Origin of the sequence: Polyangium sp. 15x6 (assembly GCF_029960785.1) — a bacterium.
Taxonomy (GTDB): Bacteria; Myxococcota_A; Polyangia; order Polyangiales; family Polyangiaceae; genus Polyangium.
Map to the genome: position 1 here is coordinate 1 of NZ_JASBQE010000008.1, position 216,290 is coordinate 216,290.

At 68.7% G+C, this 216,290-nt stretch carries 156 protein-coding genes and 2 pseudogenes; 93 read left to right on the top strand and 65 right to left on the bottom strand.

Translation table 11 applies throughout. The features are described 5' to 3' along the window. Window positions 1–4,621: DUF4215 domain-containing protein (locus QHF83_RS08405; protein ID WP_282417241.1), on the bottom strand; the 4,621-nt coding region annotated here is incomplete at its 3' end. A 162-nt stretch (window positions 4,622–4,783) separates the two neighbouring features. On the opposite strand from QHF83_RS08405, the gene QHF83_RS08410 reads away from it, so the two are divergent. The 7 genes from QHF83_RS08410 to QHF83_RS08440 all read left to right on the top strand — a co-directional run bounded on the left by QHF83_RS08410 (window position 4,784) and on the right by QHF83_RS08440 (window position 12,171). Further along, window positions 4,784–5,827 (top strand): FHA domain-containing protein, encoded by a 1,044-nt coding sequence (locus QHF83_RS08410; RefSeq protein WP_282417242.1) that lies wholly within the window; start codon window positions 4,784–4,786, stop codon window positions 5,825–5,827. Beyond that, entirely contained in the window at window positions 5,827–6,819 is a 993-nt protein-coding gene (locus QHF83_RS08415; protein ID WP_282417243.1) for a 2-oxoglutarate and iron-dependent oxygenase domain-containing protein, read from the top strand. The genes QHF83_RS08410 and QHF83_RS08415 overlap by 1 nt, the downstream gene beginning before the upstream one ends. Window positions 6,820–6,975: 156 nt before the next feature. After that, window positions 6,976–7,767 carry a creatininase family protein gene (locus QHF83_RS08420; RefSeq protein ID WP_282417244.1) on the top strand — a complete coding sequence of 264 codons (792 nt, stop codon included), beginning with the start codon at window positions 6,976–6,978 and terminating at the stop codon, window positions 7,765–7,767. Window positions 7,768–7,786: 19 nt separating this feature from the next. Then, on the top strand, window positions 7,787–8,557 hold the full coding sequence (locus QHF83_RS08425) for a Phenylacetic acid catabolic protein (protein WP_282417245.1): 771 nt from the start codon (window positions 7,787–7,789) through the stop codon (window positions 8,555–8,557). A 602-nt stretch (window positions 8,558–9,159) separates the two neighbouring features. After that, on the top strand, window positions 9,160–9,597 hold the full coding sequence (locus QHF83_RS08430) for a hypothetical protein (protein WP_282417246.1): 438 nt from the start codon (window positions 9,160–9,162) through the stop codon (window positions 9,595–9,597). Window positions 9,598–9,736: 139 nt separating this feature from the next. Beyond that, on the top strand, window positions 9,737–11,308 hold the full coding sequence (locus tag QHF83_RS08435; RefSeq protein ID WP_282417247.1) for a carboxypeptidase-like regulatory domain-containing protein: 1,572 nt from the start codon (window positions 9,737–9,739) through the stop codon (window positions 11,306–11,308). A gap of 110 nt (window positions 11,309–11,418) precedes the next feature. Beyond that, entirely contained in the window at window positions 11,419–12,171 is a 753-nt protein-coding gene (locus QHF83_RS08440; protein WP_282417248.1) for a YkgJ family cysteine cluster protein, read from the top strand. Window positions 12,172–12,204: 33 nt separating this feature from the next. Here the strand turns inward: QHF83_RS08440 and QHF83_RS08445 are convergent, their stop codons facing one another. From QHF83_RS08445 to QHF83_RS08455, 3 genes are all read right to left on the bottom strand, one after another. Further along, complete coding sequence (locus QHF83_RS08445; protein ID WP_282417249.1) at window positions 12,205–13,989, bottom strand: hypothetical protein; 1,785 nt, start codon at window positions 13,987–13,989, stop codon at window positions 12,205–12,207. A gap of 98 nt (window positions 13,990–14,087) precedes the next feature. Next, window positions 14,088–15,752 carry an alpha-amylase family glycosyl hydrolase gene (locus tag QHF83_RS08450; RefSeq protein ID WP_282417250.1) on the bottom strand — a complete coding sequence of 555 codons (1,665 nt, stop codon included), beginning with the start codon at window positions 15,750–15,752 and terminating at the stop codon, window positions 14,088–14,090. A 6-nt stretch (window positions 15,753–15,758) separates the two neighbouring features. Beyond that, complete coding sequence (locus QHF83_RS08455; protein WP_282417251.1) at window positions 15,759–16,595, bottom strand: expansin EXLX1 family cellulose-binding protein; 837 nt, start codon at window positions 16,593–16,595, stop codon at window positions 15,759–15,761. An 85-nt stretch (window positions 16,596–16,680) separates the two neighbouring features. Here QHF83_RS08455 and QHF83_RS08460 point away from each other — a divergent pair, with 85 nt between their 5' ends. Beyond that, window positions 16,681–18,357, top strand: a complete 1,677-nt coding sequence (locus QHF83_RS08460; RefSeq protein WP_282417252.1) for a L,D-transpeptidase — start codon at window positions 16,681–16,683, stop codon at window positions 18,355–18,357. Window positions 18,358–18,441: 84 nt separating this feature from the next. Next, window positions 18,442–20,502 (top strand): FUSC family protein, encoded by a 2,061-nt coding sequence (locus tag QHF83_RS08465; RefSeq protein ID WP_282417253.1) that lies wholly within the window; start codon window positions 18,442–18,444, stop codon window positions 20,500–20,502. Window positions 20,503–20,738: 236 nt separating this feature from the next. Here the strand turns inward: QHF83_RS08465 and QHF83_RS08470 are convergent, their stop codons facing one another. From QHF83_RS08470 to QHF83_RS08480, 3 genes are all read right to left on the bottom strand, one after another. Next, a complete protein-coding gene (locus tag QHF83_RS08470; protein WP_282417254.1) occupies window positions 20,739–21,422 on the bottom strand; it encodes a hypothetical protein in 684 nt (227 codons plus the stop codon). 359 nt (window positions 21,423–21,781) lie between these two features. After that, window positions 21,782–22,489 carry a hypothetical protein gene (locus tag QHF83_RS08475; protein WP_282417255.1) on the bottom strand — a complete coding sequence of 236 codons (708 nt, stop codon included), beginning with the start codon at window positions 22,487–22,489 and terminating at the stop codon, window positions 21,782–21,784. Between the two features lie 418 nt (window positions 22,490–22,907). After that, window positions 22,908–23,774, bottom strand: coding sequence for an alpha/beta hydrolase-fold protein (locus QHF83_RS08480; protein WP_282417256.1), 867 nt, complete (start codon window positions 23,772–23,774; stop codon window positions 22,908–22,910). 256 nt (window positions 23,775–24,030) lie between these two features. On the opposite strand from QHF83_RS08480, the gene QHF83_RS08485 reads away from it, so the two are divergent. The 3 genes from QHF83_RS08485 to QHF83_RS08495 are packed head-to-tail and all read left to right on the top strand — an operon-like array spanning window position 24,031 to window position 26,929. Then, window positions 24,031–24,324 (top strand): acyl carrier protein, encoded by a 294-nt coding sequence (locus QHF83_RS08485; RefSeq protein WP_282417257.1) that lies wholly within the window; start codon window positions 24,031–24,033, stop codon window positions 24,322–24,324. Beyond that, window positions 24,321–25,277, top strand: a complete 957-nt coding sequence (locus QHF83_RS08490) for a class I SAM-dependent methyltransferase (RefSeq protein ID WP_282417258.1) — start codon at window positions 24,321–24,323, stop codon at window positions 25,275–25,277. Before QHF83_RS08485 ends, QHF83_RS08490 begins: the two co-directional genes overlap by 4 nt. Beyond that, a complete protein-coding gene (locus QHF83_RS08495; RefSeq protein ID WP_282417259.1) occupies window positions 25,274–26,929 on the top strand; it encodes an AMP-binding protein in 1,656 nt (551 codons plus the stop codon). Before QHF83_RS08490 ends, QHF83_RS08495 begins: the two co-directional genes overlap by 4 nt. Here QHF83_RS08495 and QHF83_RS08500 read toward each other — a convergent pair. Then, window positions 26,921–27,547, bottom strand: a complete 627-nt coding sequence (locus QHF83_RS08500; RefSeq protein ID WP_282417260.1) for an alpha/beta family hydrolase — start codon at window positions 27,545–27,547, stop codon at window positions 26,921–26,923. The genes QHF83_RS08495 and QHF83_RS08500 overlap by 9 nt on opposite strands. Window positions 27,548–27,644: 97 nt before the next feature. Between QHF83_RS08500 and QHF83_RS08505 the strand changes: the two genes are divergently transcribed. From QHF83_RS08505 to QHF83_RS08515, 3 genes are all read left to right on the top strand, one after another. Continuing rightward, complete coding sequence (locus tag QHF83_RS08505; protein WP_282417261.1) at window positions 27,645–28,829, top strand: acyl-CoA dehydrogenase family protein; 1,185 nt, start codon at window positions 27,645–27,647, stop codon at window positions 28,827–28,829. 84 nt (window positions 28,830–28,913) lie between these two features. Continuing rightward, the gene (locus QHF83_RS08510) at window positions 28,914–31,487 is read left to right on the top strand and encodes a DUF3344 domain-containing protein (RefSeq protein ID WP_282417262.1); all 2,574 of its coding nucleotides are present in this window, start codon (window positions 28,914–28,916) and stop codon (window positions 31,485–31,487) included. A 259-nt stretch (window positions 31,488–31,746) separates the two neighbouring features. After that, window positions 31,747–32,658 carry a DUF4388 domain-containing protein gene (locus QHF83_RS08515; RefSeq protein ID WP_282417263.1) on the top strand — a complete coding sequence of 304 codons (912 nt, stop codon included), beginning with the start codon at window positions 31,747–31,749 and terminating at the stop codon, window positions 32,656–32,658. A 150-nt stretch (window positions 32,659–32,808) separates the two neighbouring features. On the opposite strand, the gene QHF83_RS08520 is transcribed toward QHF83_RS08515, so the two are convergent. The 3 genes from QHF83_RS08520 to QHF83_RS08530 all read right to left on the bottom strand — a co-directional run bounded on the left by QHF83_RS08520 (window position 32,809) and on the right by QHF83_RS08530 (window position 39,900). Continuing rightward, window positions 32,809–37,638, bottom strand: coding sequence for a hypothetical protein (locus tag QHF83_RS08520; protein ID WP_282417264.1), 4,830 nt, complete (start codon window positions 37,636–37,638; stop codon window positions 32,809–32,811). 185 nt (window positions 37,639–37,823) lie between these two features. Further along, window positions 37,824–39,131, bottom strand: coding sequence for a histidinol dehydrogenase (gene hisD, locus QHF83_RS08525; protein WP_282417265.1), 1,308 nt, complete (start codon window positions 39,129–39,131; stop codon window positions 37,824–37,826). 181 nt (window positions 39,132–39,312) lie between these two features. Further along, the gene (locus QHF83_RS08530; RefSeq protein ID WP_282417266.1) at window positions 39,313–39,900 is read right to left on the bottom strand and encodes an SMI1/KNR4 family protein; all 588 of its coding nucleotides are present in this window, start codon (window positions 39,898–39,900) and stop codon (window positions 39,313–39,315) included. 148 nt (window positions 39,901–40,048) lie between these two features. On the opposite strand from QHF83_RS08530, the gene QHF83_RS08535 reads away from it, so the two are divergent. Next, entirely contained in the window at window positions 40,049–40,861 is an 813-nt protein-coding gene (locus QHF83_RS08535; RefSeq protein WP_282417267.1) for a uracil phosphoribosyltransferase, read from the top strand. 27 nt (window positions 40,862–40,888) lie between these two features. Here the strand turns inward: QHF83_RS08535 and QHF83_RS08540 are convergent, their stop codons facing one another. Both QHF83_RS08540 and QHF83_RS08545 read right to left on the bottom strand, forming a co-directional pair. Then, the gene (locus tag QHF83_RS08540) at window positions 40,889–41,962 is read right to left on the bottom strand and encodes a hypothetical protein (RefSeq protein ID WP_282417268.1); all 1,074 of its coding nucleotides are present in this window, start codon (window positions 41,960–41,962) and stop codon (window positions 40,889–40,891) included. After that, entirely contained in the window at window positions 41,959–44,613 is a 2,655-nt protein-coding gene (locus QHF83_RS08545) for a protein kinase (RefSeq protein WP_282417269.1), read from the bottom strand. Before QHF83_RS08545 ends, QHF83_RS08540 begins: the two co-directional genes overlap by 4 nt. Before the next feature lie 172 nt (window positions 44,614–44,785). Between QHF83_RS08545 and QHF83_RS08550 the strand changes: the two genes are divergently transcribed. Beyond that, window positions 44,786–46,177: a hypothetical protein gene (locus QHF83_RS08550; protein ID WP_282417270.1), complete on the top strand. Its 1,392-nt coding sequence runs from the start codon at window positions 44,786–44,788 to the stop codon at window positions 46,175–46,177. A gap of 128 nt (window positions 46,178–46,305) precedes the next feature. Here QHF83_RS08550 and QHF83_RS08555 read toward each other — a convergent pair whose 3' ends face one another. The 4 genes from QHF83_RS08555 to QHF83_RS08570 all read right to left on the bottom strand — a co-directional run bounded on the left by QHF83_RS08555 (window position 46,306) and on the right by QHF83_RS08570 (window position 51,935). Further along, window positions 46,306–47,478: a CaiB/BaiF CoA-transferase family protein gene (locus QHF83_RS08555; RefSeq protein ID WP_282417271.1), complete on the bottom strand. Its 1,173-nt coding sequence runs from the start codon at window positions 47,476–47,478 to the stop codon at window positions 46,306–46,308. Window positions 47,479–47,582: 104 nt separating this feature from the next. Beyond that, on the bottom strand, window positions 47,583–47,912 hold the full coding sequence (locus tag QHF83_RS08560; protein ID WP_282417272.1) for an SCP2 sterol-binding domain-containing protein: 330 nt from the start codon (window positions 47,910–47,912) through the stop codon (window positions 47,583–47,585). A gap of 127 nt (window positions 47,913–48,039) precedes the next feature. Further along, window positions 48,040–49,101, bottom strand: coding sequence for an IMP dehydrogenase (locus QHF83_RS08565; protein ID WP_282417273.1), 1,062 nt, complete (start codon window positions 49,099–49,101; stop codon window positions 48,040–48,042). Window positions 49,102–49,397: 296 nt separating this feature from the next. Beyond that, window positions 49,398–51,935, bottom strand: coding sequence for a heavy metal translocating P-type ATPase (locus tag QHF83_RS08570; protein WP_282417274.1), 2,538 nt, complete (start codon window positions 51,933–51,935; stop codon window positions 49,398–49,400). A gap of 225 nt (window positions 51,936–52,160) precedes the next feature. Between QHF83_RS08570 and rplC the strand changes: the two genes are divergently transcribed. The 3 genes from rplC to QHF83_RS08585 are packed head-to-tail and all read left to right on the top strand — an operon-like array spanning window position 52,161 to window position 54,002. Then, on the top strand, window positions 52,161–52,826 hold the full coding sequence (gene rplC, locus QHF83_RS08575; protein ID WP_282417275.1) for a 50S ribosomal protein L3: 666 nt from the start codon (window positions 52,161–52,163) through the stop codon (window positions 52,824–52,826). 13 nt (window positions 52,827–52,839) lie between these two features. After that, window positions 52,840–53,451 (top strand): RlmE family RNA methyltransferase, encoded by a 612-nt coding sequence (locus tag QHF83_RS08580; RefSeq protein WP_282417276.1) that lies wholly within the window; start codon window positions 52,840–52,842, stop codon window positions 53,449–53,451. After that, window positions 53,448–54,002: a gamma-glutamylcyclotransferase gene (locus QHF83_RS08585; protein WP_282417277.1), complete on the top strand. Its 555-nt coding sequence runs from the start codon at window positions 53,448–53,450 to the stop codon at window positions 54,000–54,002. The genes QHF83_RS08580 and QHF83_RS08585 overlap by 4 nt, the downstream gene beginning before the upstream one ends. On the opposite strand, the gene QHF83_RS08590 is transcribed toward QHF83_RS08585, so the two are convergent. Next, window positions 53,984–54,916 carry a DUF4388 domain-containing protein gene (locus QHF83_RS08590; protein ID WP_282417278.1) on the bottom strand — a complete coding sequence of 311 codons (933 nt, stop codon included), beginning with the start codon at window positions 54,914–54,916 and terminating at the stop codon, window positions 53,984–53,986. The two genes, QHF83_RS08585 and QHF83_RS08590, sit on opposite strands and share 19 nt — an antisense overlap. Window positions 54,917–55,061: 145 nt before the next feature. Here QHF83_RS08590 and QHF83_RS08595 point away from each other — a divergent pair, with 145 nt between their 5' ends. Both QHF83_RS08595 and QHF83_RS08600 read left to right on the top strand, forming a co-directional pair. Continuing rightward, entirely contained in the window at window positions 55,062–56,105 is a 1,044-nt protein-coding gene (locus tag QHF83_RS08595; protein ID WP_282417279.1) for an L-erythro-3,5-diaminohexanoate dehydrogenase, read from the top strand. Window positions 56,106–56,134: 29 nt separating this feature from the next. After that, entirely contained in the window at window positions 56,135–57,829 is a 1,695-nt protein-coding gene (locus QHF83_RS08600) for a formate--tetrahydrofolate ligase (protein ID WP_282417280.1), read from the top strand. Here QHF83_RS08600 and QHF83_RS08605 read toward each other — a convergent pair. Genes QHF83_RS08605 through QHF83_RS08630 form a run of 6 tightly spaced genes read right to left on the bottom strand, consistent with a single transcriptional unit; the run spans window position 57,813 to window position 66,172 of the window. Continuing rightward, a complete protein-coding gene (locus QHF83_RS08605; protein ID WP_282417281.1) occupies window positions 57,813–59,951 on the bottom strand; it encodes an ATP-binding protein in 2,139 nt (712 codons plus the stop codon). The genes QHF83_RS08600 and QHF83_RS08605 overlap by 17 nt on opposite strands. A gap of 57 nt (window positions 59,952–60,008) precedes the next feature. Next, entirely contained in the window at window positions 60,009–60,362 is a 354-nt protein-coding gene (locus QHF83_RS08610) for a hypothetical protein (RefSeq protein WP_282417282.1), read from the bottom strand. Beyond that, window positions 60,359–64,066 (bottom strand): sigma 54-interacting transcriptional regulator, encoded by a 3,708-nt coding sequence (locus tag QHF83_RS08615; RefSeq protein ID WP_282417283.1) that lies wholly within the window; start codon window positions 64,064–64,066, stop codon window positions 60,359–60,361. Before QHF83_RS08615 ends, QHF83_RS08610 begins: the two co-directional genes overlap by 4 nt. Before the next feature lie 45 nt (window positions 64,067–64,111). Continuing rightward, complete coding sequence (locus tag QHF83_RS08620; RefSeq protein ID WP_282417284.1) at window positions 64,112–64,951, bottom strand: DUF2520 domain-containing protein; 840 nt, start codon at window positions 64,949–64,951, stop codon at window positions 64,112–64,114. Next, window positions 64,951–65,553, bottom strand: a complete 603-nt coding sequence (gene nadD, locus QHF83_RS08625) for a nicotinate (nicotinamide) nucleotide adenylyltransferase (protein WP_282417285.1) — start codon at window positions 65,551–65,553, stop codon at window positions 64,951–64,953. The genes QHF83_RS08620 and nadD overlap by 1 nt, the downstream gene beginning before the upstream one ends. Further along, on the bottom strand, window positions 65,534–66,172 hold the full coding sequence (locus QHF83_RS08630) for a hypothetical protein (protein ID WP_282417286.1): 639 nt from the start codon (window positions 66,170–66,172) through the stop codon (window positions 65,534–65,536). The genes nadD and QHF83_RS08630 overlap by 20 nt, the downstream gene beginning before the upstream one ends. Window positions 66,173–66,263: 91 nt before the next feature. Here QHF83_RS08630 and QHF83_RS08635 point away from each other — a divergent pair, with 91 nt between their 5' ends. Then, window positions 66,264–67,505 carry a 2Fe-2S iron-sulfur cluster-binding protein gene (locus QHF83_RS08635; protein ID WP_282417287.1) on the top strand — a complete coding sequence of 414 codons (1,242 nt, stop codon included), beginning with the start codon at window positions 66,264–66,266 and terminating at the stop codon, window positions 67,503–67,505. Here the strand turns inward: QHF83_RS08635 and QHF83_RS08640 are convergent. After that, window positions 67,492–68,172 (bottom strand): heme exporter protein CcmB, encoded by a 681-nt coding sequence (locus QHF83_RS08640; RefSeq protein WP_282417288.1) that lies wholly within the window; start codon window positions 68,170–68,172, stop codon window positions 67,492–67,494. The two genes, QHF83_RS08635 and QHF83_RS08640, sit on opposite strands and share 14 nt — an antisense overlap. A gap of 95 nt (window positions 68,173–68,267) precedes the next feature. Here QHF83_RS08640 and gltX point away from each other — a divergent pair, with 95 nt between their 5' ends. From gltX to QHF83_RS08660, 4 genes are all read left to right on the top strand, one after another. After that, window positions 68,268–69,728, top strand: coding sequence for a glutamate--tRNA ligase (gene gltX, locus QHF83_RS08645; RefSeq protein ID WP_282417289.1), 1,461 nt, complete (start codon window positions 68,268–68,270; stop codon window positions 69,726–69,728). A gap of 6 nt (window positions 69,729–69,734) precedes the next feature. Further along, window positions 69,735–70,691, top strand: coding sequence for a CPBP family glutamic-type intramembrane protease (locus QHF83_RS08650; RefSeq protein WP_282417290.1), 957 nt, complete (start codon window positions 69,735–69,737; stop codon window positions 70,689–70,691). A gap of 93 nt (window positions 70,692–70,784) precedes the next feature. Continuing rightward, a complete protein-coding gene (locus QHF83_RS08655; protein WP_282417291.1) occupies window positions 70,785–71,471 on the top strand; it encodes a lytic transglycosylase domain-containing protein in 687 nt (228 codons plus the stop codon). 324 nt (window positions 71,472–71,795) lie between these two features. After that, entirely contained in the window at window positions 71,796–73,178 is a 1,383-nt protein-coding gene (locus tag QHF83_RS08660) for a KamA family radical SAM protein (RefSeq protein WP_282417292.1), read from the top strand. A gap of 331 nt (window positions 73,179–73,509) precedes the next feature. On the opposite strand, the gene QHF83_RS08665 is transcribed toward QHF83_RS08660, so the two are convergent. After that, a complete protein-coding gene (locus tag QHF83_RS08665; RefSeq protein WP_282417293.1) occupies window positions 73,510–74,724 on the bottom strand; it encodes a WYL domain-containing protein in 1,215 nt (404 codons plus the stop codon). Window positions 74,725–74,980: 256 nt separating this feature from the next. Here QHF83_RS08665 and QHF83_RS08670 point away from each other — a divergent pair, with 256 nt between their 5' ends. From QHF83_RS08670 to QHF83_RS08680, 3 genes are all read left to right on the top strand, one after another. Then, window positions 74,981–78,991: a MopE-related protein gene (locus QHF83_RS08670; RefSeq protein WP_282417294.1), complete on the top strand. Its 4,011-nt coding sequence runs from the start codon at window positions 74,981–74,983 to the stop codon at window positions 78,989–78,991. A gap of 596 nt (window positions 78,992–79,587) precedes the next feature. Further along, window positions 79,588–83,604: a MopE-related protein gene (locus tag QHF83_RS08675; RefSeq protein ID WP_282417295.1), complete on the top strand. Its 4,017-nt coding sequence runs from the start codon at window positions 79,588–79,590 to the stop codon at window positions 83,602–83,604. Then, a complete protein-coding gene (locus QHF83_RS08680) occupies window positions 83,604–86,381 on the top strand; it encodes a MopE-related protein (RefSeq protein WP_282417296.1) in 2,778 nt (925 codons plus the stop codon). The genes QHF83_RS08675 and QHF83_RS08680 overlap by 1 nt, the downstream gene beginning before the upstream one ends. Before the next feature lie 93 nt (window positions 86,382–86,474). On the opposite strand, the gene QHF83_RS08685 is transcribed toward QHF83_RS08680, so the two are convergent. Then, window positions 86,475–87,077 carry a hypothetical protein gene (locus QHF83_RS08685; protein ID WP_282417297.1) on the bottom strand — a complete coding sequence of 201 codons (603 nt, stop codon included), beginning with the start codon at window positions 87,075–87,077 and terminating at the stop codon, window positions 86,475–86,477. Between the two features lie 353 nt (window positions 87,078–87,430). On the opposite strand from QHF83_RS08685, the gene QHF83_RS08690 reads away from it, so the two are divergent. After that, entirely contained in the window at window positions 87,431–89,071 is a 1,641-nt protein-coding gene (locus tag QHF83_RS08690) for a hypothetical protein (protein ID WP_282417298.1), read from the top strand. On the opposite strand, the gene QHF83_RS08695 is transcribed toward QHF83_RS08690, so the two are convergent. Then, complete coding sequence (locus QHF83_RS08695; protein ID WP_282417299.1) at window positions 89,039–90,346, bottom strand: thymidine phosphorylase; 1,308 nt, start codon at window positions 90,344–90,346, stop codon at window positions 89,039–89,041. The genes QHF83_RS08690 and QHF83_RS08695 overlap by 33 nt on opposite strands. Window positions 90,347–90,437: 91 nt before the next feature. Here QHF83_RS08695 and QHF83_RS08700 point away from each other — a divergent pair, with 91 nt between their 5' ends. Together QHF83_RS08700 and QHF83_RS08705 are read left to right on the top strand one after the other, a co-directional pair. Continuing rightward, window positions 90,438–91,397, top strand: coding sequence for a HAMP domain-containing sensor histidine kinase (locus tag QHF83_RS08700; RefSeq protein WP_282417300.1), 960 nt, complete (start codon window positions 90,438–90,440; stop codon window positions 91,395–91,397). Window positions 91,398–91,444: 47 nt separating this feature from the next. After that, complete coding sequence (locus QHF83_RS08705) at window positions 91,445–92,155, top strand: response regulator transcription factor (RefSeq protein WP_272425298.1); 711 nt, start codon at window positions 91,445–91,447, stop codon at window positions 92,153–92,155. 51 nt (window positions 92,156–92,206) lie between these two features. Here the strand turns inward: QHF83_RS08705 and QHF83_RS08710 are convergent, their stop codons facing one another. Then, entirely contained in the window at window positions 92,207–92,647 is a 441-nt protein-coding gene (locus QHF83_RS08710; protein WP_282417301.1) for a hypothetical protein, read from the bottom strand. 71 nt (window positions 92,648–92,718) lie between these two features. Further along, window positions 92,719–93,189 (bottom strand): DUF3293 domain-containing protein, encoded by a 471-nt coding sequence (locus QHF83_RS08715; RefSeq protein WP_272425296.1) that lies wholly within the window; start codon window positions 93,187–93,189, stop codon window positions 92,719–92,721. A 139-nt stretch (window positions 93,190–93,328) separates the two neighbouring features. Here QHF83_RS08715 and QHF83_RS08720 point away from each other — a divergent pair, with 139 nt between their 5' ends. From QHF83_RS08720 to QHF83_RS08785, 14 genes are all read left to right on the top strand, one after another. Continuing rightward, window positions 93,329–94,300, top strand: coding sequence for an ABC transporter ATP-binding protein (locus QHF83_RS08720; protein WP_282417302.1), 972 nt, complete (start codon window positions 93,329–93,331; stop codon window positions 94,298–94,300). Beyond that, window positions 94,297–95,046 carry an ABC transporter permease gene (locus QHF83_RS08725; protein ID WP_282417303.1) on the top strand — a complete coding sequence of 250 codons (750 nt, stop codon included), beginning with the start codon at window positions 94,297–94,299 and terminating at the stop codon, window positions 95,044–95,046. The genes QHF83_RS08720 and QHF83_RS08725 overlap by 4 nt, the downstream gene beginning before the upstream one ends. Continuing rightward, entirely contained in the window at window positions 95,043–96,716 is a 1,674-nt protein-coding gene (locus QHF83_RS08730) for a GldG family protein (protein WP_282417304.1), read from the top strand. Before QHF83_RS08725 ends, QHF83_RS08730 begins: the two co-directional genes overlap by 4 nt. Then, complete coding sequence (locus tag QHF83_RS08735; RefSeq protein WP_282417305.1) at window positions 96,713–98,989, top strand: DUF4340 domain-containing protein; 2,277 nt, start codon at window positions 96,713–96,715, stop codon at window positions 98,987–98,989. Before QHF83_RS08730 ends, QHF83_RS08735 begins: the two co-directional genes overlap by 4 nt. A 212-nt stretch (window positions 98,990–99,201) precedes the next feature. Then, complete coding sequence (locus QHF83_RS08740; protein WP_282417306.1) at window positions 99,202–100,080, top strand: S8 family serine peptidase; 879 nt, start codon at window positions 99,202–99,204, stop codon at window positions 100,078–100,080. Between the two features lie 170 nt (window positions 100,081–100,250). After that, entirely contained in the window at window positions 100,251–101,585 is a 1,335-nt protein-coding gene (locus QHF83_RS08745) for a dihydroorotase (protein ID WP_282417307.1), read from the top strand. Further along, window positions 101,582–102,709 (top strand): glutamine-hydrolyzing carbamoyl-phosphate synthase small subunit, encoded by a 1,128-nt coding sequence (carA, locus tag QHF83_RS08750; RefSeq protein WP_282417308.1) that lies wholly within the window; start codon window positions 101,582–101,584, stop codon window positions 102,707–102,709. The genes QHF83_RS08745 and carA overlap by 4 nt, the downstream gene beginning before the upstream one ends. Before the next feature lie 265 nt (window positions 102,710–102,974). Beyond that, window positions 102,975–104,408, top strand: a complete 1,434-nt coding sequence (gene rimO, locus QHF83_RS08755; RefSeq protein WP_282417309.1) for a 30S ribosomal protein S12 methylthiotransferase RimO — start codon at window positions 102,975–102,977, stop codon at window positions 104,406–104,408. 72 nt (window positions 104,409–104,480) lie between these two features. Next, entirely contained in the window at window positions 104,481–104,888 is a 408-nt protein-coding gene (locus tag QHF83_RS08760; protein ID WP_282417310.1) for a hypothetical protein, read from the top strand. A gap of 134 nt (window positions 104,889–105,022) precedes the next feature. Next, on the top strand, window positions 105,023–106,534 hold the full coding sequence (locus tag QHF83_RS08765) for a sigma-54 dependent transcriptional regulator (RefSeq protein ID WP_348980434.1): 1,512 nt from the start codon (window positions 105,023–105,025) through the stop codon (window positions 106,532–106,534). 165 nt (window positions 106,535–106,699) lie between these two features. Beyond that, window positions 106,700–107,287, top strand: a complete 588-nt coding sequence (locus tag QHF83_RS08770; RefSeq protein ID WP_282417312.1) for a prepilin-type N-terminal cleavage/methylation domain-containing protein — start codon at window positions 106,700–106,702, stop codon at window positions 107,285–107,287. A 151-nt stretch (window positions 107,288–107,438) separates the two neighbouring features. Then, window positions 107,439–108,065 (top strand): type II secretion system protein, encoded by a 627-nt coding sequence (locus QHF83_RS08775; protein WP_282417313.1) that lies wholly within the window; start codon window positions 107,439–107,441, stop codon window positions 108,063–108,065. A gap of 183 nt (window positions 108,066–108,248) precedes the next feature. Next, the gene (locus QHF83_RS08780; RefSeq protein ID WP_272425283.1) at window positions 108,249–108,743 is read left to right on the top strand and encodes a hypothetical protein; all 495 of its coding nucleotides are present in this window, start codon (window positions 108,249–108,251) and stop codon (window positions 108,741–108,743) included. Then, complete coding sequence (locus QHF83_RS08785; protein WP_282417314.1) at window positions 108,743–109,669, top strand: hypothetical protein; 927 nt, start codon at window positions 108,743–108,745, stop codon at window positions 109,667–109,669. Before QHF83_RS08780 ends, QHF83_RS08785 begins: the two co-directional genes overlap by 1 nt. Window positions 109,670–109,717: 48 nt before the next feature. Here the strand turns inward: QHF83_RS08785 and QHF83_RS08790 are convergent, their stop codons facing one another. The 4 genes from QHF83_RS08790 to QHF83_RS08805 all read right to left on the bottom strand — a co-directional run bounded on the left by QHF83_RS08790 (window position 109,718) and on the right by QHF83_RS08805 (window position 118,955). Continuing rightward, on the bottom strand, window positions 109,718–111,862 hold the full coding sequence (locus QHF83_RS08790) for a PEGA domain-containing protein (protein ID WP_282417315.1): 2,145 nt from the start codon (window positions 111,860–111,862) through the stop codon (window positions 109,718–109,720). Between the two features lie 316 nt (window positions 111,863–112,178). Then, window positions 112,179–114,863: a hypothetical protein gene (locus QHF83_RS08795; RefSeq protein WP_282417316.1), complete on the bottom strand. Its 2,685-nt coding sequence runs from the start codon at window positions 114,861–114,863 to the stop codon at window positions 112,179–112,181. Between the two features lie 288 nt (window positions 114,864–115,151). Beyond that, window positions 115,152–115,895 (bottom strand): hypothetical protein, encoded by a 744-nt coding sequence (locus QHF83_RS08800; protein ID WP_282417317.1) that lies wholly within the window; start codon window positions 115,893–115,895, stop codon window positions 115,152–115,154. 1,029 nt (window positions 115,896–116,924) lie between these two features. Further along, a complete protein-coding gene (locus QHF83_RS08805) occupies window positions 116,925–118,955 on the bottom strand; it encodes a serine hydrolase domain-containing protein (protein ID WP_282417318.1) in 2,031 nt (676 codons plus the stop codon). A gap of 536 nt (window positions 118,956–119,491) precedes the next feature. Here QHF83_RS08805 and QHF83_RS08810 point away from each other — a divergent pair. Continuing rightward, entirely contained in the window at window positions 119,492–119,998 is a 507-nt protein-coding gene (locus tag QHF83_RS08810; protein ID WP_282417319.1) for a hypothetical protein, read from the top strand. Between the two features lie 35 nt (window positions 119,999–120,033). Here QHF83_RS08810 and QHF83_RS08815 read toward each other — a convergent pair whose 3' ends face one another. Further along, the gene (locus tag QHF83_RS08815) at window positions 120,034–120,861 is read right to left on the bottom strand and encodes a siderophore-interacting protein (RefSeq protein ID WP_282417320.1); all 828 of its coding nucleotides are present in this window, start codon (window positions 120,859–120,861) and stop codon (window positions 120,034–120,036) included. 132 nt (window positions 120,862–120,993) lie between these two features. Between QHF83_RS08815 and QHF83_RS08820 the strand changes: the two genes are divergently transcribed. The 3 genes from QHF83_RS08820 to QHF83_RS08830 all read left to right on the top strand — a co-directional run bounded on the left by QHF83_RS08820 (window position 120,994) and on the right by QHF83_RS08830 (window position 124,639). Beyond that, window positions 120,994–122,679, top strand: a complete 1,686-nt coding sequence (locus QHF83_RS08820; protein WP_282417321.1) for a hypothetical protein — start codon at window positions 120,994–120,996, stop codon at window positions 122,677–122,679. 151 nt (window positions 122,680–122,830) lie between these two features. After that, window positions 122,831–124,204 carry an MEDS domain-containing protein gene (locus tag QHF83_RS08825; RefSeq protein WP_282417322.1) on the top strand — a complete coding sequence of 458 codons (1,374 nt, stop codon included), beginning with the start codon at window positions 122,831–122,833 and terminating at the stop codon, window positions 124,202–124,204. A gap of 33 nt (window positions 124,205–124,237) precedes the next feature. Then, entirely contained in the window at window positions 124,238–124,639 is a 402-nt protein-coding gene (locus QHF83_RS08830; RefSeq protein ID WP_282417323.1) for a response regulator, read from the top strand. Between the two features lie 129 nt (window positions 124,640–124,768). On the opposite strand, the gene QHF83_RS08835 is transcribed toward QHF83_RS08830, so the two are convergent. Next, window positions 124,769–125,179, bottom strand: coding sequence for a hypothetical protein (locus tag QHF83_RS08835; RefSeq protein ID WP_282417324.1), 411 nt, complete (start codon window positions 125,177–125,179; stop codon window positions 124,769–124,771). Between the two features lie 481 nt (window positions 125,180–125,660). Between QHF83_RS08835 and QHF83_RS08840 the strand changes: the two genes are divergently transcribed. Beyond that, a complete protein-coding gene (locus QHF83_RS08840) occupies window positions 125,661–126,149 on the top strand; it encodes a hypothetical protein (RefSeq protein WP_282417325.1) in 489 nt (162 codons plus the stop codon). Between the two features lie 507 nt (window positions 126,150–126,656). Here QHF83_RS08840 and QHF83_RS53445 read toward each other — a convergent pair. Beyond that, window positions 126,657–127,313, bottom strand: a pseudogene (locus QHF83_RS53445) (zinc metalloprotease); the annotation flags it as partial. Window positions 127,314–128,104: 791 nt separating this feature from the next. On the opposite strand from QHF83_RS53445, the gene QHF83_RS08850 reads away from it, so the two are divergent. After that, window positions 128,105–128,857: a hypothetical protein gene (locus tag QHF83_RS08850; protein WP_282417327.1), complete on the top strand. Its 753-nt coding sequence runs from the start codon at window positions 128,105–128,107 to the stop codon at window positions 128,855–128,857. A 22-nt stretch (window positions 128,858–128,879) separates the two neighbouring features. Here the strand turns inward: QHF83_RS08850 and QHF83_RS08855 are convergent, their stop codons facing one another. After that, window positions 128,880–129,992 carry a hypothetical protein gene (locus tag QHF83_RS08855; RefSeq protein ID WP_282417328.1) on the bottom strand — a complete coding sequence of 371 codons (1,113 nt, stop codon included), beginning with the start codon at window positions 129,990–129,992 and terminating at the stop codon, window positions 128,880–128,882. Window positions 129,993–130,058: 66 nt separating this feature from the next. Between QHF83_RS08855 and QHF83_RS08860 the strand changes: the two genes are divergently transcribed. From QHF83_RS08860 to QHF83_RS08900, 9 genes are all read left to right on the top strand, one after another. Beyond that, on the top strand, window positions 130,059–130,841 hold the full coding sequence (locus QHF83_RS08860) for a hypothetical protein (protein WP_282417329.1): 783 nt from the start codon (window positions 130,059–130,061) through the stop codon (window positions 130,839–130,841). A 102-nt stretch (window positions 130,842–130,943) separates the two neighbouring features. Next, window positions 130,944–131,261: an Asp-tRNA(Asn)/Glu-tRNA(Gln) amidotransferase subunit GatC gene (gene gatC / locus QHF83_RS08865; RefSeq protein ID WP_282417330.1), complete on the top strand. Its 318-nt coding sequence runs from the start codon at window positions 130,944–130,946 to the stop codon at window positions 131,259–131,261. 2 nt (window positions 131,262–131,263) lie between these two features. Further along, entirely contained in the window at window positions 131,264–132,796 is a 1,533-nt protein-coding gene (gene gatA, locus QHF83_RS08870; protein ID WP_282417331.1) for an Asp-tRNA(Asn)/Glu-tRNA(Gln) amidotransferase subunit GatA, read from the top strand. Then, window positions 132,793–133,404, top strand: coding sequence for a GNAT family N-acetyltransferase (locus tag QHF83_RS08875; RefSeq protein WP_282417332.1), 612 nt, complete (start codon window positions 132,793–132,795; stop codon window positions 133,402–133,404). Before gatA ends, QHF83_RS08875 begins: the two co-directional genes overlap by 4 nt. Beyond that, window positions 133,404–134,678, top strand: coding sequence for a hypothetical protein (locus QHF83_RS08880; protein WP_282417333.1), 1,275 nt, complete (start codon window positions 133,404–133,406; stop codon window positions 134,676–134,678). Before QHF83_RS08875 ends, QHF83_RS08880 begins: the two co-directional genes overlap by 1 nt. Before the next feature lie 138 nt (window positions 134,679–134,816). Next, window positions 134,817–135,884 (top strand): NAD-dependent epimerase/dehydratase family protein, encoded by a 1,068-nt coding sequence (locus QHF83_RS08885; protein ID WP_282417334.1) that lies wholly within the window; start codon window positions 134,817–134,819, stop codon window positions 135,882–135,884. A 14-nt stretch (window positions 135,885–135,898) separates the two neighbouring features. Then, window positions 135,899–137,425 (top strand): lysophospholipid acyltransferase family protein, encoded by a 1,527-nt coding sequence (locus QHF83_RS08890; protein ID WP_282417335.1) that lies wholly within the window; start codon window positions 135,899–135,901, stop codon window positions 137,423–137,425. 1 nt (window position 137,426) lies between these two features. After that, complete coding sequence (truB, locus tag QHF83_RS08895) at window positions 137,427–138,512, top strand: tRNA pseudouridine(55) synthase TruB (protein ID WP_282417336.1); 1,086 nt, start codon at window positions 137,427–137,429, stop codon at window positions 138,510–138,512. Between the two features lie 113 nt (window positions 138,513–138,625). After that, window positions 138,626–139,888 (top strand): hemolysin family protein, encoded by a 1,263-nt coding sequence (locus tag QHF83_RS08900; protein ID WP_282417337.1) that lies wholly within the window; start codon window positions 138,626–138,628, stop codon window positions 139,886–139,888. Between the two features lie 92 nt (window positions 139,889–139,980). Here QHF83_RS08900 and QHF83_RS08905 read toward each other — a convergent pair whose 3' ends face one another. After that, a complete protein-coding gene (locus QHF83_RS08905) occupies window positions 139,981–141,129 on the bottom strand; it encodes a formin (protein ID WP_282417338.1) in 1,149 nt (382 codons plus the stop codon). Window positions 141,130–141,288: 159 nt separating this feature from the next. Between QHF83_RS08905 and QHF83_RS08910 the strand changes: the two genes are divergently transcribed. From QHF83_RS08910 to QHF83_RS08925, 4 genes are all read left to right on the top strand, one after another. After that, window positions 141,289–142,215 carry an alpha/beta hydrolase gene (locus QHF83_RS08910; RefSeq protein WP_282417339.1) on the top strand — a complete coding sequence of 309 codons (927 nt, stop codon included), beginning with the start codon at window positions 141,289–141,291 and terminating at the stop codon, window positions 142,213–142,215. 153 nt (window positions 142,216–142,368) lie between these two features. Further along, window positions 142,369–142,989, top strand: a complete 621-nt coding sequence (locus QHF83_RS08915; RefSeq protein WP_282417340.1) for an aminodeoxychorismate/anthranilate synthase component II — start codon at window positions 142,369–142,371, stop codon at window positions 142,987–142,989. Beyond that, a complete protein-coding gene (trpD, locus tag QHF83_RS08920) occupies window positions 142,986–144,047 on the top strand; it encodes an anthranilate phosphoribosyltransferase (protein ID WP_282417341.1) in 1,062 nt (353 codons plus the stop codon). Before QHF83_RS08915 ends, trpD begins: the two co-directional genes overlap by 4 nt. Further along, the gene (locus tag QHF83_RS08925; RefSeq protein WP_282417391.1) at window positions 144,047–144,865 is read left to right on the top strand and encodes an indole-3-glycerol-phosphate synthase; all 819 of its coding nucleotides are present in this window, start codon (window positions 144,047–144,049) and stop codon (window positions 144,863–144,865) included. Before trpD ends, QHF83_RS08925 begins: the two co-directional genes overlap by 1 nt. Before the next feature lie 3 nt (window positions 144,866–144,868). Here QHF83_RS08925 and QHF83_RS08930 read toward each other — a convergent pair whose 3' ends face one another. The 8 genes from QHF83_RS08930 to QHF83_RS08965 form a co-directional block, all read right to left on the bottom strand. Next, the gene (locus tag QHF83_RS08930) at window positions 144,869–145,243 is read right to left on the bottom strand and encodes a hypothetical protein (protein WP_282417342.1); all 375 of its coding nucleotides are present in this window, start codon (window positions 145,241–145,243) and stop codon (window positions 144,869–144,871) included. A gap of 42 nt (window positions 145,244–145,285) precedes the next feature. Continuing rightward, entirely contained in the window at window positions 145,286–146,455 is a 1,170-nt protein-coding gene (locus QHF83_RS08935) for a hypothetical protein (protein WP_282417343.1), read from the bottom strand. A 26-nt stretch (window positions 146,456–146,481) separates the two neighbouring features. Continuing rightward, on the bottom strand, window positions 146,482–147,075 hold the full coding sequence (locus QHF83_RS08940; protein WP_282417344.1) for a Uma2 family endonuclease: 594 nt from the start codon (window positions 147,073–147,075) through the stop codon (window positions 146,482–146,484). Window positions 147,076–147,118: 43 nt separating this feature from the next. Continuing rightward, a complete protein-coding gene (locus QHF83_RS08945) occupies window positions 147,119–149,485 on the bottom strand; it encodes a Tex family protein (RefSeq protein WP_282417345.1) in 2,367 nt (788 codons plus the stop codon). Between the two features lie 404 nt (window positions 149,486–149,889). After that, complete coding sequence (locus tag QHF83_RS08950) at window positions 149,890–151,278, bottom strand: hypothetical protein (RefSeq protein WP_282417346.1); 1,389 nt, start codon at window positions 151,276–151,278, stop codon at window positions 149,890–149,892. A 65-nt stretch (window positions 151,279–151,343) separates the two neighbouring features. After that, window positions 151,344–152,441: a tyrosine/phenylalanine carboxypeptidase domain-containing protein gene (locus QHF83_RS08955; protein WP_282417347.1), complete on the bottom strand. Its 1,098-nt coding sequence runs from the start codon at window positions 152,439–152,441 to the stop codon at window positions 151,344–151,346. 5 nt (window positions 152,442–152,446) lie between these two features. After that, window positions 152,447–153,775 carry a PhoH family protein gene (locus QHF83_RS08960; protein ID WP_282417348.1) on the bottom strand — a complete coding sequence of 443 codons (1,329 nt, stop codon included), beginning with the start codon at window positions 153,773–153,775 and terminating at the stop codon, window positions 152,447–152,449. Window positions 153,776–153,901: 126 nt separating this feature from the next. Next, window positions 153,902–154,867, bottom strand: a complete 966-nt coding sequence (locus tag QHF83_RS08965) for an aminopeptidase (RefSeq protein WP_282417349.1) — start codon at window positions 154,865–154,867, stop codon at window positions 153,902–153,904. Between QHF83_RS08965 and QHF83_RS08970 the strand changes: the two genes are divergently transcribed. Beyond that, a complete protein-coding gene (locus tag QHF83_RS08970) occupies window positions 154,821–155,528 on the top strand; it encodes a hypothetical protein (protein ID WP_282417350.1) in 708 nt (235 codons plus the stop codon). The two genes, QHF83_RS08965 and QHF83_RS08970, sit on opposite strands and share 47 nt — an antisense overlap. A 117-nt stretch (window positions 155,529–155,645) precedes the next feature. Here QHF83_RS08970 and QHF83_RS08975 read toward each other — a convergent pair whose 3' ends face one another. Beyond that, window positions 155,646–157,007: a sigma-54 dependent transcriptional regulator gene (locus tag QHF83_RS08975; protein ID WP_282417351.1), complete on the bottom strand. Its 1,362-nt coding sequence runs from the start codon at window positions 157,005–157,007 to the stop codon at window positions 155,646–155,648. A 133-nt stretch (window positions 157,008–157,140) separates the two neighbouring features. Between QHF83_RS08975 and QHF83_RS08980 the strand changes: the two genes are divergently transcribed. Together QHF83_RS08980 and QHF83_RS08985 are read left to right on the top strand one after the other, a co-directional pair. Further along, the gene (locus QHF83_RS08980; RefSeq protein WP_282417352.1) at window positions 157,141–158,826 is read left to right on the top strand and encodes an aminotransferase class I/II-fold pyridoxal phosphate-dependent enzyme; all 1,686 of its coding nucleotides are present in this window, start codon (window positions 157,141–157,143) and stop codon (window positions 158,824–158,826) included. A 277-nt stretch (window positions 158,827–159,103) separates the two neighbouring features. Continuing rightward, window positions 159,104–159,934, top strand: a complete 831-nt coding sequence (locus QHF83_RS08985; protein ID WP_282417353.1) for a hypothetical protein — start codon at window positions 159,104–159,106, stop codon at window positions 159,932–159,934. A gap of 95 nt (window positions 159,935–160,029) precedes the next feature. On the opposite strand, the gene QHF83_RS08990 is transcribed toward QHF83_RS08985, so the two are convergent. Then, on the bottom strand, window positions 160,030–162,717 hold the full coding sequence (locus tag QHF83_RS08990) for a hypothetical protein (protein WP_282417354.1): 2,688 nt from the start codon (window positions 162,715–162,717) through the stop codon (window positions 160,030–160,032). Between the two features lie 288 nt (window positions 162,718–163,005). Here QHF83_RS08990 and QHF83_RS08995 point away from each other — a divergent pair, with 288 nt between their 5' ends. Further along, window positions 163,006–164,076 (top strand): class I SAM-dependent methyltransferase, encoded by a 1,071-nt coding sequence (locus QHF83_RS08995; protein WP_282417355.1) that lies wholly within the window; start codon window positions 163,006–163,008, stop codon window positions 164,074–164,076. A 78-nt stretch (window positions 164,077–164,154) separates the two neighbouring features. Beyond that, a complete protein-coding gene (gene aqpZ, locus QHF83_RS09000) occupies window positions 164,155–164,904 on the top strand; it encodes an aquaporin Z (protein WP_282417356.1) in 750 nt (249 codons plus the stop codon). Between the two features lie 24 nt (window positions 164,905–164,928). Here the strand turns inward: aqpZ and QHF83_RS09005 are convergent, their stop codons facing one another. Further along, a complete protein-coding gene (locus QHF83_RS09005; RefSeq protein WP_282417357.1) occupies window positions 164,929–169,689 on the bottom strand; it encodes a MopE-related protein in 4,761 nt (1,586 codons plus the stop codon). Between the two features lie 183 nt (window positions 169,690–169,872). Between QHF83_RS09005 and QHF83_RS09010 the strand changes: the two genes are divergently transcribed. The 5 genes from QHF83_RS09010 (at window position 169,873) to QHF83_RS09030 (ending at window position 176,006) form a co-directional block, all read left to right on the top strand. Further along, a complete protein-coding gene (locus QHF83_RS09010; RefSeq protein ID WP_272428930.1) occupies window positions 169,873–170,475 on the top strand; it encodes an OmpH family outer membrane protein in 603 nt (200 codons plus the stop codon). A gap of 10 nt (window positions 170,476–170,485) precedes the next feature. Then, the gene (locus tag QHF83_RS09015) at window positions 170,486–171,445 is read left to right on the top strand and encodes a UDP-3-O-(3-hydroxymyristoyl)glucosamine N-acyltransferase (protein ID WP_282417358.1); all 960 of its coding nucleotides are present in this window, start codon (window positions 170,486–170,488) and stop codon (window positions 171,443–171,445) included. Window positions 171,446–171,471: 26 nt separating this feature from the next. Further along, window positions 171,472–171,912, top strand: coding sequence for a 3-hydroxyacyl-ACP dehydratase FabZ (gene fabZ / locus QHF83_RS09020; protein WP_348980436.1), 441 nt, complete (start codon window positions 171,472–171,474; stop codon window positions 171,910–171,912). Next, a complete protein-coding gene (locus QHF83_RS09025) occupies window positions 171,909–173,336 on the top strand; it encodes a class I SAM-dependent methyltransferase (RefSeq protein ID WP_282417360.1) in 1,428 nt (475 codons plus the stop codon). The genes fabZ and QHF83_RS09025 overlap by 4 nt, the downstream gene beginning before the upstream one ends. Window positions 173,337–173,522: 186 nt before the next feature. Then, window positions 173,523–176,006, top strand: coding sequence for an MXAN_6577-like cysteine-rich protein (locus tag QHF83_RS09030; protein ID WP_282417361.1), 2,484 nt, complete (start codon window positions 173,523–173,525; stop codon window positions 176,004–176,006). A gap of 182 nt (window positions 176,007–176,188) precedes the next feature. Here QHF83_RS09030 and QHF83_RS09035 read toward each other — a convergent pair whose 3' ends face one another. The 10 genes from QHF83_RS09035 to QHF83_RS09080 all read right to left on the bottom strand — a co-directional run bounded on the left by QHF83_RS09035 (window position 176,189) and on the right by QHF83_RS09080 (window position 185,833). Continuing rightward, window positions 176,189–179,236, bottom strand: coding sequence for a right-handed parallel beta-helix repeat-containing protein (locus QHF83_RS09035; protein WP_282417362.1), 3,048 nt, complete (start codon window positions 179,234–179,236; stop codon window positions 176,189–176,191). 282 nt (window positions 179,237–179,518) lie between these two features. Beyond that, on the bottom strand, window positions 179,519–180,271 hold the full coding sequence (locus QHF83_RS09040; RefSeq protein ID WP_282417363.1) for a hypothetical protein: 753 nt from the start codon (window positions 180,269–180,271) through the stop codon (window positions 179,519–179,521). A gap of 116 nt (window positions 180,272–180,387) precedes the next feature. Next, window positions 180,388–180,900 carry a thioredoxin family protein gene (locus tag QHF83_RS09045; protein ID WP_348980435.1) on the bottom strand — a complete coding sequence of 171 codons (513 nt, stop codon included), beginning with the start codon at window positions 180,898–180,900 and terminating at the stop codon, window positions 180,388–180,390. A 33-nt stretch (window positions 180,901–180,933) separates the two neighbouring features. After that, window positions 180,934–181,665: a zf-HC2 domain-containing protein gene (locus QHF83_RS09050; RefSeq protein WP_282417365.1), complete on the bottom strand. Its 732-nt coding sequence runs from the start codon at window positions 181,663–181,665 to the stop codon at window positions 180,934–180,936. Beyond that, window positions 181,652–182,185, bottom strand: coding sequence for an RNA polymerase sigma factor (locus QHF83_RS09055; protein WP_282417366.1), 534 nt, complete (start codon window positions 182,183–182,185; stop codon window positions 181,652–181,654). The genes QHF83_RS09050 and QHF83_RS09055 overlap by 14 nt, the downstream gene beginning before the upstream one ends. 4 nt (window positions 182,186–182,189) lie before the next feature. Then, entirely contained in the window at window positions 182,190–183,245 is a 1,056-nt protein-coding gene (locus QHF83_RS09060; protein WP_282417367.1) for a TQO small subunit DoxD, read from the bottom strand. 72 nt (window positions 183,246–183,317) lie between these two features. Then, window positions 183,318–184,136 (bottom strand): hypothetical protein, encoded by an 819-nt coding sequence (locus QHF83_RS09065; RefSeq protein WP_282417368.1) that lies wholly within the window; start codon window positions 184,134–184,136, stop codon window positions 183,318–183,320. Window positions 184,137–184,270: 134 nt separating this feature from the next. Further along, the gene (locus tag QHF83_RS09070) at window positions 184,271–184,576 is read right to left on the bottom strand and encodes a helix-turn-helix transcriptional regulator (protein ID WP_282417369.1); all 306 of its coding nucleotides are present in this window, start codon (window positions 184,574–184,576) and stop codon (window positions 184,271–184,273) included. A gap of 85 nt (window positions 184,577–184,661) precedes the next feature. After that, on the bottom strand, window positions 184,662–185,063 hold the full coding sequence (locus QHF83_RS09075) for a hypothetical protein (protein ID WP_282417370.1): 402 nt from the start codon (window positions 185,061–185,063) through the stop codon (window positions 184,662–184,664). 569 nt (window positions 185,064–185,632) lie between these two features. Then, window positions 185,633–185,833, bottom strand: a complete 201-nt coding sequence (locus tag QHF83_RS09080; RefSeq protein WP_282417392.1) for a hypothetical protein — start codon at window positions 185,831–185,833, stop codon at window positions 185,633–185,635. A 956-nt stretch (window positions 185,834–186,789) separates the two neighbouring features. On the opposite strand from QHF83_RS09080, the gene QHF83_RS09085 reads away from it, so the two are divergent. Then, window positions 186,790–187,095 (top strand): hypothetical protein, encoded by a 306-nt coding sequence (locus tag QHF83_RS09085; RefSeq protein ID WP_282417371.1) that lies wholly within the window; start codon window positions 186,790–186,792, stop codon window positions 187,093–187,095. A gap of 333 nt (window positions 187,096–187,428) precedes the next feature. Here QHF83_RS09085 and QHF83_RS09090 read toward each other — a convergent pair whose 3' ends face one another. Both QHF83_RS09090 and QHF83_RS09095 read right to left on the bottom strand, forming a co-directional pair. Beyond that, window positions 187,429–187,887 (bottom strand): hypothetical protein, encoded by a 459-nt coding sequence (locus QHF83_RS09090; RefSeq protein WP_282417372.1) that lies wholly within the window; start codon window positions 187,885–187,887, stop codon window positions 187,429–187,431. Window positions 187,888–187,911: 24 nt separating this feature from the next. Further along, entirely contained in the window at window positions 187,912–189,063 is a 1,152-nt protein-coding gene (locus tag QHF83_RS09095) for a zinc-dependent alcohol dehydrogenase (protein WP_282417373.1), read from the bottom strand. 998 nt (window positions 189,064–190,061) lie between these two features. Here QHF83_RS09095 and QHF83_RS09100 point away from each other — a divergent pair. The 11 genes from QHF83_RS09100 (at window position 190,062) to QHF83_RS09150 (ending at window position 208,175) form a co-directional block, all read left to right on the top strand. Further along, window positions 190,062–190,634 carry a redoxin domain-containing protein gene (locus tag QHF83_RS09100; RefSeq protein ID WP_282417374.1) on the top strand — a complete coding sequence of 191 codons (573 nt, stop codon included), beginning with the start codon at window positions 190,062–190,064 and terminating at the stop codon, window positions 190,632–190,634. Between the two features lie 17 nt (window positions 190,635–190,651). Continuing rightward, window positions 190,652–191,233 (top strand): thioredoxin domain-containing protein, encoded by a 582-nt coding sequence (locus tag QHF83_RS09105; RefSeq protein ID WP_282417375.1) that lies wholly within the window; start codon window positions 190,652–190,654, stop codon window positions 191,231–191,233. Between the two features lie 225 nt (window positions 191,234–191,458). Then, window positions 191,459–191,977, top strand: a complete 519-nt coding sequence (locus QHF83_RS09110; protein WP_282417376.1) for a heavy metal-associated domain-containing protein — start codon at window positions 191,459–191,461, stop codon at window positions 191,975–191,977. A 916-nt stretch (window positions 191,978–192,893) separates the two neighbouring features. Beyond that, window positions 192,894–194,717, top strand: coding sequence for a recombinase family protein (locus QHF83_RS09115; protein WP_282417393.1), 1,824 nt, complete (start codon window positions 192,894–192,896; stop codon window positions 194,715–194,717). Window positions 194,718–195,028: 311 nt separating this feature from the next. Next, a complete protein-coding gene (locus QHF83_RS09120; protein WP_282417377.1) occupies window positions 195,029–195,904 on the top strand; it encodes a hypothetical protein in 876 nt (291 codons plus the stop codon). A 272-nt stretch (window positions 195,905–196,176) separates the two neighbouring features. Next, window positions 196,177–197,571, top strand: coding sequence for a hypothetical protein (locus QHF83_RS09125; protein ID WP_282417378.1), 1,395 nt, complete (start codon window positions 196,177–196,179; stop codon window positions 197,569–197,571). 2,912 nt (window positions 197,572–200,483) lie between these two features. Further along, window positions 200,484–201,200 (top strand): transposase, encoded by a 717-nt coding sequence (locus QHF83_RS09130; RefSeq protein WP_282417379.1) that lies wholly within the window; start codon window positions 200,484–200,486, stop codon window positions 201,198–201,200. Between the two features lie 86 nt (window positions 201,201–201,286). After that, complete coding sequence (locus QHF83_RS09135) at window positions 201,287–201,697, top strand: hypothetical protein (RefSeq protein ID WP_282417380.1); 411 nt, start codon at window positions 201,287–201,289, stop codon at window positions 201,695–201,697. Window positions 201,698–201,835: 138 nt separating this feature from the next. Further along, entirely contained in the window at window positions 201,836–202,228 is a 393-nt protein-coding gene (locus QHF83_RS09140) for a hypothetical protein (RefSeq protein WP_282417381.1), read from the top strand. A 3,041-nt stretch (window positions 202,229–205,269) separates the two neighbouring features. After that, window positions 205,270–207,099, top strand: coding sequence for a penicillin-binding transpeptidase domain-containing protein (locus tag QHF83_RS09145; RefSeq protein ID WP_282417382.1), 1,830 nt, complete (start codon window positions 205,270–205,272; stop codon window positions 207,097–207,099). A gap of 8 nt (window positions 207,100–207,107) precedes the next feature. Beyond that, window positions 207,108–208,175, top strand: coding sequence for an FtsW/RodA/SpoVE family cell cycle protein (locus QHF83_RS09150; RefSeq protein WP_282417383.1), 1,068 nt, complete (start codon window positions 207,108–207,110; stop codon window positions 208,173–208,175). A 47-nt stretch (window positions 208,176–208,222) separates the two neighbouring features. On the opposite strand, the gene QHF83_RS09155 is transcribed toward QHF83_RS09150, so the two are convergent. Beyond that, a complete protein-coding gene (locus tag QHF83_RS09155) occupies window positions 208,223–208,426 on the bottom strand; it encodes a hypothetical protein (protein ID WP_282417384.1) in 204 nt (67 codons plus the stop codon). Further along, window positions 208,423–208,965: a hypothetical protein gene (locus QHF83_RS09160; protein ID WP_282417385.1), complete on the bottom strand. Its 543-nt coding sequence runs from the start codon at window positions 208,963–208,965 to the stop codon at window positions 208,423–208,425. The genes QHF83_RS09155 and QHF83_RS09160 overlap by 4 nt, the downstream gene beginning before the upstream one ends. A gap of 387 nt (window positions 208,966–209,352) precedes the next feature. Here QHF83_RS09160 and QHF83_RS09165 point away from each other — a divergent pair, with 387 nt between their 5' ends. Together QHF83_RS09165 and QHF83_RS09170 are read left to right on the top strand one after the other, a co-directional pair. Continuing rightward, window positions 209,353–210,159, top strand: coding sequence for a hypothetical protein (locus QHF83_RS09165; RefSeq protein ID WP_282417386.1), 807 nt, complete (start codon window positions 209,353–209,355; stop codon window positions 210,157–210,159). A 307-nt stretch (window positions 210,160–210,466) separates the two neighbouring features. Beyond that, window positions 210,467–212,020 carry an arylsulfatase gene (locus tag QHF83_RS09170; RefSeq protein ID WP_282417387.1) on the top strand — a complete coding sequence of 518 codons (1,554 nt, stop codon included), beginning with the start codon at window positions 210,467–210,469 and terminating at the stop codon, window positions 212,018–212,020. Between the two features lie 31 nt (window positions 212,021–212,051). On the opposite strand, the gene QHF83_RS09175 is transcribed toward QHF83_RS09170, so the two are convergent. Further along, window positions 212,052–213,902 carry a hypothetical protein gene (locus QHF83_RS09175; RefSeq protein ID WP_282417388.1) on the bottom strand — a complete coding sequence of 617 codons (1,851 nt, stop codon included), beginning with the start codon at window positions 213,900–213,902 and terminating at the stop codon, window positions 212,052–212,054. 82 nt (window positions 213,903–213,984) lie between these two features. On the opposite strand from QHF83_RS09175, the gene QHF83_RS09180 reads away from it, so the two are divergent. From QHF83_RS09180 to QHF83_RS09190, 3 genes and pseudogenes are all read left to right on the top strand, one after another. Further along, a complete protein-coding gene (locus QHF83_RS09180) occupies window positions 213,985–214,902 on the top strand; it encodes an alpha/beta hydrolase (protein WP_282417389.1) in 918 nt (305 codons plus the stop codon). A 62-nt stretch (window positions 214,903–214,964) separates the two neighbouring features. Then, the gene (locus tag QHF83_RS09185) at window positions 214,965–215,864 is read left to right on the top strand and encodes a hypothetical protein (RefSeq protein WP_282417390.1); all 900 of its coding nucleotides are present in this window, start codon (window positions 214,965–214,967) and stop codon (window positions 215,862–215,864) included. A gap of 160 nt (window positions 215,865–216,024) precedes the next feature. Further along, window positions 216,025–216,290 (top strand): annotated as a pseudogene (locus QHF83_RS09190) (hypothetical protein); the annotation flags it as partial.

Below are 216,290 nucleotides of genomic sequence, written 5' to 3' on the forward strand. Positions count from 1 at the left end.
CGCCTGCGCCGCCGGCACCACCCGCGCCGCCTGCGCCGCCGCCGCCGCCGCCGCCGCCCGCGCCGCCCTGGCCCTCATCGGCGCACGACGCGCTGCAACCGTCGCCGTCCGCCTGATTGCCGTCGTCGCATTCTTCCACGCCCGATTGCACGAACCCGTCGCCGCAGCTCGCGTCCTCGCACGTGGACAGGCACGCGTCCGTGTCCTCGTCATTGCCGTCGTCGCACGCCTCGCCCGCCTGCACCACGCCGTCGCCGCACGTCGGCAGCGAGCAGTCGTTCTTGCAGCCGTCCGTGTCGTCGTCATTGCCGTCGTCGCACGCCTCGACGCCGTCCTCGACGAACCCGTCACCGCAGCTCGCGTTCTTGCAACCCGAAACGCAGCCGTCGGTGTCGTTCGTGTTTGCGTCGTCGCATTCCTCGACGCCCGATTGCACGAACCCGTCGCCGCAGCTCGCCGCGAGGCACGTGCCGAGGCACGCATCCGTGTTCGACATGTTGCCGTCGTCGCACGCCTCGCCCGGCCCGACGATGCCGTCACCGCAGCCCGGCAGCGAGCAGTTGTTCCGGCAGGCGTCGGTATCGACCATGTTGCCATCGTCGCAGGCCTCGACGCCCGATTGCACGACCCCGTCCCCGCAGCTCGCCGCCTTGCAGCCGACGAGGCACGCGTCCGTATCGTTCCCATTGCCGTCGTCGCAAGGCTCGACGCCCACCTGGACGAACCCGTCGCCGCAGCTCGCCGGCACGCACTGATTCAGGCACGCGTCCGTGTTGCTCGCGTTGCCGTCGTCGCATTGCTCCGTGCCGGCCTGCACGAAGCCGTCGCCGCAGCTCGCCTGCACGCAGGTGCTCAGGCACGCGTCCGTGTTCGACACGTTTCCGTCGTCGCATTGCTCGACGCCGGTCTGCGTTTGACCGTCGCCGCACTTCGCGGTGACGCACGTGTTCAAGCACGCGTCGTTGCTGCTCTGGTTGCCGTCGTCGCACTGCTCGAAGCCCGCGCGGACGACGCCGTCGCCGCACTTCGCTTGCACGCAGGAGTTCAGACAGGCATCCGTGTTCACCGTGTTGCCGTCGTCGCACTGCTCGACGCCAGTCTGCACAACCCCGTCGCCGCATTTCGCGGTCATGCACGAGTTCAGGCAACCGTCGTCGTTGTTCATGTTGCCGTCGTCGCACTGCTCGACGCCCATTTGCACGACGCCGTCGCCGCACTTCGGAGCCTGGCACGTGCTCAGACACGCGTCGTTGTCGTTCTGGTTGCCGTCGTCGCACACCTCGACGCCGGCCTGCACGTAGCCGTCACCGCAACCGGCGTTCTTGCAGCCCATCACGCAGGCGTCGGTGTTCACCATGTTCCCGTCGTCGCATTGCTCGACGCCCGTCTGCACGTAGCCGTCGCCGCAGCTCGGGTTCGTGCAGGCGTTCAGGCAGGCGTCATTGTTCGACGTGTTCCCGTCGTCGCATTGCTCGCCCGCCTGCACGTAGCCATCGCCGCAGGCCGCGGGCTTGCAAGCGTTCGTGCAGACGTCGGTGTTCGACGTGTTCCCGTCGTCGCACTGCTCGACGCCAGCCTGCACGTACCCGTCGCCGCAGGCCGCGGTCTTGCAACCCATGACGCAGCCGTCGGTGTTCGACGTGTTCCCGTCGTCGCATTGCTCGACGCCCGCCCGGACGAACCCGTCGCCGCAGGTCGCCGCCATGCACGTCGCGAGGCAGCCGTCGGTGTTCGACGCGTTCCCGTCGTCGCATTGCTCCGGCCCGTTCGTCAGGCCGTCGCCGCAATACGGCCCGGGGCCCGAGCAGTCGGCCTTGCATTTCCCGTATTGCCCGTTCGCCGGCCCGTCGTCGCAGGTCTCGCCCGCGCCGAGCGCCCCGTCGCCGCATACCGAGGCGGGCGCGTATTCGTAGGCGCCCATGTCGTACTCGGCGCCGTTCAACCCGTCGCCGTTGAGCGGCCGGATCGTGCCCTCGATGTCCTTCGACGGCGCGCCCGTCGCCGTGCCCACGTCGATGCAGAAGCTCGACGACGTGAGCTTGAGGTTCGTCGATCCGACGTAGAGCGGGTTCGACGAGATCGTGCCGACGCCCCCGCTCGTCCCCGAATAATTCGTCGAATTCCCCCACACGTCCGAATACGTCACCGTCACCGACGACGTACCGCCGACCGTCTCCCGGTAGATCCCGTACGACGTGTTCGTCACGATCGCGTTCTTGATCGTCACGGTCAGCGGCGGCGACGACGTGTACGTGTACACGCCATACGACCCATTCTGGTTGAGCGTCGCATTCGTGATCGCGAGCGACACGCTCCCCCCGCCCGACGACGACACGTACACACCCCGGCTCGAGTTGTTCCGGATCACCGCGTTCGTGATCGAGCCTCCGCCCGTCCCGGTGTAGTACACGCCGTACGTGTTCGTGTGCGCCGTGAACCCTTCCAGCGCCGGCGTCCCTTCCGGCACGTGAATGCCATACTGCGCGTCCGAGATCGTCACGCCCGACAGCACCGGGTTCGGCGCTCCCTGCCGAAAGATGACCCCGTACCATTGCGACGTGCCCGACGTCGTGCCCGACAGCGCCACCGGCTGCGCCGACGTCCCCTTCGAGCTCAGCGTCCCCCGCACGACGAGCTCCGTCTCGCTGACGTCCAGCCCCGAGCCCATCACGTCGCTCGTCGAAAAGCGCACGGTCACGCCCGGATCGAGCGTCAGCGTCACCCCCGGCGCCACCGTCAGATCACCCGTCACCGTGTACGGCGAGCCCGCGAGATTCAGCGTCGTGTTCGTCCACAAAACCCCGAGCAGCCCGCTCGTCGGATCACTCGTGTACGGCAACGCCCCGATGTCCGTCCCCGCCGCGCTCGCGAACCGCGCTGGCGAATTCGACGTCAGCCGCAGGTTCGACGACGACACGTACAGCGGATTCGCCAGGATGCAGCCCGTCCCCGCGCTCGTCCCCGAAAAGTTCGTCGAATTTCCCCACACATCCGAGTACGTCACCGTCACCGTCGACGAACCACCCACCGTCTCCCGGTAGATCCCGTACGACGTGTTCGTCACGATCGAATTCGTCACCGTCACCGTCAGCGTCGGCGACGACGTGTACGTGTACACGCCGTACGACCCATTCTGGTTGAGCGTCGAATTCGTGATCGCGAGCGACACGCTTCCCCCGCCCGACGACGACACGTACACACCCCGGCTCGAGTTGTTTCGGATCACGGCGTTCGTGATCGAGCCTCCGCCCGTCCCGGTGTAATACAGGCCGTACGTGTTCGTGTGCGCCGTGAACCCTTCCAGCGCCGGTGTCCCTTCCGGCACGTGAATGCCATACTGCGCGTCCGAAATCGTCACGCCCGACAGCACCGGGTTCGTCGCTCCCTGCCGGAAGACGATCCCGTACCATTGCGACGTGCCCGACGTCGTACCCGACAGCGCCACCGGCTGCGCCGCCGTCCCCTTCGAGTTCAGCATCCCCTGCACGACGAGCTCCGTCTCGCTGACGTCCAGCCCCGAGCCCATCGCGTCGCTCGTCGAGAAGCGCACGGTCACGCCCGGATCGAGCGTCAGCGTCACCCCCGGCGCCACCGTCAGATCACCCGTCACCGTGTACGGCGAGCCCGCGAGGTTCAGCGTCGTGTTCGTCCACAAAACCCCGAGCAGCCCGGTCGTCGCATCACTCGTGTACGGCAACGCCCCGATGTCCGTCCCCGCCGCGCTCGCGAACCGCGCCGGCGAATTCGACGTGAGCCGCAGGTTCGACGACGACACGTACAGCGGATTCGCCAGGATGCAGCCCGTCCCCGCGCTCGTCCCCGAGAAGTTCGTCGAATTTCCCCACACGTCCGAGTACGTCACCGTCACCGTCGACGAACCGCCCACCGTCTCCCGGTAGATCCCGTACGAGGTGTTCGTCACGATCGAATTCGTCACCGTCACCGTCAGCGTTGGCGACGACGTGTACGTGTACACGCCGTACGACCCGTTCTGGTTGAGCGTCGAATTCGTGATCGCGAGCGACACGCTTCCCCCGCCCGACGACGACACGTACACACCTCGGCTCGAGTTGTTCCGGATCAGCGCGTTCGAGATCGTGCCTCCGCCCGTCCCGGTGTAATACAGACCGTACGTGTTCGTGTGCGCCGTGAACCCGGAGAGCGTGGGCGCCGCGTCGATCACGTGAAACCCGTACTGCGCGTTCTGCACGACGAGCTCCGTCGTCGTGAGCACGGCCGTGGTCGCGTCGACGACGACGCCGTACCACTGGCTCGCGCCCGCCGTCGCGGACCGGAAGTTCACCGGGCTCGCCGCGGTCCCCAGCACGTCCAGCGTGCCGCGGATCGTCATCTCGACCTCGCTCGTGTCCTTGCCGGTGGCGAGACCGTCCGACGTGCTGAACTGCACCTCGACGCCGGCCTGGATCGTGAGCTTCGAGCCCGCAGGGACGATGATGTCTCCCTGCACGAGGTAAGGGCTACCGGCCACGGTCCAGGTCTGGTTGACGATGTTGCCGCCCGGGATCGTCGTCGCGGCCTGGGCGGCGCGTGGACACGCGAGCAGAATCACGGCCCATAAAAGGGCGATCAAGGGAAATGCGAGCGCTATCGGGCGCTTCATGACTGGCTCCTCGCAGGAACGTTCGTGCGCGGGCGCGGGGCGCTTTCCCCCTCGGGCCCGGCGAAAGGGCGACGCTACCCCAAGCAGTTCTCCGACTCAACGACCTCCATCGATCGCCGACTTGCCTCCGGGCCGCTTCCGTGCCCCAATGATCTTGAAGCGATGCGCGCAGACGACGACGAGGAGCCCGGGGAAGAGACCGGCACATTTGGTCCCCTTTTCGACAACCGCGGCACGATGGCCGTCCTCGCCGCGTCCGACGAAAACCTCCCCGCGCCGCCGCCCCGCGCCGCGTTCCTCGTCGCCTACGACCGGCTCGCCGAGCTCGCCTCCGCGACGCGAAAGCCCTCCTTCGCCGTGGCGCTCGTCGACCCGCGCGCGCGCCTCGTCGGCGCCGTCCTCTGCGAGGCGGGCTCGCCGCTCACCATCGGCCGGCACACGAAATGCCGCTTGCAAGTGCCCTCGTCCGCGATCTCGCTCCGCCACATGGCCGGGCTCGTGCTCGCCGACGGCAGCGCGCCGAAGCTCCAGGTCTGGGACCTCAACACGAAGCTCCCCTTCCGCGCCGAGGACGGGCAGGAGAGCGGCGCGCTCTCCTCCGACGGCCCCACGTACCTCTCGATCGGCGCGTACGCGCTCTGGTTCTTGCCTTGCTCGCCGGACGTCCCGTGGCCCGCGCGCGCGGGCGACGCGTGGACCTCGATGCCGCCGCGCACGTTCGTCGATCGACGCGCCCCGGCCGCGTCCGACAAGCGCGCCGGCGTCGACGCATTGCCCCCGCCGCGCCTCCGCGGCGGACCGTATCGCGGCCTCGAGGAGCCCTCGCGCGTCACCACGCAGGCCTCGCCGCTCTTGCTCGGCGACGACGAGGAGCCCGAGATCGCCTGGGGCACGATCCGCCTGCAGGCCGGCATGGCGAAAGCGAAGCGGCGCGTCTCGGCGGAGCGGCTCGGGCAGGGCCTGCTCATCGGCCGCTACGAGCGCTGCGGCCTCTCGCTCGGCGAGATCGACAGGAACGTCTCCCGCGTGCATTTCCTCCTCGTCCGCATCGGCGCCGACGTCTGGGCGATCGACACGGGCAGCACGAACGGCGTGCGCCGGAACGGCCGCGCCATCGAGGCCGAGGTGCTCGCGGACGTGGATCGCCTGGAGTTCGGCTCGCGCATGATCCTCGACTGGCAGCGGCTCGAGCACCCGGAGGCGTGATGGCCGAGGGCATCTCCGCCGTCCCGATCGTGGATCTCGGCCCGCTCGTGCGAGGCGGCCCGGACAAACTCACCGCGGCGCGGGCGATCGACCAGGCTTGCCGCGGCTCGGGGTTCTTTTACGTCGTGGGCCACGGCGTGGACGAGGCCCTCGCCGCGCGCCTCGACGCGCTCTGCCGGGCGTTTTTCGCGCAGGATCTCGATCGAAAGATGGAGATTCGCATGGAGAAGGCGGGGCGCGCGTGGCGGGGGTATTTCCCCGTCGGCGGCGAGCTCACCTCGGGCAAACCCGACCTCAAAGAGGGCATTTATTTCGGCGCCGAGCACGAGGACGACCACCCGCGCGTCCGGGCCCGCGTCCCCCTGCACGGGAAAAACCTCTTCCCCGACCTCCCCGGGTTCCGCGAGGCCGCGCTCGCGTGGATGGCCGAGATGATTCGCCTCGGGCACGTCATCCTCGAAGGAATGGCCCTCGGCCTCGGCCTGCCCGCTTCGTATTTCTCCGAGCGTTACACGGCGGATCCCACGATCCTCTTCCGGGCCTTCCATTATCCGCCTCCGGACGGCGACGCCGAGGGCTGGGGCGTCGGAGAGCATACCGATTATGGGCTCCTCACGATCCTGCGGCAGGACGACGCCGGAGGATTGCAAGTGAAATCGGGCGGCCGCTGGGTCGAGGCGCCGCCCGTGCCTGGATCCTTCGTTTGCAACATCGGCGACATGCTCGATCGAATGACGGGCGGGCTTTATCGATCCACGCCGCACCGGGTCCACAATCGCTCGGGGAGAAATCGGCTCAGCTTGCCGTTTTTCTTCGACCCTGGCTGGGACGCGGAGATCCAGGCGATCGATACGAGCCGTGCGGACGGCCGAGCGGACGAGCGGTGGGACCGGCAAAACGTGCACGAATTTCGGGGAACCTACGGGCAATGGCTCCTCGGCAAGGTCGCGAAGGTCTTCCCGGAGCTCGGGCAAGCAGCGGGCGTGACGTGAAACTCTCCTCGCCTTCCCCCGATTTCCAGAGCTTCCCGGCCCCCTTCGCGGCGAACGCAGAATGCAAGCAAGAGGCCAGGACCGTAAAATTTCGCGTCCTCTCGCGATGTCCCAGCGTTCGTGCTATCCGGTAGGGCCTTCGAGAACCACGACCGCATGCGCGCACGACGCCCTCATATCGCGGAACTCACGACCCAGACGCTGCAATCCCTGCTCACGGGTCCCACGCCGCCCGTCGTGCTCGTCCCGGTCGGCTCCGTCGAGCCGCATGGCCCGCACCTGCCTCTCGGGACGGACACGATGATCGGCGACGCGGTGGCCGAGCGCGCCGTTTCTTTGCTCGAAGCGCGGGGAACGGTCGCGCTGATCGGCCCGAGCGTGCCTTATGGCGTCACGCGTTTCGCCGAGGGGTTCGCCGGCGCCGTCACGGTCACGGAGGAGGCGCTCATTGCGTTCCTGCGCGCCGTGATCGAGGGATATCTGAAAGCCGGCTTTTGCCATGTTTGCCTGGTTTCCAATCACCTCGAGCCCGCGCACGACGCCGCGGTGAGGGCCTCGATCGAAGGGCTTCCCGCGGGCCAGGCCTCCGTGGCCTCGCCGCTCTCGCGTCGCTGGGCGCGCACGCTCTCGGCGGAGTTCAAGAGCGGCGCCTGTCATGCGGGGCGGTACGAGACGTCCATCCTGCTCGCGGCAGCCCCGGACACCGTCGACGAGGCCCGCATGGCGGAGCTCCCGGCGCTCGGAATCAGCCTCTCGGACGGTATCCGTCAGGGCAAAACGAGCTTTCTCGCCATGGGGATCACGGACGCGTATACGGGCGCGCCAGCCGAGGCCACGGCCGAGGAGGGGCGCGATTCGATCGAGCGACTGGCGACGATGGTCGTCGGCGAAGTGGAAGACGGTCTCGCCGCGAAGGCCCTCGGGGGCGAAGCTTCGCGGAGTCCATGAAGTACCAATAGGGGGGGAAATGACGAAAGCACAGGAGTCCGGCGGTGACGACCGCTGGCAGCGGACGCTCGTCCAGATGATGCAGGGGCAGGCCTATCGCGAGCTCGCGGCGGCGCACCTCTTCGGCCACGGCCTGCAATTCGTCCCGGAGATGCGCTGGCTCAAGCTCTTCACCTGGCACATCCGCGAGGAGCTCGAGCACTACGAGGCCGTGGCGCGCATGTACCAGGATTTCACGGGCGAGAGAGTCGAGCCCGTCGTGAATGCGCGCCTCGCCGAGCGCCCCGTGCCCCTCGCCTCGAGCTTCTACGAGCTCGCGATGGCGCAGTTCCTTTACGACCGCGGCGGCTTCTGGCAGCTCCGCGAGTACGAAGAATGCAGCTTCGAGCCGTACCGCAAGGTGGTCCGCAAGATCGTCGAGGAAGAGCGTGGACACCAGGCGCTCGGCGAGCGGCTCGTCGTGGAGTTGACGCGCACGGGGCGATACGACGCGGACAAACAGAAGATCTTCGAGCGATGGCTGAGGCAGGGGCTCCTCTCGTTTGGCCGGCCGGGCAGCGAGGGGGCGCGATACGCCATCGCGATGGGGCTGAAAAAGCGTGATCCCGCGGAGGTGATGCAGGACTTCCTCGACGACATCACTTCGGCGATGCGCCTGTGCGGCCTCGTGTTCCCGCCGCTCGCCACGCTCGGGATCGAGGGTCCCGAGAAGGTAGCCGTGCCTCCGCCGTCGGGGCCCGTGAGCGCCCCGCCGCGGACCGAGCGCAGCGCGGGCCAGCCCGCGGTCTAGAACATCGAGCGGTTCGGCGCTCTGGCCACTCCGGCGGCGACGGCGGCGCGAATCCGCTGCCATTCCCGATTTGCGCGATTCCGCGCATCGAATACCACAATACGATTCGCCCGCGGCATGCGAATACCTCCACCGAGGACGGCGTGCGACCGCGCAAAACCCGCGAGAAACGCGATTCTCTCGGCGTGCCCGCGCGGGGCCGGCTTCCGGCGCAACGCGGGGCGCCTCCCCCGCATCATCCTGTGCGTGCTCGGACTCGTCCTCTTGCCGATCGTGATCGTCTCCGCTGCGGCGGCGGTCGTGATCGCCGGCCGTCCGGTGTCGCGCGTCGTCGCATTCGCGGGTACGTCCACGCGCGTGGCCCCGAATGCGATGTCGAATGGAGAGGTGGTAACAAAAATCTCCAGTGCGGCTTGCTTGTCCGAGGTCGCTTGGTAACACTTAATGCATAGGAGCTGCTGACGAAGACGCGCTCCTGAATGAAACGCAGTCGCTTCGGATCGGAGCGCCCCGCGGAGATGCATTGCGCAGCTCCTCGAAGGCGAGCCAAGTAGCAATAGCTAACGACACACCTGCTTCGATACGGGGGAAAGAAACACACCATGAAGAAGCTGCTTTCGTTTGCGTTCGCCGCCGCGATGATCGTGCCCTCCAGCGCCGCCATGGCCCTCACCGAGGGAGCCGCGTTCGAGGTCTACGTCAATGACGACTTCGCGGGGACGATCTATCCCTACCTTTACAAGGACGCGGGGAAGGCGTGCCTCTACGTGTCCGAGTGGTACAACCAGGGCTACCTCATCAGCGAGGAGTGCGACCTGCTCGAGCGCAAGACGAAGGGCTACCTGAGCTGCCTCGGCAACAGCTACATCAACTTCCCGACCACGGTCGCGAGCGACGTGTACTGCCGCGGCTTCAATGACTGGGGCCTCTCGCTCCAGATCGAGTACATGCACGTCGGCGAGCACTACGACGGGTTCGCGGGCGTCGTGAAGTACGCGGGTTACCCGTACGTCAACACGATCGAGGCCTGGGAGTACTGATCTCGCGCCGCGGTAGGGCCGGCATTCCGGCCTGACGTGGCGAACCACGGGCGCCGCCGCTCACCACGGCGGCGCCCGTTTCTCTCGGCCATCACCCTGAAATCATCCTTTTGCCCGACAGGCGATGTCGAGGTTCACGATGCACCTGCCCACGAACCAGAAAAAGCCTTTCTTTCGCTCCCCTGCCGGATGGGCCACGCTCGGGACCGTGCCGGTCCTCGCCCTCGGCGCTTTCCTTCTCTGGCCTTCCGCTTCGCAGAGCCACGCCGCCGACGCGCCCGACGCGGCTCCCGACGCCCGCGCGAAATACATCAATCGTGGCCTCTTCCGCTCCGGGGACGAGGAGCCGGGCGATGTGGAGGCGAAGGCGATCACCGGCCGCGTCTATTCGATCGACGGACAGCCCCTCGCGGGCGTGCAGGTCTCGGCCACGAGCTTCGCCATCGCCGGGAACCTCCCGACGACCGCCGCCTCGCTCGAGACCGACGCCGAGGGCCGCTTCGAGATGCGCCTGCCCGACGGCAGCTATCAGCTCGTCGCGAACAAGAGCGGATACGGGCCCTCGTTCGTGCCCGCGCAGACCGGCGAGAGCGTGAGCCTCGTGATGACGAAGAGCGGCGCCGTCCGGGGCCGCGTGCTCGACGCCGATCGCGCGCCGATGCAGCGATTCGTGATCGACGTGCTCACCGCCGCGCCCGATAGCTTCGCCGCGCCCATGCCGCTCTGGTCCAAGCGATTCGAGGTGACCGACGGCACGTTCGAGGTCGACCAGCTCCCGGCCTGGCCCGTCGTCATTCGCGCGACCGCGGTCGACCACGCCCCGGCCTTCTCGAACGCCATCAACATCGAAAAGCCGGGCGACACGCGCGAGGTCGAGCTCGTCCTCGGCGATGGCTGCGTCCTCGAAGGCACGGTGAAAGACGGCGCCGGGCGCCCGCTCGCGGACGTCTTCATCGACGCCGAGGCGCGCTTCCCCGGCGGCGTGAGCGAGGTCTCGATGGAGGCCGCGAGCCGCGCCGAGAGCGACGAGAACGGCCGGTTCCGCATCGAGCACGCCCCCTCGGGCAAGGTCGTCATTCGCGGCTACGACGGCGAGCACGCGCCGAGCACGGTCGTCGTCGAAATGACCGATTGCAAGCTCGCCAAACCCCTCGAGCTCGTCATGTCGGACGGCGGCAGCATCACCGGCGTGGCGCGCAAGGGCGACGGCAGCCCGCTCCCCGGCGCGCGGCTCACGCTCATGCAGCGCGCGATCGGGTTCGTCAACGTGATTGCCGACGAGGACGGGCAATTCAGGTTCGATTCCATCCCGCCGGGCAACACGCGCCTCGAGCTCCTCCATGGCAATCAGCGCACGTCGGCCTCGGTGCGCGTCGAGGAAGGGGGGATCACGGAGCGCGACATCACGATTCACTCGACGGGCCAGGGCGAGATTCATGGCCGGATCACGGCGGGCGGCACGCCCCTCGGGGGCGTCCAGGTCCTCGTCGCGGCGAACCGCGGCCGCGAGAAGGGGCTCGACATCCGGTATCCCGTGACGGACAAGGACGGCGTCTACAAGCTCGCGGGGCTGCCCGAGGGCCATTATGCCGTGAACGTGGTCACGTCGGCGAGGACCGAGGGTGTCCAGGTCGAGGAGGGCAAGGTCGCCGTCCTCGACCTCGATATCGCCGAGCCGCAGAAGAAGAGCGCGCGCGAAGAAGCGGAATGAACGTAAAGGCGCGGCGCGGGCGAAGGTGGCTCGTCGCCGCCGCCCGCGCGCCGCGCGTGTGCGATCCAGCCGGTCCGTGATAGGCTGCGTGCCTCGCCATGCCGGAACCCTTGAAAAACAGGTTTACCTTCGAGCTCGGCACGCCCGAGGGCACGCTGCGCGCGAACCTCGCCATCCCCGCCGAGCCGATGCGGCTCTCGGACCTCTCGCGGCTGGTGATGCCGCTCGACGAGCAGATCGTCGCCCTCGGCGTCAAGAAACACCTGCCGACCCTCGGGGCGGTCTCGTGCAAGAAGGGCTGTGATTCCTGCTGTTACCAGCTCGTGCCCATCTCGCCGCCCGAGGCGTTCATGATCCACGACCTCGTCGCGACGATGTCCGAGGCGCGGCAGGAGGAGGTGCTCACGCGGGTCGTCGACGCCGAGGCGGCGCTCGAATCGTTCGGCCTCGACGAGGCTGCGTTCGCGGAGATGTCGAACGACAACGAGCTGCGCAAGCTCCTCATCGCGTGGCATCGGCAGGGCATCGCGTGTCCGTTCCTCGAAAACGGGGCGTGCACGGCGTACGCCTCGCGCCCCTCGGGGTGCCGCGAGTATCTCGTGACGTCGCCGGCGGAGAATTGCTCGAAGCTCGGCGAGGTCGTGGTGCGGAGGCTGCCGGTCTCGATTCGCATGTCGCTCGCGCTCTCGCGCGTGACCGCCCGCCTGCTCGGCGGCGAGCCCACGATCTTCCCGCTCACGCTGGCCATTGCATGGGCCGAGGCGCACGAGGAGGAAGGTCAGCGCCGATTCGACGGCTTCATGCTGGTGAACATGCTGCTGGAGGAGCTGTCCGGGGGCAACCCGGCGGACAAACCGTCCTGAACGAGGCTCGTCCGCCGGCGGGGCGCGGGGGGATCAGGGCGTCACGAGACCCGTGAACATCGTGGCGCCCGTGTTTCGCTGGGCGTTCTTGAACGGGGCCGCGAAATCGTCGTTGTCCCGCACGGTGGCCATGACCTGGATGAAATAGTATTTCCCGGTCTGCAGGATACCCTCCGGGAGGGTGACGTTCGGGCTCTTGACGTACACGTGCGCGACGTTGCGGCGGGTTGAAAGGACGCCGTCCGCGTCCGTGAGATCCGTCGTATCGACGACGGTGACGCGATATCGCGTGGGGGTGCCGAGCGACGGCGCGGTCCACGTGATTTCCGGCGTCGTCCCCACGCCCGTCGTCACCTGATCGTAGGGCGTATCCTTGCCGGCGACCTTGATGTTCTGCGGGAGGCCGAGGGTCGGCGTGAGCGGCTTGCCTGTGATCTCCTCCACCGGCGCGGAAACGGTAAAATTGCCGCGGAGCGACTCCGAGGTCGTCTCGGGCAGAAGCGATCGGACGCTCTTGCTGAATGTGATGGTCACACCGCCGAACGTTTGCCCGTCCGTGAACGGGTCCCCGTACGAATAGGTATGCGCGTGGTCGCCGGCGAGAACCATGGTCCCCGCGTCGCAGCCGCTCGGGCATGCGGCTGGATCGCAGAGGTTGCCGTGGCAGGCCGGGTCCGGGTTCGAATAGACCGTCCCATGGATCACGCTGAGACCGAGCAGCGTGGCGAATGTACCGATTGCGGGCTCGGGCACGCTGGGCTCGTGGTCGACGCTGAAGCCGACGGCATGGAGGGTGAGCGGGGTGTTCGGAAGCAGGGCGTTCCAGGCCGAACCCTTGTAGTCCAGATCGAAGCTCTTCTGCGGGGCCGGCGAGAAGGTGCCTTTTGCAACGCTCGTGCCCCCGTTCGTCATGGTGAACGGCATGGCCTCCATGCTCTCCGCCGTGGCACCGTACGTGTAGCCGTTCCACGGATTGCCGTCATCCGTCGGCGTACCGACCTGCTTCGTCACGTTGTGCAGGACCGTGACCTCGTCCCCTTTGCTCCCGTCGATGAGCGTTGGGTCGGTGAAGAACTGGACGAACGTGTCCTGCGCATTGATTTTCCAGGTGGAGAGCTGGGTGGCTCCATTCGCGGGGGGATTGTCCTCCGGGGGGCTCGCCGGGGCGTAGACATAGGCGAGGGCCGTGCCGTTTTGCGAATAGATCAGGATCTCGTCGTCGAGCCCCTGGATGTTGCCCATGTCGTCGACCGTGGACACCTGCAGGGGCACGCCGAGGGTCGCGTCGATCGTGAGGTACGTCGGCTGCGACATGGGCGTGGGATCGGGCCGCCCGCTGTAGAGATAGCCGATATCGATCGTCCGCGCATCGGTCGCGACAAACCACCGAACCGGGGGCGCGTTCGGGAACTGGGACGAGGGCGTGCTCTCGAGGGCGAGGAGATACGGCCCCTCGGGGACGCCGGGGATGGAGATGTTGCCGTCGGCGTCGATCGTGCCCGGGTAGGATTGCACGGTCCCGCCTTGATCGACGAGGGCCTCGATCTTCGCCCAGGATTTGCTGCGCCGGGTGATGTCGCCGGTGGTCGGCCGATGCAGATCCACCGCGGTGCCCGTCACGCCATCCGGGGCGCCGCCGGTGCCGCCATTGCCAGCGGCGCCGCCATTGCCGCCGGTAGCGCCGCTGCCGCCGCTGCCGCCGCTAGCGCCACTTCCACCGGTACCATCACTGCCGCCACCGCCGCCACCGCCGCCACAAGCAGCCGTCGCCGTCAGTGCCATGAGGATGCCGAGAGAGATTAAGCTGTAGGTTCGCATAAGTACTCCTTGCAGCCGAGGAGCGTAGCGGTGCCCCGGACCACGGAAAAGGGTATTTCGTGTCCGGGCATGAATCGGACGATCCGTCGTCCGCGGAATTATCGGCCGAGAATCAGGGCCTCATAAGGACGCAGCACGGCCTCACCTTCGCGAATCGGCAGCGGCGCGGGATACGTGGAGGCCAGGGGGACGTGGCCATCCCCCGGGATCCGCACGCGCCTCGTGGCGTCGTCGAAATGGAGGAGCACGGTGGCGACGTCGTCGCCGAACGTCCGGCGATAAGCGAGGACCTCGGGCGGGAGCACGTGCTCGGGGTAGAGCTCGAGCGCGCCGGCCTGGAGCGCCGGGCGGGTTCTCCGAAGCCGGAGCAGGCGCTTGTAACAATGCAGGATCGACGCGGGATCACGCTCTTCCGCCTCGACGTTGGTGGTCTCCGCGGCGGGGTGCAACGGGAGCCACGGCGTGGCGCCGGGTGCGGTGAAACCCGCGTTTGGCGCGGCGGACCATTGCATCGGCGTGCGGCAGGCATCGCGGTTCAAGAGAACCCCGGCCGCGTGGAGCTTGCGCGCGACGATGTCCGGGAGGAACCGGTACATCCGCGCGAGGGGGTCCTTCGCGGTGGCGAGCGGCAAATCGAGGTCCCGCATGCCGATCTCCTCGCCGTAGTAGACGAAAGGAATGCCGCGGGCCGTGAGCTGCACGGCGACGCTGAGCTTTTCGCGCTCGGGGTGATATCCGAGCCGCTCGCCGCGCCGGGACCGATCGTGGTTGCCGAAGACCCACGTGGGCACGAGCGGCGCCGGCATCTCGCGCTCGAATTCGAGGACGAGCTCACGGAATCCGGCGGCCGTGAACGGCGCGCGCATGGCCTTGAACAGAAACACACTGTGCAGGCCGTCGCCGCCCTCGCAATACCTGCGCAGCTCGCTCGGCTGCCCGAAGACCTCGCCGACCATGAATCGCGGCGGATCCTGGAATTCGTCGACCACGCGCCGGAGCGTGCGGGCGAAGGCGATGGTCTCCGGGTGGTGGAGCGTGCGCCGGTACGATTGCAAAAACCCGTCCGGATCGTCCTCGGTCGGGAGGAGGCGCGTCGAGAAGGGGTTGTCCTCGAAGCGTTCGTCCTTGAAGAGCGCGTGAAAGATATCGAGCCGCAGGCCGTCGAAGCCGAATGCGAGCCATCGCCGCACGACGCCGAGCATGGCCTCCTGGACCTCGGGGTTGCGATAATCGAGGTCGGGCTGGAACGGCAAGAAGCTCGCCCAGTACCATTCCTGCGTGCGTTCGTCCCAGTGCCAGCCGCGCGGCCCGACGAGGGAGCGCCAGTTGTTCGGGGGCGCCTTGCCGCCGGGCTTTCTGCCGGGCCGCCAGAGATAAAAGTTTCGTTTCGGGTTCGTCCGGCTGGAACGGGATTCGCGGAACCAGGGGTGTTCGATCGAGGTATGGTTCAGGACCATGTCCGCGACGACGCGCATCCCGCGCGCGTGCGCCTCGTCGAGCAGGCGCCGCACGTCGTCGCGCGTGCCGTACTCGGGGGCGACGGCGTCGTAATCGGAGACGTCATAGCCGAGGTCCTGCTGGGGGCTCCCGTAAAACGGGCAGATCCAGAGCGTCTCGACGCCGAGATCCTGGAGATAGTCGAGCTTCCGCACGATCCCCGGCAGATCCCCGATTCCGTCGCCGTTCGTATCGAGGAACGAGCGGGGGTAGATCTGGTAGACGGTGGTCCGCGCCCACCAGGGCGGAAGCTCGGCTCTTTGCATGTCGTTTCACATCCCGCAGGCGGGGAACTGCCCCTGTCCGGGCGCATCGCCGGCCTCGATGAAGGGGATCCCGCTGTCTTCGAGCACGCTGCCGTAGACGTCGGTCACGCGGACCGTGTACGGCCCCGGGCCCATGCCCTCGTCCTCGACGAAATAGTTGTAATCGAGCCGCTGGACCTCGTGCCAGGCGCCGTCGTCGCTCTTCCACTCGAACTTGGCAATGGCATTCCGGTGGTTGCGGATCTGCACCGCGGTCCACCACTGGTTCGAGCCTTCCTTGAAATGGTAGACGATCGGCCCGAGGTTGTTGCAAGGGACGAACTGCCAGGAGATCGCGATCCGGCCCTCTTCGAGCGGCGCGAGCATCGCGAACGCTTCGGGCGAGAGGTCGATGTCGCCGTGCACGCACTCGGGGCAAAGATCGACGATACGCACCGTCGCCTCGCCGTTCGGCCCCTTCACCTGCGCGCAAGCGCCGCAGACGCCCGAATTGGCGTAATCCTCGGCGTTCATGGCCCCGACGAGCAGCGGAGACTCGGCGGAGACGTCGAAGCTGCACGCGCCGGAGCCGTTCGCGGCGTAATAAGTGCCTTCGCCCTCGAAGGTCGGCGCATCGTCACACGCCCCGAACCCGGAGCCGGTGCTGCCCGCGCCCGAGCCGCCATTGCCGCCGCCGTTGCCGCTCCCGCCGCTCCCGCTGCCGCCGTTGCCGCTCCCGCCGCTGCCTCCGTCACCATCTCCGCCGCCGCTGCTGCCGCTGCCGCATCCGACGACGAGCGCGAGGGCCGCCGCGAGGCCTACACCATAGGAAATGCCGAGGGATCGGATGGTTCGATAAGCCATGCCGCGACGGTACCACCGCGGCGGCGCGCCTGTCCATCCGGCAGGAACTTGGCCCGCGCGTCCGAGGCCTGTTAGCGGGCCGTTCATGCGGGCCTCATCGTTCCTCGCCACCGTGGCCATCGCGAGCCTCGCGACGGGTTGTCCGTTGCTCGAGCCGAGCGTAGGCCAGGAATTGGCCTCCCCCGCGCCGGATTCTCTCCCGAAACCCGCGCCACTGCCCGCCCTCGTCGCACCGACGCCCGCCCCCGCGCCGCCCCCTACCCCGCAGGCGGCCGCGCCCGCAGCCGCGCCGCCCGCCGAGGCGACCGTCGATACGCCGGATCTCCCGCCGGATCCGGCCGCGCCCGCGGATCTCGCGCTCACCGAACCCGAAGCGCCCGCCGTGCCCGAGGAGCCGGAAGAGCCGATCGAGACGGTGAAAGAGCCGCCGAAGAAGCCCGAGGCCGAGATCTTCGAGCTCGCGAGCATCGCGAAAGAGACCTGGATCTACGCCGAGCCCCGCTGGCGGAGCCGTCGCATCGGGTATCTGCGGGCCGGCGCGATCGTCGAACGCGACGAAAAACCGAAGAGCCGCGCGAATTGCGAAGGCGGCTGGTACCACATCAAACCGCGCGGTTACGTGTGTGTCGGGACGAACGCGACGCTCGACATTCATCACCCGGTGGTGGAAGCGGCCGCGACGCGGCCTTCGCGCGACGGTTTGCCCTACACGTACGTGATGTCGCGGAATCCGCCGCCGCATCTTTACGCGCGCCTCCCGACCGACGCCGAGCTGCGCGTCGTCGAGCCGGATCTCGCGAGCCATCTCCGCAAGGTGGCGCAAACAGCGCTCGATCCGCAATTCGTCCCGCCCCCGCCGCCCGATCCCACGCCGGGCGCCTTGCTCTACGGCCTCGCGGCGCCGCCGCTCGCCGGCGTGTCCCGCGGAGCCGATACGCTCGTCGTGGGGCGCGCCAAGGGCCGGTCGGGGTTTGCCTTGCTGTCGACGTTCGATCACGAGGACCGTCGTTATGGCCTGACGACGGAGCTCGCCGTCCTTCCGCTCGATCGCACGCGGGTCATCCGGACGTCGCCGTTCCAGGGTTTGCCCCTCGACGAGGTGACCTTGCCAGTGGCCTTCGTGAAGAGCCGGCACGCGATGCGATACACGTCGGGCAGCGGCGGCCTCGGAGGCGCCACGAAGCTCGGCCATCGCGAGGCCGTGCCGCTCACGGGGAAATCGATCCGCTCGGGCGGCGCGACCTACCTCGAAGCGCGCGACGGCTCGTGGGTGCGCGAGGATCAGGTGGTGCGGATCGATCCGATGACGCGGCCGCCAGGCTGGGCGCTCGCGGGGCAAAAATGGATCGATGTTTCGATCCTGAAGCAGAGCCTCGTGGCCTACGAGGGGACGAAGCCGGTCTACGTGACGCTCGTGAGCACGGGCGCCGACGGGCTCGGCGATCCGAAGAAGACGCATTCGACGATCCAGGGCGTCTTCCGCATCCACACGAAGCACGTCAGCGTGACGATGGACGGCGACGAGGTGGGCGACGAGTTCGACCTGCGCGACGTGCCGTTCGTGCAGTACTTCAACGAAGGCTACGCGCTCCACGCGGCCTACTGGCACGACGATTTCGGGACGCCCCGGAGCCACGGCTGCGTGAACCTCGCGCCGAGGGACGCCGCATGGCTGTTCGGCTGGACAACCCCGGAGGTGCCCGCGACGTGGCACGCGGGGCTCTCGCTGCGGAGCGGGACGGTCGTGTATACGCATCCGTGACCGCTCGCGGCGGGACGGTCCTTCCGTAGACGACAGCGCTTCGCGGCGACGCGCGACCCGCGCTACCCTCTCGTACTCCTCGCGATGCGGCTTCGTGCTCTCCTCGGCTCGCCCGGTCCGATCACGCTGGCGGTGCCCGACCTCGCGCGCGGGTTTCGCGCGGCGCTCCTGGTGCTGCCCGCGTTTTATCTCGCGTCGACGTACGCGCACCCGGAGCTCACGTGGACGGCGCTCGGCGGCTGGCTCGGCACCCTGGCCGACCCGGGCGGCTCGCGCGCGACCCGCGCGAAGGCCCTCGCCGCCTTCGCGATCGCCGGGGCCGCGGCCGTCGGGCTCACGGAGGCCTCTGCGGGCTCGCCCGTGCCGTCGACGCTCATGCTCGCGGGGATCGCGTTCGCCGCGGGGCTCGCGCGCGCCGCGGGGCCCACGGCCTCGCTCGTCGGGCTGATGGTCGCGCTCGCCGTGGCCATCGCAGCCGGACACCCATCGCTGATGCCGCTGCGCGACGCCCTGTATTTCGGCCTGGGCGCGACGCTCGCCGTCCTGATCTCCTCGGTGGTATGGCCCGTCTGGACGCACCTTCCCGTGCGTCGCTCGCTCGCGCGCGTGTACGAGGAGCTCGCCGCCTACGCGTTCGCGGCCGGAAGCGCGGCGATGCTCGAAATCCCGCGCGACGATCCGTCCTGGAGCGCGCTCCTCCGGCAACACCACCGGCGCATCCGCGACGCGCTCGAAGCCGCGCGGGAAATGGCGCTCGCGATGCGCGCGCGCCGCGAGGGAGACACGCGGCTCGGCCGCAACACGAGCCTGCTCCTCGGAGCAGCGGAGGCGCAGTTCCCGCGGCTCAGCACGCTCGTGCACGAGCTCGAAGCGCTCCCCAAGGAGGCGCGCGCCGAGCTCGCCATGCACCTCGCGGAGGTCACCACCGCCTATGCCGAAATCAACCGTATCCTCGGGGCACGCGCGCTCCGTTCACGCCCGAAGGCGCGGCCCACCCCGCGCACGTCCGCGGCTGGTGGAGCGACATCGAGGGCAGGCGCGCTCGCCGCGCACCTCGCGTCGGAGTCGCGCGCCGCGCTCGAGCTCACGAAGCACATCGACGAGCCGCTCGGGGCGACCGCGCTCGAATACGCGCCGCTGCCTCCACGCGCGGACGAGCGCGCGCCCCTGGGAAAGCTCCGCACGGGCCTGCGCGCGATACGCGACGCGCTCTGCCCGCAATCCGTCCTTTTGCATCACGCCGTTCGATCCGCGTGCGCCGTCGCCGCGGCGTCCATCGCGGGCGCCCTCGCGTTCCCGCGCCATTCCTACTGGGTCACCCTGACGACCCTCGTCATCCTGCAACCTCATATCGGCGCAACGCTCGAGCGCGCGCTCGAGCGTGTCGTGGGGACGGTGCTCGGCTGCATCCTCGCGGCCACGATCACGCTCACCGTTCGATCGCCGATCGTGCTCACCACGCTCATGGTCCCGCTGCTCGTGGCCGCCGTCGCGACGCAGCCGCAGAGCCGCGGCCTCTTCACGGTGTTCCTCACGCCGGTGTTCGTCCTGCTCGCGGAGCGTCACCTCGGCGATTGGGAGACCGCGGCGGAGCGCGTGGCCGCCGTGGCCCTCGGGGGTGTCATCGCGGTCGTGGCCGGCACGATCTTGTTGCCCTCGTCCGAGCGAAAACGTTTGCCGGACGCGCTCGCGTCGATGCTCGGCGCCGTCTCGTCCTACGCGCACGTGGTGCTGACGTCGGCGCCGGACCGAGGGGCGCCGGGCGCAGCAGACCGCGTGGCGACGGCGCGGCGGGCGGCCGGCGTGGCGCTCGGCGAAGCGGACGTCTCGCTGGAACGCCTGCTCGCGGAGCCCCTGGGCGACAAGAAAGCCGCGGCGGACGCAATGCTCCTCGTGACGTACGTGCGGCGGCTCGGCTCGGCGCTCACGGCGACCGATATGCTGGTGAAGGAAGCGCCCCCGCAGGCGGACGAGCTCGAGCGCGTCGACGCCTACGTCGCGGCGGTGCTACGGGCGGCCGAGGCGCACGTGCGCGGCAAGCGTCCCGAGCACGTGGCGACCGCGCCCGAAATCGTGGATCACGACCCGCTCGAACGGGTGGTGCGCTCGGCCGGGCTCGTGGCGAGCCTGGCCAGGCAGGATTGAGGGCGCGCATCCGCCTCCGCCCGGCGTCATCGTCGGCGCCATGGGAGATCGTCGCGATTTGCGGAAGGCACGCCCTGCAAGCGGGGGCACGTGCAATGCAACGCGTGGCTGTTCGGCTGGCGCCACGGAGCGGGACGGTCGTCCATCCCCATCCGTGAGCTCGGCTGGTGCGGAGCGGTCGAAGGGCGAAGAGCCCCCGCGGGGCCCGGGGCGGCGGCCGGCGCGGCGGCTCGTGATCAGGGGCAGGCGGTGATGTCGAGCTCGCCGATGGCGAACGGCCGCTCGCTTTGATCGTAGACGTTCGCTTCGGTGGTCGCGGTCACGCTCCAGCCGTAGGACAGGATTTCGCCCGTCGCCTCGTCCGTGTAAAGCCGCAGGTAGGCCGAGCCGGCGATGTTCGGCGTGAAGCCGCTGGCCGAGCGGCGGCTGTCGGGGAACGCCGTGTTCTGGCCGTGCTCGCTGCCCGTGGAGTCGGCGATCGGCAGCGCCCACTGCCTCTGCCCCGTGCGGTACGGCGTGTAGAACCCGGCCGGCGGCGTGATGTCGATCGGCTCGCCGATGACCACCGCGGCATGGCCGGTGTACGACTCGGTGGCGTTGATCGCGATGATGTGGCCCGCCTCGACGTCCGCGATGTTCGTGATCTCGACGAAGTTGCTGCCCTCGGTGATGTCTTCGTACCACTGCGAGGCGCTCAGGGTCGAGGAGCCGAAGCAGTACAGCCACTTGCTGCTCGTCCAGGCGAGAGCGTTCTTGACCGCCTTGGTGACGAAGCTGCCGCCGTTGCCCGTGCTCGTGGGGATGAGGGCCACCGCATGAGAGGAGATGGAGGCGTTGAGCACGGGATCGGCTTCCGCGTCCGAGGGGAAGCAGAGAGCCGTCGCGATCGCAGCAGCACCCAAAAGACCGAGCTTATTCATGTTCACACCTCAGGAGGAACGACCGTGGTGGTCGTCAGGAAAGAGAACGATGGTCAACCGGCGAGTGGGCATCAGGAAGTTGCAATATGCGCACTCGATAGACCGCATCGTGTATACACCTATATCGATGCGAAGGCTATGGTGGTTGTGGGAGGGGCGTTCTATTTCTTCATCCGCCGTCGGAGCGAAAGCGCCTGCCGGACGCGCGTACGTCCCGCTCGCACGCGTGGTGCGCTTAGCGGGCTCGTGGCGAGCTTGGTTGGATGGGATCGAATGAAAACGCTCCCAGGAGGGCGCGACCTGCGGGGCGCGCCCTGGGAGCGTTGAGCCATGCGACTGGGCGCGTGGCTGAGATTCGTTCAGGGGGCGACCGTGAGCTCGCCGATGGCGAACGGGCGCTCGCTCTGATCGTAGATGTTGAGGTCGTTCGTCGCGGTGATGCTCCAGCCGTAGGACAGGATCTCGCCCGTCGTGGCGTCCGAGTAGAGCCGAATGTAGGCCGTGCCGGGGACGTTGGCCGTGAAGCCGCTGGCCGAGCGGCGGCTATCGGGGTACGCCGTATTCTGGCCGTGCTCGCTGCCCGTGGAGTCGGCAATCGGCACCGCCCACTGCTTCGTCCCCGTGATGTACGGCGTGTAGAACGCGTTCGGCGGCGTGATGTCGATCGGCTCGCCGATGATCACGGCGGCATGGCCGGTGTACGACCCGGTGGCGTTGATCGCGAAGACCTGGCCCGCGTCGACGTCGTTGATGTTGTCGACCTCGACGAAGTTCGAGGGCGCGCCACCGCCCGGCGGGACGATTTGCTCGTACCACTTCTGGGCGCTCAGGGTCGAGGTGCCGAAGTAGTACAGCCACTGGCTGCTCGACCAGCCGAGCGCGTCCTTGACCGCCTTCGTGACGAAGCTGCCGCCGTTGCCGGTGGTCTTGGTGCTGTCGTTCTGGTACGCGATCACCAGGTCCAGCGCCGAGCCCGAAACGTCGCCGTCGCCCGTGGCTCGCGCGTCCGAGGAAAAGCAGAACGCCGTCGCGACCGCAGCAGCACCGAAGAGAGCGAGCTTATTCATGTGCGCACCTCAGGAAGAACGACCCTATTGGTCGCCAGGAAAATGGAACGATGGACAACCGAGAGTGGGCATCTTCCAAATCGTGGGATGCGCACTCGATAGGCGGCTCGTGTATACCTCAACGTCAAGGCAAAGGTCAAGCGCCAATCTGGAAATCGATACGCGCTCAAACGACCCCTCACCCGGGTGCGCCGGCAGCACGAAGTCGACGTGATGCAGCGCGCCGTTGCCGTGGGCACATGCGACGACGGGGCGCTGGGCGGAGCATCCTATAGATGAGACGTGGGGCGATGCCCGGAAGAGACGTCTCGCGCCCGCAACGTACACTACACGTGCGCCCGCGCGCGATCCCGGTGACGCGTAGACACCTACGCGTGCCGGTTCCACGGCCAGAACGCGGGCGGCGAAGGCACGCAGCTCAGCCTCCGTCCCTCGCCTCCGTCTTCTTCCTCGCATAGAGCAGCCGCAACGCATGCACGGCGCCGACATGGTAAACGGTACCATGCGCCTCCGCCGGAAGCGGTACATAATGCCATATCAGCCCCGCGGGCGCATGCTGGCGCAGGATTCCGGCCATCCGCTCCGTTTCCGCGGTATTGTCCTCGACGCCGCCGACCGTCAGGTACAGCGTCTTGCCCTGCGCCGATAGCGCCTTCAAGCGCGGCTCGGCCCGCGCGAGCAGGAAACCATCGTTCCACCAAAGGCTCGGGCTCACCGCGATGTACGTCCCGAACAACGCGGGATCATCGAAAAACGTCTCCAGGACGAACAGCCCCGCCAGCGATTCCCCCATGAGCCCGCGTTCCCCGCTACTCCGATAATCACGCTCGATCCGCGGCACGAGCTCGTTCTTCAGGAAGGCGCGGAACCTGGCCGAGCCGCCGACACGCGGCGCGATCGCCTTGTCCTTCTCGTTCTCCGTGGGGCCCGTGAGGTCACGCCTTCGCTCGGTGTTTTCGATTCCGATGACGATCACCGGCCTCATGATCTCGTTCGCCACGGAGACCTGGACGATGCCGGTGATATGGTGAAAATCCTCCGCCGCGCCGCCGTCGAGCAGATACATCACGGGATATCGCTCGCGGCTCTCCGCATACCCCGGCGGCAGGTACACCGTGATCCGACGCTTTTCGCCGAGCGCGGCCGAGTCCATGATGAACGATTGACCAATGACGATGGCGTCGTCCTGCGGCGCGGGCGCGTGGCTCGGCTCGGGAGAGCGGGCGGCGCAGCCGAGGAGGGGCATGCAGGAGGCGAAGGTCACCGCAAAGAGGAGGTGGCGCATGGGGGCGCCACCATACCCTCGTCGCTCGCGCCACGAAAGCTCACGCTCGGGTCGCCGTCGCACCACGCGTCCACCGTGCCGGCAATGTTTCGCCTGGGCCAGACGGCCGCGCCAATGCTGCGCGAGCAAGATCCGCGCGAATTGGGCATTGGCTGCACACGCGCCGGGTCGTTCGACCTCCATCCGGAGACATACAGCGTGGCCCCCGTCTTGCCAGGCGCCATGCCCCGTAATTTTCGGCACCAAGGAGCTTCTCGTGGCTACCAATCTTTCCATTCCCGACGCCATCGCCAATGACGTCCGCCGTATCATCGCCGAGACCCTCCGCCTCCCCGTGGAGCAGGTGGCGCTCGACGCGCGGCTCGACGAGGCGCGCCTCGGCATCGATTCCCTCGGGCTCATCAAGCTGAACGTCGCGCTCGAAGAGGCGTTCGACATCACGCTGCCCGATTTCACCACGCCCGAGCAGCCGCACATCCGCTCCGTGGGCGACGTGGCCGCGCTCGTCGCACAGAAGGTCTCCGCCCAGGCGAACGGAGGTGCCCGATGAGCTCCACCGCGCATACCCACCCCGAGCGCGAGGCGATGGAGCGCTCGCCCGCGGAGCAACGCGAGCACGAGCGCCGCGTCGTGGCCGAGCACTACCAGCACGACGTCGAGATCTTCTCGATGGTGCTCGATAGCCGCCTCGCATACGCGACCGGCGTCTTCGTGAGCCCCGACGAGGACCTCGAGACCGCGCAGGCACGCAAATTCGCCCGCATTCAGGCCAAGCTCGACATCCAGCCCGGCGAGCGTGTCCTCGACGTCGGCTGCGGGTGGGGCAGCAATCTCCTCTACCTCGCCGAGCATACCCAGGGCGAATTCTTCGGGATCACCCTCAGCGAGCGGCAACGCGAGGAGGCGCTTCGCCGCGCGCGCCTCGCCGGCGTCGCGGACCGCGTGCACATCGACGTCGAGCACATCGAGGATCTCGCCCTCGAACCCGCCTCGTTCGACGTGGTGCTCTTCAGCGGCAGCATCGTCCACATGCACAACCGCGAGGAGATCCACCGCACGGTCGCCCGGCTCCTCCGCCCCTCCGGGCGCTTGCTCATCTCCGATTGTTATTATCCGGCCGAGCACCGCGGAGATCGCGAGAGCACGGCGACCGATTACATCTTCGTCGAGGCGCTCGGGTATTGTCGTCTGCTCCACCTGAGCGAGGAGCTCGCCTTCATCGAGCGCGCGGGGCTCGACATCTGCCACGTCGAGGATCTCACGAGCTCGTACGCGCTCACGCTGGAGCGCTGGATCGACAACGTGCGCAAGAACCGCCGCCGCATCGAGGCGATCTCGCCGGGGTTCTCGCGGCTCCTGCAGCAATACATGACCGTCGCCAAGCTCTCGTTCGCGCGGCGCACGGCGCTCGAATACATGATCCTGGCGACGCGGGGCCGGCCGCGGGTCGAGTCCGCGTGGTTCCCCATCGTCCCGCCCGCGCGTGAAAAGGGGGCGAGATGAACACGAGGACCATCGCCGGGCTGCTCCGCCGCCGCGCCGGATCGAGGAGCGACGCGATCGCCATTCGATTCAAGGAGGATCCGGGGTTCGAGGCGTGGACCTGGCTCCGATTCTGGGAGGAAGCCGTGCGCGTCGCGGCCGGGCTTCACGAGTCCGGCGTGCGGCCCGGGGACCGCGTGCTCGTGCTCGTGCCCGAGGTGAAGGCCGCGGTCACGACGCTCTTCGGGATCTGGTCGCTCGGCGCGGTGCCCATTCCCATCGGGCTGCCGTTCCGGTTGACCGATATCGAGGGTTTCCTCGAGCAGCTCCGCAAAACCGCGGAAAGGCTCTCGGCGCGGGCGCTCGTCACCTCGCGCGCGCTCACGGCCTTCGCCGGCGCGCGGGGGCCGGTCCGGGTCCTCTGCGCGGAGGAGCTGTCGATCACGCCGCACGGGTTTTCGCCCGATCCCGACGCGGCGCCCGGACCCGCGTTGATCCAGCTCACGAGCGGGAGCACGGGGCATCCGCGCGGCGTCGTCCTCGGGCACGAGCGGCTGATGCTGCACATGGCGTGCATGAGCGAGGCGCTGCCGAGCCACGCGGAATCGGTGGCCGTCTCGTGGCTACCGCTGCACCACGACATGGGCCTCATCGGCGGGCTGCTCTTTCCGTTCTACAATGGGTTCGTCGCGAACATGCTCGGGCCGCAGGATTTCCGGGCGCGGCCGCTCGCCTGGCTGGAGGCGATGTCCTCGCTGCGGGCGACGATCTGCGCGGCGCCGCCCTCGGCCTATGCGCTCGTCCTGCGGCTCGCGCGGCGCGCGGCGGAGGCGGGGCTCGACCTTCGGCCCTGGGAATGCGCGATGATCGGCGCGGAGCCCATTTCACCCGGGCTCTTGCGGCGCTTCGCCGAGGCCTTCGGCCCCGTGGGGTTCCGCGCGGAGGCGTTTTTCCCGGTGTATGGCCTCGCCGAGGCCACCGTCGCCGTGAGCTTTCCGAAGCTCCTTTCGCCGTCGCGCTTCGCGGTCGTGGATCGCGGAATGCTCGAGCAGACCGGGCGCGCCGTCGCGACCGAGCCGGGCCCGCACGCGCTCGAGCTCGTCTGCGTGGGAAAACCGATTCCGCGGACGGACGTGCGTATCACGGGCGAACGCGGCGAGGCCCTGCCCGAGCGGCACGTGGGCGAGATCGAGGTCCGCGCGCCGACCTTGATGCACGAATACCTCGACGATGCGGCGGCGACCGCGGCGGTGTTCCGGGACGGCTATCTGCGCACGGGAGATCTCGGGTATCTCGACGAGGGCGAGCTCTTCGTCACGGGGCGGAAGAAGGACCTCATCATCAAGGGCGGGCACAACCTGCTTCCCTCGGTGATCGAGGAGATCGTCTCCGAGGTCGAGGACGTGCGGAGCGGGTGCGTCGTGGCCGTCGGCGTACGCGCGGAGGCGGACGAGACCGAGCTCGTGTACGTGATCGCGGAGACGAAGCTCGATCCAACCGCCCACGACGCGCTCGGCGAGCGGGTACGCGCCGCGCTGCTCTCGCATGGGATCGGGATCGATCGCGTGATGTTCCTGCCCCCCGGGACCTTGCCGAAGACCACGAGCGGCAAGCTGCGGCGGCGCGCGGTCGCCGAGGCGCTCTCGCAAGGACGCTCGCTCGAATCAACCTGACGGGCGCGCGACGAATCCGGAAATCTTCTCCATCATCGTCTCCAGGTGCTCCGCGAGAGAATGGTTTGCCCCGGGGATCACCTCCAGCGTGACCGGGCCGGGAAGCTCGCGCGCGAGCGTGCGGACCGCTTCGATGTCGCCCCATTCGTCGCGATCGCCCTGGATCAGGAGCAGGGGCTTCCGTGTCTCGCGGAGATAGGAAAAATCGTAGACGTTGATGGGGATCCCGATGCCGATCAGCGCCTCGGCCCGCGGATCCGAGGCGCCGACGCGCAGGCCGACCCAGGCGCCGAAGGAGTACCCGGCGACGAGGAGGCGGGGGTGCTCGGGGGCGAGAAAATCGAGCGCCGCGCGGGTATCGTCGACCTCGCCCACGCCGTCGTCGAAATGGCCCTCGCTCGCCTCGACGCCCCGAAAATGGAAGCGCAGGACCGTGGCCCCCGCGGCGTGGAGGGCGCGCGTGGCCCGGGAAACGACCTTGTTGTAGAAAGTGCCGCCGAAGCGCGGGTGCGGATGGCAAACCACGGCCGCCGCCCTCGCGCTCGGGTGGCGCTTGAGCACGGCCTCGATGCGGCCAGCCGGGCCAGGAAGGAAAAATGTGCCGTCAGGGGGGCGCATGCTGCATCCATAACACGCGGATTGTCGCGATCGTGAGGGCGCGCGCCGCGACGCCCCTTCCCCGCGCTCGCCATCCGGGCTACACACGCCCGAGACCATGACGCCCCAAGAGCCGCTCTCGCTCGACGCCCTCATCGCCATCGACGGCCTCCTCACGGACGAGGAGCGCATCATCCGCGACACCGTGCGCAGGTTCGTGCGCGAGCGGTATCTGCCGCGCGCCGCCGAGCTCTTCGCGAAGGAGCAGTTCCCGCAAGACCTCATCCCCGAGATCGCCGCGATGGGCCTGCTCGGCGCCTCGCTCCAGGGATACGGCTGTGCCGGCATGAATGCCGTCTCCTACGGGCTCGCGCTCGCCGAGCTCGAGTACGGCGACAGCGGGCTCCGGAGCTTCGTCAGCGTCCAGGGTTCGCTCGCGATGTACCCGATCTGGCGCTTCGGGTCCGAGGAACAGAAAAACAAATACCTGCCGAAAATGGCCGCCGCCGAGCTCATCGGCTGCTTCGGCCTCACCGAGCCGGACGCGGGCAGTGATCCCGGATCGATGAAGACGCGCGCGCGGCTCGACGGCGATTCGTACGTGCTCACGGGGACGAAGATGTGGATCACGAGCGCGCCGATCTGCGATCTCGCCGTGGTATGGGCGAAGGTCGACGACGGCGACGCCTCGTCCATCCGCGGGTTCATCGTCGAGCGCGGGACGAAGGGCTTCGAGACGCCCACGATCCACGGCAAGATGAGCCTGCGCGCGAGCCCGACGGGCGAGATCGTGCTGAACGAGGCGCGCGTGCCCAAGGAAAACATGCTCCCCGGCGTGGTGGGGCTCAAGGGGCCGCTCTCCTGCCTCACGCAAGCGCGCTTCGGCATCTCCTGGGGCGCGCTCGGCGCCGCGCGCGCCTGTTACGAAGCCGCGGTCGCGTACACGCGCGAGCGCGTGCAGTTCGGAAAACCCGTGGCGGCGAAGCAGCTCGTGCAGGAGCAAATCGTGGAGATGGCCATGGACATCGCGAAAGGCCAGCTCCTCGCGCTGCATTACGGTCGTCTCAAGGACGCCGGCGCCATCACGCCCGTTCAGGTCTCCTTCTGCAAGAAGAACAACGTGGGCCTCGCGCTGCGCGCCGCCCGCAAGGCGCGCGGCCTGCTCGGAGGGAACGGGATCCTGCTCGACTACCCCGTCATAAGGCACGCGCTGAACCTGGAGAGCGTCTATACCTACGAAGGCACGGACGAGGTGCACACGCTGATCCTGGGGAGCGCGCTGACCGGCCATAACGCATTCTGAGCGAGCCCCGAAGGCCGCGATCTCGCCCAAAAAGAATGCGCTGGGCGGGCGACCTCTGGCATGATGGAATGCGAGGTCCTTGCCATGTCCACGCGCTCTCCTTCTCCGCCCCGGCGTAGCTTTGTCGGCCGGGCCGGCCTCGCCGCCCTCGTCGGCGCAGTCGCCTTCGCCACCCTCCCCGCCGGAACGGCCCTCGCCGCCCCCAAGCTGCGAAAGCAGTTCGACGGTCACGGCGATTTCAAGCTGATCGGCAATACGCTCGGGTACGAGTGCGGCAACGTGGGGGTCGCGCCCGTCATCGGCGAGGTGGTCTGCAACGGCAGCGGCGACGGCGCCCCCGATATCCACTGGCGCGCCGACGAGCCCGCCCTCGGCAGCGCCAGCGCCTCCGAGAGCGTCACCGTCGCCGATCAACGCTCGACCGCCGCGCTCACGCTGCCGCCCGGCGCGACCGTGACCTACGCCCGCCTCTACTGGGGCGCGCGCTGGGACAACAATGGCATGCCCGACACGAGCGTGACGCTCGAGCGCCCCGGCTCGTTTTCCCCCCAGGTGATCACCGCCGACGACAGCCTCGTGAGCACGAACGTCTCGGGCGGCGTGACCGAGTATTTCTACCAGTCGACCGCGGACGTGACCTCACTCGTGGCGACCCAGGGCGCGGGCGCGTACCGGCTCTCCGGCGTCGACTCGATCAGCTTCGTCGGCCTCGTGCAGGACCGGCTCTTCGCCGGGTGGTGGCTCGTCGTGTTCTACGAGCTGCCCTCGGAGAAGCCGCGCCACCTTGCGCTGCACGACGGCTTCGATCGGATCGGCGTCACGCCGCAGACGCTCGCGCTCTCGGGCTTCACCGTCCCCGGCGCGGCCATCGACGGCAAGCTCGCCGTCATCGCCTACGAGGGCGACGTCGCGAGCTCCGCCGGCCAGAACGATTACCTGCGCTTCGGCACGGGCGTGCTCAGCGCCGCCAACGACATCGTCGACGCGCAGAACCCCACGGGAAACTTCTTCAACGCCTCGCGATCGTGGCTCGGCGCCGCCGTCTCGACGGACGGCGATCTGCCGAAGCTCACGGGCGGGCCCGGCAGCATGAGCGGGATCGATCTCGACGTGGTCGACATCTCCACGAAGATCACGGCCGGCCAGAAGACCGCGAACGTGCAGGTCGGCAATGCTTCGGGCGCGAACGATGTCTTCTGGATCGGCGGCTTCGTCTCGTCGATCGCCACGCTCCTGCCCGATTTCTCGACCTCGACGAAGACCGCGTCGGACGTGAACGCCGGCAAGCTCGTCGTCGGCGACGAGCTCGAATACGCGATCGCCGTGACGAACAGCGGCAACGACACGTCGATCAACACGCGCCTCGACGATCAGCTGCCCGTGGGCGTGTCGTTCGTCCCGGGCTCGCTCGAGATCGTGCAAGGGGCCAACGCGGGCCCGAAGACGGAGCAGGCGGGCGACGATCAGGGCGAGTACATCGCCGCGACGCGCACGGTCACGGTGCGCCTCGGCGCGGGCGCGAACGCGGTTGCGGGCGGCGAGATGGCCCCGGGCGAGACGGCGCTCGTGCGCTTCCGCGTGAAGGTCGAGCCGAACGCGCCCGCGACCCTGTCGAACCAGGCGACGGTCAGCGGCGAAGGCAAGCAAGGCGCGCCGTACACGTCCTTCCCGACCGACGGCAACGGCGTGTCGCCCGGCAATCCGCCCACGGTCGTGGTGATCGAGGAGTGCACGACGAACGCCGATTGCGGCGGCGCGACGCCGATCTGCGACACGTCGAGCGACCCGAACGAGTGCGTGGGCTGCACCGAGGACAGCCACTGCCCCGGCGACAAACCGGTCTGCGACCCGGCGCCAAAGCAGTGCGTCTGCGTGCCCTCGGGCATGGAGACGTGCGACACGATCGACAACGACTGCGACGGGACGATCGACGAGGGCTGCAACGACAGCGACGGCGACGGGCTGCCCGACGACGTGGAGACGATGCTCGGCACGGACCCGACCGACGCCGACACCGACAACGACGGCGTGCCCGACGGGCAAGAGCCGCTGCCCGGCGACGACACCGATGGCGACGGGCTCATCAACGCGCTCGATCCGGACAGCGACGGCGACGGGCTCTTCGACGGCACGGAGATGGGCCACGACTGCAGCGGTCCCGGGACGAACCCCGCCGCAGGCAACTGCGTGCCCGATGCGGACATGGGCGCGACGACGACCGATCCGCTCGACCCCGACACGGACAACGGCGGCGTCCCCGACGGCGAGGAGGACAAGGACAAGGACGGCGCGGTCGATCCGGGGGAAGGAGACCCGAATGAGCCGAGCGACGACACGGTCTCCTCGGGCACCGGCGGCATGGGCGGCGCAGGTGGCGCAGGTGGCGCAGGTGGCGCAGGCGGTATGGCTGGCGCAGGTGGCGCAGGCGGCGCAGGTGGCGCAGGCGGTATGGCTGGCGCAGGTGGCGCAGGTGGCGCAGGCGGAAGCGGCGGACAAGGCGGAGCCGCAGGCAGCGGCGGAGAAACGCCTCCCAGCGGCTTCGTGATCACCGGCGGCGCGTGCTCGACCGGCAAGGCGCCGTCGTCGACGGATCCGCTCGCCTGGGCCCTCGGCCTCGCGGGCGCGGCGCTCGCGCTGCGAAGGCGCCGGAGCCGTTAGCCCGACCCCGGTCCCCCTCTCCCCCATCCTGGAGGGGGCGGGGAGCGCGATCGTGGCGAACCCCCCACACGTGAAATCGACTTCGCGTCGTGCGCGCGAGCTTCCGGGGCGTCACGATCGCAGCGGAAACGAAGGGCCCGGGGCCCTACGCCCGCGTCGTTTTGATGGATGACCCCAAGAGTCTCACGAGGCACAATGTCGGACCGAGCGTGGCAGTAGCGAGTGCTCGGTTTCCACGCACATGGAACAAGCTCCACACATGACGTCTCCGTCGCGGCTCGTTCTGCGCTTCATCTCGGGAAAGTACCAGGGTGGCGAGATCCCGCTGCAGGACGCGCAGGAGCTCGTCGTCGGACGCGCGAGCGACGCGGGCATCGTCCTCGTCGAGGAGATGGTCTCGCGAAAGCACGCGCGCTTCTTGCTCTCGAACACGGATCTCACGATCGAGGATCTCGGCTCGACGAACGGCACGTTCGTGAACGGCGAAAAGATCCAGAAGAGCACGCTCAAGGAAGGCGACCGCGTGCTCATCGGCACGAGCATCCTCAAGGTGGTCTCGGCCGACACGGCCGCCGCCTCGCGCCGCAAGATGGAGCCGCCCCGCCCCTCCGTGGCGCCCCGCGGCCCCGCGCGCTCGATGTCCGGCGCGATCGAGGAGATCCCGCTGCCCGACCTCCTGCAGCTCCTCGGCACCTCGAAGAAGAGCGGCGTCCTCGTGATCACCTCGGACGACGACGTCGGAAAGATCTTCCTTCACCGAGGCATCGTCACGTACGCCGAGATCAACGAGGACGACGTGCCGCCGCTCAAGGCGGCGATCCGCATCCTCGCGTGGACGCGCGGGACGTTCGACTTCGACCCGCCTGAGGAGCGCACGCTGCCGGTGACGATCAATCTGTCCGTGCAGGAGCTCCTCATGGAGGGCCTACGGCAGATCGACGAGCTCAACGCGCTCCGGCACAAGCTGCCGGATCTCGATACGCGGCTCATCGTGCCGCACCCGCTCGGCCCCGCGCTGCGTGAGCTCTCGCCGACGGAGATCGAGGTCTTCCAGCTCGCGTACAACCACGGGCACCTCGCCCTCGTGCTGAACAAGAGCCAAGCGACGGATCTCGACACCACGCAAGCCATCATCAAGCTGCTCAACGCCGGCTATCTGCGGAAGGGCTGACGCGCCAGGACAAACGCGCGTCCGGACGAACCCGCGACGCGCCAAAGAAAAAGGCCACGGGAGCGAATCCCGTGGCCTTTTCGTTTCGAGCGATCCCCTCACCCCCGGCCCCTCTCCCGCGGGAGAGGGGTGGGGGGAAGGTGTCTTCGATCAGTCGTAGATGCCCTTCATCGACGGGTCGGCGAGGCCGTACGCCGCGAGGGCCTGACGGATGAAGAACGGCACCTCGGCGTAACGCGAGAGCTTGACGCAAGCGCGGTTCGCCGTGCAGGTGCAGCCCGTGTTGTCGGCGGCGGTGCAACGATCGGCCGACGACTGGATCGTCGAGTCGAACTTGACGAGCGGCGCGCCGTAGTTCGGCGACGTCGTGTCACTGTTGGTCCGCGCCTTGTACCAGTCGACCGTGCCGTCGTTGTTGTAGTCGACCTCGTCGACCACGTACGCCTGCTGGAGCAGATCGTTCGCGTACTGGAGGACGCGCGCCGAGATGCCCTTCTGGACGGTCTTCTCGTACTTCGTGCCCGAGAAGAGGACCTCGGTGCCGAAGGTCTTGGCGACGTACACCTTGCCCGACGGATCGTGGAACTCGATGCGAGCGTCGAACTCGGGATCGCCGTCCACGCCCTGCTCCCACAGGCGGAGCATGTTGATCCACCACTGCTGCTGGTTCTCGGGCAGGTAGTTCATCGTCCAGGCGATCAGGAACTTCTGCTGCTCCCAGCCGATCTGGCCGTCGATGGGCATGAGCGTGTCGACGTTGACCGACTCGCCCTCGAAGACGCCCGGATCCCAGCCGACCGCCGAGCAGACCGTCGACCCCTCGCCGGGGAAGCAGACCTGCGGGCCCTCCGCCGGCCACCAGCTCGTCCAGCCGAGCGGCGTCGACGGGAACTTCTGCGGATCGGTGATGGGGGTGCCGTTGTTCGCCTTGACCCACGCGCCCTTGAGCATGTCGTCGCCGGTCAGGTTGTTGCCCAGCCACCGGCGATAACCGTCGGGGAACACGTCCGCGAGCGAGACCGCGCGGTAACGAGCGTCGAGGAAGTCCTGACGCGAGGCGCTGATGAAGTTGTCGACCGACTCGGTGAACAACATCGAGGCCCACGCCTTGTCGTAATACGACCCGGCGTTGATCGTGTACTCGGAGTCGTAGTCGTTGCCCTTGTCGTCCGCGAGGGCGTTCTCGAGCGGCCTGCCGCCGATGCCGATCGCCGCGGGACCCGCGGGGCTGTTGTCCGAGCGATACCCCGTGGCGCCGTTCGGCACGACGAGGACCGTGGGACCCGGCTGCGAGTAGATGTCGTCCGTCGAGCGAAGGACGAGATCGTTCGCGACCTTGTGATGCTCGCCGTACTGCGGGCGAGAGACCTGGCGCGCGAAGTGATCGAACGCGAGGCCCGAGGCCAGGATGTTGTCCTGGTAGAACTGCTTCGCGATCGAGGGCCACTCCGAGTTGAAGTCGAAGCCGGACTCGAGCGCGAAGTCACGGTAGATGTTCACGAGCAGGCCGAGACCCTTGGCCGCGTCGCGCATCTTCGTGTTGTACCGCTCGAGCGTGCGCATCGCCGCAGCGCGAACGCTGAAGCTCTGCCGGTTGCGGCGGTAGTTGTCGAAGATGTGCCCGACTTCCTGCTGCGTGATGAAGAAGTTGAAGAGCTCGTAGACGTCCGCGCCGTTGTCGTGGCGGTAGACGGCGACGTTGCCGAGGTCGGCCCAGCGGTCCGTGGCGAAGCCGTAGGGGACGCGCGTGCGCTTCGTCGCGTCGACGGAGCTCCAGCGACGGCCGAAGTCCACGCCGTTGTCGCGCATCGACTGCCACGGCATGTAGTCGACCTTGCGCGTCTTGCACTTGGAGTACTCGCCGTTGACCTTGACGATCAGGCCGTCGAGCAGCGGGTCCCACTTGCCGAGGCGCCCCTCGTCCCAGTCGGCCGGCTTCAGGCGCTGAACTTGCTCCTCCGTGAGCGCGGTGCAGCTCTGCGCGTCGAGCATCTTCCACGTCCGCTGGAGCTGGGAGTAGTGGATGTTCGCGCTGCCGTTCGACGTGTACTGGTAGCCGATGATGCCGCCGAAGCCGTCCATCTTGTCGAGGGCGGCGCGGCCGAGCGGTTTGTCGGCGTTCATGTCCGTGTCGGCATGCACCGCGACCGTCTGGCCGTAGAACATGCGCGCCGCGGCGAAGTCGTACGCGGAGAGGCCGATGAAGTCCTGCGTGACCTCACCGCCGTACTCCATGATCGACTGGTGCATGAACATGGTGAGGAGCTGATCACGCTCGTTCGCCGTGACCTGGTCGAAGTAACGCGGCCCGACGCAGTTCTCGCTCTCGGCCTCGCTCTTGAGGTCGTTGCAAGCCGCCGTGACCTTGCCGTTCTTCGTGCGGAGCTGCCAGTACTGCGGGCGGAAGCCCCAGGCGTCCGACGAGCTCACGAAGTTGTGACGCAGGCCGATGGAGTGACCCATCTCGTGCGCCATGACCGAGTAGTGCGCCTTCTGCGCGATCCAGTGACGGATCACCTCGGCGCGATCGAGCTGGTCCTGCTTCGTGTTCGACATCGGATCCGCGAACGTGCCGTACGGCGCGCCCGTGCGCGGGTTGATGGCGTCCTTGAACTTCGCCTGGATCGCCTTGTCGAGCGACGTGAGGCCGATCGGCGAGGGGAAGGTCGCCTGCATGATGCACATGCCGCGCTCGGCGAGGGCGATCTCCTTCATGCGCGCGATGTCACGCTGCACCTGCGGGTGATTGCCACGCAGAGGCGAAGCGAAGTTCATCACGGCGTCGTTCACCGGGAGCTTGTCCGTCCCGGCGAGCTGCTGCATCGCCTTCGTCGTGAGCTGCGCCTCCATCTGCGAGCCCGCCGCACGCTGGCGGCGCGCCTCGTAGACCGGGCGGTTGGCCGAGGGCGCGAGCGCGTCGGCGCGCACGTCCCGGACCATCTGCTTCACGTTCTCGAGCGACTCGGCGAACTCGGGCTTCGTGACGATCGAGCCCTCGCCGCTCTCGACGGCCTTCATCTTGTCCGGCATGACGCCCGCGCCGCCGAGCACGCGACGCGAGAGGTCCGCCTGGCTCATCTGCGGGAGCACGCCCGTGCCGCCCGCCACCTCGCTGGCGATCGCCCAGTCCTTGACGTACGTGCCCTCGGTGACCTGGTCGGTCGTGAGCTCGCCGTTCAGGTACCGCATCTGATCGACGAGGCCCTGGCTGAAGAGGTCCGTCACGTGCGACCAGACGTTCGCGCTCGCGGCGATCTTCTCGCCCGTGAGCGGGTCGTCCGAGTCGACCATGATGCCCCACGGTGAGGGCGTCTGCGGCGTCGGGATGACGTTGATCTGGTGGTAGCGCAGGTCGCCCATGCGCACCGTGCGCCCCGCCGGGCCGCAGGCCGGATCGTCGGTCTCGAGGACCGGGCTGTGGCAGAGCATGATCATCTGCTGCATCTTCGCGACAGCGATCACGCCGGGATCCACGCCGCGCTCGGAGCCGAGCTGATCCGCGATCGCCTCGCAGTTGCGACCGTCGTTCGTCTTGCCGGCACGGCAGGCGTCGACCTCGTGGGAGAGCTGGATCAGATCCCAGTTGTCGTCCATCTGGCCGCGGTACATCGGGAACTGGCCGTCGCACGCCCCGGGATCACCGCCCGTCGCCTTGCACTCGGCGTTGCGCGCGGACATGACCGCGGCGCGCATCGCGACGTCCCACTCGTGCGTCGCCCAGTCGGTCGACTCGAAGTACTCCGGGTCCGACTCCTTGGTGTAGTACCAGGGCTGCGGGACCTCCTTGCGCAGGCGATACGGCAGCGTGCAGCGCTGCTTGAACTCGTCGCAACGCGAGCCCGCCACGCCCGTCTCCTTCGTGACCTCTTCGCACTCGTCCTCGGTGCCGTTGCCGTCGAGGTCGCGGTGCGGATCGTCGCCCGAGAGCGTCTTCTCCGGGACGAAGCACTTCACCTCGCCCGTCATCTTCTCGGGATCGGCGTAGTAGTGGCTGCGCTCCCAGATGTTGTAACGCGCGGCGAAGCGGTACCACTTGTCGTCGCTCATGCCGTAGTTGCGGGCGTAACCCGAGCGATCGACGGTGAACGCGCCGTACGCGCTGAAGCGCTTGCCGTCCCAGTTCACCGGCTCGTAGTCGCGATCGACCACGCGGCGGAAGGACTGGCGGATCGTGAGCTCGACGGGGTTGCAGGTGCCGGAGGGCGCCGAACCACCGAAGAAGTCGTTGTCGAGGTAGCAGGCCGGGAACTTGTCGATGCCCCAGCCGAGGTGGCTGAGGTCGATCATCTTCGGCTTCGCGAACGCCTTGTTCGTGACGTCGAAGTAGCCCGTCTCGGGATCGAAGTGCGGCGCGTCGGGATCGTTCGGATCGCTGACGTAGTAGTCGAGCGGCTCGTAGTCGACGCCGCCGTAGACGCCGAGCATGGACAACGTGTCGTAATCGTACGAATCCACGTTGAGGTTCTTGCTCCAGTCGACGCGGAAGTACTCGCGGTCGTACCAGGGCCTGTCCGAGCCGTTCTCGACGAGGACGTTCAGCTCCTCGCCCGTCGTCGGGTTGTACTCGTAACGAATGTCGAAGTGCGACTGGATGGGGTACGCGACCACGATCACGCCCTGATCCGTCGACGGTCCGACGCCCTTCTTGCCGTCGGAGTCCTGGATGCGCTCGTAGCTCAAGCGCCCGATCAGGAGGTCCTCCGTGATCTGCCACTTCAAGCGCGCGACGGGCTGCGCGTACGTGGACGTGAACAAACCGTCCTGCGCCGCGCCGTAGCCGACGTCGACCACCGTGCCCTGTGACCAGAACTCGGGGTTGTCCGCGTCGCTGTGCAGGTCTTCACCGACGAAGAACGACTTCGCCAGCGCGTTCGCCTGCACGCGGTTGATGGGGTCTCGCTCTTCGGCGCACCCGAGCGCCCCACCAGCGAGGAGCCCGAGGGTGGCCACGAAGGCGACCCGTATCCTCATCCATCTCATCGAAGGTCCTCCTTGCACTGCCGATCCGAAGCCCGCAGAAAGCCCACGCGAGCGGGTCGATGCCCGGTCAGCGGGACTGAAAGCACGTTTGATGCCACAACGAATTTTCGGGCGTTTTCAAGCACTTGCTTGTTGAAGCTCGGGGCCCCGCCCGGATCCCCGTTAAAGCTCTGACACGACGATCGCTAACTCTCGCCCTCCCCCCGCCCCCCGAGGCGCGTGTGTTGCGACATCCGCAGCTCGACCGCGCGCGCGTGCGCGTCGAGGCCCTCCGCACGCGCGAAGTTCGCGATGTGGGGCCCATGACGGAGCAGCGCAGGCGCGCCGTAACGAATGATGCTCGCCCGCACGACGAAGTCGTAGACGCCGAGCGGAGAGCCGAAGCGCGCAGCCCCGCCCGTCGGCAGGACGTGCGAAGGACCCGCGAGGTAGTCACCCGCCGCGACCGGCGTCATGCCGCCGAGCAGCGCGGCGCCTCCGCCCTCGACGGCGTCGAAGAGCGCCTCGGGCTCGGCGACGTGATACGCGACGTGCTCGCCGGCGACGAGCGAGGCGATCTCCGCGAGGCGCGCGAGGGTCGGGACGACGAGCGCGACGCCGCGCGTGCGCATCGCTTCGCCCGCGATCGAGTCGCGCGAGAGCGCCGCGAGCTGCGGTCCGAGCTCGGCGACGACAGCTTCGGCGAGCGCGCGGGAGGTCGTGACGAGGACACACCACGCAGCCTCGTCGTGCTCGGCCTGCGAGAGGAGATCCGCGGCGACGATGACGGGATCGGCCGTGTCGTCGGCGAGCGCGACGATCTCGCTCGGCCCCGCGATGCCGTCGATGTCGACGTCGCCGTAGACGAGCTTCTTCGCGCAAGCGACGTAGATGTTTCCGGGGCCGACGATCTTGTCGACGCGCGGCAAGCTCGCCGTGCCGTACGCGAGCGCGGCGATCGCCTGCGCGCCGCCCGCGTCGAGGATGCTCGTGACGCCGGAGAGGTGCGCGGCCGCGAGGAGGCGATCATCGGGCGCGGGCGTGGCGAGGACGATGTCACGCACACCAGCGACACGCGCGGGGATCGCCGACATGAGCACGCTCGAGGGATACCGAGCCTTGCCGCCGGGCGCATACACGCCGACCCGCGCGAGCGGGCGCACGCGCATGCCGAGCACGACGCCGTCTTCCTCGTAACGAAAGCCGGTCTCGCGCTGATGCTCGTGGTAGCGGCGGATGCGATCGGCCGCGAGCTCGAGCGCGGCGCGGAGATCCGGCTCGAGGCGCGCGAGCGCGGCGGCGCCGTCGAACGTACGGATCAAAAGCGATTCGGGGCGGCGGCGCTCGAACCGCTCGACGTAACGGAGGACCGCTTCGTCTCCCTCGGCGCGGACGGCCGACACGATCGCGCGGACGTCTTGCTCGACCGCGCCGAGATCATCGGCGCCGCGCGCCACGAGGCGGCCGAGGCTCGCGGCGAACGTGTCGGTTCCGTCGATGTGAATGGGGATCATGCGACAGCGAGCGCGCTGCGAATCAAGGGGATCGCAGCCGAAGCTCGTGCCGTACCACGATCTTTTTTCGGCACATAGGCCCGATCGGGGCCTACTCCCGCGGCTTTTTCACCGGACGGAGGGATCGTTCCCGGAAGAACGACCCCTCGCGGGCACCCAGGACATCGTTCGGAACGATGTTCTAGGTCCAGTGACCAGCGCGCAGCGCAGCCGAGTCGATCGTCTTGATCTTCGGCGCGAGCGCCTCACGGAAGGTCGCCTCGTCCTCGTCGTCGAGCACGCCGCTGCCGAAGCCCGTCGCGACCTCCATGCTCGTCGCGAGGATCCGCAGGAACTGCTGGAAGCTCGACGCGCAAAGCACGGGCTTGATCGTGTCGGTGCCGAGCATGCACGTGAAGATGGGGCAGTCCCCCTCGGCGTCGAGCTTGCTCGTGTCCAGGAAGTAGGGATCACCGAGCAGCGCGCTGCGGCCGATGATCACCCAGTTCTTGCGCCAGTTCGGGATCTCTGCCGCGGGCTTGCCCCCGAGCGTCTGCTCGTCGGCGAGCTTGTACGACGGGAAGAGTCGCACCCGCTCGACCGGGGTCACGGTCTCGACGTCCGTCGGATCGGCCGCGGTGATGAAGGCGCGATATCGCGCAGGGATCCTGAAGGTCTTGCGTAGCTCATCGATCGCCGCAGGATCCGCCTTGCCGAAGCTCACCGGGATGCCCCGCTTGGCGAAGATTTCCTTGAGCGCCGCAACCGAGTCGGCCAGGTCGCTGTCCACCGAACCCATCCTCCGTCTCGCGGGTCTCGCACACGTCCGAACGCCTGGGAAGACCAGAGCCACGCCCGCCGTGCCGAACCCATACGCCGGAACCACCGGCGCGCGTAGGAATACCCCGCACGGGGCCAGGTAGTGTAACAGAAAAATGATGGTCGACACCGCCTACGCCGAGAGCCGGTACCGGGCTGCCGAGATTCCCCATCGTTACGGGCCGGGGGTCCATCTGATCGACGACCCGTTCGCCTGGACCCTTTTGACCCGAGCTTGCTCGCCGGACACGGGCCAGCCGGACATGGGACGCCTGGTCCGCATGCTCTACGAAGGGCTCGCCCGCATCGTCCTGGCCACGGAGTTCCCCCGCGCCCGCGTGGACGTCCCTACCCGCATGGCCGTCTCGCACCCGCAGGCCGTCTACCGCGGCACCGCGCTCTCCAGGACCACCAAGGCCGTGACGGTGGGCATCGCCCGGGCCGGGACGATGCCGTCGCAGGTGGTCTTCGACCTGATGAACGAGGTGCTCGACCCGAACCTCGTACGGCAAGACCACCTGTTCATGAGCCGGCAGACGAACGCCCAGGGCGAGGTCGTCGGCGCGACGTGGCACGACGCGAAGATCGGGCGTGACGTGGGCGATCGTTACGTGCTGTTCCCCGATCCGATGGGCGCGACGGGCTCGTCGATGGTCAGCGCGGTCTCGTATTACAAGAACTCGCTGGAAGGGACGCCGGCGAAGCTCATCGCGATGCACCTGATCGTGACGCCCGAGTACATCCGGCGCGTGCACGCGGAGCATCCGGATCTCGCGGTGTACGCCTACCGGCTCGATCGCGGGCTCTCGCCGCCGGCCGTGCTGCGCACGGAGCCCGGCACGAGCGAGGAAGAGCGCGGGCTCAACGAGGTGCAGTACATCGTCCCCGGCGCAGGCGGCGTGGGCGAGATCCTGAACAACGCCTGGGTTTGAAGCAGGAGCGCGTGGCCGAGGACGCGTCTAACGTCGCGTCCTCGGGTTGTGCACGGTGACCATCGCGCGGTAATCGAGCGCCTTCTCCGAGCGCGAGACGGGCGGGCGCAGGTCGGGGAGCATGTGCTCGAGGCTCTGCACCATCGCGCCGAGCTCGCTCGCAGACGCGGCGCGGCCCTGCGTGAGCTCGCGGTAGGCCTCGGCGATCGCGGGGATACCGCGGCCGGAGACGTGGCCGCGGCGCGAGAGGTCGAGGTAGCTCCGGCCGAGCGCGGCGCCGTCGAAGTTGTGGGACGCGACGAGGTCCTGCGCGACGCGGAGCACGGCGCGATCCGGGATGCGGCCGTCCTCGTGCAAGACGAAGGCAGCCTGCAGGTAGTTGTAGAACGGGACGACGCGCGCGCCGTAGAGGCGGAAGTCCGACGGCGATGACTGCCGATCGAGGTGGATCAGGATGCGCTCGACGACAGGGCCTTTCTCGACGTAACCGGCGAAGCGGACCGCATCGAGGATCGTGTCCTCGTACGCGCCGCCCGCGCGCATGATGTCGACGAGCTCGTCGGGCTTCACCTTGCCCTCGCACACGTCGGCGTAGAGCGAGTAAACGAACGCGTCTGCCTCTGCGTCGTCGCCGAGCAGGACCTCCCGCACGAGATCGCCGTTTTCGTCGCGCACGGAGCCGAGCTCGCAACGGCGACGAAGGAGCGCCGGCAGCTTGTAGCCGAGCTGGCCACGCAGCGCGCGGAAGCGCAGGCGCAGGATGTTCTGCAGGTTCGGCTTGAGCGTGAGCGAGGCCCAGCGCGCGCCGTCGAGGCGGAGCTTCTGCTCGATGCGCGAGCGGAGCTGCTCGGGGCTGCCGGAGAGGATGTGGATCTCCACGTCCGCGCGGCCGAGCTCGCGGAGGAGCGCCGCCGCGCCGGGGACCGTGCGCTTCTGATCGGGACGCTCGATCGCGGTGCGGACGAGGTCACGCACCGTGTCGAAGTCGGTGCGCAGGTAAGTCTTGTCGAGGTCCCAGCGCGCGACGAAGGGGCGAGACACGCCGCGCGGCGCGGAGGTTCCGGGCGCGGGGCCCTCGGGGACCACGCGTCGCTCGTTCACCCCGCGTTCCATTCGGCGCGCATGCGCTCGAGGGAGGACATGAGCTCACTCGACCCGAGGGTTCGCGCGAGGTCGAGCGACTGCTGCAGGAAGGCGAGCGACTCCTTCGCGCGCCCGCGCTCGTGCGCGACGAAGGCGAGCGCCGCGAGCAGGCGCGCGCGCTCGATGCCACCCGCGGCAAGATCGAGCGCTTCGCGCAGGACGCCGTCGGCGTCGGTGAGCGCGGAGGCGCGCGCGAGCGCCTCGCCGAGCTTGCGGCTGAAGATGATCACGGCCTTCTCGGGCTCGTCGAGCTCGCCCCGGAAGAGCTCGCGGCGCGCGAGGTCGAGGCCGCGGCGGAGCGCGAGGATGGCCCCCGCGCGGTCACCACGCTCGCCCGCACGATCGGCGACCTGTTCGAGGAGCATGAGCGCCTCGAAGGTGTCCTGCGCGTGGTAGGCGTGGAGCGCGCGGACCTCGAGCGGCAAGGGGAGCGGGTCGCCGTCGCGGCCCACGAGCGCGCGCGCGTGGAGGTCGCGGCGGACGGCGACAGGCGTCGTGGCGAGCGCGATCTCGCGGAGGAGCGGGTGCGCCGCGCGGAAGCCACCGAGCTCCTGCTCGATCATGCCCGACGCGCGGAGGACGGCGAGCAGCGTGACGGTGTTGCGATCCGAGGGCAAAAGCCGCTCGATGTCCTCCATCTGCGCGTCGTCGCCGAGCACGGAGACGGCCTGGAGCACGCGGCGCGCTTCCGGCGGGAGGCGCTCGATGCGCTGGGCCACGAGATCGCCGAGGCGCGCGGGCGGGTTCGTGCCGCCCTCGGAGGAGAAGCGCAGAAACTGGTCGAGGTAGAGCGGCGAGATCGAGCGCCCGCCGCCCTGGCCGAGGGTCGCGGCCATGGGCTGACTCACCATCTGCGAGACGAGGTCGAGCGGGAGCCCTTCGAGCACACGCGTGGCGCCGGCCCAGCCCGGATCGAAGCCGGGCAGGTGCGTCGAGACGACGAGCAGCGGGTGGATCGGCGGCTCGGCGACGACGTCGGCGAAGGCGCTGCGACTGGCGCCGTCGACGGCGTGTAGATCGTCGATCGCGAGCAGGACGAGGCGCCCTTCGTTGCTCTCGTGCGCGCGCATGATCGCCCAGCGCAGGGCCTCGGCCGCGGTGAAGCGACGATCGTCCGGCTGCACGATGCCCGCGGGGGGCTTCGACCACATGTGCACGCTCGGGTGCGGCGCGCTGCGATCCTTCTTGCCGAAGATGGCCATGAGGCCGGCGCGCGCCTCGGGCGTCGCGCCACGCCACTCGTGCGGCTCTCCGCCGCCCGGCGGCAGCGACGCGAGCGCCACGATCGACTCACGCAGCACGTGGTAGCCGACGTCGGCGCCCCACGGATCGGGACGCGTGAGCACGACGAAATCGCCGGCCACGGAGGCGAGATGGATGAACTCCTGGAGCAGGCGCGTCTTGCCCGTGCCGCCCTCCCCGACGACGCGCGCGGTCGCGAGTGAGCGATCGACGTCGAAGCGGAAGCTGTCGAGCCACTCGAGGTCGCGCTCGCGGCCGACGAACGGAAGCGGCAGCTCGGGCAAGCTCGACATGCGCACGCGCGGCGGCGGGCCCGCGGAGACGGGCGGCGCGATGCGCCGGGGCTGGCTCATGGGCGGCTGGAGGGAGATCCGCGCGCCGCACTCGCCGCAGAACTTCTGGTTGCGCGGCGCGATCGTGCCGCACGACCCGCAGGCCACCCCGGGCTCGTCGACCGAGGGCGGCGCTCCACGATCGAGCATCGTCGCGGCGGCGCGCAGCGCGATCGTGAACTCGTCGGCCGTCTGGTAGCGGCGGCTGACTTCCTTCTCCATCGCGCGCAAGGTCACGTCGACGAGCGGAAGCGGGATGTTGCGCGCCGGCGCGACGTCGAGCGGGTTCGGCGGGGGCACCGTGAGGTGCATCAGCACGACCTGCGTGGGCGACTCGGACTCGAACGGCAGTCGTCCCGTGAGGAGCTGGAAGAGCAGCACGCCGCACGTGTAGAGATCGCTGCGGCCGTCGATCGGGTCGCCGCGGCCCTGCTCGGGCGACATGTAGTCGGGGGTGCCGCAGACGATGCCGGGGCTCGTGATGTGGGTGCTCGGCACCTCGCGCATCTTCGCCAGGCCGAAATCGACGACCTTCACGAAGTCGCCGCCCGTGCGCATCGGCTCGAGGACCACGTTCTCGGGCTTCAGATCGCGGTGGATGATCCCGAGGTGGTGCGCTTCCGCGAGGCCCGCGAGGACCTGGCACATGACCTCGACGATGCGGCGAAACGGGAGCGGCCCCTCTTCGTAGTCGACCCGCGCGAGATCCCGACCGCGCAGGAACTCCATCACGAGGTAGAGCTGGTTTCCGCTCTTTCCGAAGTCGAAGACGCTGACGATGTTCGGATGGTTCAGCCGGCTCGCCGCGCGCGCCTCGGTGATGAAACGAACCGACGCGCTCTCGTCGCCGAGCAGGTGCGGGTGGATGATCTTGACCGCGACCGTGCGGCCGAGCGCCTTCTGCTCGGCGCGATAGACGCGCCCCATGCCGCCCACCCCGATGAGCTCGAGGATGACGTAGCCGCCGGGCAGCGTCGTGCCGAGCAGCGGATCGTCGGCGCGTGCTTGCAGCTCCGAGATCGGAAAGCCGCACACATGACAAAAGCGGTGTGCCGGATCGCACGCAGTGGCGCACTGAGGGCAAAGGACATCCGACACGCGCCGCAAGGTACCACGGTCGGGGCCGAGATTGGGCCGGTTCTGTCAAGCGAGCGCCGCCCCCCAACAACTGGTAGGTCCGCTCTGCGATCGGCTAACCTGCGGGCCGATGCCAACGCCGCGCCTCCGTCTCGGTCAGCTCCTCGTCGATGCAGGGCTGCTCTCGCAGCAAGACCTCGACGAGGTCCTCGCGCTCCAGAAAACCGACGGGCGACGCCTCGGCACGTTGCTGGTGGAACGAGGGTACATCAACGAGACCCAGCTCACACAGATCCTCTCGCATCAACTGAGCGTCCCCTGGGTCTCGCTGCTGCACATCGAGTTCTCGCGGCAACTCTTGAACCTCGTGCCGCACCACGTGGCCGAGCGCTTCTGCGTGGTGCCGATCTACGTGCGCCACGTGCGTGGGCAGGGGCAGACGCTCTACGTCGCGATGGACGATCCCTCGAACGAGGAGGGCCTGCGCGCGTGCGGCGAGCACTCGGGGCTGCCGGTGAAGGCGATGATCGCGCCGCCGAGCGACATCCGGAACGCGATCCGCGTCTACTACGACGTGCAGCCCAGCGCGCCGCCCGCGCAGCCGTCGCCCGCCGAGGGCGCGCCGATCGTGGAGCGCGACACGACGCCCGACGGCACGAGGCCCGAAGCCGCGGCGGATGCGAGCCTCGGGATCGTGGAGACGCCGGCCGTGCCGTTCGCGGCGCCGGCGCCGGCGGAAGGGCCAGCGGTCGAGGTCGCGGAGGTCACGGTGAGCTCGTTGGAGCTCCCAGGTTCGGAGCCCGAGCGCTCGCCGCTGAAGCCGCAGCCGAGCGCGGCGCGCAGCGCGCCGAGGACGCCGCCTCCGCCGACCACGCAGGACGCCGTCACGCTCGCCGAGGCGGCCGCGCTCCCGCCGCCGGCGCGCGGCAAGATGCCCTCGGCGCCCGACGTGCCGCCGCCGCCGACGCTGCCGGATCCGGGCGCGCAGTCGCCGCAGCTCGAAGAGGTCGCCGCGAAGACGCGCGTGTCGATCGTGGAAGCGCGGCCCCTGCCGCCGCCCTCGGAGCGGCTGCGGCGGGTGCTCGAAATCGTGGACGAGCCGCAGCCGCCGACGCTCGACGAGGGCGCCCTGCCGCCGAGCTCACAGCCGGTGGACACGATCCCCGAGCCGCGAGGCCGCGCGCCGCGCATGATCTCGCTGACACTGCTCGACGGCACGACGATCTCGCTGCCCGCGCCGCGCAAGCAGAAGCAACGCGTGCCGACGCTCGCACAGCCGGCCGGGGGGCTGTCGGAGGAGGAGCTGCCGCCGTCGACGCTGGGGGCCGAGGACGATCGCGCCGGGCTCACGGCGCGGGATCTCGTGGCGGCGCTGCGCGCGGTTTGTCACGGCGCGGACGCGAACCAGATCCTCGGGCCGACCCTGCGATGGGAGGCCATCGCGGCCGCGCTGTTGTCCGTGCTCCTGCGCAAGGGGCTCGTCGCCGACTGGGAGTTCGTTGACGAGCTCAAGAAGATCTGAGGGGGTTTTTCACGGCGTTTCGCCGGGGTTTCACCCCGGGCCCGACCAGGGGCTCTTCGCCCCTGGACCCGAACCAGGGCGCAGCCCTGGACCGCTGGTGCATCGACCGCGGTGCGGTCGATGCAAGGTTAGCTGCTCTCGCCTTCGCGGATGACGCCGGCGCGGGCGAGTTCGTCGATGTCCGCGTCGGAGAAGCCGGCTTCGCGGAAGACCACGCGCGTGTGCTCGCCCGAGCGCGGCGGCGGGGCGAAGGCGACGCCCTTCGGCGTGACCGGGAGCCGGATCTGCGGGATGTCTCCGCGCGAGCTCGGGATGTCGAAGAAGAGCTCGCGCGCCTTCATGAGCGGATCGTCGCGGAGCTCGTTCGGGCGCACCACCGGCTCGAGGCAGCAATCGTGGCTCGCCGCGATCGCGATCCACTCGTCGCGCGTCTTCTGGGCGAAGGCGTTTCGCACCGTGGCCTTGATCTCGGCCTGGTGCGGCCCCGGCAGGAGCGCCTCCATGCGCGGCTCGATCCCAGCCGCGGCGCAGAACGACATCCAGAACTTCGGCTCCAGCGCGCCGAGCGCGAAGGCGTGGCCATCCTTCGAGAAGTACGTGCCGTAGGGCGCGATGCCGCCGACGAGCGTGTCGCCGCCCCGGGGGCGCGTCTCGCCCGCGAGGGCGGCGCCGATCGTGGCCGTGGCGAAGCCGAGGATGCCGTCGGTCATCGAGACGTCGAGCACGCGCCCCTCGCCCGTGCGATCCCGCTCGGCGAGCGCGGCGAGGATCGCGATGACGGACCACATGCCGCCGCTCACGTCGGCGAGCTGGAAGCCGGGCGGCTGCGGCGGGCCATCCTCGGGGCCTTGCGAGCCGAGCAGGCCGCCGCGCGCGAGATAGTCGATGTCATGCCCGGCGCGATGCTTGAGCGGCCCATCCTGGCCGTATCCGGTGAGCGCGCAGATGACGAGCTTGGGGAATTTCCCGCGCAGCACGTCGTGCCCGAGGCCGAGGCGATCGAGCACGCCCGGGCGAAACTGCTCGAAGAGCACGTCGTACGAGCCGACGAGTCGCTCGAACGCCGCGCGTCCTTCGGGTCGCTTGAGGTCGAGCAGCGCGCTGCGTTTGCCGCGGTTCAAGAGCTGGAACGCCGCGGACTCGCCGGCGATCGCGGGCGGCATGTGCCGGAGGTAATCACCGCCGGCGAGGTCCTCGATCTTGTCGACGGTGGCGCCGAGGTCGGCGAGCACGAGCGTCGCGAAGGGACCGGGCAAGAGCCGCGAGAGGTCCAGGATCCGTTTGCCGACGAGGGGGCGCATGCGTCTCCTTTGAGGTCAAAACGAAATGACGACGGATGAACGAAGGCCGGCGGCCCTCGGACGGATCCGAGCACGCGCCGGCCTCTTCCCGGGCTCGGGATCGATCAGAGCTCGAAGAGCTTGTTCAGCTTCATCGCGAGCATCTGGTTGCCCACCGCCTTGAGCTTGCCGGCGAAGTAGAGCGGCATGCCGTTCGCCTGCGGGTTCTCGTAGAGCTTCTGGAAGTCCTCCGACGAGATCGTGATGGTCAGCTCGGCGCCGCCGGGGCTGCCCGGCTGGGCGCTCGGGGCCGTCAGGTCGAGGAACCACTCGCCGCCGCCCTCGCCCGTGATGTTGAACTGGTACTTGCCGCCGATCGCCTTCGCCCCGTCGGGGTTCTTGGCGATCTTCGAGGGGACTTCTTCGTTGAAGAGCTTCTGGATGTCGACGGCCATGGTGCCTCCGGGCAGCGATGCGCCGATGTCGCCGGCGCGTTCTAGCGTCGGCCGGGTGTAGCCGTGAGCGACGTGCCGCGTCAAGCGGCGGCGAAAACAATGGTTTGGCGGCAAAATTTCGCTTCGACTACGCGCGCGCCCGCGACGGCTGCTGCGAGGCACGCGGGGCCCTGTCGAGGGCCGATCGCACCGGCAAGACGAAGAGCCGATCGATCGCGACCCGCGCATCGCGGGGCGGCGGCTCCTCGGGCGGCGCCTGCATCAGGCGCAGATCCCGCAGGAGGGTGCGATCGAGATCGCTCTCCTCGCCGAACTCGTAAGGCAGGATGGAGGGCAAGAGCGCGACCAGCACGGCCTCGCTCCCGCCCTGCCGGATCGACGTGCCCTGATACACGGCGACGGCCTGACCGAAGGCCTCCTGGAAGACGAAGGGTCGCCACTCGAGCGGCGCGGTGAGGTCGAAGCGGCGCTCGCCCACCACGAGCTCGCGGCCGTCGAGCGTGAGCGGCGCGCCCCGCGCGTCCGAGAGGACGAGGCGCTCGACGCACGAGGGATCGAGCTCCTCGACGGCGAACACGAGCGTCGCGAAGTCGGAGGGCAAGAGCTCGAGCGGCGCGCCGTCGGGGCCGAGGGCCTCGAGTGCGGCGTCGTCGCCGACCGCGGTGAACGCGCGATCGAAGAGCGTCCCGAGCGCGCGGCGCGCCGTGCCTTCGAAGGTCGATCCCACGTAGAAGAGGCCTTCCGGCGAGCTCCACACGGCGACCATCCGATCCCGCTTCGCGCTGGTCACGAGCGTCATGCCGAAGGGCTCGCCGAGGGGCACGACGTTCTGCGGCGGCCCGCTCTCCGGCTGGAAGAAGAGCCCGTGGCCGTCGACGCAGATGCCGCGCGACGCGGCCTCGCTACTCGAACGCCTGCGTGATCCACGCACGTAAAGCGCGATCGCCGCCGTCACGAGCACGAGCGGCACGGCCACGCGGAGCACGATGTTCTGCGCGACCGCGAGCACGACGAGCGCGACGAGCAAGAGCGGCAAGGCTCCGTCCCGGGAGGCGGCCTTCGTCGCACCTGCGCCCGGGGTGATCGCCGTGAACGAACGCGCGCCTTTTCCAGGTCCGCCCCACCTTCCGTCGGCGTGGTGCGACAAGGGCATCCCGCGCGTGCGCGGCGCGCCCTCCCGCGGGGACACGCGCGTCCTCGTCGTATCCCTCGGGCTCGCGGCTCCGTTGCGATTGCGCTCGCTTGCCATCGAACCTCCCGGCGGCAGGCGCGTCGCCCCTCGAAGAGCGTAGCACCCCGATTGCCGTACGGGAGGGGGTTGGCGCAGCCCAACCGGCGATGCAAGCTCGCCCTCTTTCCAGGACGGCCTCGGCTTTCCCGGCTCGGCCCACCCGCGGCTTTTCCGCCCTTTCGACGCTTGGGGGCCACGCGCGGCAGAGCCGAGCGTAGCCCCCAAACCCCCAACCGAGCGACCGACGCTTTGCGTCAGAGGCGCGTGGTGCGCAGCCGGAGCGCGTTCGTGATGACCGAGACGCTGCTCAGGCTCATGGCGGCGCTCGCGATCATGGGGCTCAGGAGGAGGCCGAAGAAGGGGTAGAGGACGCCGGCCGCGAGCGGCACACCGAGGCCGTTGTAGACGAAGGCGAAGAAGAGGTTCTGGCGGATGTTCTTCATCGTCGCCCGCGAGAGGCGCCGCGCCCGCACGATGCCGCGCAGATCGCCGCGCACGAGCGTGACGCCCGCGCTCTCCATCGCGACGTCGGTGCCCGTGCCCATCGCGATGCCGACGGCGGCGCGCGCGAGGGCTGGCGCGTCGTTCACGCCGTCGCCGGCCATGGCCACGACCTTGCCGTTCTTCGTGAGGCGCTCGACGACCGCGCTCTTCTGATCGGGAAGGACCTCGGCTTCGACGTCCGTGATGCCGAGCTCGCGCGCGACGGCCTCCGCCGTCGTGCGACTGTCGCCCGTGAGCATGACGATCATGAGGCCCTCTTCCCGTAGCGCGGCGAGCGCCTCTTTTGCCGAGCCTTTGATCGGATCGGCCACGCCCACGAGCCCGAGGATGCGCCCGCCGCGCGTCACGAACACCACGGTTTGTCCACGCGCGCGGAGCGCCTCGGCGCGCGCGAGAGCCGCAGCGCTCTCGATCGAGAGCTCTTCGAGCAATCGCGCGTTTCCGAGCGCGGCCGGCTCGCCCTCGACGACGCCCGTCACGCCGCGGCCCGTGAGCGATCGGAAGCTCGTGACGGCCGCGAGGTCGAGGCCTCGTTCCTTTGCAGCCGCAAGGATCGCCGAGGCGAGCGGGTGCTCGCTGCCGCGCTCGAGGCTCGCCGCGACGCGGAGCACGCTCGCCTCGTCCGCGCCGTCGAGAGGCACGATCGAGGCCACGGCGGGTTTGCCCTCGGTGAGCGTGCCCGTCTTGTCCACGACGAGCGTGTCCACGCGCTCCAGCGCTTCGAGCGCCTCCGCATTCTTGACGAGCACGCCCGCCGACGCGCCGCGCCCCGTGCCCACCATGATCGACATCGGCGTCGCGAGGCCGAGCGCGCAGGGGCAAGCGATGATGAGCACCGCGACCGCGTTGAGCAGCGCGTACGCGAGGCGCGGCTCCGGGCCGACGAGCGCCCACACCACGAACGTGACGGCGGCCGTGAGCACGACGGTCGGGACGAACCACGCGCTCACGACGTCGGCGAGGCGCTGGATCGGCGCGCGCGTCCGCTGCGCCTCGCCCACCATCCGCACGATCTGCGCGAGCAAGGTCCCCTGCCCCACGCGCTCGGCGCGCATCACGAAGCCGCCTGCGCCGTTCACCGTCCCGCCCGTCACGTGATCGCCGACATCTTTTTCCACCGGGATCGGCTCGCCCGTGACCATGGACTCGTCGACGGAGCTCTTGCCTTCGAGCACCACGCCGTCGACGGGGACACGCTCGCCCGGCCGCACGCGCAGCCGATCGCCCACGGCGACGACCTCGATCGGCACGTCCTCCTCGACGCCGTCGCCGAGCCGCCGCGCGCTTCTCGGGGCGAGGCCGAGCAGCGCGCGGATCGCGCCCGAGGTGCGACTGCGCGCGCGAAGCTCGAGGACCTGACCGACCAGAACGAGCGTGACGATCACCGCCGCGGCCTCGAAGTAGACGGGCACCTCGCCGCCGTGCGCGCGGAACGACGCGGGGAACATCGAAGGCGCGATCGTGGCCGCGACGCTGTAGACGTAGGCCGTCCCCGTGCCGATCGCGATCAGCGTGAACATGTTGAAGCGCCGGGTCACGAGCGAGGTCCACCCGCGCTCGAAGAACGGCCATCCGCCCCAGAGGACCACGGGCGTCGCGAGCGCCAGCTCGATCCAGCGCTGATACGGCAGAACGTGCGACCAGCGCCACCCGGGCATCAGCATCGGCGCCATCGCGAGGACGAGCAGCGGCAGCGAGAGCGCGGCCGAGATCCAGAGCCGCCGCGTCATGCTCTCGAGCTCGGGGTTCGGCGGCTCCTCCGCGGTCAGGATCGCCATCGGCTCGAGCGCCATGCCGCAGATCGGGCAGGATCCCGGTTTGTCCTGCCGGACCTCGGGATCCATCGGGCAGGTGTAGATCGTGCCCACCGGGAGCGCGGCGCCCGGCGCCGGGGCTTTCTCCTCGGCCTTCGCTGCGGGCGTTTCAGGCTTCGCTTCGACCTTCGGCGCGAGGAACTTCTCGGGCTCGGCGGCGAACTTGTCCCGGCAACGTGGGTTGCAGAACCAGTACGTCGTGCCTGCGTGCTCGTGATGACCGCCCTTGGCCGCCCCGGGCGTCACCATCATCCCGCACACCGGGTCCTTCACCTTCGCGGGCGCGGGGGGCTGTTCTTCCGCCTTCGGCGTGAGGTATTTCTCCGGATCTGCTGCGAATTTCTCCCGGCAACGTGGGTTGCAGAACCAGTACGTCGTGCCTGCGTGCTCGTGATGACCGCCCTTGGCCGCCCCGGGCGTCACCATCATCCCGCACACCGGGTCCTTCACCTTGGCCGGTGCTTGCTCGTTCACCCCACCGTCCATGTTCCGGCCGGCGGGGTTTGCCAACAAAAAACCTTTCCCTTTGGACCTTCCTGGGTAGACTCCCCGCCCCCCGACTCGCCTGGTGCTCGTTCACCCCGGTTTCTGCGCTTCGAACCGGCCTTCGCCGAGCAGGCGAAAGATGCGATGAGGGGCTCGCGACAATCGCGAACACAGCCGGACGAACCCAGAAGAAGCGCGGATAAAGGCATCGAGATGAACAAGAACCTTGGCATCCTCGGCAAGAAGATCGGGATGACCCAGATCTTCGACGAAAAGGGCGAGGTCCTCCGCTGCAGCGTGGTGCAGGCGGGCGGCGTCGTGATCGGCAAGCGGACGGTGGAGAAGGACGGCTACAGCGCCCTCATCGTCGGCCTCGGCGAGCGCAAGGAGAAGCACACGAAGAAGCCCTTGCTCGGCGCGTACCGCAAGAGCCAGCAGACGCCGAAGCGCGTCGTGCGCGAGCTGCGCGTGTCGGCCGAGGACGCCGCGAAGTTCGAGATCGGCCAGAAGATCGGCGTCGATCAGGTCTTCGAGGTCGGCCAGATCGTCGACGCGCAGGGCACGTCCCGCGGCCGCGGCTTCACCGGCGTCGTGCGCCGCTGGAACTTCGCCGGCGCCGTGCAGACGCACGGTACGCACGAGTATCGCCGTCACGGCGGCTCGATCGGTACGAACATGACCCCCGGCCGCACCCTGCCCGGCCTCAAGATGCCCGGTCACTACGGCGCCGAGACCGTGAGCGCGCTCAACCTGAAGATCGCGAAGCTCATCCCCGAGGAGGACCTCGTCCTCATCGAGGGCGCGGTCCCGGGCGCGCGGAACGGCATCGTCCTCGTCCGCGGCGCCGTGAAGAAGAAGAACGGCGGCAAGAAGGCCTGATCGCCATCTCCTCGTGAGCGCGAAGGGCAAAAACCCGTACCGGAAACCCGACACCTTCACCAAAGCGGCGAAGGCACAAGGGTTTCCGGCGCGGAGTGTCTTCAAGCTCGAGGAGATCGATCGCCGGGTACGTCTCCTGCGACCCGGGCAGCGCGTCCTTGATCTAGGCGCCGCTCCCGGGTCGTGGTCCATGTACGCCGCGCAGAAGATCGGCTCGAAGGGGCACCTGCTCGCCGTGGATCTCTCGGAGATCCGGCAAGCCTTCGGCCCCAACGTGACGGTCGTGCGAGGCGACGCGCTCTCGCTCGCGAACGAGGCCCTCGCGCAGTTCGCCCCGTACGACGTGGTGCTGAGCGACATGGCGCCCGCGACCACGGGCAGCAAGGCCTCCGATCAGTGGCGGAGCTACGAGCTCTTCGATCGCGCGGTCTCGGTGGCCGAGGCGCTCGGCGCGCCCGGCAGCGCCTTCGTCGGCAAGCTGTTCATGAGCGAAGAGTTCCAGAAGGCGCGCGAGAGGCTGCGCTCGCTCTACGACGAGGTGCGCGTGATCCGGCCCGAAGGCACGCGCAGCGTGAGCTCCGAGGTCTTCCTCGTGGGGCTCGGCCGGAAAAAAGCAGCGCCGTGAGCGTGTGGATCTTCGGCTACGGGTCGCTGCTCTGGCGGCCAGGGTTTCCGTACGTCGAGGCGAAGGCCGCGCGCGTCGCGGGTTTGTCGCGACGACTCGAACAAGGCTCGCCCGATCATCGCGGCACACCCGAGCGGCTCGGCCGCGTGGCGACGCTCGTCCCCGCGCCCGGCGCCCACGTGGGCGGGCTCGTGTACGCACTCGCGCCCGCGGAGGCGGACGTGATCCTCGCCGCGCTCGATGAACGCGAGCAGGGCGGCTACGACCGCGTCGCGGTCCGCGCGGAGCTTCACGAGGAAGCCACGACGATCGAGGCGATCACCTGGATCGCGCGCCCCGGAAACCCGTGGCACCTCGGCCCTGCGCCGTTCGAGGCGATGGTCGCCGACGTGCTCGAAGCGCGCGGCCCGAGCGGAACGAACGTGGAGTACGTGCTGCGCCTCGCGGAGACGCTCGCGGCGCTCGGCTTCGAGGACGATCATGTCTCCTCGCTGGCCGAGGCGGTGCGCGCCGCGGTCGTGGATCCTCCGCGTTACTCGACGCGCACGTAGCCCGACGAGATCAGCTTCAGGAGCGTGCGCCCCGTGTCGAGATCACTCGCGGGGCTCTTGTCCATGACCACGTGCATCTCCGCGTGGTTCCACACGGCCTGCAGCACGTCGAGCTCCATCGGCGAGAGATCGCGGATGAGCGGCTTCAGCGGGAGCGCGACCGAGAGCTGCGCGTTTTTCCCGGGCAGCTTGTGCTTGATGGCGTTGTGCTCGTCGAGCTGACGGAGCCCTTCCATCAGGAGCTCCTGCACGGACACGTCGACCGGATCCTTCGGCAGGACCTCGTCGGGCGGCTCGAAGTCGAACGTGCCGCTCCCCCACGAGAGGATGCGATACGCGGCCTTGAGCGGCGGCAGATCCGCGCTGTCGTCGAGCGACGCGTGGATGATCGTCCCCTTCGAGAGGTGGATCTTGCCGACCTCGTCGTCGGTGCGGATCACGAGCAGGCCCGTCTTCTTCGACGAACCGAGGAGCTGCAGGAGATCGGGCAGCGGGATCTCGTCGATCGCGCCGGACATGCTGCGCGTCGGCGAGCGGCCCGAGGGCGGCAGCTCGCTGCGCTTGGGCAGACGGATCCCGGGCGACGAGACCTCGGCGATGACGACCTTCAGGATGTTCGTGCCGATGAGGACACGATCCCCTTCCTTGAGCGTCGCGCGCTTGATGCGCTCGCCGTTGACGAAGGTGCCGTTCGTCGAGCCGAGGTCCTCGATCGTGATCGGATCGCCGACCGCGATGCGCGCGTGCTTGCGCGAGACCATGTCCTCCACGAGGACCATGTCGAGGTCGCTCGAGCGACCGACGATGATCTCCTTCTTGTCCTCGAGGAGGAACTCTCCGCCCTGGTATTTGCCGGAGATGAAGCGCAGCGCGAGCCTCCGCGGCGGCGACACCTTGGGCAGTTGGCTTTCCATGCTCGGCCGAAAGATTCGCGGAGGGCGCAGGATACGCCCGCTTCGTCCTTGAAACTTTAGAGTTCGAGGCCTGCGAGGGTCAAGCGTTCCTCGCGGGATCCCCCCGCGCCTTCCGCCGGGCGAAAGGCGTGATAAGGGAGCGCTCGTGACAACGCTTGCCGGAGACCCCCTCGGGACCCACCGCGTGATCGCGCCGAAAGGTGCGCTCCCCCAGCCCGCTGAGCGGCTCGATAACGACTTTTCCAAGGTCTACGCGACCGAGATCGTCGTCGACGTCCAGACGCTCAACGTCGACGCCGCGAGCTTCCGGCAGATGGAAGAGGCCTCCGGCGGAAATCCCGACGGCGTCGCGGCCCTCGTCCTGGAAACCGTGAAGCGACGCGGCAAGCAACACAACCCGGTCACCGGCTCCGGCGGCATGCTGCTCGGCGTCGTGGAGCGCGTCGGCGATCTCGCGTCGACGCGCGGCTTCGTTCCAGGCGACCGTATCGCCACGCTCGTCTCGCTCTCGCTCACGCCGCTCTGGCTCGATCGCGTGCTCGCGGTGCGCCCCGCCTCCGCGCAGCTCGACGTCGTCGGCAAGGCCGCCGTCTTCCTCACGGCGCCGATCGCGCGCATCCCGACGGACATGCCCGAGCGGCTCGTGCTCGCCTTGCTCGACGTGGCCGGCGCCGCGCCGCAGGTCGCGCGCCTCTGCGGACCCGGCGACAGCGTCGTCGTGCTCGGCGCGGGCGGCAAATCGGGCCTGCTCTGCGCGGCCGAGGCGCGCCGCCGCGTCGGCGATACGGGCAAGGTGATCGGCATCGAGTCCTTCCCCGCCTACGCCGACGATCTGCGCGCGCTCGGGATCTGCGATCACGTCGCGACGCTCGACGCGCGGGATCCGCTCGCCGTGCGTGACGCGGTCGCGCCTCTGACCGAAGGCCGCGGCGCGGATCTCGTGCTCTCGTGCGTGAACGTGCCCGGCGTCGAGCTCGCCGCGATCCTCGCGGCCCGCGATCGCGGCAAGGTGTACTACTTCGCGATGAGCACGAGCTTCACGGCCGCCGCCCTCGGCGCCGAGGGCATCGGCCGCGACGTGGATCTCTTCATCGGCAACGGCTACGCCCACGACCACGCCGAGCACACGCTCTCGCTCGTGCGCGGGAGCCGCCCGCTCCACGATCTCATGCAACGCCGTTACACCTGACGCCTGCGCAGCAGGCACCGAGGAGGCCCGTGACCCTTACGCAGAGCGCTTTGCCCATCGGACCCCAGGGGATCCTCGACGTCGCGCGCGAGCTCGGCGTGTCCGAGGATCACGTCGAGCCGTACGGCCGCAACAAGGCGAAGATCGATCTCGCCGCCCTCACGCGCCCCGCCGCGGGCGCGGGCCGCCTCGTGCTCGTCTCCGCCATCAACCCGACGCCCGCGGGCGAAGGCAAGACGACGACGTCGATCGGGCTCGCGATGGGCATGCGGCGCCTCGCGAAGCGCGCCGTGCTTTGCCTGCGCGAGCCCTCGCTCGGCCCGGTCTTCGGCGTGAAGGGCGGCGGCACGGGCGGCGGACGCGCGACGCTCGTGCCCGCCGACGACATCAACCTGCACTTCACGGGCGACATCCACGCGATCTCCACCGCGCACAACCTCCTGTCCGCGATGGTCGACAACGCGTGTCACTTCAACACCGCGTTCGGCGACAAGGGCGCGATCGATCCGCGCCAGGTGACGTGGGGCCGCGCGCTCGACATGAACGACCGCGCGCTGCGCAACGTGATCGTCGGCCTCGGCCGCAAGGCCGACGGCGTGCCGCGGCAGGATCGATTCGACATCACGGCCGCGAGCGAGGTCATGGCGATCGTGGCCCTCGCCAACGGGCCCGAGGATCTCGAGCGGCGCCTCGGCCGCATCGTGATCGGCCAGAGCACGAGCGGCGCGCCGATCACGGCGAACGACGTGGGCGCCGCCGCGGCGATGACCGCGCTCCTGCGCGACGCGATCAAGCCGAACCTCGTGCAGACCGACGAAGGCGGCCCGGCCCTCGTGCACGCCGGCCCGTTCGCGAACATCGCGCACGGCTGCTCCTCGGTCCTCGCGACGCGCCTCGGCCTGCTCTCGGGCGACTACGTGATCACCGAGGCGGGCTTCGGCTTCGACCTCGGCGGCGAGAAGTTCCTCGACATCAAGTGCCGGACGATGGGCGTCTTCCCGCGCGTGCTCGTCCTCGTGGCCACGCTGCGCGCCCTCAAGATGCACGGCGGCGCGCCGGTCAAGCGCGCGGCGGAGCCCGACGAGAGGGCGCTCGAGCTCGGCCTCGCGCACCTCGACAAACACCTCGACTCGGCCGCGTTCTTCGGCCTGCCCGTCGTCGTGTCGATCAACGTCTTCCCGAACGACACGCAAGAGGAGCTCGCCCTCGTCGAAGCGGCCATGCAGCGCCGCGGCGTACGCGCCGTCCGCTGCGAAGGTTTCATGCGAGGCGGCGAGGGCGCCCTCGAGCTCGCCGAGGCCGTCGCGAGCGCCGCCGACGCGACCGACGCCGCGCCGCCTGCGCCCCGCTTCGTCTACGACCTCGGCGAGCCCCTGCGTGACAAGATCACCAAGATCGCCCACACGATCTACGGCGCGGACGGCGTCACCTTCACCGCGGCCGCCGAGCGCGACGCCCGCCGCATCGAGGAGCTAGGCCACGGCGGCGTGCCCGTCTGCATGGCCAAGACCCAGCTCTCGCTCTCCGACGATCCCGCGCTCGTTGGACGTCCAACGAACTTCCAGGTCACCGTGCGCGAGATCCGCCTGAGCGCCGGCGCGGGCTTCGCCGTCGCGCTCACCGGCGACATGATGACCATGCCGGGCCTGCCGCGTGAGCCCTCCGCCTTGCGGGTCAAGCTCCTGCCCACCGGCAAGATCCGCGGCCTCATGCAGAACGACTGAGCGGCGTCGGCGTCGAGGACGGCGCGCCGAGCGCGTCCATCGCCGCCGGCAGGATCACGGCGAACGTCGATCCTTTGCCCTCGTACGATCGCACCTCGATACGCCCGCCCGCGCCCTGGGCGATGCGCTGGCTGATCGCGAGCCCGAGCCCCGTGCCCTTCTCCTTCGTGGAGAAGAACGGGAGGAAGATGTTCTCCAGCACCTTCTGCGAGATGCCGGGCCCGTTGTCCGCGACCGTGAGCTCCACGAAGGGCTCGTCGGCCATCCCCGTCCCCGAACGTGTCGTCCCTCGGCCGAGCCGCACGCGCGTCGACACCGTGATCTTCCCCCGCCCCTTCATGGCCTGCGCCGCGTTCCGGTAGAGGTTCATGAGCACCTGCCGGAGCTTCTCCGGATCGATCGCGACGCGCGGCAGGCTCGAATGGAGGTTCATCTCCACCGTCAGATCCTGGTTCGCGCGTTCGGTCGAGAGCACCTGGAGCGTGCGTCGCACGACCGCGTTCACGTCGGTCGGCACCACCGCGCCCTGGTTCGCGCGCGCGAGATCGAGGACAGAACCGACGACCCGATCGAGCCGCTCGACCTCTTCGAGGATGATGCCGATGAACTCGCGCGACTGCGGATCCGGCTCACGCCCATCCGGCGCGGGCTCCGCGAGGAGCTGCGCCGAGCCCTTGATCGCGCCGAGCGGGTTTCGAATCTCGTGCGCGAGCCCCGCCGCCATCTGCCCGAGCACGGCGAGCCGGTCGCGCTCCTTCATCTGCTGGTAGACGCGCGAGTTCTCGATGACCACGCCGACCTGCGTGGCGATCGCGTCGAGCAGCGTGATCTCCTCGGGCGAGAACGCGTCCCGCACGCGCTCGTCGACCACCACGAGCAGCCCCACGATCTCGTTGCCCTCAGCCCGGATCCGCAGGACGACCGCGCCGTCCCGCATGCCCCCGAGCACCGCCGCCGCGCTGAGCACCGCCTCCGACGCGTCCGTGGGCGCGCCCCTCGCCTTGCGCTCGCGCACCTCGCGCTTGAGCTCTTCGAGCGAGAGCGGCCCCACCTCGATCCGGTCGAGCAGCGCGCGCGCCGTCGCCACCTCGATCCGCGGCGGCGCGCCCTGGCCGAGCGACGCGAGCTTGTCGAACCCCGTGCCGTCCGCGTCGCGCAAATAGAGCGCCGCCTTCGTCACGCGCCGCGACTGCTCGAGCGCCGTCATCACGATCGACCCGAGGTCGTCGAGCTCGAGCACGTGCACGAGCCGCCGCCGCGCGTCGGCCACGGATTGTTCGAGGTCGAAACGATCTCGAAAGAAGAGCTTCTGGATCTGCTCGGCGACGCGCTCGCGCAGCGGATCGAAGAGGACGAGGATCACGATCGCCGCGAGCACGGCGTTCAGGTACATCGTGTTGAAGCCGCCGATGAACGTGATGAGGACGTAGAAGATCCCCGCGATCAGAAAGGCGACGGCCGTGGCGACGAGCAGGCGCGCGAGCATCTCGTAGACGTCGAGCAGCCGCTCGTGGCGGAGCGCTTGCGCCAGGATGAACAGGAACACCACGCTGAGGGCCGCGCCGACGGGCGCGGGGTTCACGCCGAGAAACCACGCGAAATCCGCGACGCTCGCGAGGCCGGCGAGCGCGCCGATGACCACGAGGAAGCGGACGCGCCGCTGCGTCGCGCGCGAGCCGCTCCGCGCGCCGCGTTGCCCGAGCTCCCAGAGCCCCGCCGTGAGGAACGCGAAGACGTAGAAGAACACCGCGCCGCGCACGAGCCAAAAGCCCTGCTTCGGGCTCAAGACGAGCAGCACCATGGGGATCGCGAGCACGCCCGCGAGGCGCGGAAGTCGGCTCGGTCGATCCCCCTCGTGCGGGATCATCGCCTCGAAGAGGTGGAGCGCGAACTGCGGCAGGGCCACCGCGAGGATCGCGGTGAAGCGCTCCCAGATCGTCTGCTGGAAGAAGCCGAAGAGGGACTGCGACAGGTACCAGAGGCCGATGTCACCCGCGAACGCCGCGAAGAGCAGGTGCACGGTGCGGACACGCCCGCGGAGCAGGATCGAGACGGCGATGACGAGCGCGAGCGCGCCGCAGACGAGCGTGGTCCGGGTCCGGAGATCGATCCCTATCGGCACGACGAGAGCGTAACGCGCCGCCCCGGGGACGTCCCCGATCGATCGCCCGGTGTGCTCCTAGTCTTGCTTCGTCCCGGTGCCCGGCGAGCTCTGCGTGCCGGCGCCGGGGACCCACGGCAGCGGATCCGGGCCGCTGCGCGTCTCGGGATCACACCCGCCGGGCTTCACCGTGACGACCTCGTTCCACGGCAGCGGATCGGGCATGTCGTCGGTCTGCGGAGGCGGCTCGTCGGGCACGCCGGGGGAACCACGATCCGGCTGATCTTCCGCGTCGGAAGAGCTCGCCGCGAGCTCCTCGGTGACCTCGTCGAGCGCGGCGCTCTCGTCAGGCGCAACCAGACACCCCGTGAGCACCGTCGCGACGAGTGCGAAGAGTCCTCCGAGCCCGAGCGATTGTCTCCCAACGTTCATGATCCGTCCTCCGACGCACTGCCCAGTCCGTACTGCTTCACGAGCTGCGAGAGCCGCGGCCGCTTCATCCCCAGAAGCACCGCGGCGCGGGTGATGTTCCCGCCGCTCTCCTCGAGCGCGCGCGCGATGCACTCGCGCTCGATCTTCCGCTTCATGTCGCTCAGGCTGACGCCCGAGCGGACGTGCGCGTACGTCACCTCGACCGGCGTCGCATCGCCCTCCCCCTGCGATCTTCGCTCGGCGAGCTGAGAGCCCCCGCTTCCCCCACGCGCGTCCTGTGGCTCCGCGGACGAGGGCGGCGACGAGCCCTTCGTGATCTCGGCAGCCACGCCGCGCATGTACTCGACGTTCGTCGTGAAATCCTCGAGCTCGATGACGTCGCCCTCCGCGAAGAGCGACGCCGCGCGGAGCGCGTTCTCGAGCTCGCGCACGTTGCCGTGCCACGTGTGGCGCATGAGCGCCTCGATCGCTCGATCCGAGAGACGCTTCTGCGGCTCTCCCCGCTCCTGCGCGATGCGGGCGAGCAAGGCCGACGTGATGAGCGGCATGTCCGCGATGCGCTGGCGCAGCGCGGGGACCTCGAGGACGACCTGCCGCAGACGGTAGTAGAGGTCCTCGCGGAACTCGCCGCGCGCCACCATCGCGCGGAGATCGCGGTGCGTGGCGCAGAGGATCCGCACGTTCGCGCGGATCGGCTGGGCGCCGCCAACGCGTTCGAAGCTCTTGTCCTCAAGAACGCGGAGGAGCGCGACCTGCGTCCGCTGCGAGATGTCGCCGATCTCGTCGAGGAAGATCGTGCCGCCCTCGGCGAGCTCGAAGCGGCCGCGGCGCCGCGCTTGCGCGCCGGTGAACGCGCCCTTCTCGTGGCCGAAGAGCTCGGAGAGCAGGAGCGTCTCGACGAGCGCCGAGCAGTTCACCTTGACGAGCGGGCCCGTGCGGCGCGGGCTCATCTCGTGGATCGCGTCGGCGACGAGCTCTTTGCCGGAGCCGCTCTCGCCCTGGATCAGCACCGTCGTGTCGGCCTTCGCGACCTTCTTGATGGCCGAGAGCAGCGCGAGCATGCTCGCGTCGCGCCCGACGATCCGCTCGATGGCCGTCACGGACGAGCGCGACGGCGACGCGCGGAGGGACGGCGGGGGAGCGTTCAACGACGGCGAGGAGCAGCCGGAGCACGACGCCTCGCCGCATCGCTCGCAAGGCCTGAGCCCCGACTCGCTCGAGCGCGGCGCGCGCGCTTCGAGCGCCGCGAGCCCACGAAGCTCGGGACGCGCGAGGAAGCGCTCGCGGATGCCGTCGGGCAGAGACGACGCCATGCGATCACGCGAGGCGAGGGCCGCTTGCAGGTGCACCTCGGCCTCGCGCACATCGCCCCGCGCGAGCTCCGCGTGGCAGAGCAGCACGCGGGCCTCGCGTTCGAGCTCCGGCGCGTCCGCTTCCCGCGCGAGATCGAGCGCCTCCTCGGCGGCGCCGTCCCACGGATCCCCGGCGGCGCGCGCCCGCGTCGCTTCGAGGAGCGCGACCTCCGCGCGCGCCAGCGTCGAGCTCGCGTGCGTCCGCGCGCGCTCGATCGCCTGCGCGGCGCGCGTCACGTTGCCATCGTCGAGCGCGATACGCGCCGCGAGGCAGTGGCACTCGCAGAGCTTCGCGCCGTTGCTCGATCCGCTCGCGCCTGCGATGGCCGACGCGAGCTCGGCCCGCGCTTCGAGCGTCCTGCCGCGCGCGAGGTGGATCCGCGCCGCGACGAGCGCGAAGTGCGGCGCGCGTGTCCCCGGGATCGCCGGCCCGCACGCCTGCCGCCCGAACGCGAGCGTCTGCTCCGCTTCGGCCACGAGCCCGAGATCGAGCCGGAGCTCCGCGAGGTTCGGGATCACGGTGGCGAGGAAGAGCCGCTCGCGGATGCGGCGGAAGACCTCGATCGCGCGCTCCGAGAGGTGGAAGGCCTCCGGATAGTCGCGCTTCAGGATCGCGATCGTCGCGAGGTTCGTCAGGGCGAACCCGACCGCGCGGTGCTCGCCTCGCGCCGTGCCGTCGTCGAGCACGGAGGCGAGCATCGGCCGCGCCTCGTCGAGCCTGCCGGCGGAGAGCACGGCGATCGCGCGGTTGAGCCGCGCCCGGAGCTCCGTGATTCCCTCCCCGCCGCACGCCGCTTCCCACGCGTCGGCCGCGAAATGCGCCTCCGCCTCGCTCCACGACGCCGCCGCGAGCAAGAGCTTGCCGAGCACGTTGCGCGCCCCGAGCCGCGTCGCGAGATCCGCCGCGCCGCCCTGCGCTTCCTGGGCAAACCTTCGCGCCGCTTCGAGATCACCGGCCGTGTACCGGACCTCCGCGAGCTCCACGGCCGCACGCGCGCGCGCCCCGGAGGCATCTGCGCGGCTCATCGCGCGTTCGAGCACGATCGTCGCCGTCGTGAGATCCCCCTCGGCGCTGAGCGCCTTGCCGAGCGTGATCATCACCTCGGGCGCGTTTCCATCCCGCGCCGCCGCGGCCCGCGCGAACCCCGTCGCCCGCTCCGCATCGCCGACACGAAGCGCGAGCTCCGCCGAGCGCAGGAGCGCCTTCGTCGTCGACGCATCCGAGAAGAGCGCGAGAGCCGCCTCCCAGCGCCGCCAGAAATCCACTCGCGCCGACGGCTCTGCCACGCCGGCGAGCGCGCGCGTCGCGAGCAGCTCCGCCCGCTCCGCGTCGCCTGCCCGCGCCCAGAGCTCGGCCGCGCGGAGCATCGCCCAGGGATCGAGCGGGAACACCGCTTCGAGCGCGCTCGCGACCGCGATCGCATCGTCGCGATCGACTTCGAGCTCGATCGGCGCCGCCCCCGTGAGCTTCATCGAGCCTGCCGCGTCGATCGTCGCCGCGCCCCGCGCGACGAGCGCCTCCACGTCCGCGCTCGCGCCGAGCCGACCGACCTCCGCGGCAGGCAAGCTCCGCTGCGCCAGCGCGAGCCGCGCGCAGAGCCGCCTCTGCGCCGGTTCGAGCGCGATCGGCTCGGCCCGCCCGTCGAGCGGCGCGCGTCGCGCGGCCGACCACCAGCGCTCCAGCGCTTCGAGCCTTCCCTCTTCCGCGCCGAGGCGAAGCTCGGCCGCCTGCGCGATCGCCTCCCAGAAGCGACGCAGATCCTCGGGCGACGCGATCGGATCGATCTGCACGAGGCGCGCGCCCGCCGGCGCCGACGCCACCTCACGCAGCACGAGCACGAGCGGCGCTCCCGCGCGGGGAGGGGTGCTCACGAGGCGCGCCATCTCCTCCACGACTGCCTGTCCCCAGTGCGTCGACGTGCCTTCGGACACGACGATCATCGCGCCGTTCGCCGCAGAGGCGATGCGCGCGGCCACGAGGCGCGGCTCCACCACGTCGACGATCCCCATCTGCGCGGCAATCTCGCGCCAGGGTTCGTCCCATGCGACCTCGGCGACCCGCAGGCACGCGCGCCCGATCACCTGCGCTCGCCGCGCCGCATGCGCGCCCACGGCTTCCAGCGTCGCGCGCGGCCCGTGCAGCACCACGAGCCCGCTCGCGCCCTTCGCGCAGAGCAGATCATCGACCGCCGCGAGCCCGCGGAGCGTCGCGCGCACCGAAGGCGCAGCGATCACCGCCCCGGAAGGCAGCGCGCCGGCCTCCCCACCGAAGACACCTTCGGTGCGAACACCCGAAGCATCCTGGGGTGAAGACCGATCGAGCGGAGAAGTGCGAGGTTCGGCGTCCGCCACGGCTTCTCCAGCCTACGGTCGGCGGCTCGCCTACCGCAACGTTTTTCAGGCGCCGCTTGGCGGCTTTTCCAGCACCGTGACGATGGCGTCGAAGCTTTCCGCTGGCGCATCGCCCAGGGCGCGCGCGAGCGGCACCTGCAGCTTCGAGGCCGCCACGTAGAGCGGCACGAGGTGCGGCGCCGCGCGCGAGAGCATCTCGAGGTGCCGCCCCACGCCCGCCGCGTCCCCGCGCCGCACCGGGCCCGTGAGCGCCGCCGGCAAACCCATCGTTTCCACGTTGTCCGCGACGCTTCGAAGGAGCGGGCCCAACATGGCCGCCGCCGTATCCGCCGGCACGCCTGCGCGTCCGAGCAGATCCACCCCGCCCGCGGCGAGCGCCGCGGCCCCGTTCGCCACGAGCCCGGCCGCCGCGTGATAGAGCACGCGATCGAGCCCGGGGATGGTCCGCGGCGTCATCCCGAGCTTCCGCCCGATCGCCGACGCGGCCTTCACGGCGCGCGCGTCTCCGTCCACGTGGAGCTGCCCGCGCGTGAGCGACGGCGTTACCTCTGGCGACGCGAACGAGATCATCGGGTGCATCTGCGCGACCGCGACGTTCTCGCTCCGGAGCGGCGCGAGCGGCTCCGGGCCGAGCGCGCCCGCGCAATGCACCACCACGGCCTTTTTGTGCCCCAACAATCCAGCGTCCCGGATCCGCTCCGCGAGCGGCTGGAGATCCCGATCCCGCACCGCGAGGATCACGAACGGCGCGTCGATGCGCCGCGAAGGCAGCCCTCGCCGTTGCGGGCGCAGCGTCACCACGTACCCCGCGCTGCGCAGCGCCCGCGCGAGGCCCGCGCCGACCTTGCCCGCGCCCAGGATGAACACCCGGTTCTTCTCGGCCATCAGCTCCTCCGGTAGAGCCCCCGCTCGGCCGCGTACGCGAGCACCTCGCGCGGCACGAGCTTCTTCACGCGCTCGATCTTTCCGCAGCCGATCGCGTCGCGCACCTCGGTGCTCGAGATCTTCGGTAGCATCGGCTCCGGCGCGTCCTCGGTCGTCACGCCCGCGCGGCCCACGAAGAGCGGCGGCGCGATCTCCTCGATCCGATCGAAGCGGTGCCACTTCGAGAGGTCCGCGATCACGTCGGCGCCGAGCAAGAGGCGCATCGACCAGTCCGGGTGCTCTGCCGCGAGATGCTCGAGCGTCCGCAACGTGAGGCTCTCGCCGCCGAGCTCGCGCTCCACGGTGGAAACGCGGACGCGCGGGATCCAGGCGAACGCGAGATCGCACATCGCGAGGCGATCCTCGAACGGCGCGAGCTCCTTGGCGAACGGGTGCCTGTAGACGGGCACCACGAGCACCTCGTCCACGGGCTCCGTCGACAGCACGTACACCGCCGCGAGCACGTGCGCGACATGCGGCGGGTTGAAGCTCCCTCCGAACACGGCGACCCGACGCCGCGGCGCGGGCACGGGCGCCCCCGGCTCATCCGCTGCTCTTGCCATCCTGCACCCGCATCTTGATGCCGGGCAGGCTTGGCCCTCCGCCCAGCATGTCCTCTGCGGTGACCGCCCCGCTCGCGTTCCGGATCTCCACGCGCACCCCGCCCGACTCCGCCTCTTCGAGCACGGCCATGCCTCCGCCCGGCGTACCGATCGGCCCCGGCGAGACGAACATCCTCGAGCCGATCCGCTTCATCGTCGGCTCCTGGCTCCGCCCGAACACGAGCAAGCTCGCGGCCGCGATGTCGTCCTGATCGAGGATCGCCTTGTCGTAGACGAACACCGCCACGCGCCCATCGACGAGCTCGATCGAACGGAGCTGCCGGCTCGGGATGCTCGTCAGCGCGCGCAGGCGCGACCGCGCGCGCTCGGCCGCGACGTACGCGTCGATCGCCTCCGGCGTCGCGCGCGCGCATCGCACGGCGGCGCGGGAGAAGAGGAGGTCCTCGCTCGGGTTCGCGTCGACGAGCTGGTACGCCCAGGCCTTCGCCACGAGATCGAGCGCGCCGTCGTCGGACAGGTAGATGATCTTGTCGACCTGGACCTCGTCCAGCAGGAGCTGTGCCGCCCGTGCAAGCGCGGGCAGATCTCTGTTGGCCGGTCCGAGGATGCCTAGGCGCATCGGTTCGAGAGGGTAGATCAGGCGCGAGTCCTCGTGGACCTTTGTTTGCGGGGGCCACCCCCGAGTTTGCCGTGCTATAGGGCCCTGGCCCATGTTCCGGCGTACGCGGGCCTTCCGAGATCCGGTCACGATCCACCTCGACGGCTCGCCGGTGCGGGCCGAGCGGGGCGAGCCGCTCGCTGCCTCGCTCCTCGCCGAGGACAAGTTCATCCTGGCGCGGAGCCCCAAGCTCCACCGCCCGCGCAGCGCGAGCTGCTTCCGGGGCGGGTGTGACGGCTGCCTCATGCGCGTCGACGGCACGCCGAACGTGATGACGTGCCTCCACGCGACCCGGGGAGCAGAAGAGATCGAGGCCCAGAACGTCGTCGGCTCACGCCAGGCCGACCTCCTGCGCGTGACGGACTGGTTCTTCCCGAAGGGCATCGACCATCACCACTTCATGGCCGGCGTCCCTGCGCTCGGAACCCTCATGCAGACGATGGCCCGCAAGATCGCGGGGCTCGGGCGGATGCCCTCGGAGATCGAGGCGCCGCGGCCCGCGCGTATTCTCGAGGCCGACGTCGTGGTCGTGGGCGCGGGCCTCGCGGGCCTCGTCGTCGCGCAGAAGCTCGGCGCCGCGGGCGCGCGTGTCGTGGTCGTCGACGATGGCCTCTCGCTCGGCGGCTCGCTCCTCGCCCTCCCCGATCACGCGCCGCGCCTCGCATCGATCCGCGCGACCGGCGAGCTCGTCTTTTCGCGAGCCACGGCGGCAGGCGTCTACCTCGGGGACCTCCTCGTCGCTGCGGAAGAAGGCGCCGTCGTGGTGCGCGCGCCTGCCAAGGTCTTTGCCACGGGCGCGCACGACGGCGTAGCGGCCTTCCCGGGCAACGATCTTCCGGGCGTCTTCTCGGCGCGCGCGCTCTGCCTCCTTCATGCGTACGGCATCGAGCCCGACGGCCCCGTCGTCGTCGCGGGCGAGGGTTTCTGGGCGGACGAGCTCGCGCGGCGGCTCGGGGATCGCGTCGTGCGCTCCGCGGCGTCGGCCCTCGCGGGCGTCGAGGGCACGGGACAAGTGAAGCGTGTTCTCTTGCGCGAGAGCGTCGAAGAAGAGCGCCGCATCGACGCGGAGATCCTCGCCCTCGCGCTCCCCGGCGCTCCTGCGTTCGAGCTCGCGGCGCAGGCCGGGGCCGAGGTTCGCTTCGATCCGGCGCGCGGCTACGCGGTCGCGTGTGATGAAGACGGCGCGGCCGGCGAAGGGATCTGGGCCGTCGGTGAGTGCACCGGCATCGACTTCGATCCCGACCTGATCACGGCCGCCGCCGAGCGCTGCGCCGCTGCGGTCATGCGTCGATGAGCGTATCGAACAGCCCCACGCCGCCTGCGGTGAACACCGTTCCGAACACGCCCATCAGCGCGAGGTAATCGAAGAGCTCGCTCGTCTCCGCGCCGCCGAAGAGCTCGCGTGTGCCGGCCACGGCGGCGAGCAGCGTCGGCGCGAGCAACGGGAAAAACACGCTCGCGAGCACGAGATCCCTCGCCCGCGTGCGCACCGTCATCGCGCCGAACAACGTCCCCACCGCGGCGATCCCCGGCGTCGCGAACAGCGCGATCAGGAGGAGCCCCGGCGCCATCCGGATCAGATCGACGGAGAAGAGCAGCGCGCTCACGGGGACCACGATCACCTCCACGAGCCCCACGAAGATCGCCACGCTCACGGCCTTCCCCGCGAAGATCGCGCCGCGCGACACGGGGAGCACGAGCAAGCCTGCGAGCGCGTTCTCCTCGCGCTCGCGTTGCCACGTCCGCCCGACGGCGAGCACCGACGCGAACGCGACGGAGACCCAGATCACCCCGGGCGCCACGCCTTCCGTTGCTTCCCGTCCTGCGAAGAACGCGAGGGAGGCGATGACGGCGACGAGCACGGCGAAGAACCCGCTCGTGGTCACGATCTCGCCCGTGGACAGCTCGATGGCGAGGTCCTTGCCGGCGATGAGCGCTGCTTGCTTCAGGAATCGTTTCACGTGCGAGCTCGCAGCACGACGGTATACACGCGCTCGCCGAGCGTGAGCACGCCGAGGCCGACAATCGAACCGAAAAATGCTACAGCGCGGGCGCCATGGCACAAGGCAAGCCTCGCGTTCGATTCGCTCCCTCTCCGACGGGCTACCTCCACATCGGCGGGGTCCGGACCGCGCTCTTCAACTGGCTCTGGGCGCGCAAGACCGGCGGCACGTTCGTCCTGCGCATCGAGGACACCGACCAGGAGCGGAGCACGCCGGAGAACGAGGCGATCATCCTGCGCGAGCTGCGCTGGCTCGACCTCGGCTGGGACGAGGGCCCCGAGGTCGGCGGAGCGCACGGCCCGTACCGGCAGATGGAGCGGCTCCCGATCTACCAGGAGTTCGTGGAGAAGCTCATCGCGGCGGGCGCGGCCTATCGTTGTTATTGCACGAAGGAAGAGCTCGACGCCCAGCGCGAGGCCCTCCGGGCGCGTGATCCGAAGGCCCAGTTCCGTTACCCCGGCACCTGCCGCGACCGCACGGGCCCGGCTCCCGATCGCCCGTTCGTCATTCGCTTCCGCGCGCCGAGCTCGGGCTCCGTCACCTACCGGGATCTCGTCTTCGGCGAGGTCGTCACGCCGAACAACACGCAGCAGGACGCCGTGCTCATGCGTTCGGACGGCGTCCCGCTCTACAACCTCGGCGCGGTCGTCGACGACATCACGATGGGCATCACGCTCGTGGCGCGCGGCCGTGATCACATGATCAACACGCCGCCGCAGATCCTGCTCTACCAGGCGCTCGGCGCGGAGACGCCGCAGTTCGCGCACCTGCCGATGATGCTCGCGCCCGACGGCCAGAAGCTCTCGAAGCGGCACGGCGCGGTCTCCGTCGGCGAGTATCGCGAGCGCGGCATCTCCCCGGTGGGCCTGCTCAACTACCTCGTCCGCTTCGGCTGGTCCTACGGCGACGAAGAGATCTTCACGATGCAGGACCTCGCCCAGAAGTTCAGCTGGGAGAACTGCAGCAAGGCCGACGGCAAGTTCGACGCGAAGAAGCTCGCGGCGATCGCGTTCGAGCACCTCAAGTCCCCTGCGCTCACGCCCGACGACCTCTACCTCGACAGCACGCTCCCGTTCCTGGAGAAGCGCGGCCTTTCGGGCTCCGATCGCGAGTCGGTCCGCGCGGTCCTGCCGCTCATCCGCGAGCGCGCGCAGACGTTCGCCGACGCGGCCGACGCGCTCGATTACTTCTTCCGCGATCTGCCCGTGTACGACGAGAAGGCCGTGAAGAAATTCCTCGTTGCGGACAAGGCGCCGCACCTTCGTGCCGTGCGGGATCTCTTCGCCTCGACCGACGATTTCTCCGCGAAGAACCTGGAGGCGCGGTTCGGCGAGCTCCTCGCCGAGAAGAAGCTCGAGATCAAGGACGTGGCGCAGCCGGTTCGTGTCGCGGTCAGCGGCCGGACGGCGACGCCGGGGCTCTTCGACGTCCTCGCGCTCATCGGCAAGCCGCGCGTCCTCGCGCGCCTCGACCATGCGCTCTCCTTGATCGCTGCGTCGTCCGGGGCGAGCTGAGCCGCGATGTTCGATCTCGCCTCGACGCTCCTCGCCGCGGCGGCGGGCCCGACGGGCGCGCGCGCCGCGCCGACGCTCCTCGAGACGTCGACCAAAGCCCTCTTCCCCGTCGCCGCGTACCTCGCGCTCGCGCCCGTCCTCTGGTTCTTCTTCCGCGGCACCTGGCGCGAGCTCGACGTCGCGGCGCACGAGCACCAGCGAAAAACCCTCGCCTCGGGCTCGTACGACTATCGCCCCGCGGTGCTCTTCGTGACCACCGCGCTCGTGCTCACGCTCCAGGAATACTATGGCGGCCGTGATTTCTATGAAAATCACCTGAAGCCATTCCTGCGCGAGCTCGAAAAGCAGGGCGGATTCGGTGTCGATCTCCGCAAGTGGAACGAGCTCTACGGCTACGGCTGGTGGGCATTTACGCGCGTGTTCGGGTACGTGGCCGTCCCGATGATCATCTGGAAGATCTGCTTCCGGAGGGACAGCCTGCTCGACATGGGCTTACGGGTCCGCGGCTTCTTGAAGCACGCGTGGATCTACGGGCTTTGCCTCGCGGTCGTGGTCCCGGCGGTCGTGATCGTCTCGCGGGCCCCCGATTTCGGCACGTATTACCCGTTCTACAAGCAATGCTCCCGCTCGTGGTTCGACCTCGCGATGTGGGAGATGATGTATTTTGCGCAGTTCTTCGCGCTCGAGGTCTTCTTCCGGGGCTTCTGGCTCTCGGGCCTGCGCACGACGCTCGGCTCCGGGGCGATCTTCGCGATGTGCGTGCCATATTGCATGATCCATTATGGCAAGCCTTACCTCGAAGCGGCTGGCGCCGTGGTCGCGGGCATCGCGCTCGGCTCGCTCGCGATGCGCACGAAGAGCATCTACTCGGGCTTCCTCGTGCACGTGACGGTGGCGCTGCTCATGGATTTGCTGGCGCTCTCGCATCGAAACGCGCTGCCCACGTCGCTCTGGGGGCCCTGATCCCCGAGCCGCCCGGTTCGCGGGAAGCTCCGGCCCACCTCGCCGGTTCGGCCCCTGATGCCGCCGCCCGATCGTGTGCTATCCTGGCCTCGCTTGGCCGCCTTTTCCCTCCCCTCCGCCCGCGCCGTCCTCGGCCTCCTCGGCCTCGGGGCGGCGCTGCTCGTCGTCCCTGGCCACGCGCGCGCCGATATTTACACCTACACGGACGCGCAAGGAAACGTGCACGTCACGAGCCAGCCCGTCCAAGGTGGAAAATCGGGCGGAAAGATGGATCGGATCACGAGCGGGGACGGCACGAAATCGCGCAAGAAGGCCGCCCAGCTTTTCACGGTGTCGATGCCGAGCGACCGTTCGCCGGAGCGTTTTGGACGGTACGACTCGTGGATCCGAGAAGGCGCGCGTCTTTATCGCCTCCCGGAGGAGCTGATTCGCGCGGTCATCAAGTGCGAGAGCGACTTCGATCCGCGCGCGGTCTCGCCCACGGGCGCGCAGGGCCTGATGCAGCTCATGCCGGCGACGGCGCTGCGAATGCAGGTGCGTGACGCCTTCGATCCTCGCGAAAACATCCTCGGCGGCTCGCGATATCTGCGCGTGCTCGCGAACATGTTCAACGGCGATCTCGAGCTTACGGTGGCCGGATACAATGCGGGCGAAAATGCCGTGATGAAGTACCAGGGCATCCCGCCGTACGAAGAGACGCAAGGGTACGTCGGGTGCGTGGTTGGCCATTACCGCACGTTCAAGGCCCTCAACGGTGAGGGGCTCCGGTCGGCCCGCTAGAACATCGATCGGTTTGCAACCTCTCGATGTTCTAGCTCTTTTGTCCCGAGGGAAGCTCGCTTCGCGATCTTCCGAGCATCGAACCGGTCGATGCTCTAGGCGAGCCTTCCTCTGCCCCCCACACCCCCGCCTGCTCGCGCGGGGAGCGGATGCAACGCAGCGCAGCAATCGGGAGGCATCACGAGTCCCTGGAGACCCCGGGGCCGTCCCTGTGCTAAGATCGGCGCTTCCTGCGGGTTGCACGGACGCCCGATTGTTCTATATGGCGCTCGTCAGCCGGGCGAGCCCGAGGGCCGCCGTCAATCACCCGCTTGGGGGCGCACCATGACTGCCCAAAGCCTCGTCGAGCTCAGCAAACGCACCTACGAAATCGTCCCGCTCAAGCCCCCCGTCGATCCGGCGAGGCTCGAGTACAAGAACTTCAAGGAAGCGCCGGACTGGCGGAGAATTCCCGCCTATGCCGACGTCACCGAGGAGCAATTCCTCGATCACCGCTGGCAGTCGAAGAAATCGATCACCCGGCCCGACAAGCTACTCGAAGCCCTGCGTGATCTCGTCTCCGAGGAGTTCATCAAGGACGCGACCGAGGGCTTTGCCCGCGCGCCGATGAGCGTGCGCGTCTCGCCGTACCTGCTTTCGCTCATCGACTGGAACGACCCCTATCGGGACCCGCTGCGCACCCAGTTCATCCCGCTGAAATCGCGCTTCTTGCCGGATCACCCGAAGCTCGGGCTCGACTCGCTGCACGAGCGCGCGGACGCGCCGGTCCCAGGGCTCACGCACCGCTACACCGACAAGGCCCTCTTCCTCCCGCTCGATACCTGCCCGGTCTACTGCCGCTTCTGCACGCGCAGTTATGCGGTCGGCATCGACACCGAGGAGGTCGAGAAGACCCACTTCAAGGTCGACGAGGATCGCTGGCGGGCCGCGTACACCTACATCTCCTCGCGGCCCGAGCTCGAGGACATCGTGGTCTCGGGCGGCGACGCGTACAACCTGCGCCCCGAGCAGATTCGCTCGATTGGCGAGACGCTGCTCGGCATGCCGAACATCCGGCGCATCCGCCTCGCCACGAAGGGCCCGGCCGTGATGCCGCAGAAGATCCTGACGGATAGCGAGTGGATCGACGCGGTCACGTACATCGCCGACCTCGGCCGCAAGCTGCACAAAGAGGTCGCGGTCCACACGCACTTCAACAACCCGAACGAGATCACGGGCATCACGCGCGACGCGATGCAGAAGCTCTTCGAGCGTGGGATCCGCGTGCGCAACCAGAGCGTGCTCATCCGCGGCGTGAACGACGATCCGGAGACGATGAAGCTCCTCGTCAAGCGCCTCGGCCACCTCAACGTGCAGCCCTATTATGTGTACGTGCACGACCTCGTGAAGGGCGCCGAGGACCTGCGCACCACCGTGGCCACGGGCGAGCTCATCGAGAAGCACGTGCGCGGATCCACCGCGGGCTTCAACACGCCGACCGTCGTCGTCGACGCCCCCGGCGGCGGCGGCAAGCGCGACGTGCACTCCTACGAGTTCTACGATCGCACCACAGGCATCAGCATCTTCGAGGCCCCGAGCGTCAAGCCCGGCCAGAAGTACCTCTACTTCGATCCGATCGATCGCCTCCCGGACGAGGGCCGCGCCCGCTGGGCCGACCCGCGCGAGCATCAGGCGATGATCGACGAGGCGATGCGCGCGATCTCCTGAGCGACCGCTGCGCTGGGGCGTTGCCCCAGGCCCCACCAGGGGCTCTCCGCCCCTGGACCCGGACCAGCGCAAGCGCTGGACCCGGGGTCGATGAACTGCGCGATGCGCAGTTCATCGAACAGGCCGAGGCAAGACCGGCAACGAGTCTGCCGATCAAGACAGCCGCGCTGACATCAACCTCGATGGTCTTGCCACCGACCTGTGGAAGAACCGCGCATCGCGCGGTTCTTCCAACCCGAGTCCAGGGCTTGCCCTGGTTCGGGTCGAGGGGCGAACAGCCCCCGCGGGGCCCGGGGCAGAGCCCCGGCGCGGCGGCTCCAACAAAAGCCCCTCACGACGAGCGGCTCTTCTTCACCTTTGGCCGATCCTCGGGATCGGCCTCGTAGTTCGCCACGGCCTGCTCGAGCTCTCGCTTCACGCGCGTCACGAGATCGGCTGGCTCGAGCACGCGTGCCGTCTCGCCGAAGCCGAGGACCCACGACGTCAGCTCCGTCATGTCGCCGATGTCGAGCGAGAGCCGCACGCCTCCGCCTTGCAGCTCCTCGATCACCTGCGACGGGTGCACCTTTCGGGTCCGTACGAAGTCGGCGACCTTTGCGCTGAAGTCGATCACCACGTGCGTCGACGCGCCGCCCGACCAGATGCCGAACGTCCCCTGGAAGTAGTCTTCGACCCGGAAATCTGCGGGCAAGTCGAAGCGCTCCGTCGTCGCGCACTCGGTGTCGCGCATGCGGTCGAGCAAGAACGTGCGGATCTCGCCGCGACCGGCGTGCAGACCGACGCAGTAGATCGCGTCCTTGTAGAGCACCATCGCGTACGGGTGGATGACGACCTTGTCTTCGCGCCCGTCCTTTGCGCGGCGATACCGGCACGAGAGCGGCCGCAGATCGGCGACCGCCTGGAAGAGATCGTCGAGCGCCTCCGTGTGCGCCGCGTAGTCCTTCGGCGCGAACGGCAGGTAGAGGAAACGCTCTTCGAGGCGCGCGTCCGCCACGCCTGCGTTCGGGCCGCGGCCGGGGCGGCGCGCGACGCCGAGGAGCTGCTGCGCTGCGAGATCGATCTCTTCGTAGAGCGTCGAGCCGCGCATCGGCTCGAACAAGCGCCGCGCGGCGAGCAGCGCGTAGGCCTGCGTCCGGCGGACCTCGACGCGGCGGGGCGCTTCGCCGGGGGCGAGACGCCAGAGGCGCGTCCCGCCGGGCTTGCTCGTGGTCGAGACGAGATCGAGATCGCGCCGCACCTCCGCTAGGTAGCGGCGCATCGATCGCGGCGTCACGTCGAGCTCGCGGGCGAGCTCGTAGATCGTCAGGCCCTTCGGGTGCCGCTGCAAAAGCGCGCGCAGCGTGTCGAGGCGCCGGTGCTGCGTGAATGGCCCCTTGGGCCGACCGCGCGGGCGCGTGGACGACGCGGATGATCCGCCTTGAGGGCTCGCTTGCGGCGCTCTTGCTTCGGACGCTGCGGCGCGGCCCGCGGCGGCGAGCGAGGCGGGCGCGGCGCGGCGCGCGGAGGAGAGGGCATCGCGTCCACTGCTCGAAGTGCTGGATCCCACGGTATACACTTCGTTTATCGCAACGCGCGCCTCCGGGAAAGCGCGTTCGTGGCCGCGCCCGACGGGCTTCGCTTGCTCCGGCCTCTCCGGGCGCTCCTCCGGGGTTCGTCCGGGTGCACGGCTCGGGGATCGGGCCTCGGGCGCGCGCATCCACGTCGAATGCTTGACGGCCTGCGCGGCGGCCTTCTTCTGAAGTTGGGAACATCGCGCCTTGCTGGATCGCGCGCATGCGTGCGACCATGGACCATTGGCGCGCGTGCGTCCTCTGCAGTTCCTCCGCGACCCGGGGGAGGTGCGGGGCTCGCCCGATTCGGGCCAGCGGGGACAGGACACGATGTTCACCAGGGTTCGTACACTTCTTGGGCAGCGCTCGGTGCAGGTGAAGGTCGGGACGATCGTCGGCCTCGCCGCCACGCTCGCCGCCGTGCGCCCGGCGCTCGCGGAGCCGGCGGCGTGTTTGTCCTTCGATCCTGCGGCGTGGCCGGCGCCGTCGAAGCCCTACTTCATGGTCATGTTCGACACGTCCGGATCGATGACGAGCGCCGTGGCCGGCACGCCGAACTCGTGCGGCTACGTGAACGACCGCCTCGGGCATGGCCGTTGCGCCATGAAAAACACCTTCCAGGCGTTCGCGGGGCAGGCGAATTTCGGGCTCGCGACCTTCGCCAAGGTCCAGAAGGGCTGTGACGCCGCGTGTACGCCCGCGGCCTGCCTTCACAGCGACTTCCCGAACTACGCCCCCATCCCGGGGTGCGGCACGGAGCCCGAGGAATGCGGCAACCCGCCCGTGGCCCAGCCGAACTCCGGCTGCCGCGACGGCGCGAACATCGTCGTCCCGCTGCTCATCGACAACTATTACAATCCGCCGCCGAACGTCTCGAACATCGGCGAGCTCCTCAAGTGGGTCGACAACGACTGCTCGGATCAGAAGGAGCTCTTCGCGCAGGGCAACACGCCTCTGAACGGCATGCTGCGCAGCGCCTACCGGTACTTCGCCGAGGGCTGGGCGAGCCCCGTGGTCGCGGGTCTCGTGCACCCCTCGCCGCTCGGGACTCTCGCGCAGGGTGAGCGGCCCTGTCGATCGGTCAACGTCATCCTCGTGACCGACGGCGGCGAGAACTGCGACACCGTCGAGGACGCGAAGGACGCCGCGGCGGATCTGCTCACGGGCTTCACGAAGGGCGGCATCACCTGGAGCATCAAGACGCACGTCATCGACTTCGGCCAGGTCGGCTCGCAAGCCGACCAGATCGCGGCCGCCGGCGGCACGGGCGCGGCGCGGGATGCGACGAACGAGGCCTCGCTCAGCCTGGCCTTCGCGAACATCATCGCCGGCTCGATCAAGCCCGAGAGCTGCAACAACGCCGACGACAACTGCAACGGCTGCACCGATGAGGGCTTCGTCCACTACTGCAACAAGGGGCAAACCTGCTGCGCCTGGGCGACGCCGGCCCAGCGCGCGACCTGCCTCTCGACGTACCAGGCCACGATCTCCGCGGCCGATCCCGACGGCGATCTCACGAAGCTGCCGTGCACGACGGCGGCCCAGCAGCAGGATCCGGCGAACTGGCTCTGCTTCAACCCGAAGGAGACCTGCGACAACGTCGACAACAACTGCGATCCCGAGGCCACGATCGACGGCGACCCGCCGAACACGGTCGACGAGGGCGTCTTCAAGTGCGGCAACCCCCTGCACTGCCCCGTCGCCGAGATCTGCAATGGCCAGGACGACGACTGCGACGGGCTCACCGACGAGGGACTCGGCGCCTCCTGCACCTGCAAGCCCTCGCCCGAGGTCTGCGACGGCTGCGACAACGACTGCGACGGCGTCGCGGACAACGGCATCCCCGCGATCCCCTGCGGCCTCACGACCCCGGCGAACTGCGCGGGCACGCTTTCGTGCAAGCCGCCGCAGAACGTGCCCATCGGGACGTGCGTGCCGAGCGGCGGGTACAACGCCTGCCAGAACAATCCGATGACCGAGACGTGCGACGGCGTCGACAACGACTGCGACGGCACGATCGACGACGGCGTCGCGGCGACCGAGTGCGTGCCCGCGGGCACGCCGTCGAACCTGAACTACGGCCCGAACAGCCAGTGCAAGAAGGGCACGCAGCCCTGCGGATCGAGCGTCTGCTCGGGCTTCGTGGGGCCGAGCGCCGAGATCTGCGACGGCATCGACAACGACTGCGACGGCACCGTCGACGAGAGCCCCTTCGGCGTCGGCACGCCGTGCGGCGTGAACCAGCCGCCGTGCACGACGGGCCTCACGGCCTGCGTCAACGGCGCGCTCGTCTGCCAGGGCGGCGCGCAGCCCCAGGCCGAGGTCTGCGACGGCAAGGACAACGATTGCGACGGCTCGATCGACGAGACGCCGCTCGCGGATGCGCCGGCCGCCGGCATGAACGGGTGCTGGACGAACCCCGGCAATTGCTGCACGTTCGGCAACCTGCAATGGTGCCCGCCGCCCGGCGGGACCTGCAATGGCACGGGCACGCTCACGGCGCCCTGCAACACCGGCAAGCTCGTCTGCCAGGGCCTGCAGAAGTGGGTGTGCGCGACGCCGAAGGCCCCCGAGCCCGAGGCCTGCGACGGCCTCGACAACGATTGCAATGGCATGGTCGACGACGGGAGCATCGCCCAGGTCGGTGAGCCCTGCGGGAGCGACACCGGCGAATGCCAGATCGGCGCCCTCGCGTGCAGCGCCGGCGTGCTCGATTGCGTGGGCGACGTCGGCCCCACGCAGGAGCTCTGCGACGGCAAGGACAACGACTGCGACGGCACGATCGACAACGGCATCCTGGCCGGCGGCGCTTGCACCGTCGCGTACGACACGGCGCTTTACCCCGGCGATCGCAGCGCGGGCCCGTGCCAGCCGGGCGTCTTGCAATGCGACGGCCTGGGCGGGGCGAGCTGCACGGGCGGCATCGGCCCCTCGCCGGAGGTCTGCGACGGCCTCGACAACGATTGCGACGGCAAGGTCGACGAGAGCGGCCCCGCGCCGGACGGCATCGACGGCTCAGCGAACCCCGCCCCGCCGCCGGCCGTGAACATCGGCGATCCTTGCGGCCTCAACGTCGGCGTCTGCGCCGAGGGCACATATGGCTGCGTCAATGGCCAGGTCACGTGCGTCGGCGGCATGGAGGCCACGGACGAGTCCTGCGATTGCCTCGACAACGACTGCGACGGCACGAGCGACGAGCAGGATCCGGGCAAGCCGAAGCTCTGCAGCACGGGCAAGGAGTGCGTGAAGAGCGGCAATGCGTGCGCGTGCGCCTCGCCTTGCAAGGGCGGCGAGTTCCCCTGCCCGCCCGGCCAGAAGTGCGAGAACGTCACGAAGAGCGAGACCGGCGAGCCGCTCGCGTTCTATTGCGTCCCCGACAACTGCGGCGATTGCTCGGTGAAGACGGTCAAGGACGCGGCCGGCAACGTGATCTGCGCGCCTGCGAACACGCCGGCCGACGCGAATTGCAACAAGCCGCCCGTGTGCGTGTGCAAGGGCCAGCAGGGCTGCAAGGATCCTTGCGACGGCGTGAGCTGCCCGAGCGGCCAGGTCTGCGCGAATACCGGGTCGAACCTCGGCAAGTGCGTGGTGGACACCTGCTACAACGTGCCTTGCCTCGGCTGCAACAAGGCGTGCAACCTCGGCTCCTGCGTCGACAACCCCTGCGTACCCGGCGCTTGCCAGCCCGACGAGGTTTGCAAGCCGAGCGCCGATTTCACCACGTTCTCGTGCGTCCCGACCTGCGCGGGCGTCGATTGCGCGGCGGGCACGATCTGCAAGGACGGCGCGTGCGTTCCGACCTGCGATCCGGCGTGCGGCGCGGGCGAGACCTGTGACACGAGCCTGACCCCGCCGGCCTGCGTGCAAAACAAGTGCGCCGGGGCCTGCTCGAACGGCGGCTGCTGCGACCCGCTCACGGGCGCTTGCGGCAACTGCCCGTGCGAGGGCGTCCTTTGCCCGAGCGGCCAGGTTTGTCAGGGCGGCGAGTGCGTCGATCCCATGGGCGGCACGGGATCGAGCTCGAGTTCGGGCGGCGCGGGCGGCGCGGGCGGCGCGGGCGGCATGGCTGGCGCGGGTCCTGGCGCGGGCGGCTCCGCGGGGGCGCCCGACAAGGGCGTCTGGGGCCTCGCGACGGGCGGCGGCGGATGCGCTTGCTCCGCGGCCGGCGATGCGCGCTCGTCGGTTGGCTGGCTCGCGCTTCTCGGGTTGCCCTTGGCCTTCCTGCGCCGGCGGCGGTCGGGGCGCGACGCGAAGGCTGCGTAGCTCCACCATCGCATGGCTCACGGCCGCGGCGGGGCTCGACCTCGCCGCGGGTCGCCCATTTCATTCACCGGCACAGCCCTTGTTCGTGCTCGTGCCATTCATGCAATACGCATCCATGGCTCGCGACGTGTCGGCCCGCGGGCGGAGACGAGCCGATGGGCCGTGGCTCACGGCGCCGGCGAAGACCCCACGCCGGTTCGGCGCAGAGAACGAGCTCACTTCCTGCATCGTGGAGCAGAACCGCCAGCGCATCGACACCCGCTTCCCCCGGCACTCCACCTCCGACCCGCACGGAGCCCACCTCGGGGCACTACGCGGGCTACCCTGCCGAAATCACAGCGGAAAACGCCCCCTTGTCCGTCCCGATCAAGAGAGTTTACGCCTCGCACGAACTCTTGTAGGGTGAACGAGCATCATCTTCCCGGCTCTCGGGATCAGACGGAGCATCGTCCGATCGCCCGGTGCCGGGCGTGATGGAAACCCGTACGTCGAGGCAAACCTCTTTTGCAAAATTCGCGTTCGTCCCGTTCCTACTTTCCTTCGGCTGACACGCGTCGCTGCATGACGCGGTCGGGCCGGGGCTGGATCACGAGAACATGAACAGGACCCTCTTCTCTCGTAGCATTGGCCGTCGCAAGCTTGGTATCGCGTCGGTCCTCACTGGCGCGGCCCTCGTGGCCGCCGCGTCGCTCACGGCGCCGCTCGTCTCCGCACAGGAGCCTGCTGCGTGCCTGAGCGCGGATCCGAAAGACTGGCCTTCGTCCGCGAAGCCGTACTTCATGGTCGGGTTCGATACGTCCGGCTCGATGACGGACCCCGTCCAGTCGGGCGGTAACAATGTCCCGAGCTCCTGCGGATGGGGACCGAGCAAGATCGATCACGGCAAGTGCGCCCTCCGCAACATGTTCAAATCCTTCGGCGGGCAGGTGAACTTTGGGCTCGCCGCCTTCGCCCGAGGCAAGGCCGCGAGCTGCACGGCCACTTGCGCAGACGTGGGCACGGGTGAGGGTGACGGCAACGGTACGTGCTTTTGGTCGAGCTACCCGAGCGGCTCCAACCCCGATGGTGGGTGCGGGCAGGAGCCGACGAGCTTACCGAACTCCGAGGATCGTCGCGGCGCCGAGATCCTCGTCCCGATGCAGCTCGACAACTTCTACGCGCCGCCGCTCGAGGACACGAACATCCCCGAGCTCCTCAAGTGGGTCGACAACGATTGCTCGACGCACCCCACGAGGCCACTCAGCTACGAGCTCTGGGCCGAGGGCGGCACGCCGCTGAACGGCCTGCTCCGCGACATGTACAAGTACCTCTCGAACGAGTGGACGAGCACCAACGGCACGCCGACGTACGTCTCGCCGATCGCGCAGTCGGGCGAGCGCGCCTGTCGCTCCATCAACATTCTCTTCGTGACGGACGGCGACGAGAAGTGTGACGCCGAGGCCGATGCGGTGGACGCGGCCGCGGATCTCTACGCGGGCTTCACGAGGGGCGGGATCCAGTGGAAGGTGAAGACGCACGTCATCGCGTTCGGGACGGCGGCCACGCTCGCCAAGGCAAGCCAGATCGCAGCCGCGGGCGGCACGACCGCAGCCGTGAGCGCGGCGAACGAGACGCAGCTCTCGACGGCGCTCGCGAACATCATCGCCACTGCCATCAAGCCCGAGACCTGCGACAACGCCGATAACAACTGCAACGGCTGCACGGACGAGGGCTTCGCCCATTACTGCAACCAGGGGCAGACGTGCTGCACATGGTCGACGGCCGCCCAGCGCGCGACGTGCATGTCGACGTACCAGAGCACGATCACCGCGGCAAACCCGACCGGCGACCTGACGAAGCTGCCCTGTACGACGCCCACGCAGGCGACCCAGCCCGCCAACTGGCTCTGCTACAACCCCAAGGAGAGCTGCGACAACGTCGACAACAACTGCGATCCGGGGCCCGCGTTCGACGGCACCCCGGCGAACACCATCGACGAGGGCGTGACGAAGTGCGGCAACCCCGCGCACTGTCCCAAGGTCGAGACCTGCAACAGCGAGGACGACGACTGCGACGGGCAAACCGACGAGGGCGGCGTCTGCGTCGTCCCGTGCGTCGCCTCGCCGGAGATCTGCGACGGCTGCGACAACGATTGCAACGGCATCGCGGACGACGGCGCCCCGAGCGCCCCGTGTGGCCAGACCACCCCGGCGAACTGCGCCGGTACGCTGACGTGCAAGGCGGCGCAGAACGTGGCGCTCCCCGGCGCTTGCGTGGCGAACGGCGGGTTCAACGCCTGCACGAACAACCCGCAGATCGAGACCTGCGACGGCCAGGACAACGATTGCGACGGCACGATCGATGACGGCGTGCCGCCCGCGCAGTGCGTGCCCGTCGGCACGCCGTCGAACCTGAACTACGGCCCGAACAGCCAGTGCAAGAGGGGCACGCAGCCCTGCAATGGCACGTGCCAGGGCTTCATCGGGCCGAGCGCGGAGATCTGCGACGGCATCGACAACGATTGCGACGGCACGGTCGACGAGAGCCCGTTCGGCGTCGGAACGCCCTGCGGCAACAACCAGGCGCCCTGCACGACGGGCCTCACGGCCTGCGTCAACGGCGCGCTCGTCTGTCAGGGCGGCGTACAACCCGGCCCCGAGGTCTGCGACGGCGTGGACAATGATTGCGACGGCACGATCGACGAGACGCCGCTCGCGGACGCGCCGGCCGCCGGCATGAACGGGTGCTGGACGAACCCCGGCAACTGCTGCACGTTCGGCAACCTGACCTGGTGCCCGCCGACCGGCGCGACCTGCAATGGCACGGGCACGCTCATGGCGCCGTGCAACACCGGCAAGCTCGTCTGTCAGGGCTCGCAGAAGTGGGTCTGCTCGAATCCGAAGGCCCCGAGCCCGGAGGTCTGCGACGGCCTCGACAACAACTGCAACGGCACGCTCGACGAGGGCAACCTCCCGCAGGTCGGCACCCCGTGCGGCTCCGATCAGGGCGAATGCGCGCTGGGCACGCTCGCCTGCACTGCCGGTGTGCTCGATTGCGCGAACGACGTCGGCCCGGTGTCCGAGATCTGCGATGGCAAGGACAACGATTGCGACGGCGTGAACGACAACGGCATCCCCTCGGGCGGCCCGTGCATTCCGACGTACGACACCGCCCTGTATCCGGGCGATCGCAGCGCCTCGCCGTGCACGCCGGGTGAGTTCCTCTGCAATGGCGCGGCCGGCGTGGAGTGCCTCGGCGGCATCACGCCGCAACCCGAGGTCTGCGACGGCATCGACAACGACTGCGACGGCACGGTCGACGAGAGCGGCCCCGGGCCGGACGGCGTCGACGGCTCGATGAACCCGCAGCCCACGCCTGTCGGCAGCATCGGCCAGGCGTGCGGCGTGGAGACGGGCGAGTGCAAGCAGGGCTCGTTCGCCTGCGTGAACGGCGGGTTCGTCTGCACGGGCGAGATCACGCCGGTCCTCGAAGTCTGCGATTGCAACGACAACGACTGCGACGGCCAGAGCGACAACCCCAACAACGGCATTCCGCTGTGCAGCACCGGCAAGGAGTGCGTGAAGGGGAGCGCGGGCGTCTGCCAGTGCGCGAGCGCGTGCAACCCCGGCAAGGAGTATCCGTGCCCGCCCGGCCAGCAATGCCAGCAGGTGACGGAGAGCTCGACGGGCGAGAATCTCGGCTTCTACTGCGTGTCCGAGCCCTGCGTCGATTGCGAGCTGAAGACGGTCAAGGACGCGAACGGCAACGTGCTCTGCGCGCCCGCTGACACGCCGGCCGACGCGAACTGCAACAAGCCGCCCGTGTGCGTCTGCAAGGGCCAAGCGGGCTGCAAGGAGCCGTGCGACGGCGTGAGCTGCGGCGCCGGCCAGGTCTGCGCGAACCACGGACCGAACGCCGGCACGTGCGTGGTGGACAACTGCTACAACGTGCCTTGCAACGGCTGCAACAAGGTCTGCAACCTCGGCTCGTGCATCGACAACCCGTGCCAGCCGGAGAGCTGCCCGGCGGATCAGATCTGCAAGCCGAGCGCCGATTTCACCACGTTCACGTGCGTCTCGACCTGCGCGAACGTGGAATGCCCGGCGGGCCAGGTCTGCCAGGGCGGCACGTGCGTGGCCGCCTGCAGCCCGAATTGCGGACCCGATCAGTACTGCGACCTCGCCCAGACCCCGCCCACCTGCGTCCAGAACCAGTGCGCCGGCGCCTGCGCGAGCGGCGGCTGCTGCAATCCGGTGACGGGCGCCTGCGGCAATTGCCCCTGCGAGGGCGTCGTTTGCCCCGAGGGGCAGGTTTGTCAGAACGATTGCCCGCCGGGCGTCGCTTGCAACCGCGGTGAATGCGTCGAGCCCATGGGCGGCCCGGGCTCCACCTCGAGCTCGAGCGGCTCGGGCGGCGCGGGCGGAGACGGCGGCGCGGCTGGCAATGGCCCCGGCGCTGGCGGCTCGGCCGGCGCGGGCGACAATGGCGTGTGGGGCCTCGCGACGGGCGGCGGCGGTTGCGCTTGCTCCGCGGCCGGCGATACGCGCTCCTCGGCCGGGTGGCTCGCGCTCCTCGGTTTGCCCTTGGCCTTCCTCCGCCGGCGTCGGTCGGCGCGCAACGTGGAGGTTGCGTGATGAGCTTCTCTTCCAAACTCGGATGGCTCGCGGCCGCGGCGGGGCTCGCCCTCGCCGCGGGCTCCGCGGGATGCACCACCGAAGCATTCTGCTTCGACGATTGCGATAGCGGCTCGGGCACCGGCACCTCCAGCTCCTCCGGCACCGGCGGTACGGGCGGTGAAGGTGGATGCCTCTTCGGCTGCGGCGGCACGGGCGGCACGGCGGGCGCGGGCGGCAGCGGCGGCTGCGTGCCGTCCGACAGCGGTGTCGAGGAGTGCAACGGCAAGGACGACGACTGCAATGACAAGGTCGACGACCTTTCCGACTGGAGCACGCCCGAGGCCTGCGGCACCTGCGCCAACAATTGCTATCAGGTCCTGCTCAACACGGACCCCGACACCATCGCCTGCACCCCGAGCGCGGATCCGGGCAAGACCGACGGCACCTGCACCGGCCAGTGCGCGACCGATTACTACGACCTCGATCCGAGCGCGCCGGGCTGCGAGTATTACTGCGTCTCCGGCGGCGCCGACGACTCGCTCTGCAACAACAAGGACGACGACTGCGACGGCATCAAGGACGAGGACGTCGACCTCTGCACCAGCACGACCGATTGCGGCAAATGCGGGCGCACCTGCGTCGTCCTCCACGGCACGCCGGCCTGCACCAGCAATGCCGAGCCCGGACAGGCCTGCAACGACGGCAACACGCAATGCGTGATCCAGTCGTGTGAGCCTGGGTTCTATGATCTCGACGGCTCGTACGCAACGGGCTGCGAGTACCAGTGCAACATCACGAACGGCGGCGTCGAGATCTGCGGCGACAGCCTCGACAACGATTGCGACGGCAAGATCGACGACGCCGACGATCTCTCGGGTGACACGCAGCTCGGCCAGGATTGCTACGGCGATCCCAACGGCGAGTGCGCGACGCCCGCGCACCTCGGCAAGACCATCTGCCAGGGCAACAAGATCGTCTGCGCCGGGCCCAACGTCCTCGTCGAGAACCAGAACCCCGAGCTCTGCAACAGCCTCGACGACGATTGCGACGGCATCGTCGACGACAGCCCCACCGACGCCGGCAAGTCTTGCGGCATCAGCAACATCTTCCCCTGCGCTTTCGGCACCCAGCAATGCCAGAACGGCGCGCTCGTCTGCGTCGGCAACATCGATCCCAAGCCGGAGATGTGCGACGGCGAGGACAACGATTGCGACGGCACGATCGACAAGACCAATGGCAGCCCGCCCGCGGACGCCGTCGGCGCTTGTGACGTCCCGCCGAACCCGCCCGCGGGCGCGACCACGCCTTGCAAGGCCGGCACGAAGGCCTGCGTCGGCGGCGCCATCGTGTGCCAGAACTCCGTCAAGCCGGCCCCGGGCACGCAGGACGGCTGCAACATCGACGCGAACTGCGACGGTGCCCTGACGAACCAGCCCGACAAGCAGACCGACGTCAACAACTGCGGCATGTGTGGCAAGAGCTGCTACACGGGCGCGGTCCACTCCACGTGGTCCTGCGCCGCCGGCGCTTGCCAGTTCCAGGGCTGCGAGCCGGGGTATTACGATCTCAACAACGATCAGAAGTGCGAGTACGACTGCGACTTCATCTCGGCGCAGGAGACTTGCAACGGCCTCGACGACGATTGCGACGGCCAGATCGACGAGAACGTCATCGCCCCCTCGCCCACCCAGGTCTGCGGCGTCAGCCCCTCCGCGACCAAGCCCGAGTGCACCACCAACGTCAACGTCGCCTGCGTGATGGGCGCCTGGAAGTGCACCTTCCCCGCCGGCGTCTGCACCGGGGCCGCCCCGAACTACTGCACCGGCACGAACGAGCTCTGCGACGACTACGACAACGATTGCGACGGCGTCCAGAACGAGAACGTCGCCAACTGGAACAAGCCCTGTAACTCCGACGACGGCCTGCCCCCGCCCGGACACGGCGCCTGCCGCCAGCCGGGCACCTACATCTGCGACGGCACCATGGCCGTCAAATGCAGCGCCACGCCGGCGAACTGCGCCAGTTTGCCCGGTGGCTGCACCGAGGTGTGCGACGGCCAGGACAACGATTGCGACGGCATTGCCGACGAGCCTTTCAGCAACAAGGGCAGCAATGCCACGTACTACGTCAAGCCGACGGTCACGAAGCTCGGCTCGCAGAACAAGTGGATCATGACCTTCGAGGCCAGCCGCCCGAACGCCACCGCCGTCGTCCCCGGCACCGGCAATGGCTTCTGGACCAGCGCTCCCACGGGATCCACGCTCGACAAGACCCCGGCTTGCTCGGTCCAGGGGAAGATCCCCTGGTTCAACGTCAGCCCGCGTGAGGTCGAGCAGGTCTGCATCGCGGCCGGCGGCACCGTCTGCAGCACGGCCGATTGGCAGGCCGCCGCGCGTAACCCCGCGCCGGATGCTTGCCTCTGGGGCTACGCGCCGCTCTCCGCGTGCAAGACCGCGTTCGTGCAGAACGTCAAGTACTGCAACCTCGGCTTCTCGTACGACTTCTCCCCGGATGTCGGCATTCAGAACGGCCTGCTCGTCACCGGCGACACGGTCAACCTGAAGAACTGCTGGGTCGATTGGACCGGACAAACCAATCCCCAGATCTACGACATGACCGGTAACCTCCGCGAGATCACGAAGAGCGCGACCAACCAGTACCCGCTGCTCGGCGGCGCCTTCAACACGCAGGCTGAATCCGGCGCCCAGTCGGACTTCACCTTCTACACCGTCGATCAGAACTTCCAGTTCTTCGACACCGGCTTCCGCTGCTGCTTCACCTCGAACCCGGGCTGAAAAACCCCCCAACGAAAAAGCCCACGCTCCCGAAACCCGGGACGCGTGGGCTTTTTCATTCGGGGCCACGACGACGTGGCCCCCGCGCGGCGATCACCAGGGGCGATCGCGCATCGTCTGCTTGTACTTTTCCTTGTAAAGATCGTGGCACTTCTTGCAGGAGGCCTTCGCGCCGTCGAGGTCGCCGGCCTTCGCCTTGGCCACACCCTCATTCGAGATGGCGACCCAGCTCCCCATGCCGGGCGGCGGCTTGCCCGCGGTGTAGGCCAGGGCATTCGCGATCTTCGTCAGATCACCGCTCGACGTCGCCGAGGCCATGACCGTCTTCATCCAGCCCTGCATCGGGCAGGGCTTCTGCCCCTTGGCGCCGCAATCGAACGTCTTCGGGCCGGCCGCGGCGCTGGCCGCGGGCGCCGCGGAGCCGGCCGCGGGGGCCGCGGAGGCCGCAGCCACGGCGGCGGACCCCTCGGGCTCCACGGGGGCGGAAGCAGCGCTGTTCTCGGGCTTCGGGGCCTCGGCGCTCGGCGCGGGGGCCGCTGACGCGACCGGGGCCGCGGAGGCCGCAGGCGGCGTGTCCGCCGCGGCTGCGCTGGGCTTCGCCTCGGGCGAGGCGCCTTCGTTTTTCGCCTCACCACCGCCGCAGCCAACGGCCCCCGCGAGCGCCACGATCGCCGCGAACCGCACTCCCTGTCTCATCCTGCTCTCCTTACATGGTGGCGAAGATCGACCTTTCTCGGCCATCCTCGCATTCCTACTCGTCCGGCCCATGGTCCGGCCGCGCGGGGCAAGTTGCCCCGGCATTCGACTTTGATCCGTATCCACGGCCTGATGGCAAGACAAAAAAAGTGCCGATGTCTGCTCCCTCGCCGGTCCGTCCCGCTCCCCTCCGCCCTGCGCCCGCTCCTCCTGACGTTCCCAAGCTGCTTTTCACGCGCGGAGGCCGATATCCGCAGGCGATCGCGTGGTTCGGGGCGCGATCGTTCTGGGGCCATCTCTGGCACCTCGCGGCGAGCGTCATCGCGACGGAGGACATCGACAGTCGCGCATGGATGCGACCGAGCACAGCCGACACACTGACACGCAAGGCCGCGGCCGTGCTGGGCGGCCGCGAGGGCAAAGAGACGCTCACCGAGGCGCTCGGTCGCGACGTCTGGATCGATTTCATCGCCGACACGGGCGATTGCGTGTCCGTGAGCCAGGAGGTCGCGCGGCTCGTGTTCGAGACGTACGAGGTCGAAGCACCGGACAAACCTGGCGAGACGCTTTTGCTCCCGCGCGGGGACATCCTCTTGTTCGGCGGGGACACGGCGTATCCGGTGGCGACGGAGCTCGAGATCCACAACCGGGTGATCGTGCCGTTCTCGCGGGTGCTGGAGGAGGTTCGAGACGGCAAACCCCGGGTGCTCCTGGGAGTGCCGGGAAATCACGATTGGTACGCGGGGCTCGACGGCTTCGGGCGCATGTTCCGGGAGCGGCGCGGGACCGTGGATCTCGTGGGGAAATCAGCGCCGAACGAGGTCGTGCGGTTCGCGCAGATCGGGCACTTCATCCAGTGGGTGGAGGCGTTTCGCATCGGACGTTATGTGAGCAAACGATCGACGCTCCCGCTCGATGGATACGTACCGGTGCAGGACGCGAGTTACTTCGCGCTGCGGCTCGCGCCGGGGCTCGATCTGTGGGGCGCGGATCGGCAGCTCCGCGCGGTGGACTTCGAGCAACGCGCGTTCTTCGCGTCCCTCCGGACCGAGAACCGCGGGCTCCTCTTGACCCTGGCGGACCCGGCGTACGCGTTCCTGGAGCCGAACCCGGCCGGGCAGCACATCGTCGACGCGCTGGATCTGCGACTCGAGGACGACGCCGTGCTCGTGTTGACGGGCGATACGCACCACTACTGCCGCGAGCAGATCGGGAAGACGTGCCACGTGATCGCCGGCGGAGGCGGGGCGTTCTTGCATCCTGCGCGGATCATGCGGCAGGGCCTGCCCGAGCCGGCCGCGGAGTTCCCGGGGCCGAAGGCGTCGCTCGCGCTGGCGCTGCAGATCCCGTGGCAGATCGTGCACGGGCGGAGCGGCTTTCTGGTGCACCTCGCGGCCGCGCTGCTCTACATGCCGGCGTTCACCGCGGTGCGATGGGGCGGCGCGCCGCCGATGGTGGGATCGCTCGTGACGGCGGCGATCGCGGCCTTCGTGTGCCGGCTGCTCGGCGGCTTCCGGAACCGATCGATCGCGGTGTATCTGCTCGCGACGATCGCGGGGCTCATCATCGGGTTCGTGCCGCTGCTCGCGCGGACGGCGTTCGCGACGGCGGGCGGCCTCTTCCTCCACGCGGCGGATCTCTACGGCGCGAGGCCGTGGCTCGTGTTCGCGGTCTCGGTCTACGTCGCGACGCTGATCTTCGGCACGTACCTGACGGCGATGACGGTCCTCGGGATCGAGCAGCACCAGGCGTTCGCGGCCCTGGCGCACCCCGGGTACAAGCACTTCGTGCGAGTGCGCGTGCGCCGCGACGGGAGCGGCGCCGACGCGTGGGTGCTCGGGAAGGTGGATCCTCTGTCCGCCTCGGATCCGGTCGTCCTGGTGGACCAGTTTTCCTGGACGAACCACGGCCTCTCGGCCGGCGCGCGCTCGATGATGCCGGCGTCTCAGATCACGCCGCCGTCAGGCGATGCGGCCCAGCAGAAGAGGCGGTGAGGCTTCGGGCGCGGAGCTGACGCGGAAGGCGCTCTGGACGCGATCCGCGACGGCCTCGGCCGCGGCCACCGAGCGCACGTGCAGGCGCGCGAGGGGCTCGCCGCGACGCACGCCGGCGCCGCGCGGCGCGAGGATCTCGATGCCGACGGCGTGATCGACCTTCTGATCGGCGCGCGTGCGGCCCGCGCCCATGGCGACGGCGGCGAGGCCGATCTCGAGGGGATCGATCGCCGCGACGAAGCCGTCGGCCTCGGAGGGAACGAGGACGGTCTCAGGGGCGCGCGGCAAGCGAAGCGGATCCTCGACGACCGCGGGGTCGCCGCCCTGGGCCTCGATCATGCGCTCGAACACGCGCGCGCCGCGTCCGCTCGTGATCGCGTCGCGGAGTTTTGCGCGCGCGTCCTCCACGGACGGGGCGGCGTCGCCGAGCACGAGCATCTCGGCGCCGAGGGCGAGCGTGCACTCGACGAGATCGTCCGGCCCGCCGCCATGGAGGACCTCGATCGCTTCGCGCGTCTCGATGGCGTTGCCGACGGTGCGACCGAGGACGGTGCTCATGTCCGTCAGGAGCGCGACCACGCGCTTGCCGGCGGCCTTGCCGACACGCACGAGGGCCTCGGCGAGGGCGCGCGCGTCGCGCTCGGTCTTCATGAACGCGCCGCGGCCGACCTTCACGTCGAGCACGAGCGCGTCGATGCCCTCGGCGAGTTTCTTCGAGAGGATGCTCGCGACGATGAGGGGGATCGACTCGACCGTGGCCGTGACGTCGCGCAGCGCATAGATACGTTTGTCCGCGGGCGCGATGCGTCCGGTCTGCCCGATCATGCAAGCGCCGACGTCGCGGACGATGCGCGCGAAGGCTTCCGTATCGAGCGAGACGTTGAAGCCGGGGATGGCCTCGAGCTTGTCGAGCGTGCCGCCCGTGTGGCCGAGGCCGCGGCCGCTGACCATGGGCACGGGCACGCCGCAGGCCGCCACGAGGGGCGCGAGGCACAAGGAGACCTTGTCGCCGACGCCTCCGGTCGAGTGTTTGTCGACCTTGATGCCGGGGACGGAGGAGAGGTCGAGGACGTCGCCGGAGTGGAGCATCGCGCGGGTGAGGGCCACGGTCTCCGCGTCGTCCATGCCGCGGAAGAAGATGGCCATGCAGAGCGCGCTCATCTGATAATCGGCGAGCTCGCCCGTTCCGAGGGCGCGGATGAGGCGCGCGATCTGGTCGTCCGAAAGGCGGCCGCCGTCGCGCTTTTTGGCGATGAGCTCAACCAGGGTCTCCACGGAGCGGAGCATACATCAAAGCGGCCTCGCGGCGCGGCCCGCGTGCGTGGCCTCTCCCCAGGGCGCTAGGTGCGCGCTACCTTTCGGCCGCATGAGCAGGGCACGTGATTTCACGACGCTCGGCTACCGGCGCATCGTCAAGCTGCTGGTCTCGCTCGTCATCGTCCCGTCGGTGCTCCTGTCGGCGATCGGCGCGTCGCTCGTGGTGATGGGCGAGGCGCGGTACAACATCCTGATCGGGATCCTCGTGCTCACGTTCTCGAGCGCGCTCGTGACGGGGGTCATCCTGGTGTGGGTGTTCTTGCGTCGAGAGCGAGATCTCTCGGAGCTGCAAGCCGACTTCGTGTCGAAGGTCTCGCACGAGCTCCGGACGCCGCTGACGTCGATCCGCATGTTCACCGAGACGCTGGTGCTCCGGCGCGGGGACAAGGAGAGCGAGGATCGCTGCATCCAGGCGCTCAACAAGGAGAGCGCGCGGCTGCAACAGCTCATCGATCGGCTGCTCGACTGGGGTCGGATGCAGAGCGGGCGGCGGGTCTACGAGCTCGCCGAGCAGGACGTGGTGAAGGTCGTGGAGGAGGCGATCGCCGCGTTCGAGCCGACGCGCGAGCAGCGGCACGTGGAGCTCTCGATGCAATTCGAGCCGGACCTGCCGCGCGTGTGGTGCGACCACGGGGCGATCGTGATCTCGATCGTGAACCTGCTGTCGAACGCCTACAAGTACGGGGGGCAGCCGAGGAAGATCGAGCTCACGGTGGCGCGGAAGCTCGGCGAGGTGCTGATCACGGTGCGCGACAACGGCAAGGGGATCGCGCGGCGCGAGCACAAGCGCATCTTCGAGAAATTTTACCGGGTCGATGATCTCCTTGCACGGCAGCAAGAGGGGTCGGGGCTCGGGCTTGCGATCGTGCAACATGTGATGCGCGCGCATCGGGGTCGCGTGATCGTGGACAGCGAGCCGGGTCGAGGGAGCGCGTTCACGCTGGTGCTGCCGATCCAGGCGAGGGTGCGGGTGTCGGAGCCGATGTCGAGCACGGGAGGGACGGCGTAAGGGTGGGAGCGGCAAGCGGCGCGGAACGTGATAGAGAGCCTGGATCGATGAACCGGGTCGGACAGGGCGGCGCGCGGCGCACGGTCCTCGTCGTGGAAGACGACGACAGCATCGCGATGGGACTCGAGATGAACCTGTCGGCGGAGGGGTATCGCGTGCTCCTCGCGACCGACGGGGAGAGTGGTCTCGCGCTCGCGCGCGGAGGCGGGATCGACCTCTTGATCCTGGACGTGATGCTGCCGAAGCTGAACGGCTTCGAGCTCCTGCGGATGCTGCGCGCCGAGCGGTACACGATGCCGGTGATCATGCTGAGCGCGCGCGGCGCTGAGATGGACAAGGTGATGGGGCTCGAGCTCGGCGCCGAGGACTACATCACGAAGCCGTTCGGGCTGGCGGAGCTCCTGGCGCGGGTGAAGGCGGTGCTCCGGCGTGACGCGATCGCGCGCGGGGACGACGCGAGCGCGATCCGGGCAGCAGACCTCGAGATCCATCCGTCGACGCGGGAGGTGCGGCGCGACGGGAAGCTCGTGGAGCTCACGGCGACGGAGTTCGACATCCTGTTTTGCCTGGTCAGCGCAGGCGGACGCGTGCTGTCGCGGGAGCAGCTCCAGGCGAAGGTGTGGGGGCCGAGCCATCACGGCACGCCGCGCACCGTGGACAACTTCATCCTGCAGCTACGGACGAAGCTCGAGGACAACCCGGCGAACCCCAGGCACCTCGTGACGGTGCGGGGCGTGGGGTATCGGTTCGTGGTTTGACGCGACGAACGAGACACCCCCGCTCCCATCCAAGAGCGGGGGCTGCTGAACTCAAGGCGCCTGACAGAACTTGTTGATGCTGTCGACGAGCGGGTCTTCCTGCTTGACCGCCTTGTCGAGCGCGGCCTGGGCCGAGTTGATCTTCGCGAGGTCCTTCGCCTCGGCGGCGGCGGCCATGTCGCGAGCGGCCTTGGCGACGTCCTTCGCCATCGTCTGGTACTCGGTCGAGTACTTTTTCAGGTCGGGGATCGTGAGCTCCACCTTGGCGGCGTCGGCTGCGACCTTGTCCATCGCGTCGGCCATGCTCTTGAGCTCGTTCGCTCCCGTCGGGTCGGTGCCGCCCTTCGGCGTCTTGTTCAGGCTCTCGACGCCCTTGTTGATCACCTCGATGAGCTGGTTGCACTCGGTGATCTTCTTCTGGCCGCAGGCCGTGGCTCCCACGAGCAGAGCGGCGCCGAGGATCGCGGCCGAGAACAGGGATTGATGACGCATCTTCGACTGTCTCCTGTGGAGGGATTGGCGTTCGGTGGCCGCTTTCTTCGAAGAGGCCAGAAACTTCGCAGTCACGAGCGTACCCGCCAGTTGCCGTGGAAGGTACGTCCCACGTCGTCGGCCGTCGGGTCGGTCACGATGATCTCGGGGCGACCGTTCTCCGCGTAGACGATGGTATTTTGTCGGAAGACGCGGCCGAACGCGATGGCCTCGTCGCGCTCCATGCCGTAGACGAGCCACGCGGGCTCGCGCCAGACGCCTTCGGGCTCCGCCTCGGAGCCGACGCAGGGCTCGACGCGGTAGCAGCCGAGGATGAGCAGGTCGCGGAGCACGTGGTGGCGCTGCTCGTTCACCTTGCGGGGCAGGAGCATCGAACGCGGGTTGTAGGCCGTGAGCACCGCGAAACGCCGGTTCAGGAGCTCGGGCAACGCCGAGTGATCCTGGACGATCTCGCCGTCGAGCGAGGCGCGCAGCGGCGCGCCGTGCGGGCCGGGGAACTCGTAGATCGTCGCGAGGTACGAACGGAGGAGCGCTTGGTCCATCGAGAGGTCTGACCGCTCCTACCAGAGTGGCGGCCCGCCCGCTACCAGGCCCTTCGCGTCGCGAGGCGCGCCCGGCCCCCCTCGTGAGCCCGCCCGCGCGTCTTTCCCTTCCTGGATGCTTGCGCTAAGCCCTGCCCGGATGATCGAAGTGGAGCGCCTCTCCAAGTCGTACGGCGCCTTTCGCGCCGTGTCGGATGTGTCGTTTCACGTCGAGCGCGGCGAGGTCGTGGGGTTCCTCGGGCCGAACGGCGCGGGAAAGAGCACGACGCTGCGCATGCTGGCCGGCTTTCTCGGGCCGAGCGCGGGGCGGATCCGCATCGGGGGGCACGACATCGCCGAGGAGCCGCAGCTCGCGCGGGAAAAGCTAGGGTACATGCCCGAGACCTCGCCGCTCTATCCGGAGATGCGGGTGCGCGAGTACCTCGCCTTTCGCGCCGAGGTGAAGCGCGTGCCCCGGAGCGCGCGGGCCAAGGCGGTCGAGCGGGCCGCCGAGGAGGCGCGGGTCGACGACGTCGCGGATGTGCTCGTGCAGCATCTGTCGAAGGGGTACCGGCAGCGCGTCGGGCTCGCGGATGCGCTGCTCGGGGATCCGCCGGTGCTGATCCTCGACGAGCCCACGGCGGGGCTCGATCCGAACCAGATCCGCGAGGTGCGCGAGCTCGTGAAGCGGCGCGGCAAGGACCACGCGATCCTCGTCTCGACGCACATCCTGTCGGAGGTCGAGGCGACGTGCTCACGCGCGCTCGTGGTCGCGCGGGGCAAGCTCGTGGCGTCGGGGACCATCGAGGAGCTGCGCGAAATGCGAAGGGCTTCGGGGCTCCGGATCGTCGTGCGCGGGGACGCGCCGCGCGCGCTCGGGATCGTCCGTGCGCTTCCGGAGATCGCGGGGGCCGAGGTGGATGCGGGGCACGCGCCGGCAGCGGACGCGGCGGCGCTCGTCGTCGAATACCGACGCGCGGAGGGCGGGGCCGAGGCGGCCGAGCGGGTCGTCGCGGCGCTCGTCGGCGCGGGGCTCGGCGTGCGTGAGGTCGTGCCGCGGGCCGCGACGCTCGAGCAGGTCTTCTCCGAGCTCACGCGGGTGGACGAGGACGCGGCCGAGGTGCAGGCGTGAGGGGGTTCTGGCCGATCTTCAAGCGTGAGCTCTTCTCGCTCTTCGTCACGCCGCTCGCCTGGGTGGTGATCACGTCGTTCCTGCTCTTGCAGGGGCTGCACTTCTTCCTGATCGTCGTGAACTTCGCGGCGGCGCCGGCCGAGGCCGTCGGCGACAGCGGCCCGGTTCAGGCCTTCTTCGGCCAGACGATGCTGCTCTACGTGCCGCTCCTGCTCGTCTGCCCGCTGCTCACGATGCGGCTCTTCGCCGAGGAGCGGCGCAGCGGCACGATCGAGACGTTGCTCACGGCGCCCGTGGGCACCGTGGGGGTCGTGCTCGCGAAGTACGCGGCCGCGCTGGCGACGTACGTCGTGATGTGGGCGCCGACGGCGCTCTACATCGTGATCCTCGCGCGGACGGGGGACGTCGACTGGCGGGTCGTGGGGACGAGTTACCTTTCGGTCTTCGCGATCGGCGCGGGCTACCTCGCGCTCGGCGTCATGACGAGCGCGCTCACGCAGAGCCAGCTCACGGCCGCGGTGCTTTCGGCGCTGGTGATCTCGGGCCTCTTCTTCTTCGGCTTCGCGGAGTTCATCGTGCCCGATGGTCCGGCGCACGATCTCGCGACGCACGTCTCCGTTTGGACTCAAATGAACGACGCGTCGCGGGGGCTCATCGACTCGCGGCGGCTCGTCTTCGACGCGACCGTCGTGCTCCTGCCGCTCTTCGTCACGGTGCGCGCCGTCGAGGCGTGGAGGTGGGGATGAGCGAGGAGCGCAAGCCGAAGAAAGGCAAGAAGGCGCCTCGGTCCGAAGGCACGAAGCCGAGGGACGTGAAGCCGGCGGCTGCGAAGGCCCCCGCGCCTCCGCGTGATCCCGCGCCCGAAGCGCCGGCCGGGACGAGCGCGGGGACGAAGCTCGGCGCGCTCGTCGGGCTCGTGGCGGCGATGGTGCTCGCGGTGCTCGTGAACGTGCTCGCGGCGCGGCACTACAAGCGCTTCGATTTCACGAAGGGCGGGCTCTACACGCTGAGCCCCGCGACAGAGCAGACGCTCCACGCGCTCGGCGAGCCGATCCGCGTCGACGTGCTCTTGCCCTCGGACGATCCGCTCGCGCTCTCGATCCGGCACCTGCTCGAGGCCTACCGCAGCGAGACGTCGCGCCTCGAAGTGCACTTCACCGATCCCATTCGGCACGCGGCCGAGTTCGTCGCGGTGCAACGCAAGTACGACGAACGCGTCGTCGACGGTCGGGTGGTGACGGACGCTGCGATCATCGTCGCGCGGGGAGATCGCGCGCAGTTCATCACGCCGCGTGATCTCGTCGAGGTCGAGGACGAGAACGACGTGCGCGCGCGGCCACGGCTGGAGCAGGCCCTCACCGCGGCGATCCGCGCGGTCGTGTCCACGGATCGGCCGAAGATCTGCTTCACGACGGGGCACGACGAGAAGTCGATCGAGACGGGCGGCAGTGGCCTCGCGCCGCTGCGCGAGCGGCTCGAGAAGAACGGGCACGAGGTCGTGACCGTCGACCCCCGCGAGAAGGCCGAAGACAAGGAGAAGTCGCGCGCGCCGTATGCCGGTTGCCGCGTCGTCGTGGTCGCGGGGCCGTCGCTGCGTTTCTCCGAGGCCGAAACGAAGAAGCTCGAAGGGTTCGTCGAGCAGGGCGGCAACGTCCTCGTCGCGGCCTCACCCGTGCCGGACGAGGGGGACCAGAAGTACCTCGATCTCGGCCTCGATCCGCTGCTCGATCGCTTCGGGATCGCACTCGCGCGCGACTTCGTGTTCGAGACCGATGCGCGCCTGCGCGCCGTGCGCGGATACGGCGAGACGTTCCTCCCGATCGCCAAGCCGCATCCCATCACCGAAGGGCTGATCCGCGCCGAACAGTCGGGGCTCGGCGCGGTCGTGACCGTGGCGAGCTCGCTCCAGAAGACGGGCAAGGGCGCCGCCGCGGTGTCGCCCTTGCTGGAGACGAGCGAGGACGCCTTCGGCATGATCGACTTCTTCACGTGGGCGAAAAACCCCTCGGATCCCGCGCCGAACGACGTGGATCACAAGGGGCCGCTCACGGTCTCGTTCGCCGCGGAGTTGCCCGCGCGCCCGGGCGCCGAGCGCGGCGCGCGGCTCGTGGCCATCGGATCGGCGAGCCCGATGATGGGCGAGAACTGGCAGAGCGACGAGCTTCGCGGCACGGCGATCTTCGTCGAGAGCGCGATCGCCTGGCTCGCCTCGGCGCCCGTGCCGCTCGACATCCCGAACAAGCCCGCCTTCACCGCGGGCCTGCGCATGAGCGAGGACTCGCTCGCCTCGATCTTCCGCTACGTCGTGGTGTTCATCCCGCTCGCGTCCGTGCTCACCGGGATCGCCGTGCACCTGCGAAGGCGCGCGACGGAGCGGCGTGGGACGCGCAAGGAGAAGGAGCGAGCGCCCGAATGAGCTTCGCGAAGTTCGCGAAGAAACACGCGACGACGCTCGTCCTCTGCGCCCTCTCGATCGGCGCGGGCGCCTACGTCTTCGTCGTGGATCGCGGCTCGGTGACGACCGAGGAGGCCGAGCAACGAAAGAAAAACGTGGTCCTCGCGTGGAGGCCCGACGAGATCACCGAGGTCGTGGTCGAGCAGGGCGCGTCGAGCGCGAAGCTCACGCGCACGCCGCCCGACGCGCTCGGGCAGCGCTTCTGGGAGGTGACGATCGGGGGCGAGCGGTTCCCCGCGGAGGCGCAGATCGTCGACCAGCTCCTCGGCACGCTGGAGTTCGCCACGCACGAGCGGGTGCTCGCGCCGGACAGCGTGGATCGCGCGGCGAGCGGCCTCGATGCGCCTCGCGCGCGGATCGTGGTGACCATGCCGGGACGAACCACGACGCTCGCGATCGGAGGGCCCGCGCCAACACCGGCAGGCGCTGCGCTCATCGAGGTTCACGAAGGGGATCGGGCCTCGCTCCAGGTGATCACGAAGGAGCTCGTCACGGCCCTCGCGATCGATCCGAGCTCGCTCCGATCGCGGGATCTCCTCCCCTACCCTGCAAGCGACGTCGCGCGGTTCGAGATCGAGGGTCCGAGCGGCAAGTACGCGCTCGCCCGCCCCACGGACGGCGGCGACGCGCTCCGGCTCGACAACCCCGCGAAGGAAGCGGGGCGCCGCGCCTCCCGCGCCGCCACGGACGAGCTGGAAAGTACGCTCTCCCGCATGCGAGCCGAGGCCTTCCTCGCGGACGAAGCCGCGCGCCGCGCGTCCACGCCCACGGCGACGCTCACGATGATCCCCACGGACGCGACGAAGCCCAAGGGAACCCTCGTCCTCGGCGGTGCCTGTCCCGACAAACCCGACCTCGTCGTCGCGCTGCAGACGGCGCCCACGCGTGCCGCGGCCTGCGTGCCGAAGGCCTTCCTCGACGCGCTCTCGAAGCCCGAGAGCGCGTTCGTGGATCGCAACGCGTTCTTCGCGACGATCGACGAGATCCACGAGGTCACGCTCACCGCCGGCGATCGCCGCATCGAGCTCGCGCGCAAGGGCACGGGCTTCCACGAGCGCGCTCCCGAGGATCGCGACATCGAGGGCGCCACCGGCCGCCTCTTCCTCGAATCCCTCCTCGCCCTCCGCGCGAAGGATTTTCTCCCCGCGGACGATCGCGCCTCACTCGGCCTCGATCCGCCGCAAGGCAAGGTCCGCATCGTCTCGGTCTTGCCCTCGCGGAGCCCCGACGGCGGCGACGACGATCGGATCGAAGAGCTCTACGTCGGCAAACCCCAAGGCGACATCGTCCCCGTGTTGCGCATCTCCGACGGCGCCGTCCTCGCGATCCCCGCCGATCGAGCGCGCGCGCTCTTCCCGAGCAAGATCACGCTGCGCAGCCCCACCGTGATCGACGCCCCGCAGACGAGCCTGCGCGCGCTGCGCATCACCGAGGGCGATCGCGTGCAGCACCTCGAACGCACGCCCGAAGGAGGCTTCGCGCTCAAAGAGCCGCGCGGCAAGAACCTCGCCGCCGACCTCGGCTTCGGCACGGAACTCGCCACGTCGCTCCTGCCCTTGCATGTCGAGCGCTTCGTCGCCGAGCGCGACGATGGATCCTTCGGCCTCGCGAACCCGCGCCTCGTCATCGAAGCGGATCTCGCCGCGGGCAAAGACGCGGGCGCGCGCACCGTGCGCCTGCTCCTCGGCGCGCCCACGACGGGCGGCTCCTTCGCGCGCCTCGACGGTGACGACGCCGTCTTCGTGATCGATCCGAAGATCGAGTCCGCAGCCGGAAAATGGCTGCTCGACCGATCGATCTTCGCCCTCGACGTGGCCGAGATCCAGAAGGTCACCATCACGCCTTCGGACAAACGCAAGGCGCCCCTCGTCCTCGATCGCGCGGGGGACGCGCTGCGCATCCGGGGCGACGAAGCCGCGACCGCGAAGGCCGCCGCGATCCGCGACGCGCTCGCCGACCTCGTCCCGGAGGGCGCCGTCAGTGTCGGCCCGCCTCGCAAAGAAGAGGGACTCGACCCGCCCGCCGTCGTGATCACCATCGAGCGCAGAGGCCTCGATCCCGACGCGCCCGCGGCCGTCGATCCCCAGCGCACCCTGCGCGTTTCTCTCGGCGCCGGCGACGCGTTTCGCGGGACGAACATCACCTACGCCCGCCGCGACGGGGTCGACGCCACCTACGCCATCGCGCAAGCCAAGACGCGCGTCCTCTACGACTCCTTCGACTCCGCCCGCTGACGCCTCCCGCGAGAGCGCGATCTTCCGAAGAAGACGGAAATCCCCCGAGGTGCGTCGCAACCGACGGCGAGAGTCCGGAGCACTGTTCGGACGCCCGCCCGGCCGCGGCTCGCGAAAAAATCGCAGCCTTCCCGCGCGAGCCTGGATCCCCGCGAACAAGGAAGCGCAAGGGTGGACCCCTGCGAAGAAAAGAAGGTAGACTCCGTCAGCCCATGTCCACCGACCCGCGATCCAACCTGGCCGGCCTCGCTGCGCTTCAGGCTGAAACCCTCGGAAGCCCCGACGTCTGCGTCGCCGTCCTCGATGGCCCGGTCGATCTCGCGCACCCGGCCTTCCGCGGCGCGAACGTCACGGCCCTCGAGATGCCGGTGTCCAGCGACGAGGCGGCCGACCGCACGCACGGCACCCACGTCACGAGCCTCGTGTTCGGTCAGCCGAGCGGCCCCGCGCCGGGGATCGCTCCGAAGGCGAAGGGCATCGTCGTGCCCGTGCACAACTTCCGCCCCGAGACGACCGCACCCGCCGGCCATCCGCCCGATCTCGCGAAGGGCATCCGCGACGCGATCGCCGCCGGCGCCCACGTCATCACGATGCACGGCGGCGCGCTCTCGCCGGACGCGGGCATGCTCGACGCGCTCGCGAAGGCGCTCGCTCGCGCCGCCGAGCGCAACGTGCTCGTCGTCGTCGCCGCCGAGGGCGACGGCAACGAGCACTTCCACGTGCCCACGGCCGCCTCCACGGTGCTCGCCGTCGCGGCCGAGGACGCGGAAGGCAAGCTGCTCGACTTCGGCATGTGGGGCCCGACCTACCGCGACAGCGGCATCGTCGCGCCGGGCGAGGGCCTCATCGGTGCAGCTCCCGGCGGGGGAACCGTCGCGCAGAGCGGCGCGACCTTCGCCGCCGCGATGGTCGCGGGCATCGCCGCGCTCCTGCTCAGCGTGCAGATCGCCCGTGGAAAGCAGGTGGATGCACGCGCCGTCCGCTCCGCGCTGCTCCAGAGCGCGACGCCCCTCTCGATGGCCCAGAGCGAACGTGGCAAGGGCGTCCTCCGCGGTCGCCTCGACGTCGCCGCCGCCCTCAAGCTCATTTGACCTCAAAGTAACGGCGCACCGGCGGGGTTCGTCCTCGCCACGCTTTCCGATTTCCCCGACGGACGAGCCGGCGCCGCCTTTCTCCGGACAGCGACGCGATCGCGCAAGCCTCGTGGGCAAGCTCGCCGCTTTGCGAGCCCCCTCCGCGCAAAAATGCTAGAGGGCGGGCGATGCTCGGTCCCCAGAGAAAGGACGGCCTGCTCGTCATCACCGCCGTGCGCGCGGTCGATCCAGGCGCGAACATCGACGCGATCGTCGACGTCGTCGTCGAGGGCGGAATCATCACGCGCATCGGCGCGGGCGCCGCGACACCGGAGATCCTCGCCTCCGAACGAGCGCGCGTGCTCTCCGGCGAAGGGCTGTTGCTCGTCCCGGCCTTCGTGGATCTGCACGCCCACCTGCGCGAGCCCGGCCAGGAGTACAAGGAAGACATCGCGTCCGGGCTCGCCGCCGCGGCCGCGGGCGGCTTCGCGCACGTCTGCGCCATGCCGAACACGCGCCCCGTCAACGACACGCGCAGCATCACGGAGGCGATGATCGCGAAGGCGCGCTCGATCGAGGGCCCCGCGCTGCACCCGATCGGCGCGATCACCCTCGGCCAGAAGGGCGCCGAGCTCGTCGAGATGGCCGACCTCAAGGACGCGGGCGCCGTCGCCGTCTCCGACGACGGCCGCTGCGTCACGTCGAGCGCCGTCATGCGCCGCGCCCTCGAGTACGCCGCGAACTTCGATCTCCCCGTCATCCAGCACGCCGAGGATCACGCCCTCACCGAGGGCGCGCTCATGCACGAGGGCGCCGTCTCCACGCGGCTCGGCCTGCGCGGCTGGCCCCGCGTCGCCGAGGACATCATCGTCGCCCGGGATGTGCTGCTCGCCGAAGTTACGGGCGCGAAGTACCACATCGCCCACATCTCCTCCCGCGGCGCCGTCCGCATCCTCCGCGAGGCCAAGGCCCGCGGCATCCGCGTCACCGCCGAGGTCACGCCGCACCACCTCACGCTCACGGACGCCTCGGTGATCGGCTACGACACGGCCTGCAGGGTGAACCCGCCGCTGCGCGAGCCGGAGGACGTCGCCGCGCTCTGCGAGGCCCTCGCCGACGGCACGATCGACTGCGTGGCCACCGACCACGCGCCGCACTCCTCGCTGGAGAAGGACTGCGAGTTCGCCGAGGCATCGCCCGGCATGATCGGCCTCGAGCTCGTGGTCCCGCTGCTCCTCGCCCGCGTGCGCGAGGGCGCGCTCCCGCTCGCGCGCCTGATCGATTCGCTCACGGCCGCGCCGGCTCGCATCGTGGGCCTTTCGGCGCCGACGCTGCGCGAGGGCGCGCTCGCCGAGCTTTGCCTCGTGAACCCCGAGAAGCGCTGGACCGTGGATCCGGCGCGCCTCCGGTCGAAGAGCAAGAACACTCCTTTCCTCGGCAAGTCCGTCACGGGCTCGGTCGAGCTCACCATGGCTGCGGGTCGCGTCGTGCACGACGTATGGGCCCAGGGAGACACACGATGAGCGGCGAGCGCGCATATCTCTGCCTCGCGGACGGCACCACGTTCGAGGGCGTCGCCTGGGGCGCGCCTGGCATCGCCACGGGCGAGGTCGTCTTCACGACGGGCATGACCGGCTACCAGGAGGTCCTCACGGATCCCTCGTACTGCGGGCAGATCGTCACGATGACGGCCCCGCAGATCGGCAACACGGGCATCAACCGCGAGGACGACGAGAGCACCACCGGCGCGCCGCACGTCGCGGGCTTCCTCGTGCGCGACCTCTCCCCCGTCGCCGCGAACTTCCGCGCGAACGAGACGCTCGACGCCTACCTCGCGCGACACGGCATCGTGGCCCTCGCGGGCATCGACACGCGCCTGCTCACGCGCACGATCCGCGATCGCGGCTCGCAGAACGGCGCGATCGGCAAGGCCTCCCCGGAAGAGCTCATCCGCCGCGCCCGCGAAGCGCCGTCGATGGAGGGCCTCGACCTCGCCCAGCGCGTCACGCCGAAAGAGCCCTACGTCTGGACCGAGGGCTCGGGCGCCTTCGGCACGAAGGTCCCCGGCGCGCACGCCACGGACAAGCACGTCGTCTGCATCGACCTCGGCATCAAGCGCAACATCCTGCGCTCGCTCGTCGACGTCGGCTGCCGCGTCACCGTCGTGCCTGCGAAGACGACCGCCGCCGAGATCCTCGACCTCGCGCCCGACGGCGTCTTCGTCTCGAACGGCCCCGGCGATCCGGCGCCCGTCTCCTACGCGATCGACACCGTGCGCGGTCTCGTCGGGAAAAAGCCGCTCTTCGGGATCTGCCTCGGCCACCAGCTCCTCGCGCTCGCCATGGGTGGCCGCACGTACAAGCTCAAGTTCGGCCACCGCGGCATCAACCAGCCGGTGAAGGACCTCGACACCGGCCGCATCGAGATCACCACGCAAAACCACGGCTTTGCGGTTGATCTTGCCTCCCTCGAGGGCAAGGCGCGCACGACGCACGTGCACCTCAACGACGGCACGAGCGAGGGCCTCGACCTTCCTGGCCTCTCGGCGTTCTCGGTCCAGTACCACCCCGAGGCCGCCGCCGGCCCGCACGACGCGCTCTACCTCTTCGAGCGCTTCGTCCGCCGCATGGAGGAAGCCAAGCCCTGACCACGCCTCCCCCCATCCGGCAGCGAGAAGCGCCGCGAACGCCTCGAAGCTAGGGAGGGCGACGCAGGAATACAGGCGTATTCCGAGGAGCCCGACCGACGATTCGAGGCGTGCAGCAAGCTTCTCCGAGCCTGCAGAGAGCGTCGGGCTCTCGGGGTGGGAGGAGGGAGGGTGCTGGCACCCCGTGCCCGCTAGAAAAACCGCGGGCCCCGACGCTCTCTGCGGCTCTGCCGTGTCAAGCTCCCACGTCCCAGGATTGTTCCCCATGTCCGGCAAGAAGATTCATTTCGTCTCCCTCGGCTGCCCCAAGAACCGCGTCGACTCGGAGGTCATGCTCGGCGTGGCGCGGCGCGCCGGCTACGACCACGTCCCCGCCCCCGAGGATGCCGAGGTGATCGTCGTCAACACCTGCGGCTTCATCGGCGAGGCCAAAAAGGAGTCGATCGACGCGATCTTCGAGATGGCGAAGCTCAAGGAGGAGGGGCACCTCCAGAAGCTCGTCGTCGCCGGCTGCCTCTCGCAGCGCCACCCCACCGAGATCGCCGACGAGATGCCCGAGGTCGATCACATCCTCGGATCGAGCGACATGCTCAAGCTCGAGCAGGTCCTCACGGGCAAGGCCGATCGCATGCTCGTCGGCAACCCCGCCGACTGGGTCGTCCGCGCCTCGGACCCCCGCACGATCTCCACGCCCGGCGGCAGCGCGTACGTGAAGATCGCCGAGGGCTGCAACCGCACCTGCTCCTTCTGCGTCATCCCGCAGCTCCGCGGCGGCCAGCGATCGCGCCCCGTGGAGGACGTCGTCGCCGAGGTCGAACAGCTCGTCGCCGCGGGCGTGCGCGAGGTGAACCTCGTCTCGCAAGACACCATCGCCTACGGCCGCGATCTGCCGGCGGGCGCGCGCCCCACGCTCGCCGAGCTCGTGCGTCGCGTCGCGGACGTCCCGGGCCTTTCCTGGGCGCGCCTCTTCTACCTCTACCCCGAGACGATCACCGACGAGCTCGTCGAGCTCATCGCGCAGCACCCGCGCGTCGTCCCGTACATCGACATGCCGCTCCAGCACGCGGCCGACGGCATGCTGCGCCGCATGCGCCGCGGCCACGGCGGCGAGCGCCTCCGCAAGCTCGTCACGCGCCTGCGCAAGGACATCCCCGACCTCACCTTCCGCACCGCCTTCATCGTCGGCCACCCGGGCGAGACCGACGAGGAGTTCAAGGACCTCCTCGACTTCGTCACGTGGGCCGAGTTCGATCGGGTCGGCGTCTTCCGCTACTCCGACGAGGAGAACTCGCGCAGCGCCGAGATGCCCGACAAGGTGCCGGCGCGCGTCGCCTCGAACCGCTACCGCAAGCTCATGTCGCTGCAGCGGCGCATCGCCCACAAGAAGAACAGCGCGCTCATCGGCCGCGAGCTCGACGTCCTCGTCGAGGGCACGAGCGACGAGCACGAGTTCGTCCAGATGGGCCGCCATCGCGGCCAGGCGCCCGACATCGACGGCCAGGTCTATCTCTCGGGCGGCGAGGCGCGTCCCGGCGAGATGCGCCGCGTGCGCATCACGCAGGCGAGCGACTACGACCTCGTCGGCGAGCTGCTCGACGAAGGCGAAGCGGACCACGCGCCGACGCTCACCGTCGACCTCCCGAAGAAACGCATCAGCTTGCGCGTGCTGCAAACCGACGGGCGCACGATGGCAACGTAGTTGTCTCGGCCTCCCGCGACACCGCGTTCATCGCCACGTTTTTCCAGAAGATCCCTCGAGGTTTCACGGGGCATGCGTCGTGCACCGGGCGCCCGCGTGATGGGTCGCCGCTCCTTGCTCCGGTGTTTCGCTGCCGCCTTCCTCGTGGCGCTCCCGGGTTGCCTGAGCCCGACCCTCCCCCTCCCTCCGCCCGAGCCGCCCGACTTCATCGCTCCGCAAGCCGAGGCGCCTGGCATGTGGACCATCTCCGGCCCGTGCCTCGAAGGCGCCATCGTCATCGTCTTCAACGAGCGAACGGGCGAAGGCGCGGTCGTCGAGGATCGCGACCGCGACGGCCGCTACGAGGTCCAGATCGCGGGCGAACTCTGCGATCTCGCCTGGGTCGCGCAGGACCTCGGCGAGGACGAGAGCGCGCGCACCACCTTCGTCGTCCAGGATCGCACCTCGTCCGGCCCGGCCGATCCGTCCGCCTGCAAGTGAAGTAACAGGCCCTGACATGGCGCGGCGCGTCTGCTCACGACGCGCGCGCGCCGGAGGCTGGGCCACGCGTTTCTCGGCGGAGAACGCCTGCGAGATTCTGCGCGCCCGACGAGCGGCGTGATAATTTCAGCAGGATGGCCTCCATGCCGCTCAGCGTTCCGCCGACCCCGACGAAGATCCTCGTCATCGATGATGAGCCTGCGCTCCGGCAGGTCCTGGAGATCGCCTTCCGGCGGCACGGGATCGAGGTCGTGGCCGCGCCGGGCGTGCGCGCTGCGATGGAGGCCTTGCAGCAGAACCCGCAGCCCTTCCCGCTCGTGATCACCGACCTCGTGATGCCGGACGGATCGGGCATCGAGGTCCTCACGGCGGCGAAGCAGCGATCGGCCGCGACGGAGGTCATCGTGATGACCGCGCATTCGAGCGTGGAGAACGCGCTCGATGCGATGAAGAAGGGCGCGTACGACTTCGTGGGCAAACCCTTCTCGCCGGCGGAGGTCATCGCGCTCGCGCAGAAGGCCCTCGAAAAGAGCAGCATCCTCCTCGAGAACCAGCGCCTCCGCGCGCAGATCTCGCGCCTCGAGCCCGCCGAGAACGACATCTTCGCGAGCCCCGCGATGGGGCGCGTCGCCGAGATCGTCGGGAAAATCGCGCCCACGCGCACCACGGTGCTGATCACGGGCGAGAGCGGCACGGGCAAGGAGCGCGTCGCCCGCGCCGTCCACGAGCGGAGCGACCGCGCGAAAAGACCTTTCCTCGTGGTCAATTGCGGCGCGCTGCCCGAGGCGCTCATGGAGAGCGAGCTCTTCGGCCACGAGAAGGGCGCGTTCACGGGCGCGGGCGCGCGCGCGCTCGGCCTCTTCCGCGAGGCGGAGGGCGGCACGGTCCTGCTCGACGAAGTCGGCGAGTTGCCGGCCTCGCTCCAGGTCAAACTCCTCCGCGTGCTCCAGGAGCGCAAGGTGCGGCCCGTGGGCGCCGCGGCCGAGATCCCGGTCGACGTGCGTGTCCTCGCCGCGACGAACCGCGACGTCGAGGCCGACGTCCGCCAGAACAAATTCCGGCAGGACCTCTATTATCGACTCAACGTCATTCGAATCGAGCTGCCGCCTTTGCGGGATCGCCCGGGGGACGTCGCGCGGCTCGCCGAGCGATTCGTGCGTCGTTTCGCGAATGAGCTCGGCAAGGACGTCAGGGGATTGACGACGGACGCATTACGCGCGCTCGACGCTTACAAGTTCCCCGGCAACGTGCGCGAGCTCGAGAACATGATGGAGCGCGCGGTGGCGCTCGCGTCGGGGCCCGCGATCGGGCTCGGCGATTTGCCCGCGCAGGTGAGCGGCCTCTCGGCGAGCCCCGCGCCTCTTCTTTCGGAGCTCCCGCCGGAGGGGTGTGTTCTCGAGGACGTGCTCGGCGAGGTCGAGCGGCGCCTCATTCTGCAGGCCCTCGAGCGGAGCGGCGGCGTGCGCAAAGCCGCGGCGAAATTGCTCGGCGTCACGTTCCGCTCGCTGCGTTACCGCCTCGCGAAGCACGGGCTCGACACGGACACGGCCGACGACGACGACGACGCGGACGGCTCGATCGTGCCTGCCCAGCCGGCGCCGGCGGGGGGGCGACGAGAATCGTCACCACGCGAAGCCCGCCGGTGACAATTTTGGTCACCGTCCAACGCGAACGGTACACTCCTCGGGCCCCGAGGGTCCGCCGCAATGAACGAAAATGCCGGAGAAAGCCGCTGGATCGAGGTGGATCGTTCGGTTCTCCGGGAGCGCCTCGGGGCGGGGATCGCGGGTGGCACGGGCCATGCTTTAACGATGAACACGATGCAGTTCGGTGAACGACCCAGGAGCTACGCAAAGCGCCGCGGGTTCACGCTCACCGAGCTGATGATCGTGGTGGCGATGATCGGCGTGCTCGCGGCGATCGCGATGGTCGGGTATCGCCGATACATCCGAGGCGCTGCGGCGTCGGAGGTGAAGGCCGTCGTCTCCGGGATTCGTATCTCGGAGGAAGCCTACAAAGCCGAGACGTTTCAATATCTCGGGTGTTCGTCGTCGCTCACGAATTGGTATCCGGCCACGCCGAACGACAAGAAGCGGAACTGGGACAATGGTCAGACGGGCAATCCAGAACATGATTGCTGGATGCAGCTCAATGTGACGACCGACGGCCCGGTGCGCTTCGGTTATGCGGTGGTCGCGGGAATCGCGCCTCAGCCCGACGCGGTCCCCACGGTGGCGTATTGCCAGAACTGGGCTGCGGTGCACGCGACCGTGAATGGTCCGTGGTTCGTCGTGCAGGCTGCGGGAGACCAGGACCACGACGAGGTCCTCTCGCTCTTCGCCTCGTCTTCGCTCACGGGCGAGCTCTGCGTCGATCCGAAGAACGGCGACGACGAGTGACGAAGCATCGATTGGGACGTCGGCGATTCGATTTCGTGTTCAGATCCCAGGATCCGACGAGCATTTTTTGACTCGTCGAGGGGGGATCGATAGATTCGCGGCGGTGTTTGCCGCTCGGAAATATTTCGTCTGCCAGAGGAGGAGGTCCGTCATGCGTGCATTCAAGCGTTACGACAAGCGTGGTTTTACCCTCGTCGAGCTCATGATCGTCGTCGCCATCATCGGCGTCCTCGCGGCGCTCGCGATCTTCGGCGTGAACCGGTACCTGAAGAGCGCCAAGACGAGCGAAGCGAAGAACTCGGTCGGCCGCATCGCCCGCGCCGCCGCCGAGTCGTACGAGCGCGAAAACACGACCTCGCAGCTCCTGCCGCTCGGCCAGGAGTCGACGGTCCCGACGCACGCGCTCTGCGGCACGGCGACGGATCCCGTGCCCAAGGCCGGCGTCCCGGCGGCGAAGAAGTACCAGCCGAACAACAGCGGCGCGCTGGACTTCGCCGGTGGCGACTCGGCGAACGGCTGGAAGTGCCTCCGCTTCGAGATCAGCGACCCGATTTATTACCAGTACTCGTACACGAAGGGCAGCGCGCCCGTCGGTCAGCTCGCCACGCCGGCCGGCCCGTCGGTCAGCGGCACCGAGAGCTTCGAGGCCGCGGCGAAGGGTGATCTCGACGGCGACACCACCGAGTTCGGCATCTTCACGCTGACCGGCAAGGTCGACGACACCACGAAGCAGCTCGTCCGCTCGACCCAGGTCTTCATCTCGAACGAGTACGAGTGATCCAAACCTGAAGCGCGCCTCGAGCGCGCCGAACGGACCTCGCCTCCGGAACCCGGGCCGCGTATTGCGGTCCGGGTTTCGTTTTTTATCGAGCATCCTCGCGGAAGCGGCGTGTTTTCCTGGGCCCCGGGGCCGCGCGCTTCTCGGGTGGAAACCGACGCAGCGGCGCGCTAGAAGGGGGGCATGTCGCGATGGAGCGCGCTCGAGCTCAGCGTGGCCTTTGCGATCGGGGGCAGCGTCCTCGCGGTGGCGGTGCCCGCGTTCATCCGCAACCTGCACGCCTCCAAGCTGAGCGAGCCGCTCGACAACCTCGATCGACTGGTCACACACGCCGTCGCGTACGCGGAGAGCAAGCCGCAGGACATCAGCTTCCCGCCGGCCGCGCCGCTCACGCCGGCCGAGGTCCCGCGCGGCGTGCGCGTCACGGATCCGCCCGAGATCTGGGAGCACCTCACGTGGCGCTCGCTCGACTTCCGCATCGAGGAGCCGCACGCGTTCTCGTTCAAGTTCGAGAGCGAGCTCGATCCGGTGACACGCGTGATGCGGTTCGTCGCGACCGCACACGGTGATCTCGACGGCGACGGCAAGCTGTCGACATTCCAGGTGCGCGGTGAGCGCGTGCCGGGACAACCTCCGCGCGTCTTGCCCGGCATGTTCGTGGATCGCGAGGTGGAGTGATGCCCGCGCTCTCCGACTACGTCCGGACCGCGATCGTGGTGGGCGTGTCGGCGCTGTGCATCGGATCGGTTCGCGCGCGCGTCGCGGAGCAACATGCGCACGTGAAGGAGACGAGCGACGTCTACCTCCTGCCGCCGCCGAAGGAGGTCGTAGAGCTCTCGTTCGGCTATCGCGCGGCGCTCGCGGACGTGCTCTGGGCGCACGCGCTCGTCGCGCAGGGGCTGCGCACGGCCGAGCGCCGGCGCTTCGAGCACATCGCGGACCTCATCGACACGATCAACGAGCTCGATCCGGAGTTCCGTGATCCGTACCTGATGTCGGATGCGCTCATCACGATCCAGATCGGAGAGTCGAGGCGCGAGGACGTCGATCGAACACGCGCGATCCTCGAGCGCGGGATGCGCAATCGGCCGCTCGATCCGGAGATCTGGAGGACGGCAGGTCAGTTCATCGCGTTCATCGCGCCCGGGACGTACCTGACGGATCCGGAAGAGCGCGCAGCATGGAAGGTCGACGGCGCGCGCATGCTGGCGCGCGCCGCGGAGCTCGGCGGCGACGCGGGGCACATGGGATGGGCCGCCATCGCAGGCGCGGGGATCCTGACTCGGCAAGGCGAACGTGATGCGGCGATCCGCTTGATTCAGCGCACGCTCGCGGTGACGGACGACGAGGAGCTGCGCGAGCGGCTCCAGCAGCAGCTCGCGTCGCTCGTCGGCGAGGTGAAGCTCGAAGCGTATCGGCGACGGCAGACGGAGATGCTCGAGCTCACGCTGCGGGACGTGCCGTTCGTCAGCAAGTCGACGCTGTTCGTGCTCGGTCCGCCGTTCGATCCGGCGTACTGCGCGGGCGGCGCGCACGCGGACGATCGGCGCTGCGCGCTCACGTGGAAGGCGTGGGCGGAGACGGGTTCGGAAGAGCAGCGCTGAGGGGGAGAGCGTGGGGGGCGCGTGGCCCCCCACGTGGAGGGACGCGGGCTACTTGAACTTGACGGCGGCCGTCTTCGTCTCGCCGGCCTTCACGGTCACGCTCACCGTCTGCTTGCCCTTGTCGGGGTGGATGAACGTCACCGTGTGCGTACCGGCCGGCACGCTCACGCCGACCTTGGGCGTGCTGCCGAGCGGACGACCGTCGAGGACGACCTTCGACACCGGGATCGAGTTGATGTTGAGCGTCCCGTTGCCCGTGGCCGGCGCCTTGTCGCCGCCCGACGCCGTCGACGCCGTCGCGGCCGTGCCGCTCGAAGTCGAGCCCGTCGAGCCCGACGAGGTCGAGCCCGTCGTCGAGCCCGAGTCGGTCGCGGAGCCGCTCGCGGAGCCGCTTGCCGAGCCGCTCACCGAGCCGCTCGCCACGGCGTCGTTCGTCGGCGCCTTGCCCGGCTCGTAGAGCGCGATGCGGATCGGCTTCTCGGCGAGGCCGTCGTCGAAGGTGAGATCCTGCGAGAAGTCGTCGAGGCCCTTCTTCGTGGCGACGAGCTTCCAGCCGGCCGTGGGATCGAGGTCGATCTTGACGGGCTGGTTCTTCCACTCCTTCTCGGGGATCTTCTTCTCTTCCTTCTTCGCGTTCACGAGCTTGACGCTCGCGCCCTCGGTCGCGAGCTCGAGGACGATCTGCCCGCGCAGCACCTTGAGCTTGATCGGGCCGATCTCCTTCAGCTTGCCGGCCTCGATGTCGACCGTCTGCTCGAGCCTGTCGTAACGATCGCCGGCCTCGAACTTGAGCTTGTGCGAGCCCGCCGTGATGTCCTTCAGCTCGACCGGGAGCACGCCCTTCTCCGTGCCGTCGATCCACACCTTCGTGTTCGGCGTCGCCGCGAGGATCTTCAGGCCCGTCACGTTCGCGCTCGCCGTCGCCGGTGCGGACGACGTCCCGGGCGAAGCGCCGCTGGTCTCGAGAGTGACCATCACGGGCGTCTCTTTGCCGGCCTCGACGACGGCTGAGACCTTCTCGTCCTTGCCGAGGTCCGTGACGATGACACGCACCGTCTTCTCGCCGGGGCCGAGCTCGGCGACCACGCAGGGCGTGGTGTCGCACTTCTTCTGACCGTCGACGAAGATCTCCGCCTTGCTGATCGGCGCGCCCTTCGACTGGATGTCGATCTTCAGCGAGCCCTTCTTCGGCAGGAACATGAAGACGCCGAGGCCGATGACCGCGACGAGCGCGACGGCGCCGAGGATGATGCCGATCTTGCTGCCGCCGGACGACGACGCGGGCTGCACGCCGGGGATGCCGGTGATATCGGGGCGCGGGCGGATCGCCGTCGCCTCGGAGCGCGCCGTCATCGGCGCTTGCGACGGCGGCATCGCGGGGACGGGCACCACGCCCGCGGACGCGAGCGTCGTGGCCACGCCGGGCGCCTGAGGCGGCGGCATCGCGGCGCCGGGCGGCAACGTGCCGAGCGTCGGAACCGCGACGGGCGGAGGCAGCGGCGCGGGACGCGCGGAGCCACCCGAGCCGGAGAGCAAGGCCGCGGCCGCGCTGCTCATGGGAGGCATGCCCGCCGCGGGGCGCGGGCCGGTCGGATGGGGATCGCCTTTGCTCGCGTCGAAGACGTGGGTCGACTCTTCTTCGTCGTCCCAATCCATGTCGACGGCCTTGCCGCCGGGACCCACCTTCGCGGGGGCTTCACCGGCCGGCGCGCCGGGGGGCGGCGGCAGCGGCACGGGCGCGGCGGCTCCGGGCGGCGGCGGCAGCGGCAGCGAGGACGCGCCTGCGCCTGGCGGCGGAGGCAGCGGCACCGACGTGGCGGCTCCGGGCGGCGGAGGCAGCGGCATCGACGTGGCGGCTCCGGGCGGCGGAGGCAGCGGCACCGATGTGGCGGCTCCCGGCGGCGGCGGCAGCGGGATCGAGGACGCGCCTGCGCCGGGGGGCGGCGGCAGGGGCGTCGCGATCCGCTGCGAGGGTGCCCCTGGCGGAGGGGGCAACGCGCTCGGGGGCGGGGGCAAGGGTGCGACGCTCCCGGGCGGGGGCGGAAGGGGGACGGGCGCGACCCCGCCGAGCAGCGTGCTCTTGCGGGCAGCTTGCGAAGGGGGCGGCGGCATGAGTCCTGGCGTGGTGCCGCGAGGAGCCTTCTTCGCCAGCCCCTCGAAGACGTCCAGATCGCTGCCCTTATCATCGGCCATGTTCAGCCACTCCTCGACAGAATGCGACGTTACGCCGCGGACGACAGAAAACCCTTTCGCACATCTCGCGCGACGCGAGTAGAGGGTCGATGGGTCTCCGTGTTCGCACCGCGCACAGGCGGGAAAACCGAGACGCACCTAGCCTAGCCGTGCTTGGCGTGCTTCGCGAGTTTCTTCACGTGATTTCGCGGAGTTCGTCCCTCGGTCCCGAGGGGGACGCCTCGCGTCCCCCTCTCGTCCGGGCGAAGCCCGGCCGATTCACCCCCTAGAGGGAAGCTCGCAAAGCGAGCTTCCACGCACCGAACGGTGCGATCCGTCAGTTCGACGCCCCCTCGGCGGGGTCCTTCTGGGGCTTCTTGAAGTAGCGGATCCGCTTCTGTTGCAGCGGATACCACTTATCGAAGGGCACGATGGGCGTGTCCTCCAGGAAACGGCGGCCGCCGGGGGCCTCGGCGCGGGCGAGGCGCACCGCCGTCGGGCCCTGGGGCGGGTGCACGGCCGCGCCGGCGAGATCCGTGTCGCCGCCGAGCGCCACCGCGAGCGGCTTCGCGAGGAGCAGCCGCGTGCTGCATCCCGCGTTCTTCAAGAGCGTGTCGAGCGCCTTCGCGTCGGCCGCCGAAGCATCCGCGGGCGTCAAGAGCTCGACATAGAGGAGCATGCCGTCCTTGTCGTTCACGCCGACGGCGGCCGCGGCGACCGCGGCGCTCGGCGATCCCGTCGCGAGGCGGACCGCGCCTTCGACGGGCGGCTCCGCGCCGATCGCGAACGCGCCGGCCGAGGCCCAGAGCGACGCCGAGCCTGCGCCCGCGTCGGCCGGGCCCGCGTCGAGCACGGCGACGGTCTTGCCCGCGCTCTGCGCCGAGGCCTTCGCGGCCGACACCGTGCGTGGATCGATCTTCACCACGCGCGCCTTGCGATCGGGCCTCGCCGCGTCGATGCGCAGCTCCGTCGTCGCGAGCGCATACGGAAACCCGTGCTGCGGCAAGGCCTTGACGCGCCACTGTCCTTCGCCCTCGACGGGCGGCTGCGCGACGGGCGTGATGCCCGCGCCGGGCAGCACGTGGCGCAGCGTCATGTAGAAGAAGTCGCGCGCCTCGCGCTTGATGTAGCGCGGGAAGTTCATGAGGCCCATGCCGCGGATGAAGCGCCTGCCGCGGAACTTCCATCCGTCGATGCCGGAGATCGTGCCCTCCGACTCCCAGTCGTATTGCAAGGGCCTGCCGAGCGGATCCATCTCGCCTTCTTGCGCGACCTTGTAGAACTCGAGCCCGCTGTGACCCGCGTTCATGTCGAGCGCGATGCCGTACGAGCAGCGCGTCTGGATCATCGACTGCGCGAGCCCTTCGGGGCCGAGATCCGCGCCGTAGAAGTACGCGACGAACTTCTCCTTCGTCAGGCACATGCCCGTGCGCACGGTGTGCGTCTTGTCCGCCCAGCCCGGCGGCGTACCGCCCCACCACGAGCGGTTGTACGGGTTGAACTTCTCGTCGAGCACCATGACCGTCATGTTCTGTCGGTACGACAGCACGTTCGGCGGGATGCTCTGATCCTCGGGCCAGCTGCCGAACGCGGTGGAGCCGTCACGCAGCACGGCGACGGTCGCGCCGTACGGCTTCGGCGGCAGGTAGACGACGCCGTCGGCCATCATGCCGAACTCGCCGTGCAGCGCTTGAAAGCCCGCGTTCGACGCGGCGACGACGCGCTCGAGCACCGCGGGATCACGCGGGATGAGGCCGGGCCCTGCTTCCCCCGTCGCGCCCTTCGGCTCGACCGTGCCGGCCATCATGTGGAGCTCCACCTGGCGCGGATCCCAGACGACGATGAACACGCGCGTCGTCTTGCGCGAGCGATCGGGGCGGATGTACGTCGTGACGAACGCGGGCGGCAGGCCCTCGATCCTTCGAATGAACGGATCCTTGTCCTGCGGGTTCCACTGCCCCTCGCCGGGGAGCGCGGGCGTGATCCAGGGCTCGAGCGGCGCCGGCGGCCAGCCGATCTCGGGGTCCGTGGGCATCGTGCGCGTGGGCGCTTCGAGCGTGGTTTGTCCGAGGTCCTCTGCGATCGCCTCGGCCGCGGCTTGCTCGCCGCCCATGCTCTCCTTCTGTCGCATGACGACCTCGAGGCCCGCGAACGCGACGGCCTTGATCGTCTGCATCGCCTCGTCGCCGATGACGTCACGCACGCGATCGACCGACCACGTGACGACGTTGCCCGGCCGCGCGATCTCCCCGCTCTCGTGCGAGAGCCAAGCAGGGAGCGTCGCCGGGCCATCGAGCGGCACGCGCGCCTCACGCGTTCCATCACGCACGACGAGCGTGGCTTCTTCGAGCGCGCATCGCACGTCACGCGCGGGCGCCTCGCCTTCTTTCGCGTCGGCCTCTTGCGCTGCGGCTTCGGCTTCGCCTTCGCCTTCGCCGAGCGTGAACGTGCGCTTGCCGATGCCGCCGAGCTGTCCCGTCTCCTGCGCGTTCGTGAGCGCGTTCTGCAGTCGCTCGACGCGGGTCCAGCCCTCGGTCGCGAGGGCTTGTCCCGAGAGATCGAAGACGTGCACGGTGGGATGGCTGCCGGCGATGAGCGGGCTCGAGACGTAGGCGAGTCGCTCGCCGCGGACGACGGGGCGTGACTCGTCGGCGCCGCTCGTCTCGGTGAGGTTGTACGCGCCGGAAGTGTCGAGGAGGACGCCTTCGGGCGAGAGCTCGGCGTGCACGAGGTAGAGATCGTTCGGCTCGCCTTGCGCGGGCGCGGCGCGGACGACGGCGCGGCTCTTCGCGCCGAGCGCGCCCCAGACGCCGCGCGGGGGATCGATCCAGGCCACGTCGTCGGCCGTGAGCACGAGGCCCTGCGACGCGAGCGCCGAGGCGAGCGCCGTGGACCTGTCCTTCGCGCCCACGTTCGGGACGCCGCGGGGCAAGAACGTCGCGAGGGCAGCAGCGCCGAGCACGGTGAGCGCGACGTGGCGGCGTCCTTGTCGGACGAAGGTGGAGAGACGAGAGGTGGCCATGCCGCGTGGGGTTTGGGGCGTAGGGCGCTGAAGGCGATCCGGAGCCCCAAGTGTAGGGGGTTTGGGGCGTAGGGCGCTGAAGGCGATCCGGAGCCCCAAGTGTAGGGGGTTTGGGGCGTAGGACGCCGAAGGCGATCCGGAGCCCCAAGTATAGACAGAACGCTCGAAGCCGATGGGGCCTGCCCGACGCCGAGGAGGCGCGGAACGGCGCGGCAATATCATCGGTGAGACGGAAGGGCCAACGTTTCGTCGGTGGGGCGGAGGCGGGAGCGGAAGCGGTTCTGGCGTTCACCCCTCGTTCGTGGACGATTTGCTTCGTTCGGCCTTCGCCGCCCGATTCGCGGCGATACGCTGTTCTTCCAGGGTGTCCAGGTAGCTGAAAATCTGGGCGTCGATGTCCGCGGCGAGCGCCGGGTTGCGTTTCGCTTCGCGCGCGACGGCCCTGCGAAGGTCGTTGAGGATCCCCACGGTCTCGGACCGAAGGACCTGCGCGTTCTTGCGCGTCGCAGCGTTCACGTCGGCGCGTTTGCTGAGCAAGACGGAGAGGTCCTGCCCAGCCGCGACGAAGCGCGTAGCCCAGTCGTAAAGCGTGCCGCCGCCGGCGATGGGAAGGAGCTTCAGATCGGCTTCGAGCTTCGCCAGATCTTCCTTGTGCGCGTTCGCGGCCGCAGCCTCGTCCGCGTAGCTGTCCTGGAGCGCGCCGAGCGTGGGGATGAAGGCCGCGCGGACGCGCCGTGCAGCGTCGACGATATGAGGCGGGATGCCCGGCACGCGGAAATAGGCCTCGGTCATGTGCCAGATCCCCAGGCCCAAACCGTCATGCTCGTCGTCCTTCGACGCGAGCTCCTCGCTCATCGGCTTTCCTCCAACGAGGGCCTTGGGCAACGCATCGATCGCCTTCTGCTGGTAGGCAAGGACGTCCACCTGCCCCACGCCAGCCTTGGTGCTCGTCAGGGCCGCGTGTCGCTTCGTGAACAGATCGGCGAGGCCGACGCTAAGGTCGGTTAGGTTGAGTACGGAGAAGGAACGCATGAGCGGAGGGGATCGAAGGTTGGGGTAACTGTCAAGGGGGATGGTTCGAGCGGGAGCGGGAGCGGAAGGCGGCGCGCGTCAACCTTCCTCGCGAGGAGCGCATGGGGGTAGGCGAGCAGAATGGGTGAGTGCGTCGCGATCGGAGCGGACGTTCGCCCGCGAGGATGCCCAGGGGCAAAGGCACGGGCGAAGGATCGGGCGTGAGGGATGGGTGGGGGCATCCCGGCGCGGCGACCCCGCGGCCGACGGGATGCCCGGGGGCATGGCGAGCCCCCGGACGACCGGCCGACGGGATGCCCAGGGGCATCCGCTCCGAGGGACGGAGCAGGCACGGGGGCTCCGTCCGCGCATGGGGGAGCGGCAGACGCGCGGGCGGTCGGATGGGGGGACCAAGGGACGGGAGGGAGGGACGGGCGCTCCGGGATGGGTAGGAGCATCTCGAAGGGCTCCGCTCGGCTCGCCCCGGCCGCGCCCGAAGGCTGAGGCTCCGCGTATCCGTCCCCCCAGCCCCTCTCCCGGGACGGGCTGAGCATTGGTCTCATCTGGGAGGCGCTTCGCTGGGGCGTTGCCCCAGGCCCCACCCGGGGCTATCCGCCCCGGGACCCGGACCAGCGCAAGCGCTGGACCGTTTATCGATGAACTGCGCGATGCGCAGTTCATCGAACAGGCCGAGTCAAGACCAGCGACGATCCTGCCAAACAAGACAGCCGCGCCGACCTTTCGATCGGCAACGCTGTCCCTGGTCTTGCACCGGCCTGTTGGAAGAATTGCGCATCGCGCAGTTCTTCCATCCCAGTCCAGCGCTTGCGCTGGTTCGGGTCGAGGGGCGAACAGCCCCCGCGGGGTCCGGGGCAGAGCCCCGGCACGGCGGCCCCAAGAAGAGACCAATGCTCAGCGGGACGGGAGAGGGGCGAGGGTGGCGAACGACGTCCGTATTGCCGGTATTCAGCTACGTGCGTGCGGATGGGCATACCACCAGCGCTTCACACGTCTCGCTAGGCCAGACGGGGAGAAGGGGCGAGAGACGGGTCAGTCATAGCAGCAGAGCGCACCGGCGCTCGGATTGGACGCACAGCCACCGAAGAAGTTGGGAGTCGTCTCGTTCTCGTACGTGCACCCCGTCCACGTGCAGGAATTTCCTTCCGCGTCCGAGTTGCCAGAGCAGACGCGCATCGGACGTTTGCTTTTCCCAGCGCCGTCAATGTCGCCGCAGCCTGTTCCCGTGGGGGTTGCCTTGGCGGCGCAGTTGTTCGAACCCGAGCCGGTATAGCCAAGGTCCGATGCCCCATTGTCAACCCAGTAGATGTGCCCGGGGGACGCCACCCCCCGATTGGCGTTCCACTCCTCGGCGGTGCACACGTGCATCCGATAGCCGCAGAGGCTCTCTCGGTTGGCATAGGACACGGTGCCCGCGCAGCCAACCATGTCCGAAGAGAAGTACTGTTCGACGCTGCCATCCGCACAAGGACGGTTCGCGCAGCAGAGCGCGCCTGCCGTGGGGTTGCCGATACAGCCTCCCCAATAATTCGCACTGGATGAAGTCTGGTACTTGCATCCAGTCCAGTTGCACGCATTCCCCTCTGCATCCGAATTCCCCGAGCAGATTCGCATCGGTGAGTTTCCGCTGTTGCCGCACGTCGTGCCCGCAGGCGAGTCGGTCAGGTAGCGTGCCGAACAGCTGCCCGAAGTGCCGAAAAAGCCCAATTCGGTGGAGCCATGGTCCGTCCAGTAGATGTGGTCCGGGGCTTCTGCGCCTCTCCTGTCTTCCCATTCGTCCGGCGTGCACACATGGGTCTCGGAGCCGCACAGCGTAGCCTTATTTGGATAGGTTACCGAACCTGGGCACCCCCACATCTCGTCGCCCAATTTTTCAGCAGGAACCCCATCTGCACAGAGCTTGGTTTCATCCCAAGCCTCGATAATCGCCTGCGAGCCTGTGCCTGTCTCCATGTTGGTGCTCAGCACCAACGCCGTCCCAGGATAGTCCTTGAAGAAGAAGCCCCACGAATTGTAGTTCAAACTGCCGCTCACGGGGAGCATGCCCCCCTTTCGCACATGAGGGGTCCCGCCGATGGTCGTCGACGAAACATCAATACCGTAGCCTGTCTCGAAAACCATATCGACAGCCGCCGGCGACAGGATATCTCCAGCATACAGCCTGGAGAAGAACTTGGCTGTGTCGTACGCCGTCAGAGCGAATCCACCAGTTCCGCATCCTGTACTCCAGTCCGGACCGAGCTGGACGCCCGCGGTCGTACTCACAGCACCATTCGGATAGGCGAAGGGTTTACGGGAGAGAGTGTGCAAGCAGCCTGAATATGCCGCTTCCCATCCAAGATAGTTATCCCTTACGTACGTATCCAATAGATGCCCTGAAGTATAAACCTCCGACTGACCGAGATCCGACGCTTCCTGGGGCAGGTTGGTCGTCATGTTGGCAATGAGCACTTGGAGCAACACGTACCCCATGGCGTTGTACGCATAGGACCCGCTGTCGAGGCACACACCGCTGACCGGATCCGCGTCGCAACCCGCCGTGAACCAGTTGTTGAACGCTGAAACGCTGTTCCAAGCCGTCCCCGTGGGCATGCCGCTCGTGTGTTTCAACAGCTGATGGAAGGTAATGTATTCCAGGCCCGGGCCTCGGGACGACCACCACGAGCTAGGGATGTAGGCTGCAATGGAGGTGCTGGGACTGATGTTGTATGCATCGAGAACTTCCGCCACGCGCGCGGCAGTGATGACCTTGGAAACACTCGCGATGGGCATCGGAATGTCGAAGGCCATGGTCGAGATGGCGGTGCTGTGCGTCGTCACATCCGACGCGCTCACAGCGAACCCGTAATTGCGCATGATCTCGCAGAACTGGCCATTGGGCTGCTTGCGAACGATCGCCAGTTGCGTTCCGCCGTTCGGATTGAAGTGCGCCTCGACTCTATTCGCAAACGCTGACAGCTCTGCATAAGTGGCCGTATCGCATGCGGCCCAGGCATCGGTGGGATACGCCATCAGGGCCATGGCAGAGCCAACGAGGCCCAAGACTGTTTTTCTTTTCAACATCGCACACCTTTCGACGGGGTTCGCAGATGGTCAGCGCGTCTCGAGCGCCAGCGACATCTGACCCCTCACGATAGTAAGTAATAAACCCTGCTCATTGGCCCCAGGGTGGGAGCCTGGTTGACCAGGGAACGGACCAAGGGCACAGACTGCCACGGGTACGATGCGCTTTACAACGGAATTATTGAAGATTTTTGGGCCCACGATACAGTGGTGCCGCACCTTTTTCTTCGTGTTCAACACAACGACCGAACGACCCGAGTCAAGGGACTCGACCTTCCGTCATGCCGACCTGCGTTCGGGACCCGGACCCGCGCAAGCGCTGGACGGCTCCCAGGCCACGAGAGCTCGCACGTTCCAGTGGATACGGGCGATCAATGAAATCAATCAGGGCACGTCATCGGCTCGGGAGACGCTGCTGCTCGGGGTAGACGAGGAAAAACTCCGCGTCTTCCCGGTCGACCACGCGTGCGTCGCTTCCGGAGGCGCTCGCAGCATCAATTCGCCGGGGAACCGGAGTTCTGCTAGACCCCCCCGCAATGTCTCCCCTCAAGTTGCCGAAAGACGTCGTCGCCGATCCACGTCACGACGCGGTCGTGCGCCTCCTCGAGACGCACGCGCGTCCATCATGGGAGCGAGGTCGCCACCAGATCCCGATGCTCCCGATGACCGATACGCTGGCCGCGGAGCTCCGCGGCGCGCTCGCCGCTGGGCACGCTTACCAGGGCCTCGAGCTCATCGGCGAGAAGCTGGCCAGCGAGCAGAAGGGCCTCGACGCGCTGAACGAGAAGACCCCCGAAAGCCCGCAGAACGCCCGCGTGTCGCGGATCCTCTTCCTGGCGAACGACGGCAGCGAGCGATTCTATCGAGATTGCGACGCTCTCCTCTCCCGTTACCCGCAGCGCCTCCTCGCGTGCCGTCTCGACATTCCGGGCGAAGCGCTGGGCAAAGCGCTCCTCGGCAGCACGAAAATGGTCCGGAGCGTGCTCGTCGTCGACAAGAAGGTCGGCGCGAGAGCCCTGCTCGCATTGCTTCCGCCCGGCTGATCGCGCTCGCGAGCGACGCCTCTTCGGCGCGGGCGTCAGCTCAGCGGCTCGTGGTGATCGTGCGCGACCACGCCGCGCTTCCAGTGCCCCGAGGCGTGGATTCGTGCGCGCGAAAAACCTCGCTCGCGCATGAGCATGCGCATCACCGCCGAGGTCTCGGAGGCCTCACCGGCGAGCCAGGCGAATCCATCACGCGCATCGGGAAGCTCGGCCGCGTGCACGATGTCCACGAGCCGCTTTGCCACGTCCCCGGCGCCGCCCGCCTCCGCACGGTGCACCCAGCGGGTCTCCACGCCTGGCCGGGCAAGCTCGGGCCACGCGGCCTGGTCACTCGCGTCCTCCACCAGCGCCACCACGAAGTTCTGCACGGTCGACGGCGTCTCCTCGAGACGACGTGTCATTTCCGGCAGCGCCGTCTCGTCGCCGACGAAGAGCTGCCACGCCGGTTGCAGCCGGAGCAGGCGCGAGCCGCGCGGCCCGGCGAGGCCCAGCACGTGGCCCGGCGTCGCGCGCGCCGCCCAGGAGGAGGCGACGCCATGCCCGTGCAACAAGAAGTCGACGTCGAGGGTGTCCGCGTGCCGTGCCCTGATGGTGTAATCACGCGCGATCGGACGCGCGCCCGGCGGCGGACGAATTTCGCCGCGCTCGTCGACGACGGGCAGCGCAGGCTCGGACTGTCCCTCGGCGGGGAACAAGAGTTTTACGTGGTCCTCGGGTGCGAGGGATACGAAGCCCTCGAGCTCGGGACCGCCGAGCGTGATGCGACGCATGCGTGGCGAGAGATCGCGGACGCGGGCGACGACCAAACGGCGAACCTTCAGCGGATGACGAACGAGCTCGAAGGGCGAGTCTTCACGGTTCATGGAGGGCACTCCTGCGGAGACGAACGTGGGCGGTCCGCGTTGATCAGGCAAGCGAGATGCGGAGCTCCGGAAGCGCCGGAAAGCTGATTTGTTTTTCTTGGGCGCCATCGTGCGCGCCGCGTAGGATGCGTCGTGATTCGACGCGGGTATGCGGGCTTCCTCTCCCTGGTGGTCGCGTGCGGCGGGGCGCCTTCGCGTAGCGCGTCTTCGCGCAGCGGGCCGGCGAAGCCCGACGTGGCCGCTGCGCGCGCGCCGTCCGCCGATGGCGGCGCGACGGCGACGGTGAGCCGTCACGCCGACGAACGCGGGGACGATGGTTTCGTCGATCCGGACACCTTGCCGCCCGGCGCGCGCCTCCGTCTCGGCTCGCTGAGGTACGGAGTCAATGCCGCGAGCGTCGCGGTGACGCCGGAAGGACGCGCGCTCGCGTTCGACGACGATCGCGAAGCGCTCGTCGAGGTGCGCGACGACGGTTTCATCCGACCCACACCCCTCCCGTACGCCCCTGCGGTGCTCGCCGTCGACGCGGCGGGTCGGCTGCTCGTCGGCGCGCCGCAGGGGATCTGGGCCGGTGAGGCCCGAGGGTCGAGCCGCATCGCGGAGACGTCCTGCGCGACGCCAGCAGCGGCCTCGCCGAGCGGCGCGCGCATCGCCTGCACGGGCGACGGTCGTTCGACCGTCGTGGTTGCCGGTCCCGACGGCACGCGGACCTTCGTTATCCGCGGCGAGGTCGGCGCGGTCGCCGTCACCGACGACGGGGTCGTCGCGGTACGTCGGGGCGCGGCTTGCGAGTTCTTCGACGCGCGCGGCGTCCTGGTCACCGAGCTCGGCTGCGAGGACCACGCGGTGCTCGCCGCTCGACCGGGCGGCGGCTTCCTGCTCGTCGAGAGGGAGGCGCTGAGGACGATCGACCGCGACGGGCGCAACCGTGGACGCGTGCCCCTGCCGCCCGACCTCGCGTCGGTCGCGGCGACGGCCTCACCTTCGGGGCGCTGGCTCGGCATCGTCGGTCTCGGCAGCAGCGGCATCGGCAGCGGCAAGGGTGTCGTGGTGGATCTCGCCGAGGGGCGCGCCGGGGCGCCCTTCCCCGTGGTCAACGGCGCGCGCGCGCTCGCCTTCACGCGCGATGAGGGCTCCGTCGTCGTCCAGGGCGTCGCGTTGCAAGGACTGCGCGTCCCGAGCGGCGAGCGGGTGTGGGGGGCGAGCGGGCCGAACGAGAACGTGTGGGCGCTCGCGATCGGCCCCCGCCGTGTCTTCGCGCTGCACGACGCCGACATCGCCGTGTACGACGTCGCTGGCGCCCTTTTGGCGCGCGTCCCGGCGCCGCCGCCCACACGGAAGGCCGTGCTCGCCGCGCTCTCGGACGACGTGGTGCGCCTCGGCGCATACGGGACGTGGACCGTGCTCGACGTCGCGTCGGGCCGCACGTTGTGCGAGACGAAGATCGGCGGCACGTGTCCCGGGCTCCGGATGCCACCGGAGCGCGACGAGCGTCGGGGTGTGCCGAAGACGCTCCGGGCGCTCGGCGCGACCAGCGATACGTACGGGTCCTGGACGCTGCCTGCAGGGGCCGCCGGCCTCGCGGTACCGCATTCGCTCGAGGCGATGCGCGAGGGGCGCGCGGTCGATGTCCTCACCCTCCGTGAAAAGGGCAATCCCGGCGCATTCCGCCTGCTGGTCGTCGACAAGGCGACGAGCGCGCCTCGCCAGACGTGGACGCTGCCGCCGGGCGTGCACCTCCACGAGGTCGAGCTCTCCAGCGACGACCGCGTCGTCGTGATCGCGCAGCGCCAGAGCGTCCTGGTCTACGAGCCGTGAGGGGTCGATCTTCGCATGCCCAGGAACTGGCTTCCCCCCTCCTGCGAGCGACGTCGAGCACGATCGCCAGCATTCGGAATGAAAATCGCGCGGCCTTCGCTTGCATCCACCTCCTCGCATCGCCACAACGCATGCGGAGTGCGAATGGATCATGGTCGCAGCGGGCGTTGACAGCGGTATCCCGGCAGTCGGTTCTCTCCCTTGGGGCACGCATTTTTGCCAGTTCTATGATTCACAGCGGGATCTCGCCGACGCGCTCGTTCCGTATTTCCTCGCGGGGCTCCGCGGGAACGCGCAATGTATCTGGGTCACGGCCGAGCCGCTCCGCGCCCACCAGGCGCGCGACCTGCTCAGGGCGGCCGTGCCCAACCTCGGCGCGCTCGAGCGCAGCGGTCAGCTCGAGATCATCGATTATGGCGACTGGTACCTGAAGACCGGGGGGCTCGAGACCGAGACCCTCCATCGAATGTGGATCGAGCGGCAAGACATCGCGCTCCAGAATGGCTATTCGGGGCTGCGGGCGAGCGGAAACACGTCCTTTCTCGAGGTATGCGACTGGAAGAGCTTCGCCGAGTACGAGGCGAGGCTGACCGGGGCGTTTCGGGGACACCGGATCGTCGGCCTCTGCGCCTACTCGCTCGGCCGATGCAACTCCCAAAGCGTCATCGACGTCGTGCGGAGCCATCAGTTCGCGCTCACCCGACGCGCCGACCAATGGGAGCTCATCGAGAGCTCGTCGCTCAAGATCGCCAAAGAGGAGCTTCGCCAGCTCAACGAGGAGCTCGAGGAGCGCGTCCGCCAGCGCACGGCAGAGCTCGAGAAGGCGCTGCGAATGCGAGAAGACTTCATCTCGGTCGCCTCCCACGAGCTGAAGACGCCGCTCACCTCGCTGCAGCTCTACATCGAGAGCCTGCTGCGGGCCGGCGCGAAAGGGACATGCACGGCGGGGCAGCTCGCCGAGCGGCTGACGAAGGCCAAGGCGGAGTGCGGCAGGCTGGAGAAGCTCGTGAATTATCTCCTCGACTTCTCACGCGCCTTGTCCGGTCAGCTCGCACTCACGCCCGAGGAGGTGGACCTCGTCGACGTCGCACGAATGACCGCCGAGCGTTTCTCCGAGAACCTGGACAAGGCAGGCTGCACGCTCTCGCTGCGCGCAGACGCGCCGATCACGGGCACCTGGGACCGGCTGCGGGTCGAGCAGGTGCTGGTGAACATCCTCTCGAATGCAATCAAGTATGCGCCTGGAGCGCCGATCGAAGTCACCGTGACCGAAGAGGACGGGCATGCCGTCGTGTCGGTGCGCGACCATGGCCCCGGGATCCCGCCGCAGGATCAGGGCCGGATCTTCGATCGATTCGTCCAGCTCTCCCCGCCGGAGCAGCACCGCGGCGGGTTCGGCCTCGGGCTCTGGATCGTGCGCAAGATCGTGGACGCGTTCCGCGGCACGCTCGACCTCGAGAGCGAGCCTGGGGCAGGGTCGACCTTCCGCGTGACGCTGCCGCGCGTCCCGGTGGAATCGAGTTGACCCGAAGGGCAGCGCGCCGTCGAGGAGGATTGCGTGTTCGACGATCAACAGAATGCCATGTCGGAGGCAGACAGGTGTCGTGCCGGCACGGTCCTCGTCGTCGATGACGATCCGGGGGTGATCGAGGCCCTGGAGGCGCTCCTCGAGGACGAGGGTTATCACGTGGTGACGGCTTGTAATGGGCGCGCGGCGCTCTCGTATCTCGCGGAGAACGAGGCGCCCTGCGTCATCTTGCTCGACATGATGATGCCCATCATGGATGGCTACGGGTTCCTCGCGGAGCAACGCCAGCATCCGGCGCTTTCGAGGATTCCCGTCGTCGTCCTGACGGCCGGAGCGAACAGCAATCGCGTCCGCGCGCTCTGCCCGACCGCGTTCTTGAGCAAGCCGGTCGACGTCGACGCGTTGCTCGCATTCCTGGATGAGCATTGTTGACCCGGCGCGTGGGACGGGCGCGCGTCAACCGTCATCGTAACTGGACCGCGGCGATGCCGTTCTCCGTGAGCTCATGAAGGAGCGCATGGGGGCAGGCGAGCACAATCGCTCGGCCCGGGGGCATTCCGTTCAGCGCATCTCCCCGCGCTCGAACGCCTCCCGTTGCTCCACGAGCCACGCCCGCGCGGACGCCTCGTCGTCGAAAAAACCGCTGACGTACTTCTCGCCGTGGATGAAGTTCGTTGCCCGATTCCACATATTGACGAAGACCCGCAAGCTGAAGCCGGCGCCGATGTATGCCGTGAAATACCGCTTTGCAGGCTTGGGGTTCGTCGCGCCGAGGCGCCGCGTCTCGCTGTCCATCCCTCCGAACGCGCGGATGTCGCAGATCAGGAGCACGACGTCGGGCACGTTCGAGAGATCCTCCGTCGCGAGGATCTCGCGCATCTCGGCGTACGAGACGCGGCCGCGGTAAATCATGGTGGAGACGTCGTCATCACCGTAGATGAGCGAGTGCCGCCCGATCTCATGGGTCCTCATGGCGTCCATGCCTCCGCCGCGCTCGAACGCGTTCCCGAGAGATCGTTGTGGGAGAGCTGCGGCTTCGGTTGCATGCACAGTGCGATGGTCGCTTCCGCCCAAGACGATGTCAACACGTGCGGTCGACCCATGGTGCACTTGGGGCCTCGATGATGGATTTTTCCGCGCTCTCGCGAGGGCGCTCAATGGAGCGCCTATGCTCCCCTGACCGTCGCGCAGCGCGTTGACGAGCAGGAGCCGGTGATGCCTCAGGCCATCCCCGCGGTAGACGTGCGAGGCCCCTGCGTCCCTCAATTACGCAGCCCGCGTACCCACGACACGCATGAACCACGGGCACGTGCCGGCCTGCGGCTCGTGGCCCCCTCCTCGCCTCGATTTTCGTACTGGCACCGTTCTTGAAAAGTGCCCGGCCAAGCGGGTGGCGGCCGAAGGTCCGTAGGCCGCACCGAACGTGCAATCGATTGCTCGAGGAGAAGATGCCATGGCATTCGACAAGAAGATCTCTCGTTTCGTCTCCATGCTGGCCGTGCTCGTCATCGGCGGCGTCGCTGCGATGGATATGGGCTGCGCGGCGGCCGATCCGGATGATTCCGACATCAACGCCTCGATCGCGGACGAGAGCGTCGGCGAGGCCGAGCAAGCCGTCGGCGAGGGTGGGATCTGCAGCGCCGGCGGCTGCGACCCTGGCCTCAACTGCTGCCCTGCCGGGTTCTTCAGCGTCTGTCGCAACCTCGCCACCGACGAGAACAACTGCGGTAGCTGCGGGAATGAATGCGACACGGGCCAGCAATGCATCAACGGAGCCTGCGAGTGCACGAGCAGCAACTGCTGCCCGAGCGGCCAGGTCTATTGCTCCGCCGCACCTTCGGGCTGCACGAACCTCAACGAGAAGCTCCACTGCGGAGCCTGCGGCAACCGTTGCAACAACCTGGAGGTTTGCGTCGAGGGCGAGTGCGTGTCTGAGCTATGATGCGGGGCGAGCGCGCCGTGCTCGTACGGCGCGCAATCCCACGGGCATCCGTCCAGCGGAGGGAGGGGCGCGCTCCGGGCTCGGCTCGCGCCCGCCTCCCCTATCGCTTCAGTTGCAGGAATAGCCGGCGACGGAGTCGACTTTGCCCACGCAGACGCTGTCCCAGCTCGTGCTGCAGCAGTATGCATCGTTGTTGCAGACGGCCGTCACGATGCCCAGCGGATCGCAGCCCTTGGTGAGCTTGGTGCCGGACGTGCACACGTTATGCGCGCACGAGCCCTTGTAACACGCGTCGCTGCCGCCGATGGTGTACACCTCTTCCACGCATTGGCTGTCCCAGCTCGTGGAGCAGCAATAGGCGTCGGAGGCGCAGACCGTCTGGACGACCGAGTCACAGTTCGACGCCAGCGCCGCGCCGGCGACGCACTTGTCATGCGCGCACGTGCCGGACGGCGGCGGCGGCGGAGGCGGAGGCGGCGGCGGCGGCGGCGGCGGCGACCCGGAGGCGCGGTACGTGTCCCACTGGCTCTGCATGCGGGTGATCTGGCCCGCCGAGAACGTGTTCATGCACGCGTCGTCGGTGTAATCCATGAAGTTCTTGACCGGGTCCAGCCCGCCGCCGGAGCAGGTGTCGCGGTTCGTCGGACAGCCGCTGGCCGCAGAGGCCTCGGGCGGCGTGTCCGAGACCGAGTCGCCCGGAGACGCGCAGCCACCCTGGAACGTGTGGTAGAGGCCGAGCCAGTGGCCGACCTCGTGCGTGCCGGTGTCGCCCTCGTTGTAGGGCGTCGCGGTCCCGCCGGGGACAGAGGAGTAGAGGAGCACGACGCCGTCGTCGCTGGGCGCGCCGGTGTACCACGAGGGGAACGTCGCCCAGCCGAGCAGGCCGCCGCCGGGGTTCGCCGTGTAGATGTTGAGCGCGTTCGCGCCGCCCTTGCGGAGCGCGGTCTTCGCGGCCGTCTCGGTCGACGTGTCCGGGGCCATCGTGTACCAGGTCGCGTTCGTCGTCCGGTCGACGGACATGAGCTGGAACTTGAACCCGGCGCTCGCGTACGCGGCGTTGAGCACCGCGATCTGCGAGTCGATCTGGCTCTGGGGGACGTCGCCGTTCGCGACGCCCGTGCCCTTGTTGATCACGTGGAAGTACACGGGGATCGTGACCGGGCCGGTGAAGGCGTTCTCCGGACGCACGATCTTGATCCGTTCGAACTCCTCTTCGACCCGCAGCATCTCTTCTGCGGGGAGGTTCTTGACGCCGCACCCGCGCCCGGGAAGCGAGGCAGGATCCAGGTTCGCGTCGCCGACGAGATCATTGTCGACGTCGCCTTCGGTGCCGTCCTCCACGGCGCAGCCGGCGCCCATCGAAGCAGCGCCGAAGAAGAGGCCCCCGACGGCCAAGAAGTGATGAACTCTTTTCATGGAAATTCCCTCCTTCGTTCAGGGAAGCGACAGGCGGGAAATTATCAGACACGTGTGGGTCGTATCAACGGAAGCAGGCGTCCCGTGTATAAAGAATCGATTGGCGCCGCGCGTCATCCCTGGAACTTTCCAGGAGGGGCGGCACAACCGGTGGGGTGAGGCTCCGGACAGGGCGGAGGACGAGGCCTCCGCAATGGTGGCGGAATCCGATATCGGGCTCCGCCGGACGAGGAGCATGCTGGGAAATGCGGATGTCGAAGAGCCGGCAGCGGGATCTCCGGTTTCCTCCAGTGTTGTCTTCTCGACTGATTCCCTTTTTTCTTGCCGAGCTCACATTCCAAGCTAGGTTCCGGTCATCTCGTCGCTCGGTGAAAACGCGCACATCGCGCCGACCGAGAGTCGAGGTGGGGCTCGCGCTGCATTGAGATGCAGCCCATCCCGACCATGGATCCGTCCCGCGGAAGCGCGGCCGGCGACGGAGTCTTCCGCTCGGCGTCGCGAGACGTCGAGCACGTTGAATAGGACAGGGGGAAACGACCATGCACTTCAATAAGCTTATCTCGTTCGGTGGCTTCGTGGCGCTCGTCGGCCTTTTCACGGTGAGCGGGTGCAATGATCTGGACGGCAATGGCGACGACGAGAATGGCATGACGTCGAGCGTCCAGATGGCGTTCACGGGCGGCGTGAGCTGGGAAGGCAACTCCGTGCGCATCACGGCCACCCGTGATGGGCAGGCGGATAGCAAGTACCGCTGCTTCAACGAGGCCGAGGCGTGCTTCAACTTCAACGCCGACGGCACCCTGGAGCCCGCGCAGGGCCAGAAGAAGGCCGCGAAGGCCTTCGAGGAGCTCTGCTCCTCCGACGCCGTGCCCGATCCCGACTATCCGGGGACCTTGAACGTCACGTTCGATTACGTGATCTACGCAGGCGAGGATTGCTACGGCACGATCATCAACGACGTTAACAACCCCAACGACTTCGTCTGTCACGCCGCCGATGACCTCCTCACGCGAGCCAACCCGAACCAGACCGCGGACGAGGAGCTGCCGCCCGGAGATGTCCTGAACAAGGTCATCTGCGTCTCGGAGAACGTCGATAAGGACTTCGTGTTCATCTCCTGCGCGGAGATCGATGTCCCCGAGTACTCCTCCGCCACCTACGCGTTCGACTGCGGCTGCGAGCCGAACAACTACGGTGGATGCAACTGCGGCGACCTGAACCCCGCGGTCGACATCGATCCCTCGTGCGCGGCCGACCCCAGCAACTACTGCGCGATTCTCTGCAGCCCCTGAGCCCCGGGCGCGAGCAGCAAGCTCAGATCATCTTGCCCACGATTGCGAGGAGCGGCGCGACGCCGCTCCACGCGGCGGCGGCCGCGAGCACGTCGAGCGCGGCCGCGTCGAGGCGTTCCTCGGCGCGGCGCCTCCGCGCCTGGAGCCAACCGGCGAGCAGCATTCCCAGACAACCCACGAAGAGCCACCCACGCGCGGGGCTCACGGCGTCGGCGATGTCGTTCGTGGTGACGTGGATGGGCGTTCCTCCACGAAACGCGAATCGATGCGAGCCGTCGTCGATCGTGATGAAATCGTGCGCGGCGTCGCGCCGGAGGGTCACCGCGGCGCTCCTCTCGACGAGGTTCTGGCAGCTCCGCAGGCCGCCGATGCTGAATTCGCACACGCTCCCCGAGACATTGCAGGATCGCTCGATGGAGAGCCCATCCACGCGGTCTCTGTAGACGTCCAGGATCGCGGGCCATTTGCTCATACGGTAGTCGCGCACCTCCGCGGGTTTGCCCAGCGCGGGCGAGAGGACGCCCGCTTCTGGAAGCGAAGGAAGATACGTGTCGGCCGCTGGATACCGCGCTGCGCAGACGAACGCGTGCACGAGCAGCGCCGCGGCGAGCGCCAGGGATGCGAGGCTCGCGGCATGGAGGACGAGGCCTCCTCCCGCGCGAATGCGTCGAGAAAAGGAAGTACGCACGCGCAAGAGCAAGAGGGGGATCAGCGCGCCGAGCGCGCCGACGAGGGGAAACGTGATCGGCGCGAGGAAGGCGAACCATTGATCCGGCTGGCGGAAGGGCCAGTTCGAAAAATTCGCGAGGGAGAACGCATCCGAGCAATAGGTACAAGCGCAGCCGAGCGGCGCGGAGGTGATATGCGCATCCATGCCGAGCTTCGCGGCGAACACGAGGAGGGGCACCGTCGCGAGCAAGCCGAAGGCGGTGACGATGCGCCGGCCTTTCGCGCGGCTCAGGGCGACGACGAGCGCGAGGGCCGCGAGGGAGCCGCCGAGCACGTGCACCCAGACGGGTGGAGCGGCAAAGGAGGCCACGAGGAGGCCCACGCCGACGAGCGCGAGCTTCGCGCCGAAGACGAATGCGGCGCGGATCTTCGAGCGAGGAGGGTCGGTGGTGGGCTCGTTCGTCATGATCCCGGCTCGAGGGACGTTACCACTGGTTGTCTCTCGCGCGCGGACCTCGTAGCCTGTCGCGCCATGGCGCGCCGATACTCGTGGTTCTGGGTCGCTCTCGTGGCCTTCGGGGTCGTCTCCTGCTCCCGCTCCGACAATGCCTCGCGCGAAGGAGCGGCCCTCTCTTCCGCGAGCGCGGCCCCGCCGGCCCCTACCCCTTCCGTCCGGACGAATCCGCCCGAGGTCGAAGTGTCCCACGTGGAGCTGCTCGACGCCTACGAGGCGAGCGCGGCGCGCGCGGACGAGCGATTCAAAGGCAAACACGTGCTCGTCCGGGGCAAGCTCGGCGAGGTCGTGAAGGACGGGGCGAAGGTGGTGGTGACGATGCCCAAGGAGGCGAGGCCCGACGCGCCGTCCGTGCGGTGTTCGGTGCGGGAGAGCGAGGCGGCCGAGGTGGCGGCCCTCAAGCCCGAGGATTCCCTCGACGTGGTGGGCAAGTTCGTGAAATTCGACAAACACGTCGAGCTCGAAGGGTGCGTGGTGAACACGCAGATCAAGGCCTGCCGGGTCGTGGCGAAAGCGCTCGGGCGCGGGACGTGCGAGCAGGATCGCGAGGAGCTCGGCGCGCGCCTCGCGCTCGGCGCGGAGCAAGCGGCGCTCGTGTGCGGGAGCCCGGCCGGCTTCGAGGCGTGGCGCGCGAAGACGGCGAGCTTGCCGGCGCAGGAGCGCGCGGGGCGTATGATCAGCGTGGATACGACGTCGTGCCACCTGACCTACGAGGGCCTGACGCCGCGGCTCGCGGTGGAGTTCTCCTCGGCGCTCGCGCGCATGCGCTGGGAGAACGACGTGCCGACGCTCTCGCCGTGAAACCTCGAAATGGCCGGCATTCCGATCGGAATGCCGCGTCCGCTCCGGCTTCCGCGTCCGCTCGAGCTTCCGCCGCCGCTCCCCCGTGCTACATCCGGCAGGATGCCCCCCGCGCCCGAAGGATCTGCCCCCATCGCCGAGGACGAGGTCCGCTCGCTCGCTCGCCTCGCCAATCTCGATCTCCCGGACGCCGAGATCCGACGCTTGACCGGGGATCTCGGCCGTATCCTCGCGTACGTCCGGCAGCTCGAAGAGCTCGACGTGACGGGGATCGAACCGACGGCGCATGTCGAGCTGGGTCGGGCGCCGCTCCGCGCGGACGAGCCACACGAGAGCCTGCCGCACGAGATCGCGCTCCGCGAGGCGCCGCGGACGTCGATGGATGGGTTCGCGGTGCCGGGCTTCGTGGAAGAGGATTGATCATGGACGCGACGGTGCTCGATCGCTCGATCCCGGAGCTCGCCGGCCTCGTCACGCGCGGCGAGGTCTCGGCCGAGGAGGTCACGAAGGCCTGCCTCGATCGCATCACGCAGCGCGACGGCGCGCTCGGGGCGTTTCTGACGGTGCAAGCCGAGGAGGCGCTCCAGGCTGCCCGCGCGGTCGATCAAAAGCGCGCGCGGGGCGAGGCGCTGGGGCCGCTCGCCGGCGTGCCCATCGGCATCAAGGACGCGCTCTGCACGCGCGACGCGCCGACCACGGCCGGATCGCGGATCCTGCTCCGGCCTCCCTCGAAAGGCGAGGCGACGCCCGATCCGCGGCGCGGCTTCCGGCCGCCCTACGACGCGACGGTGGTCGCGCGCCTGCGCGAGGCCGACGCGGTGCTCGTCGGCAAGACGAACATGGACGAGTTCGCGATGGGCTCGTCGAACGAAAACAGCGCGTTTTTCCCGGCGAAGAACCCCTGGGATCCGTCGCGCACCCCGGGCGGCTCGTCGGGCGGGAGCGCCGTCGCGGTGGCGGCGGGGCTCGCGCTCGGCGCGCTCGGCTCGGACACGGGCGGCAGCATCCGCCAGCCCGCGGCGCTCACGGGGACGGTCGGGATCAAGCCGACGTACGGGCGCGTGTCGCGGTACGGGCTCATCGCGTTCGCGTCGAGCCTCGATCAAGTCGGGCCCTTCGCGGCCGACGTGCGCTCGGCGGCGCGGCTGCTCGGCGTGATCGCGGGGCGTGATCCGCACGACCAGACGAGCCTCGGCGCGCCCGTCGCGGCGTACGAAGCGGCCTGCGGGCGCGACGTGCGGGGGATGCGGATCGGCGTGCCCGAGGAGTATTTGGCAGAGGGAATCGAGCCGGCCGTCGAGAAGAGCGTGCGCGAGGCGCTCGCCGGGCTCGCGTCGCTCGGCTGCGAGCTCCGTCCGGTGCGCTTGCCGCATACGCGGTACGCGGTGGCCACGTATTACGTGCTCGCGACGGCGGAGGCGTCGTCGAACCTTTCGCGGTACGACGGCGTGCGGTTCGGCGCGCGGGCGGAGGGCGCGGAGAGCCTGGGGGCGCTGTATGCGAAGACGCGCGGCGAGGGCTTCGGCCGCGAGGTCGCGCGGCGCATCATCCTTGGGACCTACGTGCTCTCGGCGGGCTACTACGACGCGTATTACCTGCGCGCCCAGCGTGTCCGGACGCTGATCCGCCGCGACTTCGAGGAGGCGTTCCGCGAGGTCGACGCGATCGCGGCGCCGGTCTCGCCGACGGTGGCCTTCCCGCTCGGCGAGCGCGTCGACGACCCGCTCGCGATGTACCTCGCCGACATCTACACGCTGCCCGCGAGCCTCGCGGGCGTGCCCGCGCTGAGCGTCCCGTGCGCGCCCACGCCCGCGGCGGACGGCGTCCCATCGCTTCCCGTGGGCCTGCAGCTCGTGGGCCCGCCGCTCGAAGAGGCGCGGCTCTGCGCGCTCGCCGCGGCGTGGGAAGGGATCTCGCCGGCGCGCGGGCTCCGGCCCAAGGTGTCCGAAGCATGAGCTCTCCTCGCCTCGTCACGGCCCCCGCGGGGCCCGAGCACGCGTCCGGGCTGCAAGGGCTCTTCAAGGCAGCCTCGTCGCCGTGTTTTTGCCGGTTCTGGCATTTCGACGGGACGAACAACGAATGGCTCGACCGCTGCGCGAACGCCCCCGAGGAGAACGCGTCGGCGTTCTTCGGCGCGCTCGCGGCGGGCGGCGACGAAGCCAAGGGGATCGTGGCGATCCACGAGGACGACGCGGGCACGCAGACGCTCGTCGGCTGGCTCAAGGTCACGCCCGCGGCGGGGATGCGCAAGGCCTACGAGCGTCGGTTTTACAAGCAACTCCCGGCTTTTCAGGGGGATCGGCAGGGCGTGTTCCTCCTCGGCTGCACGCTCGTGCATCCGGGCTACCGCAAGCAGGGCGTGGCGAAGGCGCTCGTCGCGGGCGCCGTTTCGTATGCGAAGGACAGGTTCGGCGCGCGAGTGCTCGAGGCCTTGCCGCGCCGGCCGAAGGAGCCGGTGAACGACGAGGAGCTCTGGACCGGGCCGATGGGCGCGTTCGAGACGAACGGGTTCGAGGAAGTAGGCGGGCTCGAGCCGTATCCGGTGCTCCGTCGGGTGCTGTAGTGGACACACGTCTCGCCGTCCTCCTCCCCGCCCTCGTCTTCGCCGCCGGCTGCGATCGTTGCACGCCCAAGGACAAGGACACGAAGGCCGACGCGGGCCCGCCCGCGCCGATCCTGATCCCCAAGGACGAGCTCTTGCCGCCCCCCGCGCCCTGGGTCTTCAAGCCCGCGCGGATCGGGCCGGGGGTCCCGGGGATCGCGCTCCCCGAAGGCTGCCAGATGCGCGCGCCGCTCGTCCGCGCGAAGGTCGCCGCCTCGACACGGTTCGTCGCCGCGCCCCGCGCGACAGGGACGCTCGTCGTGGCCGACGCGGACGAGAAAGAGACGCCGCCGCGGCTCACCGGGGTCGCCGGGCTCGTCCTCGACGCGGAGGGCGAAAGCAAGGGGCCGACGCCGCTGCCCTGGCTCGACGCCGAGGCCATGCCGCGGCTCGCGCGCACCGACGCGGGCGCATGGCTCGCAGCGTACAGCGAGCAGGGCGACGACAAGCTCTCACGCGTGTTCGTGCACCAGGGCGACCACGCGACGCCGCTCGGCGAGGGCGATCGGTTCGACGCAATTGACCTCGCATGTGGTTCGTCGCGATGCGCGCTGCTCACGACCCGCCTCGGCAACGTCGCGGCCGCGGGCGCCGATCTCTGGGTGGGCGCGCCGAACGAGCCGGCGTCGTCGTGGAAGCGGACCGAGATCGTCCCGGACATGCCCGAGAGCGACGCGCGTCCGTCGTGCCTCGCGCGGGTCGAGGCGCCGGCCGGGAAGGATGCCGGCGCAGGCGGCAGCGTGGTCACGGCGCTGCTCGAAGGGCAGGAGCTCGTGTTCTGGGAAGCGGCGGACGGCGGCGCGCCGCGCTCGATCGGGCGCGTGCCGGCGCCGTTCGGCATCGTCGACGCGACCGTGGCGGCGGGGCCGATCGCGCTCGTGTACGGGGCCGCCATCGACGACGAGGGCTGCGCGAAGGAGGGCGGCAAGCTCCGGTTCGAGCGGGTCGGCAAGGAAGCCTCCGAGGTGCGCGCGCACGCCCCGCCGATCTCGGGCGCGCTCCGGCCGCTCGAGCGAGGTGTGCTCGCGGCCTACCTCGCCCCGCTCGGCTGCGGCGTCGCGCGGAAGGTGGCGTACGCGGTGGTCCTCGACGCCGAAGGCACGCCGGTCTCGGCGCCGATGCCCGTGGCCGACGCGACGAGTTTCGCCGTGGCCGCGCGCGGCGCGGACGTGGACATGTGGATTCAGATGGGAGACGAGGTCTCGTGGGTACGCGCGACGTGTGCGGCGCCGTGACGCTCTGGGCGAACCTGCCCTCGCCTGGCCAAACGGGGTGGTTCGGGGACGTAGCTCGGCTTGTCCGAGCGTAGGCCCCGAGCGTCAATCGAGGTGTTGCCATCGCCGCGCGAGCGGGTAGTGTCGAGTCCGCTCCGCATGGCAGATCCGATCGACAACTCGAACAGCGAGCCGCGCGAGACGGCGATCCCGCCGGCGAGGGGCTCGCGGAGCCGCTCGGGCGGGCGCGTCGTCGCGCTCACGGGCGCGGCGTGTTTTCTCGGCCGAAACCTCGTCGGCCTCCTGGAAGAAGATCCAGCCACGGCCCGCATCGTGACGATCGACGTGAAGTCGCCCGACACGGCCGGCCCGAAGGCGCGGCACTTCGAGGTCGATCTGACGAACCCCGCCTCGGAGGATCGCGTCGCCGAGATCCTCGCGTCCGAGGAGGTCGACACGCTCGTGCACCTCTGCTTCCTCTCGTCGCCGACGCACGCGACGGGCTGGGCGCACGAGCTCGAGTCCGTCGGCACGATGCACCTCCTCAACGCCGTGCGGCAGGTGCGGCTGCGCAAGCTCGTGCAGTGGAGCCAGACGATGCTCTACGGCGCGCATCCGACGAACCCGAACTTCCTCACCGAACGGCACGCGCTGCGCGCCGACATGGACGAGCCTTTCTTCGCGGACAAGATCGCCGCCGAGCGTGAGCTCAACGCCTTCGCCGCGAAGTCGAAGGGCACGGTGGTCACGGTCTTGCGCACGGCGCCGATCGTCGGGCCGACGGTGCAGAACTGGGTCACGCGGTATCTCGGCATGCGGTACGTGCCCACGCTGCTCGGCTTCGATCCGCTCTGGCAGTTCGTGCACGAGGTCGACGCGCTCGCGGCCTTCAAGCTCGCGCTCGATCGGGATCATCCGGGCACGTTCAACATCGCGTCCGACGGCGTCTTGCCGCTGTCCACGGTGCTGCGATTGGCCGGCCGCTCGTCGATGCCGCTGCCGCACACGCTCGCGAGCTCGCTCGTCGGCGCGCTCTGGATCACGCAAGCCTCGGCCGTGCCGCCGAGCTTTTTGCGGTACCTCAGGTACGTCTGTGTCGCCGATGGCGACAAGGCGGCGCGCGTGATGGGCTTCAGGCCGGCCTACACGACCCGCGAGGCGCTGCTCGACTACCTCGCCGCGCAGCGCCTGCGCGACGCGAACCTGCTGCAGGAGAGCCCTGCCTAGGCGGGCGTTTTTCCATGGGGAAGAAGCAGAAGCGCAAGCACAAGGAGACGAGGGAGCCGCGCGCGGACGCCGCGCCGAAGGAGCCCCTCGCGGCCGCGGCGTTCGTCGCCGCCGATAGCGGAGCCGCCGCCCCCGAGGACGTAGCCTCGAGCCGCGCGGACGCACCGCCGGCCGAAGGCGAGCCCGCGGCGCCGCGGCGCTTCGCGGAGCCGCCCGCCGCGGAAGAGGCGCCCGCGTCCTCCGAGGACGACGACGAGGACGACGACGACGACGCGTGGGCCGCGGCCGAGATCGCGCCCGCCCTGCCCTTCGGCACCGACCTCGACGGAGACGTACAGGCCTCGCCGCGCCTCGTGCCCGGCTACGACCTCGACGCCGACGAAGCGCAAGACGTCGCGCCGATCGGCCCGACCGAGGCCGTCATCCGCCCGAGCATCCCCCCGGCCACCTTGCGCGGCGAGGCCGACGTCGAGGGCGCGACCGCGACCAGCGCCATCGAGATCGAGCAGCAGATCCGCGACCTCGAAGCCCGGCTCGACCGGATGATCGGCCAGGGGCGCGAGCGCGCGGACGAGCCGGTCTACGTGCCGAAGCCCCCGCCGATCCCTCCCGCGCGCAAGAGCGACGTGCCCAAGACCAAGCCGCGCAGCGACGTGCCTGCGCCGCGCGCTTCGGTGCCGGAGTCGGCCACGGCGAGCGAGGTCCTCTCGCCCGAGTTTTACGCGAAGCAGTGGGGACGCGCGGGCTTGCGCAGCCGCTCCGAGGAGGTCGACGAGTTCGGCCTCGATCCGGCCTTCGAAGCGAAGCTCCTGCCCGTCCTCGATTTCCTCACGAGGCGGTATTTCCGCGTCGAGGTCGAGGGCGCCGATCACATCCCCACGGAGGGCCGCTGTCTCGTCGTGGCGAACCACGCGGGCGGCCCCCTGCCCTACGACGGCGCGATGCTACGCGCCGCCATCCGCCGTGATCACCCGGCGCACCGCGAGCTGCGCTGGCTCGCCGAGGATTTCGTCTACTACCTGCCCTTCGTCGGCACGTTCATGAACCGCCTCGGCGCGGTGCGCGCTTGCCAGGAGAACGCGGAGCGGCTGCTCAACAAGGGCGCGCTCGTCGCGGTCTTCCCCGAGGGCGCGAAGGGCATCGGCAAGCTCTACCGCGATCGCTACAAGCTGCAGCGCTTCGGCCGCGGCGGCTTCATTCGCCTCTGCCTGCGCACGCGCACGCCTCTTGTGCCTTGCGCGATCGTGGGCGCCGAGGAGGCGAACCCGATGCTCTACCGCTTCGAGTACATGACGAAGACCCTGGGCATCCCGTACTTCCCGATCACGCCGACCTTCCCGGCGCTCGGGCCGCTCGGCCTCATGCCCGCGCCGACGAAGTGGCGCATCCGCTTCGGCGAGCCGCTCACCTGGAGCAACTACGGCCCCGAGGCGGCGGACGACGAGATCCTCGTGGGACGCCTCTCCGAGCGCGTGCGCGCGTCGATCCAGAGCATGCTCGACCGGATGCTGTCCGAGCGGCGCTCGGTCTGGCTGGGGTAGGATGAGCCCAAAGGATCGCGGGGACGTTCACGGCGTCCTCGTCCTCGACAAACCCAAAGGTCCCACGAGCCACGACGTCGTCGGCAAGCTCCGGCGCGCGATCGGCATGCGCCGCATCGGCCACGCCGGCACGCTCGATCCGATGGCGTCGGGCGTGCTCGTGATGCTTCTCGGCGAAGCCACGAAGCTCGGGCCGTACCTCACCGCGCACGACAAGGCTTACGAGGCGCGCGTGGTGCTTGGTCGCGGCACGGACACGCTCGACGCGGAAGGCGCGGTCACGGCCGAGGCGCCGCTTCCGGTGTGGCTCGAGGACGAGATCACGCGGTTCGCGCAGGAAGGCGCGCGCGCGGCGCTGCCCGGGATCACGGCCGCGCTCGATCGCGAGCGCGCGCGGACCGAGCAAGCGCCGCCGGCGTACTCGGCCATCAAGGTCCAGGGAGCGAAGAGCTACGACCGCGCGCGGCGGGGCGAGGTCGTGGAGCTGCCCGCGCGTCCGGTCTCGGCGCGCGCGATCGAGCTCCGCAGCGCGGGGATCCTCGAGCCGGGGAAGCTCGCGTTCCTCGACGTCTCGCTCGACGTGAGCAAGGGTTACTACGTGCGCTCCCTGGCGCGTGATCTCGGCGCGGCCCTCACGGTGCCCGCGCACCTCGGCGCGCTCCGCCGCACGCGGAGCGGGCCGTTCGGGCTCGACGTCGCGAACGTGCTCGACGCGCCCGGTGAGGCCCTGCGCGCCGCCGTGGTGCCCCTCGCCGCGGCCGTTCGTCTGGGCCTACCCACGGCCGTGCTCACGGCCGAGGGCGCCCTGCGCGCATCCCAGGGCAAACGCCTCGGCGCGGCGGATTTTTCAGAGCCTCCCCCGCGTGAGGCGGAAATCCGGGAGAGCGCCGCGGATCGTCCGGACGAACCTTCCGAGCTTGAAGTATCGGGAACGAGCGCCTGGCTTTCCCCGGAGGGCCGTCTGGTCGCCGTGGGAAAATGGGATCATGATGGGTACGTGGTTCAACGCGGCTTCACGGACGTTCCCGCGGGCCGCGAGGTCGAGACGGAACAGTACGTCGTGTCTGGACGTCGCTTTCCGCCCTGACCATCCGTAGCTGCCAAGCGACCGCGGCGGGTTGCGTCGCGTAAGCAAGGTCCGCTACGATTCGACGTGTAGGGAGTTCGGTTTTGAGTCCAAACGACGTACCACTGGCGCTTTTGGCAGGGGCCATCGCGTCGGCGCTCGTCGGGGCCTTGTTCGCTGGCGCGGACACGGCCTTGACGAGCCTCACCCAGACCCGCCTGGCGGCGCTCATCGAGCAGGCGGAAGGACCGGAAAAAGCGGCGCTCGAGCGCATCCGCAGCGCCGACGCCAAGCTCCGGTCTCGTTATCTGCTCGGCAGGGTCCTCAGCACGACCCTGTCGGCCATCCTCACGATGCTGTTCTTCGCGCCCCTGTACCCGCAGGCGGCGCCGTGGCTCGCCTTCGGCGTGACCGTGGTCTTCACGAGCACGCTCTTCGAGGTGAGCACCACGCTCGGCCGCAAGCACGCCGATCACGTGGCGCCGATGGCCGCGCGCTGGCTCCGTCCGCTCGAGATCGTGATGCTCCCGCTCGCGGTCCCGCTCGGCTGGCTCGGCACGTCGATCGCGGCGAAGGAGAGCAGCGAGCCGCCGGATCCGCACATCACGGAGGCGGAGGTGGAGATGCTCGTCGAGGAGGGCGCGCGGAGCGGCCTCTTCGGCCGCGAGCCTGCGGAGATGATCCGCAACGTGCTCGAGTTCCAGGATCGCACCGCGAAGGACGTGATGATCCCGCGCTCGCGCGTGGAGGCCATCGAGGTGAGCACCCCGCTCGACAAGACGCTCGCGCTCGTGACGGAGAGTGGTCACTCGCGTTACCCGGTCTATCGCGAGCAGCTCGACAACGTGGTGGGGCTCCTCTACGCGAAGGACTTGTTCAAGGCGTTCGAGGAAGATCGCCTGAAGAAAAAGTCGCTGCAGGAGATCGTGCGCAGCCCGGCGAACTTCGTGGCCGAGTCGCAGCCGCTCTCGACGTTGCTCAAGGAGATGCGCGGCAGGAGGCAACACCTCGCGATCGTGATGGACGAGTTCGGCGGCGTGAGCGGCATCGTGACGCTGGAGGACGTGCTCGAAGAGATCGTCGGCGACATCCGCGACGAGCACGACGTGGAGGAAGCGCCGCCGATCCAGGATCTCGGCGACGGCAGGCTGATGGCGGACGCGGCCGTGTCGATCCGCGATCTCTCGGCGTTCCTCGGCTCGGATCTCTTGCCGGATGGCGAGGCCGCGGTGGAGCAGGAGCACACGCTCGAAGGTCTGCTCACGGAGCACCTCGGCAAGACGCCCGAGAACGGCGCGAGCGTGAGCAAGTACGGCCTGCGCTTCATCGTGCGCGACTGCGACGAGCAGCACATCGGCAAGGTCGAGATCGTCAGGCCTCGCAGCGTCGAGGTCTGATCGTCCTTCTCTTCGTGGTCGTGAGACAAAACGAAACGGGGCCCGCTTTCGCGAGCCCCGTTTTTCTTTCCATCACCCGAGGGGAGAGGTGATCAGCCGCCCTGCGTGACCTTCTGAATCGAGGTCATCAGGTTGTCGCCGGTCTCGATGAGGCCGATGATCGGGTTCTGCGGGTTCGAGTCGTCGCCCTTGAGCTCCGTGCGCAGGTCGACGAAGGCCTTGCGCAGGTTGAGGACGACCTGCTGGCTCGTGAACGCGGACGTCGTCACGGGATCGACGGGGATGAGCACGGGATCTCCGCTGCCGGGGAGATCGCCCTTCGTGTAGCGGTTCAGCTTCTTCTCGACGGACTTCATGCCCTGCTGCGTCCGCTCCGGCTTGAGGACGGCGTAGTTCGCAGGCCAGTCCTTGCCGAGGTCGAAGGGCTCCTTGACCGGCACGAGCTCCGCGATCACGCCCTTCTGGTCGGACCGGAAGAGGACGGAGAAGTTCATCACCGGCTCCTTCTCCTCCTTCCAGGTCTTCTCGACGGGCGCCTTCGCGAACTCGAGCAAGTTCTTGAAGCTGTCCTTCTTCTTGTTCAGCTCCTCGCAGCCCTTGGTGAAGTTGAGCAGCTGCCGCAACGCGCTCGGATTGAGGCCGGAGATGCTCGCGCCGTCGACCTTCGTGGCGTCGAACGGGATGTTGATGCCGCCGAGCTGACCGGCGAGCTCTGCGGGATACTCTTTCTTGCCGAGCTTATCCGCCGCTTCGCCGAGGAGCGTCTCGAGCTCCTTCATCTTCTCGTTCGCGGCCTTCACGTCCGTCATGAGGGCCTTGGCGTTCGCCACGACTTGCTTACCGCGCTCGTTGCGCGCGGCAGCTTGGCCGACGGGATACCCGATGGCGATGCCGAGGAGCGCCGTGCCGACAGCGGCCATGATGAGGCGCTTCTTCGCCTTCTCGCGCTCCTTGATGATCTCCTCGCCGACCTCGACCTTGATGGTCTGCTGGACGGCGGTGGGCTTCGGCGGCGGCTCGGCGGCGGCGGCGGCCTTTGCAGGCTGCGCGAACGGAGGAACCGGGATGCCGGGGGAGATCCCGGGCGGCGGCGCGATGTTCGGAGACTTCCCCGAACCGGAGGGCGGCGGCTGCGACTGACCAGGAACGGGCAGCGGCACGGCCTGCGTCCCGATGTTCGTCTTCCCGAGCCGCGCCTTCAGATCGATCTTGGGTTTCTTGCTCTTGTCTTCAGCAGCCATCGGCTCCTCGTAGCGACCAGCGGGCAAGTTACCGGCGCGACGTACGTCGTGTCAACGGCGCGCCCGCTGAAATTCTCGCCTGCCCTTGGAAGCTCGGGGCCCGCGTTTCCTTGGTTTCTCGACGACGACACGCGGCCGGGGTGGTACCTACCGGAACGCATGCTTCCTCCGCGTCTGCCCCTCGCCGTCGAGAAGCGCGCCGTCACGGTGCCGGACGGTACGCGGATCACGTACTACGCCACCCGATCCCCGTATCCGGGAGCGCCCGTCGTCATGCTCGCGAACGGGCTCGGGGGCCAGCACATCACGTGGAGCGCGCAGATCGAGCACCTGCGCGGGCGCTACCGCTTCCTCACGTGGGACTACCGCGGCCTCTTCGCCTCCGCGCGACCCCCGGAAGACGCGCCCGCGTCGTATGCGATCGCGCGCCATGCCGAGGATCTCCTTGCGATCCTGGATGCCGAGGGCGAAACGCGCGCGGCGCTCGTCGGCTGGAGCATGGGCGTGCAGGTCGTGCTCGAAGCGTACCGAAAGGCGCGACATCGGGCGCGTTGCATCGTGCTGCTCAACGGCACGAGCGGCAGGCCCCTCGACACGGTGAGCCCCTTGCCGGGCATGAAGACCGTGCTGCCTTCGCTCGTGGAGCTCGTGAGCCGCGCGCACGCGCTCGCGTCGCAGGTCACGCGCAGGGCTGCGGACGTGCCCGAGGCGCTCGGGTGGCTCAAGGCCATGGGCGTCATGAACGCGTCCCTCGACGACGCGGTCTTCAACGAGCTCGTCCAGGGCTTCAGCTCGCTCGACATGGAGGCGTATTTCCACAACCTCCGCGCGCTCGGTGATCACGACGCCTCGGACGTGCTCGGCACGATCGACGTGCCCACGCTCATCTTGACGGGGGATCGCGACGCGATGACGCCGGCCTCGCTCGCGAAGGAGATGGCGAAGCAGATCCCCGGGGCGGAGCTCTACGTCGTGCGCGGAGGCACGCACTACACGGCGGTCGAGTTCCCCGAGCTCGTGAGCTTGCGGCTCGAGAAGTTCCTCGCGAAGGCCACGCCGGGCGCGGGCGGAACGACCTCCGAGTAGAGCTCGATTTGCCCGAATTTCCCGGGAAAAAGACGCATCGAGCGGCCGGCCGCGCCGTGGCGCGGGTGCTACTTTGTGGTCGGGGGGATGGAAGATCGTGGCCCGCGTCTCGGCGCGGGCGCGCGTTCGTCCATCGCTAGCAAGGTGGGATCGATGCGGCTGCTCGTCGTCGACAACTACGACTCGTTCACTTACAACCTCGTCCAATACCTGGAGATCCTGGGCGCGAAGTGCGTCGTGCAGCTGAACGACGCGATCGACGTGGACGGCGCGCGCGCCCTCGACCCGGACGGCATCCTCGTGTCGCCCGGGCCGTGCTCGCCGAACGAGGCAGGCGTGAGCCTGAAGATCATCGAGGCGCTCGGCGCAGAGCGCCCCTTGCTCGGGGTTTGTCTCGGCCATCAGGCCATCGCGCAGGTGTTCGGCGGGCACGTGGTGCGCGCAGGACGCGTGATGCACGGAAAGACGTCGCCGATCGAGCATGACGGGCGAACGGTCTTCGCGGGGCTGCCGCGGCCCTTCGTGGCCACGCGGTACCACTCGCTCATCGTGGAGCCGAGCTCCTTGCCGAGCGAGCTCGAGGTCTCCGCATGGACGACCGAAGGCGAGATCATGGGCCTGCGCCACGCGCGGCTGCCGATCGAGGGCGTGCAGTTCCACCCCGAGTCGATCCTCACGACGCGCGGGATGGACCTGCTCCGCAACTGGCTCGATCTCGTGAAGGAGCACGCTCGGGCTCGGACGGGAGGAGCGCTCGCAGGAGCGCTCCTGTGAGCGCGGACGTCGCCTGCTTCGCCCACGTGTTCGAGCAGATCGCGCGGGAAGAGCGATCGCTGCCGCGCGTGATGGTGCGCCGCGCGTTCGACGCGATCCTCGCGGGCGCGTGGACGCCGGTGCAAGTGGCCGGGTTCGTGGTGGCGCTGCGCCTGCGCGGCGAGGATGCCTCCACGATCGCGGCGGCGGCCGAGGCGATGCGCGCGGTGATGGTGCGCGTCGATCACGGGCTGCCCGCGGTCCTCGACACGTGCGGGACCGGAGGCGATGGACTCGGCACGCTCAACGTGTCGACGGCGGCGGCGCTCGTCTGCGCCGCGACCGGCGCGCCCGTCGCCAAGCACGGAAACCGCAGCGTTTCGAGCCGTTCGGGGAGCGCCGACGTGCTCGAAGCGCTGGGGGTGCCGATCGACGTGCCGCCCGAGCGCCAGGCCGAGGTGCTGCGCGAGGCGCACATCGCGTTCCTGTTCGCGCCCGCGCATCACCCGGCGATGCGGCACGGCGCGCCGGTGCGGCGCGAGCTCGCGATCCGCACGATCTTCAACGCGCTCGGGCCGCTCTCGAACCCGGCGTGCACGACGCATCAGCTGCTCGGCACGTACGATCACGCGCTCCGCCCGGTCTTCGCCGCGACGCTGGCCGAGCTCGGGGTGCGGCGCGCGTGGGTCGTGCGCGGCGAAGATGGGCTCGACGAGGTGAGCCCGTTCGGGCCGACACGCGTCACGGAGCTCGCGCGTGGATCGCTGCGCGAGATGGTCGTCCGGCCCGAGAACTTCGGCCTGCCGGTCTCGCCGCCGGGCGCGATCCAGGGCGGATCGGCCGCGGAGAATGCCGAGGCGATCCTCGCCGTCTTGCGCGGCGAGCCTCACCCGGCGCGGTGCGCGATCGTGCTCAACGCGGCCGCCGCGCTCGCCATCTTCCGCGAGACGGACGACCCGCGCGACTGGCCGGATCTCGCGGCGGAAGCAGCGGCGGCGCTCGACAGCGGCGCGGCCATGCGCAGGCTCGAATCGCTCCGTGAGGCCGCGGGGCGCGCGCGAGAGACGGAGGCGGCGTGATGGACGGGCAGGGACGAAAGCGCGTCCTCGACACGATCCTCGCGTCGAAGCGCGCCGAGATCGCAGCGCTGCTCGCCGCGCCTCCACCGCGCACGACGCGCGTGCCTTCGGGGGGCGTCTTCGAGGCGCTCCGACGGCCCGAGGGCGGGGCGCTGCGGCTCCTCGCCGAGGTGAAGCTGCGTTCGCCGTCGGCGGGCGCGCTCTCGTCGGTGCTGAGGCCGGCCGAGCGCGCGCGGCGTTATGCGGAGGCGGGCGCGGCGATGATCAGCGTGCTCGTCGACGGCCCGTTCTTCGGCGGCTCGTACGACGACCTCGCGGCATGCCGTGACGCGCTCGACGTGACCTTCGGCGCGGCGCGGCCGAAGCTCCTCTGCAAGGAGTTCATCCTCTCCCCGATCCAGCTCGCCATGGCCGCGGCGCACGGCGCGGACGCGGCGCTCTTGATCGCGCGCATCACCTCGGCCGAGGAGCTCGCGCGGCTCGCGGACGCGGCGCGAGATCTCGGCATCGAGCCCTTCGTCGAGGTCGCGACCGAGGACGAGCTCGCGGCGGCCGAGCACGCTCGCGCGCGTGTCCTCGGCGTCAACGCGCGCGATCTCGACACGCTCGCCATGGATCCCACGCGCGCCGAGCGTGTGCTCACCCGCGCCGATCGTGGCGCCGCGCGCGTTCACCTCTCCGGGCTCGCCTCGCCATCCGATGTCGCGCGCATCGCGCAAGGCCCCGCCGACGCGGCGCTCGTGGGCGAGGCGCTCATGCGGCAGGACGACCCGGGCCCGCTGCTCGCCGCGATGGTCGCGCGCGCCGCGGCCCGCTGATCCTCACATCGCCGCGGGCCCCGTCATGATCCGGGCCGAGCAGCGACCGCCCTGACACACGCATCCGCCGCCGCAATCCATCGTCCCCTGCCGACACTCCATCGAGCACAGCACGGCCCTGCAATCGGGCGCCGCGCTCCGCGCGACACACGACGCCGCGTGGCAACACCCCGCCGGGGCGCAATCCGCGTCCGAACTGCATGCGGCCTCGGCCGCGTTGACCGCTTCCGTCGAGGATCCCGTGGGCGACGGCGCGGCCGGGGGCTGTGTGTCCGCGGCGGGACGGATGTCCTCCGCGTTCCTCGGGCCCTCCGGCGACGCGGGGTTACACGCGGACACGAAGAGCAGCGAGGCGAACAGCGACAGGATCGTACGCATCGAGCGATCCTCATGCCCCGCCGAGGCGGCCTCGTAAAGCCTTCAGACGCCGATGTGCTGCTTCAGTTGCGCCGTGAGCGCATCGAGATCGGCCTGCACGTCCGTGACGGGCACGCCTTTCGTCCGCACGAACCGCGCGAGATCGGCGAACGACGGATCCTCGAGCAACGCCGCGACGGCGGGCAGCGCGAACCCGCGATCTCGACCGAGCCGGGCCACGAGCACGCGGATCTCCGCGCGAAAATCCACGCCCGAGAGCGCCCTGTACAGGATCGCAGCCGCGAGATGCGCTGCACTCTCCTCCCTGCGCGCGCCGACCTCCAAGAGCTCCGACACACGCAGGTGCACGATCGCCCGCGGCACCACGTTGTCGAGCCGGGCGAGCGGCGCGAGTGATCGCTGCTCCAGCACGATCGCCTCCCCGAGATCGCCTGCATCGTTGTGATGCCCTGCGAGCGCAGCGAGCGTCCCGGCGTGACCGAGCGCGTCGTTCTGCGCGTCGAACGCGCCGAGCAGCGCGTCGAGCCCGCCCTTCTCCTCCACGGCCCCCGCGACCGGCCCCACGATGGATGCGTCGTTCGCCGCGCGCACGGCTTCACCGAACATCGACGCGAGCGCCGCGAACGCGCCTGCGCCGAGGAAATACGACGTCGCCGTGATCCCGGCCTCGACGCCCGCTTCCTTCGTCCCGCCGGGGACCTTGCCCTCGACGAACGCGATGAACGCCGCCCCGTACCGCTCGCCGAACGCGACCTTCAACGCGGCCTCGTCCTGCCCGGCGCGCTCGTCCGGCCGCGCGTCCATCCACGCCGCCACCGCGAGCGTTGCCGCCTCCGTCGCTTCCAGACCCATCGCTGCGCCCCCTTCGAGCAGCGGCGCGCGCGTCACGAGCCGCGCCTCCACGAGCTCACCGACGAGCGGCTCGAGATCCGGGCGCTCGAGCTCCCCGGCCTCTTGCAGCGCCGCGATGCGCCGCTTCACCTCCTCGGGCATGACGGGCATCTCGGGCCGCGCCTCGGGCGGCATCCGCTCGAACGCGGCCATCATGCGTCCGATCTGCCGGAACCTCTCGTCCTCCACCGACTCGCGCGCAAACACCTTCTCGACGAGCGTCTCGGGCACGGGCGGCAGCGCGCGCGTGAGGATCCAGAGCAAGCGTCGCGCGTCGGGGGAGAGCTGCGCGATCGCGGTCTCGGCCGTCTTGTCGGACATACCGCGCAGGGTACCGGCGCGCGGGATCAGGGAGAAGAGGGCTCGGCGGACTTGGGGAGGATCCAGAACGGCGCGAGGTTGATCTCGAGATCGAAGGGAGGCAGGCGGGGAGTTTCGTCCTCGGCTGCGGATGCGACGAGCAGGGGGCGTTCGCGCTCGGTCGTCCAAACCTCCAACAGATGGATCTCCGGATCGATCAACCAGACCCAACCCACGCCGCATCGCGCGTAGTGCGGCAGCTTGATCCGGCGATCGTCGCGAGCGGTCGACGGCGAGAGAACCTCGCAGCACCAATCGGGGAGCAGCGTGATGGGGTACTCGTCAGGCGGGTCAGGACACCGTTCCACACGCCACCCGGCAAGATCGGGGTTGAAGAGCCGATCGCCGAAGCGAACCGCGGGCTCCAGCTCGATCCACCAGCCAGTGCCGCCGGAGGCTTTGTCCGCATCGCCGAGCGCGCGATAGCACTGCCCCACCGCGCGCCGGTGCGGCGCCTTCGGCCGCGACATCGTGCGGATCTCACCCGGCTCGAGGATCTCTCCGCTCAGGTACTCCGGCAGCCGATCGATCTCGGCCAGCAGCTCCTCGAACGTGGGAACTCTCCGCGCGGGGTCGCCCATGCAGCGAACGTAGCATGAACCGACCCCGCGCCGCCCTCCGCCCCTACCGCTTCAGGAGCGTCGCGAACGGGTTGTTCGTGAACTTCCCTTGCGGCTGGGGTTTGCCCTGGGAACCCCCCTTGCCCTGCTGCGGCCCGCCGCGCCCTTGCTGCGGCCCTTGCCCGCCGCGACCTTGCGGTGCGCCTTGCGACTGCGCCCCCGGCTGCGGGCGCTCGCCCTTCCGCGCCGTCAGCGAGATGCGCTTGCGCACCATGTCCACCTCGAGCACGCGCACCTTCAGCTTGTCGCCGACCTTCACCACCTCGCTCGGATCCTTCACGAACCGGTCCGCGAGCTGCGACACGTGCACGAGCCCGTCCTGGTGCACGCCCACGTCCACGAACGCGCCGAACGCGGTCACGTTCGTGACCACCCCTTCGAGCTCCATCCCCGGCTTGAGGTCCTCCATCGTCCGCACGTCGTCGCGGAACTTCGGCGGCTCGAAGCTCGCGCGCGGATCACGCCCCGGCTTCTTCAGCTCGACCAGGATGTCATTCATCGTGTACTCGCCGACATCGCCGCCGATGTACTTCTTCGGATCGATGCGCCCGATGAGCTTCGTGTCGCCCACGAGCGACGCCACGGGCACGCCGAGGTCCGCGGCGATCTTCTCCACGAGCGCGTAACGCTCCGGGTGCACCGCGCTCCCGTCGAGCGGGTGCTCGCCTCCGCGGATGCGCAAGAAGCCCGCGCACTGCTCGAACGTCTTCGGCCCGAGGCCCGCCACGTCGAGCAGCTTCTTCCGGCTCGAGAACGCGCCGTGCTGATCGCGGTGCGACACGATCTTCTTCGCGAGCGAAGCGCCGATGCCCGCCACGCGCGAGAGGAGCGGCGCGCTCGCCGTGTTGAGCTCCACGCCGACCATGTTCACGCAGCTCTCCACCACCTCGTCGAGCTTCCGCGCGAGCAGCGACTGATACACGTCGTGCTGGTACTGCCCGACGCCGATGCTCTTCGGATCGACCTTCACGAGCTCGGCGAGCGGATCCTGCAGCCGCCGCGCGATGCTGATCGCGCCGCGCACCGTCAGGTCGAGATCCGGGAACTCCTCGCGCGCCACGTCGCTCGCCGAGTACACGCTCGCGCCGGCCTCGCTCACGGGCACGCAGAAGATCTCCTTGAGCCCCTCGGCCGCGAGCACATCGCGCACGAACTGCTCCGTCTCGCGCCCGTGCGTCCCGTTGCCCACGGCCACCGCGCTCACGCCGTACTTCCGGCACAGATCGCGGATCGTCCGCTTGCCGCGCTCCTCCGCGTCGGCGCCTTGCACGAGGTAGATCGTCTCGTTCGCGAGCAGCTTGCCCGTGTCGTCGACGACCGCGCACTTGCAGCCCGTGCGCTGCCCCGGATCGATCCCGAGCACCGCGTGCGTCCCGAAGGGCGCCGCGAGCAAGAGCTCCCGCAGGTTCTGGGCGAACACCTCGACCGCCGCGCGATCCGACTGCTGCTTCAGCTCCACGCGCACGTCGATCTGCACGCTCGGCGCGAGCAGCCGCTTGTACGCGTCGCTCACCGCCTTGCCGAGCTCGCCCGCCCAGGGCGAGCCGCCGTCGATCCCGCTCATCTTCCCGATCGGCGCGAACAGCTTCTCGCCATCGAGATCCACCGACGCGCGTAAAATCCCTTCCGCCTCGCCGCGGCGGATCGCCAGGTAGCGGTGCGACGGCATCCCCGCGACGGGCCCTTCGAAGGTCGCGTACGTGTCGAACTTCGTCGCCTTGCCCTCGTGCTCCTCGTTTTTCTTCACGCGGATCACGCCGTCTTGCATGTACGCCTCGCGCACGGTCTTGCGCACGTCGGCGTTCTCCGCGATCCGCTCGGCGCAGATGTCGCGCGCGCCTGCGAGCGCCGCCGCGACGTCGGGCACCTCCTTGGCCGCGTCGACGAAGGCCTTGGCCTCCTCCTCGGGGCTGCCTTCCTTCGCTTGCGACCAGATCCGGTCCGCGAGCGGCTCGAGCCCGCGCTCCTTGGCGATGATCGCGCGCGTCCGGCGCTTCGGCTTGAAGGGCAGGTAGAGATCCTCGAGCTCGGCCTTCGTCGCGCAGCCGACGATCTTCTTCTTCAGCTCGTCGGTGAGCTTGCCTTGCTTGCCGATCTCGTCGAGCACCTGCCGGCGCCGCTCGTCGAGCTCCACGAGGTACGTGCGACGCTCCTCGATGGCGCGGATCTGCACCTCGTCGAGCCCGCCCGTCGCCTCCTTGCGGTACCGCGCGATGAACGGCACCGTCGCCCCCTCGGCGAGCAGTTTTACCACTGCCGAGACCCCGGACCTCGGGAGCGTGAGCTCCTCCGAGAGCGTCGGGACAGGGTCGAAAGCGGGCAGCGTGATCGTGGGCGAGGCCACCGTGGTGGAGTCGGTCGTCGCAGTCATGGGAGGGGTGGCTTTAGGCACGGGCTGGACGGTTGTCCAGGGGGAAAACCGCGTCAGACGCGGCGCCGGAGCTTGCCCGTGGCCTCGCGCACGCGTGACTTCCGTCTCGCGGAGAATCTGGCGGGCGACGTCGGCGCAAGCAATGGAGTGAATGGTGGGGCAATGAAGGCATCGATTGCCCGGAACTCCCTTGACGAGGCGGCGGCGGTCTTCGTCGGTGTACATGGCGGGAAAGGAGAGTTGACGAGGGGAAGGGGGGCTCGGGACGTCGAAGCGACGATTCCACGAGGAAGATCCCTCCCCGGCTCATCCGAGCCAAGGGGCCAGCGGCAAGCTTCGTCGACGCGGACGGCTGCGCGCGGATTCTCGAAACGGACGGCGCCCGCTCGGGGAGCGAAGGACGCTCAGGGCGCGAGCGCGACCAGGAACGTCTCGTAGTACCCCGTGCCGGGCGTCGGCCCGAGCCCGAAGTCCACGGCGCCGAGCGCCGTCCCCGCGATGTACACGCGCCCCTGCCCGTCCACCGCGGCCGCTTGCCCCCATTGCAGCTCCGTGCCGCCGAAGCGCCGCAGGAACACCGGATTCCGATCGGCGTCGAGCTCTGCCACGAATGCGTCGCCCCGGTACTCGTCCTCGCTCGCCATGAGGTACGCCATCCCGAACGATATGCGCCTGTACATGTTTCCCGTGAGGATCACGCTACCGTCGCTCGCCATCGCGAGCCCGAGCCCGGAGTCGGTGCCCAATCCCCCGTAAATCGCGCTCCGTCGGTGATTCGCATTCGCGTCGAGCTCCAGCAAAAACGTATTCGTGTCGTCGACATTCGTGGAGTCTTCGAACGAATCCGAGACGATCCCCCCACCGAAATCGACGTCCCCGTCGACATGCCCCGTGAGCACGAGCCCGCCATCGTCCGTGAACGCCACGGCGTTCGTGCTGTCGACGCTCTCGTCGCCGCCCACCGCCCGGCCCCAGAGGGGTTTCCCGTCGAAATCATAGGTCATGACGAATCCGTCACGATGCCCGGACGCGACGAGCTCGACGTCGAAGCCCATGTCCTTCATAAACTCTCCCACCACGGCAATGACGCCATCACGCGCCGCAACGTCGTGCGAGGTCACGTATCCTTGATTGCTATCGAGCATCCGTGACCATAGGGGCGTGCCCTCCGGGTCGAGACGCACGATGAAATCGGCATTCGACGAGATCGTAGGCAGCTCGCCCGACGTCGAGCCCACGAGGACCGCGCCGCCGTCCGGCATCGCCGCGATCGCGATCGGCCGCTGGTCGTCAGCGCCGCCGAACGCCCGCGCCCAGACCACCTTCCCCGCGGGATCGAGCTTTGCCACGAAGGTATCGTCCGCCCCGTCATGGGGGAGCGAAATGCCGTCGAGTTCGACGGGCCAGGCGAACTGGCCCGCGACGAGCGCCGAGCCGTCCGGCAAGGCCGCGACGTCGATCGCCCCCTCCGAGAACTCCGCGCCGAACGAGCGGCTGTACACGTGATTGCCCTCGCCGTCGTACCGCGCGACGTACGCTTGATAGCTGTTCGACGGACTCGGCAGCGTGCCCCCGCCGAGGTCGATGTCCCCGTAATGCTGGCCCGCCACGATCACGCCGCCCGAAGCGACCCCGGCGAGCCCCACCGGCGCGACGTAGCTGTCGCGCCCGAATCGGCGCACCCAAAGCGTCGTGCCGGGCTCGTCGGGCGAGTCATTCTCCGGGACCTCGCCGCCACAACCCACGAAAAACGCCGAAAGCCCCACGACCCCGAGCAAGCGAAGGATGGACACACGTCACCTCACGTCACGAAAAGGAAAAGCCTTGTCGCGACGCTAGCAGATCCGGTATGCCCGGGTCACGCCCCGGGACGGGACGCAAATGGTCGAAGCACGGCTGCGGCGTCCACCGACACCCGCCCCGCGCCGAGCACCCCGTCGAGCGCCGGATCCACCGCGAGCGCCGCCTCCACGCGGAGCAGCGCCGGCAAATACACGACCTCGCGCCCGAGACCGCCCCCGCGATACACGCGCGCCGTGATCCGAAGCGCGTCCGGAACGCTCGCCCCGTGCGAGAGCAGGAGCCGCGCCGCCTCCACGAAATCGGCCCCCGCTTCGAGCTTCCGCGCCGCGACGTGCCGGCACGCGAGCTCGCGCCGCCGCCCGCCCACGAGCGCCCCCGCGCGCCGCTCGAGCCAGAGCGCGCGCCCCTCCTGATCATCCGCGCCGCATTGTGTCCCGATCACGAAGATGCCGAGCGACATCCCTGCCGCCCGGCACCGCGGCAAGACGTGCCCGTCGATCTCGTGGAGCACGGTCCGCTCCACGTCGGCCCGCGTCATGGGCCGCCCCGCCGCGACCTGCACGACGCCCTCGCCCGTCGCCGCGAGCGACGACAGATCCCGCACCACGACCACCCGAAACGGCAAGCGCCGCGCCCCGATCTCCGCGCGCATCCGCACGAGGAGCGATCCCTCCGCCGCCTCGTCGTCGCTTCGAATCAGCGCGTCGTCCTCGGACGCGGGCGGCGGCGGCTCCGAGAGCCATCTCCGCGCGAGGTCGTCCGCCGCGTCATCGTAATGGTCGCGCCGGCCAAACCTTTTTCTCGCCGCGGCCCAGAGCCCCTTCGTCCCGGTCGCCGAGCAGACGAGCGCCTCCGCCGCGATCTCCCGGGCCCTTCCTGCGTACACCGCGCCGAGCGGCCCTTCGTTCTCCAGGAACGCCGCGAGCTCCAGGAGCGCGCGCACGAGGCCGTCGTGATCGGGCGGCGGCTCGTACGAGAACCGCGGCGACTCGTGCTCGCCCCGCGCCCACGCGCCGCCGAGCCGTTCGAGCTCCGCCCGCAGGTTCGTCGGCGTCGTGCACATGATCATGCGCACGCGCGAGGCCGCCTGCACGAGCGCGTTTCCCGCGTCCGTGATCCATTGCAACGAGTGAGGGTCAGACGCGCGCGGCACGGTCCCTACAGCAGGTTCGCCGCGAGCTCCGCGAGCTCGCTGCGCTCGCCCTTCGCCAGTACCACGTGCCCGGCGATCTGCTCCTGCTTGAACCTGTCCGCCACCACGCTGAGCCCGTTCGACGCGTGATCCACGTAGGGGTTGTCGATCTGGTGCGGATCGCCCGTGAGGATGAGCTTCGTCCCCTCGCCCGCGCGCGTGATGATCGTCTTCACCTCGTGCGGCGTGAGGTTCTGCGCCTCGTCCACGATGAGGTACTGGTGCGGCAAGCTGCGGCCGCGGATGTACGTGAGCGGCTCGACCTGCACGATTCCGCTCTCCAAGAGCTGCACGAATCCGCGCCCGTCCGCGCCGCTCTTGCCGCGCGTAGCTCCGCTCGAGAACAGGAACTCGAGGTTGTCGAAGATCGGCTGCATCCACGGGTTCAGCTTCTCGTCGACGTCGCCCGGCAGGAACCCGAGATCCCGGCCGAGCGGCATCACCGGCCGGCTCACGAGCAGCCGCGAGTACACGCCGTCCTCCACCGTCCGCTTGAGCCCCGCCGCCAGCGCGAGCAACGTCTTGCCCGTGCCCGCCTTGCCGATCAACGTCACCAGCCGGATCGTGTCGTCGAGCAAGAGGTCGAGCGCATAGGCCTGCTCCTTGTTGCGCGGCCTGACGCCCATCACCCCGTCGCGCGGCGTACGCAGCGACACGACCTGCCCCTTCGAAGCGTCGTACCGCCCGAGCGCCGTGTGCGTCGCGCTCGCCTCGTCACGCAGGAGCACGCCCACGTTCGGGTAGAGCGCCGAGGGGTGGGGTGCCGCGACGAACCCGTTCTGGAAAAACTGGTCCACGTCGGTCCCCGGCACCTCGACCTCGAGCACCGACAGCTCGTTCTCCGGATCGGGCGCGTTCTGGCTCTCGTACGTCTCCGACGTCACGCCGAGCGCGTCCGCCCGGATGCGCAGGTTCGTGTCCATCGTGACGAAGATGGTCGGCTTGCTCTTGTCCTTGTCGCGGACGTCGATCGCGACCTGCAAGATCGCGAGGTCCTGCGACTTCGAATCGAGCCCCACGAGCGCATTCGGCCGCCGCTCGGGGATCGCGATCCGGAGCGAGCCCCCTCGTTCGAGCGGCACGCCCACGGAGAGCGCGCCCGCGGAGCTGCGCAGGCCGTCGAGCAGCCGCGCGATCGTGCGCGCGTTGCGCCCCCGTTCACTCCCTTCCCGCTTGAACTGGTCGATTTCCTCGATCGCGTAGATCGGGATGATCAGGTCGTTGTCCTCGAACTTGAAGATCGCGTGCGGGTCGTGGAGGAGGACGTTGGCGTCGAGGACGTAGTTTTTCCTCATGGTTGAGCTTCTTCGGCCCGTTGCAACTGGGGCTTGGGGCGTAGCTCGGCTTGTCCGAGCGCTGCCCCAATCGTTGTCAGGAATGACGGCCAAGCGGCGTAGCCCCCGACGGGGAACTGCGCAAGGCTATACCAGTCGCACGTAGCGTCCGTGCCGAATGAGCGGCTCGCCGTCCAGGTCGACGTCCGTGTCGGCCGCCGCGAACGCGAGCTGGCCGTGCGACGTCCAGAGCGCCCCGGTCCGCGACGCGAAGTTCTCGCCGAGCGACAGGTGCAAGCCCGGCATGTTCTCGTCGTGGATGAGCTCGCCGAGCGGCGCCGCGATGCCGATGTTCGCGCCCAGCGAGAGCAGGCCCACCCGATCGTGGCCCATCGCTTCATTGATGAACTTCTCGACGTACGCCTTCACCGTGGCGTCCCGACATTCCACGCGTTGCACCCGCCCGCTCTCGAACGTGAGCCGGATCGGCCGGCTCGAGAGCGACCCGAGCCGCGAGCCGTAGCCGCCGCCCATCGACGCGTCGACCACGTACGTGCCCGTCACCTGCGCAGGCGAGGTCACGAGCGCGCCGTACGGCACGTTCAGCCACTGGCCCGACCGGATCATGCTCCCATTCGCGAACCAGCGCAGGTTCGGCGCCATCTCCACTTCGAGCGACGTGCCCGCCTGCGAGCGCACCTGGAGCTTCGAATGCGGCCTCATCGCGTTCCTGAGCGCCGCGATCAGATCGAAGACCCGCGTCGAGCTCGCCAGCATGCTGTTCACGAACGCGCGCCGGCTCGTCCCCACGATGTGCACGTGCCGCGCGCGGTTCGCCGTGGCCACGGTGACGAACGTGTGCCGCGCGTCGTACTCCCCCTCCTCGTACGTCGCGGCAAACAGCGTCACGTCCGCGCCCGGCACCGCCGCGAGGACGTCCTGCGGGCAGCGGACCCACGGCCGCGGCGCGAGCGCCTCCACGTCGATCCGATCCACGCGCGCCCGCCGCTCCTGCGCGACCTGCTCGAACGCGCGCGCCACGCCGTCGTTCTGCCGGTCGTGCACGATGAGCAGCCGCTCGTTCGTCTCCAGCGCGACGAGCTCGTCGAGCACGCGCGCCGCCGGCGTCACGAGCCCCGGATCGACCGTATGCCGCGCCGAGAGGAGCGTCTGCGCCCGCGGCGGCGCCGGCGGCCGCGACGTCGAGTGCGCGAGCGACGAGGGCGGCGGCGAGGTCGGCGGCGGCGGGATCGTGGAGGTGGTCCGCGGCGCTTGTGACCCTTGTGACGCCGAGCGCGGCGTGCGGCGCGGCTGCGTCGACGGGGCCCAGGAGCGGGGCGTGGTCGAGGGCGGCGGCGGCGTCGCGCCGCGGGAAAACCCCGTGGGCGGCGGCGGCACGGGGGTATGGGGGCGTAGCTCGGCTTGTCCGAGCGCAGCCCCCATCGTTGACTGCGGCGTCGAGCGCCCGAGCCCCGAGGACGGCATGGGCGGCGGCGGCACGGAGGCCGGGTTCGTCGGGCGCGCGGCCGGCGGCGGGGGCGTCGGCGTGGGGCCGCGCTGCGGGGGCGGCGTGAAGAACGGCCTGCTGTTCGTCGAAGGCGCGGGTTTGTCGTCCGGGTTCGTCACCGGAGGCGAAGACTCGCGCGTGGCCCTTGATTCCCCGTTCGCAGGCAGTTCGGAAAATGCTCGCCGCGACGACCCGCGCCCCGGCGAAGGAGGTGTCGGTCCCGTTGCGCCGGGCGGACCCTTCATGGTCGTCACGCTTGAAAGCTAACCAATTTTTCGCGACGTGTCAGGCACCGTGTCGGTCCGCTGACGCTTTCAATCCCATGGCACAAAACCGCCGCTGCGAGGGATCCCGCGTAGCTCGGTTCGCGTCGGAGCGCTGGGATCAGAGGTCGATCCGGTAGTCTTTGATCTTGTAGAGCAGGGCGCGGTGGCTGATCTCGAGCACCTCGGCGGCGCGCGTGCGGTTGCCTTTCGTCTTCTGCAGCGCGCGGCGGATGAGGATCTCCTCGATGACGCGCGAGGTCTTCTTGATCGAGAGCTCCCCGCTCGTCAGGTGGAGCTGGATCGGATCACGCGCCTCGCGGATGCGCTCGGGCAGGTCGTCGGCCTCGATGCTGTCTTTCTCGGCGAGGACCATGGCGCGCTCGATGGTGTTTTCGAGCTCGCGCACGTTGCCCGGCCAGCCGTACTCGAGGAGCAGGCGGCGCGCTTCGGGCGAGAGCGCGCGGATGTTCGTCCCGAAGCGCGCGTTGTTGCGGTTCATGAAGTGCTCGACGAGCAGCGGCACGTCCTCGCGCCGCTCCCGGAGCGGCGGGATGCCGATCGGCAGGACGTTGATCCGATAAAACAGGTCCTCCCGGAACCGACCCGCTTGCGTCTCGGCGGAGAGGTCGCGGTGCGTCGCGGCGATGATCCGCACGTCGATCTTGATGTCCTTCGAGTCGCCGAGCCTCCGGATCGTCTCCTCCTGCAGCACCCGGAGCAGCTTCACCTGGAGCGAGAGCGGCAGCTCGCCGATCTCGTCGAGCAGGAGCGTGCCGTGGTTCGCCTGCTCGAAGAGGCCCACGCGGTCGGTGGTCGCGTCCGTGAAGGCGCCGCGCCGGTAACCGAAGAGCTCACTCTCGAGCAGGTTCTCGGGGATCGCCCCGCAGTTCACCGCGACGAACGGCCCGCCGCGCCGCGAGCTCCGCCGGTGGAGGGCCCGCGCCACGAGCTCCTTGCCCACGCCGCTCTCGCCGGTCACGAGCACCGTGGTCTTGTAGTCGGCGATCTTGGTGATCGTCTTGAAGATCGCCTGCATGCTCTCGCTCTTCGCGAGGATCTCTTCGAAGGTGCTCTCGCGCAGGATCTCCTGCTTGAGCGCGCGGTTTTCCCGGCGGAGCGTTTCCCGCTCCTCGGCCTTGCGCAGCGTGAGCAAGAGCTCCTCGGCCTTGAACGGCTTCTGGATGTAGTCGTACGCGCCTGCCTTCATCGCCTCGATGGCGAGGTCGACGTTGCCGTACGCGCTCATCACGATGACCGTCGCCGGATCCCCCTTCGCCTTGAGGGTCGCGAGCAGATCGAGCCCTCCGAGCCGGGGCATCCGCACGTCCGTGAGGATGAAATCCGGGCCGAAGGATTCGAGGAGCGCGAGCGCCTGCTCGACCCCCGAAGCCACCTCCACCTCGTAGCCGTCGCGCTTCAGGAAGGAGCGAACGACGACCCGTAAGTTCTCTTCATCGTCGACGAGAAGGACTCGACGCATGGATCCTCGCAAACTTTTCTACACGGATCGAGGCTACCCTGCAACGGTTGCACTGGGGGCACGATTGACAGGGGCTTCCATGAGCCGTATCCCCGGGTCCGCACGTAGGTAGGCGGGGGCCGAGGATCCTTTCATGAGCGTGATCGATCGACTGGGAAAGAAGCTCTCGTCCTCCAGCGCCGTGATGCGCCTCATCAGCAACGACCGCGTGATGCAGGTGGCGACGGGCCTCATGGACGCGCGGGGTCGGCTCGAAGCGGCCGCCGAGCGCGCCTCCGAAGCCTGGAGCATTCTCCTCAACGGCCACGCGCTGCCCACGATCGACCCGGCCCTCGAAGGCGGCGACGATGTCGTGGGCGCGGCCGGCAAGAGCCCACGGCCCGCGACGAAGCCCGCCGAGGCGGAGGCGAAAGGCGCCCCGACGAACGGCGCGGCCGCGCACGCCCCGACGAACGGAGCCGCGACGAACGGCGCGGCCGCGCACGCCCCGACGAACGGAGCCGCGACGAACGGCGAAGCGGCGACGACCGAGGCGCCCAAGCCCGCGGGCCCCGGGAGCGCGGCGGAGGAAAAACTCGCCCAGCAGATGGCGTCGCGCACGTCGCTCTCGCGCATCGGCGGCCGGGACGTCTTCGAGAAGTGTTACAAGTTCATGACCGCGGACAACGCCCGCGCCATGGGCGTCTACCCGTTCTTCCGCCCGCTCGACTTCAACAACGGGCCAGAAGCGCAGCTCGAAGGCCGCAAGGTCATCATGCTCGGCTCGAACAACTACCTCGGGCTGACGACGCACCCGAAGGTCCGCGAGGCCGCGAGGAACGCAATCGAGAAGTACGGCACGAGCATGACCGGCTCACGCCTGGTGAACGGCTCGATGCGCCTGCACAACGAGCTCGAGGAGAAGCTCGCGGCCTACCACGGCAAGGAGGCCGGGCTCGTGTTCACCACGGGCTACCAGGTCAACATCGCCACGATCAGCGCGCTGCTCGCCAACAAGAAGAGCGTCGCCGTCATCGACAAGGACGACCACGCCTCGATCTACGACGGCGTCCGCCTCGGCCAGGCCGCCGGCGCGCGCATGGTCCGCTACCGGCACAACGATCCCGAGGCTCTCGACCAGGCCCTCTCCGAGCTCGACGCGAGCGAAGGCGCGCTCGTCATCACGGACGGCGTCTTCAGCGCGCAGGGCGAAATCGCGAACCTGCCCGGCATCACCTCCGTGGTGAAGAAGCACAAGGCGCGGCTCTTCGTCGACGACGCGCACGCGCTCGGCGTGATCGGCCCCGGCGGCCGCGGCACCGCCGCCCATTTCGGCGTCGCGGATCAGGTCGACCTCATCGGCGGTACGTTCTCGAAATCGCTCGCGTCGATCGGCGGCTGGCTCGTCGGCGAACGCAAGGTGCTCGATTACATTCAGCACTTCGCCTCGAGCTTCCTCTTCGCCGCGAGCGCCGCGCCGCCGTGCGTGGCCGCGGCGATGGCCGCGCTCGAGGTCATGCAGGAGGAGCCCGAGCGGCAGGAAAAGCTGCGCGAGAACTTCACGTACATGCGGAACGAGCTGCGCCGCCTCGGCTTCGAGCTCGGGAAGACCGAGACCGCCGTGATCCCGATTTACATCCGCGACGACCTGCGCACCGTGATGATGTGGAAGACGCTGCTCGACGAGCACTCGATCTACGTGAACCCATTCATCACGCCCGGCGTCCCCCCGAAGCAGCAGGTTCTCCGTACGAGCTACATGGCGACGCACGAGCGTCACCACCTCGATCGCGCGCTCGAAGCATTCGAGAAGGTCGGGAAGAAGTTCGGCGTCATTTGATGAGGGTTTTGTGGAGGGGGAGCCCTCGTTGGGGCTCCCCCTACGTCCCTCACTCCGCTGCGCTACGTTCGGGACTACCCCGGCGTATGGCTGCTGTCTCGGGTCGAGCGTGAACGCGCGCGTACCATGACGCGTAGCCCGGCGTTCACAGCCACGCGTGAAGCCGCACCCCAAGCAACGTAAGACGGTGGCACGGTGCGTGTTACGCACCCCCGTGGTACGAATACGCAGGCGCTCCGCGCGCTCGTCGCGGCGCGTCCGTCGCTGGAGGGTTTTCATGTTCTTGCGTCCATCCTTCGCCAAGCTTCTCGGCCCGAGCGCCTTGTTCCTCGTCCTCGCCGTGAGCGGCAGCGGCTACGGCGGTTGCTCCGACGCCGACGCCCAGATCGAATGCGACGCGAACGGGGAAAACTGCATGATTTGCGACGGTTACGGCTGTCACCCCGCCAATCCCAACGTGGGCCAGGGCGGCGGCGGCGGCCAGGGCGGTCAGGGCGGCGGCAATCCCACGTGCGACCCGAACGTGACCACCTGCGCCTGCGTCGACAATGGCGACTGCCCCTCCGGCCAGGTCTGCCTGGACGGCATCTGCCTCGTCGGCTGCAACCACAGCTACGAATGCGGCCCCGGCAAGGTCTGCGCGAACGGCCAGTGCGAGGTCGGCTGCGACGAGAACAGCCCGTGCCAATCCGGCTACGTCTGCGACAAGGGCATCTGCATCGCCGACCCCGCGACCGCGTGCCCGCAGAAGCCCTGCGTGAGCAACGAGGTCTGCATCGACGGCATCTGCGAGCCGGCCTGCACCAAGCACAGCGACTGTCCGGCCGGCGAGATCTGCGACAGCACGGCCGGCGGCTGCATCCCCGATCCCTCGCCCATCCCCGGCTGCGGTCCGGGCAAGGAGCCCTGCCCCGGCGCGGCCCAGTGCGGCGCGGACGGCTACTGCCATTACCCCTGCGGCGACCTCACCGCCTGCAAGCTCATCGACAACCGCTTCGTCGCCTGCGATAAGGGGATCTGCAAGACGAACGAAGAGGTCAACCCCGAGTGCGACCTCGATACCCCCTGCCCGCCCGGCAAGGATTGCATCTCGAACGAATGCCTGTGATCGTCGGCTGATACGAAACCGCCACAAAAGACCGCGGGGAGCGCGCCGGCTTTCGCCGACCGCTCCCCGCGTTCATTTCACCGCTCCACGTCGATTCAGCGACGCTTCCTGCGGATCACGAGGGCCCCGAGGGCCGCGAGCGCGACGAGCGCCGCGTCGCCGCTCCCGCCTCCGCGACCGGCCGCGCAAATCAGGCCGTGGCCCGTGAGGAGGATGCCGTCGTCCGACGGCGGCTGCTCGACGGGAACGTCGTCGGCCTTGTTGTTCGGATCCTTCTCGCCCTCGTCGACGACGCCGTCCTTGTCCGTGTCCTCGTCGCCGTCGCTCACGCCGCCGCCGTCGGTGTCCGCCTTCAGCGGATCCGTGGTCGTCGTGCCCATGTCGCCGTCGGGCGTGCAATGGCCGGCATCGGCGTTCGTCCCCGCCGCCCCGCAATCCTTGCCGAGCTCGGTGCCGTCCTTGAGGCCGTCATCATCGCTGTCCGGGTCGAGGGCATTGACGAGCCCATCGCCGTCGGTATCCACGCCGGGGCTCGGCTCCTCGCCGTCGGGCACGCCGTCGTCGTCGCTGTCGCCGTCGTTCGGATCGGTCCCGATCACCGTCTCTTCGTCGTCGGTCAGCCCGTCGTCGTCGTCGTCGGGATCGCCGTCGTCGTCGCCGCCGTGACCCCTCGTCGGATCGGTTTCGCCCGGGTCGACCACGCCGTCCTTGTCCGTGTCCTCGTCGCCGTCGGCGAGCCCGCCGCCATCCGTATCGGGGTTCAGGGGCGCGGTCGTCGTCGCGCCGCTGTCGCCGTCGGCCACGCAGTTGCCGGCCGCCGGGTCGGTCGCGTCGCCCGAGCAACCCTTGCCCATTTCCGTGCCGTCTTTCAGCCCGTCGCCGTCGCTGTCCGGATCGAGCACGTTCTTGATGCCGTCGCCGTCCGTGTCGTTCGCCGGGTTCGGCTCTTCTCCATCGAGCACGCCGTCGTCGTCGCTGTCGGCGTCGTTCGGATCGCTGCCGAGGGTCCCCTCGACGGCGTCGCTCAGCCCGTCGCCGTCGGTATCCGTGTTCGTCGAATCGTCCGCGTCGTTGCCGGCCTTCGGGTTCGTCTCGTCCGGATCGACCACGCCGTCGAGGTTCTTGTCCTCGGAGCCGTCGCTCACGCCGCCGTCGTCCGTATCGGCGTCGAGCGGCGACGTCGTCGTCGCGCCCATGTCGCCGTCGGGCACGCAGTTGCCCGCGGCCGGGTCCGTCGCCGGGTTCGAGCAATCCTTGCCGAGCTCCGTGCCGTCGGCGAGCCCGTCGTTGTCGCTGTCCGGATCGAGCGGGTTCGTGAGCCCGTCGCCATCCGAATCGAGCGTCGGATTCGGCTCTTCTCCGTCGGGCAAGCCGTCGTCGTCGCTGTCGGCGTCGTTCGGATCGGTCCCGATTCCCGTCTCGAAATCGTCGCTCAGCCCGTCGCCGTCGGTATCCGTGTTCGTCGGATCGTCCGCGCCGTTGCCGTCGTTCGGGTTCGTCTCGTTCGCGTCGACGACGCCGTCGCGGTCCTTGTCTTCCGCGCCGTCGGACACGCCGCCGGCGTCCGTGTCGGGGTCGAGCGGGTTCGTCTTCGTCGCGCCCATGTCGCCGTCGGCGATGCAATGGCCCGCCGCGGGATCGATCCCGGGCCCACTACAACCATTGCCGACCTCGGTCCCGTCGAGGAGACCGTCGTCGTCGCTGTCCGGATCGAGCGCGTTGATGAGCCCGTCGCCGTCCGTGTCCACGTTCGCGCTCGGCTCCTCTCCGTCCGGGATGCCGTCGTCGTCGGTGTCGGCGTCGTTCGGATCGGTGCCGAGCGTGCCCTCCGCGAAATCGGGGATGCCGTCGCCGTCGGTGTCGGGGCAGCCGTTGTCGACCACGCCGTCGCAATCGTTGTCGAGGCCGTCGCAGACCTCGGTCCCGGGTTCGTCCGCGAACGCGTTGCAGACCGCCTGGCCCTCCGCGTTGCACACGAGCACGCCCGTCACGAGGCACTCGCCCACGCCCGCGGAGCACGCCTCGCCGGCGCCCATGCAATCTTGCGGAATGCAGCCTTCCGCGCCGCAGCTCACTGGATCGCTGAGCAGATCGGGCAGGTTCGCCGGGCCGGTGAAGTCCTGCGAGAGGGACGTGCCGTTCGAGGCCGTACCACAGGCGATGCGCAGCGGCTGATCGAGGCTCACGCCCGCGGCGATGAGCGCGTTCCGCTCGACGGCCCAGTCGATGAAGAAGTCCGGCGTCGGCGTGGCGAGCGGGAAATTCGAGCCCGCCGGGGCCTCGCGCGCGTATCCGTAGCCCATCGAGCCCATCGTGAGCGGGTCGAGGTACGTATTGAGCAGCGTCTCCGGCGCGTCGCCGGGATCGTTCGGCATCTGCTGGATCGCATTGGCCCAGAGTCGCACCTCGTCCGGATTCGAGATGCCGTTGACGAGCGTGCTGTACTCGTAATTGGCCGGATCGTTGTTCGTATCGATCACGCACCCCCAGCCGAAGGGCGCGAAGCTCGTCGCGTTCTGCAGGACCGTCTCGTCGATCCGCAACCGGAAGTAATAATGGGTCGCGTCGCTGTACACGTAGGCGAGCGGGAACAGCTCATTGCCGACGATGTCGCGCGAGCCCGCGGTATCGCCTTCGGGATCACCGAGCGGCGTCGCCATACCCGTCGCTGGATCCGTGCGCGTCAGCGCGACCCACGAAGCGTCGGGCGGAAACGTCTGCGCGCGCGCCGTGACGGGCACGGCGAGCCCCAGGAAGCCCACGACGAGAGCGACGCCGCTCACGATCGTTTTGTGCCCCAATATACTTCGTCGTTTCATGTTCTCCCTCGGACTGGGGTTCATGGCTATCGTCACGGACACATATCACACAAAACGTACTGGACGAGATCCTGAATGTGTTGGCATCTTGCGCCTGCACTGCCCGCTTACCAGCCTCGAAATGAGGACAGGACCCCGCAATTGAGGGCGAGAGTCCTCACCCACGACCCCACGACGCGCGCATCAGCGTAAAGTTATCGTGGGACTTTTTCTCCGTCCCGGGCATGATGCGACTCCCCCGCGGAGGTGAAGGTGCTACACAAACGCTTCGGTACCGACAAGACTGGCCTCGAAACACGCTTTGACGCCCAACGGATCGCTTTCGCGCCGATCGTATTTCAGGCCACGCGCCTCCTGCGATCGACAGGTTTGCTCGAGGCCGTCGAGGACTGTGGCGCCGAGGGGATGACGGCCGCCGAGGCGGCCGCGAAGACGGGGCTTTCCATCTACGCCGCGACGGTCCTGCTCGAATGCGGGCTCTCGGCGGATCTCGTGGCGTACGACAACGGTCGATTCGTCATCACCACGCTCGGCGCCTTCATCCGCCGCGACGAGATGACGGCCGTGAACATGGAGTTCGTCCACGAGGTCTGTTACCTCGGCATGCACAAGCTGGAAGACGCGCTCCGGCTCGGCGAGCCCGCGGGGCTCCGGGTCTTCGGCGAATGGAAGACGGTCTACGAGGCGCTCGCTCACCTGCCCGAGGACGCGAAGCGCGCGTGGCTGCGCTTCGACCATTTCTATTCGGACGCCGCGTTCCCCGCGGCGAGCCGGATCGTGCTCGAGCGCGAGCCGCGGAACCTGCTCGACATCGGCTGCAATACCGGCAAATGGACCTCGCTTTGCCTCTCCCGATCACCCGAGCTCCGCGCCTCCCTCGTCGATCTCCCCGGCCAGCTCGAAATGGCAATGCAGAACCTGCGCGAAAAAGGACTCGACGGCCGCGCCGTGCCCTGCCCCGTGGACGTGCTCGATCCACACGCCGAGCTGCCCTCGGGCTTCGACGCGGTCTGGATGAGCCAGTTCCTCGTGTGTTTCTCGGAGGACGAGGTGCGGACGATCCTGCGCCGCGCCGGCCGCGCGGTACGGCCCGGCGGCCGGCTCTGGATCCTCGATACATTCTGGGATCGGCAGCGCTTCGACGCGGCGGCGTATTGCCTGATCAACACGTCGCCGTATTTCACGGCGATCGCGAACGGCAACAGCCGCATGTACCGCACCGAGGACATCCTCGCGCTCGCCCGCGAGGAAGGGCTCGTCCTCCAGGCGACGCACGAGCGGCTGGGAATCTACCACTCGCTTCTCGAGCTCGCGCCCGGCTGATCGCCGAGAAGCAGCGCGGCGCCTGGACGCGCGCGCGTCCCACCCCACGTTCACCTGTGGGGAAAGGGGGGACGTCTCATGTCCATCGGACGAAAGGCCATCGCAGAGGCCGTCGGTACGTGCTGGCTCGTGCTCGGCGGCGTCGGCAGCGCCGTCATCGCGGGAGAGAAGATCGGAAACCACGGCGTCGCGTTCGCGTTCGGCCTCACGGTGCTCACCATGGCCTACACGTTCGGCCACATCTCGGGCGCGCACCTCAACCCGGCCGTCACCGTCGGCCTCGCAGCGGCCGGGCGCTTTCCACGCGTGGATGTGCTGCCGTACGTCATGGCCCAGCTCGTCGGCGGCTTCGTCGGCGCGGGCCTCTTGCTGATCATCGCGCGAGGCATGCCCGGCGGTTACGACCCCACCGTGAGTGGCCTCGGCGCGAACGGCTACGGCGCGCACTCGCCGGACGGCTACTCCGCGGCGGCCGCGTTTTTCGTCGAGGTCGTGATGACCTTCTTCTTCGTCGTGGTGATCCTCGGCGCCACCTCGAAGCGCGCGATGAACACGTTCGGCGGGCTCGCGATCGGCTTCTGCCTGACGCTGGTTCACCTCGTCGCCCTCCCGATCACCAACACCTCGGTCAATCCCGCGCGCTCCACGGGGCCTGCGCTCTTCGTGGGTGGCTGGGCGCTCGCGCAGCTCTGGATGTTCTGGGTCGCGCCGCTGCTCGGCGCCGCGCTCGCGGGCCTCACGGCGCGCGCGCTCGAGCCGGATCAGGTGCTGCGCAAGGCACGCCCCGGTCCGCCAGGGCCGGCGGAGGAGGTGCCCACGCGGGCGTAGATGGTGTGTAGGGACGTGGGTTGATTACGCGCGCCGCTTGCGGCGCAGGACGAGCGCGCCGAGCGCCGCGATCGCGAGGGCCACGCCGCCCGGCGCGCCTTCGGTTTGCCCCGTGGCGCAGGCGCAACCGCCGCCGGCCAGGCGAATCGCTTCCTCCGGGGACACGCAGAGCCCCGGCGCGGTGTTCGTCGAGGTGCACTCCTCGCCCGTCGGGCAACCGTTGCCGCCTTCGCCGCGGCAGCCCTCCGTGCACGAGCCTTCCACGCAGATCTGACCGCTGTTCGGGCCGCCGCAATCCTCGTCCGTCTCGCAGGGCCCCTCGACGTCGTCGGCCGGATCGAGCGGGTTCGTCTCGCCCGCGTCCACCACGCCGTCCTTGTCCTTGTCCTCGAGCCCGTCGCGCACGCCGCCGTCGTCCGTGTCGGCGTCGAGCGGATCGGTCTTCGTCCCGCCCTTGTCGCCGTCGGGGATGCAATTGCCGGCCATCGGGTTCGTCCCTGGCCCCGAGCAATCGAAGCCGAGCTCGGTCCCGTCGAAGAGCCCGTCGTCGTCGCTGTCCGGATCGAGCCCATTGATGAGCCCGTCGCCGTCCGTGTCGACCCCGACGCTCGGCTCCGCGCCGTCCGGCGCGCCGTCGTCGTCGCTGTCGGCGTCGAACGGATCCGTGCCGATCTGCGCCTCCTCGGCGTCCGTCAGCCCGTCGCCGTCCGAGTCGAGCTTCGTCGCGTCGTCGCTCCCGTCGTTCGGATCGATCTCGCCCGGATCGACCACGCCGTTGCCGTTCGTGTCCTCGTCGCCGTCGGACACGCCGCCGTCGTCCGTGTCCGGATCGAGCGGCGAGGTCGTCGTCGCGCCCATGTCCGCGTCCGCGACGCAGTTGCCCGCGGCCGGGTCCGTGGCCGGCGAGCTGCAGTTCTGACCCATCTCGGTGCCGTCGAAGAGCCCGTCGTCGTCGCTGTCCGGATCGAGCGCGTTGATCGTGCCGTCGCCGTCGGTGTCATCGGTCGGGTTCGGCTCCTGCCCGTCGATCACGCCGTCGTCGTCGGTGTCGGCGTCGTTCGGATCGGTCCCGATCGTCTCCTCGACCTCGTCGCTCAGCCCATCGCCGTCCGTGTCCGTCACGGTCAGGTCGTCGACGCCGTTCCCGGCCGTCGGGTTCGTCTCGCCCGGGTCGATCTTGCCGTCGAGGTTCCAGTCCTCCGACCCGTCGCTCACCGACCCGTCGTCGGTATCCCAGTCGAGCGGATCGGTCGTCGTGAGCCCGCCGTCCGCGTCGCCCACGCAATGGCCCGCCGTGATGTCCGTCGCCGGATCCGTGCAATCGAGGCCGAGCTCGGTCCCATCGAAGAGCCCGTCGTTGTCGCTGTCCGGATCGAGCGCGTTGATGAGCCCGTCGCCGTCCGTGTCCACGCCGAAGCTCGGCTCGTCGCCGTCGCGCACGCCGTCGTCGTCCGTGTCCGCGTCGTTCGGATCGGTCCCGATCACCTCCTCGTCGTCGTCGAAGATCCCGTCGCCGTCCGTGTCCGGCGGATCGTCGGCGCCGTGGCCCGCGGTCGGGTCCGTCTCGCCGGGGTCGATGACGCCGTCCTTGTCCTTGTCTTCGGCCCCGTCGCTCGCGCCGCCGTCGTCCGTGTCCCAGTCGAGCGGATCGGTCTTCGTCGCGCCGTTATCGCCGTCGGGGATGCAGTGACCCGCGGACGGATCCGTGTCCGGATCCGTGCAGCCCTTGCCCATCTCGAGCCCGTCCGGCAGCCCGTCGTTGTCGCTGTCGGGGTCGAGCGCGTTGATGAACCCGTCGCCGTCCGTGTCCTCGCCGAGGTCCGGCTCCTCCGCGTCGGAGACACCGTCGTCGTCCGAGTCCCAGTCGAACGGATCGGTCCCGAGCATCGTCTCCAGCTTGTCGAGCAGCCCGTCGCCGTCGCTGTCGAGCGGATCGTCTTCGCCGTTGCCCTTCGTCGGGTTCGTCTCGCCCGGATCGATCGCACCGTCCTTGTTCTTGTCCTCGGCCCCGTCGGACACGCCGCCGTCGTCCGAGTCCGGATCGACCATCGACGTGTGCGTCGCGCCCATGTCGGCGTCGGCTCGGCAGGCGTTCGCCGCGGGGTTCGTCGACGGATGCGAGCAATCGTTGCCGACCTCCGTCCCGTCGAAGAGCCCGTCGCCGTCGCTGTCCGAATCGCGGACGTTGATCTTGCCGTCGCCGTCGGTGTCGTCGGACGGGTTCGCCTCGTCGCCATCGAGCACGCCGTCGTCGTCCGTGTCCGCGTCGTTCGGGTTCGAGCCGAGGAAGAACTCGAGCTGGTTCGTCAGCCCGTCGCCGTCGTTATCCAGGTTCGACAGCTGCTGATCGTCGGGCGCGTTGCCCTCGGTCGGATCCGTCTCGTTGATGTCGATCCGACCGTTGAGATTGCGATCCTCGGCCCCGTCCCTCACGCCGCCGCCGTCGGTGTCCCGATCGACCGGCGATGTCTGGAGAGCGCCGCCGTCCGCGTCGGGCCGGCAGTTCTGCGCGGCCGGGTCCGTCGCGGGGTGCGTGCAGTTCTTCCCGGTCTCCGTGCCGTCGAAGAGCGCGTCGTCGTCGCTGTCCGGATCGAGCGTGTTCACGAGCCCGTCGCCGTCGGTGTCGTCGGACGGGTTCGCCTCATCGCCGTCGAGCAGGCCGTCATCGTCGCTGTCGGCGTCGTTCGGATCCGTGCCGATCGTCTCCTCCAGCCCGTCGCTCAGCCCGTCGCCGTCCGCGTCCTTCGTCTGCGCGTCGTCCGCGCCGCTGCCCGCCGTGGGGTCGGTCTCGCCCGCGTCGACCACGCCGTCGAGATCCGCGTCCTCCGACCCGTCGATCACGCCGCCGCCGTCCGAATCCGGATCGAGCGGGTTCGTCTTCGTGAGGCCCGCGTCCCCGTCGGGCCTGCAATGACCGGCCGCCACGTCCGTGCCGGGCCCGCTGCAATCTCTGCCGGTCTCCGTGCCGTCGTAGAGCCCGTCGTCGTCGCTGTCGGCGTCGAGCCCGTTGACGAGCCCGTCGCCGTCCGTATCGATCGCGACGTCCGTCTCCTCGCCGTCGGCCACGCCGTCGTCGTCGCTGTCGGCGTCCGCGGGGTCGGTCCCGATCTGCTCCTCGATCGCGTCGATGAGCCCGTCGCCGTCGGTGTCCGGGCAGCCGTTGTCGAGCGCGCCGTCGCAATCCTGGTCGACGGCGTCGCCGCAGACCTCGGTGCTCGGCATCCCCGCGACGGCGTTGCAGGCCGTACCGCCCTCGGGGGTACACACCATCGAGCCCACGACCGCGCACGCGCCGACGCCCTCGACGCACGCCGCGCCGAGGCCGAGATCCTCGTCCTCGAGGCCATCACAATCGTCGTCCGCGAAGTTGCACGCCTCGGGGAGCTCGCCCGGAAGAACCGCCGGCACGCACGCCACGCTGCCCGACGAACAGGCCGTGATCCCCACGCTGCAGGCGCCGGCGAGGCCGGTCACGCAGGCCTCTCCGCCGCCCGGATCGCCGTCGTCGGCGAAGCCATTGCAATCGTCGTCGAGCCCGTTGCACGTCTCGGTTTGCGGCGTGCCCGGCGTCGCGCTGCAGGTCGCGCCGCCTTGCCCGTCGCAGACGATCTCGCCCGAAGCCGCGCAGACGCCGAGCCCCTCGGTGCAGTTCGTGCCGAGGGAAAACCCTTCGTCCGTCTGACCGTCGCAATCGTCGTCGAGCGTGTTGCACGCCTCCGCGTTCGCTCCGGGCGTCACGTTCGGCGTGCACTGGATCACGCCGGAGAGACAGTTCTCCGTGCCCGCGCTGCACACGCCGGCGAGACCCGTCACGCACGCGCCGCCGCCCCCGGGGTTTCCATCGTCGACCACGCCGTCGCAGTTGTCGTCGACCGCGTTGCACGTCTCCTGCGAGGGTTCGCCCGGGAACGCGTCGCACACGGACTGGCCCGCCGCGTTGCAGAAGCGCGTGCCCGACTGCGCGCACGCGCCCGTCCCGGCGGAGCAGGGCTGCCCGTAATCGGCGCAAGTCTGCGGAATGCAGCCCGATCCGCCGCAGAGATACGGATCACTCAAGACGAGCGCGAGGTCCAGGGTGCTCGTGAAATCGGTCGACAGCGTCGAGGTGCTGACGCCGGTGCCGCACGCAAAACGGAGCGGCGTCGCGTCCCCGACCCCCGCGGCCTGGAGGAGGGATTTTTCGACCGCCCAGTCGACGAAGAAATCGGCGTCCGGCGCGGCGATCGGGAACACCGAGCCCGCCGCGACCTGCCGCGCGTATCCGAAGCCCGGCTGCCCGAGCTGCAGCGGGCCGAGGTAGGCCTTCACCATCACCTCGGGCGTATCGGCCGGCGAGCCCGCGGTTTGCTGGGTCGTGTTCACCCAGAAGCGCACGGCGTCCGGCGCCGAGATGCCGTCGACGAGCGCGCTGAACTCGAAATCCGACGCGTCGGCGTCCGCGTCGATCACGCACCCGAAGCTCGAGCCGTTGTCGAAGTTCGTCGCCGTGACGAGGGCCGTCGCGTTGACGCGCAGGCGGAAGTAGAAGTGCGTCCAGTCCGCGTGCACGTACGCCACGGGATTCGCCGCGTTCCCCACGATGTCGCGCGCGCCCGTCGCGTCACCGGAGACATCGCCGATCGGCAGGTGTGTGCCCGAGCCGGCGTCGAAGCGCGTGAGCGGCGCCCACGTCGCGACGGCGGGGAAGGTTTGCGCGGTCGCGGCCGCGGAGAGCGTGGTCGCAGCGAGCCCGAACAGCAGCGCGATGCTGCGCCCTCGGCGCCTGCGAGAGTCGAACAATCCCATGAGGTCCTCGTATGGTTCTCCGACATAACCGCGGTGACAAACACGACGCAAGGGCGATGCCGCGCACCCTTCCCGCTTTTCTCCGTCACGCCACGCGGAGACGCGGCTCCGCTTCCTGCCCTCACGGCGTGCGGCGTGCTTGACCGCATCTCCGTGCGCAGGTAAGCGAGCTTCATCCTCTTCATGCTACCGCGTCGCCTTCCCCGCCTCCACGCGGCACTCGCCGCCTCCGTGCTCTCCGCGCTCGTCTCGCTCGCCCCGGCCGAGGCCTCGGCCGACAGCAAGATCGCGGTCGTCGACGTCCAGCAGGCCGTCATGCAGACCGAGGACGGCATCCGCGCGCAGGGCACGTTGAAAAAGCTCTTCGACAAGCGCCAGAAGGAGCTCGACGCGAAGCAAGAGGAGCTCCAGCGCGCGCGCGAGGACATCGAGCGCCAGGCCCGCGTGCTCTCGCGCGAGGCCCTCGCCCGCCGCATGGAGGACTGGCAGCGCCGCATGGTCGAGCTCCAGACGAGCTTCGTCGACTACAACAAGGAGCTCCAGAAGAAGCAGGGCGACCTGACGGGCCCGATCCTTCGCAAGATGATGGGCATCATCACCCGCCTCGCGAAGAAGAGCGGCTACGAGCTCATCCTCGACCGCTCCGCGACGCCTTACGCGCGGCCGGATCTCGACCTCACCGAGCAGGTCGTGCAGATGTACAACTCCGGCGGCGACGGCGGCGGCGACGCCCCGGCCGAGGGCGGCGGCGACAAGCCGTCGGGAGGCGGCGACGAAAAGAAGTAGCGGCGGCGCCGTGCTCCCCGCGCCCGTGCCTCTCCGCGAGCTCGCGGCGAAGCACGGCGGCATGCTCGATCCGGGTCTCGAGGACGCCGTCGTGTCCCGCGTCGCCCCGGTCGATGTGGAGACCTCCGAAGGCGCGACGACGCTCGCGCCGCTGCTCTCGCGCCGCTACCTCGAAGCCGCGCGCGCGAGCGCGACCTTCTTGCTCGTCGACGGTCCGCTCGCCTCGCTCGTGCCCGCGGGCAAACGCTGGATCCACCCGCGCGCCGCGTACGCGCTCGCCTGCGTGCTCGAACAGGTTCCTCGGCCCGAGCCCGTGGATGCCCGCGCGCTCGCGCGGATCGATCCTCTCGCGATCGTCGATCCCACCGCGATCATCGGCCCCTTCGCCGTCGTGTATGCCGGCGCCGAGATCGGCCCGCACTGCCGCATCGAGCCGCACGTCGTCGTCTACGGCGGCGTCTCGCTCGGCGCGCGTGTCACGGTCGGCGCCTCGTCGGTCCTCGGGCGCCCCGGGTTTGGCTGGGCCGCATCTCCCACCGGCGGCGTCGTGCGGATGCCGCAGCTCGGCGGCGTCGTCGTCGAGGACGACGTCGAGATCGGCCCGCTCTGCACCGTCGACGCGGGCACGCTCGCGCCGACCGTGATCGGCCGCGGCGCCAAGCTCGACGCGCACGTGCACGTCGGCCACAACGCCTCGATCGGCGAGGGCACGCTCGTCGCGGCGCAAGCGGGCTTCGCGGGCTCGTCGCGCATCGGCGCGGGCGTGCTCGTGGGCGGGCAGGTCGGCGTCGCGGATCATTGCGAGGTCGGCGCGGGGGCGCGTCTCGCGGCGAAGGCGGGCGTCATCGGCGACGTGCCCGCGGGCGCGGTCTTCGGCGGGTATCCAGCGGTCGAAAAGGCGCGGTGGCTGCGGGCGACGGCGCGTATTCTCGAAGAGCCGGGGCGCAAGCGGAAGGGACGGTCAGGGTGACCGAAGGGGCCAACGTAAAACTCCCGATCGAGGTGCGCGAGATCCTCACGATCTTGCCGCACCGGTATCCGATGGTGATGGTCGATCGCGTGACGGAGCTCGTCCCGGGCGAGCGCATCGCGGGGCACAAGTGCGTCGCGTACAACGAGCCCTGGTTCCAGGGCCATTTCCCCTCGCACCCGATCATGCCCGGCGTCCTCATCGTCGAATCGATGGTGCAGATCGGCGGCCTGCTCGCGCACGCGTCCGACCCTGCGCGGGCCGAGCAGCCCAAGGTCGTGCTTTTCCTGGGCATCGACAAGGCGCGCTTCCGCCGGCCCGTCGTGCCGGGTGACCGGCTCGACCTCTCCGCCACCGCCCTCCAGCGACGGGGCCCGGTGTGGAAGCTCCGGGGCGAGGCGCGCGTCGACGGCAACCTCTGCGCCGAGGCGGAGATGCTCGCGCAGGTCGCGGACGCCTCGCGGTGACGGCGCTTTCGCGGGCCTCGCGCGTCGAGCGTGGGGACTGGCAAACGCCCCTCGATCTCGCGCGGCAAGTCTCTCGCCTCGCCGCGCGGCTCGGCGCGCGCCCGGCCTCGATCCTCGAGCCCACGTGCGGCCGCGGCGCCTTCCTCACGGCCGCCGCCGAGGTTTTTCCGGACACCCCCGCTCGCGGGTTCGACATCGACCCCGGGCACGTGGAGACGGCGCGCCGCGCGCTCGCGGGCCGCCCGGTCGAGATTGCCCTCGGCGATTGCTTCGAGGTCGCGTGGGAGGACGTGCTCGCGGCGATGCCGGATCCGGTCCTCGTGCTCGGCAATCCGCCCTGGGTCACGAGCGCGGACCTCGGCGCGCTCGGCTCGCGGAATTTGCCGAAGAAATCGAATTTCAAGCGATTCCGGGGCCTCGACGCCCAGACCGGCAAGAGCAATTTCGACGTCTCGGAGTGGATCCTCCTGCGCCTGCTCAGGGCGCTCCGGGCCCGTGATTTCCGCATGGTCGTGCTCTGCAAAAGCAGCGTGGCGCGGCGGGTGATGGAGCACGTGATCGGCGAGGGCCTCTCGCTCTCGGGCGCGACGTACCGGATCGACGCGCGTGGCGCCTTCGACGTGTCGACGGCGGCCGTGGTGATGACGCTCGCGACGGATCCGCCCGGATCTTCGCCTGCGCGCGGCTGGGCCGTCTTCGATTCGCTCGACGCCGAAGCCCCCCGGCGGACGATGGGCGTGCACGGCGGCCGGCTCTACAGCGACATCGATCGATTCGAGCGCACGCAGAGCCTCGAAGGCCAATGCACGCCGGCGTGGCGCTCGGGGCTCAAGCACGACTGCGCGCCGGTGATGGAGCTCGAGGCGAGGGACGGCGCGCTCGTGAATGGCCTCGGCGAGCGGGTCGACATCGAGGATTCGGTGGTCTTCCCGCTGCTCAAGGGCTCGGACGTGGCGAATGGCCGGCGCCCGGGGAGGCGCTTCGTGCTCGTGCCACAACGCTCGCTCGGCGAGGAGACGCGGACCTTGCAAGCCGATGCGCCGCGCGCGTGGGCCTACCTCGTCCGGCACGAGGGCAAGCTCGACGTCCGCAAGAGCTCCATTTACCGCGACAAACCTCCGTTCTCGGTCTTCGGCATCGGCCCGTACACGTTCGCGCCCTACAAAGTGGCGATTTGCGGGCTGTACAAGAAATTTTCCTTCTCGCTGGTGGAGCCGCACGAGGGGCGCCCGGTGGTGCTCGACGACACGTGTTACTTCCTCCCGTTCGAGGCGCGCGAGGAGGCCGAGGCGGCGCTCCGGGCCTTGCAGAGCGAGGAAGCGCGGGCCTTCTTCGAGGCGCGCGTCTTCTGGGAGGACAAGAGGCCGATCGGGAAAGCCCTCTTGCAGTCGATATCGTTGAAGGCGCTCGAGCGCCCCCTCTGACGACGCGCGTCGACGAGCCTGCGGCGGCCCTCGCGCAATCGTGACGCGGGGCACGCACGCACACGCCTGCTTTCCGGGGCTCGAACAATGGTACCATGGGAGGTTGGCTGCGGAGTGCTTTGCGTCCCAACCACGATCTTACGGGGATGAACCATGAAGCGATCCCGATCTTACGGAATGGAATCAATGACGACGACCCTCGGCGCGCGGCACGGAGGGCTCGCGCTCACCGCGCTCGTCACGGCGCTCGTTTCCCTCGGCTGCTCCGGAGGCGGTGATGGCACGGGCGGCGCGGGGGGCACCGGCGGCACCGGCGGTGAAGGCGGCGCCGCGTCGTCGTCGTCGTCGAGCGGAGGAGGCACGTGCGCCCCCGGGCAAGCCGCGTGTAGCGGGGCGTGCGTCGACCTCGACACGGACCCGACGAACTGCGGCGCCTGCGGCAGCGCGTGCGCGGTGGGCGAGGTCTGCTCGCAGGGCGCCTGCGCCCTCAACTGCGCCGGCGGCACCACGAAGTGCGGCGATCTGTGCGTCGATACCAACCTCGACCCCGCGAACTGCGGCGCCTGCGGCAGCACGTGTGCGCCCGGCGAGGTCTGCTCGCAGGGCGCCTGCTCGCTCACCTGCGCCGGCGGCACCACGAAGTGCGGCGATCTGTGCGTCGATACCAACCTCGACCCCGCGAACTGCGGCGCCTGCGGAAGCACGTGTGCGTCCGGCGAGGTCTGCTCGCAAGGCGCCTGCTCGCTCACCTGCGCCGGCGGCACCACGCAATGCGGCAGCGCCTGCGTCAACCTCTCGAACGACCCGGCGAACTGCGGCGCATGCGACAACACCTGCCCGGCGGGTCAGGTCTGCACGAGCGGCGCCTGCGCGCTCACCTGCGTCGGCGGCGCCACGAAATGCGGCGATGCCTGCGTCGACACCTCGAACGACCCGGCGAACTGCGGCGCATGCAACACCGTCTGCGCGATCGGCGAGGTCTGCTCGCAGGGCGCCTGCGCGCTCGCCTGCGCCGGCGGCACCACGAAATGCGGCGATGCCTGCGTCGACACCTCGAACGACCCGGCGAACTGCGGCGCATGCAACACCGTCTGCGCGATCGGCGAGGTCTGCTCGCAGGGCGCCTGCGCCCTCACCTGCGCCGGCGGCACCACGAAATGCGGCGGCGCCTGTGTCGACCCGATGAACGACCCGTCGAACTGCGGCGCCTGCGGCAATGCCTGCGCGGCCGGCGAGGTCTGCTCGAACGGCGCCTGCGGATTCGCCTGCGCCGGCGGCACCACGCAATGCGGCAGCGCCTGCGTGAACACGATGAACGACCCCGCCCACTGCGGCGCGTGTGACAATGCCTGCGCGGCCGGCGAGGTCTGCTCGAACGGCGCCTGCGGCGTGAGCTGCGGCGGCGGCACCACGCAATGCGGCAGCACGTGCGTCGACACCTCGAGCAACAAGGCGAACTGCGGCGCCTGCGGCAACGCATGCTCGTCGAGCCAGGTCTGCGCGGCCGGCGCCTGCGCTTGCCTCCCCGGACAGAGCACGTGCGGCGCGAGCTGCGTGAACCTGTCCGACAACAGCCTCGCCTGCGGCGACTGCAACACCGCGTGCGGCTCGAACCAGGTCTGCGCGGCCAGCGTCTGCACGAACCTCGTGCTCGGCAATGGCAGGGTGGGCGGCACGTACACGGGCACGTTCCCGCCGACGGTCGCCGTCCTGTATGCGGGCACGACGAACGACCTCCAGACCAAGCTCCAGGCCACGGGCGCGTTCGCGTCCGTCGGCTTCGTCAACATCAACAGCACGACCCCGACGCTGGCGCAGATGAAGGCCTACGACGCGGTCGCGGTCATGACGTACCTCTCGGTCACGGCCACGATCGGCGACAACCTGGCCGACTATTACGAGCAGGGCGGCGGCGTCGTGCTCTTCGATTACGAGGCGCAGGAAACGGGCACGTTCGGCCTGAAGGGTCGCTTCGCCACGCAATACACGCTCTCGACGCCCATCGCGGCGGCCTCGTTCCTCACGACGAAGGTCACGCTCGGCACGATTCTCGAGCCGGGCAGCCCGCTGCTCACGGGCGTCACGACGTTCGGCTACCAGGTCTCGTCCCCGCTCCACATGCCGGCGTCGGCCTTCAACAAGAACAACCCGATCGTCGTCGCGCAGTACTCGGACGGCACGCCCGCCCTGGTCCGAAGCGTGGTATCGAGCGGCCCCGCGACCGGGCGCAATCTGATCGAGATCAACGGCTTCGGCCATTCGTCCGCGGGCAACTCCACCTACGGCTGGGATTCGACGACCGACGGCGCGAAGCTCGTGCGCAATGCGCTGCTCGCGTCGATGCCGCTGCCGGCCTTCACGACGGCGCAGCAGGTGAGCTTCGCGAGCCAGGCGGTCTACACGCAGAGCGCGCCGCAGACGTTGACGTACACGAACCCGTCGAATAGCTCGCAGACGATCACGGCGCTCTCGCTGAGCGGGGCGCACATCGGCGAGTTCACGGTGACGCCGTCTTCGCCCTTGCCGGTCACGGTCCCGGCGGGCGGCACGTTCACGGCGGACGTCCATTTCAAGCCCGCGGGCACGGGGCTCCGGGCCGCGACGCTTTCGGCGACGGTATCGGGGCTCTCGGGCAAGGCCACGACCCTGCTTCAGGGAACGGGCATGTGACCCGAGGGAGGGTGCTCCTCCGCGCCTCGCCGAGGTTTCACCCCAAACCCGAACAAGGACCCGTCCTGGAAGCTTGATGCGTCGACCGCGGTGCGGTCGACGTATCAAGCTCGGAGCGAGACGTGCCGCGCGCCACGCCCGGATCCGCTCCCCGTCACCAATAGGTCACGCCGGGGGAGTGGTCAGGGTGTGTCGATGGCGGGCGGCAGCGCCTCGAGCCCAGCGCTCTTGGCGCCGCATTGCCCGGTCGGTTCGGGACAGCCGCAGAGATTGTCGTGGCTCCCCTCGAAGGACCAATCGTAGCCGGCTTCGTTCTCTCCATTCAGGTCGAATTTGTGGCAGACGAGCTGGCTGGACACGACCTGGATCGTGCTGCCGAAATTAGCGATGCCCGCACGCGTATTGTTCTCCACTCGGGTTTCCGCGATGGCGACGGAGGGCGGAAGGGCACCCCATGTCGAGACGAACGCCGGATCGGAAGCCGCCGTGATCCCGTCACCGCCCTGTTCGTACTGGTTCGGCGTCGTGCCGCGTACGAGCGTCGATTCAATGGTTGCGTCCGAGTTCACCACGAAGATGCCGGATTCATGGTTGTCCTCGATGAGACAAGCATACACCTCGGCGTTTGCCCGCTCCCCAGTCGCCTCGTCCAGTTGCACCTGAATACCTCGTCCCAAGTCACCATCTTCCCGAAGCTGGGAATCCCGCACCACACTCGCCTCGATCCGGACATCCGCCCCCAACATGCCGATGCCGAGCCTCTTGTTTTTTTCGATGAGCGCTGCGCGTACGATGACGTTGGCATGCTCTCCCGTGGGGGCGTTCTCGACCATGATACCGGCGGTGGACTGGTTCTCCCGCACCACTGTCGCCTCGATGAGCACATCCGACGAGCCGACGTAAATGCCTACATCGGAGTTCTGCTCGATCGTACATGCGTATACGGTGGCGTTCGAGCGCTGGCCCGCATTGCCCGCTCCTGCCGTGAACGGTACACTCTGTATGTTGATGCCCCGACCCGGTCCTTCCGTCCCGTCCGACATCGTTTTGCGAACCAGCGTAGCCTCGATCAGCGCCTCCGCGCCTACGACGGAGATACCTATGCTGTGGTTGTCATGAATACTGGATTGCCGTACCGTCAGGGTTGCGGGCGCCCCTGTCTCCCAAGATACGACCTCGATACCTCGCCCGGACTCTACGGCTCCGTCAGGCATGGTTTCCCGAACGGCGGTCCCATCGATCTCCATGTCCGAGTCCTTGACCAACACGCCAAAACCGTGGCTTTTTTCCACGATCGAATGGGTCAGCGTCACATTGGCTCTCTGGGCCGGCCCCAGAAGCGTCTCGGCCACGAGGCCAATTCCATTGACCCCGTTTGCTCCGGGCTGAGTCGCCCGGATCACCGTTGCCTCGACGGTAACATCGGACGCACCCACGTACATACCGATTTCGTGATTATTTTCGATGAGACAATCCGACACCGCGACCTTCGCGCGAGGAATGTCATGAGAAGAGGTCGCCACGATCATCCCCCAGCCGAGTTTCCCGTCTCCGTCCAGCTGGGTTCCTTGAACCACCGTAGCCTCGACGGAAGCGTCCGAATCGAGCACGTGCAAGCCGTGGATGTGGTTTTTCTCGAGCCGTGATCCGCGAACGATGACATTCGAGCGAGCTCCCGTGTCGGGCTGGGACACCAATTTGATTCCTGCGCTATACGTACCCACGTCGATGGGCTTCGTCTCGCGGACCACCGTCGTCTCGATCAACCCATCCGAACCCATCAGAAGAATGCCCCCTTCACGATTGTCATCGATGAGCGACGCGCGCACCGTCACGTCCGATCGTACATCGGGTCCAGATCCCTGGGCCCAGATACCGCCTCCTGATTGCCCGCTACCATCGAGGGGGGTCCCCCGCACGACCGTCGATTCAATCACCGCGTCCGATGCCGCCACGAAGATGCCGAACTGATGGTTCTTCTCCAGGAACGACCCGCGAACGGTCGCATGGGAGCGCCCTACTGTCGTGCGGCCTATTTCGATACCCCGCCCCGATTGCCCATTCCCGTCGGGCAGCGTCCCGGTGACCACCGTCGCCTCGACGAGCACGTCGGAAGCTAGGACGAAGATCCCCGTCTCGTGATTTCGTTCGACGCTCGAATCGCGCACCGTGAGGTGGGACCGCGTCGTATCGTCCGGCTGAGCAAGGATGCCTCTTCCAGCCGCCCCACCAGCATCGCTCTTCGTCTCGCGCACCACCGATCGCTCGATCGTGACCGTGGCTCCCAATGCAACCACGCCGGCCGAAGTCGCGCGCTCGACGAGCGAATTCGTCAACGCAATCACCGCTGAGCTCGCGACCGAGTTGACTGCTGCGATCCCGAGATCTCCTGTATCGTGGACGCGAACCCTGTCCAGCACGACGTCGACCGACCCGATGGCGATACCGTACTTCGGACCGGTGATCGAAATCCCTCGCACTTCGCTCGCACTCGCGGCGGCCCCTCGAACCAAAATGGCCGTGAGTCCATTGCTCGTCCCCGCGATCTCCACCATCGACGGGCACCTCCCCCACAACTTCACCGGTTTCCCTTCAATGGTCAGATTTTCCGCATACGTACCTGCCGCAATCGCGACGATCGCGCCAGTCGCCGCCGCGTTCAGCCCAGCCTTGATCGTCTTCCACGGCTTCGCCTGCGACCCGTCGCTGTCGTTCAGCGGATACGCCGCATTCACGAACTCGGTCGTTGCATCGACAGGAATGTTCCCCCAATCGCCCGTGCCGCACGGCGCGACCTCGCGACAAACCATGTCTCCCGGCACGGCCATCATCCCATCGGGACAAGGATCCATCGGCAGAATCGGCGCACAGCCTTGATGGCCATCCGGCGAAAACCCCGTCGCGCAGAGCTCCTGCGGAATCCCCGCAGCCTGGCACCCACCCCCTGCCTTCTCCATCTCCCCCGGCGGGCAGGCCATGTCCGGCGGCAGGCCCGCCGGCGCGCATCCACCCCCCGCCATTTCCCATTCCCCCGGCGGGCACACCATGTCTGGCGGCAGGCCCGCGGGTTGACACTGACCATCCTCGAGCAACAGCTCTCCCGCAGGGCAGGTCTTGGGCGACGCCGCGGGCGCCGCCTCCGGTTCGCTCGAGCATCCCTCGGACGCGAGGAGCACGAGCAGCAGCGCGAGCACCAAACACCTCGAGAGAGGGCGCATCATCGACAGCATGGCTTTCTCCACGGACACGGGAGGAACTGGCGACGAGCGATGGTAACATGGAGTCCGCTCGGGGGGCGCGGAGCTCGTCAGGAAGGTGACGGAGGCGTTCGCGACGCGCAGCCGCGATGTCGAGCGCAGTCGTGGCTCGCTGGCGGGGGGCGAGGCCTCGGGCCTGAGGCTTTGGTACAGGCCTCTCGTGTTGCGGCGGAAGACGACGAATTGGGAGCTTGCGACATCCGCGCGGGATCGTCTTGGGGACGCCAAGCTACTGGCACGCGTGCCGGCGGGGTTTCATGGGGCGTGGGTGCCTGGGTGAGCGGGCGAGGGGCGCGAGCGGCATCTCCCGCCTTCAAGGGCGCACGTGTAGGGCGGTGCTTCGATGCGCGGCGGCACGCTCCAGGGCGGGCAGCTCATGCCGGGCGGCAGGATCCGCGCCGCCTCGCAGGGCTCACCGACGGTGCACACGTTTTTCACCGTCGCCAGCTCGCCGCGCGGGACCTGCTCGCCGTCGGCGACGAACCACCCGTCCTGCGCGTTCCCGGTCACGAGGGCGCAGCCGGCCCACGCATCGCAGAGCATTGCGGGTAGGCATGGCTGCTCGACCGGTACGCGCATGGGCTGTCCGTCGGGGCCCGTCGCCGTCGCCTCGCAGAGGCCGTCGCGGCAGACTGCGCGCGTGGGCCCCTCCGGGCACGCGAGCGGCGGGCACGTCGAAGGCGGGTGGGCCGCGCAGTACCGCTGCAGATCCGCGTGCCAGCGGCGCGTGCCAGGCGTCGTCCCGCAAGCCAGGCAGCACGCGTGCGCGCCCGCCACGTCCAGCCGCGCCACGGCGCAGTCGTCGTCGCGCTTGCAGGCGCGTTCGACCTTGGGCGGCGCTCCCGCGGCGACCCCCGCGGAAGGGGTAGGAGGCGCGGAATCGGCCTGCGCGGCCTGTCGAGCGGTCGACGCGGAATCGGTGGTGTGCGCGTCGGCGCGCCGATCGGGCGCGTGGCAGGACCCTAGCAGCAAGCCTGTGCTGACGATCAGGGCGCGGAAGCGGAGCATTGCGTTCCTTCTCGTCATATACCCGTACACCGCGGCGAAACAAGACCCGCTCTCATGACGCGCTCGTCGCCGCTCGCCCCTGTTCTTCCGACAGCGTCTCCTTCGCCCTCTGGCCCTCAGATCGGCGGACATGCGCGTCCGCGGACCTCGCCGAGCGCCGAAGCGAGCTTCTCCCGCGTCTGGACCCCGACCATCCGCAAGACCTCCGCGCCCTGCGCGTCGATCCCGACGAATGTCGGTAATGCCCGGACTTCGTAACGCTCCGCGAGCGCCTCGCCCTCGGGCTCGTCGATGCTCACGTGCACGAGCGATCCGTCTGCCTCGGCGAGGCACCGCCGCTCGACTTGGTCCACGATGGGCGCCATCCGCGCGCAAGCAGCGCAAGAAGCGCTCGTGAATTCAAGGAGCCTCGGCTGTCCGCCGGTAGAGAGGCCACCGCCGCCACGCCGCCCAGAGCCGCTCGGCATGGCGCATGTCGTCGCGGAGCCCGTTGCGCAAGGGACAGCCGAAGCCGCACCTCGATTTGCATCCGACCGATCCAGGAAAACTCCAAGTGCGACCGTCAACGTGACGAGCGATGCGATTGCAGTCGCCGCGACTCGACCCCGGTTCGATGACCTCGGAAACATCTCCTCACCTTTCCTTCAGGAAACAAGCCGCGTTCACGGAGCTTCGAGCGCCGCGGCGAGCGTCTTTTCGCTCGTCTCGGCGACAGCCAGCATGGGTTGCCGCGCGGTCTTCGCGCAAATCCGATTGCGGAGCGGCGCACGCGCGCAGCGAACCTCGCCTCGCGAGAGCGATTCGGCCGCCAACGCGGCGCTCGATCCCGGCCTCGGCACGAATACGGTGACCGGTTTGTCGTCCTGCATGTACATGAGCGCTGCCGTCCGATCGCCCTCGAGCTGGCAAAGGCGCGCCCCGAGCAGTTTCGCCCCGGGCATGGAGGGCACCTCCACCGCATACCCGAGCCTCTGCTCCAGCCACCGAGCGATGACCGCGGGATCGGACGAATCGAGCTCGCACGGTTTTTCTCTGGCGAATCCTCGCAGGTGGTGGCTCACGAGCTCGTCCGCCATCGCCTGCGCGATGCCGCCACGCGAAAGCAAGAGCGCCGCCCCCATACCAAACGACGCCGCCGCGAGCAACGCGACGAGCGCGAGCCGACGCCGAGGACGCGCGGGCTCATCGAGCGATTTCGTTTGGTGCACGGCGCGCGCGGGCACGTCGGCTCTGGCCGAGCGTCGCAACGATTGCCGCGTCTGCGCGAGGAAATCAGCCGTCCCGCGGCAAACGGCACACGATGCCAGGTGCGCCTCGATTCGCCCCGCTTCCACGGGGTTCACCTCCCCGTCGTGCCATGCCGAGACATTGTCGAATTCGTCACATCTTGCCATGATGCACCGCACTCTCTGGATTCGCCTCGGATAGCCCCTCGAATAGCGCTGCCCGCGCCCGCGCGAGGCGCGAACGCACCGTGCCCACGGGAGAGCCTTGCACCGACGCGATTTCCTCGTACGAAAGCTCCTCCACCTCGCGCAAGAGCAGCGCTTCCTTCCATTCGGGCGGCATCGCATCGAGGGCGTGCGTCACCCGGTCGTCGAACGAGCGGCGCAGGATCTCCTCCTCGAGATCCTCGCTCGGCTCCGGCGCCTCTCTGCCCTTGCCTCCCTGGATCACCTCGAAGCGCCGCGCCGCCCCGCGAACACCATTCAAGAGCACCGTGCGTTGCACCTGAAAAAGCCAGGCCCGCATTCGCTCCTCGTCCCGCAGATCACCTCGCTTCTCCATCGCCCGCACCACGGTCGATTGCACGAGATCCTCGGCGTCCGTCTCCGAGCGGGTCATCTTCCTTGCCATCCGGAAGAGCGCAGGCAGTTCGGCGACGAGACGTTCGACGAAGGACCGACCCGCCACGCTCTCACTCCCTCGTGACCAGCCGCGGTGCGATTTCGAGCCCAGCATCCCACGCGGCGCCGCTCACATCCGAAACCCGCACGCGGTAACGCCCCGGCGATGGCACCTCCGGCGGGATCGACAAAACGACGTCCGCGACGCTCCCGAGCGGTAGAACGAGCCCATGGGGTCCGGGGCGAACCTTCACGAGATAATGGTTCGTGATCGCGCTCGCCGGCAGCGAAGCCAAGGCCCGCGCGTCCCAGCCATGCACCGGTTTCCCGGCTTCGTCGAGGATCGCGATATCCACGATGAACGCGCCATACGTGTCCGGCCCTCCGTCGCGGGCGAGCTTCAGCCGTAGCGCGCCCGCTCCATCCAGCTCCGCGGCCGAAATCGTCACGTGCGGCCGCACCGAGTGATTGTGCAGCTTGCCCCAGACTCCGCCGAAGAAAATCTGGTTGGTCGCGAGCGTGAGCGCGAGCGTCGCTCCTGCGAGGGCAATCCCGCCGCGGCGGACGATCCCCGGGCGAAGCGGCAGCGACCCCGAGGCGAGGAGCGCAAAGGCGCGGCTCTCACGAAGCCGTGGAAAACGCGAGGTGAGGGCGGCATCGAGCCCAAAACGTCCGGCGCCCCCGAAAATGACGGAAATTCCACCCGCTATCCCCAGCACACCGATTTGCCACTCGTCGAGGCACGTCGACCCGATCCACCCCGCGCCGAGCAGGATGCCCCCCGACAACATCACGACGCCCGCGGCCGCGGCGCGCGTGAGGAGCCCGAGCATCAGCCCCAGCCCCGCCGCCCCTTCGAGCACGGTGAAGACCACGAGGAAGGGGTGTAGCACCTCGGGGTGCCGCACCAGCCAATCGAGGAGCCCACGCACGCCGATCGCGTGCGGCAGGAAGTGGTTGAACTTCTCCCCGACGTACCCCGCCGCATCGGGCACCATCTTTTCCGGTTCGAGCACGAAGCGCCGCCAAAGCGCGGAGAAGAAGAGCCACCCGGTCACGAGGCGGAGCGAGAGGAGCGCGAGGGTCGAGTCCTGCGTGGACGAGCCCGAGGAAGGAGCTTCTTGCATGCCGCGGAGGAGGACACGACGAGCGACCAACAAAGTTCCCGGGCGGTCCTGTGCTCGACCAGAATGTTGTCGTCAGGCAATCTCGCGGTCGCTTCGACCCCTGCCGGAGCGGGCGACCTGCCGACGTAGAACGCGCCAGTGCACCCACGAAACCGCCACGACGAACGCGGTTCCAAGGAACACGAGCGGGTCGCCGGTCTGCATGAATTCGCGCGCGTTCCAGCCGATCACCGCAACCCCCAGCGCGATGAACCAGCGGGGATCCGCGAGCCCGGAGACGGTGCAAGCGACGAGCAGAAGGGCCGCGACCGCGGCCGCGCTCCGGTCGACCGTGCCGGGCACGAGGTGCCAGGTCGTCGTCGCGAACCAAGCCGCGAGGCGAAAGGTCGCCGTCGCGAACGACGCCAGCGCAAGCCCGACGAGCGCCGGCCGCACCGCGAGCGCGCGCTCGGTCTTCCTCGCGGCGACCGTGAACGCAGCGACGAGGAAGGGGATGGCGCCCGGAACCGCCATGCCGAGAGCCCACCGGATGCCGATGGGTCCCGGGTAGCGGAGCGTCCCGAGGAGGCCGATGGCGCCGAGGGTGATGGCTCCCGCCCAGATGAGCACGCGCCGCTGCTGCAGCATCGCGACCGCGAGGAGCACGTACGCCGCGAACTCGAGCGCGAGCGGGCCGGCGTAGAGCGCGAGCTCCTCGGACGGCACACCGGCGGCGCTGTTGCCTGGAAGCCAGCGCAGGAACCACCCGAAGCGAAGCAGGAGGGTGCCGACGCGAACGCTGGCGAGGAGGGTCGCTCCGAGCACGATGCCCTGTGCGAGCACGACACGGAACGGTTGGTTTGCGGGCGTCGTCGCGTGGGCACGAATCGCCGACAGGACGAGATCCAACACGTCTCGCGGGTGGGGCCAGGACTGCTCGGCCCTGCAAGTCTCGAGCGTGGTACGGACGAGATCTTCCTCCCACCGCGCTCGAAACGACGTAGGAAAGAGGGAGATGAGCGCGCGGACGCGACGTTCGAGGGGGCTCATCGGTGCGCGAGCCTTCGCTTGGCGAGCCCCACGAGGGCCTCCCGCCGTTCGGTTTCTTCGACGAGGATGCTCCGCCCGCGCCGCGTCAGGCGGTAATAACGTCGCGGCCGCCCCTCCTCGATTTCCTCGCGATCGAGCTCGACGTGACCGGCTTCTTCCAGTCGCTCGAGTGCTCCGTACAAAGTCCCGGGGCCGAGCCGGATCGTTCCGCGGCTCAACTCACTGGCCTCGAGAAGGATGCCGTAGCCATGGCGAGGCCGATCCGAAAGCGCGAGGAGGATCAGGTACGTGGGGTCCTGCATCGGTACCCGACCAACATATCGCCTCAGGATATATCGGTCAACGATATATCGAGCCCTGGCGGTCCGAGATCTCGGCGTCGCGCGTCTACGTGGACGGAGGATGCTCGCTCTCCGCTATCTTGGCCTCGAGTCGCGCCAGGGCTTGCTCCAGGTTCGTGCGCTGCGAGCGACTCTCGATTCCATACTCGTAGAAGCCGTCGTCTCCGCCCAGTTGCTCCGGGTAGCGCGAGCGGAGCCACGCACGCAATCGTTCGCTCACCGAGGGGTGCATGAGGTCGAGCCGCACGCACATGCCCGGTGAGATCCAGCTCCCTCTGTACACGCCGTCATGGGGTGGTGCATTCGGGATGAGCGGGGGCTTGGGCGCCGCCTGTTCGTAACGGTGCGGGACCCAGCCGACCTCCCAGATCGGGCGCGCCGGAACCGCATCGATCGCGTCAGCGAACGGCAGCAACGCGGGCGAGAGCCTGGAGGGGGAAATGGACATCGGGTGCGAATACCACGCCCTTACGCGCACGTCGACGCCGGTCGGCGGCAACTTTTTCGTCGCCCCGCTCGTCGGTGGCGCGGTGATGGGCGGATCGTTTTGATTCGTCACGCAGGCAAGGACACGAGCCCGGTGCGCCTCACCGGGGCTTTGCCATCTCGTCGGCGAAGGGGCAGGTCTTGATGCCCTGAGCTTCGACTTCCTTGCGAAATACCTCGGGCCGACTCCCCGGGGCGAGGACGCCCATTTGCTTCGCCAGGTCCTTCGCCTGATCAGTCTGAAGCTGCGCCGAGATCCACTCGGCCAGGATCCGCGGCCTGTCCTCCGCGGAGGCCGTCGCGGCCCCCGGAGCGCGCGAGGGCGCATTGCACCAGGCCTCGAGGTCCGATTTATAGGACGGCTTGTAGCGCCGGCTGGCGTCGCTTGCCTTGTCTCATGGATTGAGGCTGGAGGCAATGGCAAAGAGCGGATTGGTTCGTCGCGGGAGTCGCGGGAGAACCCACGCCCTCGCTGAAATTCCTTCACCCCCAACCCCTCGCCCGTCCCGGGAGAGGCGAGGGAGGGTTCTCCTATGATGCGCGGCGGTAGACGAGGCGGCTCAGTGTGGCGATGACGTGGTTCATGCGATCGAGCGTGCTGGGATTGACGTTTTCGATGAGCCGCATGGCTTGGGCGACCTGAACGCACGCCAGCACCTCACGGGCGGATCCGAGGGCAGTGGAGTAGCGCTGCCGTTTGTGCCCCTGGAGGCTGCCCATGCCTTCGGCAATGTTAACCTTTCACCAAACGGCGACACGGCCCGTGGTGCTGGAAGGAACGGTGAAGTTGCCCACGCGACCAACGCCCGCGGGTGCAGCGGAGGCGTGGGCGGAGGCTGAAAACGCGAAGGGGCACGTGTGTGCCTGCGGGTGCGGGGGTCGGGTCGTGGTGAAACCGTGGCACCACTGCGTCGGGATCCCGCGGTTCATCCGGTGGCATCAGCCGGATGTGTCTACAGCCTGGGCGGAGGCTGAGAACGCGAAGGGGCGGCGCGTGTGCGCTTGCGGGTGCGCCAAGCCGATCCGGGTGCTCCCGCGGCATCATCGGCCTGGCGTAGGGATACCGCGGTATCTGCGGGGGCACTACGACCGGCGTCGTCGCTGAAAGGGTTGACCCAGCGTCAACGGTCCACCCCGACCCCTTCAGTACAGGGGTGGGTGAGGGACTGTTCTACCTGGCCCTGATATCGGGAACCGTCTGCTTCGGCTGGCAAATCCTCGTTGCGCTTCGCAGGGCGCACGGCGTGCGAATGGGGCGCGAGCGGCGGGGGATGGGCGGCTAACGCCCAGGGCCGGGGCGTACGGTCGAAGAAATGGCCGTAGGCCGCTTGACCCTCTAGCCGACTCATCTCGACCGCTTGGCAGTCCGCCGCGGGGTGTGCGACTCAGGCACCGTCCGTGCTACGCGAATTGGCCCGCGCGTCCCCCGCTGTCCGACGAGCTCCAGAGACCGATAAGGCGTCACCACTTTGACTCTGGACGTTTGTCCACCACGGTTGCAGAAACCGGTCGTGGCGCTCGCCTCGCTCGCGGGGCTGCGGGCGAGTGGTGACCCACCGCCGCTCACGCGGAGCTCGGGCGGGGCCCCTCCGCGCCGCGCGTCGGCCTGCCTCCTCGCTCCCCGTGCGCCCGCCGGTGCCGGCGCGCGTACCCGTGCGGGATCACTCATCGCGAGGCACGTGTTGACGATGAGCCGACCGATCAACGCCGCCACACGCTCGTCGCGCTCCGTCACCGTCATCGGGAAGAGAGAAATCTCCGTGAGATCGTGCTCGGGCAGCGAGGGCGGCAAGAGCTGGGCGGTGTGGGTCGTGCGACGGCGAACCGCCAGGGATCGCTTTCGCAGGGCCCCGATGCGCGAACAGCAACGCAGTCTTTCGCTGAAGCTGCGCGGTCACTACGGGTATTACGGCATTGCCGGCAACTCGGAGGCAATCGGGCGCTTCTACCCGGCAAGGCGCAGCTCGACCTCATCCACCTCGAAGACGAGGTGAAGATCGAGATCGACGGCTTCGGACGCGGCTCGACGGAAGCTCGAGGAAAAACGCGGCCCGCTCACGGATTCGCGCCTCCGGGCCGAGCATTCGGCCTGGAAGATGGTGCTCGACGCTCATGCCGTCGCAAAGGCCCTCGCGCGCGTCGAGCCCGATGTGGGGCACGCGTTCGCCTTCATGGGAGACGCGTTGACGAAACGAGGAAAGAAGGCCAAACCCGAGGCCGCTGATCAGCCGCCCCCGGCAGGGGAAGACACCGGCGCCGAGGCGGATTCGCATGAACCGAGCGGCGCCGTCGCCCGTCAGGCGGTTATCGGACTTCCGCGCCGCCGATCAGGCGAATACGCGTTGCCGGAATGTGCGCTTTCGCCCCCGGGCGAGCCCGATGCCCACGCCAATCGCGACGATCGGTAGCGCGACCGCCAGCCATTTCGGCGCGCTCGCGATCCGGTTTTCGATCACGTCGACGCGATCGGCCATGAGCAGCATCATCCACCGCCGCGCCTTGTGTTGCGGGACGGTGTACGCGAGGCGGCGGATCGCGCCGCTCAGGCCCTTGGGGGGCTGCGCGGTGCCGAAGGCCGGCGTGAGCGCATCGATCTCCATTCGCTTGAGCACCGGCACCGTCGGCACTTGCCTCTCGGGCGTGGTCCAATGCGCGCCCCCGACCGGGCGGGGCGCCGTCTCCATCGGCACGCCGGGCCGATCCTCGGGGCGATCGACGCCGCGATCCGGGACGCCGAGCGCGGTCGTGGAGCTGAATGGGGTCTGGGTGGTCTGCATCGTTGCCATGGCTCGTGTCTCCCTCGGGTGGCGTTACGCCGCGCGCGGCGGGACGATGACGCACTTGATGCACTCGTCCTGCTTCTTGGTGAAAATCTCGTAACCATAGGGGATCTCTTCAATCGACAGGCGATGCGAGATGATACCCTTCGCGTCGATACGCCCGGCGCGGATGTGCTCGAGCAGGTGCGGCATGTACCGCTTGACGTTGCATTGGTTCATCCGGAGCGTGAGCCCCTTGTTCATCGCGGTGCCGATCGGGATCATGTTCCACGGCGGGCCATACACGCCGATGAGAGAAATTTTTCCCCCCTTGCGGGCAGTGTTGATACACCACTCGATCGCCGTCGGCGCGCCGCCCTCGAGCTTGAGGATCTTCCCCAGCACGGTGTGCATGTGCGAGCCGGAGGCGTCGCAGCCGACCGCGTCGATACATACGTCCGCGCCGCGCCCGTCGGTCATTTTCTTGATGTGCAGGACGATATCGTCCACCTGCCGGTAGTTGATGGTCTCGACCTGCGCGTAGCGGCGCGCGAACGCCAGGCGGTAGTCGACGTGATCGACCATGATCACGCGCCCCGCGCCCATGAGCCAAGCGCATCGCGCGGTCAGGATGCCGACCGGGCCGGCGCCATAGACGACCACCGTGTCGCCGTCGACGATCTCGCCCATCTCCGCGCCCTGGTAGGCGGTCGGGAGGATGTCGCTCAGGAAGAGGACGTCCTCGTCGTCCATGTCGTCGGGGATCTTCATCGGCCCGACGTCCGCGAACGGGACGCGCACGTATTCGGCCTGGCCGCCGTCGTAGCCGCCGGTCGTGTGCGAGTAGCCGTAGACGCCGCAAGCCAGGTCTGCGTTCGGGTTCGTGTTCTCGCAGTTGGCGGTGAGGCCGCGCTTGCAGAAGTAGCAGGTGCCGCAGGAGATGTTGAACGGGACGACCACGCGGTCGCCGCGCTTCAGCGTCTGGACCGAGGGCCCGAGCTCTTCGACCACGCCGGTGAACTCGTGACCGAAGGTGTGCCCCACGCGGGTATCGGGGATGAGCCCTTCATACAGGTGGATGTCGGATCCGCAGATCGCGGCCCGCGTGACGCGAAGGATCACGTCGTTCGGGTGCTCGATCCGCGGCTCGGGCTTGTTTTCGACCCGAACCCTCTTGGGGCCCTGGTACGTCATGGCTTGCATCGATATCGCCTCCGGGGCGCCGGTTTAGCAAGGCGCAGGCCGCGCCCACCCCGCCCAGCGCAAAGCGGGCGGGCCCAGGCGCGGCGGCCGTTCGAGGCGATGGCGACGATCGCGACTGAACACGTTCGATATCAGCAGAATGCGCAGCGCTTGCCGGGCCCATCACCCGTGGCCGTCATTCGGCCCGCCTTGCCGCCCCGGGACATCGGTATGCCTACCAGCCTGGATCGGGAGCCTCTTGGGCGGCCTGCCTTGGGCCCGATCACCACGACTCGTCAAGCCCCTTAGCAGCTTATCCGAAGGCGCCCGACTATGCCTCGCCATAACGAGGGGCGTAACGTGGAAGGGGGAAGACGATGCTCATACGAGGCGCGAGCCGCCGCTTGCTCGGGGCTCTGTGACCGCTGTTTTTCTTGTCCGCATGCCAGGCGGGGAGGGTCGTCGAGAGCGCCGGATCCCCTGGCCCCAGCAGCGACATGCCGCGCGCGACACGTGACCCGATCCGCCGTACCCGGGAGCCCCGCGAAAAACGACGCGCACACAGTGAATGGGCTGTTTGCGCCTGCTTTACGATCGAAGCGCCCGGGCAGCGCCCCCTCCGTGTCCTGTCCGCGCGCCTTCACTCGGCCGGGAATGCGTTTCTCGATGCACACGGCGCTGCGTTCGTCACGGGGACCAGCAGCGGCATCGGCGCAGGAGTCGTCCTGGCTGCCCTGGCGGCGGGCGATCGCGTCGTCGCCACGGCGCGCAACCTGGAGGAGCTGCGGTCCGCGATTGGCCGGCCGGCGAACGACAGGCTCGCCTTCTTGCCGCTCGACGTCCGAGCGAAGCGCAGGCGCAGCGGTCCATCGCCGCCGCGGTCGATTGGTTCGGCCGCATCGACGTGCAGGGGACCGCACATTCCACCGCTGTGGGGTGTCGTCGCCGCGGGACGGTCCCCATGTTGCGATTAAACGCGGTCAGCACCTGATCACATTGCGATTGAACGAGGTCAGCGCATGGTCACTCTTGCTCCTCCCCCGCCGGCCTCCGGCATCCGCTCGCCCGGCCTGCCACCCGGCACGCGTGCACCCGATCTCGGCCTGCCAGCCACCCCCGACGGGCGTCGCATCACGCTCGCGGACGTCAACGGCTCGCCGGTCGTCCTCATCTTCTACCCGGGGGACTTCACCCCCGTCTGCACCAACGAACTGGGGCTCTTCAACGAGCTGATGCCCGTGTTGGGCCAGTTCGGCGCGAAGGTGTTCGGCATCTCGTGCGACTCCCTCTGGAGCCACATCGCCTTCGCCAAGGAGCTCCACATCCAGATTCCGCTCCTCTCCGACTTCCATCCGAAGGGAGAGGTCTCGCGCCGCTACAACGTCCACCGGGAGGACGTCGGCATCTGCGAGCGGGCGCTCTACGTCATCGACGGCAAGGGCGTCATCTACTGGAGCTACGTCTCGCCCATCGAGCTCAACCCCGGCGCGGACGGCGTCATCGACGCGCTCGAGCGGCTGACCGGCAAGCAGATGGAGTTCCTCACCTTCCAGCCACAGCAGCAGCCACCTCAGCCGGAGGCACGGACATGAGCAGACTTCGTAGAGACGTGGACGCCAATGACTGGGCGAAGGGGCCGGCCGATGCCCCCGTCACCCTCCTGGAGTACGGCGACTTCGAGTGTCCCTTCTGTGGGCGCGCCGCCTGGGAGCTGAAGCGGCTCGAGAGCGCTGTCGGAGAACGGGTTCGCTTCGTCTTCCGCCACTTCCCCCTCACCCAGCTCCACCCGCACGCGCTGCTGGCCGCGGAGGCCGCCGAGGCCGCTGGCGCGCAGGGAAAGTTCTGGGAGATGCACGACATGCTCTTCCAGAACCAGCAGAACCTGGAGGCTCCCGCGCTGCTGACGTACGCGGCCGACCTGGGGCTCGACATGGGCCGCTTCACGCGCGACCTCCAGGAGCACCGCTCTCTGCCGAAAGTCCAGCGCGACTTCATCGAGGGCGTGCGCAGTGGCGTGAACGGCACCCCGACCTTCTTCATCAACGGGGAGCGCCACAACGGCGCCTACACGGCCGAGGCGCTGCTCGCCGCCATCGAGCAGCGGGCGGGGCCCCACATCGAGCCGATGACGGGGCTTCCCTGGGAAGGCGACCGCGTGCCGCGCATGGGCCGGCCCCAGTCGCGCATGTAGGGGGCGCAGGGGCCCCGTGACGGCATCGCGACGAGAGTCCTCGGGGGCGAGCGCGAGCGTCAAGCGCGCGGACCAGCGGTACATGCAACCTCCACGCTTATCTCTCCCGCCGGCCGGCGCCGGAGGAGGAGGCCGACGCGGCGCTCGTCGAGGGATCCGTGCGCCTCGTCCATGGTGGCGAGCTGGAGGACGACACTTCCGCGCCGCCGCTTCGTCGGGCTCTTCGTGAAGAGACGCCCCTTCGGGGGGTGGTTGCTGTCACTCACGCGTTTCGCCGTGAAGGACCACGTGAAGCAGCGCTTGGGCTGGTCGACCAGCGTGCGCGTGACATATGGCCTGGAGCGGGGTCGCGGCGCCAGCGTCCCGCGCGAGGCGCTCGAGGGGGCCGTGCGCGGCCTTCCGGGCGTGCTGACGGCGGAGCTCGACGAACGGACGCTGGTGCTCGGCGTGGAATACCTGCCGGGCACGGCTCGGCCCACGCAAATCCACGCCGCAATCGAACGAGCGGGGTACGAAATCACGACCAAGCCGGATCTGCGGCGGAGCAAGCGTGATCTGGTCACGGGGGCGGAGCGGCTCGACGCCATCACCGAAGCGGGCGCGCGGCCGCCGCTCACCGACGCCGTGACGCTCCACCGGCTGATGACCGAGGTGTCGGCATTCATGGACACCTTTCCAGACCCGATGCGGAGAGCAGTCCGGATGTGGATGGAAGACGAGCCATTCGACGCGATCGCGATGTAGCTCGGGCTGGAGAACGGGGAGAGGGCACGCGCGCTGGTGCGGGCAGGGCTCGCGCGGCTGCGGGAACGATTCAGGGGACAGGGCGTCCCATAGACGGTGCCAGCGGCGGCTTCACCGCCGAGCATCGGGCGCCTGTCGGCGCGGCCCCGCCTGTTACTACAGCGCGCGAGGTCAGGTGACGGACGCGCTCCTGAAGAGCTGCGGCGTGGCTCCGGAGGGATGCCGGTGCGTTTGGCGAAAGGTCAACGATGCAGCCATTCGTCACGTCGACGCAGACGAAAACACGAGCCGTCTCATGGCGTTAGCGTCCTTTAGGCGAAAGCTTCCCACCGCTTCTGCGACATTGAGCGCCACGCTCTGCATGGCCCGCCGCATCTGACGAGCCAGGTCCCGCTCTTTCCGTTCGATTCGCTCTGCGATGAACCCTGCGTCTCCTGCCATGGCCAAAACGACATCGTAAATCCTGAGCATTGATGAACCCTCCGCCCGACGACCCTTTCGCCGGGACCCCCGTCCCACACCGTCGCGCGCAGGCCTCTTCAAGGCTGCGCAGCACCGCGCGGAGCCGCGCGGAGCGCGAAGCGCGAGCACGGCGAGCACGGCTTGGCCTTGAAGAGGCCGAGCACGACGGTACGCTCGCCGTCCCCGAGCGAGATCCCTGCAAACCCGTCCCACTCGCGTTTGCGTTTGCGTTTGCGTTTGCGTTTGCGCCTCCGCCTCCGCCTCCGCCTCCGCTCCCGATCCGGAATCTATTTGCTACCTACTAACTAGGCAGCAAACTTAATGATTCTGAACACTTGCGACACACTGAGAGCGACCCGCTGCCCGGCCAAATATGCTGATCGCGCGTTCAGTTGTGGCGCAGTCCGATCGAGAGGTCTCGACCATGGAAGCCAGGACCGGCATCATCCCGAGCATGGGCGGCAAGAGCAGCAAGGGCGGCAAGAGCAGCAAGGCGCGCGGAACGGCGCAGGATCGCGCGCACGTCAGCCCCCCGCGCGAGGTCTCCATCCTCGAAGCGGCGCCCGATGCGCCCGCGGTCGTGAACGCAGGGCCCACGATCGCGGATCCTTCCTCGGTTCGGCGTGTCCTCACGGTCAACGGTCCTCACGCCGGGACGTCGCGAGTCCTCGCCTATCGGCGCGTCTCGACCATGGAGCAAATGCGATCGGGCACGTCGCTCGACGCGCAGGACGAGGAGATCCGGCGTTACTGTCAGTACGCCCGCCTCCCGGATCCGATTGACTTTGAAGAAACGGAATCGGGCGGCGTCGAGTCACAAGAGAAACGGGAGAACATCGCAGCCCTGCTAAAGGCCGTCCGCCCGGGGGATCTCGTGGTCGTGGCGAAGCTCGATCGGTTCTCTCGCGATATCGTTTTTACGATCTCCGCCGTGCGAGACATCATCAAGCGGGGGGCGCGCTTCCTGTCTCTCGCTGAACGGTTCGACGCCTCTACCCCCGAGGGGGAAACGCAAATGGCCCTGTGGGCGTCGATCGCACAGATGGAGCGGGCCCGCATCCGTGAGCGCACGGAAGGCAACCGGAAGCGGCTGCGCGCCCTTGGTAAATTCGTAGAGGGCCAGCCCCCTTTCGGCTACGTGCGGGCCAAGGGCGCGGACGCCCACGATAAGCCGCGCCGATTGGACATCGATCCGATCAAGGCGCCCATCGTCCGCGAAATGTTCGACATGTGCCTTGCAGGCAAGAGCGCGCGAGACATCGCGCTCCATTGCCAGACGACCTATACAGGACTCGCGACGTTCCGGACCGTCTGGATCCTGCAATTGCTCAAAAACCGAATGTACGCAGGCCAGATCGCGACCACGCCCGTCCGGCCCGACAAAAACCGGCAGTTGACGCAAAAGCCTGCCGAATGGGTCGACGCGCACGAACCGATCGTTTCCCTGCAAATGTGGCACGCGGCCCAGCACGCGCTAGCGGGACGGCGCTCCTACGGGCGCAAGCCTCGCACGGACACGATCACCTCGGAATGGTTGATCCGAGGGCTCGCCCGTTGCTCCATTTGCGGATCGATGATCACGGCCAAGCCTGCAAGCGAGAAGAATAAGCACGCGGGATATTACGTGTGCCGGAAGCGCTACGCGCCGGAATTGAAAAACGCCACGCGCGAGCGGTGCATGGGTGCGCCCTGGAATCGGCAGGATGAGATCGATCCGAAGATCGAAAGGCTCGCGGCGCGTCACTTCAAGGCGCTTGACGGACATCTGTCGAAAGCGCCCCCGCCGTCCCCCCACGCGCCGAATTTCAGGACGCAGCGGGCCAAGCTCGTAACGGCGCGGAGCAATCTCGTTTCTATGGTCTCCTCGGGCCAGTGGGGGATGGACGTGATCCGGGCGGAAGCGGCGCGGATCGAGCGCGAGCTTGCCGCGATCGATGCGGAGGAACGGGCGCTATCCGCGGAAGCTTCGGCCGATACGGTCGAAAATCGAAAGGGTGCGCTTTCGTGGTTGCGCTCGATCGTGGCGCAATGGGGGACCATGGCCGTCCCTGCTCGGCGTACGGCGCTTGCTGCGATGCTCGACGGGATCAAGATTGGTCCGGAGGGGATCGCCATCGAATGGAGCGACGCCGCGACGATGGCCGTCCGGTACGCGGAAGGACGCCTGCCCGATCCCGCGATGCTCGACCATGCGAGCGACGATCCGCGCCGCCCTGCTCGCCCGATGCTCCCGGGCGACGTCGAGCACGTCCGCGCGCTCCCGCCCGGCGACGCCTAGCAGACGTCCTAGCGGGCGCTCGGCGCGTGAGGGAAGGGTCGGGCCCGTCCCGCACGCCGGAACGCGTGATGCCCCCTTCCCGCGCCGTCTAGCTCGGTCGGCGTGTCGCGCTCGACCCGCAGCCCTCGCGCCGCTCGCCGGAGCGCCCCACGCGGCGCGGTCGTGTGACGAGTCCCATCCCGCTCGGCGCAGCCCTCATCCCCTGTCGTGCTCGACGGCGCGGTCTCCGCGACGCTTGGCGCGGCGCTCGGGGGTGCAGGGCGCGTTCGTAGTCGACGGACGGGCGCCGGGCTGTCATGTAGTAAAGCGACATGATGAGCGAACCCACTCTAACCCGCGAAGCTGCGGCACTCCTGGCGCAGCTTCGCAACGGCGACAACGTCGCAGAACCGATCGCGAACATCGGGGCCTTTGCGTTCAGCGCACATGCCAGGGCGTTTTTAAGCAACGCAATCGCATTGTGTAGAAACGACGGAACGAGCGATTTTCGAGTCTACGGCGCATTATATTCGTTGCGTCACGGAGTCGAACTCATGCTCAAATGCATCGTCCGCAACGATACGATAGACCAAATTCTGCGGACACTAATGAAGCCTGGGCTGTCATTTGAGGACGTGTGCAGTCGGCTATCGCTGCCGAAGGTGCCAAAGAAAGATCGTCTGTTGATGCACTCCTTGTGCGCCATGCGAAACTGGCTGGAGGATCGTGTCGGTCATCCGGCGTGCCACCAAGTGAATATCAACGCGGCGCATGCCACTCGTGCCATCGAATACCTTAGATGCAATCCAGATACACCGCGAGAACACTTTGCCGTTGTTTGGACATCAGCCGTCCAGGGACACGATCTGCTCGAACTCTGGAATTCGGCTGTCCCAATTATCGATAGTTTTGCCGCTGACGCGCGATACAACGCACAGGTAACGGGCTACGACCCACCACTCACGACCGCGGAATTGCAGCCACTTATCGAATTACTCGCTGCGTTGGACGATGGCGGCAACGGTTTTCGTTATCCGAGCTCGAACGCCGGTGCGTGGTATACCTCGGTGCCGTCGCTCAGCCTCGAAGCTCTGCGGGCGCTCATCGAAAGAATCGAGTCAACGTGCATCACCTTCGATGCTGTGAGGTCGGAATGCTACTCGATGGCAACTGTTGGCCGTCCCAGCCCTCAGTATTCCGGTTATTAAACGCGCCCTAATGCCTACGCCTGCGGTAGTTCGGCGTGGTCGTATCCTGCGGCGTAGCCCTCGCGATGCTCGGCGCCGTCGCGCTCGACGGCGCAGCCCTGGGGCGCTCTCGACGCTCGGCGCCGTCGTGCTTGACCGCGCGACGCTCGGGATGCTCAACGCGACGAGCCGGGCGCTCTCTTGCTGCGCCCGCGTGCTCTCGACACGAGCTAGGCGGCGCACTATCTTCGACACACGCACACAAGGGGCGACCCGCAACCGGAGCTTATACAGTGTCAATCGCCGGCCTAAGCACAACAAGATTCGCAGACCACATCGCCCATATTTACGATCTGGCATGTTGCCACGCAAATCATGCTCTCGGGGACATCTCGCTAACCCCGGACAACATTCACGAATTGAGCGAAGCACGAGCGTTGGCTTTTTTTGGTTCGTGCCACGAGGGCTACGAACGTGCTCAGACATTGATTTTAGGTTATCTACTTGACATGGAAGGCCACAAGCGCGAACTAGAATCAGAGCTAAAGAACGCGAGAACGGCTAAGAGGACCGCGATCGCGAATGAGTTGGCAAAAAAGACGGGACTCGCAGCAAAGAAGATAAACATATTAAAGAAGCTCGCCGATTCAATTGCATGGCAGATGATAGGGCAGCAGTATCACGTAGCTAGACGCCTACACACGGGTGCAGCAGCGGGCCCGGTAAGCGCAACGCATCACCAATCAACTTTTCACGCAGCGCAAGCATACCGCGCCCAAAGCCCATATCGATTTGCTTTGCTAACGGACATTACCACACTTGTAAACATCGGCGATTTGTTGATGGTCGACCGAGCGGACAGGTCAATCACGATCGCAGAGGTCAAGAGCGGAAAGAAAAATGAAGAGGTGACCGAATTCCTGAACTTCGCAATCAAGTCGAAGTTTGCTTGCCCGGCATCGTTCTTCTATTTCAAGCAAGCCCATGGCGAAAAAGGCGTGGAGCAGGCCGAGAGAGTGTTCAAGCAATATGTAAAGCTAAGTAATGCAGGCAAGGCCATCAGGAGCGGTGTTCTTCACGATCTTGATCTAAACGCATCGCTCCGAACGCCAGATTGTCCGCCTTATTTGCCTGACTACGACGCGGCCGTAGACGATTGCATTGCAGCAGCAGTTCGCGATGGGGTAAGCATTGGACGCTGCGACGACTGTCTGTATATAGGCGCCTTTGCCTTTGACGCTGCGCCTCAACAGGTCGGAGACTATTTTCGCCTTATCGATGTCGGCATCGATGAGGGCAAGACCGCAGACTGCATAAAGCTCACGGACGGTTTTAGCATGCCGCTCGCGCCTCCGATATTCGTTCGTCATTTGCCCAGGGAGCAAATCATGCTCGTTACGTTCGGCTTAGTAAACGTGCTCCTATACTTGCGCTTGGACAAGTTCGCACAACTGGCCGAGGAGCAGGGCCTCAGAATATCGTGGCTGTCGAAATCGGAAACTCAAAAGTTGAAGCCGCGTCCCAATGGAATGGCAGTGTTCAACGGGCGCGCACTTCGATTCGACGGAACCGACAAATCGATAGTTTTTCACGAATCGCTGCTAACGCGAATGCTATTTCAGGGCATTACGCCGATTGGCATCTTGAGCCTCATAAAGGACGCCCTCTCATCTCCTGCTTCTGAGTAGAACCTGGGTGCGGTCTCGCGCTCGACGCTCGGCTCGGTCGTGCTCTATGGCGCAGCCGTCGGGCGCTCTCGACGCGACGCACGGCGCAGCCCTCCCACGGCAGGCTCGCAAGGCGTGGCGTCGCGGCTCGCATGCGAGCCGCCCCCTTGGCGGCGCCGCCGCTCTCGGTCTCACGCGGGCGCAGTCTCACGCGTGAGAGCGCGCCTTGCGTGAGCGTGTGAGGGGACCGCGGGAGGCGGCGCGCGGTCCCCTCGCGTGGACCGCTTACGCTAAGCGTCCCGCTTGCCGCGCAGTGTGTCCCGCTCCGCGAGTGTGCCGCGGCACAGTCGACCGTTCAGCACACCCAGCACACCGCAGCGCGCCGCGACTTATCGTAAGTCTCGCTCGGCGCGGTTGTGCTCGACGGCGCAGCCCCCCGCGTGCCGCTCGGCGCGGCGCAAGCCCCCCGCGGGCGCTTCTGGCTTGTAGCCGTGAGGCTTGCGCCACAAGCCACTTGTGACCGCAAGCCCACAAGCCCCTCGTGAGCCACGCGGAACGCTTCCCATTGACGGGCGCCCCCTCGCGCCGCTCGGCGCAGCCCTCGGGGCGCTCGGCGCGGTCGTGCTCGACGGCGCAGCCCTCGTCCCTCCGCCGTGGCGCAAACGCCTCGTTTTGTAGTCGAAATAATTGTCGGACTTCTCGCGGCGCTTCATTTCAAGGGGTTTGCTGCCGTTCGTTCGTCCGGAATTAATTCGCACCGTACGCTAATTCAATTCCCCGGATCCTTTTGAAGGGCCTAGTTTCGGGCACTTAGGTCACGAATTAGCGCACGAAAACCGGAACTAATTACAAGCCCCTTGACGGCGCAGCCCTCGGGGCGCTCGGCGTGGTCGTGCTCGACGGCGCAGCCCTCGGGGCGCTTGTCAAGGGGTAGGTGCGAGGGGGCGCATGTTCCTTGTCACGCATGTCTCGGGGGGGCTTGTCTCACGAGACACACGACCCCGAGACATGCGTGACAACACAACGGCGCAGCCCTCGGGCGCTCTCTCGACGCTCGGCGCGGTCGTGCTCGGCGGGCTAGTTCGTGCCATGGCACGAATCGACCCTGGCACGACGGTGCAGCCCTCGGGACGCACAAGCCCGAACGGAGACGATCGAACGGCGCACGCATGACGGCGCAGACCTCGCGCCCTGCGGGGCCTGCTAGGTGCTCGGCGCGGTCGTGCGCGACAGCGCAGCCCTCGGGGCGTGCTCGACGCTCGGCGCGGTCATGCCCGACAGTGGCGCAGCCCTCGCCACGCTCGGCGCGGTCGTGCTCGACGGCGCAGCCCTCGGGGCGTGCTCGACGCTCGGCGCGCGTGCTCGACGCGGCGCAGCCCTCGGGGCGTGCTCGACGCTCCGCGCGCGCTCTCGACGCGGCGCAGCCCTCGGGCGTGCTCGACGCTCGGCGCGCGTGCTCGGCGCGGCGCAGCCCTCGCAAGGCTCGACGCGGCAAACGGCGCAGCCCTTGCGACGCTCGGCGCGCGTGCTCGACGCGGCGCAGCCCTCGGGGCGTGCTCGACGCTCCGCGCGTGCGTCTCGCCCTCCATTGACGAAAAAATCGCGCGCGCGCAGCTCCTCGAGCGCGATTTTGCGTTTTCGGCGTACGCGATCGGCTCCATTTCGCACGGATCACACGTGCTCGGCGCGGTCGTGCTCGACGGCGCAGCCCTCGGGGTGCTCTCGACGCTCGGCGCGGTCGTGCTCGACGGCGCAGCCCTCACGACGAACGGCGCAGCCCTCGGGGCGCTCTCGACGCTCGGCGCGGTCGTGCTCGACGGCGCACGCTTGGCACGCTCCAGGACGGCGGCGAATGCCGAATCGCCCTCGACCTTGCGAGGAAGGGCCGCTGCACGTTCGGCCTTTAGCGTCGCAATCGCCGATCGAAGCGCACCCTTTGCGATCTGCTTCATGGCCTCGCGCCTGCTTCGGTCCTTCATTAGGAGCCCTGCCACGATCGCGCCCCCCGCTAGGACCAGGCTCGGATCGATGCGCGCGCCCCGTTGCTTCGATTTCGGATCAAGCGCCATGGAGACAGCCTACCGGCCCATTTCCAGGGGGCGCAAGGCGCAAGGGGGGCGCGGTGCGATGAAATGTACTCCGCGCGGAGTACATCCCCCGGCGCAGCCCTCGGGGCGTCTCGGGTGAGGTGTACTCTCCGGAGAGTACACCCCCCGGCGCAGCCCTCGCGGGGGGGCGCGTCATAGCGCCCGGAAGGCGCGAAAAAGGTACTCCACGCGCGAGCGGTACTCTACGTAGAGTACCTGAAACGCAAATCGCGTTACTCTGCAATGATTCCGCGAGGTTCCGATCACCTCAGCGAGAGTCAAGGGATCCCCCCTCAAATCGTACTCTACGGACCCCGCACGGGGGGCCGTTCCGTGAGTTATTACACCCCCTCCGGAGCGGGTTATTACAGTAAGAGCGCCCATCACTGACGCGGCGCGGCGCCGCGGTCGTGCACGACGGCGCAGCCCTCCGCGCTCGGCGCGGTCATGCGCGAACGGGTCCGGGCGCGCGTGTCAATGGCAATGCTGGAGTCAAGAGGCGGACGGGGGGCGCTTCCGTGTGATGTGTGATCCGCGGTCCGTGTGATCGGATCACACAACCACGTGATCACACATCACACGAGGGGCGACGCTCGGCGCGGCGGATCTCGCCTTGCGCGCTCGGCGCGGTTGTGCTCGACGGCGCAGCCCTCTTGACACTCGGCGCAGCCCTCGGGGCGCTCTCGACGCTCGGCGCGACGCACGGCGCAGCCCTCGACGCTCGGCGCGTGCTCGGCGCGATCCGTGCCGGACGGCGCAGCCCTCCGCGCCGCGGGTCGCTGGTCGTTTGGTTCCGTTCTGTCCCGTGCCGTGGTAGCCTGGTTTCCCTTGCATGGAGGTTTCGCCATGGGTCGACGCTCTTTCCAGACAATCGGCGCCGCAGGCATTCTCGCCGCAATGCTTTCGGCAACCATTCCGGCATGCGTGATCCGAATTGGTCCCGGGGGAGGGGACGATAGCGGCAGCCTTTCGGGCGGGGATTCGTCGGGCGATAATACGGGCGACAATGGCGAGCAGACCGGCGGATCGCAATTCACGCCCGAGGAGCAAGCCGCGATCGATAACCTGGAGAATGCCGATCCCGACGAAGCTGCCCGCACATTGCTTGTTTCGGAATATGCCGGCTATGCCGTCGCCGGGTTCGTCGAGAGCAGCGGCGTTGATCCCGCTGATCAAGCAACGATCGACCAGCTAATCGATCAATACGCCCCGATCGCCTGGCAGCAAGCACAGGAATGGGTCGATACCCTCGATCCGTCGACCATACCGCTCGCGGGTTTCTACCCTAAGTATGCATGCGTGGAAGAATACGGCTGCGATTATATGCAAAAGTGCGACTTCGACAACGGAACGAGCGCCGCCTGCATAATCGTGGGCTGTGGAAAGGGCGCATGCCCGATCTGTCCCAAGCTCTGGGACCTGTCGAATCTTGTGGTCAAGAATTGGTGCCTGTTCACTTGCCAAACGGGCACGGGCGCAATCGTCGGAAGCAAGATCGTTCTGAATATCGCCCTATTCGGCAAACGCGGCCGATGCATGCTCCTGGAGAATCCGATCCCATGAAACAACCACGGACACGCAATCGCGGGCAGGCAATCGCTATCAGTGTCGCTATCATGGCGACGGGGTGCGCGGGCGAGAACGCAATAATGGACAAGGACAAGCCGAACAACGCAATGCCGAGCGATGTGCCTAAAGAGGCCCAGGACGCCCTATGCGCTATGGTTGGGTTCGCGGAGGTAACCATAGCGCTAGCGGCACCGCGCGTAATGGCAAAGGCGACGAGAACCCCATCACGGGAGGAATTACTGCGGGCCCTCGACAGCTATATCGCGATCATCGTCGACGCCAAGCGCCGACCGGAAAACGATGATAACCGTCCCTATATTGCGGCCGAGCCTCACGTGCTTAGGTTACGCGAATTGATCGCGACGTGGGAACCCTCGAAAGAGGTTCCGGATGACATTAAAGCGGCGGCGCGCGCTGCCCTCGTGGCATCGAATGCAACGGAACCGCCCGAGGGCTGGGATAACTACGAGGGCGAGGCGGACGCCGATTAAGCCCATAATCTCCCACCATTAAATTAGCCGCTCCGCGGGACGCACGGCGCGGCCCTCGGGGCGCACGGCGCACGACGCAGCCCTCGGGGGCGCACGGCGCACGGCGCAGCCCTCGCGGCGCTCTCGACGCGTCGGGGCGTGCTCGGCGCGGTCGTGCTCGACGGCGCAGCCCTCGGGGTGCTCTCGACGCGTCGGGGCGTGCTCGGCGCGGTCGTGCTCGATGGCGCAGCCCTCGGGGTGCTCTCGACGCGTCGGGGCGTGCTCGGCGCGGTCGTGCTCGATGGCGCAGCCCTCGGAGTGCTCTCGACGCTCGGCGCAGCCCTCGGGGCGCTCTCGACGCGTCGGGGCGTGCTCGACGCGGTCGTGCTCGATGGCGCAGCCCTCGGGGGCGCTCTCGACGCTCGGCGCAGCCCTCGGGGTGCACGGCGCGACGCTCGGCGCTCGGCGCAGCCCTCGGGCGCTTGGGTTCGTCCGACACAAAGATCCACCCTTCCCGCCGTTTGTCCGATCGTGTATGGTCGCGCGCCGTGACTCGCCCGTCCGCATTCGCTCTCGTCGCCGCCCTCTTGTCGTTCGTCGCGCCCGTCGCAGCGGCGGATCCGCCCGCACCTACGCCCGAGGATCCGCAAGCGCCCCCCGCCCCGGGCGCTACGGGCGCGCCGCCCATTAAATTGCCCCACCGTGGCGAGATCAACGACCTGAACGTGCCAAAGAAGCCGAACCCCCAGGACGAGGCCCGTTTTAAGGCGCTTGTGGCCGAGGGGGACCGGGCGAGGCTCGCCTTTCGAGTATCGGACGCTGTAATCGCATATTCTGAGGCGCTTAGGATTCGCGAGGATCCTCTTGTGTCGGGCCGCCTGGGGATGTCTATTGCAATGGCAAACGCGCCCGAGCTTGATTTCGCGGCCGTTCACGAGCTCTACGAAGCCGTGAGCAATGCAGCCGGCGTCAATGACGCCGAGCGCACTCTATTTTGGGAAACATATAAGCGCCTCCGTCGCCGCGTATGCAGAGTAGACGTGAGCACAAATAGCATCCATGCCTTAATCTACAAGGGCGACAATCGGAGAGCGACACGAGGTAGCTTATTCTGGACATTCGTGAATCAGGGCATTCACAAATGGCGCGGCACGTTAGAGGGTCACGCCGACATGGAGAAGGCCATCGAATGCCTTAATCCGCCGGAAGACCTATTTGTGCGATTCGACTTTGTTGCATTGCCGCCTCCACCGCCCCAAGAGACGACAAAAACGGTAATCATTCGCGAGTCTGCGCCCCCTGCTCCCACGAGAGCGGCGCCGATCGCGCCGGAGCCTCCAAAATCTCGCGGGCGCTTCGCGTTCGGTGCCGGTCCTGTAATGGTTTTCGGTGCTGCCCCCTCCCCGTCACTCGGGGCCTCCATTACGGGGCAGTATCGATGGAACGGGTATTCTGCGATAGCCATAACGAGGGGCGCGTGGTCCCTTGCCGATGTAGATAATCGACCGATCGATGTATTCTCCGCGTCCGGGCTTGTTGGGCCGTGTGTCCAATGGCGATGGATCGACGGCTGCGCTCTCGCGGGGGTAACCTTTTTAGAGCGTCGAGTAGAGCCCAACCCGCTCTATCGCGCCGATTCCGTTAGCAAATTGATCCCGGTGTTCGGTCTAGGCATAGGAGCGACATACGCCATTAGTGATAGTCTATCAGCGCGAGTTTTTGCCGATGCAAGCGCATTGACCCGTGACATGGCAATCGATATCGCCTCCGACAGTGGGGTCAGATCCCCGATTTGGCAGACTCAACGGCTTATGTTCTCCGTCGCCGCATCCCTCGTATTCGGACGCTAGAAAGGCAGCAGTCATGTTTACAGGTAGACTCAAGACAGAGTTTCTAGTTGCAATCGTTGCGAGTGGACTAGGCATCGGTGCAACGCTCGGCGCGAACGGCTGCACGACTGAACCATGGCATGCGACCGTCTACTGCTTGCCCGACGCGAGCCCTGATGCTGACGTCAATGGCGATTGCTTCCCGGATAGCGGCAATTCAGTAGAACCAATGTCATGCAAGGCCGCTGGCGGTGAATGCGTGCCCATGGGCACGTCTGACTTTCGCGAAAAGGCCGTGCTGCTATGGATGGGGGCCGAGGAAGAGGCGCCCGATTGTCCGCCGAAGGCCGACGGCGTTTTTTATACCGGCTACGGCGATCTGTCGGTATCGTTTCAATGTGCGCCTTGCACGTGCGGACCTGCGGCGTGTGCCCTTCCTAGCGCCATCGCCGTTGATTCCGCGAGCTTCTGCCAAGGGGGCAATGTCACTAGCTACCAGGCGCCTATGGAATGGGATGGCGCCTGTACTTCGCCGGCTATGCTGCCTTCCGGCACGTTCGCTTCAATCAAGCTCGCCGGGCCTACGGTTTCGCCTTGCGAGCCCATTGGAGACCCCATCCCGGAGCCGCCGTCATTCGCGCCAAAGCCTGTCTCATTTGTCAACGGGATCTATTGGGGCAAGTACGCGAAAGCGTGCCAAGGGACCGTTAATGGCATATGCGAGAGCACGAGCGAAACTTGCTTGCCCAGCGCCGAGCCCCCGCCCCCGGGGTTTCGTCAGTGCGTGCAATATACGTTGCCGGTTGACGAGGAGAATTTGCCGAAGTGCCCCGACACATTCCCGCATCAATTCGTGTTCTATGCCGGGAGCAAGGGGAAAGTTGAATGCTCTGCTTGCGAATGCGGTGAGCCTGTTGGCGCAAAATGCGAGGCAGCGATTTCAGCCTACCAAGATCCGGCATGCGGCAGCCTCCCAAAACCACTTTTCGAGAACGTGCCAGCAGACCAGGGGCTTTGCATTGACTTTGCGGGGTCGCCGTATGCCTTGGGTGCTATCGAGGCGCAATGGATCAACAATGATCCCGGGACATGCGAAGCTAGCGGCGGGGAGTTGATCGGGGAGGTCAAAGCGGTTGATCCGCGCGTGTTCTGTTGTCAGGAGCCGCCCCTCTCCCCGCCGCCGCAAGATCAATGAAATTCGATCCGTCGGTTCAATGGGCACCCCGAGGGCTGCGCCGTCGAGCACGACCGCGCCGAGCGCCCCAAGGGCTGCGCCGTGCGCCTCGCGTCGCGCCGAGCATCGAGAGCGCCCCAAGGGCTGCGCCGTGCGCCTCGCGTCGCGCCGAGCATCGAGAGCGCCCCAAGGGCTGCGCCGTGCGCCTCGCGTCGCGCCGAGCATCGAGAGCGCCCCGAGGGCTACGCCGTCGAGCACGACCGCGCCGAGCGCCCCGAGGGCTGCGCCGTCGAGCACGACCGCGCCGAGCGCCCCGAGGGCTGCGCCGTCGAGCACGACCGCGCCGAGCGCCCCGAGGGCTGCGCCACGTCATGGGAGGAACCATGCAGATCGCCTGTAAGATCGCGGCTTTAGTCCTGCTCCTGGCCTCAAAAACGGTACACAAACAGATTTCGCTTGCCGCCTCCGCCTCCGCTCCCGTTCCCGCTGCTGGATACCAACGCCTGCTGCGCCCTCGCGTGAGATGGAGGCGAGGAAGCAGCTTGCCATGAGGTAGGCTGCCGCCGTGCTCACCTGCTCGGAGGACTTCGATGCGTGACGACCCGGCTCCGATCCCCGAAGTCCTCGAGACGGCGAGCGCTCCTGACGAGCGCGAGCACCTCGGCCGCCGCGTGCGGGGCATGGCGTGGTTCGCCGGCGCGGTGCTCCTCGGGCTCATGGCCCGCGGCGTGCACCTGCAAGTCGTGCACGGCGCAGAGCACGCGCGCCGCCTCGAAGCTGCCAGCTTGAAGCGAGTGCGCCTCGCGCCGAGCCGCGGGGTGATCCGCGACGCGCGCGGCCGCGTCGTCGCCGAGGACCGCGTCGCCGTCGACGCCTACGTCGTTCCCGACGTGGTGCTCGGCCGAGGCGACGCGGTGCCCCGCCTCGCGGTCGCGCTCGGGCTCGACGACGCCGAGCGCGACCGCCTTCGCCACACGCTCGAGACCGTGCCTCCGACCAGACGCGCGCAGTGGATCCTCGTGCGTCGCGACGTTGCTCCCGAGCGGGTGCCGGCGATCCGCGGCGAACGCGCGCTCCGGATCAAGCTCGTGGAACGCGCGGGACGACACTACCCGTTCGGCTCTCTCGGCGCACACGCCGTCGGGTACATGAACGAGGTATCGCCGACCGACATCGCGAAAGATCCAGGCAAATTGCCGGGGGATCGCGTCGGCCGCACCGGCGTCGAGCGCGCGCAGGATCGAGCGCTGCGCGGCACGCCTGGCCACGCCTTCGTGGCCGCGTCGCGGCGGATCGTCGACCCGGTGGCGCCCACGGGCGAGGCGCCGCGAGCCGGGCACGACGTGACGCTGACGCTCGACATGGAGCTCGAACGCGCGCTCGACGAGTCGTTCACTCGCCACGAGCAGCGCAAAGGCGCCGCGGTGCTGATCGACGTGCACACCGGCCGCGTGCTCGCGATCACGTCACGCCCCGCGTTTGATCCCAACCTGCTCGATCGCGGCGTGGCCGTCCCCGCGGCGGGCTCCGAGCTCGACCGCGCGCTTCAGGAGAGCGAGCCGCCGGGCTCGACCATCAAGCCCTTCACGGCGCTGGCGGCGCTCGCCTCGGATCGCGCCGCTGCCGAGCATCCGGTCGAGTGCAAGGGCTTTTACCCCCTCGGGCTCCGCTTGTTCCGCTGCACGCACACCCACGGTCGGGTCGATCTGGATCACGCCCTCGCCGAGAACTGTTCCGTGTGGTTCTACGATCAAGCCGCGCGCCTCGGGCTCGACGCCATCGTCGGCAAGGCCAAGCAATTCGGCCTCGGCGCGCCCACCGGCATTGAGATGGGCCGAGAGCTCGCCGGGCTCGTCCCGAGCCGCGCCTGGTTCGAGCGCGCCGATCCGGGCCCCTTTCGCGCGGGCCACAGCCTCAACGCCGCGATCGGGCTGGGCGTCGTGCGGGTGACGCCGATCCAGCTCGCGGTGGCCTACGCGGCGCTCGCGAACGGCGGCACCGTGCGCACGCCGCAGATCGTCGTGAGCGACGTGCCAGCGCCCGCGCGGCAGGTGGACGTGGAAGCCGCGGATCTCGCGCGGGTCCGCGCCGCGCTGCGCGCCCGTGCGAGCGAGCTTCCCGGGTTGCAAGCCAGCGTGGCCGGCACTCTGGGCGCGTCCGACTCGCGCGAGTTCTTCCTGATGCCCACGGCCTACATCGAAGCGGAGGACGCTCCACCGGACGACGAGCCGCCCGCGCGCCCCATCCGCATGCCGGAGACGAACGGCTGGTTCGCGGGCTTCGCGCCTGCGGACGCCCCCGAGGTGGCCATCGTCGTCCTCGTCCAGGGCCGGTCCTTCGCGGATCACCGCGTCGCGACCGCCATCGCGGACGACACGCTGCGCGCCTACTTCGCCGGCAAGGAAAGAGGCTCCCGATGATCCGCGCCGTGCGAAACCGTCCCCTCCTCGTCGTTGTCGGCGCCGCCGTCGCGCTCGCCGCCATCGGGCTCGCGACGGTGCGCTCGGCGGGGCTCGCCCTCCCCGAGCAAAGCGCGCTCTGGCCCCGGCAGCTCGCGTGGCTCCTCGTCGGTTCGGCCGCGGCGCTCGTCGTCGCGCGCGCGGATCTCCGCCGGCTCAAGGACCGCGGATCGCTGCTGATTCATGGCGCGCTGATCCTCGCCACCATCGCGACCTTCGCCGGGTCGGGGGTCAACTCCGTGCATCGCTGGTTGCACCTCGGGGGCGTCAACGTCCAGCCCTCCGAGCCCCTCAAGCTCGGCCTCGTGCTCGCGCTCGCGAGCTGTTTTTCCCGTCCTGTCGAGGGCCCGCGACACGTCCGCGATCTCGCGCTCCCCGCGGGGCTCCTCGCCTGCACGCTGATCCCCGTGCTGCTCCAGCCGGATCTCGGGACCGCGGTGGGGCTCGCGCTCGTCGCCGCGTCGGCTCTCGCGCTCGAGCGCTTCTCGCGCGGCGCTTGGGCCTCGCTCGCGATCGGCGCGATCGGCAGCCTCGCGACCGTGTGGTTCACGCAGCACGACTACCAGCGCGCGCGCCTCACCGCGTTCCTTCACGGCGGGGATCCGCTGACCACCGGCTACCAGAGCGACCACGCGTTGCGGCTCGTCGGGGCCGGGCGCCTCCTCGGCGGAAGCCCCTTCGCGGGGAGCGAGCCTTACCCGCTGCCCGAGGCCCACGGCGACTTCGCCTTCGCGGTCTGGGCGCACGAGCACGGCTTCGCCGGCACGGCGCTGGTGCTCGCGCTCTACCTCGCGCTGGTGCTCGCCGCGCTGCGGATCGCCGCGGGCGCGCGCGACCGCTTCGAGGCCCGCGTCGCTGTGGGCGTCGCGGCGATCGTGTTCTGGCAGGCGGTGATCAACGCCGGCATGGTGATGGGCCTGCTCCCCGTGGTGGGCGTCACGCTGCCGCTGATCTCGTACGGCGGCTCGAGCGCGTTCACGTGCCTCGTGGGCGTCGGGCTGCTCGCGAGCGTGGCCCGGCGGCCCACCGCGGCATGACCACGGCGTACCGAGCCTCGCCCATACGGGGCGGAGGCGGGGGGCGCTTACTGCGCGTCGCGGGTGAACGGTGCCGGGAGCGCGGGCGCGCTGAGCTTCACGCCGTGGCCGTTGCCCTTGCGCGGCGTCGCCGTGAGCGTGCGGCATTGCGCTTCGTTGGTCACGTACTCCCACAGCGTCCCGCCGTGCGCGATCAGCGCGTCTGCGCGCGTGAGCGTCCGCGCGAGCGCCGCGTCCGGAACGTCGGTCACCCGCGCGCGCATGCGCTCCGCCTCGGCCATCTCCTGCTCGCACGCGGGGAGTCCTCGTCGCTGCTCTCATCGAGCCGATCGATCTCCTGGTGTGTGTTCTCGCGAAGCGAGAACGCGGGCGACGCGTGCGTGAGCGTGGGCGACCCCAGCGTCCAGTGCTCGCCCATCTCGTGCAGCTGAAACGAAAACGAACCCAGCGTGAATGTGATCTCGTTCGCCTTGCGATCGATCGTCGCGGGCACGCACGCGACCTCGCCCGAGTACGCGCGCTCTTGGCCCACGCCCGACGCGATGTTGATCCCGCGGGTGAGCCGTCGCACCCAGTACGTTCCGCTGGGAGGCGCGGGCTGCGCGGGCAGTGGGGCAAGGGGCTCGGCGGTGACGTTGAGCACGGGCGTTACGGTGGGCAGCACGACCACGGGCGGAGCGGTGTGCGTGACGACGGGCCGCGCGCAGGCAGAAACCGTGACCGCTGTGCAGCACCAAAGGGCGAGAGAACGCAGCAAGGGGCCCATCGCGCGGCGAACGACACTGCGCATGGCGCGTCGGTTCCCGCTTCCGCAACCGCTCCCCGGCATCACAGAAAGGTCCTGCGCGGACCCCGGATCTGATCCCCGGGAGCACCTTCCGATCCTCTACCGCTCTCGAACCCGCTCTCCGGCAGCACCTTCCAGTCCTGTGCCGCTCTCGACCCGGCTCCCCGGCAGCACCTTCCGGTCCTCTACCGCTCTCCAACCCGCTCCCTGGGAGCACCTTCCGGTCCTGTGCCGCTCTCCAACCCGCTCCCTGGGAGCACCTTCCGGTCCTGTGCCGAGCTCGAACCCGCTCCCCGGGAGCACCTTCCGGTCCTGTGCCGAGCTCGAACCCGCTCCCGAGCATCATCCTGCCGTTGTGTGCGCCCTTCGTATCCTGTTACCGTAACCGCCATGCGTTTTCTCCATGAACTCACGATCGGTGAGATGATCACGATCACCGAGCATTGGACGGGCGACGGGAAACCGTGGTTCGTGGCCATCCCGGAGCTCGTGCCCTTCCTGCCTCGCGTCCAGGAGGACCACGACGGCCTCGTCGGCGCGCGCGGGGGCAGCTCTGCGGAGACTCCCCTGCGCACCCTCTCCGACCAGGCCGTCACGCTGGACACGCGCCACGACCACCTCCAGCGCGCGCTGCACCTCGGAATGAGGAGCGCGCGGGAGGCGCTGCTCGGCCAGGAGCCGCCGAACGTCGCCCTCGCCGACGCAATCGACGTCGCCCTGGAGAAGCTCCAGCCCGAGGGGCTCGAGATCGTCAAGGCCTCCTACGAGAGCGAGGCCGGCAATGCCGCGCAAATGGTGAAGCTCGCCGAGGCGGAGCTCGCCGCGGTGCTCGCCCAGGTGCCCATTCTCGACGGCATCTCGGCGCTCGATCTCGTCAAGCAAATCGGCGCGGTCGGCACGACGCTCGGAGCGGTGGAGCAAAAGAAGTCGGTGACCGCGGCAGCAGCGGCGAAGGAAGAGATCGCGCCTTCCGAGGTGCGGCGACGCATGCGCGCATGGGTGGACACCGTCGAGCTCGTGCTCGGCGCGCTCACGCGGACGAAGGTGAACGAGGCGCACGTCGAGCAGCTCCGGAAGCCGGTGGTCGATGCCGCCGAAAAGGCACGCGCCAGGCGCCTGGCGAAGCGCAATGCAGCAGGGAAAAAAGGCGAAGGCGCCTCGAGCGAACCAGGCAACTCCTCTCCGCGCGGCGGCTGAGTATTGGTTTTTTGTTGGGGCCGCCGCGCCGGGGCGCCGCCCCGGACCCCGCGGGGGCTGTCCGCCCCTCGACCCGGACCAGCGCAAGCGCTGGACGCGGGGTGGAAGAACTGCGCGATGCGCAGTTCTTCCAACGGGCCGGTGAGAGATCGCGCGTCGTTTCTTCCATCGCCGCCTGCAATTCTGCGACCCACGAAGAGTCGGAATCCGTTCCACGAGCGCGCCCGGGTGCCGTGCGAATCCTGCGTTCCCGTGCATGGAATGATGCTTGTCTGTGATGGGGGCGTCCTCGATCGAAGGAGTCGCCATGGCAGGACAATCGCAGAAGAAGCCGAATATCCTCGTCATCTGGGGGGACGACATCGGCATTACCAACCTCAGCTGTTACAGCGATGGCTTGATGGGCTACCGTACGCCCAACATCGACCGGCTCGCGAAGGAGGGGATGCGATTCACCGATTCCTACGGCGAGCAGAGCTGTACGGCGGGGCGCGCCTCCTTCATCACCGGACAGTGCGGCTTCCGGACGGGCCTCACCAAGGTCGGGGTCCCGGGCGCCACCGTGGGTCTCCAGGCGGAGGACCCGACCATCGCGGAGCTGCTCGAGAACCACGGCTATGCGACCGGCCAGTTCGGCAAGAACCATCTCGGCGACCGCAACGAGCACCTGCCCACGGTCCATGGATTCGACGAATTCTTCGGCAACCTCTATCACCTCAACGCGGAAGAGGAGCCGGAGCTGCCCAACTACCCGGACCCGAAGCGGTTCCCGCACTTCCACGAGCGGTTCGGTCCACGCGGCGTCCTGCGCTGTCACGCCACGGACACCGACGATCCGACCGTCGATCCGCGCTTCGGGCGGGTCGGCAAGCAGAAGATCGAAGACACCGGCCCGCTGACCAGGAAGCGTATGGAGACCTGCGACGACGAGTTCGCCGCCGCCGCCAAGGATTTCATCAAGCGCCAGCACGCCGCCGGAAAACCCTGGTTCTGCTGGTTCAACACGACCCACATGCACGTCCGGACGCACCCCAAGCCCGAGAGTGTCGGACAGGCAGGCGCGTGGCAATCGCCCTATCACGACACGATGATCGATCACGACAAACTCATCGGCGAGGTGCTCGACCTGCTCGACGAGCTCGGCATCGCGGAAGACACCATCGTCATGTACAGCACGGACAACGGGCCACACATGAATACCTGGCCCGACGCCGGCATGACCCCATTCCGAAATGAAAAGAACTCCAACTGGGAGGGTGGGTACCGTGTGCCCTGCATCGTGCGCTGGCCCGGCAAGATCCCCGCGGGCGTGGTCTCCAACGAGATCGTCTCGCACAACGACTGGCTGCCGACGTTCCTGGAAGCGGCAGGCGACCCGGAGATCAAGGAGAAGCTGAGGAAGGGCCATCCAGCGGCCGGCAAGACCTTCAAGGTGCACCTCGACGGCGACAGCCTGCTGCCATACCTGACCGGGAAGGCGCAGAAAGGCCCGCGCCCGGGTTTCATTTACTTCAACGACGACGGCGACCTCGTCGCGCTGCGCTACGACAACTGGAAAGTGGTCTTCATGGAGCAACGCGCCCAGGGGACGTTGCGCGTCTGGTCCGAGCCGTTCGTGGCGCTGCGGGTCCCCAAGCTCTTCAACCTGCGCACCGACCCGTTCGAGCGCGCCGACATCACGTCGAACACGTATTACGACTGGCTCATCGACAACATTTTCCTCATCCTGTCCGCGACAGCCGTGCTGACCCCCTTCCTGGAGTCGTTCAAGGAGTTCCCGCCGCGCCAGAAGGCCGCCACCTTCACCATCGACCAGGCCCTCGAGAAGATGCTGGCCGTCGTCAGCGGCGACGGATGGTGAGGTCGAGAAACAGGGCCGCTTCCGCTCCCCCTCACCGCACCCCCAGCGCAAACGAAAACGCCGCCGAGGTGCGGAACATCCACGCATACCGCCGATAAGGCCGCAGCACCCAATCGTCCGGGCTCTGGAAGAGCTCTCCCGCGAACGTCTCGTAGAGCCCCGGCGAACCCAAAAGGACACGGCGAAACCGGGGATCCGGCTCGCCGAGGAGGCGCGCGAACGCGTCGGCCCAGGCGAGCGCGCCCATCACGTCCGCCGCGTGCGCCGCGCCGTCGTGATCGGTGTGCGTCGAGCCGTCGGGGCGAATCAGATAATCGGGCGTGACGCGCCGCGAGCCGTCCAGCTGCGCCCGCACCTTCGAGGCCGCGGCGAGCATGTTTCCCATGCGCACGATGAACCGCGCGATGCGCGGATCGTCCCAGGACGAATGAACGCGCACCATGGCGTCGACGAGCAGCGCGGACATCCACGGCGAAGCGACGAGCTCCTCGCCGGCCTCGTCCGGATCGTGTTGTGTGCCGAAATGGTAAAGCCCGCCGTCCACGACTTTCCCGGCCCGCGCGAAGAGGCCTCCGGGGCGGCTCTGATCCTGATGCCAGAGCAAATCCTCCACGATACGAACGACCCGCGCGCGGTCCTCCTCCCGCCCCCGGAGCTCGAACGCGATCGTCGCGGCGAGAAGCTTGAATGCCACGTGCCTCTCCGTCCACGCCTCGCGCAAGCGCTCGCCCGTGCTCTTACGGACGGGCGAATACGCGGGCGACCAGCGCGAGGGCACGTCCGCGAAGGCCGAGACCACGGCGTCCAGTTTGTCGAGGATATGCGGGTCCCCCGTGAGCCAATGCGTGAGGGCGAGGCACTCGACGTACGAGTATTTCGGGTCCCAGGCGGGCTCCTTCGCCGCGTCCTTCGGGTCGGGCCTCGGCTTGCGCCACGAGAAAAAGGCCGCCTGATGGCGCGCCTCGGCCGAGGGATCGCCCCGATGTTGCCGCGCGAGCACGAGGAGCCGCTCGTAAAAGACCGACGCGCGCACGGCCTCGCGCAGGACGCGCGCCGACCCACCCCGGAGGTAGAGGACGAACATCGCGGACGCGCGATCGTAGAGCCACGCCTCGCCGTTGTTGTCGAGGTTCGTCCGGTAGGGATTGTCGCCGACCGGCTCGTTCAGGATCCCGAAGAAATAATTTTTCTGGGCGAAGTCATACGCGAGCGGCCACGGCAGGCGCCGGCCGTGGAGGAGCGCCGGGGGATCCATTTCCTCGCCGACGCGATCGTCGAGCGGCACGAACGGCGTGCGCAACGCTCCTTGCGAGAGGAACGCCTTGGGCAAGACGACGTAGACCTCCGGCTCGGTCACGAGGTCCTCGGGCGCGAAGCTGCCTTCCATCACGGAATGAAATCCCCGCCGCGGCTCGACGAGCGCGGGGACGTCGCGCGTGCGCTCCGAGGTGCCCCATTCGACGACGACGGATTCGGGCGCCGGGGGGCTCGTCTGGAAGGTATGGGTGAGCTGGATCCGCGCGACGCGGACCCAGCGCCCGGAGCGATCGGGATCGGTGATGTGCCGATAAGGGGTGAGCTCGTCGACGTGCGCGGGAATCTCGACGCCGTTCCGGAGGATACGCACGGTCGAGAGGTCCGAGCGCGTCAGCGATTCCGGCGGCAATGGGAGGCCGAACGTGACGAGGTGCGGCCCACCCGCGCGGACGCCGGGCGCGGGCACGAGCGTCGCAGAGACACGACCGACGGGAGCGCCGGGCGCATGAAACGTACGGGCGTTCAGGTGAGGCGCGCACGCGAGCGAAGAAAGGCCGAGGATCAACGCGGCGAGGGGTTTTGCGCGCCGGAAGGAAGGCAGCCGAGACGGAAAGCGCTCGCGCATGATCCCCTTTTGATGCCGAAGGAGCACTTGACATCACGACGAATGGGATGTCTTTAGGCGTCTGCTGGCCCGGAGGACGACGATGACCGAGCGTTACCCCATTCCGCCCGCCTCGACGATGACGCTGCCCGATGGCCGCCGCCTCGCCTGGTACGAATACGGCGAGCCCGCCGGGCGCCCTTGTGTCTACATGCCGGGGAGCCCGCTGTCGGGCGTGACCGGGCTCCTCTACGACGAGGTGGCGCGCGCGCAAGGCATCCGTCTGATCTGCCCCGACCGTCCGGGCCTCGGGAAGAGCGATTTCAAGCCCGACCGCGTCCTCGTCGACTGGGCCTCCGACGTCGGGGCCCTCGTGAATCACCTCGGCGTGGATCGATTCGCGATCGTCGGCGAGTCCGGCGGCGGGCCGCACGCCCTCTCCGTGGCGCACGGCCTGCGCAATCGCATCACGCTCGCCGTCCTCGTCGCCTCGCCCGGTCCGATGGCCGAGCCCTGGTACCAAAGAGCGCGCCTCGTCCGAGGCTTGAATCGCCCATTGTTCTGGCTCGCGGTCCAGTCGCCGCGCCTCTTGCGGGCGATGATGGGTCGAATGATGGCGCCTTACCTCGGGGAGCGCGGGTTCGACAAATGGCTCGCGAGCACGCGGCGGATGGTCAAGCCGACCTCTCCGGACGCGGAGCTGCTCACGAACCGACGGCTCCAGGTGGCGGGGTTCGAGGGGGCGACGGAGGCGGCGCGGCCGGGGCCACGCGGCGGCGCGGACGACTTCCGCGTGCTCGCGAGCCCCTGGGGGTTCGTCGTGGAAGACGTGATCACGCCGGTCGCGTTGTGGCATGGCACGCGTGATGGCAACGTCCCCGTCGAAGTCGGTCACGCGCTCGCCGCGCGGCTGCCGAGCTGCGTCACCCATTTCGTCGAAGGCGCGGGGCACTCGCTCGGGGGGCGCTGCGCGGAGGAGATCCTCGCCGAGGTCGCGTCCTCCTTCCGATCGACGACTTGACGCGGCTCGCGGCCGGGCGGAGGATGGCGTACCTCCCCCTTTTCAGGATGGGTACGATACCGATGCGCCGCCCCCTCACGATGGCTCTTGCCCTTGGCTTCAGCGCGGCTTCGTGGACGACCACGGCCTTCGCCGACGTCATCCACGACATGCCGATCTCCTGCCCGAGAGGCACCGAGAAGCACCAGAGCCACAACGGTCCTTATTGTGTCCCGCCGATGCGCGCGGATTGCCCGGCCGGGTACGTGCCGAAGGTCCGTCACTCGACGTCCTATTGCGAGGCGCCTCCCCCCGCGCCCTGCCCCAAGGGCCTGCACTGGGATTCGGACGGGCCGGACAAGGCCTCGTGCGGGCTGAACTATAGCTGCGACAAGGTGGGCGATGCGTGCGACAACGGCCAATGCGAGCGGCTCTCGTTCTGCATCGAGCACCGGCCAACGCACCGCCACATCATCCAGGTCGCCCACGGCACGTGTCGAACCCAGGCCGATTGCGCCGGGACGCCGGGCACCACGTGCGAAAAACGATTGACCTGCACCAACTCGGCGTCGCGGAAAAACGAGGCCGCGCGCATCGAAGCCGCCAAGAACGTGCCCGCGAGCGCCGTCCCCGCGCCGTACGTGGCGAGCCCGATGGGCGGCGATCCGCCCCGATATCGTATCCTCAAGGACGGCCAGAGCCTCCCGGCTCTGCCCGACGTCCCCGAGCCGCCCGACGATACGCCGAATACGCCCCCTGCCCCCGAAACGCCCGAGGACGCCGGTACGGCCCCCACGCCCGCCGACCCGGGCCCCGGCGATACGAAGCCGGTCGACGTGCCACAGGCCTCGCCCCAGCCGCCGAAGAGCGGCGGATGCGCGGGCTGCGAGGTGGGCGGGTCGGATGACGACATGGTCGGCTGGGCCGCGCTCATGTGCCTGCTCGGCGTGGGAATCGCCCTGCGGCGAAAAGGTGGAGGCTGACGAGCGTTCCGCGACCCAGATCACATGAACGCAGCGCGTAAACCTGGCACCAAGACACTTGCGACGTCCGCTAACACATCGTAACATCCGTTTTGACGGACGTCGCGACAGAGGTCGCTTTCCTTCCTTGCCTCGTGTTGGGACGTCGAGGAGCGCTTGCATGAAGAATTCGCGAACAAGCTCGGTTTTCGCCCTGGGTTTCGGCTCGATGCTCGCCGTGGTCGCGCTTTTGGGCACGACCGGTTGCGGCGACGACGAGAAGAGTGGTGACACGACGTCCAGCAGCTCGAGCTCGGGCTCGGGCGGCGCAGGTGGTGCCGGCGGCGGCACGGGCGGCGCAGGTGGCCAGGGCGGCGCCGGCGGCGCAGGTGGTGCCGGTGGCCAGGGCGGCCAGGGCGGCGCCGGCGGCGCGGGTGGTGCCGGTGG

Excerpts from the sequence above, each read along its gene's own strand:
- QHF83_RS08410 (WP_282417242.1), top strand. The coding sequence starts at position 4,784 with ATGCGCGCAGACGACGACGAGGAGCCCGGGGAAGAGACCGGCACATTT.
- QHF83_RS08415 (WP_282417243.1), top strand. The coding sequence starts at position 5,827 with ATGGCCGAGGGCATCTCCGCCGTCCCGATCGTGGATCTCGGCCCGCTC.
- QHF83_RS08420 (WP_282417244.1), top strand. The coding sequence starts at position 6,976 with ATGCGCGCACGACGCCCTCATATCGCGGAACTCACGACCCAGACGCTG.
- QHF83_RS08425 (WP_282417245.1), top strand. The coding sequence starts at position 7,787 with ATGACGAAAGCACAGGAGTCCGGCGGTGACGACCGCTGGCAGCGGACG.
- QHF83_RS08430 (WP_282417246.1), top strand. The coding sequence starts at position 9,160 with ATGAAGAAGCTGCTTTCGTTTGCGTTCGCCGCCGCGATGATCGTGCCC.
- QHF83_RS08435 (WP_282417247.1), top strand. The coding sequence starts at position 9,737 with ATGCACCTGCCCACGAACCAGAAAAAGCCTTTCTTTCGCTCCCCTGCC.
- QHF83_RS08445 (WP_282417249.1), bottom strand. The coding sequence starts at position 13,989 with ATGCGAACCTACAGCTTAATCTCTCTCGGCATCCTCATGGCACTGACG.
- QHF83_RS08450 (WP_282417250.1), bottom strand. The coding sequence starts at position 15,752 with ATGCAAAGAGCCGAGCTTCCGCCCTGGTGGGCGCGGACCACCGTCTAC.
- QHF83_RS08455 (WP_282417251.1), bottom strand. The coding sequence starts at position 16,595 with ATGGCTTATCGAACCATCCGATCCCTCGGCATTTCCTATGGTGTAGGC.
- QHF83_RS08460 (WP_282417252.1), top strand. The coding sequence starts at position 16,681 with ATGCGGGCCTCATCGTTCCTCGCCACCGTGGCCATCGCGAGCCTCGCG.
- QHF83_RS08465 (WP_282417253.1), top strand. The coding sequence starts at position 18,442 with ATGCGGCTTCGTGCTCTCCTCGGCTCGCCCGGTCCGATCACGCTGGCG.
- QHF83_RS08470 (WP_282417254.1), bottom strand. The coding sequence starts at position 21,422 with ATGAATAAGCTCGGTCTTTTGGGTGCTGCTGCGATCGCGACGGCTCTC.
- QHF83_RS08475 (WP_282417255.1), bottom strand. The coding sequence starts at position 22,489 with ATGAATAAGCTCGCTCTCTTCGGTGCTGCTGCGGTCGCGACGGCGTTC.
- QHF83_RS08480 (WP_282417256.1), bottom strand. The coding sequence starts at position 23,774 with ATGCGCCACCTCCTCTTTGCGGTGACCTTCGCCTCCTGCATGCCCCTC.
- QHF83_RS08490 (WP_282417258.1), top strand. The coding sequence starts at position 24,321 with ATGAGCTCCACCGCGCATACCCACCCCGAGCGCGAGGCGATGGAGCGC.
- QHF83_RS08495 (WP_282417259.1), top strand. The coding sequence starts at position 25,274 with ATGAACACGAGGACCATCGCCGGGCTGCTCCGCCGCCGCGCCGGATCG.
- QHF83_RS08500 (WP_282417260.1), bottom strand. The coding sequence starts at position 27,547 with ATGCGCCCCCCTGACGGCACATTTTTCCTTCCTGGCCCGGCTGGCCGC.
- QHF83_RS08505 (WP_282417261.1), top strand. The coding sequence starts at position 27,645 with ATGACGCCCCAAGAGCCGCTCTCGCTCGACGCCCTCATCGCCATCGAC.
- QHF83_RS08510 (WP_282417262.1), top strand. The coding sequence starts at position 28,914 with ATGTCCACGCGCTCTCCTTCTCCGCCCCGGCGTAGCTTTGTCGGCCGG.
- QHF83_RS08515 (WP_282417263.1), top strand. The coding sequence starts at position 31,747 with ATGACGTCTCCGTCGCGGCTCGTTCTGCGCTTCATCTCGGGAAAGTAC.
- QHF83_RS08520 (WP_282417264.1), bottom strand. The coding sequence starts at position 37,638 with ATGAGATGGATGAGGATACGGGTCGCCTTCGTGGCCACCCTCGGGCTC.
- hisD (WP_282417265.1), bottom strand. The coding sequence starts at position 39,131 with ATGATCCCCATTCACATCGACGGAACCGACACGTTCGCCGCGAGCCTC.
- QHF83_RS08535 (WP_282417267.1), top strand. The coding sequence starts at position 40,049 with ATGGTCGACACCGCCTACGCCGAGAGCCGGTACCGGGCTGCCGAGATT.
- QHF83_RS08550 (WP_282417270.1), top strand. The coding sequence starts at position 44,786 with ATGCCAACGCCGCGCCTCCGTCTCGGTCAGCTCCTCGTCGATGCAGGG.
- QHF83_RS08555 (WP_282417271.1), bottom strand. The coding sequence starts at position 47,478 with ATGCGCCCCCTCGTCGGCAAACGGATCCTGGACCTCTCGCGGCTCTTG.
- QHF83_RS08560 (WP_282417272.1), bottom strand. The coding sequence starts at position 47,912 with ATGGCCGTCGACATCCAGAAGCTCTTCAACGAAGAAGTCCCCTCGAAG.
- rplC (WP_282417275.1), top strand. The coding sequence starts at position 52,161 with ATGAACAAGAACCTTGGCATCCTCGGCAAGAAGATCGGGATGACCCAG.
- QHF83_RS08590 (WP_282417278.1), bottom strand. The coding sequence starts at position 54,916 with ATGGAAAGCCAACTGCCCAAGGTGTCGCCGCCGCGGAGGCTCGCGCTG.
- QHF83_RS08610 (WP_282417282.1), bottom strand. The coding sequence starts at position 60,362 with ATGAACGTTGGGAGACAATCGCTCGGGCTCGGAGGACTCTTCGCACTC.
- QHF83_RS08620 (WP_282417284.1), bottom strand. The coding sequence starts at position 64,951 with ATGGCCGAGAAGAACCGGGTGTTCATCCTGGGCGCGGGCAAGGTCGGC.
- nadD (WP_282417285.1), bottom strand. The coding sequence starts at position 65,553 with ATGGCAAGAGCAGCGGATGAGCCGGGGGCGCCCGTGCCCGCGCCGCGG.
- QHF83_RS08630 (WP_282417286.1), bottom strand. The coding sequence starts at position 66,172 with ATGCGCCTAGGCATCCTCGGACCGGCCAACAGAGATCTGCCCGCGCTT.
- QHF83_RS08635 (WP_282417287.1), top strand. The coding sequence starts at position 66,264 with ATGTTCCGGCGTACGCGGGCCTTCCGAGATCCGGTCACGATCCACCTC.
- gltX (WP_282417289.1), top strand. The coding sequence starts at position 68,268 with ATGGCACAAGGCAAGCCTCGCGTTCGATTCGCTCCCTCTCCGACGGGC.
- QHF83_RS08650 (WP_282417290.1), top strand. The coding sequence starts at position 69,735 with ATGTTCGATCTCGCCTCGACGCTCCTCGCCGCGGCGGCGGGCCCGACG.
- QHF83_RS08660 (WP_282417292.1), top strand. The coding sequence starts at position 71,796 with ATGACTGCCCAAAGCCTCGTCGAGCTCAGCAAACGCACCTACGAAATC.
- QHF83_RS08675 (WP_282417295.1), top strand. The coding sequence starts at position 79,588 with ATGAACAGGACCCTCTTCTCTCGTAGCATTGGCCGTCGCAAGCTTGGT.
- QHF83_RS08680 (WP_282417296.1), top strand. The coding sequence starts at position 83,604 with ATGAGCTTCTCTTCCAAACTCGGATGGCTCGCGGCCGCGGCGGGGCTC.
- QHF83_RS08685 (WP_282417297.1), bottom strand. The coding sequence starts at position 87,077 with ATGAGACAGGGAGTGCGGTTCGCGGCGATCGTGGCGCTCGCGGGGGCC.
- QHF83_RS08690 (WP_282417298.1), top strand. The coding sequence starts at position 87,431 with ATGCGACCGAGCACAGCCGACACACTGACACGCAAGGCCGCGGCCGTG.
- QHF83_RS08700 (WP_282417300.1), top strand. The coding sequence starts at position 90,438 with ATGAGCAGGGCACGTGATTTCACGACGCTCGGCTACCGGCGCATCGTC.
- QHF83_RS08705 (WP_272425298.1), top strand. The coding sequence starts at position 91,445 with ATGAACCGGGTCGGACAGGGCGGCGCGCGGCGCACGGTCCTCGTCGTG.
- QHF83_RS08710 (WP_282417301.1), bottom strand. The coding sequence starts at position 92,647 with ATGCGTCATCAATCCCTGTTCTCGGCCGCGATCCTCGGCGCCGCTCTG.
- QHF83_RS08715 (WP_272425296.1), bottom strand. The coding sequence starts at position 93,189 with ATGGACCAAGCGCTCCTCCGTTCGTACCTCGCGACGATCTACGAGTTC.
- QHF83_RS08720 (WP_282417302.1), top strand. The coding sequence starts at position 93,329 with ATGATCGAAGTGGAGCGCCTCTCCAAGTCGTACGGCGCCTTTCGCGCC.
- QHF83_RS08730 (WP_282417304.1), top strand. The coding sequence starts at position 95,043 with ATGAGCGAGGAGCGCAAGCCGAAGAAAGGCAAGAAGGCGCCTCGGTCC.
- QHF83_RS08735 (WP_282417305.1), top strand. The coding sequence starts at position 96,713 with ATGAGCTTCGCGAAGTTCGCGAAGAAACACGCGACGACGCTCGTCCTC.
- QHF83_RS08740 (WP_282417306.1), top strand. The coding sequence starts at position 99,202 with ATGTCCACCGACCCGCGATCCAACCTGGCCGGCCTCGCTGCGCTTCAG.
- QHF83_RS08745 (WP_282417307.1), top strand. The coding sequence starts at position 100,251 with ATGCTCGGTCCCCAGAGAAAGGACGGCCTGCTCGTCATCACCGCCGTG.
- carA (WP_282417308.1), top strand. The coding sequence starts at position 101,582 with ATGAGCGGCGAGCGCGCATATCTCTGCCTCGCGGACGGCACCACGTTC.
- rimO (WP_282417309.1), top strand. The coding sequence starts at position 102,975 with ATGTCCGGCAAGAAGATTCATTTCGTCTCCCTCGGCTGCCCCAAGAAC.
- QHF83_RS08760 (WP_282417310.1), top strand. The coding sequence starts at position 104,481 with ATGCGTCGTGCACCGGGCGCCCGCGTGATGGGTCGCCGCTCCTTGCTC.
- QHF83_RS08765 (WP_348980434.1), top strand. The coding sequence starts at position 105,023 with ATGGCCTCCATGCCGCTCAGCGTTCCGCCGACCCCGACGAAGATCCTC.
- QHF83_RS08770 (WP_282417312.1), top strand. The coding sequence starts at position 106,700 with ATGAACACGATGCAGTTCGGTGAACGACCCAGGAGCTACGCAAAGCGC.
- QHF83_RS08775 (WP_282417313.1), top strand. The coding sequence starts at position 107,439 with ATGCGTGCATTCAAGCGTTACGACAAGCGTGGTTTTACCCTCGTCGAG.
- QHF83_RS08780 (WP_272425283.1), top strand. The coding sequence starts at position 108,249 with ATGTCGCGATGGAGCGCGCTCGAGCTCAGCGTGGCCTTTGCGATCGGG.
- QHF83_RS08785 (WP_282417314.1), top strand. The coding sequence starts at position 108,743 with ATGCCCGCGCTCTCCGACTACGTCCGGACCGCGATCGTGGTGGGCGTG.
- QHF83_RS08790 (WP_282417315.1), bottom strand. The coding sequence starts at position 111,862 with ATGGCCGATGATAAGGGCAGCGATCTGGACGTCTTCGAGGGGCTGGCG.
- QHF83_RS08795 (WP_282417316.1), bottom strand. The coding sequence starts at position 114,863 with ATGGCCACCTCTCGTCTCTCCACCTTCGTCCGACAAGGACGCCGCCAC.
- QHF83_RS08800 (WP_282417317.1), bottom strand. The coding sequence starts at position 115,895 with ATGCGTTCCTTCTCCGTACTCAACCTAACCGACCTTAGCGTCGGCCTC.
- QHF83_RS08805 (WP_282417318.1), bottom strand. The coding sequence starts at position 118,955 with ATGTTGAAAAGAAAAACAGTCTTGGGCCTCGTTGGCTCTGCCATGGCC.
- QHF83_RS08810 (WP_282417319.1), top strand. The coding sequence starts at position 119,492 with ATGTCTCCCCTCAAGTTGCCGAAAGACGTCGTCGCCGATCCACGTCAC.
- QHF83_RS08815 (WP_282417320.1), bottom strand. The coding sequence starts at position 120,861 with ATGAACCGTGAAGACTCGCCCTTCGAGCTCGTTCGTCATCCGCTGAAG.
- QHF83_RS08825 (WP_282417322.1), top strand. The coding sequence starts at position 122,831 with ATGGTCGCAGCGGGCGTTGACAGCGGTATCCCGGCAGTCGGTTCTCTC.
- QHF83_RS08835 (WP_282417324.1), bottom strand. The coding sequence starts at position 125,179 with ATGAGGACCCATGAGATCGGGCGGCACTCGCTCATCTACGGTGATGAC.
- QHF83_RS08840 (WP_282417325.1), top strand. The coding sequence starts at position 125,661 with ATGGCATTCGACAAGAAGATCTCTCGTTTCGTCTCCATGCTGGCCGTG.
- QHF83_RS08850 (WP_282417327.1), top strand. The coding sequence starts at position 128,105 with ATGCACTTCAATAAGCTTATCTCGTTCGGTGGCTTCGTGGCGCTCGTC.
- QHF83_RS08855 (WP_282417328.1), bottom strand. The coding sequence starts at position 129,992 with ATGACGAACGAGCCCACCACCGACCCTCCTCGCTCGAAGATCCGCGCC.
- QHF83_RS08860 (WP_282417329.1), top strand. The coding sequence starts at position 130,059 with ATGGCGCGCCGATACTCGTGGTTCTGGGTCGCTCTCGTGGCCTTCGGG.
- gatC (WP_282417330.1), top strand. The coding sequence starts at position 130,944 with ATGCCCCCCGCGCCCGAAGGATCTGCCCCCATCGCCGAGGACGAGGTC.
- gatA (WP_282417331.1), top strand. The coding sequence starts at position 131,264 with ATGGACGCGACGGTGCTCGATCGCTCGATCCCGGAGCTCGCCGGCCTC.
- QHF83_RS08875 (WP_282417332.1), top strand. The coding sequence starts at position 132,793 with ATGAGCTCTCCTCGCCTCGTCACGGCCCCCGCGGGGCCCGAGCACGCG.
- QHF83_RS08885 (WP_282417334.1), top strand. The coding sequence starts at position 134,817 with ATGGCAGATCCGATCGACAACTCGAACAGCGAGCCGCGCGAGACGGCG.
- QHF83_RS08890 (WP_282417335.1), top strand. The coding sequence starts at position 135,899 with ATGGGGAAGAAGCAGAAGCGCAAGCACAAGGAGACGAGGGAGCCGCGC.
- truB (WP_282417336.1), top strand. The coding sequence starts at position 137,427 with ATGAGCCCAAAGGATCGCGGGGACGTTCACGGCGTCCTCGTCCTCGAC.
- QHF83_RS08905 (WP_282417338.1), bottom strand. The coding sequence starts at position 141,129 with ATGGCTGCTGAAGACAAGAGCAAGAAACCCAAGATCGATCTGAAGGCG.
- QHF83_RS08910 (WP_282417339.1), top strand. The coding sequence starts at position 141,289 with ATGCTTCCTCCGCGTCTGCCCCTCGCCGTCGAGAAGCGCGCCGTCACG.
- QHF83_RS08915 (WP_282417340.1), top strand. The coding sequence starts at position 142,369 with ATGCGGCTGCTCGTCGTCGACAACTACGACTCGTTCACTTACAACCTC.
- QHF83_RS08925 (WP_282417391.1), top strand. The coding sequence starts at position 144,047 with ATGGACGGGCAGGGACGAAAGCGCGTCCTCGACACGATCCTCGCGTCG.
- QHF83_RS08930 (WP_282417342.1), bottom strand. The coding sequence starts at position 145,243 with ATGCGTACGATCCTGTCGCTGTTCGCCTCGCTGCTCTTCGTGTCCGCG.
- QHF83_RS08935 (WP_282417343.1), bottom strand. The coding sequence starts at position 146,455 with ATGTCCGACAAGACGGCCGAGACCGCGATCGCGCAGCTCTCCCCCGAC.
- QHF83_RS08940 (WP_282417344.1), bottom strand. The coding sequence starts at position 147,075 with ATGGGCGACCCCGCGCGGAGAGTTCCCACGTTCGAGGAGCTGCTGGCC.
- QHF83_RS08945 (WP_282417345.1), bottom strand. The coding sequence starts at position 149,485 with ATGACTGCGACGACCGACTCCACCACGGTGGCCTCGCCCACGATCACG.
- QHF83_RS08960 (WP_282417348.1), bottom strand. The coding sequence starts at position 153,775 with ATGAGGAAAAACTACGTCCTCGACGCCAACGTCCTCCTCCACGACCCG.
- QHF83_RS08970 (WP_282417350.1), top strand. The coding sequence starts at position 154,821 with ATGAGCAGCCGCTCGTTCGTCTCCAGCGCGACGAGCTCGTCGAGCACG.
- QHF83_RS08975 (WP_282417351.1), bottom strand. The coding sequence starts at position 157,007 with ATGCGTCGAGTCCTTCTCGTCGACGATGAAGAGAACTTACGGGTCGTC.
- QHF83_RS08980 (WP_282417352.1), top strand. The coding sequence starts at position 157,141 with ATGAGCGTGATCGATCGACTGGGAAAGAAGCTCTCGTCCTCCAGCGCC.
- QHF83_RS08985 (WP_282417353.1), top strand. The coding sequence starts at position 159,104 with ATGTTCTTGCGTCCATCCTTCGCCAAGCTTCTCGGCCCGAGCGCCTTG.
- aqpZ (WP_282417356.1), top strand. The coding sequence starts at position 164,155 with ATGTCCATCGGACGAAAGGCCATCGCAGAGGCCGTCGGTACGTGCTGG.
- QHF83_RS09005 (WP_282417357.1), bottom strand. The coding sequence starts at position 169,689 with ATGGGATTGTTCGACTCTCGCAGGCGCCGAGGGCGCAGCATCGCGCTG.
- QHF83_RS09010 (WP_272428930.1), top strand. The coding sequence starts at position 169,873 with ATGCTACCGCGTCGCCTTCCCCGCCTCCACGCGGCACTCGCCGCCTCC.
- QHF83_RS09030 (WP_282417361.1), top strand. The coding sequence starts at position 173,523 with ATGACGACGACCCTCGGCGCGCGGCACGGAGGGCTCGCGCTCACCGCG.
- QHF83_RS09035 (WP_282417362.1), bottom strand. The coding sequence starts at position 179,236 with ATGCTGTCGATGATGCGCCCTCTCTCGAGGTGTTTGGTGCTCGCGCTG.
- QHF83_RS09040 (WP_282417363.1), bottom strand. The coding sequence starts at position 180,271 with ATGCTCCGCTTCCGCGCCCTGATCGTCAGCACAGGCTTGCTGCTAGGG.
- QHF83_RS09045 (WP_348980435.1), bottom strand. The coding sequence starts at position 180,900 with ATGTTTCCGAGGTCATCGAACCGGGGTCGAGTCGCGGCGACTGCAATC.
- QHF83_RS09050 (WP_282417365.1), bottom strand. The coding sequence starts at position 181,665 with ATGGCAAGATGTGACGAATTCGACAATGTCTCGGCATGGCACGACGGG.
- QHF83_RS09060 (WP_282417367.1), bottom strand. The coding sequence starts at position 183,245 with ATGCAAGAAGCTCCTTCCTCGGGCTCGTCCACGCAGGACTCGACCCTC.
- QHF83_RS09070 (WP_282417369.1), bottom strand. The coding sequence starts at position 184,576 with ATGCAGGACCCCACGTACCTGATCCTCCTCGCGCTTTCGGATCGGCCT.
- QHF83_RS09075 (WP_282417370.1), bottom strand. The coding sequence starts at position 185,063 with ATGTCCATTTCCCCCTCCAGGCTCTCGCCCGCGTTGCTGCCGTTCGCT.
- QHF83_RS09085 (WP_282417371.1), top strand. The coding sequence starts at position 186,790 with ATGAGCCGACCGATCAACGCCGCCACACGCTCGTCGCGCTCCGTCACC.
- QHF83_RS09090 (WP_282417372.1), bottom strand. The coding sequence starts at position 187,887 with ATGGCAACGATGCAGACCACCCAGACCCCATTCAGCTCCACGACCGCG.
- QHF83_RS09095 (WP_282417373.1), bottom strand. The coding sequence starts at position 189,063 with ATGCAAGCCATGACGTACCAGGGCCCCAAGAGGGTTCGGGTCGAAAAC.
- QHF83_RS09100 (WP_282417374.1), top strand. The coding sequence starts at position 190,062 with ATGGTCACTCTTGCTCCTCCCCCGCCGGCCTCCGGCATCCGCTCGCCC.
- QHF83_RS09115 (WP_282417393.1), top strand. The coding sequence starts at position 192,894 with ATGGGCGGCAAGAGCAGCAAGGGCGGCAAGAGCAGCAAGGCGCGCGGA.
- QHF83_RS09120 (WP_282417377.1), top strand. The coding sequence starts at position 195,029 with ATGATGAGCGAACCCACTCTAACCCGCGAAGCTGCGGCACTCCTGGCG.
- QHF83_RS09130 (WP_282417379.1), top strand. The coding sequence starts at position 200,484 with ATGGGTCGACGCTCTTTCCAGACAATCGGCGCCGCAGGCATTCTCGCC.
- QHF83_RS09135 (WP_282417380.1), top strand. The coding sequence starts at position 201,287 with ATGGACAAGGACAAGCCGAACAACGCAATGCCGAGCGATGTGCCTAAA.
- QHF83_RS09145 (WP_282417382.1), top strand. The coding sequence starts at position 205,270 with ATGCGTGACGACCCGGCTCCGATCCCCGAAGTCCTCGAGACGGCGAGC.
- QHF83_RS09160 (WP_282417385.1), bottom strand. The coding sequence starts at position 208,965 with ATGCGCAGTGTCGTTCGCCGCGCGATGGGCCCCTTGCTGCGTTCTCTC.
- QHF83_RS09165 (WP_282417386.1), top strand. The coding sequence starts at position 209,353 with ATGCGTTTTCTCCATGAACTCACGATCGGTGAGATGATCACGATCACC.
- QHF83_RS09170 (WP_282417387.1), top strand. The coding sequence starts at position 210,467 with ATGGCAGGACAATCGCAGAAGAAGCCGAATATCCTCGTCATCTGGGGG.
- QHF83_RS09175 (WP_282417388.1), bottom strand. The coding sequence starts at position 213,902 with ATGCGCGAGCGCTTTCCGTCTCGGCTGCCTTCCTTCCGGCGCGCAAAA.
- QHF83_RS09180 (WP_282417389.1), top strand. The coding sequence starts at position 213,985 with ATGACCGAGCGTTACCCCATTCCGCCCGCCTCGACGATGACGCTGCCC.
- QHF83_RS09185 (WP_282417390.1), top strand. The coding sequence starts at position 214,965 with ATGCGCCGCCCCCTCACGATGGCTCTTGCCCTTGGCTTCAGCGCGGCT.